The sequence below is a fragment of the Salmonella sp. SG203 genome, from assembly GCF_013350575.1.
Classification (GTDB): domain Bacteria; phylum Pseudomonadota; class Gammaproteobacteria; order Enterobacterales; family Enterobacteriaceae; genus Salmonella; species Salmonella enterica.
In genome coordinates this window covers 171,428-402,113 of record NZ_SNMT01000001.1, presented here as the reverse complement: position 1 = coordinate 402,113, position 230,686 = coordinate 171,428, and the positions used below count along the sequence as shown (strand labels likewise).

The 230,686-nt window shown below is 51.0% G+C and carries 221 protein-coding genes, 2 tRNA genes and 5 pseudogenes (1 of these 228 only partly in view); 126 read left to right on the top strand and 102 right to left on the bottom strand.

Annotation, left to right across the window (positions count from 1 at the left end; genetic code table 11):
- The first annotated feature begins 369 nt into the window (after window positions 1–369).
- A complete protein-coding gene (locus HV477_RS02015) occupies window positions 370–714 on the top strand; it encodes a DUF1294 domain-containing protein (RefSeq protein WP_000281185.1) in 345 nt (114 codons plus the stop codon).
- A 120-nt stretch (window positions 715–834) separates the two neighbouring features.
- On the opposite strand, the gene sseJ is transcribed toward HV477_RS02015, so the two are convergent.
- The gene (sseJ, locus tag HV477_RS02010) at window positions 835–2,061 is read right to left on the bottom strand and encodes an SPI-2 type III secretion system effector SseJ (RefSeq protein ID WP_001131430.1); all 1,227 of its coding nucleotides are present in this window, start codon (window positions 2,059–2,061) and stop codon (window positions 835–837) included.
- 425 nt (window positions 2,062–2,486) lie between these two features.
- On the opposite strand from sseJ, the gene HV477_RS02005 reads away from it, so the two are divergent.
- Window positions 2,487–3,203 (top strand): membrane protein, encoded by a 717-nt coding sequence (locus tag HV477_RS02005; RefSeq protein ID WP_000997196.1) that lies wholly within the window; start codon window positions 2,487–2,489, stop codon window positions 3,201–3,203.
- Between the two features lie 128 nt (window positions 3,204–3,331).
- Here the strand turns inward: HV477_RS02005 and steB are convergent, their stop codons facing one another.
- The gene (gene steB / locus HV477_RS02000; RefSeq protein WP_001540100.1) at window positions 3,332–3,733 is read right to left on the bottom strand and encodes a type III secretion system effector SteB; all 402 of its coding nucleotides are present in this window, start codon (window positions 3,731–3,733) and stop codon (window positions 3,332–3,334) included.
- Between the two features lie 522 nt (window positions 3,734–4,255).
- Here steB and HV477_RS01995 point away from each other — a divergent pair.
- The 3 genes from HV477_RS01995 to HV477_RS01985 all read left to right on the top strand — a co-directional run bounded on the left by HV477_RS01995 (window position 4,256) and on the right by HV477_RS01985 (window position 7,475).
- Window positions 4,256–4,531 carry a metal/formaldehyde-sensitive transcriptional repressor gene (locus HV477_RS01995; RefSeq protein ID WP_001120770.1) on the top strand — a complete coding sequence of 92 codons (276 nt, stop codon included), beginning with the start codon at window positions 4,256–4,258 and terminating at the stop codon, window positions 4,529–4,531.
- Window positions 4,532–4,562: 31 nt separating this feature from the next.
- The gene (locus tag HV477_RS01990; RefSeq protein ID WP_000842141.1) at window positions 4,563–5,681 is read left to right on the top strand and encodes an S-(hydroxymethyl)glutathione dehydrogenase/class III alcohol dehydrogenase; all 1,119 of its coding nucleotides are present in this window, start codon (window positions 4,563–4,565) and stop codon (window positions 5,679–5,681) included.
- Between the two features lie 168 nt (window positions 5,682–5,849).
- Entirely contained in the window at window positions 5,850–7,475 is a 1,626-nt protein-coding gene (locus tag HV477_RS01985) for a methyl-accepting chemotaxis protein (RefSeq protein ID WP_079898792.1), read from the top strand.
- 60 nt (window positions 7,476–7,535) lie between these two features.
- Here HV477_RS01985 and HV477_RS01980 read toward each other — a convergent pair whose 3' ends face one another.
- Complete coding sequence (locus HV477_RS01980) at window positions 7,536–8,459, bottom strand: LysR substrate-binding domain-containing protein (protein ID WP_175064919.1); 924 nt, start codon at window positions 8,457–8,459, stop codon at window positions 7,536–7,538.
- A 292-nt stretch (window positions 8,460–8,751) separates the two neighbouring features.
- Between HV477_RS01980 and HV477_RS01975 the strand changes: the two genes are divergently transcribed.
- The 5 genes from HV477_RS01975 to HV477_RS01955 all read left to right on the top strand — a co-directional run bounded on the left by HV477_RS01975 (window position 8,752) and on the right by HV477_RS01955 (window position 15,512).
- Complete coding sequence (locus HV477_RS01975) at window positions 8,752–10,095, top strand: VOC family protein (RefSeq protein ID WP_063809261.1); 1,344 nt, start codon at window positions 8,752–8,754, stop codon at window positions 10,093–10,095.
- Window positions 10,096–10,143: 48 nt separating this feature from the next.
- On the top strand, window positions 10,144–11,652 hold the full coding sequence (locus HV477_RS01970; RefSeq protein ID WP_079898793.1) for a carboxylesterase/lipase family protein: 1,509 nt from the start codon (window positions 10,144–10,146) through the stop codon (window positions 11,650–11,652).
- Between the two features lie 219 nt (window positions 11,653–11,871).
- Entirely contained in the window at window positions 11,872–13,527 is a 1,656-nt protein-coding gene (locus HV477_RS01965) for a glucan biosynthesis protein D (RefSeq protein ID WP_079898794.1), read from the top strand.
- A 195-nt stretch (window positions 13,528–13,722) separates the two neighbouring features.
- A complete protein-coding gene (locus tag HV477_RS01960; protein WP_079898795.1) occupies window positions 13,723–14,298 on the top strand; it encodes a YceI family protein in 576 nt (191 codons plus the stop codon).
- 11 nt (window positions 14,299–14,309) lie between these two features.
- Window positions 14,310–15,512 carry a lactate oxidase gene (locus HV477_RS01955; RefSeq protein ID WP_079898796.1) on the top strand — a complete coding sequence of 401 codons (1,203 nt, stop codon included), beginning with the start codon at window positions 14,310–14,312 and terminating at the stop codon, window positions 15,510–15,512.
- 46 nt (window positions 15,513–15,558) lie between these two features.
- On the opposite strand, the gene aac(6') is transcribed toward HV477_RS01955, so the two are convergent.
- From aac(6') to HV477_RS01915, 8 genes are all read right to left on the bottom strand, one after another.
- Entirely contained in the window at window positions 15,559–15,996 is a 438-nt protein-coding gene (aac(6'), locus tag HV477_RS01950; RefSeq protein WP_000354860.1) for a cryptic aminoglycoside N-acetyltransferase AAC(6')-Iy/Iaa, read from the bottom strand.
- Entirely contained in the window at window positions 15,996–16,787 is a 792-nt protein-coding gene (locus HV477_RS01945) for a DeoR/GlpR family DNA-binding transcription regulator (protein ID WP_001682390.1), read from the bottom strand. Before HV477_RS01945 ends, aac(6') begins: the two co-directional genes overlap by 1 nt.
- Window positions 16,788–16,802: 15 nt before the next feature.
- On the bottom strand, window positions 16,803–17,435 hold the full coding sequence (locus tag HV477_RS01940; RefSeq protein WP_023256912.1) for a ribulose-phosphate 3 epimerase family protein: 633 nt from the start codon (window positions 17,433–17,435) through the stop codon (window positions 16,803–16,805).
- An 11-nt stretch (window positions 17,436–17,446) separates the two neighbouring features.
- Window positions 17,447–17,884, bottom strand: coding sequence for an SgcA family PTS sugar transporter subunit IIA (gene sgcA / locus HV477_RS01935; protein ID WP_000606454.1), 438 nt, complete (start codon window positions 17,882–17,884; stop codon window positions 17,447–17,449).
- Between the two features lie 131 nt (window positions 17,885–18,015).
- The gene (gene sgcQ, locus HV477_RS01930; RefSeq protein ID WP_020839329.1) at window positions 18,016–18,822 is read right to left on the bottom strand and encodes a BtpA family protein SgcQ; all 807 of its coding nucleotides are present in this window, start codon (window positions 18,820–18,822) and stop codon (window positions 18,016–18,018) included.
- Window positions 18,823–18,835: 13 nt separating this feature from the next.
- Window positions 18,836–20,149 carry a PTS sugar transporter subunit IIC SgcC gene (gene sgcC, locus HV477_RS01925; RefSeq protein WP_000460835.1) on the bottom strand — a complete coding sequence of 438 codons (1,314 nt, stop codon included), beginning with the start codon at window positions 20,147–20,149 and terminating at the stop codon, window positions 18,836–18,838.
- 10 nt (window positions 20,150–20,159) lie between these two features.
- Entirely contained in the window at window positions 20,160–20,441 is a 282-nt protein-coding gene (sgcB, locus tag HV477_RS01920) for a PTS sugar transporter subunit IIB SgcB (RefSeq protein ID WP_000976132.1), read from the bottom strand.
- Window positions 20,438–21,556, bottom strand: a complete 1,119-nt coding sequence (locus HV477_RS01915; RefSeq protein WP_079898797.1) for a M42 family metallopeptidase — start codon at window positions 21,554–21,556, stop codon at window positions 20,438–20,440. The genes sgcB and HV477_RS01915 overlap by 4 nt, the downstream gene beginning before the upstream one ends.
- A 216-nt stretch (window positions 21,557–21,772) precedes the next feature.
- Between HV477_RS01915 and rimL the strand changes: the two genes are divergently transcribed.
- On the top strand, window positions 21,773–22,312 hold the full coding sequence (rimL, locus tag HV477_RS01910; protein WP_000229309.1) for a 50S ribosomal protein L7/L12-serine acetyltransferase: 540 nt from the start codon (window positions 21,773–21,775) through the stop codon (window positions 22,310–22,312).
- On the opposite strand, the gene ydcK is transcribed toward rimL, so the two are convergent.
- Window positions 22,309–23,289, bottom strand: coding sequence for a YdcK family protein (gene ydcK / locus HV477_RS01905; RefSeq protein WP_079898798.1), 981 nt, complete (start codon window positions 23,287–23,289; stop codon window positions 22,309–22,311). The two genes, rimL and ydcK, sit on opposite strands and share 4 nt — an antisense overlap.
- A 106-nt stretch (window positions 23,290–23,395) precedes the next feature.
- On the opposite strand from ydcK, the gene tehA reads away from it, so the two are divergent.
- The 3 genes from tehA to HV477_RS01890 all read left to right on the top strand — a co-directional run bounded on the left by tehA (window position 23,396) and on the right by HV477_RS01890 (window position 25,816).
- The gene (tehA, locus tag HV477_RS01900) at window positions 23,396–24,409 is read left to right on the top strand and encodes a dicarboxylate transporter/tellurite-resistance protein TehA (protein WP_001243996.1); all 1,014 of its coding nucleotides are present in this window, start codon (window positions 23,396–23,398) and stop codon (window positions 24,407–24,409) included.
- A complete protein-coding gene (tehB, locus tag HV477_RS01895; protein WP_000218276.1) occupies window positions 24,396–24,992 on the top strand; it encodes a tellurite resistance methyltransferase TehB in 597 nt (198 codons plus the stop codon). Before tehA ends, tehB begins: the two co-directional genes overlap by 14 nt.
- A gap of 155 nt (window positions 24,993–25,147) precedes the next feature.
- Window positions 25,148–25,816 (top strand): DUF3313 domain-containing protein, encoded by a 669-nt coding sequence (locus HV477_RS01890; RefSeq protein ID WP_001259025.1) that lies wholly within the window; start codon window positions 25,148–25,150, stop codon window positions 25,814–25,816.
- Between the two features lie 53 nt (window positions 25,817–25,869).
- Here the strand turns inward: HV477_RS01890 and HV477_RS01885 are convergent, their stop codons facing one another.
- On the bottom strand, window positions 25,870–27,048 hold the full coding sequence (locus HV477_RS01885) for a benzoate/H(+) symporter BenE family transporter (protein WP_079898799.1): 1,179 nt from the start codon (window positions 27,046–27,048) through the stop codon (window positions 25,870–25,872).
- 91 nt (window positions 27,049–27,139) lie between these two features.
- Here HV477_RS01885 and HV477_RS01880 point away from each other — a divergent pair, with 91 nt between their 5' ends.
- Complete coding sequence (locus HV477_RS01880) at window positions 27,140–27,676, top strand: helix-turn-helix domain-containing protein (protein ID WP_079898800.1); 537 nt, start codon at window positions 27,140–27,142, stop codon at window positions 27,674–27,676.
- A gap of 78 nt (window positions 27,677–27,754) precedes the next feature.
- Window positions 27,755–29,719 (top strand): U32 family peptidase, encoded by a 1,965-nt coding sequence (locus HV477_RS01875; protein ID WP_001249753.1) that lies wholly within the window; start codon window positions 27,755–27,757, stop codon window positions 29,717–29,719.
- On the opposite strand, the gene HV477_RS01870 is transcribed toward HV477_RS01875, so the two are convergent.
- Window positions 29,720–29,950 carry a DUF2554 family protein gene (locus HV477_RS01870; RefSeq protein WP_000956438.1) on the bottom strand — a complete coding sequence of 77 codons (231 nt, stop codon included), beginning with the start codon at window positions 29,948–29,950 and terminating at the stop codon, window positions 29,720–29,722.
- Window positions 29,951–30,223: 273 nt separating this feature from the next.
- On the bottom strand, window positions 30,224–31,174 hold the full coding sequence (gene sifB, locus HV477_RS01865) for an SPI-2 type III secretion system effector SifB (RefSeq protein ID WP_079898801.1): 951 nt from the start codon (window positions 31,172–31,174) through the stop codon (window positions 30,224–30,226).
- A gap of 516 nt (window positions 31,175–31,690) precedes the next feature.
- Here sifB and HV477_RS01860 point away from each other — a divergent pair.
- The 5 genes from HV477_RS01860 to patD all read left to right on the top strand — a co-directional run bounded on the left by HV477_RS01860 (window position 31,691) and on the right by patD (window position 36,501).
- Window positions 31,691–32,089, top strand: coding sequence for a hypothetical protein (locus tag HV477_RS01860; protein WP_000747901.1), 399 nt, complete (start codon window positions 31,691–31,693; stop codon window positions 32,087–32,089).
- Between the two features lie 32 nt (window positions 32,090–32,121).
- Window positions 32,122–32,352, top strand: coding sequence for a hypothetical protein (locus HV477_RS01855; RefSeq protein ID WP_001637891.1), 231 nt, complete (start codon window positions 32,122–32,124; stop codon window positions 32,350–32,352).
- Window positions 32,353–32,610: 258 nt separating this feature from the next.
- Window positions 32,611–33,381, top strand: coding sequence for a M15 family metallopeptidase (locus HV477_RS01850; RefSeq protein WP_000237714.1), 771 nt, complete (start codon window positions 32,611–32,613; stop codon window positions 33,379–33,381).
- 135 nt (window positions 33,382–33,516) lie between these two features.
- Window positions 33,517–34,941 carry a GntR family transcriptional regulator YdcR gene (gene ycdR, locus HV477_RS01845; protein WP_175064918.1) on the top strand — a complete coding sequence of 475 codons (1,425 nt, stop codon included), beginning with the start codon at window positions 33,517–33,519 and terminating at the stop codon, window positions 34,939–34,941.
- A 114-nt stretch (window positions 34,942–35,055) separates the two neighbouring features.
- Window positions 35,056–36,501 carry an aminobutyraldehyde dehydrogenase gene (patD, locus tag HV477_RS01840; RefSeq protein ID WP_072158820.1) on the top strand — a complete coding sequence of 482 codons (1,446 nt, stop codon included), beginning with the start codon at window positions 35,056–35,058 and terminating at the stop codon, window positions 36,499–36,501.
- A 104-nt stretch (window positions 36,502–36,605) separates the two neighbouring features.
- Here patD and yncL read toward each other — a convergent pair whose 3' ends face one another.
- Window positions 36,606–36,701: a stress response membrane protein YncL gene (yncL, locus tag HV477_RS01835; protein WP_001103198.1), complete on the bottom strand. Its 96-nt coding sequence runs from the start codon at window positions 36,699–36,701 to the stop codon at window positions 36,606–36,608.
- Window positions 36,702–36,899: 198 nt separating this feature from the next.
- On the opposite strand from yncL, the gene HV477_RS01830 reads away from it, so the two are divergent.
- Window positions 36,900–37,073, top strand: a complete 174-nt coding sequence (locus tag HV477_RS01830) for a GhoT/OrtT family toxin (RefSeq protein ID WP_000171943.1) — start codon at window positions 36,900–36,902, stop codon at window positions 37,071–37,073.
- Between the two features lie 44 nt (window positions 37,074–37,117).
- Here HV477_RS01830 and srfC read toward each other — a convergent pair whose 3' ends face one another.
- From srfC to srfA, 3 genes are read right to left on the bottom strand one after another with little or no spacing between them, the layout of a single operon-like run.
- Window positions 37,118–39,262 carry a virulence-associated effector SrfC gene (gene srfC, locus HV477_RS01825; protein ID WP_079898802.1) on the bottom strand — a complete coding sequence of 715 codons (2,145 nt, stop codon included), beginning with the start codon at window positions 39,260–39,262 and terminating at the stop codon, window positions 37,118–37,120.
- A complete protein-coding gene (locus HV477_RS01820) occupies window positions 39,259–42,240 on the bottom strand; it encodes a virulence factor SrfB (RefSeq protein ID WP_131535268.1) in 2,982 nt (993 codons plus the stop codon). The genes srfC and HV477_RS01820 overlap by 4 nt, the downstream gene beginning before the upstream one ends.
- 4 nt (window positions 42,241–42,244) lie before the next feature.
- Window positions 42,245–43,570, bottom strand: a complete 1,326-nt coding sequence (gene srfA / locus HV477_RS01815) for a virulence-associated effector SrfA (RefSeq protein ID WP_079840365.1) — start codon at window positions 43,568–43,570, stop codon at window positions 42,245–42,247.
- Between the two features lie 223 nt (window positions 43,571–43,793).
- Here srfA and HV477_RS01810 point away from each other — a divergent pair, with 223 nt between their 5' ends.
- The gene (locus tag HV477_RS01810) at window positions 43,794–44,027 is read left to right on the top strand and encodes a YdcY family protein (RefSeq protein WP_000018720.1); all 234 of its coding nucleotides are present in this window, start codon (window positions 43,794–43,796) and stop codon (window positions 44,025–44,027) included.
- Window positions 44,028–44,031: 4 nt separating this feature from the next.
- On the opposite strand, the gene HV477_RS01805 is transcribed toward HV477_RS01810, so the two are convergent.
- Both HV477_RS01805 and mddA read right to left on the bottom strand, forming a co-directional pair.
- Complete coding sequence (locus HV477_RS01805) at window positions 44,032–44,481, bottom strand: DMT family transporter (protein WP_001076570.1); 450 nt, start codon at window positions 44,479–44,481, stop codon at window positions 44,032–44,034.
- Window positions 44,481–44,996: an L-methionine sulfoximine/L-methionine sulfone acetyltransferase gene (gene mddA, locus HV477_RS01800; protein WP_000155373.1), complete on the bottom strand. Its 516-nt coding sequence runs from the start codon at window positions 44,994–44,996 to the stop codon at window positions 44,481–44,483. The genes HV477_RS01805 and mddA overlap by 1 nt, the downstream gene beginning before the upstream one ends.
- A gap of 223 nt (window positions 44,997–45,219) precedes the next feature.
- Here mddA and HV477_RS01795 point away from each other — a divergent pair, with 223 nt between their 5' ends.
- Both HV477_RS01795 and mcbR read left to right on the top strand, forming a co-directional pair.
- On the top strand, window positions 45,220–46,257 hold the full coding sequence (locus HV477_RS01795) for an NADP-dependent oxidoreductase (RefSeq protein ID WP_079898804.1): 1,038 nt from the start codon (window positions 45,220–45,222) through the stop codon (window positions 46,255–46,257).
- 333 nt (window positions 46,258–46,590) lie between these two features.
- Entirely contained in the window at window positions 46,591–47,256 is a 666-nt protein-coding gene (mcbR, locus tag HV477_RS01790) for a colanic acid/biofilm transcriptional regulator McbR (RefSeq protein ID WP_001119592.1), read from the top strand.
- Window positions 47,257–47,322: 66 nt separating this feature from the next.
- Here mcbR and pqqU read toward each other — a convergent pair whose 3' ends face one another.
- A complete protein-coding gene (gene pqqU / locus HV477_RS01785; protein WP_079898805.1) occupies window positions 47,323–49,443 on the bottom strand; it encodes a TonB-dependent receptor PqqU in 2,121 nt (706 codons plus the stop codon).
- A 263-nt stretch (window positions 49,444–49,706) separates the two neighbouring features.
- Between pqqU and HV477_RS01780 the strand changes: the two genes are divergently transcribed.
- Both HV477_RS01780 and HV477_RS01775 read left to right on the top strand, forming a co-directional pair.
- Window positions 49,707–50,768, top strand: a complete 1,062-nt coding sequence (locus HV477_RS01780) for a YncE family protein (protein WP_079898806.1) — start codon at window positions 49,707–49,709, stop codon at window positions 50,766–50,768.
- Between the two features lie 144 nt (window positions 50,769–50,912).
- On the top strand, window positions 50,913–51,134 hold the full coding sequence (locus tag HV477_RS01775) for a YgdI/YgdR family lipoprotein (RefSeq protein ID WP_000732362.1): 222 nt from the start codon (window positions 50,913–50,915) through the stop codon (window positions 51,132–51,134).
- Between the two features lie 76 nt (window positions 51,135–51,210).
- Here the strand turns inward: HV477_RS01775 and ansP are convergent, their stop codons facing one another.
- Complete coding sequence (gene ansP / locus HV477_RS01770; protein ID WP_000857112.1) at window positions 51,211–52,704, bottom strand: L-asparagine permease; 1,494 nt, start codon at window positions 52,702–52,704, stop codon at window positions 51,211–51,213.
- Window positions 52,705–53,216: 512 nt separating this feature from the next.
- On the opposite strand from ansP, the gene steA reads away from it, so the two are divergent.
- Both steA and nhoA read left to right on the top strand, forming a co-directional pair.
- On the top strand, window positions 53,217–53,849 hold the full coding sequence (steA, locus tag HV477_RS01765; protein WP_079898808.1) for a type III secretion system effector SteA: 633 nt from the start codon (window positions 53,217–53,219) through the stop codon (window positions 53,847–53,849).
- A gap of 283 nt (window positions 53,850–54,132) precedes the next feature.
- Window positions 54,133–54,978, top strand: coding sequence for an N-hydroxyarylamine O-acetyltransferase (nhoA, locus tag HV477_RS01760; RefSeq protein WP_079898809.1), 846 nt, complete (start codon window positions 54,133–54,135; stop codon window positions 54,976–54,978).
- Between the two features lie 35 nt (window positions 54,979–55,013).
- Here the strand turns inward: nhoA and HV477_RS01755 are convergent, their stop codons facing one another.
- From HV477_RS01755 to HV477_RS01725, 7 genes are all read right to left on the bottom strand, one after another.
- Entirely contained in the window at window positions 55,014–55,907 is an 894-nt protein-coding gene (locus tag HV477_RS01755) for a PhzF family isomerase (protein ID WP_000804298.1), read from the bottom strand.
- Window positions 55,908–56,012: 105 nt separating this feature from the next.
- Window positions 56,013–56,693 carry a respiratory nitrate reductase subunit gamma gene (gene narI, locus HV477_RS01750; protein ID WP_000617104.1) on the bottom strand — a complete coding sequence of 227 codons (681 nt, stop codon included), beginning with the start codon at window positions 56,691–56,693 and terminating at the stop codon, window positions 56,013–56,015.
- The gene (gene narW, locus HV477_RS01745) at window positions 56,690–57,385 is read right to left on the bottom strand and encodes a nitrate reductase molybdenum cofactor assembly chaperone (protein WP_001166287.1); all 696 of its coding nucleotides are present in this window, start codon (window positions 57,383–57,385) and stop codon (window positions 56,690–56,692) included. Before narW ends, narI begins: the two co-directional genes overlap by 4 nt.
- Complete coding sequence (gene narH / locus HV477_RS01740; RefSeq protein WP_079899522.1) at window positions 57,385–58,929, bottom strand: nitrate reductase subunit beta; 1,545 nt, start codon at window positions 58,927–58,929, stop codon at window positions 57,385–57,387. Before narH ends, narW begins: the two co-directional genes overlap by 1 nt.
- A complete protein-coding gene (locus HV477_RS01735; RefSeq protein WP_021000349.1) occupies window positions 58,926–62,666 on the bottom strand; it encodes a nitrate reductase subunit alpha in 3,741 nt (1,246 codons plus the stop codon). The genes narH and HV477_RS01735 overlap by 4 nt, the downstream gene beginning before the upstream one ends.
- Window positions 62,667–62,757: 91 nt before the next feature.
- Window positions 62,758–64,146 carry a NarK family nitrate/nitrite MFS transporter gene (locus HV477_RS01730; protein WP_023207800.1) on the bottom strand — a complete coding sequence of 463 codons (1,389 nt, stop codon included), beginning with the start codon at window positions 64,144–64,146 and terminating at the stop codon, window positions 62,758–62,760.
- Between the two features lie 214 nt (window positions 64,147–64,360).
- Window positions 64,361–64,939 (bottom strand): TetR family transcriptional regulator, encoded by a 579-nt coding sequence (locus HV477_RS01725; protein WP_023231475.1) that lies wholly within the window; start codon window positions 64,937–64,939, stop codon window positions 64,361–64,363.
- A gap of 117 nt (window positions 64,940–65,056) precedes the next feature.
- Between HV477_RS01725 and smvA the strand changes: the two genes are divergently transcribed.
- Window positions 65,057–66,544: a methyl viologen efflux MFS transporter SmvA gene (gene smvA, locus HV477_RS01720; protein WP_079898811.1), complete on the top strand. Its 1,488-nt coding sequence runs from the start codon at window positions 65,057–65,059 to the stop codon at window positions 66,542–66,544.
- A 24-nt stretch (window positions 66,545–66,568) separates the two neighbouring features.
- Here the strand turns inward: smvA and HV477_RS01715 are convergent, their stop codons facing one another.
- The 3 genes from HV477_RS01715 to yddG all read right to left on the bottom strand — a co-directional run bounded on the left by HV477_RS01715 (window position 66,569) and on the right by yddG (window position 69,579).
- Entirely contained in the window at window positions 66,569–66,949 is a 381-nt protein-coding gene (locus HV477_RS01715; protein WP_014343841.1) for a GFA family protein, read from the bottom strand.
- 143 nt (window positions 66,950–67,092) lie between these two features.
- Entirely contained in the window at window positions 67,093–68,175 is a 1,083-nt protein-coding gene (gene ompD, locus HV477_RS01710) for a porin OmpD (protein WP_079898812.1), read from the bottom strand.
- A gap of 522 nt (window positions 68,176–68,697) precedes the next feature.
- Window positions 68,698–69,579 carry an aromatic amino acid efflux DMT transporter YddG gene (yddG, locus tag HV477_RS01705; protein ID WP_000203799.1) on the bottom strand — a complete coding sequence of 294 codons (882 nt, stop codon included), beginning with the start codon at window positions 69,577–69,579 and terminating at the stop codon, window positions 68,698–68,700.
- Window positions 69,580–69,856: 277 nt separating this feature from the next.
- Here yddG and fdnG point away from each other — a divergent pair, with 277 nt between their 5' ends.
- From fdnG to fdnI, 3 genes are read left to right on the top strand one after another with little or no spacing between them, the layout of a single operon-like run.
- Complete coding sequence (gene fdnG, locus HV477_RS01700) at window positions 69,857–72,904, top strand: formate dehydrogenase-N subunit alpha (protein WP_001574320.1); 3,048 nt, start codon at window positions 69,857–69,859, stop codon at window positions 72,902–72,904.
- A gap of 13 nt (window positions 72,905–72,917) precedes the next feature.
- Complete coding sequence (fdxH, locus tag HV477_RS01695; RefSeq protein ID WP_000061599.1) at window positions 72,918–73,802, top strand: formate dehydrogenase subunit beta; 885 nt, start codon at window positions 72,918–72,920, stop codon at window positions 73,800–73,802.
- Window positions 73,795–74,451 (top strand): formate dehydrogenase-N subunit gamma, encoded by a 657-nt coding sequence (fdnI, locus tag HV477_RS01690; RefSeq protein WP_000045658.1) that lies wholly within the window; start codon window positions 73,795–73,797, stop codon window positions 74,449–74,451. Before fdxH ends, fdnI begins: the two co-directional genes overlap by 8 nt.
- Before the next feature lie 98 nt (window positions 74,452–74,549).
- Here fdnI and adhP read toward each other — a convergent pair whose 3' ends face one another.
- From adhP to bdm, 4 genes are all read right to left on the bottom strand, one after another.
- Window positions 74,550–75,560 (bottom strand): alcohol dehydrogenase AdhP, encoded by a 1,011-nt coding sequence (gene adhP / locus HV477_RS01685; protein ID WP_079898813.1) that lies wholly within the window; start codon window positions 75,558–75,560, stop codon window positions 74,550–74,552.
- 285 nt (window positions 75,561–75,845) lie between these two features.
- Window positions 75,846–77,543, bottom strand: coding sequence for an NAD-dependent malic enzyme (locus tag HV477_RS01680; protein ID WP_000450511.1), 1,698 nt, complete (start codon window positions 77,541–77,543; stop codon window positions 75,846–75,848).
- A 176-nt stretch (window positions 77,544–77,719) separates the two neighbouring features.
- On the bottom strand, window positions 77,720–77,863 hold the full coding sequence (gene sra / locus HV477_RS01675; RefSeq protein ID WP_000841559.1) for a stationary-phase-induced ribosome-associated protein: 144 nt from the start codon (window positions 77,861–77,863) through the stop codon (window positions 77,720–77,722).
- A gap of 94 nt (window positions 77,864–77,957) precedes the next feature.
- A complete protein-coding gene (gene bdm, locus HV477_RS01670) occupies window positions 77,958–78,173 on the bottom strand; it encodes a biofilm-dependent modulation protein (RefSeq protein WP_000495700.1) in 216 nt (71 codons plus the stop codon).
- A gap of 511 nt (window positions 78,174–78,684) precedes the next feature.
- Here bdm and HV477_RS01665 point away from each other — a divergent pair.
- The 6 genes from HV477_RS01665 (at window position 78,685) to glgX (ending at window position 87,293) form a co-directional block, all read left to right on the top strand.
- Window positions 78,685–79,116: an OsmC family protein gene (locus HV477_RS01665; protein ID WP_000152297.1), complete on the top strand. Its 432-nt coding sequence runs from the start codon at window positions 78,685–78,687 to the stop codon at window positions 79,114–79,116.
- Between the two features lie 349 nt (window positions 79,117–79,465).
- Entirely contained in the window at window positions 79,466–79,795 is a 330-nt protein-coding gene (gene hdeB, locus HV477_RS01660; RefSeq protein WP_001032161.1) for an acid-activated periplasmic chaperone HdeB, read from the top strand.
- Between the two features lie 142 nt (window positions 79,796–79,937).
- Entirely contained in the window at window positions 79,938–80,723 is a 786-nt protein-coding gene (locus tag HV477_RS01655; protein ID WP_000698598.1) for an OBAP family protein, read from the top strand.
- Between the two features lie 128 nt (window positions 80,724–80,851).
- A complete protein-coding gene (gene treZ, locus HV477_RS01650; RefSeq protein WP_079898814.1) occupies window positions 80,852–82,636 on the top strand; it encodes a malto-oligosyltrehalose trehalohydrolase in 1,785 nt (594 codons plus the stop codon).
- The gene (gene treY, locus HV477_RS01645) at window positions 82,633–85,161 is read left to right on the top strand and encodes a malto-oligosyltrehalose synthase (protein ID WP_079898815.1); all 2,529 of its coding nucleotides are present in this window, start codon (window positions 82,633–82,635) and stop codon (window positions 85,159–85,161) included. Before treZ ends, treY begins: the two co-directional genes overlap by 4 nt.
- Before the next feature lie 56 nt (window positions 85,162–85,217).
- On the top strand, window positions 85,218–87,293 hold the full coding sequence (gene glgX / locus HV477_RS01640; protein WP_045900204.1) for a glycogen debranching protein GlgX: 2,076 nt from the start codon (window positions 85,218–85,220) through the stop codon (window positions 87,291–87,293).
- Window positions 87,294–87,406: 113 nt separating this feature from the next.
- On the opposite strand, the gene HV477_RS01635 is transcribed toward glgX, so the two are convergent.
- The 3 genes from HV477_RS01635 to HV477_RS01625 all read right to left on the bottom strand — a co-directional run bounded on the left by HV477_RS01635 (window position 87,407) and on the right by HV477_RS01625 (window position 91,224).
- Complete coding sequence (locus HV477_RS01635) at window positions 87,407–88,609, bottom strand: MalY/PatB family protein (protein WP_000347160.1); 1,203 nt, start codon at window positions 88,607–88,609, stop codon at window positions 87,407–87,409.
- A gap of 12 nt (window positions 88,610–88,621) precedes the next feature.
- A complete protein-coding gene (gene nhaC / locus HV477_RS01630) occupies window positions 88,622–90,073 on the bottom strand; it encodes a Na+/H+ antiporter NhaC (protein WP_001522538.1) in 1,452 nt (483 codons plus the stop codon).
- A 143-nt stretch (window positions 90,074–90,216) separates the two neighbouring features.
- Window positions 90,217–91,224 carry a LacI family DNA-binding transcriptional regulator gene (locus HV477_RS01625; RefSeq protein WP_000201080.1) on the bottom strand — a complete coding sequence of 336 codons (1,008 nt, stop codon included), beginning with the start codon at window positions 91,222–91,224 and terminating at the stop codon, window positions 90,217–90,219.
- 258 nt (window positions 91,225–91,482) lie between these two features.
- On the opposite strand from HV477_RS01625, the gene HV477_RS01620 reads away from it, so the two are divergent.
- Window positions 91,483–92,949, top strand: coding sequence for a hypothetical protein (locus HV477_RS01620; RefSeq protein ID WP_079898817.1), 1,467 nt, complete (start codon window positions 91,483–91,485; stop codon window positions 92,947–92,949).
- A gap of 718 nt (window positions 92,950–93,667) precedes the next feature.
- On the opposite strand, the gene HV477_RS01615 is transcribed toward HV477_RS01620, so the two are convergent.
- Window positions 93,668–94,051, bottom strand: coding sequence for a DUF1493 family protein (locus HV477_RS01615; protein WP_079898820.1), 384 nt, complete (start codon window positions 94,049–94,051; stop codon window positions 93,668–93,670).
- Window positions 94,045–94,253 (bottom strand): annotated as a pseudogene (locus HV477_RS28885) (STM2901 family protein); the annotation flags it as partial. The pseudogene HV477_RS28885 and the gene HV477_RS01615, both read right to left, overlap by 7 nt.
- A 323-nt stretch (window positions 94,254–94,576) precedes the next feature.
- Between HV477_RS28885 and HV477_RS01610 the strand changes: the two are divergent.
- From HV477_RS01610 to HV477_RS01600, 3 genes and pseudogenes are all read left to right on the top strand, one after another.
- Window positions 94,577–94,825: a type II toxin-antitoxin system Phd/YefM family antitoxin gene (locus HV477_RS01610; protein WP_000885424.1), complete on the top strand. Its 249-nt coding sequence runs from the start codon at window positions 94,577–94,579 to the stop codon at window positions 94,823–94,825.
- On the top strand, window positions 94,815–95,099 hold the full coding sequence (locus tag HV477_RS01605; RefSeq protein ID WP_000221343.1) for a type II toxin-antitoxin system RelE/ParE family toxin: 285 nt from the start codon (window positions 94,815–94,817) through the stop codon (window positions 95,097–95,099). The genes HV477_RS01610 and HV477_RS01605 overlap by 11 nt, the downstream gene beginning before the upstream one ends.
- Before the next feature lie 56 nt (window positions 95,100–95,155).
- Window positions 95,156–95,347, top strand: a pseudogene (locus tag HV477_RS01600) (Rid family hydrolase); the annotation flags it as partial.
- Between the two features lie 51 nt (window positions 95,348–95,398).
- Here HV477_RS01600 and HV477_RS01595 read toward each other — a convergent pair.
- Both HV477_RS01595 and HV477_RS01590 read right to left on the bottom strand, forming a co-directional pair.
- Window positions 95,399–96,478, bottom strand: a complete 1,080-nt coding sequence (locus HV477_RS01595; protein ID WP_020839353.1) for an S-adenosylmethionine:tRNA ribosyltransferase-isomerase — start codon at window positions 96,476–96,478, stop codon at window positions 95,399–95,401.
- 192 nt (window positions 96,479–96,670) lie between these two features.
- Entirely contained in the window at window positions 96,671–97,159 is a 489-nt protein-coding gene (locus HV477_RS01590; RefSeq protein ID WP_001293634.1) for a MarR family winged helix-turn-helix transcriptional regulator, read from the bottom strand.
- A 44-nt stretch (window positions 97,160–97,203) separates the two neighbouring features.
- On the opposite strand from HV477_RS01590, the gene HV477_RS01585 reads away from it, so the two are divergent.
- The 5 genes from HV477_RS01585 to HV477_RS01565 all read left to right on the top strand — a co-directional run bounded on the left by HV477_RS01585 (window position 97,204) and on the right by HV477_RS01565 (window position 104,032).
- Window positions 97,204–98,712, top strand: a complete 1,509-nt coding sequence (locus tag HV477_RS01585) for an FAD-dependent oxidoreductase (RefSeq protein WP_079898821.1) — start codon at window positions 97,204–97,206, stop codon at window positions 98,710–98,712.
- Complete coding sequence (locus HV477_RS01580) at window positions 98,702–99,943, top strand: MFS transporter (protein WP_079898822.1); 1,242 nt, start codon at window positions 98,702–98,704, stop codon at window positions 99,941–99,943. Before HV477_RS01585 ends, HV477_RS01580 begins: the two co-directional genes overlap by 11 nt.
- A 69-nt stretch (window positions 99,944–100,012) precedes the next feature.
- Window positions 100,013–101,569 (top strand): PhoPQ-activated pathogenicity-related family protein, encoded by a 1,557-nt coding sequence (locus HV477_RS01575; protein WP_079898823.1) that lies wholly within the window; start codon window positions 100,013–100,015, stop codon window positions 101,567–101,569.
- Between the two features lie 176 nt (window positions 101,570–101,745).
- Entirely contained in the window at window positions 101,746–103,032 is a 1,287-nt protein-coding gene (locus tag HV477_RS01570; RefSeq protein ID WP_000824240.1) for an MFS transporter, read from the top strand.
- Entirely contained in the window at window positions 103,007–104,032 is a 1,026-nt protein-coding gene (locus HV477_RS01565) for a zinc-binding alcohol dehydrogenase family protein (protein WP_175064917.1), read from the top strand. The genes HV477_RS01570 and HV477_RS01565 overlap by 26 nt, the downstream gene beginning before the upstream one ends.
- Before the next feature lie 58 nt (window positions 104,033–104,090).
- Here HV477_RS01565 and HV477_RS01560 read toward each other — a convergent pair whose 3' ends face one another.
- Together HV477_RS01560 and HV477_RS01555 are read right to left on the bottom strand one after the other, a co-directional pair.
- On the bottom strand, window positions 104,091–104,882 hold the full coding sequence (locus tag HV477_RS01560; protein WP_001518759.1) for a FadR/GntR family transcriptional regulator: 792 nt from the start codon (window positions 104,880–104,882) through the stop codon (window positions 104,091–104,093).
- A gap of 45 nt (window positions 104,883–104,927) precedes the next feature.
- On the bottom strand, window positions 104,928–106,019 hold the full coding sequence (locus HV477_RS01555) for a choloylglycine hydrolase family protein (protein ID WP_079898825.1): 1,092 nt from the start codon (window positions 106,017–106,019) through the stop codon (window positions 104,928–104,930).
- 427 nt (window positions 106,020–106,446) lie between these two features.
- Here HV477_RS01555 and HV477_RS01550 point away from each other — a divergent pair, with 427 nt between their 5' ends.
- From HV477_RS01550 to hypA, 9 genes are read left to right on the top strand one after another with little or no spacing between them, the layout of a single operon-like run.
- Window positions 106,447–107,550 carry a hydrogenase small subunit gene (locus HV477_RS01550; protein ID WP_079898826.1) on the top strand — a complete coding sequence of 368 codons (1,104 nt, stop codon included), beginning with the start codon at window positions 106,447–106,449 and terminating at the stop codon, window positions 107,548–107,550.
- A gap of 2 nt (window positions 107,551–107,552) precedes the next feature.
- Window positions 107,553–109,355 carry a nickel-dependent hydrogenase large subunit gene (locus tag HV477_RS01545; RefSeq protein ID WP_079898827.1) on the top strand — a complete coding sequence of 601 codons (1,803 nt, stop codon included), beginning with the start codon at window positions 107,553–107,555 and terminating at the stop codon, window positions 109,353–109,355.
- Window positions 109,306–110,049 (top strand): Ni/Fe-hydrogenase, b-type cytochrome subunit, encoded by a 744-nt coding sequence (gene cybH, locus HV477_RS01540; protein WP_079898828.1) that lies wholly within the window; start codon window positions 109,306–109,308, stop codon window positions 110,047–110,049. The genes HV477_RS01545 and cybH overlap by 50 nt, the downstream gene beginning before the upstream one ends.
- 5 nt (window positions 110,050–110,054) lie before the next feature.
- A complete protein-coding gene (hybD, locus tag HV477_RS01535; protein ID WP_000852664.1) occupies window positions 110,055–110,663 on the top strand; it encodes a HyaD/HybD family hydrogenase maturation endopeptidase in 609 nt (202 codons plus the stop codon).
- A complete protein-coding gene (hypC, locus tag HV477_RS01530; RefSeq protein ID WP_000334904.1) occupies window positions 110,663–110,962 on the top strand; it encodes a HypC/HybG/HupF family hydrogenase formation chaperone in 300 nt (99 codons plus the stop codon). Before hybD ends, hypC begins: the two co-directional genes overlap by 1 nt.
- On the top strand, window positions 110,959–111,369 hold the full coding sequence (locus tag HV477_RS01525; RefSeq protein ID WP_000155985.1) for a hydrogenase: 411 nt from the start codon (window positions 110,959–110,961) through the stop codon (window positions 111,367–111,369). The genes hypC and HV477_RS01525 overlap by 4 nt, the downstream gene beginning before the upstream one ends.
- Before the next feature lie 17 nt (window positions 111,370–111,386).
- Window positions 111,387–112,448: a hydrogenase expression/formation C-terminal domain-containing protein gene (locus HV477_RS01520; RefSeq protein ID WP_001016757.1), complete on the top strand. Its 1,062-nt coding sequence runs from the start codon at window positions 111,387–111,389 to the stop codon at window positions 112,446–112,448.
- On the top strand, window positions 112,436–113,323 hold the full coding sequence (locus tag HV477_RS01515; RefSeq protein WP_039589782.1) for an ATP/GTP-binding protein: 888 nt from the start codon (window positions 112,436–112,438) through the stop codon (window positions 113,321–113,323). The genes HV477_RS01520 and HV477_RS01515 overlap by 13 nt, the downstream gene beginning before the upstream one ends.
- Before the next feature lie 12 nt (window positions 113,324–113,335).
- Window positions 113,336–113,677, top strand: a complete 342-nt coding sequence (hypA, locus tag HV477_RS01510; protein ID WP_000544772.1) for a hydrogenase maturation nickel metallochaperone HypA — start codon at window positions 113,336–113,338, stop codon at window positions 113,675–113,677.
- 129 nt (window positions 113,678–113,806) lie between these two features.
- Here hypA and ompC (HV477_RS01505) read toward each other — a convergent pair whose 3' ends face one another.
- Complete coding sequence (gene ompC / locus HV477_RS01505; RefSeq protein WP_000758335.1) at window positions 113,807–114,925, bottom strand: porin OmpC; 1,119 nt, start codon at window positions 114,923–114,925, stop codon at window positions 113,807–113,809.
- Between the two features lie 716 nt (window positions 114,926–115,641).
- Here ompC (HV477_RS01505) and HV477_RS01500 point away from each other — a divergent pair.
- Window positions 115,642–116,184 (top strand): DUF4440 domain-containing protein, encoded by a 543-nt coding sequence (locus HV477_RS01500; protein ID WP_079898829.1) that lies wholly within the window; start codon window positions 115,642–115,644, stop codon window positions 116,182–116,184.
- 55 nt (window positions 116,185–116,239) lie between these two features.
- Here HV477_RS01500 and HV477_RS01495 read toward each other — a convergent pair whose 3' ends face one another.
- The 4 genes from HV477_RS01495 to sad all read right to left on the bottom strand — a co-directional run bounded on the left by HV477_RS01495 (window position 116,240) and on the right by sad (window position 120,156).
- Window positions 116,240–117,154: a bestrophin family protein gene (locus HV477_RS01495; RefSeq protein ID WP_001670736.1), complete on the bottom strand. Its 915-nt coding sequence runs from the start codon at window positions 117,152–117,154 to the stop codon at window positions 116,240–116,242.
- Window positions 117,155–117,409: 255 nt separating this feature from the next.
- Window positions 117,410–117,769: a DUF4186 domain-containing protein gene (locus HV477_RS01490; RefSeq protein WP_000992449.1), complete on the bottom strand. Its 360-nt coding sequence runs from the start codon at window positions 117,767–117,769 to the stop codon at window positions 117,410–117,412.
- A complete protein-coding gene (glsB, locus tag HV477_RS01485; protein WP_000090081.1) occupies window positions 117,769–118,695 on the bottom strand; it encodes a glutaminase B in 927 nt (308 codons plus the stop codon). The genes HV477_RS01490 and glsB overlap by 1 nt, the downstream gene beginning before the upstream one ends.
- A 72-nt stretch (window positions 118,696–118,767) precedes the next feature.
- On the bottom strand, window positions 118,768–120,156 hold the full coding sequence (gene sad / locus HV477_RS01480) for a succinate-semialdehyde dehydrogenase (RefSeq protein WP_079898830.1): 1,389 nt from the start codon (window positions 120,154–120,156) through the stop codon (window positions 118,768–118,770).
- A gap of 102 nt (window positions 120,157–120,258) precedes the next feature.
- Here sad and HV477_RS01475 point away from each other — a divergent pair, with 102 nt between their 5' ends.
- Together HV477_RS01475 and HV477_RS01470 are read left to right on the top strand one after the other, a co-directional pair.
- Window positions 120,259–121,131 carry a LysR family transcriptional regulator gene (locus HV477_RS01475; RefSeq protein WP_045900194.1) on the top strand — a complete coding sequence of 291 codons (873 nt, stop codon included), beginning with the start codon at window positions 120,259–120,261 and terminating at the stop codon, window positions 121,129–121,131.
- A 115-nt stretch (window positions 121,132–121,246) separates the two neighbouring features.
- Entirely contained in the window at window positions 121,247–122,437 is a 1,191-nt protein-coding gene (locus tag HV477_RS01470; RefSeq protein WP_000154617.1) for a sugar transporter, read from the top strand.
- 46 nt (window positions 122,438–122,483) lie between these two features.
- Here HV477_RS01470 and HV477_RS01465 read toward each other — a convergent pair whose 3' ends face one another.
- On the bottom strand, window positions 122,484–123,149 hold the full coding sequence (locus HV477_RS01465) for a MarC family NAAT transporter (RefSeq protein WP_000968968.1): 666 nt from the start codon (window positions 123,147–123,149) through the stop codon (window positions 122,484–122,486).
- 258 nt (window positions 123,150–123,407) lie between these two features.
- On the opposite strand from HV477_RS01465, the gene marR reads away from it, so the two are divergent.
- Genes marR through marB form a run of 3 tightly spaced genes read left to right on the top strand, consistent with a single transcriptional unit; the run spans window position 123,408 to window position 124,489 of the window.
- Window positions 123,408–123,842: a multiple antibiotic resistance transcriptional regulator MarR gene (marR, locus tag HV477_RS01460; protein ID WP_000843434.1), complete on the top strand. Its 435-nt coding sequence runs from the start codon at window positions 123,408–123,410 to the stop codon at window positions 123,840–123,842.
- Between the two features lie 19 nt (window positions 123,843–123,861).
- On the top strand, window positions 123,862–124,245 hold the full coding sequence (gene marA, locus HV477_RS01455; protein ID WP_000091194.1) for an MDR efflux pump AcrAB transcriptional activator MarA: 384 nt from the start codon (window positions 123,862–123,864) through the stop codon (window positions 124,243–124,245).
- Window positions 124,246–124,273: 28 nt separating this feature from the next.
- The gene (marB, locus tag HV477_RS01450) at window positions 124,274–124,489 is read left to right on the top strand and encodes a multiple antibiotic resistance protein MarB (protein WP_000783049.1); all 216 of its coding nucleotides are present in this window, start codon (window positions 124,274–124,276) and stop codon (window positions 124,487–124,489) included.
- Between the two features lie 118 nt (window positions 124,490–124,607).
- Here the strand turns inward: marB and eamA are convergent, their stop codons facing one another.
- Window positions 124,608–125,510, bottom strand: coding sequence for an O-acetylserine/cysteine exporter (eamA, locus tag HV477_RS01445; RefSeq protein WP_000987750.1), 903 nt, complete (start codon window positions 125,508–125,510; stop codon window positions 124,608–124,610).
- 227 nt (window positions 125,511–125,737) lie between these two features.
- Between eamA and ydeE the strand changes: the two genes are divergently transcribed.
- A complete protein-coding gene (gene ydeE / locus HV477_RS01440) occupies window positions 125,738–126,925 on the top strand; it encodes an efflux MFS transporter YdeE (RefSeq protein ID WP_001068056.1) in 1,188 nt (395 codons plus the stop codon).
- A gap of 247 nt (window positions 126,926–127,172) precedes the next feature.
- On the top strand, window positions 127,173–127,268 hold the full coding sequence (gene mgtS, locus HV477_RS01435; protein ID WP_000901531.1) for a protein MgtS: 96 nt from the start codon (window positions 127,173–127,175) through the stop codon (window positions 127,266–127,268).
- Window positions 127,269–127,614: 346 nt separating this feature from the next.
- Here the strand turns inward: mgtS and HV477_RS01430 are convergent, their stop codons facing one another.
- Window positions 127,615–128,007, bottom strand: coding sequence for a YdeI family stress tolerance OB fold protein (locus HV477_RS01430; protein WP_000776348.1), 393 nt, complete (start codon window positions 128,005–128,007; stop codon window positions 127,615–127,617).
- Window positions 128,008–128,433: 426 nt separating this feature from the next.
- On the opposite strand from HV477_RS01430, the gene HV477_RS01425 reads away from it, so the two are divergent.
- Window positions 128,434–128,961 carry a 2-oxo-tetronate isomerase gene (locus HV477_RS01425; RefSeq protein WP_001235357.1) on the top strand — a complete coding sequence of 176 codons (528 nt, stop codon included), beginning with the start codon at window positions 128,434–128,436 and terminating at the stop codon, window positions 128,959–128,961.
- Window positions 128,962–129,080: 119 nt separating this feature from the next.
- On the opposite strand, the gene HV477_RS01420 is transcribed toward HV477_RS01425, so the two are convergent.
- Together HV477_RS01420 and dcp are read right to left on the bottom strand one after the other, a co-directional pair.
- Window positions 129,081–129,263, bottom strand: a complete 183-nt coding sequence (locus HV477_RS01420; RefSeq protein ID WP_000807642.1) for a general stress protein — start codon at window positions 129,261–129,263, stop codon at window positions 129,081–129,083.
- Window positions 129,264–129,607: 344 nt separating this feature from the next.
- On the bottom strand, window positions 129,608–131,650 hold the full coding sequence (gene dcp / locus HV477_RS01415; protein ID WP_000106262.1) for a peptidyl-dipeptidase Dcp: 2,043 nt from the start codon (window positions 131,648–131,650) through the stop codon (window positions 129,608–129,610).
- A gap of 138 nt (window positions 131,651–131,788) precedes the next feature.
- Between dcp and ydfG the strand changes: the two genes are divergently transcribed.
- The 3 genes from ydfG (at window position 131,789) to ydfZ (ending at window position 133,735) form a co-directional block, all read left to right on the top strand.
- Entirely contained in the window at window positions 131,789–132,535 is a 747-nt protein-coding gene (gene ydfG, locus HV477_RS01410; RefSeq protein ID WP_000636564.1) for a bifunctional NADP-dependent 3-hydroxy acid dehydrogenase/3-hydroxypropionate dehydrogenase YdfG, read from the top strand.
- Window positions 132,536–132,664: 129 nt separating this feature from the next.
- Window positions 132,665–133,351 carry a GntR family transcriptional regulator gene (locus HV477_RS01405; protein WP_000215562.1) on the top strand — a complete coding sequence of 229 codons (687 nt, stop codon included), beginning with the start codon at window positions 132,665–132,667 and terminating at the stop codon, window positions 133,349–133,351.
- 180 nt (window positions 133,352–133,531) lie between these two features.
- Complete coding sequence (gene ydfZ / locus HV477_RS01400) at window positions 133,532–133,735, top strand: putative selenium delivery protein YdfZ (protein WP_000989267.1); 204 nt, start codon at window positions 133,532–133,534, stop codon at window positions 133,733–133,735.
- A gap of 66 nt (window positions 133,736–133,801) precedes the next feature.
- On the opposite strand, the gene HV477_RS01395 is transcribed toward ydfZ, so the two are convergent.
- The 5 genes and pseudogenes from HV477_RS01395 to HV477_RS01375 form a co-directional block, all read right to left on the bottom strand.
- Window positions 133,802–135,268, bottom strand: coding sequence for a mannitol dehydrogenase family protein (locus HV477_RS01395; protein ID WP_079898831.1), 1,467 nt, complete (start codon window positions 135,266–135,268; stop codon window positions 133,802–133,804).
- Between the two features lie 143 nt (window positions 135,269–135,411).
- A pseudogene (locus tag HV477_RS01390) lies at window positions 135,412–136,280 on the bottom strand (MFS transporter).
- A 53-nt stretch (window positions 136,281–136,333) separates the two neighbouring features.
- The gene (locus HV477_RS01385) at window positions 136,334–137,353 is read right to left on the bottom strand and encodes a Zn-dependent oxidoreductase (protein ID WP_079898832.1); all 1,020 of its coding nucleotides are present in this window, start codon (window positions 137,351–137,353) and stop codon (window positions 136,334–136,336) included.
- A gap of 10 nt (window positions 137,354–137,363) precedes the next feature.
- On the bottom strand, window positions 137,364–138,578 hold the full coding sequence (gene rspA / locus HV477_RS01380) for a starvation-sensing protein RspA (protein WP_079898833.1): 1,215 nt from the start codon (window positions 138,576–138,578) through the stop codon (window positions 137,364–137,366).
- A gap of 121 nt (window positions 138,579–138,699) precedes the next feature.
- Window positions 138,700–139,026: a YnfA family protein gene (locus tag HV477_RS01375; protein ID WP_000921383.1), complete on the bottom strand. Its 327-nt coding sequence runs from the start codon at window positions 139,024–139,026 to the stop codon at window positions 138,700–138,702.
- 152 nt (window positions 139,027–139,178) lie between these two features.
- On the opposite strand from HV477_RS01375, the gene HV477_RS01370 reads away from it, so the two are divergent.
- A complete protein-coding gene (locus HV477_RS01370) occupies window positions 139,179–139,520 on the top strand; it encodes a DUF1283 family protein (RefSeq protein WP_001066440.1) in 342 nt (113 codons plus the stop codon).
- A gap of 35 nt (window positions 139,521–139,555) precedes the next feature.
- Window positions 139,556–140,116, top strand: a complete 561-nt coding sequence (gene speG, locus HV477_RS01365; RefSeq protein WP_000199997.1) for a spermidine N1-acetyltransferase — start codon at window positions 139,556–139,558, stop codon at window positions 140,114–140,116.
- A gap of 40 nt (window positions 140,117–140,156) precedes the next feature.
- Here speG and HV477_RS01360 read toward each other — a convergent pair whose 3' ends face one another.
- On the bottom strand, window positions 140,157–140,867 hold the full coding sequence (locus tag HV477_RS01360; protein ID WP_000743122.1) for a YnfC family lipoprotein: 711 nt from the start codon (window positions 140,865–140,867) through the stop codon (window positions 140,157–140,159).
- A 103-nt stretch (window positions 140,868–140,970) separates the two neighbouring features.
- On the opposite strand from HV477_RS01360, the gene HV477_RS01355 reads away from it, so the two are divergent.
- From HV477_RS01355 to clcB, 11 genes are all read left to right on the top strand, one after another.
- Window positions 140,971–141,279 (top strand): DUF1161 domain-containing protein, encoded by a 309-nt coding sequence (locus HV477_RS01355; RefSeq protein WP_000975516.1) that lies wholly within the window; start codon window positions 140,971–140,973, stop codon window positions 141,277–141,279.
- A 163-nt stretch (window positions 141,280–141,442) separates the two neighbouring features.
- Window positions 141,443–143,881 (top strand): selenate/tellurate reductase subunit YnfE, encoded by a 2,439-nt coding sequence (gene ynfE / locus HV477_RS01350; protein WP_079898834.1) that lies wholly within the window; start codon window positions 141,443–141,445, stop codon window positions 143,879–143,881.
- Window positions 143,882–143,979: 98 nt separating this feature from the next.
- Window positions 143,980–146,415: a selenate/tellurate reductase subunit YnfF gene (ynfF, locus tag HV477_RS01345; protein WP_079898835.1), complete on the top strand. Its 2,436-nt coding sequence runs from the start codon at window positions 143,980–143,982 to the stop codon at window positions 146,413–146,415.
- Window positions 146,416–146,425: 10 nt separating this feature from the next.
- Window positions 146,426–147,043 carry a dimethylsulfoxide reductase iron-sulfur subunit DmsB gene (gene dmsB, locus HV477_RS01340; RefSeq protein WP_000213069.1) on the top strand — a complete coding sequence of 206 codons (618 nt, stop codon included), beginning with the start codon at window positions 146,426–146,428 and terminating at the stop codon, window positions 147,041–147,043.
- Window position 147,044: 1 nt separating this feature from the next.
- Entirely contained in the window at window positions 147,045–147,899 is an 855-nt protein-coding gene (locus HV477_RS01335) for a dimethyl sulfoxide reductase anchor subunit family protein (protein WP_079898992.1), read from the top strand.
- A 42-nt stretch (window positions 147,900–147,941) separates the two neighbouring features.
- Window positions 147,942–148,556, top strand: coding sequence for a Tat proofreading chaperone DmsD (gene dmsD, locus HV477_RS01330; RefSeq protein ID WP_000206561.1), 615 nt, complete (start codon window positions 147,942–147,944; stop codon window positions 148,554–148,556).
- A 304-nt stretch (window positions 148,557–148,860) separates the two neighbouring features.
- A complete protein-coding gene (osmY, locus tag HV477_RS01325; protein ID WP_000557304.1) occupies window positions 148,861–149,571 on the top strand; it encodes an osmoprotectant ABC transporter permease OsmY in 711 nt (236 codons plus the stop codon).
- A 28-nt stretch (window positions 149,572–149,599) separates the two neighbouring features.
- Window positions 149,600–150,502 (top strand): osmoprotectant ABC transporter substrate-binding protein OsmX, encoded by a 903-nt coding sequence (osmX, locus tag HV477_RS01320; RefSeq protein WP_001211193.1) that lies wholly within the window; start codon window positions 149,600–149,602, stop codon window positions 150,500–150,502.
- A 9-nt stretch (window positions 150,503–150,511) separates the two neighbouring features.
- On the top strand, window positions 150,512–151,159 hold the full coding sequence (gene osmW, locus HV477_RS01315; protein WP_000379677.1) for an osmoprotectant ABC transporter permease OsmW: 648 nt from the start codon (window positions 150,512–150,514) through the stop codon (window positions 151,157–151,159).
- On the top strand, window positions 151,159–152,307 hold the full coding sequence (osmV, locus tag HV477_RS01310) for an osmoprotectant ABC transporter ATP-binding protein OsmV (RefSeq protein WP_000593093.1): 1,149 nt from the start codon (window positions 151,159–151,161) through the stop codon (window positions 152,305–152,307). Before osmW ends, osmV begins: the two co-directional genes overlap by 1 nt.
- A 135-nt stretch (window positions 152,308–152,442) precedes the next feature.
- Window positions 152,443–153,732: a voltage-gated ClC-type chloride channel ClcB gene (gene clcB, locus HV477_RS01305; RefSeq protein ID WP_000554911.1), complete on the top strand. Its 1,290-nt coding sequence runs from the start codon at window positions 152,443–152,445 to the stop codon at window positions 153,730–153,732.
- Here the strand turns inward: clcB and bioD are convergent.
- The 3 genes from bioD to HV477_RS01290 form a co-directional block, all read right to left on the bottom strand.
- The gene (bioD, locus tag HV477_RS01300; protein ID WP_000919233.1) at window positions 153,688–154,383 is read right to left on the bottom strand and encodes a dethiobiotin synthase; all 696 of its coding nucleotides are present in this window, start codon (window positions 154,381–154,383) and stop codon (window positions 153,688–153,690) included. The two genes, clcB and bioD, sit on opposite strands and share 45 nt — an antisense overlap.
- Window positions 154,384–154,508: 125 nt before the next feature.
- Window positions 154,509–155,729, bottom strand: coding sequence for a sugar metabolism global transcriptional regulator Mlc (mlc, locus tag HV477_RS01295; RefSeq protein WP_000225092.1), 1,221 nt, complete (start codon window positions 155,727–155,729; stop codon window positions 154,509–154,511).
- 127 nt (window positions 155,730–155,856) lie between these two features.
- Entirely contained in the window at window positions 155,857–156,756 is a 900-nt protein-coding gene (locus HV477_RS01290; RefSeq protein WP_001019577.1) for a LysR family transcriptional regulator, read from the bottom strand.
- Window positions 156,757–156,875: 119 nt separating this feature from the next.
- Here HV477_RS01290 and HV477_RS01285 point away from each other — a divergent pair, with 119 nt between their 5' ends.
- On the top strand, window positions 156,876–158,129 hold the full coding sequence (locus tag HV477_RS01285; RefSeq protein WP_000091786.1) for an MFS transporter: 1,254 nt from the start codon (window positions 156,876–156,878) through the stop codon (window positions 158,127–158,129).
- Window positions 158,130–158,195: 66 nt separating this feature from the next.
- On the opposite strand, the gene HV477_RS28185 is transcribed toward HV477_RS01285, so the two are convergent.
- Window positions 158,196–158,288, bottom strand: a complete 93-nt coding sequence (locus HV477_RS28185; protein ID WP_001068154.1) for a hypothetical protein — start codon at window positions 158,286–158,288, stop codon at window positions 158,196–158,198.
- A 235-nt stretch (window positions 158,289–158,523) separates the two neighbouring features.
- Between HV477_RS28185 and asr the strand changes: the two genes are divergently transcribed.
- Together asr and HV477_RS01275 are read left to right on the top strand one after the other, a co-directional pair.
- Window positions 158,524–158,772 carry an acid resistance repetitive basic protein Asr gene (asr, locus tag HV477_RS01280; RefSeq protein ID WP_114063939.1) on the top strand — a complete coding sequence of 83 codons (249 nt, stop codon included), beginning with the start codon at window positions 158,524–158,526 and terminating at the stop codon, window positions 158,770–158,772.
- A gap of 268 nt (window positions 158,773–159,040) precedes the next feature.
- Entirely contained in the window at window positions 159,041–159,862 is an 822-nt protein-coding gene (locus tag HV477_RS01275; RefSeq protein ID WP_079898990.1) for a serine protease, read from the top strand.
- A 39-nt stretch (window positions 159,863–159,901) separates the two neighbouring features.
- Here HV477_RS01275 and mdtI read toward each other — a convergent pair whose 3' ends face one another.
- Complete coding sequence (mdtI, locus tag HV477_RS01270; RefSeq protein ID WP_001183819.1) at window positions 159,902–160,231, bottom strand: multidrug/spermidine efflux SMR transporter subunit MdtI; 330 nt, start codon at window positions 160,229–160,231, stop codon at window positions 159,902–159,904.
- The gene (gene mdtJ, locus HV477_RS01265) at window positions 160,218–160,580 is read right to left on the bottom strand and encodes a multidrug/spermidine efflux SMR transporter subunit MdtJ (protein WP_000500278.1); all 363 of its coding nucleotides are present in this window, start codon (window positions 160,578–160,580) and stop codon (window positions 160,218–160,220) included. The genes mdtI and mdtJ overlap by 14 nt, the downstream gene beginning before the upstream one ends.
- A 417-nt stretch (window positions 160,581–160,997) precedes the next feature.
- Here mdtJ and HV477_RS01260 point away from each other — a divergent pair, with 417 nt between their 5' ends.
- Window positions 160,998–162,032: an AI-2E family transporter gene (locus HV477_RS01260; RefSeq protein WP_001118268.1), complete on the top strand. Its 1,035-nt coding sequence runs from the start codon at window positions 160,998–161,000 to the stop codon at window positions 162,030–162,032.
- Window positions 162,033–162,206: 174 nt separating this feature from the next.
- Here HV477_RS01260 and pntB read toward each other — a convergent pair whose 3' ends face one another.
- Window positions 162,207–163,595: a Re/Si-specific NAD(P)(+) transhydrogenase subunit beta gene (pntB, locus tag HV477_RS01255; RefSeq protein ID WP_000014056.1), complete on the bottom strand. Its 1,389-nt coding sequence runs from the start codon at window positions 163,593–163,595 to the stop codon at window positions 162,207–162,209.
- 10 nt (window positions 163,596–163,605) lie between these two features.
- Entirely contained in the window at window positions 163,606–165,135 is a 1,530-nt protein-coding gene (gene pntA, locus HV477_RS01250) for a Re/Si-specific NAD(P)(+) transhydrogenase subunit alpha (protein ID WP_001219360.1), read from the bottom strand.
- 526 nt (window positions 165,136–165,661) lie between these two features.
- Here pntA and ydgH point away from each other — a divergent pair.
- Both ydgH and HV477_RS01240 read left to right on the top strand, forming a co-directional pair.
- On the top strand, window positions 165,662–166,606 hold the full coding sequence (gene ydgH, locus HV477_RS01245) for a DUF1471 family protein YdgH (RefSeq protein ID WP_000769294.1): 945 nt from the start codon (window positions 165,662–165,664) through the stop codon (window positions 166,604–166,606).
- A gap of 298 nt (window positions 166,607–166,904) precedes the next feature.
- On the top strand, window positions 166,905–168,287 hold the full coding sequence (locus HV477_RS01240; RefSeq protein WP_000412353.1) for an amino acid permease: 1,383 nt from the start codon (window positions 166,905–166,907) through the stop codon (window positions 168,285–168,287).
- A 61-nt stretch (window positions 168,288–168,348) separates the two neighbouring features.
- On the opposite strand, the gene HV477_RS01235 is transcribed toward HV477_RS01240, so the two are convergent.
- Window positions 168,349–168,684 carry a GlpM family protein gene (locus HV477_RS01235; protein WP_000524877.1) on the bottom strand — a complete coding sequence of 112 codons (336 nt, stop codon included), beginning with the start codon at window positions 168,682–168,684 and terminating at the stop codon, window positions 168,349–168,351.
- Window positions 168,685–168,810: 126 nt separating this feature from the next.
- Here HV477_RS01235 and rstA point away from each other — a divergent pair, with 126 nt between their 5' ends.
- The 5 genes from rstA (at window position 168,811) to tus (ending at window position 175,435) form a co-directional block, all read left to right on the top strand.
- Window positions 168,811–169,542 (top strand): two-component system response regulator RstA, encoded by a 732-nt coding sequence (rstA, locus tag HV477_RS01230; protein ID WP_001080048.1) that lies wholly within the window; start codon window positions 168,811–168,813, stop codon window positions 169,540–169,542.
- 479 nt (window positions 169,543–170,021) lie between these two features.
- Window positions 170,022–171,164, top strand: a complete 1,143-nt coding sequence (gene ompC, locus HV477_RS01225) for a porin OmpC (protein ID WP_023180972.1) — start codon at window positions 170,022–170,024, stop codon at window positions 171,162–171,164.
- Window positions 171,165–171,311: 147 nt separating this feature from the next.
- Window positions 171,312–173,018: an amidohydrolase gene (locus tag HV477_RS01220; protein ID WP_114063906.1), complete on the top strand. Its 1,707-nt coding sequence runs from the start codon at window positions 171,312–171,314 to the stop codon at window positions 173,016–173,018.
- Between the two features lie 110 nt (window positions 173,019–173,128).
- On the top strand, window positions 173,129–174,430 hold the full coding sequence (rstB, locus tag HV477_RS01215) for a two-component system sensor histidine kinase RstB (RefSeq protein ID WP_023256813.1): 1,302 nt from the start codon (window positions 173,129–173,131) through the stop codon (window positions 174,428–174,430).
- A 75-nt stretch (window positions 174,431–174,505) separates the two neighbouring features.
- Window positions 174,506–175,435 carry a DNA replication terminus site-binding protein gene (gene tus, locus HV477_RS01210; protein ID WP_079898987.1) on the top strand — a complete coding sequence of 310 codons (930 nt, stop codon included), beginning with the start codon at window positions 174,506–174,508 and terminating at the stop codon, window positions 175,433–175,435.
- Here the strand turns inward: tus and fumC are convergent.
- Window positions 175,432–176,835 carry a class II fumarate hydratase gene (gene fumC, locus HV477_RS01205; protein ID WP_000259117.1) on the bottom strand — a complete coding sequence of 468 codons (1,404 nt, stop codon included), beginning with the start codon at window positions 176,833–176,835 and terminating at the stop codon, window positions 175,432–175,434. The genes tus and fumC overlap by 4 nt on opposite strands.
- A gap of 167 nt (window positions 176,836–177,002) precedes the next feature.
- Window positions 177,003–178,649 carry a class I fumarate hydratase gene (fumB, locus tag HV477_RS01200; RefSeq protein ID WP_000066609.1) on the bottom strand — a complete coding sequence of 549 codons (1,647 nt, stop codon included), beginning with the start codon at window positions 178,647–178,649 and terminating at the stop codon, window positions 177,003–177,005.
- A 199-nt stretch (window positions 178,650–178,848) separates the two neighbouring features.
- On the opposite strand from fumB, the gene manA reads away from it, so the two are divergent.
- The 5 genes and pseudogenes from manA to add all read left to right on the top strand — a co-directional run bounded on the left by manA (window position 178,849) and on the right by add (window position 183,340).
- Window positions 178,849–180,024, top strand: a complete 1,176-nt coding sequence (gene manA / locus HV477_RS01195; protein WP_079898986.1) for a mannose-6-phosphate isomerase — start codon at window positions 178,849–178,851, stop codon at window positions 180,022–180,024.
- 102 nt (window positions 180,025–180,126) lie between these two features.
- Entirely contained in the window at window positions 180,127–181,635 is a 1,509-nt protein-coding gene (locus HV477_RS01190) for a YdgA family protein (RefSeq protein WP_079898985.1), read from the top strand.
- 118 nt (window positions 181,636–181,753) lie between these two features.
- Window positions 181,754–181,973 (top strand): annotated as a pseudogene (locus HV477_RS01185) (glucose PTS transporter subunit EIIB); the annotation flags it as partial.
- A 9-nt stretch (window positions 181,974–181,982) separates the two neighbouring features.
- Window positions 181,983–182,114: pseudogene (locus tag HV477_RS01180) on the top strand (transcriptional regulator); the annotation flags it as partial.
- Between the two features lie 224 nt (window positions 182,115–182,338).
- On the top strand, window positions 182,339–183,340 hold the full coding sequence (gene add, locus HV477_RS01175) for an adenosine deaminase (protein ID WP_079898983.1): 1,002 nt from the start codon (window positions 182,339–182,341) through the stop codon (window positions 183,338–183,340).
- A 73-nt stretch (window positions 183,341–183,413) separates the two neighbouring features.
- Here the strand turns inward: add and HV477_RS01170 are convergent, their stop codons facing one another.
- Window positions 183,414–184,454 (bottom strand): oxidoreductase, encoded by a 1,041-nt coding sequence (locus HV477_RS01170; protein ID WP_000998242.1) that lies wholly within the window; start codon window positions 184,452–184,454, stop codon window positions 183,414–183,416.
- A gap of 207 nt (window positions 184,455–184,661) precedes the next feature.
- On the opposite strand from HV477_RS01170, the gene blr reads away from it, so the two are divergent.
- From blr to gstA, 12 genes are all read left to right on the top strand, one after another.
- Entirely contained in the window at window positions 184,662–184,787 is a 126-nt protein-coding gene (blr, locus tag HV477_RS01165) for a division septum protein Blr (protein WP_001708800.1), read from the top strand.
- A 297-nt stretch (window positions 184,788–185,084) separates the two neighbouring features.
- The gene (gene ydgT, locus HV477_RS01160) at window positions 185,085–185,300 is read left to right on the top strand and encodes a transcription modulator YdgT (protein ID WP_000217946.1); all 216 of its coding nucleotides are present in this window, start codon (window positions 185,085–185,087) and stop codon (window positions 185,298–185,300) included.
- Between the two features lie 88 nt (window positions 185,301–185,388).
- Window positions 185,389–185,829, top strand: coding sequence for a DUF2569 domain-containing protein (locus HV477_RS01155; RefSeq protein WP_000214061.1), 441 nt, complete (start codon window positions 185,389–185,391; stop codon window positions 185,827–185,829).
- Between the two features lie 76 nt (window positions 185,830–185,905).
- Window positions 185,906–186,487 carry an electron transport complex subunit RsxA gene (gene rsxA / locus HV477_RS01150; RefSeq protein WP_000133179.1) on the top strand — a complete coding sequence of 194 codons (582 nt, stop codon included), beginning with the start codon at window positions 185,906–185,908 and terminating at the stop codon, window positions 186,485–186,487.
- Entirely contained in the window at window positions 186,487–187,065 is a 579-nt protein-coding gene (gene rsxB / locus HV477_RS01145) for an electron transport complex subunit RsxB (protein ID WP_001092597.1), read from the top strand. Before rsxA ends, rsxB begins: the two co-directional genes overlap by 1 nt.
- On the top strand, window positions 187,058–189,265 hold the full coding sequence (gene rsxC / locus HV477_RS01140; protein WP_114063904.1) for an electron transport complex subunit RsxC: 2,208 nt from the start codon (window positions 187,058–187,060) through the stop codon (window positions 189,263–189,265). The genes rsxB and rsxC overlap by 8 nt, the downstream gene beginning before the upstream one ends.
- Entirely contained in the window at window positions 189,266–190,324 is a 1,059-nt protein-coding gene (gene rsxD, locus HV477_RS01135) for an electron transport complex subunit RsxD (protein ID WP_000231888.1), read from the top strand.
- A gap of 3 nt (window positions 190,325–190,327) precedes the next feature.
- Window positions 190,328–190,948, top strand: a complete 621-nt coding sequence (gene rsxG / locus HV477_RS01130) for an electron transport complex subunit RsxG (RefSeq protein ID WP_000920822.1) — start codon at window positions 190,328–190,330, stop codon at window positions 190,946–190,948.
- Between the two features lie 2 nt (window positions 190,949–190,950).
- Window positions 190,951–191,643 carry an electron transport complex subunit E gene (locus HV477_RS01125; protein ID WP_001289628.1) on the top strand — a complete coding sequence of 231 codons (693 nt, stop codon included), beginning with the start codon at window positions 190,951–190,953 and terminating at the stop codon, window positions 191,641–191,643.
- The gene (gene nth, locus HV477_RS01120; protein ID WP_020438082.1) at window positions 191,643–192,278 is read left to right on the top strand and encodes an endonuclease III; all 636 of its coding nucleotides are present in this window, start codon (window positions 191,643–191,645) and stop codon (window positions 192,276–192,278) included. The genes HV477_RS01125 and nth overlap by 1 nt, the downstream gene beginning before the upstream one ends.
- 601 nt (window positions 192,279–192,879) lie before the next feature.
- Window positions 192,880–194,385 carry a dipeptide/tripeptide permease DtpA gene (gene dtpA, locus HV477_RS01115; RefSeq protein WP_000100911.1) on the top strand — a complete coding sequence of 502 codons (1,506 nt, stop codon included), beginning with the start codon at window positions 192,880–192,882 and terminating at the stop codon, window positions 194,383–194,385.
- Window positions 194,386–194,489: 104 nt separating this feature from the next.
- Window positions 194,490–195,095: a glutathione transferase GstA gene (gene gstA / locus HV477_RS01110; RefSeq protein ID WP_000765727.1), complete on the top strand. Its 606-nt coding sequence runs from the start codon at window positions 194,490–194,492 to the stop codon at window positions 195,093–195,095.
- Between the two features lie 58 nt (window positions 195,096–195,153).
- On the opposite strand, the gene pdxY is transcribed toward gstA, so the two are convergent.
- From pdxY to anmK, 5 genes are all read right to left on the bottom strand, one after another.
- Window positions 195,154–196,014, bottom strand: coding sequence for a pyridoxal kinase PdxY (gene pdxY / locus HV477_RS01105; protein ID WP_000789736.1), 861 nt, complete (start codon window positions 196,012–196,014; stop codon window positions 195,154–195,156).
- Window positions 196,015–196,073: 59 nt separating this feature from the next.
- Entirely contained in the window at window positions 196,074–197,348 is a 1,275-nt protein-coding gene (gene tyrS, locus HV477_RS01100) for a tyrosine--tRNA ligase (RefSeq protein WP_000168626.1), read from the bottom strand.
- Between the two features lie 126 nt (window positions 197,349–197,474).
- Entirely contained in the window at window positions 197,475–198,131 is a 657-nt protein-coding gene (gene pdxH / locus HV477_RS01095) for a pyridoxamine 5'-phosphate oxidase (protein WP_001282334.1), read from the bottom strand.
- A gap of 58 nt (window positions 198,132–198,189) precedes the next feature.
- Window positions 198,190–198,519, bottom strand: a complete 330-nt coding sequence (gene mliC, locus HV477_RS01090) for a C-type lysozyme inhibitor (RefSeq protein WP_001132086.1) — start codon at window positions 198,517–198,519, stop codon at window positions 198,190–198,192.
- An 87-nt stretch (window positions 198,520–198,606) separates the two neighbouring features.
- Window positions 198,607–199,728: an anhydro-N-acetylmuramic acid kinase gene (anmK, locus tag HV477_RS01085; protein ID WP_023220917.1), complete on the bottom strand. Its 1,122-nt coding sequence runs from the start codon at window positions 199,726–199,728 to the stop codon at window positions 198,607–198,609.
- A gap of 271 nt (window positions 199,729–199,999) precedes the next feature.
- On the opposite strand from anmK, the gene slyB reads away from it, so the two are divergent.
- Window positions 200,000–200,467: an outer membrane lipoprotein SlyB gene (slyB, locus tag HV477_RS01080; protein WP_000597179.1), complete on the top strand. Its 468-nt coding sequence runs from the start codon at window positions 200,000–200,002 to the stop codon at window positions 200,465–200,467.
- A gap of 47 nt (window positions 200,468–200,514) precedes the next feature.
- Here slyB and slyA read toward each other — a convergent pair whose 3' ends face one another.
- Window positions 200,515–200,955 (bottom strand): transcriptional regulator SlyA, encoded by a 441-nt coding sequence (gene slyA, locus HV477_RS01075; RefSeq protein WP_000764551.1) that lies wholly within the window; start codon window positions 200,953–200,955, stop codon window positions 200,515–200,517.
- Between the two features lie 194 nt (window positions 200,956–201,149).
- Here slyA and HV477_RS01070 point away from each other — a divergent pair, with 194 nt between their 5' ends.
- The 3 genes from HV477_RS01070 to HV477_RS01060 are packed head-to-tail and all read left to right on the top strand — an operon-like array spanning window position 201,150 to window position 204,288.
- Window positions 201,150–201,386 (top strand): DUF1656 domain-containing protein, encoded by a 237-nt coding sequence (locus tag HV477_RS01070; RefSeq protein ID WP_000649755.1) that lies wholly within the window; start codon window positions 201,150–201,152, stop codon window positions 201,384–201,386.
- 2 nt (window positions 201,387–201,388) lie between these two features.
- Window positions 201,389–202,249: an HlyD family secretion protein gene (locus HV477_RS01065; RefSeq protein ID WP_001538147.1), complete on the top strand. Its 861-nt coding sequence runs from the start codon at window positions 201,389–201,391 to the stop codon at window positions 202,247–202,249.
- Window positions 202,249–204,288, top strand: coding sequence for an FUSC family protein (locus tag HV477_RS01060; RefSeq protein WP_023240032.1), 2,040 nt, complete (start codon window positions 202,249–202,251; stop codon window positions 204,286–204,288). The genes HV477_RS01065 and HV477_RS01060 overlap by 1 nt, the downstream gene beginning before the upstream one ends.
- Here the strand turns inward: HV477_RS01060 and sodC2 are convergent.
- The 3 genes from sodC2 to HV477_RS01045 all read right to left on the bottom strand — a co-directional run bounded on the left by sodC2 (window position 204,264) and on the right by HV477_RS01045 (window position 206,051).
- The gene (gene sodC2 / locus HV477_RS01055; RefSeq protein WP_000826818.1) at window positions 204,264–204,785 is read right to left on the bottom strand and encodes a superoxide dismutase [Cu-Zn] SodC2; all 522 of its coding nucleotides are present in this window, start codon (window positions 204,783–204,785) and stop codon (window positions 204,264–204,266) included. The two genes, HV477_RS01060 and sodC2, sit on opposite strands and share 25 nt — an antisense overlap.
- A gap of 79 nt (window positions 204,786–204,864) precedes the next feature.
- Window positions 204,865–205,761 (bottom strand): aldo/keto reductase family oxidoreductase, encoded by an 897-nt coding sequence (locus HV477_RS01050; RefSeq protein WP_079898980.1) that lies wholly within the window; start codon window positions 205,759–205,761, stop codon window positions 204,865–204,867.
- A gap of 50 nt (window positions 205,762–205,811) precedes the next feature.
- Window positions 205,812–206,051 carry a DUF1289 domain-containing protein gene (locus tag HV477_RS01045; RefSeq protein ID WP_001538148.1) on the bottom strand — a complete coding sequence of 80 codons (240 nt, stop codon included), beginning with the start codon at window positions 206,049–206,051 and terminating at the stop codon, window positions 205,812–205,814.
- Between the two features lie 102 nt (window positions 206,052–206,153).
- Here HV477_RS01045 and HV477_RS01040 point away from each other — a divergent pair, with 102 nt between their 5' ends.
- The 4 genes from HV477_RS01040 (at window position 206,154) to rnt (ending at window position 209,133) form a co-directional block, all read left to right on the top strand.
- Window positions 206,154–206,753: a TetR/AcrR family transcriptional regulator gene (locus HV477_RS01040; protein WP_001041823.1), complete on the top strand. Its 600-nt coding sequence runs from the start codon at window positions 206,154–206,156 to the stop codon at window positions 206,751–206,753.
- Between the two features lie 58 nt (window positions 206,754–206,811).
- Window positions 206,812–207,909 carry an alkene reductase gene (locus tag HV477_RS01035; RefSeq protein ID WP_079898979.1) on the top strand — a complete coding sequence of 366 codons (1,098 nt, stop codon included), beginning with the start codon at window positions 206,812–206,814 and terminating at the stop codon, window positions 207,907–207,909.
- A 68-nt stretch (window positions 207,910–207,977) separates the two neighbouring features.
- Complete coding sequence (gloA, locus tag HV477_RS01030; protein WP_001237787.1) at window positions 207,978–208,385, top strand: lactoylglutathione lyase; 408 nt, start codon at window positions 207,978–207,980, stop codon at window positions 208,383–208,385.
- Between the two features lie 100 nt (window positions 208,386–208,485).
- On the top strand, window positions 208,486–209,133 hold the full coding sequence (gene rnt, locus HV477_RS01025) for a ribonuclease T (protein ID WP_001282267.1): 648 nt from the start codon (window positions 208,486–208,488) through the stop codon (window positions 209,131–209,133).
- A 77-nt stretch (window positions 209,134–209,210) separates the two neighbouring features.
- Here rnt and grxD read toward each other — a convergent pair whose 3' ends face one another.
- Window positions 209,211–209,558 carry a monothiol glutaredoxin 4 gene (gene grxD / locus HV477_RS01020; RefSeq protein ID WP_000108176.1) on the bottom strand — a complete coding sequence of 116 codons (348 nt, stop codon included), beginning with the start codon at window positions 209,556–209,558 and terminating at the stop codon, window positions 209,211–209,213.
- Between the two features lie 334 nt (window positions 209,559–209,892).
- Between grxD and HV477_RS01015 the strand changes: the two genes are divergently transcribed.
- Both HV477_RS01015 and sodB read left to right on the top strand, forming a co-directional pair.
- Window positions 209,893–210,714, top strand: a complete 822-nt coding sequence (locus HV477_RS01015) for a C40 family peptidase (protein WP_001520344.1) — start codon at window positions 209,893–209,895, stop codon at window positions 210,712–210,714.
- A 126-nt stretch (window positions 210,715–210,840) separates the two neighbouring features.
- Window positions 210,841–211,422 (top strand): superoxide dismutase [Fe], encoded by a 582-nt coding sequence (gene sodB, locus HV477_RS01010; RefSeq protein WP_000007299.1) that lies wholly within the window; start codon window positions 210,841–210,843, stop codon window positions 211,420–211,422.
- 82 nt (window positions 211,423–211,504) lie between these two features.
- On the opposite strand, the gene HV477_RS01005 is transcribed toward sodB, so the two are convergent.
- Window positions 211,505–211,594 (bottom strand): YnhF family membrane protein, encoded by a 90-nt coding sequence (locus HV477_RS01005; RefSeq protein WP_000102277.1) that lies wholly within the window; start codon window positions 211,592–211,594, stop codon window positions 211,505–211,507.
- A 295-nt stretch (window positions 211,595–211,889) separates the two neighbouring features.
- On the opposite strand from HV477_RS01005, the gene purR reads away from it, so the two are divergent.
- Complete coding sequence (purR, locus tag HV477_RS01000) at window positions 211,890–212,915, top strand: HTH-type transcriptional repressor PurR (RefSeq protein WP_000190993.1); 1,026 nt, start codon at window positions 211,890–211,892, stop codon at window positions 212,913–212,915.
- Here the strand turns inward: purR and punR are convergent.
- Window positions 212,912–213,844, bottom strand: a complete 933-nt coding sequence (punR, locus tag HV477_RS00995) for a DNA-binding transcriptional activator PunR (RefSeq protein ID WP_000269523.1) — start codon at window positions 213,842–213,844, stop codon at window positions 212,912–212,914. The two genes, purR and punR, sit on opposite strands and share 4 nt — an antisense overlap.
- A 112-nt stretch (window positions 213,845–213,956) precedes the next feature.
- On the opposite strand from punR, the gene punC reads away from it, so the two are divergent.
- Entirely contained in the window at window positions 213,957–215,162 is a 1,206-nt protein-coding gene (gene punC / locus HV477_RS00990; protein ID WP_001182309.1) for a purine nucleoside transporter PunC, read from the top strand.
- A gap of 289 nt (window positions 215,163–215,451) precedes the next feature.
- Window positions 215,452–216,600, top strand: coding sequence for a cyclopropane fatty acyl phospholipid synthase (gene cfa / locus HV477_RS00985; protein WP_000098879.1), 1,149 nt, complete (start codon window positions 215,452–215,454; stop codon window positions 216,598–216,600).
- Between the two features lie 41 nt (window positions 216,601–216,641).
- Here cfa and HV477_RS00980 read toward each other — a convergent pair whose 3' ends face one another.
- The gene (locus HV477_RS00980) at window positions 216,642–217,283 is read right to left on the bottom strand and encodes a riboflavin synthase (RefSeq protein WP_000493972.1); all 642 of its coding nucleotides are present in this window, start codon (window positions 217,281–217,283) and stop codon (window positions 216,642–216,644) included.
- Window positions 217,284–217,499: 216 nt separating this feature from the next.
- Between HV477_RS00980 and mdtK the strand changes: the two genes are divergently transcribed.
- The 3 genes from mdtK (at window position 217,500) to HV477_RS00965 (ending at window position 219,188) form a co-directional block, all read left to right on the top strand.
- Window positions 217,500–218,873: a multidrug efflux MATE transporter MdtK gene (gene mdtK, locus HV477_RS00975; RefSeq protein WP_001175077.1), complete on the top strand. Its 1,374-nt coding sequence runs from the start codon at window positions 217,500–217,502 to the stop codon at window positions 218,871–218,873.
- A 151-nt stretch (window positions 218,874–219,024) separates the two neighbouring features.
- A tRNA-Val gene (locus tag HV477_RS00970) sits at window positions 219,025–219,101 on the top strand.
- Window positions 219,102–219,111: 10 nt separating this feature from the next.
- Window positions 219,112–219,188: transfer RNA gene (locus HV477_RS00965), tRNA-Val, on the top strand.
- A gap of 157 nt (window positions 219,189–219,345) precedes the next feature.
- Here the strand turns inward: HV477_RS00965 and ssaU are convergent.
- The 15 genes from ssaU to ssaI all read right to left on the bottom strand — a co-directional run.
- Window positions 219,346–220,404, bottom strand: a complete 1,059-nt coding sequence (gene ssaU, locus HV477_RS00960) for an SPI-2 type III secretion system apparatus protein SsaU (RefSeq protein ID WP_001291715.1) — start codon at window positions 220,402–220,404, stop codon at window positions 219,346–219,348.
- Window positions 220,401–221,180 carry an SPI-2 type III secretion system apparatus protein SsaT gene (gene ssaT / locus HV477_RS00955; protein ID WP_079898977.1) on the bottom strand — a complete coding sequence of 260 codons (780 nt, stop codon included), beginning with the start codon at window positions 221,178–221,180 and terminating at the stop codon, window positions 220,401–220,403. The genes ssaU and ssaT overlap by 4 nt, the downstream gene beginning before the upstream one ends.
- Entirely contained in the window at window positions 221,181–221,447 is a 267-nt protein-coding gene (gene ssas / locus HV477_RS00950) for an SPI-2 type III secretion system apparatus protein SsaS (RefSeq protein WP_000999982.1), read from the bottom strand.
- Window positions 221,444–222,091 carry an SPI-2 type III secretion system export apparatus protein SsaR gene (gene ssaR / locus HV477_RS00945; protein ID WP_000056367.1) on the bottom strand — a complete coding sequence of 216 codons (648 nt, stop codon included), beginning with the start codon at window positions 222,089–222,091 and terminating at the stop codon, window positions 221,444–221,446. The genes ssas and ssaR overlap by 4 nt, the downstream gene beginning before the upstream one ends.
- A gap of 67 nt (window positions 222,092–222,158) precedes the next feature.
- Entirely contained in the window at window positions 222,159–223,127 is a 969-nt protein-coding gene (gene ssaQ / locus HV477_RS00940) for an SPI-2 type III secretion system cytoplasmic ring protein SsaQ (protein ID WP_079898976.1), read from the bottom strand.
- A complete protein-coding gene (ssaP, locus tag HV477_RS00935) occupies window positions 223,108–223,482 on the bottom strand; it encodes an SPI-2 type III secretion system apparatus protein SsaP (RefSeq protein ID WP_001223304.1) in 375 nt (124 codons plus the stop codon). The genes ssaQ and ssaP overlap by 20 nt, the downstream gene beginning before the upstream one ends.
- The gene (ssaO, locus tag HV477_RS00930) at window positions 223,463–223,840 is read right to left on the bottom strand and encodes an SPI-2 type III secretion system apparatus protein SsaO (RefSeq protein WP_000449089.1); all 378 of its coding nucleotides are present in this window, start codon (window positions 223,838–223,840) and stop codon (window positions 223,463–223,465) included. The genes ssaP and ssaO overlap by 20 nt, the downstream gene beginning before the upstream one ends.
- 2 nt (window positions 223,841–223,842) lie before the next feature.
- Window positions 223,843–225,144 carry a SctN family type III secretion system ATPase SsaN gene (ssaN, locus tag HV477_RS00925; RefSeq protein WP_023209470.1) on the bottom strand — a complete coding sequence of 434 codons (1,302 nt, stop codon included), beginning with the start codon at window positions 225,142–225,144 and terminating at the stop codon, window positions 223,843–223,845.
- Window positions 225,134–227,179 carry an SPI-2 type III secretion system apparatus protein SsaV gene (gene ssaV, locus HV477_RS00920; RefSeq protein ID WP_079898975.1) on the bottom strand — a complete coding sequence of 682 codons (2,046 nt, stop codon included), beginning with the start codon at window positions 227,177–227,179 and terminating at the stop codon, window positions 225,134–225,136. Before ssaV ends, ssaN begins: the two co-directional genes overlap by 11 nt.
- Window positions 227,164–227,532, bottom strand: coding sequence for an SPI-2 type III secretion system apparatus protein SsaM (ssaM, locus tag HV477_RS00915; protein WP_000383702.1), 369 nt, complete (start codon window positions 227,530–227,532; stop codon window positions 227,164–227,166). The genes ssaV and ssaM overlap by 16 nt, the downstream gene beginning before the upstream one ends.
- A gap of 57 nt (window positions 227,533–227,589) precedes the next feature.
- Complete coding sequence (gene ssaL / locus HV477_RS00910) at window positions 227,590–228,606, bottom strand: SPI-2 type III secretion system apparatus protein SsaL (protein WP_000238880.1); 1,017 nt, start codon at window positions 228,604–228,606, stop codon at window positions 227,590–227,592.
- The gene (ssaK, locus tag HV477_RS00905) at window positions 228,572–229,246 is read right to left on the bottom strand and encodes an SPI-2 type III secretion system apparatus protein SsaK (protein WP_023228363.1); all 675 of its coding nucleotides are present in this window, start codon (window positions 229,244–229,246) and stop codon (window positions 228,572–228,574) included. The genes ssaL and ssaK overlap by 35 nt, the downstream gene beginning before the upstream one ends.
- Window positions 229,243–229,791 (bottom strand): type III secretion system domain-containing protein, encoded by a 549-nt coding sequence (locus HV477_RS00900; protein WP_001526945.1) that lies wholly within the window; start codon window positions 229,789–229,791, stop codon window positions 229,243–229,245. The genes ssaK and HV477_RS00900 overlap by 4 nt, the downstream gene beginning before the upstream one ends.
- 17 nt (window positions 229,792–229,808) lie before the next feature.
- Complete coding sequence (gene ssaJ, locus HV477_RS00895) at window positions 229,809–230,558, bottom strand: SPI-2 type III secretion system apparatus lipoprotein SsaJ (RefSeq protein WP_000862874.1); 750 nt, start codon at window positions 230,556–230,558, stop codon at window positions 229,809–229,811.
- A protein-coding gene (gene ssaI / locus HV477_RS00890) for a SctI family type III secretion system inner rod subunit SsaI (RefSeq protein WP_001574409.1) crosses the window boundary here: on the bottom strand, window positions 230,555–230,686 show its 3' portion. It continues 117 nt past the right edge of the window; 132 of the gene's 249 nt are visible here — the last part of the coding sequence; its start codon lies beyond the right edge, outside the window — the gene reads right to left on this strand; the stop codon is at window positions 230,555–230,557. Before ssaI ends, ssaJ begins: the two co-directional genes overlap by 4 nt.

Below are 230,686 nucleotides of genomic sequence, written 5' to 3'. Positions count from 1 at the left end.
TGTTGAGATAAAATTCTCAAATTAACATCGTACATCTTATGTAATAAATATAAATACGATTAATAAATCCAAAACTGAGACTGCCAACCGGATAACAAACAGCAATAAAGAGGGTTCTTCATTAAGTTATCCTGGCAACGGTTAAGGTGGTAACATTTTCGGTGGCTTTACCCATTTTAATCGTGTTCACAGCCGTTAATTACCTTATGATTACCATGGTAATTAAAAATGAATCCTTGATTACCATGGTAATTAAAAATGAATCCTTAATGACTCGTTGGCTGAGTGAAAAAAATTCTACATCACATAGGCGCATGTATCGCGTATAATGGGCTCCGATGCCCCTAATTATTGCTATGACATAATGATATGTATCTTAACCGCTTTTGTTATTTACTCCTGATCTTCGCTGCGGTCGGAAGCATTTTTACATCGCATCCCGTCGCGATGTGGTTCCTGCTCGCCAATGTGCTAACGCTGGCGATCTACGGTATAGACAAAACGGCGGCACGTAAAACCTGGCGCAGAGTGCCGGAATCCACTTTGTTGGTGTTTGGGGTTGTCGGTGGGTGGCCTGGGGCGATTGTTGGTCAACAACTCTTCCGTCATAAAACGCAAAAGCAGCCATTCAAAACATACTTTATTGTCAGTGTGATAGTGAGTATTTTAGTTACGGTGGCGATTTATCGACTCTATCCATTTTTGTCTTACTGAACATAGACTATGTATCACTTATTGACCAATCGGCAGCAAAGATAGCATCATATTTTCATGCCACCGGCACTATGATATTGAGTTGTGTTTTGCTCAAGGCGTACCGCAGCCGATGGAACTTTATTCAGTGGAATAATGATGAGCTATAAAACTTTCTAACATTATGGCAAAACAATGATGGACTTCCTGGGTTGGATGGACAAGGTCGTTGAAGACGTATTGCGGACATATATCTAGCTGAGGGTCTTTAGCCCCGGGAACATGTACATAGCCGTGGTGAGTATAAGGGTTTTCCGTATCATAACCAATATTACTGGCCGCCTCCATTATCACCTTAAATGCATCGGCAGTCTCGTAATAGCATATTTTATGCTGGGGGTATTTTTCTTTTAATTCTTCAACATTAGTTTTTAACAGGGCATTGTGAGCGATGCTTTCATCCTTAAGCTTTCTTTTTTCATCAGAATGTTTGCCATAAGGTGTTAAAGACAAATCGGGAATCCCCATGACCAGAACATTATTAACTCCACCGGAAATTATTTTTTCAATATCATCAATTTGTTGCTCAACGACCATTATTACATTATCTTTGTGTAGTGTCATATAGTCATTAGCCCCCAATAAAAATATCGCCAGGTCCTGGTGAGAAGGGGTGTAAGATGCGACTTGTCTGTCCGTATTTGATACAAAGTCACCGATGCAATTAAAGCAGGAATAGCTTGCCGATGTACTTCCCCCTTCAGCAAAATTAAGCATCTCTTTACCTAAGAAGTGTGGAGATGATAAAAACTCAGTCCAGGTAAATCCATTAGTAAACCTTCCGCCAAAGTATTGACCATAGGAGGGTAAGATATGATGTGTTTTTTCAAACATACGCCCTAAGGAGTCAGACAAGCTGTCGCCAAAAAATACCAGTCTGGTAATATCACCCAAAGAGATATTTTTGGGCTTGGGATGTGATTTATTGATTTCTTTGGCAAGACCAAAAGCTTCCGGATGACATTCAACCTCAATAGATAAAATATTTTCACCATTATCATCTTTAATAATCAACTTATCGGCGTGTTCCTGTGATTCTATAATAAACTGTTCTTTACATCCCTGAGACGCTAAGGCTCGAAGTTTGATGTAGGCTCCGCGAACCTGTACCGGTGTTAGATTCAGTTCCTGATGGTGGTAAAGATTAAAGATACATTCGAGCGCCTCTGCATGGTGGGTGGTAAAGAAATATGCTTTGATTTTCTCCCATAAACTTAATTCCGGAAGGCGTGCGCTTTCTTTTATCGCATTAAATTTTTCAGAACTGATAGATGATGTGAAATAACCCTGTCCAACACTCAATGGCATAGTGTCCTCCTTACTTTATTAAACACGCTTTAGCAAATAATTAATTAGCAAATATTAGCAAGAAAAGTAATCAGGTAAATGGTGTATATGGAATTACGCTTCTTTAACAGTTTTTCGTCGCCAATAAAATACATACAATGTTTATTGTTTTTCAACGAAGTAAATATATCATCAACAACGTGAGGTTAATGCCTGGTACATATTATCTGACTGCTATCATTATTGAGTGTGCGCCTGGCTAAGGCAAAGATCTAAAAAAGAAGCCACTCCTGATTTTAGTGTGCTGGCGTGAGTATGAGCTGGCTTGATACTCAGGAAAAACAGACAAACTTATCATCCGACTATTATTGCTAAAGTGCTAGTGTTTTATGTGACATTTTGATTTCTATTTTCATATTAAATATTTCTTAAGTGAGTTAACTATAATGAATGATGATTCAATTATTAAAAACTCTTCGATGCTTTTGGCCTATTTAGGTGGTTTGGGATGGGGAAGCGCCTATTTTTATGGCTGGGGCGTCTCCGCGTACTATGGTTTCCCGTGGTGGTATGTAGGCGTCGGCCCTGACAACATTGCCCGAAGTCTATTCCATGCGATTAGCCTGATGGCTATATTCATAATAGCGTGGGGAGTGGGTATTCTATTATTTTTTCTAGTAAAGCAAAAAGCACGTATCCACGACCTTAGCTTTTTACGTCTTTTTTTGGCAGCGGTTTTGTTCTTTATTCCAATTGTTATCGAGTTTTCTCTCTTAACAGAATCGTTTTTGTGGGAGCTTTTTTTTATCATTTTACTGGTGGCTTTATGCTTATCGGTGGGGATGCGTTTTTATAGTAAATTGATGCCAGTGATTTGTTTTACGCAACTCAGTTGGGTGCGAAGGCATTGTTTCACTATAGTTATGCTTGGTTTTATTATATATTTTTTTATATTTTCTTTTTTTGTTGGGATCTATAAACCACAATTAAAGAAAGAATACGAAATGATATTGTATGATGGAGGCTGGTACTACGTCCTGGCCAGATATCATGATAGTTTTATTTTGTCGAAATCCTTTACTAAAAATAACAATAGATTTATTATTTTTAGACCAGAAGATGGGCACTCTTATGAAATTACTCTGGTAAAAGTCAGGCTTTAATAAAATGCTGGTTGGCAAGAGCGTGAAATGACGGCAGAACTTCCCATAGCAACGATTGAGGAAAGAACTGAGCGCCCATATCTGTAGGCTGTGGAATAGCAATGCCGGGAAGGACATGGCATGACACTTTATCTGACATTACCATTTGAGTGACAGGTTAGCAGATGTTTCAGGCCAAACCCAAGTTGAACTGGAGCGCTCAGAAGCCGATTACCTACATAACAAATATTGGCCGCAAGCTTATGCTGTGGGCGGAATATACGACCGCTATTATCCAGACTGGCTGTTAACTTATTTATTTTCCCATAGTAACCTATAACAGGCCTCCCTGAGGCATTGGCTAGCATCTGTGCATTGGAAAAACAGGCTCCATTTGCACTATAGCAACTTATAAATTTTATTTCCTCATGAGAGTTGCTAATATGGCGGATTGATTTTGAAAGTGATGATGACTGACTTGCACCGGAACCGTACCGATTTTCATGTTGAACAACAAAAGGAGCACCATGTTTACAAATCGAAATAGGCATGGATTATTACCTGAGATTGATTTCAAATTAACAATAATGATGACGCTTTTGGGTATTAAAAATCTTTCAAATAACGCTCATTTGATTTTTTGTCCACATTGACTAAGCCTGGAAAGACACAGGGTTGAGATATTTTCGCTACCCGTCGGCGGTGTATCGCAGTTGTGATGTTACGTTCTTACAAGACTGACATCTGCATATCATAACCTTTATTCATTACCACCTGGTGAGTAAATAAAAACTATTAAGCAAATATTTACTTCTGGGTAATGGGACTGGATTTACCGACATTACCTCTGTGCCCCAGTCGGGCAGAACATTGCAGCTTAGAAAGAAAGCTTTGGTGTTTATTGTCTGTGGCCTGAAAAAGTTCCCATGAGCTGAATATGCTGAATGTGAACTGATTCTTGATGGTCTATGCCGGAAATCTATAAGCTATTGATTTTTATATTGTGTGTAATTTTACAATTACATAAACATAAAATTCTGATAGTATACCCCCCTATAGTATATGGAGGTCGAATGCCGCATTCACCTGAAGATAAAAAACGTATCCTTACCCGTGTTCGTCGCATACGCGGGCAGGTCGAAGCGCTGGAGCGGGCGCTTGAGTCTGGCGAACCTTGTCTGGCGATTCTGCAACAGATTGCCGCCGTGCGCGGCGCGTCTAATGGCCTGATGAGTGAAATGGTTGAAATCCATCTGAAAGATGAGCTGGTCAGCGGGGAGACCACGCCAGATCAGCGCGCGGTTCGGATGGCGGAAATCGGCCATCTTCTTCGCGCTTATCTAAAATAACAATTTCCCTCACCGTAACAGGAAGAGATATATGAAATCACGTGCAGCAGTTGCTTTTGGTCCCGGTCAGCCGTTAAAAATTGTCGAGATTGACGTTGCGCCGCCGAAAAAAGGCGAAGTTCTGGTCAAAATCACTCATACCGGCGTTTGCCATACCGATGCTTTTACCCTTTCCGGCGATGATCCGGAAGGCGTATTCCCGGCAGTCCTGGGTCACGAAGGCGGCGGCGTGGTAGTCGAGGTCGGCGAGGGGGTCACCAGCCTGAAACCCGGCGATCATGTTATTCCACTGTATACGGCGGAATGCGGCGAGTGTAAGTTCTGTAAGTCCGGTAAAACTAACCTTTGTCAGGCCGTACGCGCCACTCAGGGAAAAGGGCTGATGCCGGATGGCACTACCCGCTTTTCTTATAACGGCGAACCCGTTTATCACTATATGGGAACCAGCACGTTCAGCGAATATACCGTTTGCGCGGAAATTTCTCTGGCGAAAGTGAACCCGCAGGCGCCGCTGGATAAAGTGTGTCTGTTGGGCTGTGGCGTGACGACGGGTATTGGCGCCGTCCATAACACCGCTAAAGTGAAAGCGGGCGACACCGTTGCCGTTTTTGGTTTAGGCGGTATTGGGCTGGCGGTTATTCAGGGCGCGGTTCAGGCTAAAGCCGGGCGTATTTTAGCTGTCGACACGAATCCGGAAAAATTTACGCTGGCGGGCGAAATGGGGGCCACGGACTTTATTAATCCGAATGATTACGACAAACCGATCCAGGACGTTATTGTTGAGCTTACTGATGGCGGCGTAGATTTCAGTTTTGAATGTATCGGCAACGTTAACGTGATGCGAGCAGCGCTGGAATGTTGTCATAAAGGCTGGGGCGAAAGCATTATTATTGGCGTAGCGGGGGCAGGGCAGGAAATCAAAACCCGTCCCTTCCAGCTAGTGACCGGTCGCGTCTGGCGTGGCTCCGCCTTTGGCGGCGTGAAAGGGCGCACGCAGCTGCCAGGGATGGTAGAAGATGCGATGAACGGTAAAATCCGTTTAGATCCTTTTATTACTCACCGCCTGCCGCTGGAGCAGATTAACGATGCCTTTGAACTGATGCATCAGGGTAAATCCATCCGTACTGTTATCCACTTTGGCGATAACTGATTCATCCGCCAGCGGATTTTCCGCTGGCGCTTTTCTGAATTTTCTGGAATGAATGTTGTGAAAATGTGACGAAGGCGATGCTTTTCGCGATAAGCAAACGTCACGAAGTGCCGATGACTATCTAACGGGCGTGTTTTACGCATAAAACTTACAAGAGAGTCGACGGTCATGGGCAACACATTCTCGATGCAAGCCTCGCATAAACTGGGCTTCCTGCATCATATTCGGCTGGTTCCGCTGTTTTCCTCCATTCTCGGTGGCATCCTTCTTCTTTTTGCTTTGAGCGCCGGGCTGGCAGGCTATTTTCTGTTACAGGCCGATCGCGATCAGCGTGATGTCACGGACGAGATTCAGGTACGGATGGGATTATCCAACAGCGCTAACCACTTACGTACCGCACGTATCAATATGATCCACGCTGGCGCGGCGAGCCGGATTGCTGAAATGGATGAAATGAAAGCCAATATTGCCGCTGCGGAAACGCGGATCAAGCAGTCTCAGGACGGCTTTAACGCTTATATGTCCAGAGCGGTGAAAACACCCGCCGATGACGCGTTAGATAACGAGTTAAACGCCCGCTACACCGCCTATATCAACGGCCTGCAACCGATGCTGAAATTTGCCAAAAATGGCATGTTCGAAGCGATCATTAATCATGAAAACGAGCAGGCAAAACAACTGGATGCCGCATATAACCATGTCCTGTTGAAAGCGATTGAACTGCGCACCGAGCGGGCGAGACTACTTAGCGAGCAGGCTTACCAACGTACCCGGCTCGGTATGATGTTTATGATTGGCGCATTTACGTTGGCGCTGGTATTGACGTTAATGACCTTCATGGCGCTGCGTCGCACGGTGATACAACCCTTGCAGCAGTCTGCGTCACGTATCGAACGCATTGCGGCGGGCGATCTGACCATGGCTGACGAGCCCACAGGACGCAGTGAAATAGGTCGCCTGAGTCATCATCTTCAGCAGATGCAGCATGCGTTGCAACAAACGGTAGGGGCGGTGCGTCAGGGGGCGGAGGAAATTTATCGAGGCACCAGCGAAATTACCGCCGGTAATACGGATTTATCTTCTCGTACTGAACAGCAGGCTGCCGCCATTGAACAGACCGCGGCCAGTATGGAACAGTTGACGGCAACCGTTAAGCAGAATGCGGATAATGCGCATCACGCCAGCAAACTGGCGGAAGATGCTTCCGGTAAAGCCAGCCGCGGAGGCCAGATGGTTTCCGGGGTCGTACAAACGATGGGGAATATTTCCACCAGCTCGAAAAAAATCTCGGAAATTACCGCCGTCATTAACAGTATCGCTTTCCAGACCAACATTCTGGCGCTGAACGCGGCGGTCGAGGCGGCACGCGCCGGGGAACAAGGACGCGGTTTTGCGGTGGTCGCCAGTGAGGTTCGTACCCTCGCCAGTCGCAGCGCGCAGGCGGCAAAAGAGATTGAAGGCTTGATCGACGCATCGGTCAGCCTGATTGAACAAGGATCTGAAGAGGTTATCGCTGCGGGGAGCACCATGAATGAGATTGTGGATGCCGTCAAACGCGTCACCGATATTATGCTCGACATCGCGGCAGCCTCTGATGAGCAAAGTCGCGGTATTGTTCAGGTCAGTCAGGCTATTTCTGAGATGGACAGGGTTACGCAACAAAACGCGTCGCTGGTCGAAGAGGCGTCCGCGGCGGCCGCTTCGCTTGAAGAACAGGCCGCCCGCTTGACGCAAGCCGTTGATGCGTTTCATTTACAGGATACTGGCGCGACGATGCGATCATCCTTCCTTTAGTAAGCGTCGCGCCAGCGGGCTATTTTAGCCGCGGGCGCGTTTATTCTCCGACAGCCGCTATCACAGCGGCATCGATTTACGGATCGCCGCAATCAGCATTTGCGCCCCGGTTGAGAGCGGGATATCAACTCGCGTAAGAATACCTATCGGTTCGCCTGCGCTCTGGGTCGGCACGGGTAATGAGACCAGCTTCGCCTGGCGAAGATCTTCTTTAACCGCGCCAGAGGGGACGAACCAGACGTAATCGTAATCTACGGTCAGTTGTCGTGATAACGATGCGGATAGCGTTTCGATACATCCGGCAGGCATTTTACACCCCTGGCTTTGCAACAGGGCTTCCGCATTCTGGCGCGGTACCGTGCCTTTTGGCGAGACGACTACCGGCCATTCCATAACCCGGCTGAGCGTGATCGTCTCCTGTAACAGGGGATGACCGGGGCGTACCACTAATTTAAGCGATTCTAAAAACAGCAGTTCGTAATTTAAACCGCCCATTAATTCCGGGTCTGACATGCGGCCAATACCCAGATCGATCTCGCCTGATTTCAGACCCGCAAGCAACATCGTATTGTTCATGGTCGCGACCTGTAACGAGGTCGATTTTTGCTGTTGATGGAACCGCCCAATAGCCGCCGGGAGTATACCCAGCGCAGCGGTGGGGAGCGCGCCAACACGCACCACATCGGCGCTGGCGTCCTCTTTGCGATTCAGCGCCTGCCCGGCGGTATTCAATGCATCTAATACTTTTACCGCGTGAGTCAAAAATTGTTCGCCAGGAACCGTTAATTGCGCGCCCAGTCGCCCGCGTTCAAACAGACGGGTTCCGGTGAGTTGTTCCAGTTCGTTCAGCGTTTTAGAAAGCGCTGGCTGGCTCAGGTTAAGAGTTTCAGCCGCGCGCCCCAGAGTTCCCTGTTGCGCAACGGCGACAAATGTATGAAGGTGGCGCAACCGAATGCGCTGACTAAACAGACCATTTTTTTCCATAAGCGATGTTAAAAACAGAGCCGTGCGGGTGACAAGTAAAGTTGTTTGTTTTTGATAACCTGATAGCAAAATATTATTAACATTTTACCATTTCAAGTTACAACTGTTTTATTTTACTGATGATTCAACTGCCGTTAAGCGTGTTAAGCCGCGATCTGGTCGGGGATATGCCAGCTCATGTCAATCCGTTCTGCATAATGAATTCAGACCGGATCACAGTTTGTAAATTCTTCTCCCCGGAATGGATGAGGTTTTCTACACTCCAGGTAACATTCACTGGAGGCATGACATTATGGCGAACACCATCACGGCAGATGAGATTCGGGAACACTTTTCGCAGGCAATGTCGGCAATGTACCAGCAGGAAGTTCCGCAGTACGGTACGTTACTGGAACTTGTGGCTGACGTGAATCTGGCGGTGCTGGAAAATAATCCCAAACTGCATGAGCAGTTGGCTAATGCCGATGAACTGGCGCGATTGAACGTGGAACGACATGGCGCCATTCGTGTTGGCACCGCAGAAGAACTTTCTACCTTGCGTCGGATATTCGCCATCATGGGGATGTACCCAGTAAGTTATTACGATCTCTCTCAGGCGGGCGTGCCTGTGCACTCCACGGCATTTCGTCCCATTGACGAGGCTTCGCTCTCGCGTAATCCCTTTCGCATGTTCACTTCGCTATTACGCCTGGAGCTCATTGAAAACGCGGCATTACGCCAGCGGGCGGCGGAAATCTTATCGCAGCGGGATATTTTTACATCGCGCTGCCGACAATTGCTGGATGAGTACGACGAGCAGGGCGGTTTTAGTGCTGCTCAGGCCGAAGAGTTCGTCCGTGAAACGCTGGAGACTTTTCGCTGGCATCGTCAGGCTACCGTTGATGAAGAAACGTACCGCAGCCTGCATCGTGAGCATCGTTTAATTGCCGACGTGGTCTGTTTTCCGGGATGTCACATTAACCATCTGACGCCGCGTACTCTGGATATCGACCGGGTACAGGCCATGATGCCGGAGTGCGGCATTACGCCTAAAATTCTTATCGAAGGTCCGCCTCGCCGCGAAGTGCCTATTCTGTTGCGGCAAACCAGTTTCAAAGCCCTGGAAGAGCAGGTGCTCTTCGTTGATGAAAAGCAGGGTACGCACACGGCGCGCTTCGGCGAAATTGAGCAACGTGGCGTCGCGCTGACGCCAAAAGGTCGTCGATTATATGATGAACTATTGCACAAGGCGGGAACGGGTAAGGATAACTTCACGCATCAACTCCATTTGCGGGAGGTCTTTAACGCCTTTCCGGATAGCGAATTTCTGCTTCGCCAGCAGGGGCTTGCCTGGTTCCGTTATCGCTTAACGCCTTCCGGCGAGGCGCATCGTCAGGCGATCCATCCTGGCGACGATCCGCAGCCGCTTATTGAGCGCGGTTGGGTAATCGCGCAGCCGATTATCTATGAAGATTTTCTTCCGGTCAGCGCAGCCGGCATTTTTCAGTCGAATTTGGGAAATGAAACGCTGGCAAGAAGCCACGGCAATGCCAGCCGCGACGCCTTTGAACAGGCGCTGGGATGTGCTGTACGGGATGAATTTTCGTTATATCAGGAAGCGGAAGAACGCAGTAAACGCCGTTGCGGTCTGCTTTAAAAGCGGTAAGCTTCACAGGCTGTGAGGATACTGTAAAAGGAAGGCGTTATGTTGAATCCCTCCATCCCGCTGGTGGCGACGCGTCACGGTAAAATCGTGGGCGTCGTACAGGAAGAAATCCATATCTGGCGCGGTATACCTTATGCCGCGCCGCCAACAGGGGAGCTACGCTGGCGTGCGCCGCAGCCTGTTACGCCCTGGCACGACGTGCGCCAGGCGGATTGTTTCTCCTGCGCCAGTTGGCAGGATATTACCTGGTGTCGCGAACTCGGCGGCGGCGATCCGGGAAATTTTTCCGAAGACTGTCTCTATCTGAACGTTTGGGCTCCCGCCGTACGTCATGAACCGTTGCCGGTCATGGTCTGGCTACACGGCGGCGGTTACACCATTGGCGCGGGGAGTTTGCCGCCCTATGACGGTCAAGCGCTGGCGAAGCGCGGCGCGATCGTGGTGACGGTCAATTATCGGCTTGGCCATCTGGGCTTTTTCGCGCATCCGGCGCTGGAAGGCGAAGAGGCGGAGTGTATTCATAATTTCGCTTTACTCGATCAAATCGCTGCGCTGCGTTGGGTGCAGGACAATATTGCCGCATTTGGCGGCGATACGCAGAATGTGACGTTATTTGGCGAATCCGCCGGCGCCCGCAGCGTGCTGTCGTTGATGGCTTCGCCGTTGGCGAAGGGGCTTTTTCATAAAGCGATTATTCAGAGTGGTTATACGCTGCCGGATACGCCTCGCGAGGTGGCGCTAAAAAAAGGCGTTGCGCTGGCGGAACATCTTGGCTTAGCCCATGCCACTGCCGAACAGCTACGCGCTTTACCGGCAGAGACGTTTTGGCCGCTGGACGCGCCTTTTAAAATTGCGCCGACGCCGATTTCCGGCGACGTCGTGCTGCCGCATCCGATGCTGGAAACCTTCTTTGCGGCGAAACAGCATCCGATACCGGTGATGATCGGCTCGAATAGCGATGAAGCCAGCGTATTGGCAGTTTTTGGCGTCGATATTGCCGGTCAAATTCAAAAAATGCGCCGTGAGCGGCGTGTTGGCCTGGGGTTAATCCGGCTGCTTTATCCTGGAGTGAAAGGCGACGAAGCGCTAGGGCGGCAGGTCTGTCGGGATATGGTATTTACCACGTTGGGTTATGTCGTCATGCAAGCGCAGCAGCGGATCGGCGAACCGTGCTGGCGTTACTGGTTTGATTATGTCGCCGAAGCGGAGCATAACACCTACGCGAATGGTGCCTGTCATGGCAATGAAATACCGTATGTATTCGATACGTTAACGCGGGCTGAGCCCACATGCCATTATGTGAATGAGAATGACCTGGCCTTTGCCTCGCAGGTGGCGGATTACTGGGTGAATTTCGCTCGTCATGCCAGCCGCACGCGCGACGTGCTGCACGGCCCGGTTCGCTGGCCCGCCAGCATTCGGGGGCGAGATCGTCTGTTGCGGATTGGGCTGAACAAACTTGCCGGTTTTAAAGTGGAAAACCGCTTTATGCGTGCGCGTCTGGCGCTGTTTAAACGAGTCATGAAACATCACGTTAGTCTGGAATAAACTTTTCATAACCTGAAGAATGCTGCGTGAGGTTTACATCCGATTAGGTCGGTTCTTATCGACATAAAATATTTACGCTTTTGCACAGTTTCCAGGCGACCAACAATTGGATTATTAATGAATTTTGTCTAGAGTGAGCGGTCAGAAACGGGCACATTCTTGCTGCTGAAAAAACCAGCGCGGGACCATTCACAAGACCAGAAGGACTCATTTTCAGGTATGAATCGTAGACGATTTATTAAAGGTTCAATGGCAATGGCCGCCGTGTGCGGTTCCAGCGGTATTGCTTCCCTCTTTTCTCAGGCGGCGTTTGCCGCGGAATCCGATATTGCGGATGGTAAAATTGTCCGTTTTGATTTTGCTGGTCTGCAATCAATGGCCCAGGCGTTATCGAAAAAGCCCTGGGGCGGCGCGCCGGGACCCTTGCCGGATACGCTCGCCAATCTGACGCCGCAGGCCTATAACAGCATTCAGTATGACGCGGCGCATTCACTCTGGAACGGTGTTGCCAACCGGCAGCTCGATATTCAGTTTTTCCACGTAGGGATGGGCTTTCGTCGTCGCGTACGCATGTTTTCCGTTGATACGACGACGCATCTTGCTCGCGAGATTCATTTTCGCCCGGAACTGTTTAAATACAACGATGCCGGCGTCGATACGACGCAACTGGAAGGGCAGAGCGATCTCGGTTTCGCCGGTTTCCGTGTCTTTAAAGCGCCGGAACTGGCGCGGCGCGATGTCGTCTCCTTCCTGGGCGCCAGTTATTTCCGGGCGGTAGATGATACTTATCAGTATGGCCTGTCGGCTCGCGGGCTGGCGATAGATACCTATACTGACGGTCAGGAAGAGTTCCCTGACTTCACCGCCTTCTGGTTTGACACCGCGAAGCCGGGCGATACTACGTTTACCGTTTACGCTCTGCTGGACAGCGCCAGCGTGACGGGCGCGTATAAATTTGTGATTCATTGCGAAAAATCGCAGGTGATCATGGATGTAGAAAACCATCTCTACGCCCGTAAAGATATTAAGCAACTTGGCATTGCGCCGATGACCAGTATGTTTAGCTGTGGGAATAATGAACGCCGGGTATGCGACACCATTCATCCGCAAATTCACGATTCCGATCGGCTGGCGATGTGGCGGGGTAACGGCGAGTGGATTTGCCGCCCGCTGAATAATCCGCAGAAATTGCAGTTCAATGCATATATGGACGATAACCCAAAAGGGTTCGGCCTGCTGCAACTCGATCGCGATTTCTCGCATTATCAGGATGTGATGGGCTGGTACAACAAACGTCCGAGCCTGTGGGTGGAGCCGCGCAATAAGTGGGGGAAAGGCGCGGTTAGCCTGATGGAGATCCCAACCACTGGCGAAACTCTGGATAATGTGGTCTGTTTCTGGCAGCCGGAAAAAGCGATCAAAGCCGGGGATACGCTGGCGTTTAATTATCGTTTGTACTGGAGCGCGCAGCCGCCGGTACAATCGCCGCTTGCGCGGGTCATGGCGACCCGTACAGGGATGGGTGGCTTTCCCGAGGGTTGGGCGCCGGGCGAACATTACCCGGATAAATGGGCGCGCCGTTTTGCTATTGATTTTGTCGGCGGCGATCTGAAAGCGGCCGCGCCAAAAGGCATTGAGCCGGTAATTACGCTCTCCAGTGGCGAGGCGAAGCAGATTGAGATCCTCTACGTAGAGCCTTTCGACGGTTATCGTATCCAGTTTGACTGGTATCCGACCTCGGATTCTACGGCACCGGTGGATATGCGTATGTTCCTGCGCTGCCAGGGGGAGGCTATCAGCGAAACCTGGCTGTATCAGTATTTCCCGCCCGCGCCGGATAAGCGCCGTTATGTTGACGATCGTATCATGCGTTAGACAGTTTGCCTTCTGTACCGCCACAAAGGCGGTACAGGTTGCGGAAATAGCCCTGACATAAACTCATTCGTGAGCCGCTGTTTTTGTGACACGGCCTTTTCATCGTTCTATTTTTGCAACAGTCCTTCCTGTTTATCCCTCTCGATCCTGCGGACAGGGGACATTAAGATAGCTTCACCTTATTTAAGATATAAAGTGAATATAATGAAAAAGAGTTTTCTTGGTGCTCTCCTGTCTCTGGGCTTATTAAGTGCTGCTCATGCAGATGTATATAAATTTGATAATACGCATACCAATGCGGTATTTAATATCGATCATTTCCAGACCTCAACCAATCATGGCGGGTTTTATGCTATTAGCGGCGAACTGAAATATCAGCCGGAAAAGCAAGATGCAGAGATGCGCGTGACGATTCCCGTAAGCGCCTTAAATACCGGGGTGGATGCGTTTGATAACCATATCCGCAGTAGCGATATTCTGGATGCGGAAAAATATCCAGAAATAGTATTTAAATCAACAAAATGGCATTTTGAAGATAATAAACCGGTTTCTATTGACGGTTTGCTAACAATGAAGGGAGTAACTAAGCCCGTCACCTTAACCACCACCAAGTTTGGCTGTTATATGAGCCCGATATTCAAGGCGCAGGTTTGCGGTGGTGATTTTGTCACGCAAATAGATCGCACCCAGTGGGGGATAGATTATCTGGTCGATATGGGGATGACGAAAGTTGTCGATATAAAAATCCAGGCAGAAGCGGTTAAGCAATAAAAGGAATAATGATGAAAACTCATCACCTCATTCGGGTAGTGGCCTCGCTGGCAATGTTGGCAACATCAGGCCTGGCTTATGCTGAAGAGTACAAAGCCAGCACGGACGAAAAAGCAATAAAAATGACAAACGTAGCCTCGCTGGAAGCGCGCGTTCAGGCCAGAATGGAGAAAGGGGCATTTGGTTATATTCGCGGCGGAGCCGAAGATGAGAATAACCTTCGCAGCAACACCGAAAGCTTTGACAAAAAATATATTATGCCGCGCGTATTACAGGGCATTGAGTTAAAAGAGATCGATTTATCAACGCAGCTACTGGGTATTCCGCTTAAAACGCCTATAATCCAGGCACCGATGGCAGCACAGGGCCTAGTCCACGCCTCCGGAGAGTTGGCGACGGCGAAAGGCATGGCGCAGGTCGGTTCGATTTTCTCGTTGAGCACTTATGGCAACAAGACCATCGAAGAGGTGGCTAACGTTTCCGGGAAAAATCCGTTCTTCTTCCAGCTTTATATGAGCAAGAATAATCAATTTAACGAATTTATTCTTGCACAAGCGGTAAAACATGGCGCTAAAGCGATTATTCTGACCGTAGATTCGCCTGTCGGCGGTTATCGGGAAGAAGATATTAAAAATAACTTCCAGTTCCCGCTGGGTTTTGCAAACCTGGAAATGTTCGCCAGAAAAAATGACGATGGTTCAAAAACTGGCAAAGGAGCAGGGATAAGTGAAATTTACGCGCAGGCTAAACAAGCCTTTACGCCGGAGGATATTGCCTATGTACATCGTATTTCCGGTCTGCCGGTTATCGTAAAAGGCATTCAGTCGCCGGAGGATGCTGAAATTGCTATCCAGGCCGGGGCCGCAGGAATATGGGTTTCTAACCATGGTGGCCGTCAATTAGACAGCGGGCCGTCCTCATTCGATATGCTTCCTGCGATTGCAAAAGTCGTCAACAAGCGAGTGCCTGTTATTTTTGACAGTGGAGTACGCCGTGGTTCGCACGTATTCAAAGCGTTAGCCAGCGGGGCGGATATTGTGGCGGTTGGCCGGCCTGTATTATACGGTCTTAATCTTGGCGGCGCTCAGGGTGTGGCATCAGTGATTGAACAGCTAAACAAAGAGCTGACAATTAACATGATGTTGGGTGGCGCCAGAAATATTGAACAAGTGAAAACGACACGCTTGTTAACTGAAAAAGATCTGCCCCAGTAATATAAAGGTCGGGTACTATACCCGACCTTTTCCTGTATGATTTCCCTCAACAACGCTTTCGGTAGAAAATGACGCGCTCTGTTTCCTCAAATCCTAACGCCTGGTGAACTTTCTGGGAAATTGTATTTTCCGGCGAGGTATCGGAGGCCATTTCCCGACACCCTTTATTCGTTCCCCATCGTTGCACCGCTGCAATCAATTGTTTCGCTACGCCGCGTTGACGGAATGAGGGGAGAACAAAAATACCTTCAAGGAAAGCCACGGGCGAACTGTCACAGCCATTGACATAATCGTGGCGGATTGAGGCATCCGCAAAGCCAATCGCCACCCCGTCTGCCATCGCAATAAATGATGCCAGATGATCGGTTTGCAGAATTTCTTCGCCGTCCGCCAGATGGGCGTCATCCGGGTGACCAGGCCAGAGCTGTTTTCGCAATCCGCGCCAGAGCTCCAGATGGGTTTTGTTCATTTGCCTGATGTCCATTAACGCGCTCCTGATGAGGGGTCTGGCATGATGAGACGGCATCCCGCCTGCTGATAACGTCGGGCGATAGCAGACGGGAGCGCGCTGTCGCTAAGAATGGTAGTAATACAGGACAGCGTCGCCACCGCATGGGGTTCTACAGTATCAAACTTTGAATGATCGGCCATCAATATGACCTCGCGTGAGCGCTGAATAATGCGCGTTTTGACGCCTACTTCAAACATCGTAGCGTTGGTGATGCCCGTTTCAATCGACAGCGCATCGCAGGAGATAAAGGCGCGTTCAACGGCAAAGGCGTTAATCATCTCCAGCGCCAGACTCTCGCCCACCGAAAAGTAACCGGGGCGAATCAGTCCGCCGATAATGTAACTCTCTACGTGTGGGAAGCCACCCAGTTCATTAGCGATTTTGATGTCATTGCAAATGACTTTTACTTTGGCGTCGACCAGACATTTTGCCAGTTCCAGACAGGTGGAGCCGGAGTCGAGAAAAAAGCAGTCTCCATCCTTGATGAACGTGCGGGCGAGGGCGGCGATTTCGCGTTTCGCCTCGCTTTGTAACGTTCGCTTAACGTCGAAAACATATTCTTTATCTTCCGTACTGTCGTCGAAGTCAATACAACCATGGCCGCGAACCATACCGGGATAACGGCTGGCAATATAGTGAAAATCCCGGCGCACGGTTGCCTCTGCATAGCCAAAAAGCTCAATAGCTTGTTGTGTTGAGAGGTGCCTGTGTTGCCAAAGGTAATGCAACATCTGTTTGATACGGTCGGGGCGCTGTTGGCTCATCAGCATATGACTCCTTTATAGCGCGGTGAATTGTGACAACGTCACATTATAGTTCGCCGTCGTGAACAACGCCCGGCCAATCACCAGATGCTGCGCGCCTGCGGCGGCAAGCAGCCGTGCGGCGCGAAGTGTAATACCGCCGTCCGCCCAGCATTCCGCAGCAGGGAAATGCTCTCTGCTCTGGCTCACTTTTTCACACATCGTGGCGATAAATTGCTGTCCGCGCCCGTCGGGTTCGCTGGTCATGATCATCAGCGCATCCAGTTGCAATGCCAGATAACGATAAGACAATAGCGGCGTTGCCGGGTTAAGCGCCAGTCCTGCTTTCGCCCCGATAGCGCGAATATCCGCCAGAATCTCCGAGGGGTTTTGCACGCTTTCGGCATGAATGAAAATCCAGCCGGGGCGGATAGCTGCAAGCCAGGGTAACCAGCGTTGCGGTGATGAGACCATCAGGTGAAATGAGAGCGGATGGCGAGTGTATTGTGCGACTGCCTGAATGGTTTTCATACCGAAGGTAATATTGTTGATGAAACTGGTATCTTCGATATCCAGATGCAGCGAGCCGAGAGGCGCATCGTGTAAAGCGGTCAACGCCTCGGCATAGCGCAGCGGATCGGCGGAGGCCAGTGAAGGGTGCAGGATCATCGAAACCTCCATCAGCGCAATGCGGTTAATTGCGCGAAAAGCGCGGCGTCATTTGGCGCATCTTGCAGCATCGCGACGCTTTCCGGCGAGTCGAGCCACTGGCTGATGCGTTGAATGGTGCGAATATGTGCTTCGGCATCCGTGGCGCTGGCGCAAAGCAACAGCCAGATGGGATCGCAATCCGCATTACCGAAAGCGACCGGCGTTGCTAACGTAGTGACGCTGATTTGATTATGGTTGGCGCCTTGCTCTGGTCTGGCATGGGGCAGCGCAATCCCCGGCGCAATAAGATAATATGGCCCCCATTTAAGGGTGTTCTCAATAATACCGTCCAGGTAGCAGGGGGCCGCCGCGCCGAAGGTAATCAGCGGACGGACGGCGATATCCAGCGCGTGTCGCCAGTCGCTGGCATGGCGTTGCGCCTGAACCCACTTAACATCATTAATCATCGATCGTTGACTCCTTGCCGGTTCGGGTTACTCTGAAACCGATCCCCGGCGTGTCTTTTGGCGAAGGCGACGGAGATCGGCAGAAGAGTTATCGCTCTCTGCAGGGGATAAGCGTTTTGCTTATCCCCATTTTATTGTCGGATATGGCGTACTTTCTCCATAAACTTCGCCACGCGCGCCTGGTCGACAAAGTTGGCGAAGACGCCGTCTTTTTTAAACGTGGTTGCCGTTACGCATCCGTCGGCAATGCAGAGTTGCTCCTCGACGTTTTCCAGACACACCCCGGTATTCGCCAGCACGACCGTGTCGGGGACGGTCTCTTTTACTCGCTTCAGTATGGCGCTATCCGTGCGAGCGCCCGCCGTCAGCCCCGAGACGCACAGGGCATCGGGGTTATTGTTAAATACGGTCGATTTCGCAATTGAACAGACATCCCGGTTTCCCAGATACACCGCCGCTTCCGGCACGATGTTAAACAGCGTTTTCACGTGGCCTGCACCGATGCGATGCTGATGGCGAATAGTTTCGCCGACATTCGTATCCCAGACGCCAAAATCGCTGGCGTAAGCGCCGGTGAAAATTTCGCGAATAAATTTTGCGTCGGTCGCCATCGCCAAATCAAACGAGGCCACAGGGTCCCACAACACGTTTACCCCAAACGGTACGCGAATTTCACTCATTAACTGACCGATGATTCGTGCCATCGCGGCAGTCGTTTCCGGTCTGACTTTCGTTAAATAAGGCAGACTAAATTCATTGGAGAACATCACCGCATCCACGCCGCCATTTTGTAGCGCCATTAAATCGTCATGGGCGCGGTCAATTACCCAGTTCATGCCTTTCTTTGTATCGAACCCGGGATCGCCCGGCAGCGCCCGTAAATGGCACATGGCGATAACGGCTTTTTCCGTTCCTATTACCTCTTTTAGCCAACTCATTCTGGGTTGCTCCTTATTCCGGTAGTTCACGTTTACGTAAGACAAGTATGATGCTGGCGACAATGCCGACCACAATCACCACGCCAATCATGCCCAGCGACATCAATTCAGATATTGACCAGCCAAACATGTTTCCCACCGACAGCGCGGTAATTTGCGCGTTTTCAGCGGCGAAGCTAAAGCCGCCTTTGAGCGCCATATCGGTAAAGTACGGTGCGAACTGGGTGGCGATCAGCAAAACGGTAATCATGACAATGATGCCGCTGAGCAGAGTACGAATCAGATCGCCGCGATGAATAACCGTGGCCATGCAGATAAAAAACGGCGCAACCGGTAAATCAGCCAGCGGCAGGACTTTATTGCCCGGCAGTATGCTCGCCAGAATTAACATGATGGGAATTAACAGCAGTCCAACCGCGATGGTGGTCGGATGGCCTAACGTCACTGCGGTATCCAGACCGATAAAGACTTCGCGCCCTTTAAAGTGTTTCTGGAAGAACTTACGCGCGCCGTCGGAAATGGGCATTAATCCCTCAACGATAAGGCGAATCATGCGCGGAAACAGCACCATAATCGCCGCCACGGTAATCATTAAGGTTGCGCATCCTTTAAAGCCTTCGCCTGCGGCAAGTCCGAAGATCAGCCCGAGAACAACGCCAATGATCACCGGGTCGCCGACCATCCCATACCGTTTTTGGATCTCCTGAGCGTCAATATTGCGTCCTTTCATAAACGGTATTTTTTCGTATATCGCATCCAGCAATACGAACAACGGCACGGAGCTGGAGCCATACCCTTGCGGAATAGAAATCCCTTCCAGACCCACAATGTTCTGTACTCGTTTCGCCGTCCAGTCGGCCATTTTCAACGACAAGGCGGCATGGCAAATCGCGCCCAGTACGCCATAAATCAGACTGCCGGTCATCAACTGGACGACCGTTCCGGTAATGGCGTAGTGCCAGTAGTTATAAATATCAACGTTCATGGTTTTGGTCAGACGAGTCACCAGCATACCGACGTTGAGCAGAAAGATAACGGGAATGATCATCGCGCCGATGGCCGTCGCATAGCCGACGCCGGATGCGGGTCCGGCGCCGACGTCAAACACATGCAGCGTCAGGCCAAAACGCTCAATCATCACTTTAATCGGCGGACTGAGACTGTCGATCGCCATGACGATCACCAACCCCATGCCGACAAAACCGATGCCGACCGTCACCCCGGCTTTCACTGCCTGCAGCCAGGGAATACGAAAGATTAAGCCGATGATAATCATAATGATGGGCACAAAGACGGTGCCGCCGAGAGACAGGATGTAATCAAACATAATGCCCCCTTTATTGTGTTAACAGCGCCTTGATTTCTTGTTTTAATGCGTCGTCGTTGATGCCTGTCAGCAGGGCGGCGCCGTTGAGCGTCGGGATGCCATAGTCACTGTGCGTACGCATGGACGTTACGATGAGATCCATACCGTTACAGTTCAACGGGATCTCATTCAGACAACATTGCGCCGTGGTTGCCGCAATGCCTTGCTCCGCGAGAAAGTCCTGCAGTTTTTGTGCAATCATGGTTGATGTCGACATGCCGGTACCACATGCCACAAGGATCTTTTTCATCATGGTCGTGCCTCTTGTGTAGCGCCTGTTTCAGGCTCAATGGGAAACTGTTCTGGCGACATGTTGGCCAGCGCAGTCAGTAAACGGATACAATCAGCCAGGTCGCGCAGGCTGGCGACTTCGGCTGGCGAGTGGGTATAGCGGCAGGGAATAGAAAGACTGGCGCAGGGAATACCGTCCAGTTCAACCTGAATGTAGCCTGTTTCGGTGATGACGCCTGGCGCGACTTCACGCTGTACGGGAATATTATTTTCGTGCGCGGTGGTCTCCAGCATCCGCAGCAAACGGGGCGGCGTAATCAGTCCCGCCAACGTACCGCGTCCATGATAGTTCAGACAGGTGATGCCGACGCCGTGGTTGACCCGCACATCTGAGTAATCCTGCAGGTCAGGCGTGTCGCAGGATGGGGTGATATCAATACCAATCGCCAGGTCGGGGCGCACGCGTCGTAAAACGGGAACAATCCCGCGAATATTGAACTCTTCCTGTACCGACGCGACCAGGAACACCGCGATATCGAGCGATGTGGAGGCGAGAGCCTCGGCGACGCCCAGTAGCGCCGTACACCCCAGTCTGTCATCCAGCGCCTTACTGCATACCAGGTCGTTGCCCAGACAGTGCGGCGGGTTGTAAAGGGTTACTGGCGTCCCCACCTGAATACCCATTCGTTCGGCATCCGCTTTATCTTTCGCGCCGATATCAATCCAGAGTTTATCGAGCGCGGGAGGCTGGGTGCGCTCGTCACCCTTCGCGAAGTGATATGCTTTAATACCGATACAGCCCATGATATCGCCTGAACGTCCGGCAAGCGTCACAATCGAACCGGGCATAGTAATTTGCGCCGGGCCGCCCACGCGTTCAAAACGTAAAAAACCGGAGGGTTCGATCTTGCGTACCATAAAACCCACTTCATCCATATGCGCAAAAATCATCAGGCGAAGCGCGTCAGATTTATCGCTGCCATAACGGGCGACGACATTGCCTAGGCGATCCCGCCAGACGTCTTTGGCCTGTTGTTCAAACGCGTGCTGCATAACGTTTGCAATACTGCTTTCATGTCCTGAAATCCCGTTTAGCCGCAGTAAAGAAAAAAGCGTTTCCTGCACAGAAAAAGTCATTGGCGTCTCCGTGGTGATAAAACAATCAGTCGTTGAGCGTTTTATAGGCGGAGAATGGTTGGATAAGTGTGAAATATGTCACGCGGAAATACGCTAAATATGGCCAATAAAAAATAATGTGATGGCGATACAATAAAAACGCTCATATCACCTGCGGGTTATCGGTAAACCAGGCTATTTATGTGATTACGACCAACAACGAAGAAGGGCAACGCGATGGTGGAAATTATTCCTGTTAGCACGACGCTGGAACTGCGAGCGGCAGATGAAAGTCATGTTCCGGCGCTGCACCAACTGGTACTCAAAAACAAAGCGTGGCTACAACAGTCGCTCGACTGGCCGCAATATGTCACGTCGCAGGAGGAAACGCGTAAGCATGTGCAGGGTAATATGCTGTTGCACCAGCGTGGTTACGCCAAAATGTACCTGATTTTCTGCCAGGATGAGATGGCGGGCGTACTCTCATTTAATGCCATCGAACCGATAAACAAAGCCGCCTATATCGGTTACTGGCTGGATGAGTCCCTTCAGGGGCAAGGGATAATGTCGCAATCATTACAGGCGCTGATGACACATTATGTCCGGCGCGGCGATATTCGACGCTTTGTCATTAAATGCCGCGTTGATAATCAGGCCAGTAATGCGGTCGCACGGCGCAACCATTTTACGCTGGAAGGCTGTATGAAACAGGCGGAGTATCTTAACGGCGACTATCACGACGTTAATATGTATGCCCGCATTATTGATGCGGATTAAAGAGAACCGACTAAGGGGGTACGCGTAATACGATCTTCTCCATTGATCACTTTTGGGCCGCGTAGGTGAATAGCATTGCCGTCAAACGCTATCACCGCCGCCCGTCCGCTAATCTCGACCTGGTGCTCAATCAGAATTTCGCCCTGTATACAGGCCTGGCCTTCAATCAGCACGCGGTCGTCCAGTAAAATCGGGCCTCCGCGTACCTCAGCATGTCCGCCTACCAGCACATGATGTTTTAACACACAGTTGCCTTCGATTAACGCATGTTCCGCTACCTGCGAGCTGTAGCGAAGGGTAGGGATCGCATCTTCCTCTGTGCCGGCGATAACCCGCGCATGGCCATAGACTTTGGCGCAGTCACAGATCCAGACATTATTGTCTTTGTTGCCTTCGATGAGCGCGAAATCAAAGACCTCCGCCCGGTGCTCAATAAAAGCGTGAGTGATATTGGCGTCGCCATAAAGCTGTACCTGATGGACAATCCGCGAATGGTTCACGGTGGCGCGATCGTAAATTTGTAAAATCTGCGCATGTTCATGCGTTAGTCCCTGAACGGCGAGAATTTCTGACTGGTTTAACACGCGGGCATCGCCATAAATCGCACACTCTCCGCGCACGGAAGAGGACTGAATGGTGACGTTGTCACTTATCCACGCGCCATCGCTGATATCAGCGCGATCAATCCAGACGTTATCGCCTATTCGCACGTTATTGTAGAGCGTGCACGGCTGCGTGATACGCGCGTTACCCGTAATTTCCGTGCCCGCAAAGGCCATCGCGTTTTCATCATAAATCCAGCAATCCCCCTGTTGTGACAGCACATTATCGGCATCAACCCAGCCGCCGGAGGTTCCGGCTTTAACATCGTTAAAATCCGTTACGGCAATAACTTGTCGTAATAAGACGCTTTTCTTCTCACCGTCTACCTGATAAGTAAAAGCACGAGGTTCTTCACTCAGTCGATATTTGATCATAGGGAAATTCCGTGTGAACGATTAAGATAACCGTAGCAAAGGTACTGGCGAAACAACCAGAAATTCCATAAAATGCATTTCAAATATACTTTATAAATTAAACAAAATGCGTAATCACAAGCAGAGCGATCGCGTGCTCAATCTGCCTGCGGGCTATTTTGGCATCGTCCTTGGCACTATCGGTATGGGATTCGCCTGGCGTTATGCCAGCCAGATATGGGCAATAAGCCACTGGCCCGGCGACATCATGGTGATCCTGGCGATGATTATTTGGGCACTCTTGACCCTGGCGTTCCTTAGCCGTCTGGTGCGCTTTCCCCATAGCGTGATGGCTGAAGTGCGACATCCGGTAATGAGCAGTTTTGTCAGCCTGTTTCCCGCCACCACGATGCTGGTCGCGATTGGCTTCGTTCCCTGGTATCGCCCGTTGGCCGTTGCGCTATTCAGCGTGGGGGTCGTCATACAACTGGCGTATGCCGCCTGGCAGACGGCGGGACTTTGGCGCGGAGCGCATCCGGAAGAAGCGACAACCCCAGGACTTTATCTGCCCACGGTAGCGAATAATTTTATCAGCGCTATGGCCTGTGGAGCGCTCGGTTACAATGATGCAGGACTGGTGTTTTTAGGCGCAGGCGTCTTTTCGTGGTTAAGTCTGGAGCCGGTTATTTTGCAGCGACTGCGTAGCTGCGGCGAATTACCGGCGGTGCTGCGTACGTCGCTGGGTATCCAACTGGCGCCCGCGCTGGTCGCCTGTAGCGCCTGGCTGAGCGTCAATGGCGGGGAGGGCGACACGCTGGCGAAAATGTTATTCGGCTACGGTCTGTTACAGCTTTTATTTATGCTGCGATTAATGCCCTGGTATTTATCACAACCGTTTAATGCTTCCTTCTGGAGTTTTTCGTTCGGCGTTTCCGCGCTGGCGACCACGGGGTTACATCTTGGTCACGGTAGTGAATCAGGGCTTTTCCATATTCTGGCCGTCCCGCTGTTTATTTTCACTAACGCTATTATCGCCTTATTGCTGGTTCGTACATTTCTATTGCTGGTGCAGGGGACGTTGCTTATTCGCACTGAGCGCGCTGCACTGTTGAAAACGGAGGAAAAAAATGACCGTTCGTGACGAAAATTACTTTACTGAGAAATACGGATTAACCCGCACGCATTCGGATGTGCTGGCGGCGGCAAAGGTTGTCGCGCCAGGCCGAACGCTGGATTTGGGATGCGGCAATGGCCGCAATAGTCTGTATCTGGCCGCGAACGGTTATGACGTTACCGCGTGGGATAAAAATCCGGCCAGTATGGCTAACCTTGAGCGTATTAAAGCGGCAGAAGGGCTGGATAATCTGCAAACCGACATTGTCGATCTGAATACATTGACCTTTGACGGCGAATACGATTTTATTCTCTCGACGGTGGTTATGATGTTTCTTGAGGCGCAAACCATTCCCGGTTTAATTGCCAATATGCAACGCTGCACAAAACCCGGCGGGTATAATTTGATTGTTGCGGCAATGGATACGCCGGACTTTCCCTGTACGGTGGGATTCCCGTTTGCTTTTAAAGAAGGCGAATTACGCCGCTATTATGAAGGATGGGACATGCTGAAATACAACGAAGATGTCGGCGAGCTTCACCGCACGGACGAAAACGGCAACCGTATCAAACTGCGCTTTGCTACGATGCTGGCGAGAAAAACGGCCTGAGCGATGCAAGTTCTGTAAGTCTCGCAGCGTTCGGCATTTTTTTGTCGGGCGCTGCGTTCAAATTGTGCTGTCGTTACCATTTTTAGTGCATCCAGAATGATTTCGTTTTGCTATTATTTCCTTTGCATCATTGCGAAGACTAAAGGGATCGTTTCATGCGTACTCATACTTTATTTAAAGTTGCAGTGCTTACTGGCTTGCTGGCGTTATCCGGCTGTGCGTCCAAAGTCACACAGCCGGATAAGTATTCTGGATTCTTAAAAAATTATTCGGACCTGCAGGAAACTACCTCCGCCACGGGAAAACCTGTGTTGCGCTGGGTAGATCCACATTTCAATGACTCTAACTATGATAGTATTGTTTACAATCCGATAACATATTATCCCGTCCCCAAACCAACGACCCAGGTCGGGCAGCAAGTTCTTGATAAACTGCTGGCTTATACGAACACTAAAGTAAAATCAGCAATTGAACAGCGCAAACCGCTGGTCACGACGCCAGGGCCGCGCAGTTTGATTTTCCGCGGGGCGATTACGGGCGTGGATACCAGCAAAGAAGGGCTGCAATTCTATGAGGTGATCCCTGTAGCGCTGATTGTGGCGGGCACGCAAATGGCGACAGGCCACCGGACCATGGATACCCACCTCTATTTTGAGGGTGAGCTGATAGATGCCGCGACCAACAAGCCGGTCGTCAAGGTAGTACGTCAGGGTGAAGGTAAAGACCTGAGCAATTCCAGTACGCCAATGGCGTTTGAGACGTTGAAACAGGTCGTGGATGATATGGCGACGGATACCTCTATGTTTGACGTTAACAAAAAATAATTCTGCGGCGCCATCGCAAGATGGCGCAAACCCCGGCAGATTAGCGGTCACCATCAGCCAGACAACGATGGGCGGCGCGTTCTCGTTAATACTGCGTAGCCTATCCCGCCAGCGATCAACCCCCAGAATGCCGATCCGATGCCCATCAGCGTTAGCCCACTGGCGGTGACGAGAAATGCGATAATTGCCGCGTCACGCTCACTTTCGTGAGTAAGCGCCTGATACAGACTACCGCTAATCGTACTTAACAGTGCCAGACCAGCCAGCATTTGCACCCAGCTAACCGGCAGGGCGACCATCAGCGCGGTTATCGAACCGCCAAACCACCCGGCAAGTAAATAAAAAACGCCTGCGGCGGCGGCCGCTAACCAGCGACGCGTTGGATCGGGGTGCGCGTCCGGGCTTTGACAAATGGCGGCTGTAATGGCGGCAATGCAGATAGAATAAACGCCAAATGGCGAAAGCAGCAGCGCCAGCAATCCGGTAAAAATCATTAACGGAGAGACAGGAAGCTGATAGCCAGACGCCTTCATTGTGGCGACGCCGGGGGCGTTTTGCGATGCCATCGTCACCAGGAAGAGCGGTACCGCGACGCTCAGGCTTTGAGCGAATGAAAAGTGGGGGGGAACGAAGGTGGGCCACACCGGCGCGAAATGAATACCGCTCATCGCCACCTTACCCTGGATGAGCGCCACCGTTATTCCCATTACCATGGCAGCAATAACGGCATAGCGGGGCGCGAATACTTTAAAGAGTAGCCACGCCAATAGCATACCGCCGCACATGACAAACTCTCCGTTGAGCGTCCCGAACGCCTGCAGGCCGAAGCGTAGCAGTATTCCCGCCAGCATTGCGGCGGCAAGAGAATGGGGGATTATCCGCATCAAACGCGCAAACAATCCCGTGACGCCGCACAGCACAATCAGGGCATTGGCGACAATGAATATGCCCACGGCGTCTGGCAACGATAATCCCTGAAGCCCTGTCACCAACAGAGCGGCGCCAGGCGTTGACCAGGCGGTTAAAACCGGCGCACGATACCACAAGGTTAACGTTAGTGTGCTTATGCCCATGGCTATACCGAGGGCGGTCATCCAGCCGGCGATCTCTGCGGGTGTTGCGCCAGCGGCAAGCGCCGCCTGCCAGATAATGGCGGCGGAACTTGCATAGCCGACCAGAACGGCGACCAGACCAGATAATACAGTAGGTAACGGCAGTGATAACAGACGCATGATCGCCTCTTGTGCGTTATAACGGTCAGTCAATGTAGCATTGTGCGTTATAGCGTACAAGTGATACGCTATGGCCTTACAGGGGGGGAAAATGGATAACCTGACACACTATCTGGCGACCACGTTAAGAACGTTACGCCATCAGCGAGGCTGGAGTTTATCGCGTCTGGCGGAGATCTCCGGCGTCTCAAAAGCCATGTTGGGGCAGATAGAGCGTAATGAATCCAGTCCGACAGTCGCAACGCTGTGGAAAATTGCGACGGGCCTGAACGTTCCATTCTCAGTGTTTATTTCGCCGCCGCAGGCCGAATTTCCTCCGACCTTCGATCCCCAGCAGCAAGCGATGGTAATCACACCGTTGTTTCCATGGGATCCTGAACTCTGTTTTGACTATTTTTCCCTATTGCTGGCGCCTGGCGCGGTCAGCGAATCAACGCCGCATAAAGCCAGCGTTGTCGAACATGTGGTGGTGATTCAGGGTCGGCTGGACATGTGTACTGGTGGGGTATGGCAAACCATAGACGCCGGTAAAGGATTGCGTTTTGCCGGCGATACGGCGCATACCTATCGCAACAGCAGTGACCAGACGGTTCATTTTCACTCGCTGATCCATTACCCACGTGATTAAGCGGGAAAACTATTTCGTTAGTTTGCGCTTCTGACTACAATAGCCGCCATTTCGCTTCTATTGGATAAGAACGACTGTATGCGCCAGCAACCTCACTATCTCGAATTGTTAAGTCCGGCCCGTGACGCCGCAATTGCTCGCGAAGCGATTTTGCATGGCGCAGATGCCGTCTACATCGGCGGACCCGGTTTTGGCGCACGTCATAACGCCAGTAACAGTCTGCGCGATATCGCCGATCTGGTTCCGTTTGCTCACCGTTACGGCGCCAGGATTTTTGTCACGCTGAATACTATTCTGCATGATGATGAGCTGGAGCCCGCGCAGCGGTTAATCACCGATTTGTACAACACCGGGGTGGATGCGCTGATTGTGCAGGATATGGGCATTCTGGAACTGGATATCCCGCCGATTGAGCTTCACGCCAGTACACAGTGTGATATTCGCAGCGTGGAAAAAGCGAAGTTTCTTGCCGATGTCGGTTTTTCACAGATTGTACTGGCGCGCGAACTTAATTTGAGTCAGATAGCGGCTATTCATCAGGCTACTGACGCCACAATTGAGTTCTTCATTCATGGCGCGCTGTGTGTCGCTTATTCTGGGCAGTGTTATATCTCTCATGCGCAAACCGGGCGCAGCGCCAATCGGGGCGACTGTTCGCAGGCCTGTCGTTTACCGTATACGTTAAAAGACGATCAGGGGCGGGTGGTCTCTTACGAAAAACATTTGCTATCGATGAAAGATAACGACCAAACGGCTAACCTCGGCGCGTTGATCGATGCAGGCGTACGTTCCTTCAAGATTGAAGGGCGCTACAAAGACATGAGCTATGTCAAAAACATCACCGCGCATTATCGTCAGATGCTGGACGCGATTATCGAGCAACGTGGCGATCTGGCGCGTGCGTCGGTTGGTCGGACCGAACACTTTTTTGTTCCCTCCACGGAGAAAACCTTCCATCGCGGCAGCACCGACTATTTTGTTAACGCGCGGAAAGGCGATATTGGCGCATTTGATTCACCAAAATTTATTGGCTTGCCGGTAGGCGAGGTGCTGAATGTGGCGAAGGATTATCTCGATGTCGAAGCGACGGAGCCGTTGGCGAATGGCGATGGTCTGAACGTGTTGATTAAGCGTGAAGTGGTGGGTTTTCGCGCCAATACGGTGGAGAAAACCGGTCATAACCGCTACCGCGTTTGGCCAAATGATATGCCTGCCGACCTGCATAAAGTCCGTCCGCATCATCCGTTGAATCGTAATCTGGATCATAACTGGCAGCAAGCGCTGACAAAAACCTCCAGTGAGCGCCGTGTGGCGGTTGATATCATGCTGGGCGGCTGGCAGGAACAGCTTATTCTGACGCTGACCAGTGAAGACGGTGTCTGCATCACGCATACGCTTGATGGGGTATTTGAGGAAGCCAACAACTCTGAAAAAGCGTTGAATAACCTAAAAGCCGGACTGGCGAAGCTGGGACAGACGCCTTACTACGCGCGTGATATGCAGGTGACATTACCGGCGGCGTTGTTCGTGCCAAATAGCCTGCTCAATCAGTTCCGTCGGGAGGCGATTGATATGCTTGACGCGGCGCGGCTGGCCCATTATCAACGAGGTCGTCGGAAACCCGTGGCGCAGCCTGCGCCGGTCTACCCGCAAACGCATCTCAGCTTTCTCGCTAATGTCTACAACCACAAAGCGCGGGAATTTTATCACCGTTACGGCGTACAATTGATTGATGCGGCCTATGAGGCGCATCAGGAGAAGGGCGAGGTACCGGTCATGATCACCAAACACTGCCTGCGTTTTGCGTTCAACCTTTGTCCAAAGCAGGCGAAAGGAAATATTAAGAGCTGGAAAGCCACGCCGATGCAGTTGGTGCATGGCGATGAGGTACTGACGCTAAAATTCGACTGCCGCCCTTGCGAAATGCATGTCATTGGCAAAATTAAAAACCACATCTTAAAAATGCCCCAGCCCGGCAGCGTTGTCGCTTCAGTGAGCCCTGAAGCGCTGATGAAAACGCTGCCGAAGCGCAGGGGCGTTTAATTAACGAAAATAGCTTTCTGGTTTGCGCGATTTCTGCCAGTTGTGGTGCTCGCGCAAGCCTTCCGCGGATTCTTCCGCTGCCGCCCGTAATTCATCGCTGTCGGCTTCGTGTCTAAGCTGGTGCCCTCCCGTCGCAAACCATACGAATGCGTGGTCTTGCTGTTTCGCCAGTAACTGGCCTGAAAACAGCGCACAGGTCAGTAAAACTACTGATAACGTTTTTGTAAGCATCATGCCACCTTCCAGTTACGTCGTGAGGCTATGATGCCAATAATTTCTTTGAGTTATTATTCCACACTTCAAATTAGCGAAAACGGTTTGTCAATAAGTGCGATAAGTTGTATGAGAAAATATACTTATACTCAGTATGTCAATTATAAAAATAACGAGCCAATTCGTTCCATAGTAAATCCATTATTCCCTGGGAGTATATATTTAAAGTTATTGTATTAGATGGTTTTGGTATTGCCAGGGGATTGTAAATCCATACTATTTATGGTGTGATCAACTCTGGTGATGAGCCTCATTTTTTGTTGTTTCAACGAGTGAAGATAAATCTTCAGAAAAAAGGCTGTTATGAACTTGTAGCGCTACATATTCAGTAAGCTCGTTTAAACATAGCAGGCCATGAGAGGAACTTTCTTCCAGCATATTCATTAGTATCTCATTCTTAAACAAACATGAATAAACAATTTGAGTAACTGAGCTTTGTGCATAATTTGGTTCAAACGCTGCATTCTTTAAGTTAGTATTCTCAATAACCTTTGCGGCTATTTTGTTTTTGATAGCGTCGTCAATAGCTGTTACATCTGCTTGTGCGATGCCCAGATTAATCCTGGAGGAGATGGCGGCTTTTCTTTCCTGTTCCTTCCAGTCACATAAATTACCCTTTTCTGCCATGGCGATAAGCGTCTCTTCTATATTTTTTAGGTCAACGGAAAATGTTATACCGCCGGATAGCGAGAGTTGTAACCGCTCAGGGAACAAGCAACATAGCGGTTCACAAACATAAGTGCTAGCTTTTATATTAATATCAGAATATCTTTTCAGGTGGGCAGACTGAGTATCAACACAGAGCACTGTTCTATTCATTATCTCATAATAGTAGTGATCCTGACGTATCATAATACATAACGGAATATCTTCGCCATCTTTAATACAGAGATTTGTATACTGACACTCAGCATCTTTATAGTGCTGAAAATGGAAATTTCCTCTGCATGATGGTGATGATAATTCATATAACGCGCAAAATAAATCAAATAAACGTTGCGCGTCAGGCGGAGAGGCAACATCACACAATTCCTTTATATATTGATCGGCAGTGGATCTTTGCGTGTCACAAAAAAAATCTTTAATCTTTTCCCATAGTAACGTAAAGAAGGAGCGTTGAGAGATGGCACTTTGGGAAAACATCTCACTTTTTAGAAACCCTCTCCCGATAGTAATTGGCATAATGTAGACCACAAGTGATTATATAATACTTCATTACTGGAATAGGTGGTATTCAAAATATTATCCCATGTTGTCCATCGGTTTGCCTATCGGTGAAACACCTGATTTTTGCTTTGTCCTGAACGCTCAAATCGACCCGTAGATTTAGTTATGCCCACGCCTCCTGGCCATAAAATATGTCAGGTAAAACGAATGAAAGTAAAACGGTTTTCTTAATTCTCACATCATCATGTACTATGAGTAATGATTAATTACGCGCTATATTATTTTTAGAGAAAGTAAATTGTTGCTCAACCGTGTACAAATTGTCTTATAAGAAGTTAAACTGAAAGTATTATTAGGCTAACAACAATGAGATATTTAGCGGCAGGGCAGGAGTCCTATGCTGATAGTACTTATGATATAAATGCCTTTACTCTTTAGTTTTTGTCTTAATTATATTTGTTGTAACGATTAGCTGACGGGTTTATTTCCAGTTAGGTGATAAAATTATAAAAACCTGCGAGGAGGCTCAAAATGAAGAAATCAGATGGTGAAATTCACGAAAAGACAGCATCCTGGGGCATTTTGCAGTCAGAATGGCTAAGAAAATGTGGACGGCTATTATTGCTGTTACTTTACCGTTTCGTTATCGGATGGGCTTTTTTCCAGTTACTTGCCATGATCGTGGCAGGGATATTTTTGTTAGGCGTCTTATTATTTCATCCCATAATATTTGTACAGACTATCGCAATTACTGAGAAGTTAAATCATGCTTCGCTTGATTTATGGCATATCCTTAAGTTATGCCTGTGGCATTACGGTATCATCGCAGGGTTTATTTTTATGGCGGAGTGTACGTTAAGTAAAAGTATACGGCAGGTTCAGCGCTTGTCCAAAAAATTTGGGGCACAGGATTTTTCTTCACGCCCGTGATCCGCCGCTGCAACCTGCGGTCTTACTGAATAATGGCTATGACCAGCAGACCGAATTATCTCGGTTCGAGGGGGATTCTATGTGTTTGCACAACTGCAGTGAATCGTAATTTCAGTGCATTATCGCCGACAATCGACGTGTTCCTCACTAATTGCCTTCCTGACTATATAGTGGTCTTATCTTTGGCGAAACAATGTTATTTAGTTATGGAAGGCGACAACAACTGTACTACTGATTATCAAATATCCTTTCTGGTCAGGTAGACTCGCCTTTGTGAAAACATATCGTTATCTGTGCTCCTGAGACTCACTCCCTTGCCGCCTTTACGCAACTCGAATTATTTTGGGTATAGAACAGGAGGCGCAGTGGTCGTATAAGCAAAATATAAACTCTCCGTTTGTGATAAGGCACAGATTACAGGGGGAATGATGTTTATTTTAACCATCTGTTTAAGCGGTGTCCGCTAATCTTTACCTGCTCAAATACATAATCACCCCTGTGACTCTCGCGAGGTGTAACATATGGTAAAATGCGTATCTTCTTTCCTCCTGTTCAGCCTGTTGTCCGTTCAGGCAATGTCAGCTGAAAACCATATTGATCTCCACCAGCCAAAAGACTTTGTCGATATTACTACGGTCGCCCCCGACGTACAGGTAGACATGCGATACTTCAGTTCCCATAACTTTATTGGTCGCCCCATTAAAGGCTATAACGCGCCTGTTTGCCTGTTAACACGACCAGCCGCGAACGCAGTGAAGCAGGTCGCCGATCGTTTACGCCCCTTCGGACTTACCTTAAAAATATATGATTGCTACCGTCCGCAAAGCGCAGTGAACGACTTTATCGCGTGGGCCAAAGATCCTTCTCAAAACCAAATGAAAAACGAATTTTATCCGCAGGTAGAGAAAAAGCGTTTGTTTGAGGAAGGTTATCTTGCCGCCAGATCCGGCCACAGTCGGGGAAGTACGCTTGATCTAACGATTGTTCCACTTGACAGTAAAATACCAATATACGATCCCGGACGACCACTGGTGAATTGTACTGCGTCCGCGGCGCAACGCTCGCCAGATAATAGTCTGGATTTTGGTACCGGCTTTGACTGTTTTAGTCCGTTATCCCATCCCGATAATGTCATACTTACCGCTCAGCAACGCGCAAATAGGTTGTTATTACAAACATTGATGCGTGATGCGGGTTTTACGCCACTGGATACTGAATGGTGGCACTTCTCTCTTACTCATGAACCATACCCGAACACTTGGTTTGACTTTCCCGTTAAGCAGAGACCCTGAAACGGCGTTTTGTTGCGAAATCTAATCATTACGCCTGTTGGAAAGCACCATAACAGTTAGCAAATCATTGTTAATTTTAACAACTGATATACACTGCGGTTGCCACCTGCAAGCAGCGCTCAATGAGATCGAATAATGAAAAAATATCAACGTCTGGCGGAGCAAATTAGAGAACAAATCGCCTCTGGCGTTTGGCAACCCGGCGATCGATTACCCTCGCTGAGGGAGCAGGTCGCCAGTAGCGGCATGAGTTTTATGACTGTCGGTCATGCGTGCCAGTTGCTGGAAAGTCAGGGACGGATTATCGCCCGTCCGCAATCTGGTTATTATGTCGCGCCGCATCCGGTTTGTCGGTCAGTCGCGACGGCAGCGCACGTTATTCGGGATGAAGCCGTAGATATCAATACCTATATTTTTGAGATGCTGCAGGCGAGCCGTGATACCTCTGTGGTGCCCTTTGCCTCAGCGTTTCCCGATCCGCGTCTGTTTCCCTTGCCGCAATTGAACCGCTCGCTGGCGCAGGTCAGTAAAACCGCGACGGCAATGAGCGTCATCGAAAACTTGCCGCCAGGTAATGCAGAATTGCGCTATGCGATAGCACGCCGTTACGCGCAGCAGGGGATTACCGTTTCTCCTGACGAGATTGTCATTACCGCCGGCGCGCTGGAAGCGTTGAATCTTAGTTTACAGGCGGTGACGGCGCCGGGAGACTGGGTGGTGGTGGAGAACCCCTGTTTCTACGGTGCGCTACAGGCCCTGGAGCGATTGCGCCTGAAAGCGTTGTCGATACCCACCGATGTTAAAGAAGGCATCGATCTTATGGCGCTGGAACAGGCGTTACAGGAATATCCGGTGAAAGCGTGCTGGTTAATGACCAACAGCCAGAATCCGTTAGGGTTCACGCTGAGTGCCGAGAAAAAAGCGCGGCTGGTTGCGTTACTCACGCACCATAACGTGATGCTAATTGAAGACGATGTTTATAGCGAACTCTACTTTGGCCGCGAGAAACCTCTGCCCGCCAAAGCATGGGATCGCGACGATACCGTGTTGCATTGTTCGTCTTTTTCCAAATGTCTGGTTCCCGGTTTTCGCATTGGCTGGGTTGCGGGAGGAAGCCATGCCAGACAAATTCAGCGTTTGCAATTAATGAGCACATTATCCACCAGTTCCCCCATGCAATTGGCGTTAGTGGATTATCTCTCGACACGTCGATATGACGCGCATCTGCGCCGATTGCGAAGGCAGCTTGCCGAACGTAAACAGCAAGCCTGGCAAACCCTTTTGCGCCATCTCCCGGCGGAAGTAAAAATTCACCACAACGATAGCGGTTATTTTCTTTGGCTGGAGCTACCTGAGCAGCTTGATGCCGGTGAACTAAGCGCCAAAGCGCTTGAACACCTTATCAGTATCGCGCCGGGGAAAATGTTTTCAACGTCCGGCGCCTGGACGCGTTTCTTTCGTTTTAACACCGCATGGCATTGGGGAGAACGGGAAGAACAGGCCGTAAAACAGCTTGGCAGCCTGATTCGCGAGATGCTGAGCGCTAAAAGCCTTGTGTGAGGTGGAATGCGTGTCAGCTCACAACCTGACTAAATTTCCCGAGTGTGCCGGGTGAGCATCTGGCGCGCCGTCTATTTTTAGGAAAGCGGCGGCCCGTTCGCCGGAAATCGATTAATGACGATATGGGAAAATGCTATGCAATATCAATTACTGATTAATGGCGTGCTGGTGGACGGCGAGGGAGAAAGGCAGTCTGTTTATAACCCGGCGACAGGCGAGGTCATACTTGAGATTGCGGAAGCGTCGCCCGCGCAGGTTGACGCCGCAGTGCTGGCCGCCGATAGCGCGTTTGCCGAATGGGGGCAGACCACACCCAAAGCACGGGCGGAATGTCTGTTAAAACTGGCGGACAGCATCGAGCAAAACGCCCTTGAGTTCGCCCGGCTTGAATCGCAAAACTGCGGTAAGCCTTTGCACTGCGTAATCAATGATGAAATTCCGGCAATCGTGGATGTCTTTCGCTTTTTTGCCGGCGCGGCCCGTTGTTTGAGTGGGCTGGCGGCGGGCGAATATCTGGAAGGACATACGTCGATGATCCGCCGGGATCCGATTGGCGTGGTTGCCTCTATCGCGCCGTGGAATTATCCGCTCATGATGGCGGCCTGGAAGCTGGCGCCAGCGCTGGCGGCAGGTAACTGCGTGGTGATTAAGCCTTCTGAAATCACGCCGCTGACGGCGCTTAAACTTGCCGCGCTGGCGAAGGATATCTTTCCGCCGGGGGTGCTCAATGTCCTGTTCGGACGAGGGCAAACTGTTGGCGATGTATTGACCGGTCATGAAAAAGTACGCATGGTCTCTTTAACCGGTTCTATCGCGACCGGGGAACATATTCTGCGCCATACTGCGCCAGCGATAAAACGTACGCATATGGAACTCGGTGGTAAAGCCCCGGTGGTTGTTTTTGATGACGCCGATCTGGATGCGGTGGCGCAGGGCGTCCGGACTTTTGGTTTCTATAATGCCGGACAGGATTGTACTGCGGCGTGCCGTATATACGCGCAGCGCGGTATCTATGATGCGCTGGTCGAAAAGCTAGGAAACGCGGTGAGCAGCCTGAAAATGGGCGCGCCGGAGGATGAGTCGACAGAGCTGGGGCCGTTAAGTTCGCTGGCGCACCTGAAGCGCGTCACAGCGGCAGTAGAGGAGGCGAAGGCCCTCAGCCATATCCGTGTGATTACTGGCGGAAGTCAAACGGAAGGTAAAGGTTACTATTTCGCTCCAACGTTGCTGGCAGACGCAAAACAGGAAGATGCCATCGTGCAACGCGAAGTCTTCGGCCCGGTGGTCAGTATAACCGTCTTTGATGATGAAGATCAGGTTCTGAGGTGGGCCAACGATTCTCGCTATGGTCTGGCATCCTCCGTCTGGACTCAGGACGTCGGGCGGGCGCACCGGCTTAGCGCCAGATTGCAGTATGGCTGTACCTGGATTAATACCCATTTCATGTTGGTTAGCGAGATGCCGCATGGAGGGCAAAAACAGTCGGGATACGGCAAAGATATGTCATTGTATGGTCTGGAAGACTACACCCTTGTCCGCCACATCATGGTTAAGCATTAAGGATCATTTACTGTTCAGAAAAATCGTGAAAAAATAGGCGGGTGTCGGCGGAGAGGGGGACCTCCCCGCCAACATGCGCAGCAAGTACTCAAAGGTTGAACACCTCAAGCAAACCAGCCGAATCTCAACGAGATCAGACCCAAAAGTCCTGCAGCAGCAAAGACATTAATCAGCACGACGGTTTTACTGGAAACATTCATTTTCGCCACCTTTCATCATAACCCCTATGGGTATAGTACGGGTTGGCGAGATCCGCAATAATACGTAAACAGGATATTCTGTGAGCGGAGCCGTGCATTGAGAACGTTTTGCTGTTAAGGCTGATAAACCTTGATGTGTGTCAAATAAAAAGAGCATATTGCGCGCGTTTTTTCCTCTGGTTGGCGCGGATGCCTGATATGACCCTCTTTCAAAAGATATTAATTTTTTACGCCGTCATGGCGGTGATATCATCCCTGATCACCTGGTTTTTGACTCATGACAAAAAACGAATTCGTTTCCTGAGCGCCTTTTTGGTTGGCGCGACATGGCCGATAAGTTTCCCCGTCGCATTGCTGTTTTCGCTTTTCTGACCTCAAGCCCGATACAGGTTACCGGGCATGGTTTTTCCGCCAGGTCAGGCTATCAGGGCAATTAATTGCGCTCTGTCTACGTCGGTAACGTCCTGCGGATGCCGATATCCTGCGTTCTCATTGGCCAGGGTATACAGCGCAACAAGCCAGTCATAGACATAGCGGCTGGCGGCGTGAACGGGCTGTTCGTCAAGCTTTGTTAGACGCAACATTGTCGAACGCGGTGTTGCGGCGAAAATGGCTGCGCCTTTCTGAACGCGGCTGGCCGGGCGTTGGGCTTCCTCGATATTGGCGTAGCCGAGCCAGGCGATGAAGTTGCCAATGATGGCATGAAGCTGCGCGCCGCTAACCTCCTCGCGCTGCATGGTTTTCTGTAACTGCTGAGGTAAACCGAGGCGATAGCTGGCGGTAATTAAAATCTCCGCCACGGCGTTGAGCATCTGCGGTTCCAGTCCCAGACGCTGCGCATTATCCCGGCAGTGGGCCCACTGGCGCAGATGATTGATCCACATTTTGTGCGCCTGATAGCCTGTTTCATGACCTTCTGACGCTGAAGCGCGCGTTGGTTCGTCGGCAAAGAGATCGATCGCGTCATTAAATAAACCGCTGACCTGTTCTTCTCGCGACTGTCGGGTGCGCAGCAACGCTTCGAAATTCTGTACCGGCGGTAACAGCCCGGCCAGCAGGTCGCCATGTCTGGCGGCCTGGGCCTGAAGACGCCGGATCACGGTTTCAACCGGTAGCCGGGCGTCATCAAACATCGGTAACAGATCGCGCACGCGGCCTCGCAGTTGTTCGCGTAACGCCTGTAAGCGCGCCTGTCGCTGTGGTGCCGATGTCGCCTGCGATAACCACTCCACCAAACGCTGCATACTGTGTTTATCCAGCGCCTGCAACGTTCCCCAATGCACGCCAGGTTTACCCATCAACTGCTGGACGGCCTCATCCAGATTTTGCTGGGTGGCAAAACGGGCATCCTGTGGAGTAATAGCCCAGACGACGCCGGGTAACGCTGATTCATGCTGCGGCTGCGTGGCGTTAACCCACTCCAGTAAGTGACGGGCGGCAGTGGACGTTTGCGAGCGAGATGCCAGAGCATTGCAAATCACCAGAACATCGGGCTGTATCTGCTGACGGTAATGGGCCAGCATCCAGCCTAATTTCGCCCGCCATAACGGATGAGGATGACTGTCTGGCGCGACCGGAATATCCAGTAAATCAACGTTATCCAGTACGCTATTTTCAACGGTTAGCACCAGTTCGCGGGTAAGCAGCGCCAGAGAATCAAGCGAAAGGCTGACCGCATTGAGCAGTCGGCCTTCCTTAACCGGATGCACCACCACATCGCTTTGCGTATCGCTGGCGGTTAGCGCCATTTGCGTCAGGAAGTTTTCCGCCGGTAAGCCAAAATGATCGACCAGCAGGCTGAGCGGCGCCGCCAGTTCCCCGGCATGGCCGGTTTGTTGCAACATATGCGCCAGCGCCAGCCATTGCTGGGTGATCTCTGGTTGCTCTCCCCACAGTAATGCCCAGGCGTGCGCCCGTGTCGTGAGATCCAGCGCAGGCAAGAGCGAGGCAAAGTGTTGCCATGTCGCATCATCAATATGTTGTCTGGCGGACGGCAGGCAAGAGCGCCAGAAACTCGCGATGGTCGCTACCTCTTTAGCGGTAACGCCGGGGACGGGCTGCGGTTGGCGAAGCGATTGCCATTTCTCCAGGCGTGATGTGATAATGGACTTTTCGACCTGGCGACAAACGGGGGACGCGCTGGTCCAGGCAATAAAGATCTGCACCAGTTCAGCTTCACTGATCAAGCGCAGGCGCAACGGCCAGCCGCTCTCGTTTGAAAAAATGTCGCGCGTAAAGCGAATAGCCATATTCGCTGGCGCATGACCCGGATTGATGTGGCTGAAATAATCATAGTCACGGTCCGGCGTGATAATTTCCAGCTTGCCATTCTCGTCACCGCATAGCGTCGTTAACAGATGCGCTTTTGCGGATTGCGCATACCCGTACAGACCAACGCAGCCATGTAATGCGCAGGCGGCGTTGAGCGCTGACTCATCCGCCGCGGCAAGCGTAAGTTGCGCCAGCAGAGCGTCGGCTTCGTCATCCAGTCGCGTTGCGTAACGGCGCGTGTTGTTAACCCACTCGATAACAGCCTGGGTGGCGTTTAACGGTTTTGTCATTTCAGGTATACACTCCCGCTATCTATCCAGTAGTGGCTGCCGCTGTGGCGGCGGTCAGCCAGCGTATTCAATTTTAATGTCAGCGCATCGGCGGCGACCGGCGTCCCGTCCTGGAGCCAGGCATCGCTTAATATGAACGATTCCGGGGCGCTATCTTTGCTACTGCCGCGTAATTTCAGTCGTACATTCAGTACGCCGTCGCCAGCGATGGTTTTCGCCAGTTCAGCGGAATTAATGTTCAGGCAATAGAGTGGGGTTGCCGGCCAGCGACTGTTCGCCAGTTGACGAAAGCCCAACGTCACGTTGCCGCGTAGCGGAAAATGCAGGCGTGCGTCCAGCGTTGCGCCGGGTTTATCCAAATCGATCTCGTGATACCAGATGTTTTCATCGCGAAGCGTATTAACGGTATTATCCAGTACGCCGAGATAACGCACAGTCGAATACGCGCCGATATCAGCCGCTTTAAAATTGAAACGCGGCAGACGTAAGTCCAGCGCCAGGCTGCATAACATCGCGCCCACCGCGGCAGTGGATTTTGGGTTACCGATACGCCCTTGTTGACTGAAGGGATACCATTCATGTACCTGATACTTATCCATCCACACAATGCGATTAACCGGCACCGGTTGTAAGTGCCGGATGAGCGCCTGTACGCCGGGTAAACAGGTCGGTCTCCCCGTCACCAGCAAGATATCGCAGTGATAGTGGGAGATCGCTTCGCAAACCGCATGAAGCGGCGTTGTCAGCGTAAACTGACCGGCCAGCAGAGCCTCCTGAAGCTGGCTAAACTGGATTTGCAACGGCACATTGAATATATCAAATGTCGGCGAACCAGACGGTAAGGCATGATCGATCGCCTGCTGGATATAGTTCATCACGTTGCTTGTTGGGCGGCGGATCAGCAGATCGCCAAATGTTGCATGTAAACCGGCAAACGGATCGTTAATGTCGCTTTGCTCCCAGGCGGAAAGTACCGCGTGGCCCAGCGGCATAAATAATTGCAGCGCCGTTTGCTGGCGCAAAATGGCCTGAGTATCAATTCGTCCCGAATCGCCAAATAAGGTCGCCAGCAGGGCGGCGGCATCCGTAACGCCTGCCCGTTGCAACGCCGTTTGCAGGGAAGGGAGTACACAGCGCTGAATGATATCCAATAGCAGATCGTCCCCGGCGACTTTAAAACCTTCGCGAAACAGGAGATGAGGCGTAATTTTTACATTGGCCCCCACGCCGTCATCTAACTGATAGTGAACGATCGCCATATCCGTCGTGCCGCCGCCGATATCAATCGATGCCACGCGCAACGCGCGCCCGAGGACGACGCCGGGTTCAGGTTGGCGATCCGGTCTGGCGAGCGCATTAAAAAAGGATTCGGTACGCCCGGCGTAATGCGAAATGGCTTCGTTATAAAGCCATACCAGTTGGCCGCAACTTGCTTCGTCCCATTCCATCTGTATTTCTGGTACCGGCACCACGCTTTTTTCACGATGCTTAGGCGTGGTGAAATCCTCATCCTGCGGATGCCAGCCCATGGCTTTCCAGACCAGCGCCAGCGCTTCAAACATTCGCTGGCGGAAAATTTCTCGCTCCTGTTTCGGCATGGCGGAAGGCAGCGTTAAAATCAGGGTGCGTAGCTGGCGCGGCGAGGCGGGAAAGCCGAGCCGCAGCCGGGTGGCGACGCTGTTAATTTGCCCCAGCGCCTGAGCCAGAATTTCGCACAACATATGCGTCATCAAGGTGCTACGGCTGTATTGCGGCGAAAAAACCGGTAGCCTTTCTTCATGCGGCAGGCGGAATAACGGCTGTCCGTCGTCGTTCATCAGATTCATCAGCGGAAACGCGGTGGCAAGCGGTTCGCGCTGCGTTTTACCGTGGATCTGGCTAAAACGCCAGTCCTGCAAGGCGGGGGTTTCATCCCACAGGTAGCGGCGCGGGCTGGAGATGCCGCTGCTGCCTTCGGTGCCCACACGCTGCATAGCAAGGGCGCGAGCCTCGTCGCCCACACGCACAATGGAAGGCCAGACAAAGGCGTCGTCTCGTCCGCTTTCGACAGAAAAGTGTTGCTTGCCAAAGCGCGCTTCCGAGAATTCTACCCGGCTGGTAAATAAAGGATCGTTCAGATACTGCGGCTCGCTTAAAGAACGCACCTGAAGCTCTGCCGTCTGGCGTAACCCGTCATTCGCATCGCCATGATCCTCGATCAAGACGCCGCAGGTATGCGTATTGCCGACATCCAGAATCAGATCGACCGGGATTGCGGGCGTGCTTAACGTATGTGTCACAAACTTCACTTCCGGCACCGTAAGCTGTTCGCCTAACAGCGTCAGTAAATTCAACCAGTGCGCCTGATACTCAAAACTACGCAGCGCTTGCTGAATGGCCTGTTCCGAACGGTTTTCCACCTGTGAGGCATACTGAAGAAACGACTCGCGCAGCCAGCCGTCAATCCATGTCTGGTCAAGAAAATCGGCAACTTCTTCATCGCGCCAGGCGAGCGCAAAACGTGTGCCATTGAGCAGATCGTTTTCGCAAGGCGCCAACGCCGCAGGCATATTTTTTGCCAGCTGACTGTCGAAGGCGAGGGTGATGCGGTGTGTGTTTCCGGCGCTATCTGGCTCGCTGAGTTTACGTACCTGAATGCGCGCCCAGTTATCCGGCCCGTCAATAAAGGTACGCGGCGGATTAAAACGCAGGAACGGCAGGGGAAGCCAGATCCCGTCGAGTACATCCAGAGAATAGTGCAGCGTCTGAGTGCTTTCCGGTTTCACGACTTCGGGTTGGCCGCCAGCACGTCCTGGCAACGTGTAGCGCCCGCTGGTCAGATCAAAATCGAGGCGCAGTAGCGGGCCGTTTGCCGTTTTGCGCACAAAACGTCCGTAGTGGGCCGACTCTTGCGGCGTTAAGCCAAAATCAAGAAACTGGACGCCGCTGTTTGCAATGAGCGTGACGCTCTGTTTGTAATCACACAGATTGACCAACATAAAATCAGGCACCTATCTTTTTAAACGTCAACGGAATTGCCGCGTGGTCGCCATAACGGGCGGTACAGGTTGCGACGTCATTGACGCCTGCTTTACAGGTAATTTCCGGCATCGGATAACGTGAACCGTCGGTGCAGCGCGCATTGCCGCGACTTTTAATCATCAGCTCGCCCGTTTGATGCAGACCAGAGAAAATTTCCGCCCGACAAACCACGTTATCGCCATGTACTACGCGCGCGATGCCTTTGTTATTTTGGATCTGATAACGCAGAGAGGGCGGCTTGCCGGTAATCGGATCTTTGACATCCACACTGACGCGCCAGCTACCGTTTAAAAAGCGCGTGGTTCCAAGCTTCATCTGCGTATTGTCCATCACCAGCGCGTCTTTGGGGATAGCGGCAATGATAACAGGCGCTTCCGGCAACGGCGCCGCTTTGGGGGCGGGCGTCACCTCAGCGCGATGCAGCGGCAAATGCGCGGTGAGTTCAGGCAAGGGGGTAACGTCAGTTTTCGCGGTAGCGACAGGCGCGGCGCGAACAGGAGAGGCCCCGTCAACGGATGAAGATGGCCAGAAAAAAGGCGTGGCGACGGCGGCGATAACCACGGCAGCGACAGGTAAGCTCCACAGCGGTAGACGGCGAGCTCTTTTCGCCTCAGCGACCGGGATGGGAGTGGCCGACTTCGGCTCGCTAACGATAACGGGCGGCGCAACAGGTTCCTCCGGCATTTTCGGCGGCTCAATGACAGACGTTAACAAAGGTTCATCCGCCTGACTAAACGCCGCCTCTACCAGCGGCTTTTCTTCGGGCTCCGGCTCCGGCTCGACCAGAGGGATGTCGGGGATTGCCTCGGTTACCCGCAGGCAGTCCAGCACATCATCGCGTGTATTTTCGTTGAGATTAACGAATCCCCAGAAGGTGATAACCGGTTTGCCGTTAACCAGGAAAACATGATTTTCGCCGGGAAATTGCGTCGCTTTCTCAAGTAGCGAACCAAATAGCTGGAGCGCTGTTTTACCGGATTGCAGACTTTTGCGACTGAGTGCAGCCGCGCTTTCAAAAGTGCTGGCTAAATAACGTAAAGCCCGAGAACGTGTCTCTTCGTCAGCCGCTTTCCACGCTATCGCCTGACCTTCAATCGGCGAATACCAGTCAACCCGATCGCCATTATCGTTAAGTTGCGGAATCGCCAGACAGTCAACCATCGCCTGCTGTTTACGCAGACGAAGCGTTTCGCGAATTTGCAATGCTGATTCAAATACGGCCTGACCGCCGCCGCCCACGGCCTGATAATCATCCAGATTGCCGCTGCGCAAGAGAGATTTTGCCACGTTGTTATCCCTTAGACTTCTTCACGCGTCTACTTTACGGGGTCTATACGCAAGCAAACGGCGGAAGAAAGGCAAAAAGGCGCGAATTCTCGGTCTATTAAGCCCCGTGTTTTCACTTGACGTAAGTTAAATCAGGATGGCGGCGGCGAATGACCGCATCGGGCGACAATAACGCGTATAATAGGCGAATCATGCTGTTACAGAATAAAGAGTAGGAGAGCTTATGTCGCACCTGGAGGAAGTGAGCGCCCGCGTGGATGCCGCCATCGCGGAGAGCGTAATTGCCCATATGAATGAATTGCTGATTGCCTTGAGCGATGACGCTGAATTACGTCGCGAAGATCGTTATGTGCAGCAGCAGCGTTTACGCACGGCTATCGCGCATCACGGCAGGCAATATCAAGAAGATCGGGACGCGCGCCGCGAGCAGCTCACCAAAGGCGGCACGATCCTGTAACCCCTTAAAACTGGCGCTTCGCAATCAGCCATGCGCCAATGACCAGCAACAGCGCGCCAAACGCCGGCCCGGCCATTGCGCGTAACGTGACGCCGTGGCTACGCGCGATATCCAGCGCCAGCCCGCCGATTAACTGGCTGGCGACCAGTACCGCGATAGTCGTCGCGGCGCCAACGTTCTGATACCCGCTAATGCTGGCAAATACAAAAAATGACCCCAGCAGACCGGGGATCAATGTCCACCAGCGAACGCTGGCGACCAGCTCGCCGAAGCCCGTAGCGCCTTGCTTAAACCACAATATCGTCACAAATAAAACGATCCCTACCAGCGAGTTCAACAGCATAGCGATCAGAATCGTCGATGATGTCTGCGTAATACGCACCATAATACTGTTTTGTACCACCAGCCCGACGCCGGCGGCGATCAAAAAGATAAGCGTCAGCGACTGGTTCATCAGCAGGCGTCCGGCGCGGCGTGTTCATCAAGCTGGAGCTGCATAAACGTAAGATCTAACCAACGGCCAAATTTTACGCCGACCTGCGGCATTTGCGCGGTGACGGTAAATCCCAGCGAATGATGCAGGCGTATCGAGGCGGCATTCTGTGACTCAATACCGGCCACCATCACATGCTTGCCGCAGCGTCGGGCTTCGTCGATCAGTCTGCTGAGCAGTTTTCGCCCCAGTCCTTTCCCCTGGTGTGCCGGATGAACATAAACCGAGTGCTCGACGGTATAGCGAAAACCGTCGAAACTGCGCCAGTCGCCAAATGATGCATAGCCAGTCACCACGCCATTTTCTTCGCTTACCAGCACCGGATAGCCCAGTAATTGACGGGCCTCATACCAGGCAAGGCGATTATCCGTATCGACCGTCCGATCATTCCAGATGGCCGCAGTATGTAATACCGCATGGTTATAGATTTCGGTAATCGCGGCGCAGTCTGCTTTATCGGCAAAGCGAATCGTCATAGGGAACCCCAGGGAATGTTTACGATAGTGTTAGAAATACTATTGAAGGCGGCATAAATCAACGAATTAGCGCAAGAATTCATATTTAGCGAGAGGGGGAAGAAAGTCGTTCATAAAAGCGTCCCGCGGTGAAAGCAGCCTGATATCTGAGAGTGTTTAACTCCCTCAGAAAGCTAATGTTCGACTATTATTGATGGATTATGCTAGGCATGAGGAGAATAGAATGAAGCAACAGACCAACCGAAATCGTCGTTGGGTTTTGGCCTCGCGTCCCCACGGCGCGCCGCAGATGGATAACTTCCGCCTCGAAGAAGATGACGTCGCGACGCCCGGTGAAGGGCAGGTGCTATTGCGTACCGTTTTTTTATCACTCGACCCTTATATGCGTGGCCGCATGAGCGATGAACCCTCATATGCGCCGCCTGTTGAACCTGGCTGCGTTATGGTTGGCGGTACGGTCAGTCGCGTTGTCGCGTCGAATCATCCTGATTACCGACCAGACGAATGGGTGTTGAGTTACAATGGTTGGCAGGATTATGACATTTCAGATGGCGAAGGGTTGGTAAAGTTGGGTGATAATCCGCAACATCCTTCCTGGTCGTTGGGAGTTTTAGGGATGCCGGGGTTTACCGCCTATATGGGGTTACTGGATATCGGCCAGCCGAAAGAGGGCGAAACGCTGGTTGTCGCCGCCGCCACCGGCCCCGTAGGCGCAACGGTTGGGCAAATTGGCAAGCTGAAGGGCTGCCGGGTCGTGGGTATTGCCGGCGGCGCGGAAAAATGCCGTCATGCGACAGACGTTTTGGGATTTGATCTGTGCCTTGATCATCACGCTGATAATTTCCCACAACAGCTTGTGCAGGCCTGCCCGCAGGGTATCGATATCTATTATGAGAATGTCGGCGGTAAAGTCTTTGACGCCGTCTTACCGCTACTGAATACGTCGGCGCGAATTCCGCTCTGCGGTCTGGTCAGCGGCTACAATGCGACAGCGTTGCCGGACGGTCCAGACAGACTGCCTCTGCTGATGGCGACATTACTTAAAAAGCGTATTCGCCTGCAAGGTTTTATCATCAACCAGGACTATGGTCACCGGATACATGAGTTTCAGCAAGAAATGGGGCGTTGGATCAAAGAAGGGAAAATACATTACCGGGAGCAGATTACTGATGGGCTGGAAAATGCGCCAGAAGCGTTTATGGGGCTGCTGGCGGGGAAGAACTTTGGCAAAGTCGTGATACGTTTAGCGGACGATGCGTAAAGAAAAAATAGCGGCATTATGTCGCCATAAAAATGTGCAAATTTTAAAATTGCGGCTTTACTTATATTCATCATTCAGATCGCGGTGGGGCAGCTTATCTCGCTCAGCGGCCTGAACCGGTCAAAAATCTCGATACATGAAGGAATGACGGAGATAAAACGGTTGCCATAAAGAAACCTGTATTGTTGTAAAAGATGAGAATATCACGCAAGTAAATTATCACTTTTATTTATTTGGCCGTTCAGGCCTGGATTATCTTTTTTACAATTAAGTTCCGAAACTTCTTCGGGACTCGATTGCGATGTTGTTCTGCCAAGAGGTGAAGGAAGGAAAATGCCGGGTACGGAAAAAACACAACATATAAGCCTGACCACACAGGTTGAAAATCGGTTAAAGCATCAATTGTCTATTGGCGCATTAAAACCAGGCGCAAGGCTTATCACTAAAAATATCGCTCAAGAGTTAGGCGTCAGTATTACGCCGGTGCGTGAGGCCCTGTTAAGGCTGGTCTCTTCCAGTGCTTTGGCGGTGGCGCCAGCACAGGCGTTTATGGTGCCGGAGATCTCGCTGGAAAGTTTGCTGGAAATTAATACGATTCGTACTGCCCTGGAGGAGATGGCGGTGGTCGCCGCTGCGGGTAAGATTACCCCGGATCGCGAGCAGACGCTGAATGCGCTATTAGATGAATTTCAACAGGCGCTGGAAAGTGGCGTTATGGAGAAAATTCTTTTGGCCAACCGCGCATTCCGCTTTGAGATCTACCACTACGCGGATATGCCAACGCTGTATGCCATGATCGAGCAATTATGGGTACGCCTGGGGCCAAGCCTGCATTTTTTATATGATAATTTTAAACTTGATGATTATCAAAATGGCGTTAATCTGTACAGAAAATTGCTTAATGCGTTAGTGACAGGTGATAAAGAAGCCAGTCGCCACTGCCTACAGAACGTTTTGCAACAAAACGTAGCGACGATTAAAAATCAGTACTTCATGTAACCTTCATGCAACTATGACTTATCAATAGCGGGGGCTCCCCGCTATTGCCGGATCTTTGCCGGATATTTATTCAAATTGCCATGCCAGATTAATCCCCACGCCATAGTTACGCCCTGGCGCTGGCTCATAATATCGGCCATTAGATTCATTAACGATCACCGAACCGATATATTCTTTATCAAATAGATTATCTACCCGCCCAAAAATATCGACGGTAAGCTGACTGTAATTAAATTTATACCCTGTATTTAGTCCAACAACTGTATACGAAGGCGCTTTGGCGGTATTTTCATCATTGGCCATGATATCGCCCATATACCGCACGTCTGTTCCGGCGTACCACCCCTCATCCGGGATAAAACCTAATGAGGCGAATCCCATATTACGGGCGATGCCGGGCATCCGGTTTCCATCACAGTTTTGCCCCTGACAAACGTTACTGCGATAGGTCGCATCCAGCCAGGTCCATGATGCTTTCACCCGCCAGTCGCCGGCGAAGCGCTGATCCAACGCGAGTTCTGCGCCCTGGCGGCGCGTTTTGCCCGCGTTTTTGTAGGTAGTGCGTCCTCCCATACTACTGGCGACGACAATTTCATCATCGGTATCGGTTTGAAATAACGCGGCGGTCAACAAGCCATTGCCAATCCGCGTTTTACTGCCGACTTCCACCGTATCATTGGTCGACGGTTTGAGGTCAAAGTTGAACCCGCTTTGGCCGTCAGCGCGATAAGAAAGCTCATTGATAGTGGGAGTTTCAAATCCACGACCGGCAGCAAGATAGAGATTCCAGGCGTCAGTTAACGCATATTTTAGCGATCCGGCGGGTAGCCAGTGGTGATAGCTGGCGTCGCCGCTGTCATCGCCATTGCCGGGCGCGATATAGTGATCGTTAGAATCGAACCACACGGAACTGTAGCGCACGCCAGCATCCAGCGAGAGTTTTTGCGTAAGCTGCCACTGGGTTTGCAGATAAGGATCGACATTCCACATCAGGTTACGCTCATCCCGCCGTAAATCGCCTTTATGCCCAAACTCAGGGGTGCCGTTGTTGAGGCGGAAGTTATTGTAACCCTTGCGGTTTTCGCTCATGTTTTCATAATTTAATCCGCCAGTGAAGGTGACCGGCACACCTAATTCTCCCCGGTGAGTCCAGCGGGAATCAATGCCCTGATAGTGGCGTTGCAGTGTAATTACGCCGCCAGCCTGGGCTGGTTTTAGCTGTGCCACCAGGGGAATAGACTGGTATTGCGTGGTTTCCCGCTCTCCGGCGTAGGCCATCACGCTGATATCATCCTGCGCGCTGAGCTGACGTTCATAACGCAATCCTGCCTGAGTTTGTTTGATGGTTTTACGCGTATTGTACTGTTCAGCGCGCGGCGCCTGTTGCGGATCGGCTTTCCATTCAGATTCGGTAAGTCCGCCGGGATCGTCCGCCTTAATGTCCACACTATTAAAAATCAGAGAAAGTTTACTGGCCTCGTCAAGGCGCACGCCCAGTTTGGCATTAGCCAGATTTTTTCGCGCGCCGCTGTGATCGCGGTAACCGTGGGTGGTGAAACGGGTAGTCGATACCGTGTAATCCACGTCGCCTGGCTGTGTGCCGTCACCCATCGCGCCCGTGGCTTTTAGCCCATAGCGCCAGCTTCCATAACTGCCGTAGTAGCTGCTGGCCTCAAGGGTGGGCGGTTGTCTCCCGGTTTCGGTGGTGACATTTATTACGCCGCCGGAAGCATTGCCGTATAGCGCTGAGAAGGGGCCGCGTAACACTTCAACGTCTTGTATGCTGTTAATATCAATATTCGAAATCTGGCCTTGTCCATCCGGCATGGTGGCGGGAATGCCATCAACATACAGACGAATGCCGCGCACGCCAAAGGCGGAACGCGAGCCAAATCCACGGATAGAGATTTGCAGATCCTGCGCGTAGTTCTGCCGGTTCTGCACCTGCAATCCCGGGACGCTGGTTAAAGACTCAGATAAATTAACGCGCGGCGTCGCCAGACGCATGTCTTCTCCCTCAATGACGCTAACGGCGGCAGGTGTATCCAGCTCGGATACGGTTTGCGGCGTTGCGGTGACTATCATGGTTTGTTCATTGGGCGCGCTGGCGGCCTGAAGGACCGGGGAGAAGGTCAGAGGCAATAAGAGGGCGGGATAAAGTCGCTGTCTAACGGAAATAATTTTCATGAAAATGCCGGATAAATGTAAGCGTATCAACGGAAAACGTGACATTAAGGGTAGTCAATATGTAAAGTTTCGAAATTTTAATCGCACATTAAGTTAAGAAAATGTGCGGTATTTAAGAGCCATGACATTCGCAGGCGAGGAAAAGCTCCACTTTCTGATAAATAATGATTATTATTCTCAACTTATAATAAGTGCGGAACGAAGATCCCGCGCAGCGAAGTAGTGTGAAGCAGCTATACACGTTTTTATCAAAGGGAGTCGTCATGCACTTACGTCATCTTTTTTCGCCGCGCCTGCGTGGTTCTTTATTGTTAGGTTCGCTCCTCGTCGCATCCTCATTTAGCACGCTGGCGGCGGAAGACATGCTGCGTAAAGCAGTAGGCAAAGGCGCTTATGAGATGGCCTGGAGTCAGCAAGAAAACGCGCTCTGGCTGGCTACATCGCAAAGCCGTAAACTGGATAAAGGCGGCGTAGTTTATCGTCTCGACCCGGTGACGCTGGAAATCACGCAAGCGATTCATAACGATCTCAAGCCGTTCGGCGCCACCATCAATGCCGCGACCCAAACGCTGTGGTTTGGCAATACCATTAACAGCGCTGTTACCGCGATTGATGCCAAAACGGGTGATGTAAAAGGTCGTCTGGTACTTGATGCGCGCAAACGTACTGAAGAGGTTCGTCCGTTACAGCCCCGTGAGCTGGTTGCCGATGCGGCGACCAACACGATCTACATTAGCGGTGTTGGTAAAGAGAGTGCTATTTGGGTAGTGGATGGCGAAACCATCAAACTGAAAACGACGATCGAAAATACCGGCAAAATGAGTACGGGTCTGGCGCTCGACAGTAAAGCGCAACGCCTGTACACCACCAATGCGGATGGCGAATTTATCACCATCGATACCGCCAGCAATAAAATTCTCAGTCGTAAGAAGTTGCTGGATGACGGTAAAGAACACGTCTTTATTAACCTGAGTCTCGATACCGCAGGTCATCGCGCGTTTATCACCGACTCGAAGGCGACTGAGGTTCTGGTTGTCGATACCCGTAATGGCAATATTCTTGCCAAAATCGCGGCGCCTGCCTCTTTGGCCGTCCTGTTTAACCCGACACGTAACGAGGCTTACGTGACACATCGTCAGGCAGGGCAGGTCAGCGTGATCGATGCGAAGACCTATAACGTTGTTAAAACGTTCGATACGCCGACGTACCCGAATAGCCTGGCGCTATCGGCAGACGGTAAAACGCTCTACGTCAGCGTGAAGCAGAAATCGACACGTGAACAGGAAGCGACGCAGCCGGATGATGTTATTCGCATTGCTCTGTAAATAGGGTATGGAGGGGGAAACCCCTCCAGTCATCTCTTTAAACGCACCGATACGCCTCGTTACACCCCGCCGATAGCCTGATGATTCTGTGAGAATTACACTGCCTTTTTGCAGTCGTTAACTCATTATATTCACGAGGAAAATATGAAAAAATTATTTATATGCTCAGGTTTGGGCATGATGTTTTTTATGCTTGCGGGTTGTACAACCAACTATGTGATGACGACGAAGAATGGGCAAACGATCGTAACTCAGGGTAAGCCGCAGTTAGATAAAGAGACGGGAATGACCAGTTATACCGATCAGGAAGGCAACCAGCGGGAAATTAACAGCAATGATGTGGCGCAGTTGATTAAGGCTGACTAAGCATTGGGCGCGATGCGGTGTTGGCGGCAACGCGCATTAAACCCGGCAGGCCTGGGGCTGCCGGGGAAGGCTAATGTTATGTCGCTGCTTCTTCTTTCAATACGACACTCTCTGTCGAATCCGCCGTCACTGGCGCAGTGCGATGGATCTCCGCCACGCGACGTCGCACGCCAAACCAGCCGGCGACCAGCAGAATAGCGATCAGCGGCAACGAGGCGATAGTGTAAGTTCCATTCGGGTAGTCAAACGCCATGAGTACCAGCACGCTTAGTAAAAACAGCAGCGTTAGCCAGGAGGTAAAAGGCGCGCCGGGCAGTTTAAAACTGACGTCTGCGGCTTTGCCTTCTTTTATCGCCTGGCGTAAACGCATCTGGCACACCATGATAAACGCCCACGATGCGATAATGCCGAGCGAGGCAAAATTAAGAACGATCTCAAACACGCGGGAGGGGACCAGGTAATTCAGGAATACGCCGACCACGTAAACCACCAGAGTCGCCAGAATACCCGCATAGGGCACATGCTGACGGCTCATTTTCGCCATGAATTTCGGCGCGGAACCCCCCATCGACATTGAACGTAAAATTCTCCCCGTACAGTAAAGCCCGGAGTTCAGGCTGGAAAGCGCGGCGGTTAACACCACGATATTCATAATACTGCCGATATAAGGCACGCCAAGTTTAGAAAAGAAGGTGACAAACGGACTTTGCCCCGCCTGGTAGGCGTTCCACGGCAGCAGCAAAACCAGCAATACGACCGATCCTACATAGAAAAGACCAATACGCCAGATCACGCTATTGATGGCTTTTGGCACCATCGTCTGTGGATCTTTGCACTCCCCAGCGGCGGTACCGACCAGTTCAATCGACGCAAAAGCGAACACTACGCCCTGAATTAGTACCAGCGCGGGCAACAGGCCGTGCGGGAAAAATCCGCCATTATCTGTAATCAGGTGAAAACCGGTGGCATTACCCTCAAGCGGTTGACCGGTACCGAGAAAAATCGTGCCTACCACCAGGAAGATAACAATGGCGAGTACTTTTATCAGCGCGAACCAGAACTCCATTTCGGCAAACCATTTTACGCCGATCATGTTCATGGTACCGACAATGGTTAACGCGCCGAGCGCAAACACCCATTGCGGAACGTCGCCAAATGCACCCCAGTAGTGCATATATAACGCCACTGCGGTGATATCGACGATCCCGGTCATCGCCCAGTTAATAAAGTACATCCAGCCTGCGACGTAGGCCGCTTTTTCACCCAAAAACTCACGGGCGTAGGAGACGAAACTCCCGCTGGAAGGGCGATGCAATACCAGTTCGCCCAGCGCGCGTAAAATGAAAAAAGAAAAAATGCCGCATATCAGATAGACCAGCGCCAGTGCCGGTCCGGCCATTTGCAATCGGGCGCCTGCACCTAAAAATAAACCGGTGCCAATTGCGCCGCCGATAGCAATCATCTGAACCTGACGATTCCCCATCGCTTTGTGATACCCCTCTTCATGGGCGTTCAGCCAGCGTCGTTTCGCCGCATGTTGTTCTGCGGCGTGCGTAGTCTGTGTTTTCATTACGTTACCTGTTATAGCCTGTCCTGACAGAAAAATTCCTTATGCCGCGACGGGCGCTCACCAATCGATTGCCTGCAATGGCGAATGCCGCTTTTCCCTGATTCTGTGACAGGGATAAAACCGCCGGCGGAGCATCCTACCTGCAATTGTTAAATGACGCAAAACATACGGAAAGAAGAAAATGAGGATGTCGTGTTTATTTGTGCGGTCAGATGTGGTGCGGTGTGGTCACGATTCAGCCAGATAAGCTTTCAGCACAAATCCGCAGTGATTGCGTTGCGCAATAATTAATCAGGGTTAATCCCTGCAGGGATTTATGGTCATAGATATGACCTCGAACGATAAACCACCTGACGATATTGAAGCAGCATAAGATCAGGTCGTTGCGCCTGTTATTCTCATTTCCTCCTGAAAATGTATGCCTTTGAGCAATTTTGTTGATTGACATATCGTCATAATGAGAGAGGAGTAGGACATATAAAGCTATTGAGCAAAATTTGAAGGAGTAGGATATGCCACATACATCAGTTTCTACCTATGCCAGAGCTTTATCAGGAAATAAGCTACCTCATGTTGCTGCAGGAGATTATGAAAATAAATTATCAACAAAAATCATGAAAGGCATCTTGTATGTGCTTACAGCAGGATTAGCCTACGGATTTACAAGAGTAATTGAACATTATTGTAATGTTACGCCTAAAGTTGCGGAGTTCTGTGCCAATGCAGGGAATATCCATAATCACCTTGCTGATGCTGTACGTGATGGACTGTTTACTATAGATGTCGAGCTTTCTGATGGTCGGATGTTAACATTCGAACAACTCTCGCTGATGGCTGGACGTGAGCCAATCGTCAGGATATCGGATGGCGAACATACCGTTGAGGTTAAGGGGTCCTTTGAAGATATCTGTATGAGACTGGAAGAGGGCTTTTTTGAGGCGCCAGCGTACTATAATTATGATATTGATGAAAAATATAAAACCGTCAGAGAGCGAATGGCAGCATATAATGCCTTACCTCAGGCATTAGGCGCCATTCCGTGTTTAGAATATTATATCGCTCGGGCCAGCAACATGCAGGAGGCGAAAGCGCAATGGGCGGCCGACATAAAAGCTCGCTACCATAACTATTTGGACAATTATTAAAAAGCGTTTATGTTTAGCCAGTTTTGTTAGAAATCAGACTCGCTGAGCCGGCGTTAAAAATTTTAACACGCCGCTATTTTGGCGGCGTGTCGCAAAGAGATTCTCAGAACCCGATTTCCGTTTGTACGCCAAAATTCCACGTACCTCCGGCGCGACAGCCGGCCTGTCTTATTTTTTTCAAAAGTATCCAACGCTATTCCACGGATAGGGTATCCTGTTGCGCAGCGATATCCGCCTCAGCCTGTGTGCCGAACGCAAGCATTAATGTTAATGGAAGCCTCAGATGACCTCTTTTTTACATGCTTATTTTACGCGATTACATTGTCAGCCGTTGGGGGCTCCTACGGTTGAAGCGCTCAGAACGCTTCACTTAGCGCACAACTGCGCGATTCCTTTTGAAAATCTGGATGTGCTACTGCCTCGTGAAATACAGCTCGATGAGACGGTATTAGAGGAGAAACTGCTTTATGCCCGACGCGGTGGATACTGTTTTGAACTGAATGGCCTGTTTGAACGCGCGTTACGCGACATCGGTTTTAACGTCCGAAGCTTATTGGGGCGGGTCATTCTGTCTCATCCCGCCAGTTTACCGCCACGCACGCACCGTTTGCTGCTGGTTGATGTTGAGGATGAGCAGTGGATCGCGGACGTGGGGTTTGGCGGCCAAACGCTAACCGCGCCGCTTCGTCTGCAGGCCGAAATTCCCCAGCAGACGCCACATGGCGAATACCGCCTGATGCAGGAGGGGAGCACATGGATTTTACAATTCCGCCACCATGAGCACTGGCAGCCGATGTACTGTTTTGATCTGGGGGTGCAGCAGCAGAGCGATCATGTGATGGGCAATTTCTGGTCGGCTCACTGGCCGCAATCCCATTTTCGTCATCATTTGTTGATGTGCCGCCATTTGCCTGATGGCGGCAAGCTGACATTAACGAATTTCCACTTCACGCGTTACCACCAGGGACATGCCGTTGAACAGGTCAATGTACCGGATGTGCCGTCGTTGTATCAGTTACTTCAGCAGCAGTTTGGTCTCGGCGTAAATGATGTAAAGCACGGTTTTACCGAGGCGGAGCTGGCCGCGGTAATGGCTGCATTTGATACCCATCCGGAGGCGGGAAAATAATTTTTTGCCGCGAGGATTTGCGGGCCTGACAAAGATTAAAAAGTAATGGCCCATTCGGCATGAAACAGAATGACCGCCTGGCCGGAGATGGTGACGTTTTCCGGCTGGTTATCGCGAATGGTGACGGTAACATCAACAGTACCCTCTTTGCCTAAAGCGCGCCCCTGATGGCCTTGAATCTGCAGCGTTTTACCGTCATGCGCCATCAGGCCATGATGGACGAGCCATGCCCCCATCGGGCCATTGGCGTTTCCCGTTACCGGATCTTCCACAATTCCTATCGCCGGGGAAAACATTCGCCCATCGGTTTCGTTTTTTCCCGGACGAATCTGGAAAGGAAAAAAGCCGTTACAGCCAATTTGCTGGCTGATTGCCGTCAGGGCTGCCAGATTCGGCGAAAGGGCATCAATATCAACGTCTGGTTTGAGCAGGATCATCACTTTTGCATGTCCTGTTGAAGCCACCTGAATTGGCGCTCCCGGCACGATATCATCTTCAGTCAGGTTCAGTGCGGTGATGATGGCAGCCCGAATCTCTCCGACTAGCGGTGGTTCAAAAGAGGGCTGACCTTGTTCCAGCGTGATGCGATAGTCGTTGTGTTCGGCATGAATTTCAACGCGATGACGGCCCGCTAACGAGGTTTGCCAGACGGTGGTGTTTCCCAACCCCAGTACCGTTGCCCGAACATAATGCGCGGCCACGGTGGCATGACCACAGATGGGGACTTCTACTGTCGGTGTAAAGTAGCGTATGCGCACATCACTCTCTTCGCTTTTTAGCAAAAAGGCGGTTTCCGAGTGACGAAGTTCACGGGCAATCAGCTGCATCTGCGCGTCGCTTAGCGTATCCGCATGTAAGACAACGCCAGCAGAGTTGCCGCGAAAGGGTTCGCTGGTGAAGGCGTCAACATGGTAAATCTGCGGTTTCATTGATGTTCTCCTTTGACTGAAGAATCATCATAGCCTGTGCGTTGCCGAATGACGACGCCCAGGCGTTTTTCTTTGCCCGGTAAGCGTACCCCCGGGCAAAGAGAATTAGCGGCGGGTACGAACAATCTGGTAGCGACGGGTGAAATACTCAAACGGCGCGCTCCAGACATGAACCAGACGGGTGAACGGGAAGAGCAGGAAAATAGTCATTCCCAGCACCAGATGAATGCGGAAAACAAACGCCACACCGCTCAGCATTTCCGAAGACCCGCCGCGGAAGGTGACAATACTTTGCGCCCAGCCCACCAACTTCATCATTTCGCTGCCATCCGGATATTGCGCCGAAAACGGAATGGTGCTCAGGCCAAGCAGGCACTGAATCAGCAAAATGCTCATGATGATAATATCAGGTGTAGTGGATGTCGCCCGCACACGCTGATTGGTCAGACGACGCCACAGTAATCCCGCGCCGCCGATCAACGTTAATACGCCGCACACGCCGCCGAGGATCATCGCCATCTGCTGCTTTACCGCAATCGGCAGGAACCAGGCATACATCCAGTGTGGCGTCAGCATCCCAAACAGATGGCCAAAGAAGATCCCCAGAATGCCAATATGGAACAGATTCGACCATATCACCATCCCACGCTTGTCCAGCATCTGGCTGGACGACGCGCGCCAGGTATATTGTCCGTAGTCATAGCGCAGCCAACTGCCGAGGAAGAAGACCGTGGCGCAAATATAGGGGTAGATATCGTAAAAAAAGACGTTCAGGTACTGTATCATTTCGGGCCTCCCGCGCTGACGTCGACGTACTGCGGCGCCGCGTCCTGGCTAAAGCGTCGTTGATAATGGTGTAACGGTGAACTGTCACAGGTCGTGGCGTTATCTTCGATAAACTTCACCTGTTCTTCTTCCCAGACGGCATCCAGTGCCTGACGGGTATCATCCCGCGATTCCTGAACAATCTGTTTGGTGACACTGTCACTTGTAAGCGTACTGCCCGCCAGCGTCAGCAGGGCGTCAAACAGTTGATACCACGGCGCTCCTCGCTGTTTCAGACGACCGCCCAGTAGCGCCAGAATAGGGGCAATATTCTGTAATCCCTCGCGCGCTTCCGCTTCCGGCAACACGCTTAAGTACTCCAGATAGAGCGGCAGGTGATCCGGCAGTTCGCGGCAGTTGAGCTGCAGGCCCACGGTTTCATACTGGCTTAACAAATCGACCATCGCCTGGCCGCGATCGCGGGACTCCGCATGAACATGCTCGAATAACAGCAATGAAGTGGCGCGCCCGCGGTCAAACACTTCACACCATTCTGCTTGTTTATCCAGTAACGGCGCATAAAGCAGCTCGCGAGTGAAGTCGGCCAGCATTGGCGCATCGTGTTGGATAAGGGCAAGCGCTTCATCCCGACATTCCCACAACTCGTCGTCCGGATACTCCATCAACAGGCCAATCGCTTTGAGGATTTGCATTATTCCCCCTCCGCTTTATCACGTACTTCGGTGATATTGATGGCATCAATACGGCTACTGTTGAACAGGTTGAATTTGGTATCCGAGCCGTGACAACCGTCGCCAAAAGTAAAGCCGCAGCCGTTGCGCTCCGGAAAGGCGTCGCGCGCCATTTCCCGGTGGCTGGTGGGAATGACAAAACGATCTTCATAATTGGCAATCGCCAGGTAGCGATACATCTCTTCAACCTGTTGTACGCTCAGACCCACTTCGTCAATCGCGCGGGTATCCGTCACGCCTTCAACCGTCTGCGAGCGCATGTAGTGGCGCATCGCCATCATCCGCTTTAGAGCCCGAATGACCGGACCGGTATCGCCCGCGCTGAGCATATTGGCCAGGTACTGGACTGGAATACGCAGCGTCTCCACCGCCGGCAGAATATTGCCATTGTGCGGCAACCCGCCCGCGTCGGCGTATGACTGGATGGGCGATAGCGGCGGTACGTACCAGACCATCGGCAGGGTACGGTATTCCGGGTGCAGCGGAAGCGCCAGCTTCCAGTTCATCGCCATTTTGTACACCGGCGACCGTTGGGCGGCGTCAATGACGTTTTGCGGGATGCCCTGTTTAAGCGCCTCTTCGATGACCGCCGGATCGTGCGGATCGAGAAACACATCGCACTGACGTTCATACAAATCTGTCTCGTGTTCGGTACTGGCCGCGTCTTCAATCCTGTCGGCGTCGTAGAGCAGAACGCCAAGATAACGGATGCGCCCGACGCAGGTTTCCGAACAAACGGTCGGCTGGCCGGATTCAATACGCGGATAGCAAAATATGCACTTCTCAGACTTGCCGCTCTTCCAGTTAAAGTAGATTTTTTTGTACGGGCAGCCGCTGATACACAAACGCCAGCCCCGGCATTTATCCTGGTCGATTAGCACGATGCCGTCTTCTTCACGCTTATAAATAGCGCCACTTGGGCAGGTGGCGACACAACTGGGGTTCAGGCAGTGTTCGCACAGGCGCGGCAGGTACATCATGAAGGTGTTTTCGAACTGACCGTACATCTCTTTTTGTATGTTGTCGAAGTTGCGGTCGCGGGCGCGTTTTTCAAACTCGCCGCCGAGCAGCTCTTCCCAGTTTGGCCCCCAGATCACCTTGTCCATCCGTTTTCCGTCAATCAGTGAACGAGGACGGGCAGTGGGCTGATGCTTACTCTCCGGCGCATTATGTAAATGCTGATAATCGAAGGTAAAGGGTTCATAGTAATCATCGATTTGCGGAATCACCGGGTTGGCGAAAATTTTGCTAATTACCCCCATTTTGCCGCCCAGACGGGGCCTTATCTTGCCATTAACATCACGAACCCAACCGCCTTGCCACTCCTGCTGGTCTTCCCAGTTTTTGGGATAGCCGATACCCGGTTTAGTTTCGACGTTATTGAACCATGCGTATTCCATCCCTTCACGTCCGGTCCAGACGTTTTTACAGGTGACGGAGCAGGTGTGACAGCCAATACATTTATCGAGATTCAGTACCATCCCAACCTGTGAGCGTATTTTCATTTTTTCGCCTCCTGTACCTGATCCCGGCCCTCATCATCCAGCCAGTTAATGTTTTTCATTTTCCTGATCATGATGAATTCATCGCGATTCGAACCCACGGTTCCGTAATAGTTGAAGCCGTAAGCCAGTTGCGCATAGCCGCCGATCATATGCGTCGGTTTTGGACAGACCCGGGTCACGGAGTTATGGATCCCGCCGCGCATCCCGGTCACTTCCGAGCCCGGAATATTCATAATTCGCTCCTGGGCGTGGTACATCATGGTCATACCCGGCGGAACGCGCTGGCTGACCACCGCACGAGCGGTAAGGGCGCCATTAGCGTTGAAGGCTTCAATCCAGTCGTTATCTTCAATACCCAATTCACGGGCATCGGCTTCGCTGATCCAGACAATCGGCCCGCCGCGCGACAAGGTCAGCATCAGCAGGTTTTCGCTGTAGGTGGAGTGAATTCCCCATTTCTGGTGCGGCGTCAGGAAGTTAAGCGCTTTTTCCGGGAAACCGTTGGGCGGAATTTCTCGCATTTCGCTGACGCTGCGGGTATCAATCGGCGGGCGATATGCCACCAGACTTTCGCCAAAAGCGCGCATCCACGCATGATCCTGATAGAGTTGTTGCCGCCCCGACAACGTGCGCCACGGGATCAGTTCATGTACGTTGGTATAGCCGGCGTTATAAGAGACATGCTCGCTTTCCAGCCCTGACCAGGTCGGGCTGGAGATAATTTTGCGCGGTTGCGCCTGGATATCACGAAAGCGAATTTTCTCATCTTCTTTATTGATGGCCAGATGGGTGTGCTCGCGCCCGGTCATCTCGCCCAACGCCTGCCAGGCTTTCACCGCCACCTGGCCGTTAGTTTCCGGCGCTAAGGCAAGAATCACTTCCGAAGCATCCAGCGCGGTGTCGATCCGCGGACGTCCTTTCGCCGGGCCATCGTGTTTGGTGTAATTGAGCTTACCGAGGAAATCGACTTCATCTTGCGTATTCCAGGCAATACCCTTACCGCCGTTGCCTAATTTATCCAGCAGGGGACCCAGCGAGGTAAAACGTTCATAGGTGGCCGGATAATCGCGTTCAACCACGACGATATTGGGGGCGGTTTTGCCCGGAATAAGTTCGCACTCGCCTTTACGCCAGTCGAGAATATCAAATGGCTGCGCCAGTTCCGCCGGGGAATCATGCTGGAGCGGGTGTAACACCACATCGGTTTCCTGTCCGAGATGTCCGACACACACTTCAGAAAAGACGCTGGCGATACCTTTGTAGATCTCCCAGTCGCTTTTGGATTCCCAGGCAGGATCGACCGCGGCGGAAAGGGGGTGGATAAACGGATGCATATCCGAGGTATTCATATCGTCTTTTTCATACCAGGTGGCGGTCGGCAAAACGATATCGGAAAACAGACAGGTACTGGACATACGGAAATCAAGCGTGACCAACAGATCGAGCTTGCCCTCAATCGCGGCGGACTGCCATTCCACCTCTTCAGGCTTAATTCCTTCGCTGGAGCCCAGCGCTTCGCCCTGGATACCACTGTCTGTGCCCAGCAGATATTTGAGCATGTACTCATGACCTTTCCCGGAGGAGCCGAGCAGGTTAGAGCGCCAGACAAATAAATTTCGCGGGTGATTATGACCACTGTCAGGCTGTTCGCAGGCAAAACGGATAGCGCCTGATTTCAACGCCTGCACGGTATAATCCGCCGCAGACAGCCCGGCTTTATCGGCGCTCGCTTTCACGCTGAGCGGGTTAAGATTAAGCTGCGGCGCCGAGGGTAGCCAGCCCATACGTTCCGCGCGCACGTTGAAATCGATCAGGTGTCCGGAAAATTTAGCCGGATCGGCCAGCGGCGACAGCAACTCTTGCGCAGTCAGTTTTTCATAGCGCCACTGGCTGGCATGGTTGTAGAAAAACGAGGTACTGTTCATCTGACGCGGCGGGCGATTCCAGTCCAGCGCGAAGGCCAGCGGCAGCCAGCCGGTTTGCGGCCGCAGCTTTTCCTGGCCGACATAGTGCGCCCAGCCGCCGCCGGTTTGTCCAACACAGCCGCAGAACACCAGCATGTTAATCATCCCACGGTAATTCATATCCATGTGATACCAGTGATTCACTCCCGCGCCGAGGATGATCATCGAACGACCGTGAGTTTTATGGGCGGTCTCGGCAAATTCACGCGCAATAGTTTCGATATGTCGACGCGGCACGCCGGTAATCTGTTCGCCCCAGGCCGGCGTGTAGGCTTTTACGTCGTTATAATTATTGGCGCTATGGCCGTCATCCAGACCACGATCCAGCCCATAATTCGCCAGCACCAGATCGTAAACGCTGACGACCATCCGCTCGCTACCGTCCGCCAGATCCAGGCGTTTCACCGGTAACTGACGTACCAGTACCGGTTCCTGCCGCACGCTGCGAAAATGTGGGTTTTCGTTGCCGCCAAAATAGGGGAAAGCGACACCCGCCACGTCATCATGCTGACCGAGTAAAGAGAGCGACAGTTCAGTTTCGACGCCCGCCGCCACCGGTTCCAGGTTCCATTTTCCCTTTTCGCCCCAGCGAAAACCGATAGAACCGTTGGGCGCGACCAGTTCGCCCGTACTGTTGAGCGCGACGGTTTTCCATTCCGGATTATTGGCTTCTCCCAGTCCATCCACCAGATCCGACGCGCGCATCATACGCCCCGGCACATAACTGCCGTCTGCGCGCTCATCCAACAGGACCAGCATTGGCATGTCGGTATAACGGCGGCAATAGTTAAGAAAATAGTCGCTGGGATTATCGAGATGAAACTCTTTTAAAATAACGTGACCCATGGCCATCGCCAGCGCGCTGTCGGTACCTTGCTTTGGCGCCAGCCACTGATCGCACAGTTTAGCGACTTCGGAATAGTCCGGGGTGATGGCGATAGTCTTGGTGCCTTTGTAGCGCACTTCAGTAAAGAAGTGGGCGTCCGGGGTACGCGTCTGCGGCACGTTAGAGCCCCAGGCAATAATGTAGGCTGAGTTATACCAGTCGGCGGACTCCGGCACATCAGTCTGCTCGCCCCAGGTCATTGGCGACGCGGGTGGAAGATCGCAATACCAGTCATAGAAGCTCAGACAAGTACCGCCAAGCAATGACAGATAACGTGTTCCGGCGGCGTAAGAAACCATCGACATCGCCGGAATAGGTGAAAACCCCGCCACACGATCCGGACCATAGGTTTTGATTGTCCAGACGTTAGCGGCGGCAATGAGCTGATTCAGCTCTTTCCAGTTCGAACGAATAAAGCCGCCATGTCCGCGCACCTGTTTGTAACTTTGGCATTTTTGCGGGTCGTTCATTATAGATTCCCATGCCAGTACCGGATCGCTGTGCCGGGAAAGGGCCTCGCGCCACAGTTCTATCAGCCGCTTACGCACCAGAGGGTATTTCAGACGATTGGCGCTATAGAGATACCAGGAGTAGCTGGCGCCGCGCGGGCAGCCGCGCGGTTCATGGTTCGGTAAATCGGGACGCGTGCGCGGGTAGTCGGTTTGCTGGGTTTCCCACGTCACCAGACCGTTTTTGACATAAATTTTCCAACTACAGGAGCCCGTGCAGTTGACGCCGTGGGTTGAGCGCACGATCTTATCAAACTGCCAGCGCTGGCGATAACTGTCTTCCCAGTCGCGGTTGGTATGCATCACCTGACCATGGCCGTCGGCAAAGGTATCGCCTTTTTGTTTAAAGTAACGAAAGCGATCCAACAGTTTACTCATGACATTTCTCCTGCTTCGATAAATTTTCCGCCATCCTGTCGATTTGGCGTTAAACCATTACCGGATGGCCGTCCTACAGGTGCGTATGTTGTTATTGTTGTTTAGGTTTACGACGCCCGTAGACCAGCCAGGTCAGCAGGACGCAAGCGATGTAAAACAGCAAAAAGATTTTCATGGCGCCCACCGGCGAGCCGGTCAAGGCCAAAGAGGTGCCAAACGCTTTTGGAATAAAGAAGCCGCCCACAGCGCCAATAGCGGAGATAAAACCGAGCGCGGCGGCGGTATCCGTCACCGCTTCGCGCTGCGCCTGCTCATCGCTCCCGCCGCGCAGTTTGACGTTGTAGAGCGTGATCTGCCGGAAGATCACCGCAATCATCTGGAAGGTAGAACCGCTGCCGAGACCCGCTGTCAAAAACAGGCCCATAAAAACAAGATAGAACGCGCTAAAGCTGCCTGCGCCGGAGCCTGGCAGCGTGAGGAATAGCAGGGCGGTAAACAGCGCCATAAAAATAAAATTAATGAGCGTGACGCGAACGCCGCCGAATTTATCGGAGATCACGCCGCCTGCCGATCGCGCCAGCGCGCCGATAAAGGGGCCAAAGAACGCCAGTTGCAGAATGTTTACATCGGGAAATTGCGTTTTGGCGAGCATGGCGAAACCTGCGGAAAAGCCGATGAATGACCCGAATGTCGCCAGGTACAACAGGCTAAGCAGCCACAGGTGCAGACGTTTTAGCACCGGCAATTGCGAGGCGACAGACGCTTTTGAACTGCCGATATCGTTCATACCAAACCAGGCGGCAAGCGTCGCGACAGCCAGTAACGGCACCCAGATCCAGGCTGCGTTAGTGAGGGCGAGCAGGGAGCCATCAGGTTGCGGCACGCCCCGGACGCCTAAAAAAGTAAATATCGGCAGAAAAATAACCAGCGGCGCAAGCAACTGCATCACACTGACGCCAAGATTTCCCAGTCCGCCGTTAATACCCAACGCGCTACCTTGTCTGGCTTTTGGAAAGAAAAAACTGATGTTGCCCATACTGGACGCGAAGTTTGCCCCCGCAAAACCGCACAACAGAGCGATGAGCATAAATACCCCGAAAGGGGTGGCAGGATTTTGCACGGCGAATCCCAGCCAGGCGCAGGGAATAATCAATATTACGGTACTTAATACGGTCCATTTACGGCCACCAAACAGTGGTACCATAAAGGAGTAGGGAACGCGTAATATTGCGCCGGAAAGAGAAGGTAGTGCGGTTAATAAAAAGAGTTGGTCGGTGGTAAAATTAAATCCAATTTTATTGAGGTTGACGGCAACAGCGCTAAACAACATCCAGACGCAAAATGCAAGGAGCAAACAACTTACTGAAATCCATAAGTTTCTTCTGGCGATGCCTTTCCCTTTATTCTCCCAGAAGGCTGGATTTTCGGGTCGCCAGTCACTCAAGAGATAACGGTTATAATTCTCGTTTTGTCGTGTCATTTTACCCCTCACATGCGCATATCATTTGAAGAAAAACACAAAAAAGAGACAGAGCGTCACGCGCTCTTTTGAGAACTTATTGAAGTTTTTTTAGAATATTGAGTGAAAGAATAGATAAAAAACCAGGCCAGCGCGGCGCGAAGAGGAGATATAATGTTTCTTAATTGTTACTATTTGTAAATTAAAAGTGATTTTTATTAAATTATTTGTGATTTTACGCAAAGAGTTCAAGCGTAATCATACGATCCAGATGGTATTTAAACGCGGGATCGGCCATTTCCGGAATACCCAGCACATACATACCGTCCAGCCCGCACACCAGTGCGATAAGCCGCCAGGCGATATCCGTGGCGTTAGCAGCAAACGTAAATTCTCCTGCCTGTTTGCCCTGCTCGATAATAGTGACCGTTTCCTCATGCCACATCTGCATCGTGAGGAGATAAGCATCTCTGATGTGCGGATCCCGGTCGGCCAGAATTTGCGCCTCTCGCCACAATTTTATGTAAGGCTCAAAGCCGCCGTCTTCGCTACCCAACATAGCGTGAAGCCGTGCACGCCAGGTGGCGGGCGGCGGAACTTGCCCGGCATCAAGCAGGGTGCGGATCAAATGGACAAAGGCCAGCGCTTTGAGCTCGCCCGCCGAGCTGAAGTGGTGATGCACCTGGCCGGCGGCGACATCGGCTTCTGATGCGATACGTCGCACCGTCATGGCGGCAAACCCCTCTGCCAGCGCCACGCGCATCGCCGCTTGCAGGATCACTTCGCGGCGTTCATCCCGGTTAAGGTAACTCATATTTTCCCCACATTAGCCAATGCGCGCAGTGTAACAAAAAGCTGGACATTCGTTCAACTTACCGTAGGATCCTGAAATTGGACAGGCGTCCAGGTTTAAGTTTTTGAAGGGAGAGTTATGTTTCGTCAGTGGTTAACGTTAGTCATTATTGTGCTGGTCTATATTCCTGTCGCCATTGATGCCACGGTCTTGCATGTCGCCGCGCCGACACTGAGTATGACACTGGGGGCCAGCGGCAACGAGTTGCTGTGGATCATTGATATTTATTCTTTGGTCATGGCTGGCATGGTGTTGCCGATGGGCGCGCTTGGCGATCGTATCGGTTTTAAACGCCTGCTGATGCTGGGCGGGACGCTCTTTGGCCTGGCGTCATTGGCGGCGGCGTTTTCGCATACCGCCAGTTGGCTTATCGCCACCAGGGTATTACTGGCTATTGGCGCGGCGATGATTGTACCGGCGACGCTGGCCGGAATACGCGCTACCTTTTGTGAAGAGAAGCATCGCAACATGGCGCTGGGCGTCTGGGCAGCGGTAGGTTCGGGCGGAGCGGCGTTTGGGCCGCTCATCGGCGGCATATTATTAGAGCATTTTTACTGGGGATCGGTTTTCCTGATCAACGTGCCGATTGTGCTGGTCGTCATGGGCTTAACCGCCCGCTATGTTCCTCGCCAGGCGGGCCGTCGCGATCAACCGCTCAATCTTGGCCATGCGGTGATGCTGATTATTGCCATTTTGCTGTTGGTCTATAGCGCTAAAACCGCGCTGAAAGGGAATTTGTCGCTGTGGGCCATCTCGCTTACCCTGCTTACCGGCACGCTGCTCCTGGGACTCTTTATCCGCACACAGCTTGCGACATCGCGTCCGATGATTGATATGCGACTATTTACCCATCGCATTATCCTGAGCGGCGTCGTGATGGCGATGACCGCGATGATCACTCTGGTGGGTTTTGAGCTGCTGATGGCGCAAGAGCTACAGTTTGTTCACGGGCTATCGCCTTATGAGGCCGGGGTATTTATGCTGCCGGTGATGGTCGCCAGTGGATTCAGCGGGCCGATTGCGGGCGCGCTGGTCTCGCGTCTGGGACTACGGCTGGTCGCGACGGGCGGCATGGCGTTAAGCGCGCTGAGTTTTTATGGCCTGGCGATGACGGATTTCAGCACCCAACAATGGCAGGCCTGGGGGCTGATGGCGCTGCTGGGATTTAGCGCCGCCAGCGCATTGCTGGCTTCCACGTCGGCAATTATGGCCGCTGCGCCGGCAGAAAAAGCGGCGGCGGCCGGCGCGATAGAAACGATGGCTTATGAACTGGGCGCGGGACTGGGCATCACCATTTTCGGCCTGTTGTTAAGCCGTAGCTTCTCCGCGTCTATCCGTCTGCCTGCCGGGCTTGAGGCGCAAGAGATTGCCAGAGCGTCATCTTCAATGGGAGAAGCCGTGCAGTTGGCAAATAGCCTGCCGCCCACGCAGGGGCAGGCAATACTGGACGCCGCCAGACACGCCTTTATCTGGTCGCATAGCGTGGCGTTAAGCAGCGCCGGGAGTATGCTTCTTTTGCTGGCGGTAGGGATGTGGTTCAGCCTGGCAAAAGCCCAACACCGATAACATAACGCCTGATGAGATAAGCGCTTAATGCGCTAGCTGGCAGGGGGAGTCCATTTCCTCAACCTCTTTACCGCTGAGGCGTGCGTATTGCCCCGTCAGTCGCCAGAAGGCAGGCTGGGTTTCGGTATAAATTTCCGCAGCCAGAATCAGCCGACGGCGATCAACTTCGTTCAGTTCCAGTAAGGTCCAGGGAATAAAATAACGATCGGTATCGGTAAGCCGAAACCACAGCGGACACCCGCAGCCGGAACAGAAGTAGCGTTCGCCGCGCGAAGAGGATGAAAAGTATGGCGGTTCCGGGGAAAGGGGGGCTAGCTGTGGTTGCCCGCAGGCTTCCAGATACATGGCTATTCCACCCGACCATTTTTGACACAGCGTACAATGGCAGGCATAGACATCCAGCATTTCGACGTCAACGGTAAAATGGCTCTGTCCGCAAAGACAACGACCAGTGAACGTCTGCACGGCATACTCCTTATGACCGAGTCTACATCAAGAGAAAAAGCCAGCCCTGAAAGGACTGGCTTTGTATTCAGACTACAACAAAATTAGAACTGGTAGTTCAGACCAACAGCAACGATGTTGTCAGTGCTGATCTGCGCAACATTTTTAGTGAAGTTGGTGTCATCCAGCAGGTTGATTTTGTAATCAACGAAGGTGGACATGTTTTTGTTGAAGTAGTAGGTAGCACCGACATCGATGTACTCAACCAGATCCTGGTCGCCGTAAGCACCCAGATCTTTACCTTTGGATTTCAGGTAAGCAATGGACGGACGCAGACCGAAGTCGAACTGGTACTGAGCAACCGCTTCAAAGTTCTGAGTTTTGTTAGCAATACCGTCGATTTTACCGAATGTGGTCATGTTCAGCGTTTCGGAGTAGGTGGTCGCCAGGTAGATGTTGTTCGCATCATATTTCAGACCAGCAGCCCACACTTCCGCATTCTGGCCAGAAGCATACAGGCCATTGGTGCCGTTGCGCACCTGACGGTCAGTACGGTCAGACTTCGCATAGGCCGCACCCACGCCAAAGCCTTCGTACTCATACGTTGCGGACAGACCGAAACCGTCGCCGTTTGCTTCTACTTCATTGTCACGATCGTTTTTGCCCTGATACTGCGCGGCAAAGTTCAGACCTTCAACCAGACCGAAGAAATCGGTGTTACGGTAGGTGGCAACGCCGGTAGCACGCTGGGTCATGAATACGTCAGTCTGGGTCCAGGTATCGCCACCGAACTCTGGCAGAACGTCGGTCCATGCGCCGATGTCGTAAGCAACACCGTAGTTACGACCGTAGTCGAAAGAACCGTAGTCAGCGAATTTCAGACCAGCGAATGCCAGACGGGTTTTGTCTTTGTCGGAACCTTCAGATTCAGTACGGTTGCCTTTGAATTCATATTCCCACTGGCCAAAACCGGTTAACTGATCGTTGATCTGCGTTTCGCCTTTGAAGCCCAGACGCGAGTAAGTTTTGTCACCATCACTTCCGTTATCATCAGAGAAATAATGCTGAGCGTGAACTTTACCGTACAGATCCAGTTTATTGCCGTCTTTGTTATATACCTCGGCTGCATTTACAACGCCTGCTGCCAACAGGGAAGTCACTGCCACTGCCACTAACTTAAGTTTCATTTTAATAATCCTTATAATTTTCTTAGCGTGTTTCCTCAACCATTGTTAAACGAGGCGTTTGTCAATGGCAGACTATTTTTAAATGACGGAGTGGCATAAGTTCAATAATAAGTTTCATAAGATTACAAATTATTTTAATTTGTGTGATCGAGATCTCCTTAATACATTTGAGAGTATTAATTCAAATAGGGACTGTCTAATAAGATATATTTTCGGAGGGGACTATTGGGCTGTTTATGGTTTTATTTTTGGTAGTAACTACTGATTATTATATGCACTAATAACAGTTGCGAGCTAACGTTAATTATATATTTGTTAATATAATTATATCATCATATTAACATATTTAACGATTTTATAAAATTCATTTTTACCAGCGCAATCCTGGTATGGCGCAGGAGGAGCACGTGAAAATGGAAAATCGTCAAATACACACAGGCGATAGATAAAAGCGTAGTTGTGTTATGAAGAGTGTCAAGGTGCAGCGGGTCGATTTAATATCAATATCGGCCCGCCCGTCGCTTAGCGCCGCCGCGTTGCCAGCCAACAAAGTAGCGAACCTACGCAAACCATGACTGCGCCTTGCCAGAAGGAGAATGACAGTGGCGAGCTGAGTAACAGCGCTGCCAGAGCAGAGGACATGACGGGGGTAAAATAAGACCCTACGGCCATGATAGTCACATTGCCATGAAGTATGCCCACATTCCATGCTGCGTAGGCAAACCCCAACGTTAATGCCGCGGTAAAAAGTTTAGCAATCACCGGTAGGCTAAATATCATGGCAGGTTGCGGCGTAAGAAAATAGTGTAACCACAGCGCCACGGCGGTGAGTAACACAAAGACGGTGATACCGTTAAAACCACGCGCATATTTATTGGTGACCGTGCAGTACGTCGCCCATATAAACGCCCCAAGAAATGCCAGTAAATAACTTAGCGGACTGGTGGCGACATTGCTGATAATTTCTCCGGGATTAAGACCATTCTCGCCCCCCAGAACCCAGCAAACGCCAGTAAGTGCAATAAGCAATCCAGGAACAATAAGCCAGTTAGTTTTTTGCCCATTAAAAAGAATGGCAAACAGAATGGTCAGGCTGGGCCATAAATAGTTAACCATGCCGACTTCGATAGCCTGATGGCGAGTGGCGGCATAACCGAGAGAAAGCGCCAGGCATATTTCATAACTGACAAACAGTACGCTGCCTGCGATGAGGTATCGCCCCGGGAAACGGCGGATATCAGGTAATCCGACGGTAAAAATCAGCAGCAGGCCGCTTAATGAATAGATCATGGCTGCGCCGCCTACCGGTCCGAGACCTTCGCTGACGCCGCGAATTAACCCAACCATCGTGCTCCACAGAACGATGGCAACAAGCCCTATTAGCGTTGCTTTTTGTGATGTCATGCTTTGTGACTGTCCTGAATACCGTGCAAAATAAACTGCCACTTATAGCACTTTTTCCGAGGGCGATGCCATGCAGTGTCATTTTTTAGTACCTCCCTGGAGTTATTGCGGTTTAAAAATAGGGCTATTTAATAGCGGAACCGTTTCAATATTGATTTGACGCAAAAAAGTTATCGATTTTGCTGTTAGTTTCCTCGCGAAGTTATACACGCATCCTGGGCTGGGGTTTTGCTGCAGTTCGAAGGAGGCGTGCATCCGTGGAAAAAAGAGGAAAGCAATGGACGTCAGCCGCAGACAATTTTTTAAAATCTGCGCGGGCGGTATGGCGGGAACAACGGTGGCCGCACTGGGTTTTACCCCTAAAATGGCCCTGGCTCAGGCGCGAAACTATAAGCTGTTGCGCGCAAAAGAGATCCGTAACTCCTGCACATACTGTTCCGTAGGTTGCGGGCTATTAATGTATAGCCTGGGAGATGGGGCAAAAAACGCGAAAGAAGCGATTTACCATATTGAAGGCGACCCGGATCATCCGGTAAGCCGTGGCGCGCTGTGCCCGAAAGGGGCCGGTTTGCTGGACTATGTTCACAGTGAAGATCGCCTACGCTATCCGGAATACCGCGCGCCGGGTTCCGACAAGTGGCAGCGCATTAGCTGGGATGACGCTTTCACTCGTATTGCTAAATTAATGAAAGCCGACCGCGACGCCAACTTTATTGAAAAGAATGAGCAGGGCGTCACGGTTAACCGCTGGCTCTCTACCGGAATGCTGTGCGCCTCGGCGGCCAGCAATGAAACGGGTATGCTGACGCAGAAGTTTGCGCGTTCTCTCGGTATGCTGGCGGTAGATAACCAGGCGCGCGTTTGACACGGACCAACGGTAGCAAGTCTTGCTCCAACATTTGGTCGCGGTGCGATGACCAACCACTGGGTGGATATTAAAAACGCCAACGTCGTGATGGTGATGGGCGGCAATGCCGCAGAAGCGCATCCGGTGGGTTTCCGCTGGGCGATGGAAGCGAAAAACAATAACGATGCGACGCTGATTGTCGTTGATCCACGCTTTACGCGTACGGCGTCGGTGGCGGATATCTATGCGCCAATACGTTCCGGTACAGACATTACCTTTCTGTCCGGCGTTTTGCTGTACCTGATCGAAAATAACAAAATCAACGCTGAATACGTTAAGCATTACACCAACGCCAGCCTGCTGGTGCGGGATGATTTTGCCTTTGATGACGGTCTTTTCAGCGGCTATGACGCCCAAAAGCGTCAGTACGATAAATCCTCCTGGAACTACCAGTTCGATGAAAACGGCTATGCCAAACGTGATGAAACGTTGACGCACCCACGCTGTGTGTGGAATCTGCTGAAGCAGCACGTTTCGCGCTACACGCCGGACGTCGTGGAAAACATCTGCGGTACGCCGAAAGCGGATTTCCTGAAGGTGTGTGAGGTGTTGGCCTCTACCAGCGCGCCGGATCGCACTACCACCTTCCTGTATGCGCTGGGCTGGACGCAACATACCGTCGGGGCGCAGAACATCCGTACTATGGCGATGATCCAGTTGCTGCTCGGCAATATGGGGATGGCTGGCGGCGGTGTGAACGCCTTGCGCGGCCACTCTAATATTCAGGGTTTAACGGATTTAGGACTGCTCTCCACCAGCCTGCCGGGCTACCTGACGCTGCCATCGGAAAAACAGGCCGATCTGCAAACTTATCTGGCAGCGAATACCCCCAAAGCGACGCTGGCCGATCAGGTCAACTACTGGGGTAATTATCCTAAGTTCTTCGTCAGCCTGATGAAATCTTTCTATGGCGATGCAGCGCAGAAAGAGAATGACTGGGGCTTTGCCTGGCTGCCTAAGTGGGATCAGTCCTATGACGTGATCAAATATTTCAACATGATGGATAGCGGGAAAGTCACCGGCTATTTCTGTCAGGGCTTTAACCCGGTGGCGTCCTTCCCGGACAAAAACAAAGTGGTGCAAAGCTTAAGCAAACTGAAGTATCTGGTCGTTATCGATCCGCTGGTGACTGAAACGTCAACGTTCTGGCAGAACCACGGCGAATCTAATGATGTCGATCCGACAACGATTCAGACCGAAGTCTTCCGTCTGCCGTCTACCTGTTTTGCGGAAGAGGATGGCTCTATCGCTAACTCCGGTCGCTGGTTACAGTGGCACTGGAAAGGTCAGGACGCGCCGGGCGAAGCGCGTAACGACGGCGAGATTCTGGCCGGTATTTACCATCGTCTGCGTGAAATGTATCGCGCAGAAGGCGGTAAAGGCGCCGAACCACTATTGAAGATGAGCTGGAACTACAAGCAGCCGGATGAACCGCATTCGGAAGAAGTGGCGAAAGAGAACAACGGCTATGCGCTGGAAGATCTCTATGACGCCAACGGTACACTGCTTGCCAGGAAAGGCCAGTTGTTGAGCAGTTTTGCATTACTGCGCGATGACGGTACGACATCCTCCTCCTGCTGGATTTATACCGGTAGCTGGACGGAGCAGGGCAACCAGATGTCCAGACGTGATAACGCCGACCCGTCAGGGCTTGGCAATACACTGGGTTGGGCGTGGGCGTGGCCGCTAAACCGTCGCGTATTGTATAACCGCGCTTCGGCGGACCCGCAGGGTAAACCGTGGGATCCAAAACGGATGCTGATCCAGTGGAACGGCGCGAAGTGGACAGGGAACGATATTCCGGACTTTAACAACGCGGCGCCGGGGAGCGGGACCAATCCGTTTATCATGCAGCCGGAAGGGCTGGGACGTCTGTTTGCTATTGATAAGATGGCGGAAGGGCCGTTCCCTGAACACTACGAGCCGATGGAAACGCCGCTGGGCACTAACCCGCTGCACCCGAATGTGGTCTCGAACCCGGCGGCGCGTCTGTATGAAGAAGATGCGCTGCGCATGGGTAAGAAGGAGCAGTTTCCGTACGTGGGCACGACTTACCGCCTCACAGAGCATTTCCATACCTGGACCAAACATGCGCTACTTAACGCTATCGCTCAGCCGGAACAGTTTGTGGAGATCAGTGAGACGCTGGCGGCAGCGAAAGGTATTGCTAACGGCGACTATGTGAAGGTGAGCAGTAAACGCGGGTTTATTCGCGCGGTCGCGGTGGTAACTCGTCGTCTTCGCACCCTGCATGTCAACGGTCAGCAGGTTGAAACGGTGGGGATCCCGATTCACTGGGGCTTTGAGGGTGTCGCGCGCAAAGGCTATATCGCCAATACTCTGACGCCAAATGTCGGTGATGCCAACTCGCAAACGCCGGAATACAAAGCGTTTTTAGTTAACATCGAGAAGGCGTAAGGGAGGCGAACATATGTCTATGGAAACGCAGGACATTATTAAACGGTCCGCAACAAACGCAATCACGCCGCCTCCGCAGGCGCGTGATTACAAAGCTGAAGTCGCGAAACTGATCGACGTCTCCTCCTGTGTCGGCTGTAAAGCCTGCCAGGTAGCCTGTTCTGAATGGAACGATATTCGCGATAACGTTGGCCATTGTGTCGGGGTGTACGATAACCCTGCCGATCTCAGCGCCAAGTCCTGGACGGTGATGCGCTTTACCGAAACCGAGCAGAACGGCAAGCTGGAGTGGCTGATTCGTAAAGATGGTTGTATGCACTGTGAAGATCCAGGCTGTCTTAAAGCCTGTCCGTCTGCCGGGGCTATCATCCAGTACGCGAACGGGATTGTTGATTTTCAATCTGAACACTGTATCGGCTGTGGTTACTGTATCGCCGGGTGTCCGTTTAATATTCCGCGCCTCAACAAAGAGGACAACCGCGTTTATAAATGTACGCTCTGCGTCGATCGCGTCAGCGTGGGCCAGGAACCGGCCTGCGTCAAAACTTGTCCGACCGGGGCTATTCACTTCGGCACCAAAAAAGAGATGCTGGAACTGGGCGAGCAACGCGTGGAGAAGTTAAAAGCGCGCGGCTTTGAACATGCCGGTATCTACAACCCGCAGGGCGTCGGCGGTACGCACGTCATGTATGTGCTGCACCATGCCAATCAGCCGGAGTTGTACCACGGCTTGCCGAAAGATCCGCAGATCGATACCTCAATCAATCTGTGGAAAGGGGCGCTAAAACCGCTGGCCGCAGCGGGCTTTATCGCCACTTTCGCCGGTCTGATTTACCACTACATCGGTATTGGCCCGAATAAAGAAACGGACGACGATGAGGAGGATCATCATGAGTAAGTCGAAAATGATTGTGCGCACGAAATTTGTCGACCGCGCCTGTCACTGGACGGTGGTGATCTGCTTCTTCCTGGTAGCGCTGTCGGGGATTTCGTTTTTCTTCCCGACGCTACAATGGTTGACGCAAACTTTCGGCACGCCGCAGATGGGACGTATTTTGCACCCGTTCTTCGGTATTGCCATCTTCATCGCGCTGATGTTTATGTTCGTGCGTTTCGTCCACCACAACATCCCGGATAAAAAAGATATTCCGTGGCTGAAAAATATTGTCGAAGTATTGAAAGGCAATGAGCATAAGGTGGCGGATGTCGGTAAATACAATGCCGGACAGAAGATGATGTTCTGGTCCATTATGAGCATGATTTTTGTGCTGCTGGTGACTGGCGTGATTATCTGGCGTCCGTATTTCGCGCAGTATTTCCCCATGCAGGTGGTGCGTTATAGCCTGTTAATTCATGCGGCGGCGGGCATTATTTTAATGCACGCGATCCTCATCCATATGTATATGGCGTTTTGGGTGAAAGGCTCGATTAAAGGCATGATCGAAGGGAAGGTCAGCCGTCGCTGGGCGAAGAAACATCATCCACGCTGGTATCGTGAAATCGAGAAGGCGGAAGCAAAAAAAGAGAGCGAAAAAGGTATTCAGTAATTCTTTCGCGATCTGATAAACAAGGCGCTATCCTCGTAGCGCCTTGTTTTCATCTGCGGCCTGTTATCAAACCTACTCAGACGACCGCAGCAAATCGTTTAACGACGGAAATCGATGACCATACGGCCACGAATTTGTCCCTGTTCCATCTCTTTAAAAATAACGTTGATATCTTCAAGCGGACGTAAAGCGACTTTTGGCACGACTTTTCCTTCCGCCGCGAACTGGAAGGCTTCGGTCAGATCCTGGCGTGTCCCCACCAACGAACCGACAACCTGAATGCCATCCAGCACCAGGCGAGGGATATCAAGGTTCATGGCTTCTGGCGGTAGCCCGACTGCCACCACGCGGCCTCCGGCGCGAACGGCATCTACTGCGGAATTAAACGCAGCCTTAGCGACCGCGGTAACCACCGCTGCGTGCGCGCCACCGGTTTTTTCCTGCACAATTTTAGCCGCATCTTCCGTACGTGAATTAATGGTCTGATCTGCGCCCATTTCCTCGGCCAGTTTCAGTTGTCCATCATTGACATCAATGGCGATCACTTTCGCATTGAAAACGTTTTTCGCGTACTGCAAGGCCAGATTACCCAGACCGCCCAGACCGTAGATGGCAATCCACTGGCCAGGTTTAATATGAGAAATCTTCACCGCTTTATAGGTGGTAACGCCCGCGCAGGTAATACTACTTGCCGCCGCAGAGTCCAGACCTTCCGGTACTTTCACCGCATAATCCGCGACGACAATACACTCTTCGGCCATGCCGCCATCTACCGTGTAACCGGCATTTTTCACGTTGCGGCATAAGGTTTCATTGCCCGTATTGCAATACTCACAGTGTCCGCATCCTTCATAAAACCACGCGACACTCGCGCGATCGCCGGGTTTCAGCGAGGTGACACCAGGACCGACTTCCGCCACGACGCCAATGCCTTCGTGTCCCAGAATAACGCCGGTTTTGTCACCGAAATCGCCGTTTTTCACGTGTAGATCGGTATGGCATACGCCGCAGCACTCCATTTTTAGCAAAGCTTCACCGTGGCGAAGGGGACGCAGCGTTTTCTCAGTAACATCAACCTGATGATCTTGTGTGACAACAGCAGCTTTCATAACCTTCTCCTTTTATTAATAGTGAACTGCATAGCAGGTAAGTAATAGCAGGTAAGGCGCTATTACCTCTTTAGGATTAATATTTCTGATGAGTTATGCAAGGCGGCAGAAATACAATGTAATAGTTTAGCCAGGATTATCCTGATAAATCCCCGTTCAATACATAAAGGTGGCTAATATTAGTAGCTTGACAAATAAGCAGGGAAAGGAATTCAGGTGTGTCGACAGACTCACCAAAACTAAAGAAGAAAGTGATATCCGGCGGCATTCACCGCCGGGTACGTATTAAATGGAAGTCCGACGGTAGTCGCGGTATTCCGGTTTCCAGAAGTTATCGTCAATCGCCTGTTGCAGCGCTTCCGCAGAGGTTTTCACCGCTACGCCTTGTTGCTGCGCCATTTTACCTACGGCAAAAGCGATAGCGCGCGACACGACCTGGATGTCTTTAAGCGCTGGCAACACTAATCCTTCGCCGTTATTCACCAGCGGAGAATGTTTCGCCAGCGTCTCACTGGCTGACATCAGCATTTCATCAGTAATGCGCGATGCGCCGGAAGCGATAACCCCAAGTCCGATGCCGGGGAAAATATAGGCGTTATTACATTGTGCGATCGGATAAACCTTATCTTTCCAGATGACCGGCGAGAATGGGCTGCCGGTTGCCACCAGCGCGTTGCCTTCCGTCCAGGCGATAATGTCCTGTGGCGTGGCCTCCACGCGAGAGGTGGGATTAGAGAGCGGCATGACGATCGGGCGAGGGCAATGCTTATGCATCTCGCGGATGATCTCTTCAGTAAAGAGCCCGGTCTGGCCGGAAACCCCGATCAGAATATCCGGCTTCACGTTACGCACCACATCCAGCAGCGACAACACGTCATTTTCGGTATCCCAGTGCTGGAGATTGTCGCATTTCTGCACCAGTTTTGCCTGGAACGGCAATAAATTAGGCATCCGGTCCGTCAACAGGCCGAAGCGATCAACCATAAAAACGTTCTGTCGAGCGGCATCTTCGCTTAAACCTTCACGCTGAGTCTGCGCGATGATCTGTTCAGCAATCCCACATCCGGCGGAACCCGCGCCGAGGAAAACGATTTTCTGCTCGCTAAGCTGACTGCCGGCAGCGCGGCTGGCGGCGATCAACGTACCGACGGTCACGGCTGCGGTGCCCTGAATATCATCGTTAAAGGAGCAAATCTCATCACGATAGCGCGTCAACAGCGGCATTGCGTTTTTCTGCGCGAAATCTTCGAACTGTAGCAGGATATCTGGCCAGCGCTGCTTAACGGCCTGAATAAACTCATCGACAAACGCATAATACTCATCGTCGGTAATGCGCGGATGACGCCAGCCCATGTAGAGCGGATCGTTGAGTAACTGTTGATTGTTGGTGCCGACATCCAGCACAACGGGAAGGGTATAGGCCGGACTAATGCCGCCGCAGGCTGTGTATAATGACAGCTTACCGATAGGGATCCCCATCCCGCCGATGCCCTGATCGCCAAGCCCCAGAATCCGTTCGCCATCCGTCACCACAATAACTTTAATGTTGTGGTTAGGCACATTCTGCAAAATGTCGTCCATATTGTGACGGTTCGGATAAGAGATAAATACGCCGCGCGCCCGGCGATAAATCTCAGAGAAGCGCTCACAGGCCGCGCCCACGGTCGGGGTATAGATAACCGGCATCATCTCTTCAAGATGGTTTTGCACCAGTCGATAAAAGAGCGTTTCGTTGGTATCCTGGATGTTACGCAGGTAAATATGCTTATCGATTTCTGTTTTAAACCCCTGATACTGGAGCCAGGCGCGTTCGGCCTGTTCTTCAATCGACTCGACGACCTCTGGCAGCAGCCCTGACAAATTGAAGTTGCGGCGCTCTTCTACGCTAAAAGCGCTGCCTTTGTTTAACAGGGGGAATTCCAGCAATACAGGGCCAGCGTAAGGGATATAAAGGGAACGTGCTTTCTTGGTTGTAGTTTCCATGTTACTCACTCTTTTTCGAATAACTGTCCCTGGCACCGTCGTTTATCATCATATATTGCCTTCCACCAGGGAACCGACCCTGAGTATAAAGCATTGTGAGACGTTAAGGTCATTCCTATAAACAAAAACACCATTGCAGATGCAATGGTGTTTAACGTCATTTCAGGACTGTACGATTACTTTTGGCTATCGGCGCGGCGCTTTCTGCCGGTTGGGTTATTCACCACGCTGCTGGTGTCGCCTTCAGTAACAACCTTACGCTGGTTGGAAATTCTGTAATCCAGTCCAAGTATATGACGAGCCTGACGGTTCGATTTCATGTTAACTCCTCAATCCTGTTGCTAGTTTTAAGGACAAATTCGCTTACGCGAAAGAAACGTAACCCCTAAGGTTGCCGATACAGCATAGCAGGTTTTACAGAGTCGGGTGCTGCCCGCTTACCACATAGTTGATGGTCTGCTGGTAGATGTCACTGAGGATGTCATTGTCGGAAGCCTCAACCCATTTGGTCAGCTCCATTAAAATATCATCTTCAGTGACAACGCCTAACTCCGCGCGTAATCCTTGTTCAATCGCGTTGACCAGGGCCGGTTGTGCTGCTGAGGTATTTGCTGAGTGATAAGTAAACATATAATGCCTCCGTGAACATGTATTTATTTAGTACGGCTCGCAGAAAATTAATTCGTATTCAGCATGGCAAATATTTTTGCGGCTGTGGTTAAGATTAGTCCTGGAGTTATTTTAACGCAAGGCGCAACTCTAATTGTTTACCCCTGAAGAAAATATATTACGTTTGCCAATTACATATCCTCATACAAATAGTGGTCAATTAATATACATTTAAAAGGCTACTTATTGTGATTTTTATCCTTTATTACAACGAGATAAGACAAATCTTAATTTGAATGAAAATATACATAATGGAATACGCCTCCGGAAGAAAAAGTAAGGATAAAAGGAGGGATATATTCTTTAAAGAAAGGGAGGCCTGTTGGTTTAATATTCATCACTGAAAAAGCATACAACTATTTTCTATATCTGAAGTGCGGGTAATCGACAACATGCTACCTCCATCGGCATGGACAACGCAGATTTGCAGCATGGTCTATACTTTATTTTTTGAGCCAACAGGAGAGCAAAAATGACAATCCATAAGAAAGGTCAGGCACACTGGGAAGGCGACATCAAACGAGGTAAAGGCACTGTATCAACAGAAAGCGGCGTGCTTAATCAACAACCGTATGGATTCAATACCCGGTTCGAAGGCGCGCAGGGAACCAACCCGGAAGAGCTAATTGGCGCCGCACATGCGGCCTGTTTCTCCATGGCGCTATCACTCATGCTGGGAGAGGCTGGATTTACGCCGACATCCATTGACACCACCGCTGACGTATCGCTTGATAAGGTGGAGGCGGGCTTCGCCATTACCAAAATTGCGCTACAAAGCAAAGTTGCGGTAGCAGATATTGATGCTTCAACTTTCGATCAAATCATCCAGAAAGCAAAAGCCGGGTGCCCGGTATCGCAGGTTCTGAATGCGGAAATCACCCTCGACTACCAGCTTAACGCATGATAACCTCGCCAGCCCGGTAACGATGGGTTGATCGGGCTGATGAATATACATTCAGACGGAGGGCTCGCTCCCGGTCTATCTGAATTCCTGCCGCATTTCTATCACCTCAACGCGCCGTAGACCACATCAGTGGCTATTGTCGTGGTCTACTTTTTCGCCCTAAAATCTGCTCGCCATGTTGCTTTATTCATCAAACATCAAAATCAGTCAACGTAAATATCAATAATAGCCATATCACGGAGGGTGATCTTTATTCCTGAGAGAGGTGGGGTATTATTTTCTGCGTTCTACATTAACGGGTTAACGCGCAGATGTAGAGGTTATTTATATAATTATTGGAGCAACAACAATGAATAAATTCTCCCTTGCTACAGCAGGTATTATCGTGGCAGCGCTGGTAACCAGTGTTAGCGTGAATGCGGCAACAGATACTACTAAAACAAACGTTACGCCTAAAGGTATGAGCTGCCAGGAGTTTGTTGACCTCAATCCGCAGACGATGGCGCCAGTCGCTTTCTGGGTGCTGAATGAAGATGAAGATTTTAAAGGCGGGGACTACGTTGATTTCCAGGAAACTGAGACGACAGCAGTGCCGCTAGCCGTTGAGCTTTGTAAGAAAAACCCGCAGAGTGAATTAAGCAAAATAAAAGACGAAATCAAGAAAGAACTCTCAAAATAAGAGTAAACTGATATCAAAACCCGGCCTGTGTGTCGGGTTTTACTATTTGTGACACCGTCACAAATAACATCTTCCATTTCTTCTACCAATCACGTGGTATTGCACTATTTTCATTAGAGCCCTTTCACTATATGGAGACCTAATGAAAATTTTACCGCTGGCACTCTTTATCATTCCTTTTCTGGCCGGATGCGGCGCCAATAATACGCCGCCGCAAACGCCTATTCCTGGGGAAAAAACCTCTGCCAAATTACGTACCCTGGAAACAGGCGCGGCGGCTATTCAATCCAGACCACCTGTCGATGCCATCAGTACCTACCTTGACGGGTTCCATTTTTATAGCGGTGATAAAAACGGACAGATGGAAGCGCACCATTACGTTACCGTCCTGAACGAAGATGTCATGCAGGCGGTGATTTACGACGGCAATACGAAAAACGCGCGCCTCATGGGGGTGGAGTACATTATCAGCGAACGTTTATTTAAAACGCTTCCTCCCGAGGAGAAAAAACTGTGGCACAGCCACCAGTACGAGGTGAAATCCGGTAGCCTGGTGGCGCCTGGCTTACCGCAGGTCGCTGATAAGGCGTTGATGAGTAAGATTGTTAATACTTATGGCAAGACCTGGCACACCTGGCATACCGACCGGGATAAAACCCTGCCAATGGGTATCCCTGCGCTGATGATGGGCTTTACTGGCGACGGGCAGCTTGACCCCGCGCTGCTGGCCGATCGGGATCGCCGTCTGGGAATTGATACCCAGGCCATTAAACGCGAGCGGCAGGATCTGCCTGAGCATCCCGTTGTTAAGGGGGCTAACGCCTGGGAGCAGGGGGAGGTTATCCAGCTACAGCGTGTTCAGGGCTCTGGCGAACACGGGCGAGGCGATACCGCGCACTTCGGTACATCTGAGCAATCCCGACAATAATTCGACGATTTTACACGCAGATAGGAAAAAGAATGCCTGTTAAGTGACAGTGTCACGTAAAAATTAGCCCCATAGTCTATGCTTGTTTTTCGGATGCTGTAGAGGTTATGGGTTAAACGGAGCGACAAATGAGTTCAAAAATTTTTTGCAAAAGCTGGGGAGCTGAATATATCGCCGCTGATGTCGTCCGCTTTCGTCTTTGGGCCACCGGTCAGCAAAAGGTTATGCTCAGGCTTGCGGGTAAAGACCAGGAAATGCAGGCGAACGGTGACGGCTGGTTTACGCTGGACGTCTCCGGGGTGATGCCAGGTACGGAGTATAACTTTGTACTCAGCGATGGCATGGTGGTCCCCGATCCGGCTTCCCGCGCCCAAAAAACTGACGTCAACGGTCCGTCATATGTGGTTGATCCAGGCAGCTACGCATGGCGCAACACCGGGTGGAAAGGTAGCCGTTGGGAGCAGGCCGTGGTGTACGAGATGCATACAGGCACGTTCACTCCGGAAGGCACCTTCCGCGCCGCAATAGCGAAGCTGCCTTATCTCGCTGAACTTGGCGTTACCGTTATTGAAGTGATGCCCGTTGCGCAATTTGGCGGCGAGCGCGGCTGGGGCTATGATGGCGTACTGCTTTACGCGCCGCATTCTGCCTATGGGACGCCGGATGATTTCAAAGCGTTTATTGACGCCGCGCATGGGTATGGTCTTTCCGTCGTCCTGGATATTGTGCTGAACCATTTCGGCCCGGAGGGAAATTATTTACCGCTTTTGGCGCCGGCGTTTTTCCACAAAGAGCGCATGACGCCGTGGGGAAATGGTATCGCCTATGATGTCGACGCCGTGCGGCGCTATATCATCGAGGCGCCGTTATACTGGCTGACAGAATACCATCTCGACGGCTTACGCTTTGACGCTATCGATCAGATTGAGGACAGTAGCGCCAGGCATGTGCTGGTTGAAATCGCACAACGTATTCGGGAAGACATTACCGACAGGCCCATTCATCTGACTACCGAAGATAGCCGCAATATTATTTCTCTGCATCCCCGTGATCAGGGTGGCAATGCGCCGCTGTTTACCGCCGAATGGAATGACGATTTTCATAATGCCGTCCACGTTTTTGCGACCGGAGAGACCCAGGCCTACTACAACGATTTTGCTGATGCCCCGGAAAAACACCTCGCAAGAGCGCTGGCCGAAGGATTCGCTTATCAGGGAGAAATTTCACCGCAAACCGGCGAACCTCGCGGCGTAAAAAGTACCGGACAACCCCCGGTCGCTTTTGTGGATTTTATTCAGAATCACGATCAGGTCGGTAACCGCGCCCAGGGCGACAGACTGATAACCCTGGCGGGCGCTGAACGAACAAAAGTATTGCTCGCCACGTTGCTGCTTTCACCGCATATTCCGCTGCTTTTTATGGGCGAAGAGTATGGCGAAAGCCGTCCTTTTCTTTTTTTTACCGATTTCCATGGGGATTTAGCCCGCGCCGTTCGTGAAGGTCGCGCAAAAGAGTTTGCCGATCATGCAGGGGAGAATGTTCCGGACCCGAATGCGCCAGAGACCTTTCAACGCTCAAAACTTAACTGGAAGCAACAGCACAGTGAAGAGGGTAAAGCGTGGCTGGCGTTTACCCGCGAACTACTGCTTTTGCGCCAGAAGCATATCGTGCCGCTGTTGTCCGCTGCCCGTGAGAGCTCAGGAACGGTATTGCAAACCGCGCCCGGATTTATTGCCGTTAGCTGGCGTTTTCCGGGAGGAACACTGTCACTGGCGCTGAATATTAGCGCCACGACGGTATTGCTGCCCGATTTACCGGGTAAGACCCTCTTCGCCTGGCCGAATGAATCCACCGGGTCGCTTTCCCAACATTCTCTTATTGTCCGCTTAGCCCAGGGAGAGTCTGCATCATGATCCCAACTGCAACGTATCGTCTTCAGTTTCGCAATGGCATGACCTTCGACCGCGCTGCGGCGCTGGTGCCTTACCTTAAAAATCTGGGTATCAGCCATCTTTATGCCTCACCCATTTTTACCGCCACCAAAGCGTCAACGCATGGTTATGATGTCACCGATGCGAATGAGATTGAGCCTTCTATTGGCGGGCGCGAAGGATTTGAAAGACTGGTGGCCGAACTTAAAGCGCAAGGGCTGGGATTGATCATCGATATTGTGCCTAATCACATGGCCAGCTCGCTGGAAAACGCCTGGTGGCGCGATGTGCTTGAATATGGCAAGGAGAGCCGTTACGCGCGCCATTTCGATATTGACTGGTCGCGCCGACTGACGCTGCCTTTTTTAGGCGACACGTTTGACGCCGTGCTGGAAAACGGAGAAATTGCGATCAAGCCCGATCCCGCTACGGGTAAACCCGCGTTCGCCTATTATGATAACTATTATCCGCTTGCGCCGGCGACATGGCAGGGGCGCGAGGCCGAAATACTGGCGCTTACCGATAAAGCCGCTATTGCTGATTTGCATGAGCGCCAGCCGTGGAAATTAATGTCCTGGCGCGATGCCGCTCGCTCGCTTTCGTATCGGCGTTTCTTTGAGGTCACAGGGCTGGTAGGAATGCGGGTGGAAGATAAAACCGTCTTCGACGATACACATCGGCTGATTCTGGAGCTGGTCAGAACGGGGGCGGTTGACGGTTTACGTATCGATCATATCGACGGCCTTGCCGATCCGAAAGCCTATCTTGCACGTTTACGTCAGGAAGTGGGGCCGGCGTGCTATATCACCGTGGAAAAAATTCTCGCTAAAGGCGAGCAGCTTCCTGATGACTGGCCGGTTTCCGGCACCACAGGCTATGAATTCATCGCCTCGCTGGCGGAGGTGCTGGTTGACGATGAGCAGATAGACAATTTGCGCCAGGCTTACGAGACCGTTAAAGGCGCGCCAGTGGATATGCGGGCGGAATTACGGGCGGCTAAATTGCTGATGGTCGATCGCAATTTCGAGGGGGAATTTACCCGGCTGCTCGCGCTTGCGCTGTCGATTGCCAGCGAGCTACAGATCGCACAGGAAGAGAGCGTCGTTCGGCAGGCGTTACGCGAGTTATTAATTGCCTTTCCTGTATATCGCACTTACGGCACGGCAGAAGGGCTACCGCCGACCGATATTTGCCTGTTACACCGTATTGTGGAACGGGTAAAGACGCTTGAAAACCCTCCGCAGCCAGAAGCGCTTACATTTCTGAGCCGCCTTCTTACCGGCGATGTTCCCACCTCCAGCCAGGAGGAGGCGACACAGTTTCGCGTTCGGTTCCAGCAACTCACCGGTCCGCTGATGGCGAAATCGGTAGAGGATACGCTTTTCTTTCGTCAAAACATGGGACTGGCGTTAAATGAAGTTGGCGCCGAGCCCGTCACGCATCACTTCTCCATCGAACGCTTTCACCATGAGATGAAAACCCGACAGGCGCGACAGCCTGATGCGTTATCCGGTACGTCGACCCACGATACCAAGCGAGGCGAGGATGCGCGAGCACGCCTGTATACGCTTACCGAAGCGCCGGAACAGTGGAGCGAATGCCTTGCCCGCTGGCGGCAGATGAACCAGACCCATGTCAAATTTTTGAATGATGGCACTGCGCCAAAATCGGCGGATACGTGGATGTTATATCAGGCGCTGACCGGCGTCTGGCCCCCGATGCTACAACCACAGGACGAAACAGGTTTAAACGCGCTGAAAATACGCTTTGAAGCCTTTGTGGAGAAAGCGCTACGCGAAGCGAAGCTACGTACCGATTGGGTGGACAGTAATGAGGCTTACGAAACGGCAATGCTTGATTACGCCCGTTATTTACTGGCGCCGGATAATCAGACATTTTTGCAGGATTTTTATCGTTCCTTGCAACCCTTCATCCGCGCAGGGCTGGTTAACAGCCTGACGCAGACCGTTATCAAATTAACCGCGCCGGGAGTACCTGATATCTATCAGGGAAGCGAGGCGTTGAATTTTAGTCTTGTCGATCCCGACAACCGCCGCGAACCGGATTTCGCCACGCTGGCGCAGCAGTTAGACCAACTGACGCCGGGAGTTTTCTCGCGCGAAGAGAGTTGGCTGAACGGGCAGGTGAATCAGTATGTCACCGCTGCATTACTGCGTTTGCGTCAGCAGAATCATGAGCTCTTCCGTTTTGGCGACTATATACCGCTGCGGGCTGTTGGCCAGCGTGCCGACAAGGTCATCGCTTACGCCAGAGTCAATCATGATGATGCGCTGATTGTTGTTGCGCCCCGACTGGTGTTCGCCGAATGTGACGGCTTATTGTCACAATCGCATAGCGGTTTCTGGGCAGGAACCGACATTATTATACCCGGACAGCTTAATCAGCATCGTTATCGCAATGTGCTTACCCAGGAGAGGTTAATGCCTGGTGAACGCCTGTCGTTGGCCTCACATCAGGGCGGCGTACTGGTTTTAATGAGCGACTGAGTTTATGTGTTGATGTGCCGTGACAGGACAACGTTTACCGTGGGTGGAGAAAGAGAATGACAACAAACAGGGCTTTTGAAATCAGATCAGGATACAGCCATACGCTTGGCGCGAATTATGACGGCGAAGGCGTGAATTTCGCTATTTTTTCCGCCCATGCGGAACGCATCGAGCTTTGCCTTTACGATCCGAGCGGGGAGCATGAAATCGCTCGTCTGGAGTTACCGGAATATACCGACGAAATATGGCACGGCTATGTCCCGAAGTTGCAGCCCGGCGCGCTGTATGGGTACCGCGTTTACGGTCCTTATGACCCGGAAAATGGTCATCGTTTTAACCCCAACAAGCTGCTTATTGACCCTTATGCCCGTGAGCTGGTGGGCGATATTCAGTGGAACGATGCGCATTTCGCGTATCAATTACTTCATGACGATAAAGATTTGACCTTTGATGACCAGGATAGCGCGCCATTTACGCCTAAATGCCGGGTGATTGATCCGGCTGAGGCGAATTGGGAGGATAGACAACGGCCTTCCATACCGTGGTCGAACGCCATTATTTATGAAACGCATGTAAAAGGCTTTACCCAGCTTAATTCCGCGATCCCTGAGCCTCTACGCGGTACGTTTGAAGGCATGGGGCATAAAGCCAGCGTGGATTACATTAAAAGTCTGGGGATTACCTCCGTCGAGCTTTTACCCGTTCACTGGTTCCCGGACGATCAGCATCTGCTCGATAAAGGACTGAAAAATTTCTGGGGATATAACTCGCTGGGCTTTTTTGCGCCGGCGACGCGCTACTATGGTCCAAAAGGTATTCAGGGATTCCGCGATATGGTGCGCGCTTTCCATGATGCCGGCGTCGAAGTGATACTGGATGTGGTCTATAACCATACGGCAGAAGGGAATGAACTTGGCCCCACGCTGTCATTTAAAGGTATCGATAACTTCTCTTACTATCGCACCATGCCCGATCAGCATCGCTATTATATTAACGATACAGGGACAGGTAATACCGTCAATACCTCTCATCCACGGGTACTGCAAATGGTGATGGATTCCCTTCGCTATTGGGCGGAGTCAATGCATGTCGACGGCTTTCGTTTTGATTTGGGCACCATTCTTGGTCGTGAGCCGGAAGGCTTTGATCAGAGAGGCGGCTTTTTTGATGCGGTAACGCAAGACCCGGTGCTGGCAAAACTGAAACTGATTGGCGAACCCTGGGATATCGGACCGGGCGGCTATCAGGTTGGCGGTTTTCCACCAGGATGGGGCGAATGGAATGATAAATACCGCGATACGGTACGCGAATACTGGAAAGGTGACAACGTCACAAATGATTTCGCCGCACGCCTGCTGGGTTCCGGCGATCTCTATGATTTGCGCGGCCGTCGCCCCTGGTCAAGCGTTAACTTTATTACTGCCCATGACGGCTTCACGCTGAACGATCTGGTGTCTTATAACGACAAGCATAATGAAGCCAATGGCGAAGATAATAATGATGGGCATAATGATAACCGCTCCTGTAATTATGGCGCAGAAGGGCCAACCGACGACGAAGGCATCAATGCGATACGCGAGCAACAGAAACGCAATTTCCTGACCACCTTGCTTTTCTCGCACGGCACGCCGATGTTATTAGCGGGCGATGAGTTTGGCCGCAGTCAGATGGGCAATAATAACGGCTACTGTCAGGACAGTGAAATATCGTGGGTCCACTGGGATAATTTGCCGGAAACCGCCAATGCGCTACGGGAGTTTACCCGTCATCTGATTCAACTGCGCGCCACGCAACCGTTGCTGCGCCGGGAGAGCTGGCGTGACGGTCTGGAGATCCGCTGGTTTAACGCCGGCGGAGGGGCGCAGCAATCCGAACAATGGGATGAGGGATCGACGATAGGCGTATGCATTAGTCGACCCGATCTTCAGCCAGAAGCGGGGATCTGGCATGACGCCTTACTGCTTTTCAATCCGTTTGAAGGCAGCGTACCGTTCCGTATTCCGATGTGGGGAGAAGGCGGCTGGGTACTTGAACTGACGACTGCCGATAACGCGCAGCAGGGAATGCGGATTACCGAAGAAATGGATTTCGATCTGGCCGGGCGCAGCATCGTATTATTCAGACGCCCCTGATAGTAAAACTGCGCTCCGGACCCAACCGGCCTTGATGGCCGGTTTTTTTACTGGCGCTCAGGCGATATCATGTCGCAGAAATAACACCGTTGTCAGTTTACCGCCCGAAAAATTCATCCGCCTGTTGGTATTCCTTTGATTGTCTTCACCGATATTCGCTTCAGGCCGTCTATTGCCATTTCAAGGTAGGTACGTGGACATCCCAGATTTAAACGGATAAATCCGCTGCCCGCCGGGCCAAAGCCGCTGCCCATTGAAGGAGCAATACCCGCGACATCCGCCATTACCCATTTTAGCTGTTCGTCATCCAGTCCCAGTTTTTTACAATCCATCCATAATAAATAGGTTCCCTGCGCCGGGACAATTCTTGCCCAGGGAAGGTGCTCTGTCGCCTGTTCAACAAACCAGCGGCGGTTTTCCGCCAGGTAATCCAGTAGCGAATCCAGCCACTGTCTGCTTTCATTCCATGCGGTAGTCGCCGCCTGAACGGAGAGGGCGTTAAAGACGTCCAGCCCATGAGCGTCCAGACGAGACAGGAATCGCTGGCGAAGCGTAGGATCGGGAATGAGAAAATTAGAAATTCGCAACGACGATAAGCCAAACGTTTTGCTGGCCGCAGTGGCGGAGATGACCCGTTTATGCCAGCGCTCCCCTAAATGCAGTACCGAGGTAAAGGTTTCGCCGGGCAGCAATAGATCGGCCCATATTTCATCCGAGATGAGAGTGACATCATAAGCTTCACATAATAAAAGCAGTTGCTCCAGCTCGTTGGCCGACCAGCAACGCCCGGTTGGATTATGTGGATTACACAAAATCATTAGCGGAGGGCGCTCATGGCGAAACAGCCTTTCCAGTTGACAAAAATCCATCTGGTAGCCTTCATCCGGCGACTCGCTAAGGGGATTCTCCAGCAGTTTTCTACCATTAAGCGTGATTATTTTGGCGAAGGAGCCATAGTATGGTCCCTGTACCACTACGCCGTCGCCTGGATGCGTCAACATTTGCACTAAGAGCGCCAACCCTGGTACGACGCCTTCCACGCTGCATACCCATTCCTGTTTTAACGTGAGCTGGTGGCGTGACGAAAACCAGTGAAGCAGGGCGTTAAAATAGGCCTCATCACGTTCACTATAGCCAAATACGCCATGCTCGATTCGCTGATGCAATGCCGCCTGAACCTCAGGCGGGCAGGCAAAATCGAAATCAGAAACCCACATCGGCAGCAGTTTCCCTGCGCCATCGCCAAAGTGACGCTCAATAAAATCCCACTTTACCGAACCAGTATTGTTGCGATTGATAATCTGGTTAAAATCCATCTTGTTTCCTTATTATTCCGTCACTGACGATTGCGGCGACTTTTCTGAGGCGGAGGCAGTTCTGGCAATACCAATTCCGCTAAAACCATAAATTAATGCGAAGAAGATTGCCGCATAGCATTGGATAGCCCAGGGCAGAAGATCAAGCGTGCTAACGCCCAGCGTGGTTGCCATGTAGACGCCAGCCGAGGTCCACGGCAGGAGAGGTTCGATAACGGTACCGGCATCTTCTATCGTCCGTGAAAGGTTTTTAGTATCCAGCCCCATACGACGATAGGCATCTTTAAACAGTTCGGCGGGAACTAACAATGCCAGTTTACCGTCGCTGGTCGCTCCTGTGACCAAAATTGTGGTGCCGATAGTGGCGGCAATGAGTTGACCAACGCTATGAATAATGGTCAGCAGTCGGTTAATGATGATCGTTAACGCGCCGGTTAACGTTAGCGCTCCGGCAAATGAAAAAGCGCAGAAAACTAACAGTATCGTTCCCATCATCGAGAACATTCCGCCCCGGTTTAGCAGGCGTGGAACATCGGCCACGACACCTTCTGCGCCTTGTGGGAACATGGCGATATCAAATCCATCAATGAAAGCGTCCAGTCCCTGTTTGATGCTCAGTCCCTGCATGATGACGCCAAGGAATAAGGCAAGTACGCAGGCGCTTAACATTAATGGGATGACAGGCTTCTTGCGAATTGCGCCCCACAGTACGATCATCGGCGGCAAAATAAGAACAATATTAAAATGGTATAGCGACTCCAGCGAGTGGATGATGTCCGTAACGCGCTGCGGCGTGGCCACCTCGCCCAGCATATTACTGTGTCCGGCGATAAGATAAACCACGGCGGCAAGCAGGAAACTTGGCAGGGTCGTCCAAAGTAAATGCTGAATATGCTCAAACAGAGTAGTGTCTGCGACAATCGCGGCAAAGTTAGTCGAGTCGGACAACGGTGAGATTTTGTCGCCGAAATAAGCGCCAGAAACGACGGCGCCAGCTGCTGCTGCAAGAGACACGTCCAGCCCGGCGGCAACCCCCATTAACGCAACGCCAACCGTCCCGGCGGACCCCCACGATGTACCGGTACAGACGGAGACCACGCTGGTTAAAAAGAAGGCTGCAATCAAAATATATTCCGGGCTTATGAGTTTTAGCCCCCAGTACACCATGTAGGGAATGGTGCCACTAAACATCCAGGTGCCAATCAAACCACCCACGCAGATCAGGATCATGATAACCGGCATTGCCTTAGCCAGTTTATCCACCACTGAGTTGATGATGTCTTCCCAACAGTATCCTTGCCACCATGCAATGCCTGCCGCTACCGCCGCAGAGCACAGAAGGAGCGGTTCGATACGTAGCCCCATGATGCCGTAACCGATAATCAACAATAACAACATGGAGATGACTGGGATTAGCGCTAAACCCAATGACAGCGTTTTCTTCTTGTTTTGTGATGCACTCATAATGGAGCTCCGGTCAGTAAGGTAGCTCAAGGGTAGGGGGATACGCTTCTCACTACTGTGATCCATTACTTTCGTCCATGTAACCGATTACATGAGAAGGGTTAATTTGATAGTCATCACAGTTTTTACTGTTGACGACGCATTCATCGTGAAAAATAGGGCGCGACAGAATCGCGGATCACCAGTTCGGCATTGAAATGATTGCTGCTGGGCGGCGGCGTAATGCCCTGGTATAACTGTATCGCCAGTTGCGCGGCACAACGCGCCATTTGTTCGACCGGATAATGCATTGTTGTTAACGCCGGATAAAGATACCGGGCCAGCACCACATCATCAAAGCCGACAATAGAGAGCTGTTGCGGAAGCTGAACGCCGCGTTGATGAAGAATACGCATAATGCCAGCGGCCATCACATCGTTAAACGTGACCGCTGCCGTAAGGGGAAGCCCGCTATTAATAAGTTGATGCGCGGCCCGCTCGCCGCCTTCTTCGTTAAACGGAACGCTAATCACCCAGCGAGGGTCTGGAGAAATACCATATTCTTCCAGCGCCTCACGGTAACCATCAAGGCGTTCCTGACGATCAATAATTGGCAAGTCAGATGTCACACAGGCAATGCGCCGATGCCCGTTCGCCAGGAGATATCGGGTCGCTTCCCTGGCGGCGCTGCGATTTTCCAGCCAGATACACCGGTTGGCCATACCGGCGATATAACGATTAACAACAACCAGCGCTGGAAAGTGGGCTGCGTAGCGCAGCAGCTCTTTATCCGGTAATCGGCTGGCGTGTACAACAATAGCCTCACAGCCTTGATTAACCAGAAAATCCAGTCCCGCTTTTTCCATTTCTTCGTCGTGGCCGCCGCTACATACCATCAAGCGATACTGCTGCTTACGAGAAACATCTTCTACGCCGCGAGCAAGGCGGGCAAAAAAAGGATCAGCCAGATTGCCGGTTAACAATCCGAGCATATCGCCGCTGCGTTTCGCCAGCGCGATAGCGGCGGCATTCCGGCGATAATTGAGATCGCGCATGGCTTTCTCTACACGTTCGCGCGTGACGGGTTCAACCCACGCGGTCTGGTTAATGACGCGTGATACAGTCGCGGTTGATACACCGGCCATGGATGCAACATCCTTTATTGTCGCCATGTTAAGCTCATATTTGTTCGTTTAAAGGGTATCAAAGCCATTGATTATCATGTTACGTGGAAATCAGTGCAATCACTGCGGCGCAGCCTGAATTTATAAACATTTTTAAAATCATCCTAAATCCTGGTAACTGCAAATTTTAGTAGCTACCTCAATGAGTTATTGACCACTGAATTTTCTACGATAACATGACTAACAATATACACATGATAAGAACCACTACACTGGGAAATCGTTGCGTGGTGGTTCCGGAGATAGATGATGAGTAGTATTACAAAAAGCATACAGAATGAATATGTTTTATTGATGGAAAACGCTTTTTCTGAAAAATATAAATATGCATTCAGAAATTTAGAACTAAAAGAATTACGTAGATTCATCCTGAAAGAGCTAATTAGCTCTCCCGAGTTAGATAATCAACTTACAAACCTAATCGTGTTGCTAAATAAATTTTGGGATACTCACGCCGCGGCGCTTATAACAGAAGTGCGGGCGTCTAAAAGTTATCGATTATTACTTCCGATTCAACGCTTTGGTTATAACATATCTAATCACCTTAGATCTCTGGGGATTTATTTTGATAGCATCATAATGGTTGATCCATTACATTTTCCTTCTCTTAGCTCTCTGCATTCATTTTTGTCATTGCCACCAGATAATAGTTATGTCCGCATGCGCAGGTTGGTATTACTTGAACATGTTTCTAATCTATTTCGCGCCATCCCGTTTATGACTATTGATGATGATTATCCAATTTTTCTAATCGTTCCTGAATTACTGGATTTTGATAAAGAACGCAATCATGAACAATCTGCCGCTTTTCTAAGCCAGCTCTTTTTTAAAGATAGAAAAATGGAATACGCTACTTATTTAGCGTTTCTTGAGCACTTTGGGAGAAATGAAGAAACATTCCAGAAGATCCTAACAAATAAAGAATTATTAAAAACATTGCTTAATAATTTCAATAACATCGAAAAAGAAGTCTGGGTTTACGATACAGATTTAAAGAGTTTTACAACAAGAGAGGTAGATCTTCTGGATTACGATCTGCCGTCAGCTATAGCAACCTTACTGGGTAAGGTTGAAGGTGCAATTTATGCACAACGATCAACTCAATTATCGGCAACACTATTAGGCATTGATCCGGTTATTTATAGTAACCATATGTTTTTACATGAATGGACTACGGAGCAGTTGGTCAAGGATTATGGTAAATTAAATCCTCTTTCTTCTGAAGAGCAAGCGATTACAATGGGCCTTTCAGCCGCGGAAGTAAAATTCCTTACTGCGCTTTCCGATCTAGAATTAAAAAAGATTAGAGAAAGAGGTCAACTGGAATCCTTAAGGCATGAACTAAGAATCTCAAGGCATGACTTGCAAGGAAAAACACCAGATCAAATGCAAGATGCGGCAAATAATTTTTCAAAACATTTAATCAATGTGGTCGAAGAGTATGGAAAGTCGCATGAATCAGCCATTAATAATTCAAAGAAAAAAAAGATCTCATCTGGATTAATTTTTGCAGGAACAGCCACGTTAGGTATAGCTTCACTTGCCATGCCGCAATTGACATTACTTTCAGCAGCAGCAACGGGAATTGGCCTGGCCTTTGGAGGTAAAAGTCTGGCAGATATTTTTAGTGAACATAAAGCACATAAAAATGAAATCCAGATATTAGAAAAAACACCCGTATCGCTTTTGTATGGGGCATATAAAAAGAAATAGTAATACTGTGTATACCGTCTGGTAGCGGAAGTCTGGCATTTGATAGTTTTTGAAGCAATTGTCGTAAAGTTACTCAAACAATCACATTGTTCAGGAAAGCCTATGAGGAGATGGTTGAGAATAGGGGGTCTTCCGCTGATTCCCCGAACTATCCACCAGTTCATGCAAACGCTGTGCTAACTGGCCACTGTTTTTCCCCGGTTGCTGCTTTGACCGTCAGATTTTCCAGTGTATTGTCAGTATCATAACGATCTGGACGCCGGCGAATTATGGCGGGTGAAATGGAAGTGGCCAAAGGGATGCTGCGCACGCTGATTAAAGTCACGTTCGGTTATCCTGCGATTTTTGACGAGGTTCGGCAGGAATGCCAAATCAACAATGCGCATGTTGTCGCCGGATGTGGATCCGGGTATCAAAGCGTTTATAGCCGTTGTCAGAGCTGCAGAACATCAGTCAGAAAAAGCAGCGGACCAAGGTAAAACCCACTGAGCCAAAAACCTGCGCGACGAACCGGTCACAGTGGCCGGTTTTTTTATGCCTGCGTGGCGTGTGCTGCGTGAAATCGTGTGCAGGATAAGCGGGTGCAAATCAACAGAATTCGCGCAGCGTCACGGCAGGGAAGGGATCAAACTTATGGGCCAGAAGTTTTTTGACATACACGAATCCAGCCGCTTTAACATGTCTTTTAAATGTTCTGGTGAATTTAACATAATATACATTATGCGCACCATAATAGCGGAAGGCGAAAAGCAGCCCCCCAGCGTGAATCAGTCTCATACAACCAGCGACCAGCCCTTGCAGACTCAATGAGCATACCTATCGTGAAATCCGGCACCTGAGGAATATCGTTTTTGCGAAACGGATTAAGCAAATGCTTTAGCGGTGGTTCTGGCGGATAGTATGTTGTGATCGAGAAATTCCCTCTATCTACATTAAATGTCGTAAAAAAATCATCCATCAATGCCAGTGCTTCATCATCTTCCAGCCGTAGATCTGAATCCAAATCTGTTGACGGTGTCAGTTCTTTTTTCTTAAAGAGGTAAATTCCATCATGGCTTCTTACCAGTTCATAAATCCGCTGTTCAAGAGTATCACTTACCATATTTTATCGCTTCCTCTGGCAATACGGTTGTAATCCCTGACTGTACGATATGCAATCTGCGACACGTCAGAGGCCAGAATAATCCATCCGACAACAGGTATAGCACGACCGGTAAACGCGCTAATTTTCGCAACCATTTTTATTTTTAACGTTGTGGCGGGTATCCACCTATCACAGATGGCAACTGCATTCCCCAAGGAAATTAAGCTCTTCAACTGTATCCATACTCTAATTTACTGATTAAATTAACTTTATGTATTGGCATATGCAACCACTTTATAGGATTGTTATAACACATTTGTTCGTCGTGCGCTTGAATTAGACAATGGCAAGCTGGTGCGCACGCTGTTAACGTTCCTGGTAATCGATACAAGCAGTTAGGTTCTGGACATCTGAACTTAGCCTTGAAAAAACCGTCAGCAGCCCGCATCCCTGACTGGGCTGGAGCTGAATCTCTTTCGGGAAGGATGCTTTTATTAGTACTATTAAAGGTGCTATATTCAGTCATCAACCAGGAGGTAAATTATGGCATTTCAAATTTTAACGACTACTGCAGCAAGCATTACAGAACTGAAACGTGACCCAATGGGAACTTTCAATGCCGGAGATGGCGCTCCAGTTGCCATTCTTAACCGTAATGAACCGGCTTTCTACTGTGTGCCTCCGGCACTTTATGCTCATCTTATGGATATTCTTGAGGATGAAGAACTCGGTCGTATTATCGATGAGCGTGCGAATGAACGCGTCATTGAGGTCAACATTGATGACTTATAAGCTAGCATTTAACGAATCTGCACTAAAAGAGTGGAAAAAACTGGGTCATACCATACAGGAACAGTTTAAAAAAAAGCTACGGGAACGACTCGAAAACCCTCGGGTTCCTGCTTCGCAATTACATGGAAGAAAGGATCAGTACAAAATTAAGCTGCGTGGTGCAGGATACAGACTGGTGTACAGCGTCGAAGATGAAATTATCACGGTAACTGTCATTGGTGTTGGAAAGCGTGAAAATGATGCCGTCTACAAAATGACACGGCACAGAAGCTAATCACTCAGGAAATGCTCTCTTTCCCGTCAAGCGATACGACAAACAGGCTCAGTTCTTTTATGTGCACATTCGATGACATAGTGGATGTCACCACATTCCATACCGATCCAGAGCAACAACTTAACGACGTTATGGCGGTGAAACAGGAGATATTTGCCCTTCCCCCTTATCCTAACTGAACCGCTGTTGGCGTTACCTGGCTGGCCGGCTTTGATTTCGAAATAAAGGTTATTGCCCGAATCCCCTGATGCTTATTCTCGGTAAAACCGGTAGCATTATATGTACCGGTTTTATTTTATTCATCCCTGCCCTTCATCCTGTATGATTAACATGCAATCACCAAACATATCGAACTGACATGACTGGATATGTTCTGAGGTATAGGCCTTAATGAGTAGATCAACCCCAGCAAACTGACCAGTTAACACCATATGCGTCGTTTTTGGCTGATGTAAGTTCGTTAGCAGGCAGTCAACCACTTTCAGTTGATAGCCTGGATGTATATAAAGCGCAGTCCAGCCAGAACTTGCTTTGAGGCAATTGTGTTCCCTCGAATACGCGGACTCCAGGCATCGTGTAACGGTAGTTCCTACGGCAAAAATACGTCCGCCATTTTGCTTCGCAGTATTAATGATATCCGCTGTTGCTTGCGGAACCTCGTAGTATTCTTCGTTGATAGTCACTTCCTCTACACATTTTGTTTGTATTTTTCTGTTGGACAACATTTCTGTTGATGCAACATGTAAAGTGATGAAGGATATTAACCCACCTTTATCTTTGATTTTTTGGATAAGATCCCAGGTAAAATGAATGCCGGCAGAAGGTATTTCCAAAGAACCATACTTTTTAGAAAAAACGGAACGGTAAGCATCTGGATATTTATAAAATAGGCTGGAATCCACATACTCATCAAGACGCTCACCATGACTGGCTAAATAGCAAATTAAGGCCTCATGATTTTCCACGACGGCCCGGTACTGGCTCTCCTCGCTAAACCTTTGCTCTATCTTAATGGAAATTTCAGGGTTATCAACCAAATAGAAAACATCATTCGCGTTAAGCCTTTCTTTTAAAAGTCCGGAAATAATTACTCTATTATTTGGTAAAAATCCCTCTAAAACAATTTTAATTAACCTATTCTGTCTTGTTTTACAGATAAACATATGGTTTATTATAGTACTGTCGTTAAAACAGATTACATCACCTTCTTTGATATAATCTGTTAATTTACTAAAGTCTACCTTATGAATTTCCCCTTTACTCCGGTTGAGGACAAGCATTTTACACTTTTCCCTGTATGAATCATTGGCTATCCAATGAGGTCTGAGTGGGATAGTCATCTGATCGGTAATGCGAAAATCATATTTTTCGGTAAGCATATATTTACCCTTTGAAAAACCATTGATACGGCGATTGTTATATAGCCGTATTCTGCAGTATACGTTGGCCTTTCAAAGGGTGAAAATTAACTCGATAAATGTTGTTGTTATATTTACTTTGCTGGCTATTTAATCAATGTCAGATACCGATATTAGCCTGGACGATCGGATTTGACCGCCCTTTTCTTTTGCTTATTCCGGCATTGAAGCATCGCTATCCATTGCATCGGCAAACTTTTGCATTAGCCGAACAAAGACATCAAGTTCATCCTGAGGCCAGTCTTTAAAAACAACTTTGCCCATTTGCTCTCGAGCGGCGTCTATACGCTCCGTCATCGCCTTTCCTGTACGGGAGATAACGGCCTCGCGTATACGACGATCGATGGCATTATGCTGCCGTATTATCAACCCCAGCTTCTCCAGTTTGGCGACCTGTCGGCTTACCGTCGTATAATCACGACCGGCACGTTCGGCTAACTCAACAACGCCAATCGGCCCTAAACGTTCGATACTAATAAGGATCGAAAATAGTGCACGATCGAGTTGAATCCCCGCCTCTGCAATTAATTTCTCATCATTACGAGGCCGGTTGAGCGCGCTCACCACGCGAATCAACGCACCGTGAAGCGCCTTCATTTGCTCGGAAATATGTGTATCTTGCACATTTTTATTTTCTGACATAGCATGTCTCCTCTTATGTGCATAATACACATATTGGAGAGACGATGACAACATACACCACTACAGATGTACTGATCTGCGGCGCTGGCGTTACCGGGCTTACTTTAGCCATCGAACTGGCGCGTCACGGGGTCTCATTTCGCCTGATTGAGAAAAGAACGACGCCTTTTACCGGTTCCCGCGGTAAAGGTATTCAGCCGCGAACGCAAGAAATCTTCGAGGATATTGGGATACTCAATAAAGTGGTCGCCGCCGGCGGGCTCTATCCCCGATTACGAACCTACCGTCATGACGGAAGCTACGTAGATTCAGATATTGCGCATAATACAAAACCGACCCACGCCGAACCCTACCATCTGCCATTGATGGTTCCACAGAACGTGACAGAAACGATTATGCGGGAGCAATTAAAAGCATGGGGACATCGGGTGGAGTTCGGCTGCGAGTTACGACATTTTGCGCAAACTCCACGCACAGTCACCGCGTATGTTGCCGGGCCGGCTGGAGAAGAGGTCATCATCGCGCATTATTTGATAGGTGCGGATGGCGGCGGAAGCTTTGTCAGAAAAAAATTAGGCGTCAGCTTCCCCGGTCGTACGTTGGGAATCCATGCGCTTGTGGCTGACGCTTCACTTTCCGGTCTGAACCGGGATGTATGGCACCATTTTAACGATGGCGATATGACGCGGATGATAACGATTTGCCCTCTCGCCGGCACGCAGCTCTTTCAAATCCAGGCGTTGTTGGCCCCGGACGACTCGCAGAATTTCTCAGCCGACGCGCTCACGGCTTTTCTTACTGAACGAATCGGGCGGACGGATGTTCGCATCCATTCGATTCCCTGGGTATCGAAGTACCAGATGAATGCGCGCATAGCGGAACATTACCGTGTGGGTAAGGTATTTTTAGCCGGTGATGCCGCTCATGTGCATCCGCCGACGGGTGGGCAAGGGTTAAATACCAGCATCCAGGATGCCTATAACCTGGGATGGAAAATGGCAGCCTCGCTGCGGGGCGCAGGAGAAGAACTTCTCGATAGCTATGAACAGGAACGCCGCCCGGTAGCCGAATCACTGCTCCACCTTTCTACCCGATTACTTGACTCTCAAAAACAGGGGGGCATCAAACGAGAACGCAATGTTCAACAACTTGACATCCAGTATACCGACTCCCCCTTAGCCCACACGTTGCTCGAACGTCAGCATGGGTTACAAGCGGGAGAAAGAGCTCCGGATACTCCTCTTTTGGGCGCCGGCGGCCAATCATTACGATTATTTCAGTTACTCCAGGGGCCGGACTGGAATCTGTTGGCCTACGAAACCCACGGTAAGGTTATCGATGCGCGGCGAGGACTGCGTATTCATCACATTGGCGAGCGGGACGAGCTCATCGATACCCTGGGGCACTTCCGGGAGTCCTATCATCTGGCGCCGGGTCAATGCGTGCTGATCCGACCCGATGGCTATGTCGGCGCATTCTTTCACGGCAAACAGAGCAACGATATTGAAAATTATCTCTCTCGTTTTGCCATAGGGATTAAAGATGAATACTAATGTCTATGAGAACACCGACAGCGAAACTATCACCCCGCTCAACAAGCGGCGTATTTTGCCTGTTTTCCTGCTTGTCGGCCTTTATGCCGCCAGTACAGCGGCTGTAATGTCGGTACTGCCTTTTTATATCCGCGAGATGGGCGGTTCGCCGCTTATCATTGGAATCATCATCGCCACTGAAGCTTTTAGCCAATTTTGTGCAGCGCCCCTGATTGGCCACCTTTCCGATCGCGTTGGCCGCAAGCGAATACTGATTGTCACGCTGGCTATTGCGGCGATAAGTTTACTATTACTCGCCAACGCGCAATGTATCCTGTTTATCCTGCTCGCCCGCACGCTTTTTGGCATTAGCGCCGGGAATTTGTCAGCCGCCGCAGCCTATATTGCCGATTGTACGCACGTCAGAAATCGGCGCCAGGCAATCGGTATCCTCACAGGCTGCATTGGCTTAGGCGGTATTGTCGGTGCAGGCGTTTCCGGGTGGTTATCGCGTATCAGTCTGAGTGCGCCGATCTACGCCGCCTTTATACTTGTCCTTGGGTCTGCCCTGGTCGCGATTTGGGGGTTAAAAGACCCTTCCACAACATCACGTCCCACAGATAAAATAGCGGTGTTCTCTGCCCGCGCTATTTTAAAGATGCCAGTCCTTCGCGTCTTAATCATCGTAATGCTTTGTCATTTCTTCGCCTATGGCATGTACTCTTCACAATTACCTGTTTTTCTTTCTGACACCTTCATCTGGAATGGGCTTCCCTTTGGGCCAAAAGCGTTAAGCTACCTGTTAATGGCGGACGGGGTTATTAATATTTTCGTTCAGCTATTTCTGTTAGGTTGGGTGAGCCAATATTTTTCGGAGCGAAAGCTAATTATCCTCATCTTCGCCCTTCTTTGTACTGGATTTCTCACTGCGGGTATCGCCACGACCATACCAGTGCTTATTTTTGCTATCGTTTGTATTAGCATCGCTGATGCGCTAGCCAAACCCACTTATCTTGCCGCCTTGTCCGTCCATGTATCGCCTGCCCGACAAGGTATCGTCATCGGAACGGCGCAGGCATTAATCGCAATCGCTGATTTTATATCCCCCGTATTGGGCGGATTTGTCCTGGGTTATGCTCTGTATGGCGTCTGGATCGGTATAGCTATCTCTGTCGCCATTATTGGTCTGGTGACGGCAATGATTTACCTTTCAAAAAGTTCAGTGCTAATAGTGAAACCAGAAACAGAATAATGTGACAACGTCACAAACTTTATTGTTCCCTTCTTCCCTTATTTATCAAAAGTATTGTACTTATATTGAATGTTTAAGAGGTATTTATGGAAATTATGCTGGTTGGCATTTGCCCTTGTAACGCGCGGGGAAAGCATGAAAAAAATATATCTCGTTGTTATCGTACTGTTTTTTATTTCTACAAAAGTTTATACACTACTTCATAACAACATCTTCTTTTGTCGAAACAGCCCGGAGTGTGATTTGTCTCATGTTCTCCCCGACTACCGGGAGCAGATTTCAGGCACACCGCTAAAATATACCTTGATTAATATAGCTCCATTAGCACAGGTGGTAGTCAGACACTATGAATTATTATCGCAACACTGGTCGCCAGATGACATGGTAACCCCTGCGCAATGGCGACATAACGTTGATATTTATATCCCTGAAACGGCAAAAGAGCACCATGCTTTGGTGGTTGTAAACAACGGAATTAATTATGAAAAAGGCGTACAAATCACTGGTAAACCTGGTGATTTCCCCCAGGAAACACTGGCAAGCATCTCCCGTGATACGAATACCATCGTAATATCAGTGAGTGATATACCTAACCAATATTTAACCTTTCAGGATGATAAAAAACCACTGAAAGAGGACGAAAGCGTTTCCCGAAGCTGGGCATTATTTATGGAAGCGCCGGAGCAACGTAAGTTAATGCCTTTAAATATTCCTATGGTCACTGCCCTATCGCAAGCGATGAGATTAGCAAAAAAGGAGTTAACGCAATGGAATATAAATTCCTTTATCATTACAGGTATTTCAAAGCGTGGGTGGACCACCTGGTTGTCAGCTATCGCCGATCCTGATGTTGAAGCAATTGTTCCCTTCGCCATTGATCTACTTGATATTGATGCTTCACTTGAGCATATTTATCAATCATACGGTGGAAATTGGCCCATTACATTCTACCCCTACTACCAGCAAGGCATAGATGAGAAAATAAAATCCCCCACATTTACCCAACTAAGGCAAATAATAGATCCGTTAAGATATCTCAATACTATTTATCAACCCCGCCTTGCAATACCGAAATATATTATTAATGCAAGTGGCGATGATTTTTTCGTACCAGACAACACTCGCTTTTATTATAGCAAACTTCCTGGCGTAAAATCATTACGTATAGTGCCTAATATGAACCACTACTCAATTAACCAGTTCGCTGAAGAAAGCCTCGTTCCATTTATTAATAGGTTTCAAAGTAAAAAAACATTACCACAGTTGATCGGCCTTATTCACCACCATCTTCTTACGGTCTATTTCTCAGAAGCGCCGGTAAAAGTCGTTCGCTGGACAGCCAACAATCCAAATGCGCGTGATTTCCGTTATGCCTGTGGCATCCGCTATCAGCCGCTTACAATAGATATTCCCGCCAACAATAAGATCAGTATTACGTTAAATGAACCGAAGACAGGTTGGGAAGCTACCTATATCGAAGCCACTTTTAATGATGGCTATGTCGCCACGAGTCAGGTTTATATTACGCCCGATGAAAAATACCCACAGACAGCACCACCTTCCGTTAACGCCGCATGTCAAACGTTACCGGGGCGTGGATTAGGGGAAAACGATAGCCCCGATTGAATTTTCAAGTAATTGTCTGATTTTAAATAATTTTATCCATCACGCTTGCGATGGATAAAAATCCTCTGCGATAAATTTTTGTTATATTGATCACGTTCTAACCACAAGAGAGGTGATTTGAAAATAACCTTAAAATATTGTGGTCAGGCCGCTAGACCACAATAAGAGGATTAATCATGAAAAGAAAAACAATGGGATGGCTTATCGTTTTTCTTCTATTTATAGTTTACATGCTCAACTATATGGATCGTTCAGCATTGTCGATAACTGCCCCCTTGATCGAAAAGGAGTTAGGATTTAACGCCGCGGAGATGGGAATGATCTTCAGCGCATTTTTTATCGGATACGCCCTGTTTAATTTTATTGGTGGCTGGGCCAGCGATAAAGTTGGGCCAAAAACCGTTTTTCTCATCGCAGCGTTACTATGGTCTGTATTTTGTGGCTTAACTGGTTTGGTCACCGGATTGTGGACAATGCTTATCGTGCGCGTTCTTTTCGGTATGGCTGAAGGACCGGTCAGCGCTGCCGGAAATAAAATCATCAATAACTGGATTTCCCGAAAGGAGTCTGCCACGGCGATCGGAATTTTTAGCGCCGGTTCCCCGCTCGGCGGCGCGGTGTCCGGGCCGATTGTGGGCCTGTTGGCGTTATCCTTAGGCTGGCGCCCCGCATTTGGCATTATTTTCTTATTTGGCCTGGTCTGGGTATTACTGTGGTACTTTATCGTTAGCGATAAGCCAACAATGAGTAAACGCCTGGCGCCGGAAGAACGCATTGATTTTGAAAATCATGAGGACGTTATTTTATCTGATGATGGCCGGGCTACGCCTTCACTCGGCTATTACATGAAACAACCAATGGTATGGGCGACAACTCTGGCTTTTTTCAGCTACAACTATATTCTTTTTTTCTTCCTGACCTGGTTCCCAAGTTACCTGAACCATTCGTTACATCTCGATATTAAAGAAATTAGTATCGCTACGGTAATTCCCTGGGTCATCGGCGCCATTGGTATGGTGCTCGGCGGCGTCTGTTCTGATGTAATTTATCGGATTACCGGTAATGCTCTGCTCTCACGTCGACTTATTCTGGGCGTATGTCTGGCAGGCGCGGCGGTATGTGTTGCCGTTTCCGGTACCGTTAGCACTATTGGTAGCGCAATTACGCTCATGTCAGTTTCACTCTTCCTGCTCTATTTAACGGGCCCAATTTATTGGGCGGTTATTCAGGATGTTGTTCATAAAGATAAGGTAGGGAGCGTCGGCGGAGCCATGCATGGCCTGGCTAATATATCCGGCATTATCGGTCCGCTTGTCACCGGTTTTATCGTTCAATTTAGCGGTAAATATGACTATGCGTTCTATCTGGCTGGTGCTATCGCTATCGTTTCAAGCCTGTTGGTCTTCGTGTTTGTAAAAAGTAAAGGATTCAAAGCCAATGAAAGTCAAAGCTGTGTTCATTAATAAGCCTGGTGAAGTTGAAACCCGCTGGGTGGATTATCCCCATAAGAAAGAAAATGAAGTATTAATTAAGGTTGATGCTGCAGGCATTTGCGGATCGGATATCGGGGCTTTTCGTGGAACGAACCCACTGGTTACTTACCCAAGAATTATTGGGCATGAAGTGACCGGAATTGTTCTTCAGGAAGGCGCCGGAATGCCAGACAATATTAAAAAAGGCGACCGCGTGATTGTTGACCCTTATATTTATTGTGGTCACTGCTACCCTTGCTATGTCGGCAGAACTAACTGTTGTGAAAATTTAAACGTCATTGGCGTGCATGTCGATGGCGCAATGCAGGAGGTGGTTACTCATCCCGCACATTTAATTCATAAAATACCAGATAATGTGCCTTCTGAAATGGCGCCGCTGGCAGAACCGCTGACCATCGCTCTGCACGCGCTGCACCGGGCAAACGTTAAGGCCGGGGAATATGTTGCCATCATCGGCGCGGGGGCCATTGGTCTTATGGCGGCATTAAGCGCGCGACATTACAAGGCAACGCCTATTCTGATCGATATTGTGGAAGAAAGGTTACGCTATGCGCAAAAGCTTGGCGTTCCTTATGTACTGAACGCCGCTGACGATCAGGTTATCGACGCTATTAAAAATATCACCCACGGCACCATGGCGCAGGTCGTGATAGAAGCCTCCGGCGCAAATAGCGCTATTCGAAATACGCTTGATTTAGCATCGTTTGCTGGTCGTATTTCGTTTACCGGATGGCCAAAACAGGAAACGTCGCTGCCGACGAACCTGATCACCTACAAAGAACTGGATTTACGCGGCTCCCGCACCAGTGCCGGTGAATTTGATGAGGCATTACGCATGCTGTCAACGCTGGAGATTAATCCGCAAGATGTTGTCAGTAAGGTCGTCAATCTTGATGAGATCCCTGATGCAGTTAAAGAACTTGATCGCTATCCGGAGCGCTACTTAAAGATTAAAGCTGTTTTCCATTGATTTACGGCGAGTTCTACCGCATGGCATATCCGCCATGCGGTGTTATTTACCGACAAACTTAGCCGCCGACAATCTTTCTCACATAGCGTAAATGTTCCAGAGATCCTTCATAGGCGCTGTCAGCATCAGACTGGCGCATCGCATCCACTATCGCTTTGTGTTGTTTGTTGAGATTAAGTAAAACATTTCTGTCTCCAGACTGCTCATCAAGCCCGGCATAAGGGATATTAATCCGTTGTTCCCATAACATACGGGACATATCGAACAACACCCGGTTACGGCTAGCCTCAGAGATCGCAAGGTGAAACTCTTTATCCAGCGAGTAAAAGCCGTGGACGTTATTATCGTTAATGGCTTGATCCATACGATGATAAATCGCCTCTATTTGGTTGATGACGTCAACGTTATCGTTTTGTGCGGCTAAGCGCGCACAATGGCTATCAACCAGCTCGCGAGTAGAGAGAATTTCTTCGATGGTATAGTCGCTGGCAAGGTGTTTTTTATCTGAAACGATAACCCCATTACCGGACTGAATCACGATCCATCCCGAGATCTCCAGTACAATAAGGGCTTCTCGCAAGGAGGCGCGGCTCACGCCAAGCTGTTTTGCCAGTTCGCGTTCTGGCGGTAAAAAAGTTCCCGGGGGAAAAATATTATCATTGATCAGCTTAATGATGAGGTTGGCTATCTTCTGATAGAGCCTCTCCTGCCTGACCTCAGGTATAACCATGCGCCCTCCAATCCATATCCAGGGGATTTTGAATGGATTTAGCATACCATCCTGGCGCTGGTGATCGTGATAATTAATTACCGTGCATGATAAAGAGAAGCAACCGCCGGTAGTCTCTATTACCTTCGCCGAGCCTACCGGGGAAACTAAACCGAGACGAGCGATTTATCCTTTGACGTTGATTCTCTCGAACACGGGCGCTGTCGCGTTCTTAAACTGAGAAAGAGACCAGGTTTTATAGTTGATATCATTGTAGCCGCGCACCATCATCTCACCGTGCGTTAAGTCAGACAGCGTTGTCCAGACCGTATATTCTGAGACCGGTTTGCGGGTGGCGTTGCCTTCCCCTTCACTCCCCATATAATCAACCGTAATATTTTTCGGACGATCGAAACGGCTCATAATATGTGCAAGCGTATTCATTGCGTCGTGGGCGGATGTCGCTTGCGGCGCATATGTGGTGTAATAAACGCCGCGTATAAAACGGGAAACCGACGTATCGGACGATGGCAAGTCTGCAATAGCAATCCCGCTATCAGGCTGCATCACTTTTATCCCGCCCAGTGTGCCTGAAGAGCGGTCCACATTGGTTAATTGCGTATAATTATTCAGATTTGTCAGATGCCAGGGGAATGCGGGACCATTTGTCATCACGCGAGTGGGATTGTCATAGACATGGAATTTGCCATTTTCCACTTCAACGACAATGCTCCCTCCTTTCTTGTCGTAAAACGCGTAATGAAATGGCGATTTCAGATCGCCAAACCGATGCAGTTCCGGTGACCAGAATTTGCCCTCTTTTATTGCCTGTTTTACCTCGCCGACAGTAGCAAAACGGGCCAGCGCCCATTCTCCCAACGAGGTGACAGGAATTGCCTGTTTATATTCACTCGCGGGCAATGGCGGCAACTGCGCATTCATGATCATGTTTTCACTAAATGACAATCCCGCGCTATTCATGCCTTCAAGTATGTCTCTGCTATCGCCATCAGTAATGGTGGAAGTAATGGCCAGTATCGGATATTTCGCCTGATAGCTTACTCCCTGACTGCCATCCGGCGTTTTTTTATCAAACTGTGTTCCCGCCGGATAATACGTTAACCACGAGGGTAAATCCTGCATATACTCCAGCGTACGCCCATGAAAAATATCGCCTTGTTTATCCTGAATAGCAAGGGTTGTGCAGGCCTGTGCAGCCAGGGCGTATGAAAACAGCGCCGGAGCGATAAATAACATTGCTTTACTTTTTTTCATCATGCTCTCCTTGTTTGTAAAATGGATTGGATGAATATATTAAATTAAACCTATCAATGGTTATGCAGCACGTAATTAATTGTGATCTTATTTTACAAGCTAATAAATTTAACTGACGGGTTTAAAGGAGAGTTAAACACAGCGAACTAACATGAAACGCGTTATCCGTGTGACCATTTAAAAAAATCCCATCATGTTATAAATAAAAAACACGGTTTCTTATCAACATTAAGAGATATCTTCACAACGCTATATTTACTCCACATCACCAATAACATTAAATTAATTTATGTTTTTGAGTAATGTGAGTAGCACACATGTAATCAGTTGTTACGAATTAGAAACATAATTGCTACTAAAACACGTTGAGAAAGACAAGAAATGCAACATATGATGCCCACACTAACTATAGTGGTTTGGGATAAACGTTATGCAAACACAAGATACATTTTATCAAGTTATGCGTAGACACGGCGTGACAAGGCGTAGCTTCCTCAAGTTTTGCAGCCTTACCGCAACGTCTTTAGGCCTGAGCAGTTCGATGATTCCTCAGATAGCTTATGCCCTGGAGAATAAACCGCGTACGCCAGTGATATGGCTGCATGGTCTTGAATGTACCTGCTGTACCGAATCTTTCATTCGCTCTGCGCACCCGTTGGCAAAAGATGCCATTTTGTCGCTCATTTCCCTGGATTATGACGACACCATTATGGCCGCCGCAGGGCAACAAGCCGAGCAGGCGTTGGCGGATGTGATGCGTGAGTACAAAGGAAATTATATCGTTGCCGTGGAAGGTAACGCGCCGCTGAATGAAAATGGAATGTTTTGCATACTGGCTGGCGAGCCGTTCCTGGAAAAGTTAAAACGCGTCAGCGCGGATGCTAAAGCGATTATCGCCTGGGGGTCCTGCGCATCATGGGGCTGCGTGCAGGCAGCCCGTCCCAACCCAACTAAAGCCACGCCGGTTCACAAGTTAATTACCGATAAACCCATTATTAAAGTGCCAGGCTGCCCGCCTATACCTGAAGTGATGTCCGCCGTTATCACCTATATGCTGGCATTTGATCGCATCCCTCCCCTTGATCGTCTTGGACGACCAAAAATGTTTTATGGCCAGCGAATTCATGACAAATGTTACCGACGCGCGCATTTCGATGCCGGTCAGTTTGTGGAAGCGTGGGATGACGAAGGCGCCAGAAAAGGGTATTGCCTGTACAAGATGGGCTGTAAAGGCCCGACCACCTATAACGCCTGTTCAACCGTTCGCTGGAATGATGGCGTGTCTTTTCCTATCCAGTCGGGTCATGGATGCCTCGGATGCTCGGAAGATGGATTCTGGGATTACGGTTCTTTTTACAGCCGGGCAACGGGCATTCCGCAAACCGGCATTGAGGCTACCGCCGATAAAATCGGACTGGGCGTTGCCGGCGTCGCGGGCGCTGCCGCCATCGCTCACGCCACGGTGAGCGCCATAAAACATGCCCGCAATAAAAACAACACGTCATCAGAAAACGCTCCGGAAGAGAAAAAATAATTATGGCATATCCTTATCAGACTCAGGGTTTTACGCTGGACAATAGCGGACGGCGAATTGTGGTCGATCCGGTTACTCGCATCGAAGGGCATATGCGTTGCGAAGTGAATATCGACAGTAATAATGTTATTACTAACGCCGTGTCGACCGGCACCATGTGGCGCGGCCTTGAGGTTATCCTGAAAGGTCGCGATCCGCGAGACGCCTGGGCATTTGTTGAACGCATTTGCGGCGTCTGCACCGGTACACACGCTCTGACCTCAATCCGTGCCGTAGAAAATGCGCTGGGAATCGCGATTCCGGACAACGCAAACTGTATCCGTAATATGATGCAGGCTACGCTACACGTTCACGATCACCTGGTGCATTTTTATCATCTGCACGCGCTGGACTGGGTTGATGTGGTTGCCGCCCTGAAAGCCGACCCGCATCAGACCTCCGCCATCGCGCAAAGCCTTTCCGCATGGCCGCTATCCTCGCCGGGATATTTCCGCGATTTGCAAAATCGACTGAAGCGGTTTATCGAGTCCGGTCAACTTGGCCCTTTCCGTAATGGCTACTGGGGACATCCGGCTATGAAACTTCCGCCGGAAGCCAATTTGCTGGCGGTCGCCCACTATCTTGAAGCGCTCGATTTTCAAAAAGAGATCGTAAAAATTCACACCGTTTTCGGTGGTAAAAACCCGCATCCTAACTGGCTGGTGGGCGGCGTTCCTTGCGCCATCAACCTTGACGAAACGGGCGCGGTCGGCGCAGTGAATATGGAACGCCTGAACCTTGTCAGTTCCATCATCCAAAAAGCTCGCCAGTTCTGCGAACAGGTTTATCTTCCGGACGTCTTGCTGATTGCCAGTTATTACAAAGACTGGGCAAAAATCGGCGGCGGGTTATCGAGCATGAACCTGCTGGCTTATGGCGAGTTTCCGGATAACCCTAACGATTATTCCGCCAGTAATCTTCTGCTTCCGCGTGGGGCTATCATTAACGGTCGTTTCGACGAAATTCATCCTGTCGATTTAACCGCCCCCGATGAGATTCAGGAGTTTGTCACTCACTCCTGGTATACCTATGGTAACGGCAATAACGATAAGGGCCTGCATCCCTGGGATGGTCTGACCGAACCGCAACTGGTCATGGGCGAACACTATAAAGGCACAAAAACTTTTATCGAACAGGTGGATGAGTCCGCTAAATATTCATGGATTAAATCGCCGCGCTGGAAGGGACATGCGATGGAGGTAGGTCCGCTGGCGCGTTATCTGATTGGATATCATCAAAATAAACCGGAATTTAAAGAGCCCGTGGATCAACTGCTGAGTGTATTAAAGCTGCCTAAAGAAGCGCTCTTTTCTACATTAGGACGTACTGCCGCGCGTGCGCTGGAATCCGTATGGGCAGGCAATACGCTGCAATATTTCTTCGATCGTCTGATGCGTAACCTCAAGTCCGGCGATACGGCGACGGCAAACGTCACGCTCTGGGAACCCGATACCTGGCCTACATCGGCAAAAGGCGTTGGTTTCAGCGAGGCGCCGCGTGGCGCGCTGGGGCACTGGATAAAAATTGAAAATCAGAAAATCGACAGCTATCAGTGTGTGGTACCGACAACCTGGAATGCCGGGCCGCGTGACGATAAAGGTCAAATTGGCGCGTACGAAGCGGCGTTAATGGGGACTAAACTCGCCGTTCCCGATCAACCATTGGAGATTTTACGTACTCTGCACAGCTTCGATCCCTGCCTGGCCTGCTCCACCCATGTTATTGATAATCATGGAGGGGAGCTGGTCAGGGTTCAGGTACAATGACGACGATTCGGAGGTCTCAATGCATCTCAAAGAAATAACCAGCCAGGGGTACTATATCTATGAAGCGCCGGTCCGTTTATGGCACTGGATCACGGCGTTATCCATTGTCGTCCTGGCTGTTACAGGATATTTCATTGGCCGCCCCCTGCCATCGATTCAAGGTGAAGCGACCTTTATGTTTTGGATGGGCTGGATACGACTGATCCATTTTACCACGGCGTATATTTTTACTGTCGCGCTGCTGTTTCGTATTTACTGGGCATGTGTCGGCAATGAGTACGCCAGGGAGATGTTTCTGGTTCCGTTCTGGCGCCGCGCCTGGCGCAAAGGCGTTATCAGCGAAATCCGCTGGTATTTTTTCCTCGAAAAAGAGGCCCATCGTTACTATGGACATAATCCGGTAGCGGGACTGGCGGTAATGTTCTATTTCTGGATGTCCGTACTGATGGTGTGTAGCGGCTTTGCGCTCTATGGTGAAGGGCTTGGAACAGACAGTTGGGCGTATCAATGGTTTGGCTGGATGATTCGCCTGACTGGCAACGATAGCCTCGCGCTACATTTCTGGCACCGGCTGGGCATGTGGTTCATTATCGCCTTCGTCATTGCGCATGTTTATACCGCTATCCGCGAAGACATTATGAGCCGACAAAGCGTGATTTCCGTCATGATAAGCGGCTGGCGCTGGTTCAGGTGATAACAATGGCAGAAGTCACAATCTTAGGGCTTGGCAACCTGCTTTGGGCAGATGAAGGGTTCGGCGTCAGAGCGGCGGAAAAGCTGTTTGAACAGTATGCCGATAACGAGAAAGTTGACGTTGTTGATGGCGGTACGCAGGGGCTGGCGCTGCTGCCCTGGCTGCAACAGACAGAAAAACTGTTAATCATGGATGCTATCGATTTTGGTATGGCGCCAGGTTCGCTGGCGATGTTTCGTGATGAACAGGTTCCCGCCTATCTGACGGCGAAAAAACTCAGTTTACATCAGACCAGTTTTTCTGAAGTGCTGGCATTGCTGCAATTAACCGGCGGCCAGTTATCGGAGATTGTGCTGATTGGCGTGCAGCCGGAATGTCTGGATGACTATGGCGGGAGTCTTACGCCGCAGGTAAAGGCGCAACTGATGCCTGCGGTCTATCTCGCGCAGGAAGTGCTGGCGCAATGGGGTATCACCGCCTCTTCAGCGGCCTTGCCCACTGAGAGACTCAATCATTACAGCCTGTGTATGGAACGCTACGAAGATGAACGGCCAGATGCGCAAAGCGCTTGCCGGGTCGGCGATATTCGGGTGCTACAGAGAGAGAAATCATAATGTGTATCGGCGTTCCTGTGCAGGTTATTTCACCCGGTCAGTGGTTCGCCAAATGCCGCGACCGACACGGCGAGCTTATCGACGTTGATATTCGGCTTGTGGCTCCCCCCTTAGCAGGCGCATGGCTGCTGACATTTGGCGGCGCAGCACGACGAGAAATGGACGAAGCGGAAGCCGCTGAGGTACTGGCGGCGCTGGACTCACTGGAACAGGCCATGCTCACGCAAAGCGATCCGCTGACCGGTTTTGCCGATTTATTGTCTCGCACGCCTGAATTACCGGAGCATTTAAAAAAATGACTATCTCACCCCAAAATCCTGTTTGTCCACTGGCGGATAAAGGCTTTCTGGTTACCGATGCGCAAACGCTCCCGTCGTTGATTAATGCGCATCCGACTGTGCTGGTTTTGCTGCAAAGCGACCCCAACAAACATCCGGAGGTCGCCGACAGTTGGGTCATTATCCCGGAGATACTCAAGCAATTTCCGGCGACGTCTTATACCGCGGCATTTGCGGATAGCGAACAGAGTGAACTGATCGCCCGGGAGTATCGCATTCTGAAATATCCGGCGCTGCTTTTCTTTCGCCAGCACCGTTTTGTCGGCAGTCTGGCGGGATTATATAGCTGGCAAGAATACTCTCAGCGGGTGGCCGCATTGCTGACCACACCGGGCTATCGTCAGGATATTCCCGTTATCACGCAATAGAATGAAAGGTAACACACGTGAATCATTCCAGAACTATTCCAGTCGTTAATATTGCCGGACCAGGCTCGCAGCCAGAAGAGGAAGACTTTAACTTTCTTCCCATCCCCGCCGGCATTAATCTCCCACTGACGCCGGTTTTACCGGAACAGGCGCTGCCCGCTGAGCTTCGTGTTGCCAGACACGTCCTGACTACGCTTATTCGCGATATGGATAACCCGGTGGCAACGCTCCCCTTTCCCCTGAGCTATAAGCTGAATGCCACTGAGCAACAGAATAGCGGTTTGTTGGATCAACTGCTCGGCGAAGGTGAAATCTCCGCCCGGGTACTATTATCCGATGGAAAAGAACAGCGTATTCAGGAGACGGTTTTTACGGGCGTCTGGCGTGTGCGTGAATATAACGCTGACCAGCAACGGGTTGCCGATGAAATTATCATTGGCCCGATCCCAGAGAGCATCTGGCAGACGCATCCGCAGCCGCCGATTACGCCAGAATTGCCGCCACAACCGGCGGGATTGATGAATGGTGCCTTTATCGCGCATGAAATAGCCGAGCGCGTAAAACAGCCGGTAAAAGAGCCGCATATCATTAACTTAACGCTGTTGCCAGTAAACGATGCCGATCGCGAGTATCTGGATCATTTTTTAGGCGAAGGTTGTAGCGCTATTTTTTCACGCGGATATGGTAAATGCCGGATTGTAAGCACGCATTTTCCCGGCGTATGGCGGGTCAATTATTTCAATGATATGAACACATTACTGCAAGATATGATTGAGATAGCGGACATTCCTGATATCGCCGTTGCAGGCATCGACGATATCGAAGATGCCTACGCGGGGCTAAAAAATACGTTGGAATGGTTGAAAGAATACCCAGTCACAGAAAATGAGCCAGTGGTGCGCATGGAGTGCAAAGTATGTTGGTGGGTTTACGACCCTGCGCTGGGCGATGATGTATGGCAAATTCCACCCGGCGTGCCCTTCAGCCAGTTACCTGATTACTGGTGCTGTCCGGTTTGCGAAACCAGTAAGTCCGGGTTTATGGTGATCGATGAAGGTAATAATTCGTGCAAAGATTGACCGTCTATTCTCACCCGCTACGGATTACCTGGCAGGAGGCGCCGATCGGTCGTTTGTTACAGGGCGCAACGCCGGTATACGCAAAAACGCTTATTTCACGTTTGTTTACGTTGTGCGCTCAGGCGCACAGCGCGGCGGCTGCTTTACTGTTGTTTCCTGAAGAGAAGCCAGATATGCAGGCCGCACAACAAGAGCTGGCGCGAGAAACGCTCCGTCGCGCGTTGACCGACTGGCTCCCCCTGTTTAGCCACCGACAGGCAACCGCTGAAGAATGGGCGTTGTTACGTCGTGGAGAGTTATCCCCGCTGGCAAGCACAATTTTTTTTGACGATGATCCTCAGACCTGGCTTGCTGCTGGCGTAAAGGGCTGGGAAGCTTGGTTTTTGCAAGAGCGTTCTGAAACCGCCCGCTGGCTGGCGGCAGTACAGAATATCATTACACCTACACTACCGATGGCATCGTCCCCGGACCATACGTTAATAACCCATGGTCCCCTGGATGTCTCGCCTCTGGCTATCGAATATCCGCTACTGTCAGCCTGTTGTCTTAGCGGAAAAACGACTGCGCTACGTCTGCTGGCCCGCTGCATTACGCTCGCCCGAAGTTTGAGCGCCCTTCCCACCCTGCGCTGGAATCGTTTTGATGATGGCGAATGGAAAATAGCGGTAGTGGAAACCGCGCGAGGATGGTTAGTTCATCAGGCCAGACTGACGACGTCAGGCAATATTCTTGATTACCGTATTATCTCGCCTACCACACGTCACGCCCAATCTGACGGCGTCATTGCTCGCGAACTGGCCACTATTCCGCTCTCATTGTGGTCGCAACAGTTACAGGTAATTGATCCTTGTGTCGCCGTAAATATTGTTGAATGAAGGAGCTGGCCCATGCATGAATTAGCCCTGGCGCAAAATATTATCGAATTGCTGGAGGAACAGGCAGTAAATCACCAGTTCAGCAAGGTAAAGCAAGTCTGGCTGGAGATCGGCGTTATGGCCTGTGTTGAGGTGCCGGCGCTGCATTTTGGCCTGGACGTCGCCGCTCGTCATACCCTTGCTGACAATGCGCGTTTCCACATTACTATCGCACCGGCGCAAGGTTGGTGTCTGTCCTGTAATCAACCCTTCACCTCTCAAACATCCACACTCTGTTGTCCCTTTTGTCATTCAGGCAAAGTGCAGATAGATGACAGTAGCAGAATGCGCATTCGCGAGATCGAAGTCGAATAGTCAATAAAAAAGGACGCCAGAAGCGTCCTGAAATAATAAAAGAATAAATTAACAATAATAAAGGTTAAGCAGTGACACAGTTTTGGGAAAAGGAGGGTATCCCTAAACTGTCTTAATCAGCAAGTTTTATCAAAACTCGTAGACTAAGCCGAGCGCCACGGTGTTGTCTGTATTAGGATTCGATGGGTTGCCATCTTTTAGCAGATTGATTTTGTAGTCAACATACGCGGACATATTTTTATTGAAGTAGTAATAGGAACCCACATCAATATATTTCACAAGGTCGAACGAACCCAGTCCATCAACATCATTGGCTCTGGATTGCAGGAATGCCAGTGACGGGCGTAAGCCATTATCAAATTGATATTGCCCTACCATTTCCCAGTTATCGGTTTTATGTGCAAAGCCGCCCAATGTATCGCCCATATAGGTCATATCATAAGTACGGGTATAGTTTGCCGCCAGGTAAATATTATTGGCATCATACTTCACGCCGCCAGTCCAGGCTTCAGCGCGGTCGCCATTGTCGTATTTATCTTGCGTCATCTGATCAAGCGTGCGTTTGGAACTGGTATAGGCTGCCCCCAGGCTCACCCCCATGCCCAAATCATATGTCGCTGATGCCCCGAAACCATCGCCATTCTGGTACGCGATACTTTTTCTGGCATTATTACTTAAAGGATCGCCTTCTTTCGACAGACCGTCATTTTTACCCTGATACTGCAACGCAATATTCAGACCATCAACCAGACCAAAGAAATCATTATTGCGATAAGTCAGAACGCCATTCGCACGTCCGGTCATAAAATTATCGGAAGCTTCATACGAATCATTACCAAATTCAGGCAGTACGTCAGTCCATGAACCAATGTCGTATAACACGCCATAGTTACGACCATAATCAACAGACCCCATATCGGCAAATGCCAAACCAGCAAAACCGAGACGCGTCCAGCTTTGCGGGGAACCGCTGGAGTCACCATCTTCCGGACGATTGGCGTTGACCTGATACTCCCACTGTCCAAAACCGGTTAGTTGATCGGTAATTTGAGTCTCGCCTTTAATACCCATACGGATATAAGATTGATCGCCATCCGTACTATGATTACTGGAAAAATAATGCAGGCCGTCGACCTTGCCATACAAATCCAGTTTATTGCCATCCTTGTTATAGATTTCTGCTGCGTTGGCGGCTCCAGCCATCATTACGGCTGCGGCTACCGCAGATAACACCACTACTTTTTTCATTTTATATGCCTTATTTGTCTTATTTTTGGACTTTCCGCAAAACCTGCTCGCGGAACTGTCCAGGACAATATCACTAACAATTACCGTGCGTTAAGTTTCAAAGTGTAATATTAGCTTGCTATGTATTAGTGATGTTAAAATGCAAGTTAAGCATGACTACATCAATGATATGCCCTGTTTTCTTCTGTAATAACAAGGGGGTTACCAGTAGAGAACAGGCTTACGGTCGGGGATGCCAGGGCGAGAATGGCACTGAACACTCGGCTGACATTCGTTAAGACGGAATCATAATCAAGTCAGTTGAGGCCACAGCCCTTCTTATTTTTGTGTATAATTTGTTACGTTTACATTTATTTTTAAATTAGCGTTATGAAAATATCAGTACTACTGAAATAGCACTTCGTCGCTTCGTGTATTTTTACCATAGTTAATTATCACATAGCGCAAACGATCATTTGCATATCACTATTCATAAGATTAACTATTTACCAGTGGTAATAAACATAAAAGTAAGTCAATGGACAACAACAATACTGAAACTCTAAATGTTGATATTTTGAGTCATGCCGTTACAAACAAATACGATATTCTTAATTGCACTACTCCCTTTTCGGGGTAATTTTATAGAAGGATGTTTTTTATTGTTCGTGAGCCATGTTCCTTTAGTATAAAGGTGAACGTAACAGGAAAGATAAAGCGTCTCAAAAACAGACCATATGGGTATAACTATTATGCAAAAAACGTCACTATTGTTTTCGGCTGCCGCGATAACGTTAACTCTGATGGCGTCATCGGCATCAGCGGCAACGCCAACCGCCGCACAAAATGAAGCTACGTCGACCGTTAAACAAGAAATTACAGAAGGTATTAACCGCTACCTTTATTCAATAGATAAGGCAGACCCAACGTTAGGCAAGCAGCTCTTTTATGTTTCATCGGAAACCAGTTTTATTCATCCACGCGGTCACGAACGCGGATGGTCGCAGATCGCTGAAAATTTTTATGGTGCCACTATGGGTAAAACCTTCAGCAAACGCACATTAAAACTGGACGCTCCCCCTACTATTCATGTGTATGGCAATGCCGCCGTTGCAGAGTTCGACTGGCATTTTACCGCGGTACGCCGTGATAATGGGCAAACTCAACACACGACAGGCCGCGAAAGCCAGGTGTGGGCGAAGATACCAAACACAGGATGGCGAATCGTTCATGTCCACTACTCCGGTCCAGCCAAAACCGGCGTTGGAGAAGGCTATTAAACTTTGCTATTCAGGTTATGGCGCAGATGAACATTCTGCGCCAGTTAAGTCGAGCTCAGGTCAGTTGATAGCGTTTATCCGGTATCCGTTTTGCCGGAATATCCCTTTCATCATTCATTTGCAGTAAATCGATTTCTATCGCATTGCATATCGCATCCAGCGGTAAATCATTATTTTCAGTACCGAACGGATCCTCCAACTCTTCTGCTAACGCATCCAGCGCGATAAACGTATAAGAAATAAGCACCGAAATAAACGGTGTCATATAGTGCAGATCAACCACCAGTGCAAATGGCAACATAATGCAGAAAAGATAAACCGTACGATGCAAAATTAACGTATAGGCAAAAGGCACCGGCGTGTTGGCGATGCGTTCACAGCCGGCCAACACTGACGACATATCATTTAAACGGTTGTTGAGGCTATGAAATAAAATATCGGAAAGCTTTCCGCTGCGGCGGCGAATCGCCAGCCACTCTCCCATCAGCAATAAGATACGGTTAGCGGGGGAATGGGAAGCGACAACTTTCTGTAACGCCTCCTGGTCAAGATAGTTGCCCAGAACTTGCGTTTGAGGCTGTCGACGCAATGTCATACGCAAACAGTGGGCAAAAGCGATTTGTAACCGAACAAAATCCTCGATACCGCGTTCATCAGGCAAGGTTGTTTTCACCTCACGCAGTATTGAGCGTGAAGCGATCATCAACTGCCCCCACAAATGTCGGGCTTCGACGTAACGCGCATAACAGGCATTATTGCGAAACCCCAGAAAAATGGCGATAGCGACGCCCAGTATGCTAAACGGCGCAAGGGTAAACTTAATACCCAGCATTGTGTACCAAGGCAGCATGATAATAACGGCGATAGAAAGAAGAAAGTTAAGGAGCAGTCGTGAAAAGATTTTAGATAACACGGAACCATGCCAGACAAATATCAGGCGAATCCAGTGCTGTTGTGGTCTAACGATCATGATTATCTTCAGCAGGTGAAAAAGCACTGTCATTAAACGTGATCCAGATCAAGGTTGCAAGCTTCTGGTGATACACGGCTCCCCTGCCCTGTAGAACATTTTTTTGCACAGTGCTGACAGGCGTTGAAAAAAAACAACCAAATGTATGTTGTAACTAAAAAGACACTTCAGCACATGAAATATATGACGGTCAACGGCTGCTATCAGTGGTATAGGGTGATTTATCGGGGAAAGCGTCAGCAACGACGCGCTGCTCTACCGCTGATTCATTTGTATGACCAGCCAGTAATGGATAACGCTGACAATATACTGTTGCTGCGCTTCGCTCAGCGGTTCTCCCTGAGGTATCTGGTGCCACTTCGCCAGGCACCCGCGACAGCAGGTTGCCGTCGCATGTTGCGCGATAAATACCGGATGGCCCCGCATCGGCGTTTGCTTACCATCATTCGCCGGGTGAGCTGGCGCCAGTCGCTGGGCGATAAAATCGGCGGCGTGTTTATCAATCACCTCCGCGCCTTTATCCCAGCAATATTGTCTTTCTTTTATCCCGAGACGAAAACGCGAACGAAATGTCGATCGCGCCAGGCGGGCAAAGAGCGGTTCAAGCGCATTCATCAGTATACCGAACGTCCTAACGTTTGTGTTAATTGCTCAAGCGCGGCGATACCTGCCAGAGAGTTTCCCGCAGGATCCAGCTCCGGACTCCAGACGGCAATCGCCATTTCATGCGGCACTATGGCGACAATACCGCCGCCCACGCCGGATTTAGCGGGCAATCCCACCCGCCAGGCAAACTCGCCGGCATTCTGATACATCCCGCTGGTCGCCATTAGCGCATTAATCTGCCGGGCCTGCATGGGGGTAACTACCGGCTCGTCGAGATGAAACGCCTCGCCCTGATTCGCCAGAAAGACAAACGTCCTCGCCAGTTCCATGCAGCTCATTTTCAACGCACAGTAGTGGAAGTAATTTTGCAACACGGTTGGCACATCATGATGAAAATTACCGAATGATTTCATCAGCCAGGCAATAGCGGCGTTACGGGCGGAATGCTCAAATTCAGAGCGCGCGACCGTAGCGTCATACGTAATATCCGATACGCCGCAAAGCGCGCGCACAACTTCCAGCATCCGCTGACGCGGCGCGCTAAGCCGCCCTTGCAACATGTCGCATACCACCAGCGCGCCCGCATTAATAAATGGATTACGCGGGATGCCTTGTTCCATCTCTAACTGAACCAACGAATTGAATGGCGAGCCGGAAGGATCTTTTCCGACGCGCTGCCAGATCTCCTCTTCCGGATAATGACGCATCGCCACCACCAGACTGAGCACTTTCGAAATAGACTGAATAGAGAAGCGTTCGTGCGCATCGCCCGCCTGATAATGCTGCCCGTCCACGGTACAAATCGCTATCCCCAGCTTTGAACCTTCGACGGACGCTAATGCCGGAATATAGTCAGCGACTTTGCCCTGGCCAATGAGGGGGCGAACGCGCTGTAAAATCGTCTCTAAAATTGCATTATCCATGGCCCTGGCCACAACATGCTCCTTGCTCGCAGGTCTGAAAAGGCCTGCGAGTATAGCAGAGGGCGCCACGCGACGTCAGGGCGATTAGACGCGGTTCTTCCAGACGGTCTGCACATTACAAAATTCGTGTAAACCAAAGTGCGAAAGCTCGCGACCGAAGCCGCTTTTCTTCACCCCGCCGAATGCCACACGCGCATCGCTGGCGCTGTACCCATTAATGAATACCCCACCGCACTCAAGACGCGCCGCCATCTCTGCGGCCAGCGTATCGTCGGCGGTAAAGATCGTCGCCGACAGGCCAAACTCACTGTCATTCGCCAGCGCGAGGGCGTGCGCCGCATCTTTTGCAACGGTAATGGCGGCAACAGGCCCAAAAAGTTCCTGACGAAATGCCGTCATGTCAGGTGTGACATCCGCCAGAACGGTCGCGGCATAATAGTTGCCCTCCCCGGCGATTTTCTCGCCGCCCAACAGTAGCCGTGCGCCTTCGGCGACGGAAGCCTGCACCTGTTGATGGAGTTCATCACGCAGATCAAAGCGCGCCATCGGCCCCAGGTCATTCTCTTCAACCAGAGGATCACCCATCTTTAATGCTGCGGCAGCCGCCACAAAGCGATCGGTAAACGCCTGCGCAATGCCCTCTTCGACAATAAAACGTTTGGCGGCGGCGCAGACTTGTCCGGTGTTTTGATAGCGTCCGGCAACTGCGGCTTTTACCGCCAGCTCGAGATCGGCATCATTGAGTACAATAAACGGATCCGAGCCACCCAGTTCCAGTACGCACTTTTTCAGCGCCGCCCCAGCCTGAGCGCCAATCGCCGCGCCGGCGCGCACGCTACCGGTCACCGTCACCGCCGCGATTCGCGGATCGTTAATCATCTGACTCACGCCCTCATTATTGGCGTTCACCCATCCATAGACGCCAGCAGGAGTACCGGCTTCCGTCAAGATTCGGGCTATCATCTGCGCGCAACCCGTGACATTGGGCGCATGTTTTAACAAGTAGCTATTCCCCGCCAACAGTATCGGCACTGCCCCGCGTAACACCTGCCATAAAGGAAAATTCCACGGCATTATCGCCAGGATGACGCCCAGCGGACGGTATTCAATCACCGCCTGCTGATTTTCTACCAGCGTAGGCTCAGGATTCAGCATTGCCGGGCCATGTTCCGCATACCAGTCGCATAACGCGGCGGATTTCGTCACTTCCGCACGCGCCTGCTTTATGGGTTTACCCATTTCACGCGTAATACATTGCGCCATCTCTTCTGCATGAGCGCGAAGCGCCTGACCAATATTGCGTAATGTTTGCGCCCGTTGCGCTACTGATGTCATTTTCCACTTTTTGAAACCGCTCGCCGCCAGACTCAGCGCATGTTCAATCTCTTGCGCGTTAGCCCAGGGCATTGCCGCCAGCGTCTGGCCGGTCGCAGGATTAATGGATAACGCCTGTGTTGTAGTCATCATGGTCATGTTCTTTCTCTCGTTATCAGGGGAGTTGTACCATCATGACGCCCTTTACCCTTTCTGAAAAATGAATAATATTAACCAGACTATTCACGAATTGAGAAAACCATGGACCTGACGCAACTGGAAATGTTTAACGCTGTCGCTCTGACGGGCAGCATTACGCAGGCGGCGGCAAAAGTGCACCGCGTTCCGTCCAATCTGACCACGCGTATCCGCCAGCTTGAAGCCGACCTGGGCGTCTCTCTGTTTATTCGCGAAAACCAGCGACTCAGGCTGTCACCAGCCGGGCATAACTTTTTACGTTACAGCCAGCAGATCCTGGCGCTGGTCGATGAAGCCCGCATGGTGGTTGCCGGAGAGGAACCGCAAGGACTGTTTTCACTCGGCGCGTTAGAAAGTACTGCCGCCGTACGTATCCCCGCGCTGCTGGCGGGTTATAACCAGCGTTACCCTAAAATTCAGTTCGCGTTAACGACCGGTCCTTCCGGCGCCATGCTGGATGGCGTGCTCGAGGGAAAGCTGAACGCCGCCTTTATTGATGGCCCGCTAATGCATCCGGGGCTGGAAGGTATACCGGCTTACCGGGAAGAGATGATGATCGTCGCGCCACACGGCCATTCCGTCGTTTCGCGGGCCAGCGAGGTGAATGGTTGTAACATCTATGCTTTTCGCGCCAACTGTTCTTACCGACGGCATTTCGAAAGCTGGTTTCATGCCGATGGCGCAACCCCAGGTACGATTCACGAAATGGAGTCATATCATGGAATGTTGGCGTGCGTAATTGCCGGCGCAGGTATTGCGCTGATGCCAGCAAGTATGCTCAACAGTATGCCAGGACATCATCAGGTGGAAGCCTGGCCGTTGGCGGAGAAGTGGCGCTGGCTTAGCACATGGCTAATGTGGCGGCGCGGGGCGATGACGCGCCAGCTTGAGGCCTTTATCGAGTTACTTAACGCCCAACTGGCGAGCGTCGACTGAAGACGAAACGGCCTGCGAAGTAAATGAGAAGCAGGTCACAAAATGATTGTCTTTTCGCCAGTAAACGTTTTAAGATCGCGGCCTCACCTTCTCGCAACTAACCCGAAATATTTTTATGACAATCAATCCAGTTTCCCGCAAGGTCGCGTGGCTACGGGTAGTTACGCTTGCTATTGCCGCTTTTATTTTCAATACCACGGAATTTGTGCCGGTTGGTTTGCTGTCAGACATTGCTGAAAGCTTTCATATGCAAACCGCGCAGGTCGGCATCATGCTAACCATTTACGCCTGGGTAGTTGCCGTCATGTCGCTGCCTTTTATGCTTCTTACCAGTCAAATGGAGCGCCGTAAGCTACTTATTTGTCTGTTTGTTTTGTTTATTGCCAGCCATGTGCTCTCCTTTCTGGCATGGAACTTTACCGTGCTGGTCATTAGCCGTATTGGCATCGCTTTCGCCCACGCTATTTTCTGGTCGATAACCGCCTCGCTGGCGATCCGCCTGGCCCCTGCCGGGAAACGCGCGCAGGCATTAAGTCTGATAGCGACCGGCACCGCGTTGGCCATGGTGCTTGGGCTGCCGATAGGTCGCGTTGTTGGTCAGTATTTTGGCTGGCGCACCACCTTTTTTGCCATCGGCATGGGCGCATTAATTACGCTGCTATGTCTGATTAAGCTTCTACCGAAATTGCCGAGCGAGCATTCCGGCTCACTAAAAAGTTTACCTTTGCTATTCCGGCGCCCGGCGCTGATGAGCCTCTATGTACTGACCGTCGTTGTGGTGACTGCGCATTACACAGCTTATAGCTATATTGAGCCGTTCGTTCAGAATGTCGCCGGGCTCAGTGCGAATTTTGCTACCGTCCTGTTACTGATCCTGGGCGGCGCCGGGATCATCGGCAGCCTCGTGTTTGGTAAACTGGGTAATCGCCATGCCTCGTCGCTCGTCAGTATCGCTATTGCCCTGCTGGTTGTCTGTTTGCTTCTGCTGCTGCCTGCGGCGGATAGCGAAGCGCATCTGGCCATACTGAGCATTTTCTGGGGCATCGCAATTATGGTGATAGGGCTCGGTATGCAGGTGAAAGTACTGGCGCTGGCCCCGGACGCGACCGATGTCGCAATGGCGCTATTTTCAGGCATCTTTAATATTGGTATTGGCGCTGGCGCGCTGGTAGGCAATCAGGTGAGTTTACACTGGTCAATGTCGGCCATCGGCTATATTGGCGCCATACCCGCCTGTGCCGCGCTGGTATGGGCTGTGCTCATATTCCGCAAATGGCCAGTGACGCTGGAAGAACAACCGCATTAAGACATTCGTCTGCCGGGAACAGGTTTCCGGCAGACGACAATGCGCCTTAGTGGTACGTTTTAATAATTTCCAACACGCCGTTGATAATAAATTGCACGCCCATACACACCAGCAGGAATCCCATTAAGCGGGAGATCGCTTCAATCCCCCCTTTACCCACCAGCCGCATAATAGCGCCAGAACTGCGTAAGCATCCCCACAGGATCACCGCCACGGCAAGAAAAATAATCGGCGGCGCGACCATAATGACCCAGTCGGGAAACTCGCCGCCATGACGCACCGTGGAAGCGGAACTGATGATCATTGCGATGGTCCCCGGTCCTGCGGTGCTTGGCATAGCCAGTGGAACAAATGCAATATTAGCCGTCGGTTCGTCTGCCAGCTCCTCCGATTTGCTTTTCGCTTCCGGCGACTCATGCGCCTTCTGCTGCGGAAAAAGCATTCTGAAGCCGATAAACGCCACGATTAACCCCCCGGCGATCCGTAGCCCTGGAATCGAAATACCGAAGGTGTTCATGACTAACTGCCCGGCGTAGTACGCCACCATCATAATAGCGAAGACATAAACCGAAGCCATATAGGACTGCCGGTTGCGTTCCGCACTATTCATATTGCCCGCAAGGCCAAGAAACAGCGCCACGGTGGTTAGCGGATTGGCTAACGGGAGCAGTACGACCAGCCCCAATCCAATCGCTTTAAACAAATCCATCATAATACTATCTCTTACCCATCAGCGTTTCATGAACCGGAAGTATAAAGTGAAATTGCCCAGGCGCGCCATTTCGCCAGTGTGCAAGTTAATATCCTCTACAACCTATAACCTGTAATTATCAATTAGTTACAAGTTATCACAGCACAATACCCCGGACGCCTTTTAGCAAATCGTGGCATCGGCCAATTCATTTAGTTGACTTATACTTGCCTGGGCAATAGTATCTGACGAAATTAATTACTTGCCGGGGCAACCATTTTGAAAAGCACCAGTGATCTGTTCAATGAAATCATTCCGCTGGGTCGCTTGATCTACATGGTAAATCAAAAAAAAGATCGCCTGTTAAATAACTATTTATCCCCGCTGGATATCACCGCAACACAGTTTAAAGTGCTTTGCTCGATACGCTGCGCGGGATGTATTACCCCGGTTGAACTTAAAAAAGTGCTGTCTGTCGATCTCGGCGCATTGACGCGAATGCTCGACCGCCTGCTGTGCAAAGGCTGGATCGAAAGACTGCCGAATCCTAATGACAAACGCGGCGTACTGGTGAAGCTAACGCCGGACGGCGCGGCAATTTGTGAGCAATGTCATCAACGACCAGGGCAAGACCTGCATCAGGAATTAACAAAAAACTTAACGGCGGACGAAGTGGCAACGCTTGAGTATTTGCTCAAGAAAATTCTGCCGTAGACAAAAAAGAGGTATGACGATGTCCAGACGCAACACTGACGCTATTACTATTCATAGCATTTTGGACTGGATCGAGGATAACCTGGAGTCGCCGCTCTCACTGGAAAAAGTGTCTGAGCGTTCAGGATATTCCAAATGGCACCTGCAACGGATGTTTAAAAAAGAGACCGGTCATTCATTAGGCCAATACATCCGCAGCCGTAAAATGACGGAAATCGCGCAAAAATTAAAAGAGAGCAACGAGCCCATTCTCTATCTGGCGGAACGCTATGGCTTTGAGTCACAGCAAACATTGACCCGGACGTTCAAAAACTATTTTGATGTGCCGCCACACAAATACCGGATCACCAATATGCATGGCGAATCACGGTATATGCTGCCGCTGAACCATGGCAACTACTAGTTTGTTTATGCGCCACGCGAAGAGCACCATGAAAATGCTGTTTCCCGCCCTGCCGGGTCTGTTACTTATCGCCTCCGGATATGGCATTGCAGAACAAACTTTGTTACCTGTGGCGCAAAATAGCCGCGATGTGATGCTTCTGCCCTGTGTAGGCGATCCGCCAAATGACCTTCACCCCGTGAGCGTGAACAGCGATAAGTCAGATGAATTAGGCGTGCCCTATTATAACGACCAACACCTTTAACCTCTTTGCCCCGTTTTGCGGGGCATTTTTTTAGTACCGTCTGGCTATGACAAGTCCGCCGCTATTACCCCGCGGCATGGTCTGAAATTAGCGTTTGTCTTCTTAGTAACATAATGCCTCATCCCCTGACACGCGCAGTACGGCGCACACGAAATCCAAACACATTGATATAGAGTCCAGCCATAATCAGTACTGCGCCCGCAAGTTGCATCCCGGTCAACGTTTCCCCGAGTAACACCGCGGCGCTCGCCAGCCCGACAACCGGCACCAGCAATGATAACGGCGCTACGCGCCAGGTCTCATAACGTCCCAGTAACGCGCCCCAGATGCCGTAGCCAAGTATAGTGGCGACAAAAGCCAGATACAGCAGCGACAATATCGTCGTCATATCAATGGTAATAAGGCTTTGCGTAATGTGATCCGCCCCCTCCAGTAGCAGCGATGACAGCAGGAACGGCAGGATCGGGATCAGCGCGCTCCAGACCACCAGCGACATCACCGCCGGGCGCGGGCTATGTTGCATAATTTTTTTATTAAAGATATTGCCGCAGGCCCAGCTAAATGCCGCCGCCAGAGTCAGCATAAATCCCGACATCGCTATATGCTGTCCGTTGAGACTGGCTTCAATCAATACCAGTACACCTATAATCGCCAGGGCGATCCCCGCCAACTGCTTACGTTGTAACCGCTCGCTAAAAACAAACGCCCCCAAAGCCATGGTAAAAAAGGCCTGCGCCTGTAATACCAACGACGCCAGTCCTGCGGGCATACCAAACTTTATCGCGCAAAAGAGAAAGGCGAACTGCCCAAAGCTTATCGTCAGGCCATAGCCCAGCAACAGCGTAAGCGGGACTTTAGGCCGGGCGACAAAGAAAATTGCCGGAAACGCCACCAGTAAAAATCGTAATCCTGCCAGCAATAATGGCGGCATATGGTGCAGGCCTACTTTGATGACAACAAAATTGAGCCCCCATACGACAACCACCAGTAACGCCAAAAAACCGTCTTTACGCGACATCATCGGCCCCTGTCATTATTAAAATTTTGTAAAAAGGTAAGTTATCGGAAATCAGTGCGCCATAACAGGACTTTTCTTTTTACCGTGAGCATGGCATTGAACAACACACGATGGGCAAAATCCTGCGTTATGGTATGTTAAGACTACGCTATAGCGTATAGACATCATGCTTTTGCGGGCACGGTAGATTAAAACGTCCCGATACGTAACCTCCATTTCAGGCAGGAAAAATGAATCCAGGATTGAGACGTTCGACGTTGGCTCTACTCGCCTCATCGCTGTTATTGACAATTGGACGCGGCGCCACGCTCCCCTTTATGACCATCTATCTTAACCGTCAGTACGGTTTAGGCGTGGATCTGATTGGCTACGCGCTGACCAGCGCGTTAACAATCGGCGTCGTCTTTAGTCTTGGCTTTGGAATTCTGGCGGACAAGTTTGATAAAAAGCGCTACATGTTACTCGCAATTATCGCCTTCGCCTGCGGATTTATCGCCATCCCAATGGTGCATAATGTCGTACTGGTTGTCCTGCTTTTTGCGCTTATTAACTGCGCCTATTCGGTTTTTTCTACCGTACTGAAGGCCTGGTTTGCCGATAACCTCACCGCGACAACAAAAACACGGATTTTTTCGCTCAACTATACTGTACTCAACATCGGCTGGACGGTTGGCCCGCCGCTCGGCACGCTGCTGGTGATGCAAAGCATCAATTTACCCTTCTGGCTTGCCGCCATCTGTTCCGCATTCCCGCTGGTCTTTATTCAGGTATGGGTGACACGATCGGTTGCCGCCAGCGAGGGGAAAAATGCCGCTATCTGGTCTCCCTCCGTTCTGCTGCGCGACAAAGCATTATTGTGGTTTACGCTTTCGGCATTTCTGGCCTCCTTTGTGGGGGGCGCCTTTGCGTCCTGTATTTCACAGTACGTTATGGTCGTTGCCGATAGCGGCTTCGCGGAAAAAGTGGTAGCCGTCGTCCTGCCGGTTAATGCGGTTATTGTGGTCAGTTTGCAATACGCCGTGGGCCGTCGACTTACCGCCGTCAATATTCGACCAATGATGACGACCGGCACCGTCTTTTTTATCGCCGGGCTCATCGGATTTATTTTTTCAGGCGACAATCTGTTTTTTTGGGGGCTTTCAGCGGCAGTATTCACGATTGGCGAAATTATTTATGCCCCCGGCGAATATATGTTAATTGACAACATTGCGCCTGCCGGGATGAAAGCCAGCTATTTTTCAGCGCAATCGCTGGGCTGGCTGGGTGCGGCGGTAAACCCGCTGGCCAGCGGCGTCATCCTGACGACGCTTCCCGCCTGGTCGCTTTTCGTTGTCCTGATAATCGCCATTGTGTTCGCCTGGGCACTGATGTTAAAAGGAATGCGGATTACCCCTACGCAGCAGGCTATCACCTGTTAATTATCTGCAGCCAGTGATGTGCGCAGTTTCTGGCGCACTGGGTTAACCCTATATATTGCAGGCTAATTATCTGCTGTCATTGCGGTAATTCAGGAATATTCCTGGGCGCTGACGAAAATATTCTAATGCTTTACCCTTCCAGTAAAATAAATACGCAATTCAGACTTTGCTTAAGTATAAATTAGTACTATAGTCTGTACGAGGTTTTTTAAAAAAGAGGATGCACACTAAAATAAGGAGAAACGAGATGTTAGGCAGTATTAACCTTTTTATCGTTGTATTAGGAATTATTTTATTTTCCGGATTTCTGGCCGCCTGGTTCAGTCACAAATGGGATGATTAATGAACGGAGATAATCCCTCGCAGAGCCGGCCCCTTGCTGCATCGTTGCGCAAGGGGCCGCTTTTGTCTGGATGGCAGGCAAAAAAAACCGCCGGTTCACCAGCGGTAAATGCTTGCATGGATAGATTTGTGTTTTGCTTATACGCTACCGGGCAAATTCTTGCGAGGATAACGGATCGCTAACGACTGTAGCACCGTCAATATCAATGAAGCTTAAACGATACGCAACCAGACCTGAATAAGACATTATGGGACCTTTTGTCCCCCAGGCGCTTTTACAAGACCCATGGTATCAGGCCAGCCGCATGCCCCGTATGGCTGACCTGGAGATTGCCGGTTAGCGCGCGTTATTTTTGCAGTCGGTTCACGCGAACAAGCGGTTCCTTCGCTTTCTTGTCCAGACTACCGTTAATGTTGATCATTTGATCCGGCTGAACTTCCCGCCCATCAAATACGGCGGAAGGAATTATCACGTTAATCTCGCCGGATTTATCACGAAATACATAGCGATCGTCGCCTTTATGATCAATAAGGTTGCCGCGCAGCGAAACGGTCGCGCCATCATGCAGGGTTTTTGCCTGTTCGATGGTCATTTTTTCTGCATCATCCGTACCGCGATAACCATCCTCAATAGCATGAGGCGGCGGCGGTGCCACGTCTTTTTTTAATCCCCCTTGATCATCCGCTAGCGCGTAAGGCATTATCAGAAAACTTAAAAATGCAGCCACCTGTAGTTTCATGCTCTCTCCTTAATAACGTCTATTTGACGTATTAAGTCTGGCCGCTATTTTTAGTTTTTACAAACATGAATTTACCCGCAGAATATTAAGCAATAAAATCAACCCATCCGGATTAATATGCAACCGATATCAGCGCCGGTGAGCGCGAAAGCGTAACGGCGTAATAGTTAACTTGCCACATAGCTGAAGTCATATGCATCAACGTCTGGATAGCAATTCAGAATAATCGGCTTTATTTTTTGAGGATAATGGCCTTACGCATAATCAATGACAGTCATCGCCGTAAGAAAGTAAGCAAGTTATGGAACAGCGGGTTTGTTGGTAACTGGATAAAATAATCATTCACTGCCAATGTCATAAAATAAATATGCCATACTTGAGAAGAACGAACATATTTCATTTGTCTCTGTAACGGAAAAATAAACGATGAGATTAGAACAGCACGATATTGTCACCCTTGATGAAGCCGAATCCGTCGATAGCCTGACAAAAAAACTTGGTGATTTACTGGTTAACCAGAAACTCCGTCTGACCACTGCAGAATCCTGCACTGGCGGGAAACTGGCTTCAGCATTGTGCGCAGCAGAAGATACGCCCTCATTTTACGGTGTGGGTTATGTCACCTTTACTGATGAAGCCAAAGCAAAAATCTTACGCGTACAACGCCACAGTCTTGCCGAACATACCGCCGTCAGCGAAGCGGTCGTTACTGAAATGGCACAGGGCGCTAAGGATCAGGCTGAGGTCAATATCAGCATAGCAATCAGCGGCTATGGCGGTCCGGAAGGCGGCGAAGATGGCACGCCGGCGGGCACAGTTTGGTTTGCCTGGAATATTAACAATACAACTTTTACAAGCCGACAACATTTCAACGGAGATTGTCAGGAAGTATTGGAAAAATGCGTACGCTTCGCCCTCGCTGAATTGCTTTTTCTGTTAACGAAGAAAGCATAAACAATAATTTCATCTGACCGGTCAGAACAACTCCCGGTCAGAATAAAAAAATGCGAGCCTATGGCCCGCATCGTATGTGCAATATTTCAGAATATATTTACGAAATATCAGGAGTAAAATTAATTGCCGGATTTCCGTCCGCCACTGTGGCTATTCTGGCCACCTTTTTTACCCGCTTCAGATGCACGTTGTGGGTCGTTTTTAAAGTTCCCACCACTATGCTGGCCGCCTTTACGACCTGCTTCTGAGGCTTTCTCTTTATCTTCTGCAAAATTACCGGAACCGCCGCGATGTTCTGCCATAATATAATCCTCATGATGATGTTGCGTTTTAAATATGATATGTCTTCTCATATCATGTGATACAGTTCTAAATCTAGTCGCCCTGTGCGCAGTGTCAAATTCATTTCTGCATTATTTACATAATACCACCACATGGCGGAAAATATATTTTTTGAAAACATCAACAGCGAAGCGGTAATAAATCTTTGGCAATCAAGCCACCACGAGAAAATAAGTAGAAAAATCCGAATGCACACCCTTGTTATATTCAGACAATTTAACCCCATAAATTTAACTGGCTGTCATCAGAAGTGCAGGATTCATTTTCAGGCGGTTGTTCGACAGTGCCGAACAACCGTATCAGCTTAGCGATCGAGCCCACGATATTGCAACATGGGGTCAATATGCGGTTCATGTCCACGCCAGTCTGAATAAAGCGTTTCTAAATCAGTACTATTCCCCCGGGAAAGGATAGCATCACGAAAACGCTGCCCGTTTTCACGCGTCAGGCCGCCCTGCTCTACAAACCATTGATAACCGTCATCCGCTAACATTTGCGTCCAAAGATAGGCGTAGTATCCCGCTGCGTAGCCGCCGCCGAAGATATGGGCAAAATAACTGCTGCGATAGCGGGGCGGCACCGCCGGTAAATCAAGATGCTCGGCGGCCAGCGCCTGCTGCTCGAACTCAGCGACAGACTGCTCTGCTACGCTCTCCTCCAGCATATGCCAGCGCATATCCAGCAATGCGGCGCCGAGCAATTCAGTCATATCGTAACCTTTATTAAATAAACTCGCCTTGCGCATTTTTTCCTGTAAATCAGCAGGCATTTTTTCACCGCTGTCGACATGACGCGCGTAGCGTTCGAACACACGTGGATGGCTCGCCCAATGCTCATTAATCTGGGAGGGAAACTCGACAAAGTCGCGGGGCGTATTGGTACCTGAAAGCGTGGCATAGCGCTGGACGGCAAACAAACCATGTAACGTATGACCAAACTCATGGAAGAGCGTAATAACGTCGTCCCAAAGCAGTAATGCAGGCTGCCCATCAACCGGTTTCTGATAGTTACATACATTGTATATAACGGGCCGGGTTTCATTGAGTGTGGATTGCTCAACAAAATTCCCCATCCACGCGCCGCCGCTTTTCGAGTCCCGCGCGAAGAAGTCGCCATAAAATAACGCCATGCCGACACCATCGGAGTCGAAAATCTCCCACACCCGAACATCAGGGTGATACACCGGAATGTCAAAACGCTCGACGAAGGTGATGCCGAATAGCTGGTTGGCGGTCCAGAAAACCCCCTCTTGCAACACCGTATTTAAGGCAAAATAGGGCTTCAGTTGCGCTTCATCTAACGCATATTTTTCCCGCCGTACCTGTTCGGCATAGAACATCCAGTCCCAGGCCTGAACGGTGTAGCCGCCCTGCTCACCATCAATGACGTTCTGAATTTCCGCCTGTTCATTGAGTACACGCTGACGCGCTGGCGGCACAATGCCACGCATAAAGCTCAGTGCGGCTTGCGGCGTTTTCGCCATCTGATCGGCCATTTTCCATGCGGCATAATTGGGGAAACCCAGCAGTTTTGCCTGACAGCGACGAATCTCTACCAGACGCTGAACGATAGCGCGGGTATCGTGGGCATCTCCTTTTTCCGCCCGAGTCCATGACGCTGCGAATAAATTTTCGCGGGTCTGGCGATCGCGCAGCGTAGCAAGCGCAGGCTGTTGCGTCGTATTAAGGAGCGGAATGAACCAACGCTCCTCCAGGCCTTTTTCACGCGCCGCTTCAGCAGCGACGGTCATTTCTTCCGGGCTTAATCCTGCCAGGCAATGCGCGTCATCGACCGCCAGCCCGCCCGCTTTACTTGCCGCCAGCAGACGCTGATTAAACTGACTCATTAGGGTCGCGGATTCAGTATTCAATACTTTCAGTCGCGCTTTATCCTCTTCGGCAAGCTGCGCGCCTGCCAACACAAAACGCTGATGGATAACATCGACCAACCGTAGCGACTCATCATCCAGCCCCAGTGAGTGACGCTGTTGCCAGACGGCATCCACGCGAGCGAATAACGCGCTATTCAGATAAATATCGTTGGAGAGCGCCGCCAGCTCGGCAGAAAAGGCCTCATCCAACCGCTGGAGTTCATCGTTAGTGTGCGCGGCCGTCATCGCGAAAAAAACGCTGGTGACGCGTGACAGAAGCGCCCCGCTTTGCTCCAGCGCCAGAAGCGTATTCGTAAAATCAGGGGCCGCCGGATGATTGACGATGGCCTCGATTTCCACGCGTTTTTGCCGCACGCCCTCATCAAAAGCAGGACGATAATGGCAATCTTTGATCCGATCAAAACGCGGTGCCTGATAGGGCAACATACTCTGGTCTAACAAAGGATTCGTCGACATTTTTCACTCCTGAAAATAGGTTGATCATAAGAGTAAGCTTCCCCCTAGGCTGACCGCAACCGTGTTAACCAGGATTACCCTTTCATAAACGCCGCGTGCTATGGTAATACAACACAAAAAGCGTTGAGGAACTGTGTGATGATCGTTTTAGTAACTGGAGCAACCGCAGGGTTTGGCGAGTGCATTGCACGCCGTTTTGTTGAGAATGGACATAAAGTCATTGCCACGGGACGTCGTCATGAACGCCTGCAAGCGTTAAAAGATGAGCTTGGCGAGAACGTATTGACCGCCCAACTGGACGTGCGCAACCGCGCGGCCATCGAAGAGATGATGGCCTCTCTGCCTGCGCAGTGGCGCGATATTGATGTGCTGGTCAATAACGCCGGTCTGGCGCTGGGTCTTGAACCGGCGCATAAAGCCAGCGTAGAAGACTGGGAAACTATGATCGATACTAATAATAAAGGCTTAATTTATATGACCCGCGCCGTGCTGCCAGGAATGGTCGAACGTAATCGCGGTCATATCATTAACATCGGTTCAACCGCCGGCAGTTGGCCTTATGCTGGTGGCAACGTCTATGGCGCGACGAAAGCCTTTGTGCGCCAGTTTAGCCTGAATTTGCGCACGGATTTACACGGCACGGCGGTTCGCGTGACCGACATTGAACCGGGTCTGGTTGGCGGTACCGAGTTTTCCAGCGTCCGTTTCAAAGGCGACGATGAGAAAGCGGGTAAAACCTACGAAAATACCACCGCGCTCACGCCAGAAGACATTACCGAAGCGGTATGGTGGGTGGCCACACTCCCCGCGCATGTGAATATTAATACCGTTGAAATGATGCCTGTTACCCAATCCTTCGCAGGGCTCAGCGTCCACCGTAGCTAAGGGGTTATACCCGGTCTGCGGGCCGGGTAATCCCTGGCAAACGTATCTGCAACCAGAAACATGATCGGTATAGACCACCACGGAAAAGTGGTAGAGTATCCGGGTCAACCGCCTAAAAAGTAAGAATGAATGACCGTCGAAACGCAGCTTAACCCTACACAGCCTGTCAACCAGCAAATTTACCGTATTCTTCGGCGTGATATCGTGCATTGTCTTATCCCGCCTGGCACACCGCTATCAGAAAAAGAGGTCTCAACCCGTTTTAACGTTTCGCGTCAACCGGTGCGCGAGGCTTTTATAAAGCTGGCGGAAAATGGGTTGATTCAGATCCGCCCTCAGCGCGGTAGTTATGTGAATAAGATTTCGCTTTCTCAGGTACAGAATGGCTGCTTTGTTCGGCAGGCTATCGAATGCGCGGTGGTCCGCCGTGCGGCGGCGATGATCACCGACAACCAGTGCTATCAACTGGCGCAAAACCTGCACCTGCAACATATTGCCATCGAGCGCAAACAGATTGATGATTTTTTCCAGCTTGATGACGATTTCCACCAAAAACTGGCGCAGATCGCCGATTGCCAGTTAGCGTGGGATACCATTGAAAATATCAAAGCGACAATCGACCGGGTTCGCTATATGAGTCTGGATCATGTTTCTCCGCCGGAGATGTTGTTGCGCCAGCACCATGATATTTTCTCCGCACTGGAAAATCGTGACGGCAATGCGGTTGAGAGCGCAATGACCCAGCATTTGCAGGAAATTAGCGAATCCGTTCAGCTTATCCGTCAGGAAAACAGCGGCTGGTTTAGCGAAGACTAACCCCCTTTAACGTCGGGGTGAGACGCCTTCTCCGCTTTCTCACCCTGCACATTCCCGCCTAAAAAGCCGTGAGCTTGATCAAAAACAAAAAAAATTCGCAACGATAAGCGTATTTATATGTCGCCCGTCATGCGGGGAAACCTGCGGGCTTTGGCTGTAAGTTTGAAAGGAGAAAACACCATGATGACATACGATCGTAACCGTAACGCAATCACTACCGGTAGCCGGGTCATGATAAGCGGCACGGGTCATACCGGGATTATCAAAGCCATTGAGAGCGAAGGTCTGGATGCAGGTCAAATTCGCCGCGGCAAAACGGTGATTGTCGAAGGTTGTGAAGGTAAATTCGCGCCGGTCGAACTGATTCGTCTTGGCATGAACTGATACCACTGGCCGCTAAGAACCGCTCCGGCCTTCCCGGTAGCATAATGCTACCGGGTCTCTGTTACGCTACTTCAACCGCTCGGCATATTTCGCCACGCTCGCTTTCGCGCCATATGTCAGTAAACTGTCATAGGCTTCTTGCACTTTTTGCGTAAACCGCGCCACCTGCGGCAAATCGTTGCCGAAAATTTCAGCCATTCCCAGCAGCGCCTTAACACGACTGGCGCCTTCTTCACTGTTTGCCACGGCGCGCTGAATAACCGGCAATAGCGGATCGCTGACGTCGATCGCCTTGCCCTGTTCATCCACGCCGCCAACGTAACGCATCCACCCCGCCACGCCCAGCGCCAGCAAATCAAAATCGCTATGATTAGCAAGATGCCAGCGAACGGAGTCCAGCATACGCTGCGGAAGTTTCTGGCTACCATCCATCGCAATCTGCCAGGTACGATGACGCAGCGCCGGATTACAGTAACGCGCAATCAACTGATCGGCATAACGCTGTAAATCTACCCCCTGGACTTTCAGCGTTGGCGCCTGCTCGCGTAACATTAACGCCTGCGCGGTCAGACGATAGTTGTCGTCAGCCATGCAGTCATTAATATGCTGATAGCCGGCAAGATACCCCAGATAAGCCAGGAATGAATGACTGCCGTTAAGCATTCGCAGTTTCATCTCTTCAAACGGAACCACGTCGGCGACCAACGTCGCGCCCGCGTTTTCCCACAGCGGACGACCCGCCACAAACGTATCTTCTATCACCCACTGACGAAACGGTTCGCAGGCGACGCCAGCCGGATCGCGCACGCCGGTCAGTTGTTCGATTTTATCCAGCGTCTCCGGCGTGACCGCAGGGACAATCCGATCAACCATGGTTGACGGAAATGTCACGTTTTGCTCGATCCATATCGCCAGTTCCGCATCCACCTCCCGGGCATAAGCCGTCACAACCTGACGCGTCACATGCCCATTTTCCGGCATGTTGTCGCAGGACATCACGGTAAATGCCGGTAAGCCTGCGGCTTTACGACGCGCTAACGCTTCGACAATAATACCCGGTGCCGTTAGCGGTTGATGCGGATTTTGCAGGTCGGCGGCAATCATGGGATGTTCCAGCAGAAGTTGGCCCGTGGCTGGCGAATGACAATACCCTTTCTCGGTAATGGTCAGAGACACAATCGCTATTTGCGGTTCGCACATCGCCGCCAGCACACGTTCCAGACCATCAACCTGAACATGCAACGCCGCTTTGACGACGCCCACCAAACGCGCCGTCCAGGCATCCGCCGACATCTCCGCCACGGTATAGAGGTTATCCTGCTGCTTTAGATCGGCAATCTGCTGTTCGCCGCCAATAAGATTAACCTCATAATAGCCCCAGTCGCTATGCTGCTCCGCAGCCAGAATATCTGTATAAACCCCCTGATGCGCGCGATGAAACGCGCCAAAACCGAGATGGACCATCCGCGCCGCCAGCGCCGCACGATCGTAATCAGGAAGCGTCGCCTTTGCCGATAAAAGCCTGTTTTGCATTTTATAACCTCTATATTCTGAAAGCGGAACAGTCGCAGAGTAACGCCTGCCCTGGTGCATTTGGATTTACGCTAATTAAACAAAAGTGGCCGGACAGCATGGCCGAAACCGCATTAGCGTTCCGGCCATACCGCCGACACGATTTAACTCGTCTGGGTTGCGGAGTGGCGTAACTTCTCTGCCGCTGTCGCTTCCGCCGCATCCTCAGGCAAACTCAGATCGCGATCTCTGACCTCCGGCATCAACAGCGCAGAAATCAGACCAATACACGAGTAGAGCACCAGCATAATTAAGATGGGCAGCCAGGAATCGGTCATGTTACAAAAGATCCCTGCGAGGACGGGGCCAAAACCGACCGCCACCCCGGACTTTCTTTCAGATTCATTCGCAGCCAGATCGCGAATATCATAACAACGACGCTCGCCAGGAAAGGAATACGCCATCCCCAGGCGATCAGTTGTTCGCGTTCAAGCGCAAAGAACATCACCGCCCAGATCGCCGTCGCGCTCAACGTACCGCAATTGGTGCCCATCGCGACCAACGAGGAAATGATGCCACGCTTTCCTTTCGGCGCATACTCGGCCAGCATGGTACCCGCGCCGGAAATTTCCGCCCCGGCGCCCAGCCCCTGTATAATTCGCAATGTTACCAGTAATACTGGCGCAAAAATGCCGATTTGCGCATACGTCGGCAGTACGCCAATCAGCGTGGTGCAGATCCCCATCATGGTGATAGTAATAAACAATACTTTTTTTCGTCCGATGCGGTCGCCCATTTTACCAAAAACAAAGGCGCCGATAATTCTGGCTATATAACCTGCACCATAGGTGCCCATTGCCAGAATAAGCGCCATCGCGGCAGACTGTTCCGGGAAAAATATCTCATGGAAGACCAGAGCCGCGCCTAGTGAATATAACTGAAAATCCATAAATTCAAGCGCGGTGCCTAACCATCCAGATACGGCAGCGCGCACTAAATCCTGAGTCGATCGTTCATGCTTTATTTGTGTCATATAGGCAATCTCTAAGAGGTAAGATGCGTACCACTTACTCGCAATTATTTATATTATTTCGCAAAAGTGAGTAAAACTTTGCAGCATTGACGCTGGTCTTTCTCGAAAAGCTCAATCGCGTCGGTGACATGTTGATAATCAAATTTATGCGTTATCAGCTTATCCGGATCAATAAGCCCTTTATTCAGCCAGTCAATCACGACCGGGAATTTATTGGCATTAAGACGCGATGAATAAATAGCCAGCTCTTTTCCGGTAATACCCTGCTGTACAATCTCACACGGGTCGCTGGAAAATCCCATCAGGACAATGCGTGCCGCAGGCGATGCGAGGGTAATCGCCTCTTGCAGGATAGCGGGATGACAGGCGGCATCGACAATCAAGGTCGGTTTTAGCGCCTTCTGCTGTAGAAATTCCGCCAGTGAATGTTGACCATTATTGAGGGTCCAGTCAGCGCCGCTCTGCCTCGCCATCGCTAAACGCTCTTCAATGCGATCAACGACTATGACCGTTTTAACCTGATAAACCCCCTTCAGCGCCTGTACGGTCGTCAGTCCCATCGGGCCTGCGCCATAGATAAGCGCCACGTCCTGCTCGGTCGGATTCACCTGCCCCGTCACATTTGCCGCAATGGTAAACGGCTCAACCATGACGGCATGATGGTCTGCGATGTTGTCCGGTATGCGATGAGCATTACGGGCCGGCGCCACCGCATACTCGCTGAAACCGCCGTCACGATGCACACCCAGCACCACCAGCGAGGTACACACATTGGGTTTACCGACTGAACAAGGGTAACAATGCCCGCAACTGATCACCGGATCGACGGATACCCGTTCTCCTATCCGGTCGCGATTGACGTTGTCGCCTACCGCGTCGATGACACCGAAAAATTCATGGCCTATGACACGGGGATATTTTGCAAAGGGATTATGTCCCCGATAAATATGACTGTCGGAACCGCAGATACCCGCCAGTTTCACTTTAATACGAACTTCGCCCAGCGCAGGCTGCGGAAGCGCGCGCGTTTCGATAGTTAATGTATTCGGTTTTTCGATTACGATGCTTTTCATTTTTCGCTCCTTACCAGTTCCACAGTGTGCCGTCTTCCAGGCGGGCCACCGGCAAATAGGCTGGATCGTACGGATATTTCGCCGCCAGTTTTTCATCGAACTCAATGCCCAGTCCTGGCTTGTCGCCCGGATGCATATAGCCGCCCTCGAACGTCCAGTTATGCGGGAAAACCTCCAGCATCTGTTCGGAGTAGCCCATATACTCCTGTACGCCAAAGTTAGGCACCCACAGGTCGAAATGTAATGCAGCGGCCATACAAACCGGCGACAGATCGGACGGCCCATGCGAACCGGTACGCACCTGGTAGAGCGAGGCAAAATCGGCAATGCGGCGCATCCCGGTAATACCACCAGCATGGGTAAGCGTGGTGCGGATATAGTCAATCAATTGCTCTTCAATGAGCTGTTTGCAATCCCAGATACTGTTAAAGACTTCGCCTACGGCAATCGGCGTAACCGTATGCTGGCGGATCAGGCGGAAGCACTCCTGATTTTCAGCCGGCGTCGGGTCTTCCATCCAGAACAAACGATAGTCTTCAATACTTTTGCCAAAGCGGGCAGCCTCAATAGGCGTCAGTCGGTGATGCATATCGTGCAGAAGATGTTCATTAAACCCGAACGTATTACGCACGGCGTCAAACAGCTTTGGCGTAAAATCAAGATACTTTTCCGTTGACCACAATTGTTCTTCCGGCCACTGGCCTTTTGTCGCAGGCTCATAGGCCAGTCCCTTGCCTTTCGCCATGCCGTAGGTGGTTTTCATCCCCGGAACGCCGCACTGCACGCGGATTGCTTTGAACCCTTGCTCTTTATGACGCGCGTAGTCTTCCAGCACATCGTCGATGGTGTGGCCTGTGGTATGGCAATACACCATGACGCCTTCACGCGAAGCGCCGCCGAGTAACTGATACAACGGCATATTGGCGGCTTTGGCTTTAATATCCCATAGCGCCATATCAACCGCGGAAATGGCGGACATGGTGACAGGACCACGGCGCCAGTACGCGCCTTTGTAGAAGAACTGCCAAATATCTTCGATGCGGCGAGCATCCCGCCCGATGAGCTGTGGGCACAGGTGATCGGTAAGGTACGAGGCCACCGGGAGCTCGCGTCCGTTCAGGGTGGCATCCCCCAGACCGGTGATCCCGTCTTCCGTGGTTATCTTTAAGGTGACGAAGTTACGCCCTGGACACGTAACAAAAACTTCAGCCCCTACAATCTTCATTTTTATTCCTTACATCGCATTATGGGATGCAGGAAATTTACCCAACTGAGCTACTACCATACAAGTATATTGATGTAAAAAGCGCTGCCAGATCACAAAATGTTCTGGTCGCGCGGCAATGTTACGTACGTCCCCATCCGACGACGATAATCAGCATTCCACACAGCGCGATCAGCGCGCCGCTCCAGTCATAAACCGTGAGCCGGACGCCATCGACAACACGTAACCACAGGAGCGCAGTACAGACATATACCCCACCGTAAGCCGCATAAACCCGCCCACTCGCCGCCGGATGCAAGGTCAAAAGCCAGACGAATAACGCAAGTGACGCAGCGGCGGGCAGAAGCCACCACACGCTGGCGCCGCGCTTAATCCATAGCCAGGGAAGAAAACATCCAATGATTTCACAGAGGGCGGTGACAAAGAAAAGCAGAGTCGTCTTTAGCATGAGATTCATTTGGTTACGAAATGATAAGTGATAATACAACAGAATATCGTTACGGTTATCCGGCCATTCTTGTGTATATGCCAGGCATAAGGATTGGTGTAGAATTTACAGGTGGTTTACCGCTTTTTCCCCTCTAATGAAAGGATGTTGTGATGAACAATACGCTGAGCAAACGCCTGTGCCTGACGGCAATGCTTACGTTGGCGGCCGTTGTATATACTACTTCCGCATTCGCTGAAACCAGTAAACTGGTGATTGAATCGGGAGATAGCGCACAAAGTCGTCAGGAAGCGGCGATGGAAAAGGAACAATGGAACGACACTCGCAGTCTGCGTCAGAAAGTGAATACCCGCGCAGAAAAAGAGTGGGACAAAGCCGATGCCGCCTTTGATAACCGCGATAAATGCGAGCAAAGCGCCAACATCAACGCCTATTGGGAGCCCAATACGCTGCGGTGTCTGGATCGTCGTACAGGTCGCGTTATTACGCCCTAATGCAGGATAACTAAAAGGAAGTGTAAGGATACAGTATGACAAGTGACTACAAGGTCAGACTGCGCCCGCTTGAGCGTGAAGATTTACGATTTGTCCACCAGCTTGATAATAATGCCAGCGTTATGCGTTACTGGTTTGAAGAGCCGTATGAGGCTTTTGTCGAACTGTCGGATCTCTACGACAAACACATCCACGACCAAAGCGAACGGCGCTTTGTCGTCGAATGCGATGGTGAAAACGCCGGGCTGGTAGAACTGGTGGAAATTAACCATGTGCATCGGCGGGCGGAATTTCAGATTATTATCTCGCCGGAGTACCAGGGAAAAGGCCTGGCGTCACGCGCGGCCAAACTGGCGATGGATTACGGATTTACCGTACTCAATCTCTATAAATTGTATTTGATCGTCGATAAAGAGAATGAAAAAGCGATTCACATCTACCGTAAACTCGGGTTTAGAGTAGAAGGCGAGCTGATTCATGAGTTCTTCATTAACGGCGAATACCGTAACACCATCCGCATGTGTATCTTCCAGCAGCAGTATCTGGATGAACATAAAACGTCCGGTTCTACGCTCCTGAAACCCACCGCGCAGTAAACGCGGCGCGGTAGTCACGGAGAGTCGCACCGCGCCCGGTTTAGTAGTAATCGATACGATTTTTAATGGTGTAATGGTGGGACACTGCCGGCTTAACGCTCTCATCGACGATAACAAGCCGGCAGTCAACAGGGTTCGCGTACGCATCATATTCGCAGCTCTGTGTGACGTTGCCGACCTGTCGATCATCCACCCGGCTGACTGCCGTATAATCCAGCTTTTTACGCGGGTCCGCGGAGGGTTTTGCCGTCACAGAGAGCGTATTCTGCGAGTTTATGGTTGTCTTACCTAACGGATAGCCTTCGCTATCATAGCGGTACTCGACCTTCATCTCTTTGCCCGTCGCCGATACCACAAAACCGTTGTCGTCCGTTTCCCAGGTCACGCCCGCCGAAGGCAACGCCGCCAGCTGGCACTTCCCCTGTAACTGCACCTTTTTTTCCAGCGTCTGAGCATCCCGGTAATAATTGGCATCCAGCACGAGTGCCAGCCCCGTATTATTCTCCAGATCGTGTAACTCAAGCGTATCAAAACAGCCTTCCTGTGAAAGCGTACCGGTGACCTGCTTCGCCACTTCGCCATTCTCACTCATCAATGTCTGGCTGAAATCCTTTACCGGACCACGTAATGGATCAAAATCAAATTCGTTCGAAAAACTGGCCATTTCCGGCGTAAAAGACTCAAGGGATTTCGGGTTATCACAACCTGCCAGTATCATGCACAATAACGTCAGTAAAAGGGGTTTCTTCACACGTATCACCAGGATGAAAAGATATTTATCATCATATTAGCAAATACAGTTATTTACACGAAAAATGCTAAGCTTAGAACATCGTCATTAATCACAGGAGTTCATGATGAAAATCGCAACTGCAATAGCCGCTCTGGCGTTAGTTAGCGCCCCCTCGCTGGTGATGGCGGCACCGGGATCGTGCGAGAGAGTAAAAAGCGATATTGAACAACGTATCATCAATAACGGCGTGCCGGCGGATAATTTTACGCTCACTATCGTTCCTAACGACCAGGCCGATCAGCCGGACTCACAGGTGGTGGGCCATTGCGCGAACGACACGCATAAAATTCTTTATACCCGCACCAGCAGCGGCAATGCGCCAGCCAATACCTCTCCCGCTCAGGACGGTTCATCCGCCGAACCGCAATAACCTCCTCCTGCCTCCTGCCCTCCGGGTCCGGAGGGTAACGCTCTTTGACATGGATTAATAATCCTTACTCCCAAAGGGGTAAACTCATTACATCATTAGCATGTTAATAATTTCGTTATAGTTATCAATATATAGCGAAATAATAACGACAATGGAGTGAGTGATGCCCGGAGAAAAGCAACAAACAGGCGTTAGCCGCAGGACGTTAGTGAAATCAGCGGCGCTTGGCTCACTGGCGCTGGCTGCCGGAGGCGTATCTTTACCGTTTGGGATGCGTACCGCGGCCGCGGCGGTGCAGCAGGCCACGCGCAACGAAGAAGATAAAATCGTCTGGGGCGCCTGTTCGGTCAACTGCGGCAGTCGCTGCGCCCTGCGTCTGCATGTAAAAGATAATGAAGTCTGGTGGGTTGAAACTGATAACACTGGCGACGATGTCTACGGCAATCATCAGGTTCGCGCCTGTCTGCGGGGCCGTTCAATCCGTCGGCGCATTAACCATCCGGATCGCCTTAACTATCCCATGAAACGCGTTGGCCGCCGCGGCGAAGGCAAATTTGAACGCATTAGCTGGCAGGAAGCGCTGGACACCATTAGCGCCAGCCTGAAAAAAATCGTAGAGACCTACGGCAATGAAGCCGTCTATATCCACTATTCATCCGGCATCGTAGGCGGCAACATAACCCGCTCGTCGCCTGCCGCCTCGCCGGTGAAGCGTTTGATGAACTGCTACGGCGGTTCGTTGAATCAATACGGCTCATACAGTACCGCGCAAATTTCTTGCGCCATGCCCTACACCTATGGCTCCAACGACGGCAACAGCACGTCTGATATCGAAAACAGTAAACTGGTGGTCATGTTCGGCAATAATCCGGCTGAAACACGCATGAGCGGCGGCGGCATTACCTGGTTTCTGGAGCAAGCGCGTGAACGCTCAAATGCGCGCATGATCGTGATAGATCCGCGCTATACCGATACCGCTGCCGGACGTGAAGACGAGTGGATACCGATTCGCCCCGGCACCGATGCCGCGCTGGTGGCGGGAATTGCCTGGGTATTAATTAACGAAAATCTCGTTGACCAGCCTTTTCTCGACAACTATTGCATCGGCTACGATGAAAAGACCCTTCCGGCTGACGCGCCCCCCAATGGCCATTATAAGGCTTATATTTTGGGCCAGGGCGAGGACGGTATCGCCAAAACGCCGCAGTGGGCATCGCATATTACCGGCATCCCCGCCGATCGGATTATCAAACTGGCGCGCGAGATAGGCAGCGTCAAGCCGGCCTACATCTGTCAGGGTTGGGGGCCGCAGCGTCAGGCGAACGGCGAACAAACCGCTCGCGCCATCGCCATGTTACCGATTCTGACCGGCAACGTCGGCATTCATGGCGGTAATAGCGGCGCACGCGAATCCACTTACACCATTACCATTGAACGTCTGCCGGTCCTGGAGAATCCCGTTAAAACCGCTATCTCCTGCTTTAGCTGGACGGACGCCATTGCGCGCGGCCCGGAAATGACCGCCCTGCGCGACGGCGTACGCGGCAAAGATAAGCTGGATGTCCCGATCAAATTTCTATGGAACTACGCTGGCAACACCCTGATTAATCAGCATTCGGATATTAATAAAACCCATGAAATTCTTCAGGATGAAGCGAAATGCGAAATGATTGTGGTCATCGACAACTTTATGACCTCTTCCGCGAAGTACGCTGATATTTTACTGCCGGATCTCATGACCGTCGAACAGGAGGATATCATCCCCAATGATTACGCCGGCAATATGGGATATCTGATTTTTATCCAACCGGCGACGACGCCTAAGTTCGAGCGCAAGCCCATCTACTGGGTACTCAGCGAAATCGCCAAACGCCTCGGCGACGATGTGTATCAGCGTTTTACCGAAGGCCGTACCCAGGCGCAATGGCTGCAATATCTGTACGCCAAAATGCAGGCAAGAGATCCGGCATTGCCCGCGTATGACGAGCTAAAAAAAATGGGCATCTATAAACGCAAAGATCCCAACGGCCATTTTGTCGCCTATAAAAAATTTCGTGAAGATCCGCAGGCCAATCCGTTAAAAACGCCGTCCGGTAAAATCGAAATCTACTCGAGCAAACTCGCTCACATCGCCAGTACCTGGGAGCTGGCGGAAGGCGACGTGATAAGCCCACTGCCGATTTATACCCCTACTTTTGAAGGATGGGACGATGCGAAACGGAGCACCTTCCCGCTACAGCTGTTTGGCTTTCACTATAAATCCCGTACCCATTCAAGCTACGGCAATATTGATGTTCTGCAGGCCGCCTGTCGCCAGGAGGTGTGGATAAATCCGCTCGATGCGCAAAAACGCGGTATCGCGAATGGCGATAAGGTTCGCGTCTTTAACGATCGTGGAGAGGTGCGTCTACCCGCCAAAGTCACGCCGCGTATTCTGCCGGGCGTCAGCGCGATGGGTCAGGGCGCATGGCATAATGCGGATATGGCTGGCGATAAAATTGACCACGGCGCCTGCATCAATACGCTCACGACGCTGCGTCCTTCCCCCCTGGCAAAAGGGAATCCTCAACATACAAATCTGGTGGAAATCGAAAAAATCTAAGCCGCCTGCTCCGGGACGTTTTTACGCGCCCGGCGCTCCCCGTTTTGCGAACACAACGACATTTAAAACTCTTTTTTGGATGAGCATAGTGAGCTGTTATGAAAATCACCAACCCTGAGGCATTAATGGCGGCCAGTATCAGCCGACGAAACCTGGTGAAAACCTCCGCTATCGGTAGCCTTGCGCTTGCCAGTAGCGCTTTCACCCTTCCGTTCTCCCGCATCGCACACGCCGCAGCAGACCTCGCATCCGGCAATGTGGCAGAAAAAGCGGTCTGGAGTTCATGTACCGTTAACTGCGGCAGCCGCTGCCTGCTGCGCCTACACGTAAAAGATGACACCGTATATTGGGTTGAATCAGATACCACGGGCAACGATGAATATGGCAACCATCAGGTACGCGCCTGCCTGCGCGGCCGTTCTATTCGTCGCCGGATGAATCATCCCGATCGCCTGAAATATCCGATGAAACGCGTTGGTAAACGAGGAGAAGGCAAATTCGAACGTATCAGTTGGGATGAAGCGTTGGATACCATCGGCGATAACCTGAAACGTATCCTCAAGGACTACGGCAACGAAGCGGTACATGTCCTTTACGGTACCGGCGTGGACGGCGGCAATATTACCAATTCTAACGTACCGTATCGCCTGATGAACGCCTGCGGCGGCTATCTCAGCCGTTACGGTAGCTACAGCACCGCCCAAATCAGCGCGGCCATGAGCTATATGTTCGGCGGCAACGACGGCAACAGTCCGGATGATATCGCCAATACAAAACTGGTGGTGATGTTTGGCAATAACCCCGCGGAAACACGTATGAGCGGCGGCGGCGTGACATACTATGTCGAACAAGCGCGCGAGCGCTCCAACGCCCGGATGATCGTGATTGACCCGCGTTATAACGACACTGCCGCCGGCCGCGAAGACGAGTGGCTGCCGATTCGCCCTGGTACCGATGGCGCGCTGGCGGCGGCAATCGCCTGGGTGCTGATTACCGAAGATCTTATTGATAAACCGTTTCTGGATAAATACTGCATCGGCTACGACGAAACCACTCTGCCCGCCTCGGCCCCGCGTAACGCGCACTATAAAGCCTATATTTTGGGTCAGGGCGACGACGGTATTGCTAAAACGCCGCAATGGGCCGCGCAGATTACCAGTATTCCGGCGGAAAAAATCATTCAACTGGCGCGGGAAATCGGCTCGGCGAAACCGGCTTACATTTGCCAGGGCTGGGGACCGCAACGCCACTCTAACGGGGAGCAGACCGCACGCGCAATCGCCATGCTGTCTGTACTCACCGGTAACGTCGGCATAAATGGCGGTAATTCCGGCGTGCGCGAAGGCACCTGGGATCTGGGCGTCGAATGGTTTTCTATGCTGGAGAACCCGGTAAAAACCCAGATTTCGGTCTTTACCTGGACCGACGCTATCGATCATGGCGCGGAAATGACCGCCACACGCGACGGCGTGCGGGGAAAAGACAAGCTCGACGTGCCGATCAAATTTTTGTGGTGCTACGCCAGTAATACGCTGATCAATCAGCATGGCGACATCGCCCACACCCACGAGGTGCTTCAGGACGACAGTAAATGTGAAATGATCGTCGGCATCGAGCACTTTATGACCGCGTCGGCAAAATATTGCGACATTCTGCTGCCTGATTTAATGCCGACCGAGCAGGAAGATCTGATTTCCCACGAATCCGCAGGCAATATGGGCTATGTCATTCTTGGTCAGCCCGCCACCTCGCCGAAATTTGAAAGAAAGCCCATTTACTGGACGCTCAGTGAAGTGGCTAAACGGCTTGGTCCGGACGTATACCAGACCTTCACAGAAGGCCGCACGCAGCATGAGTGGGTCAAATACCTGCACGCAAAAACCAAAGCGCGTAACCCGGAAATGCCGGATTACGAAGAGATGAAACAGACAGGGATTTTCAAGAAAAAATGCCCGGAGGAGCACTACGTCGCTTTCCGCTCATTCCGCGAAGACCCTGCCGCCAACCCACTGAAAACGCCGTCCGGTAAAATCGAAATCTATTCCGAGCGTCTGGCAACCCTCGCCAACACGTGGGAGCTGAAGAAAGATGAGATTATCCATCCTTTACCCGCCTATACGCCAGGCTTTGACGGTTGGGACGATCCGCTTCGTCAGCGCTACCCGCTACAGCTAACCGGCTTCCACTATAAAGCGCGTACCCACTCCAGCTACGGCAATATCGACATCCTGCAACAGGCGTGTCCGCAGGAGATCTGGATCAACCCGATTGATGCGCAAGCGCGCGGCATTCAGCATGGCGACACCGTGCGGGTCTTTAACCAGAATGGAGAGATGCTCATTCTGGCAAAAGTCACGCCGCGCATATTGCCTGGCGTCACCGCTATCGGCCAGGGCGCCTGGTTAAATGCCGACATGTTTGGCGACAAAGTCGATCGCGGCGGCTCCATTAACATTCTGACGTCGCACCGGCCTTCCCCACTGGCGAAAGGTAATCCGTCACACAGTAATCTTGTTCAGGTTGAAAAGGCGTAAGGAGTAACCGATGACAACCCAGTATGGATTTTTTATTGATTCCAGTCGTTGCACCGGTTGCAAAACCTGCGAACTGGCCTGCAAGGACTACAAAGATCTCACTCCCGACGTCAGTTTCCGGCGGATATATGAATACGCAGGTGGCGACTGGCAGGAAGATAACGGCGTCTGGCACCAGAACGTCTTTGCCTATTATCTCTCCATTTCATGCAACCACTGCGAAGACCCGGCCTGTACCAAAGTCTGCCCGAGCGGCGCGATGCACAAGCGCGATGACGGTTTTGTGGTGGTGAACGAAGAGGTCTGTATCGGCTGCCGCTACTGCCACATGGCCTGCCCGTACGGCGCGCCGCAGTACAACGCCGCCAAAGGTCATATGACCAAGTGCGACGGCTGTTATGACCGGGTGGCGGAAGGCAAGAAACCGATCTGTGTCGAATCCTGTCCGCTGCGGGCGCTGGATTTCGGCCCGATAGACGAACTGCGCAAAAAACACGGTGAGCTGGCTGCCGTCGCGCCGCTGCCGCGCGCGCATTTCACGAAGCCGAATATTGTGATTAAACCCAACGCCAACAGCCGCCCGACCGGGGACACTACCGGTTATCTGGCCAATCCGAAGGAGGTATAAGATGGGAAGTGGATGGCATGAATGGCCGCTGGTCCTGTTTACGGTGCTGGGTCAATGTGTGGCCGGGGCGCTGATCGTGAGTGGATATGGCTGGTTAACCACGAAAGACGATGTGGCAAAACAACGCATCGTGCGCAGCATGTTTTTTCTGTGGCTGGTGATGGGACTGGGATTCCTCGCGTCGATTATGCATCTCGGCTCGCTGATGCGCGCGTTTAACTCGCTTAACCGCGTAGGCGCTTCCGCACTGAGTAATGAAATCGCCACAGGATCGGTGTTCTTTGCCGTAGGCGGCATCTGGTGGCTGGTGGCGGTACTCGGTAAAATGCCCCCGGCGCTGGGTAAAGTGTGGCTGCTGGTCAGTATGGCGCTCGGCGTTGCATTCATCTGGGCAATGACGCTTGTTTATCAGATAGATACCGTGCCAACCTGGTATAATGGCTACACCACGCTGGCCTTTTTCCTCACGGCATTCCTGTGCGGCCCGGTGTTTGCGGCGCTACTGCTACGCATCGCGCGCGTCCCATTTTGCAGCGTGACGTTTGCCAGTATTAGCGGCCTGGCGTTGGTGGTGTGCGTGGCGGTCATCGTACTACAAGGGCTGTCTCTCTCAACTATTCACAGTTCCGTGCAACAGGCCAGCCATCTCGCACCGGATTACGGTATGCTACAGGTCTGGCGCATTGTCTTGCTTGCTGCCGGATTAGGCTGCTGGCTATGTCCGCTAATCCGTCGCCGCGAACCGCATACCGTTGGTTTGCTGCTCGGTGTCGTGCTGGTGCTGGCAGGCGAAATTATTGGCCGCGGACTTTTTTATGGCCTGCATATGACCGTAGGTATGGCCGTCGCAGGTTAATTTATGCGTGCGGGGCGACCCGCACCTTTCGGGATTGTTTGAATGACCACTTTTTTACAACGTGATGATTTTGCAGTAACGGCGCGTGTTCTTGGCGCGTTGTTTTATTATTCGCCGGAAAGCCACGAAACCGCTCCTCTGGTCCAGGCGCTATTAAACGACGACTGGCAGGCGCAGTGGCCGCTTGATGCCGAGGCGCTTGCGCCTGTGGCGGCTATGTTTAAGACCCACAGCGAAGAGTCGTTGCCACAGGCCTGGCAGCGTCTGTTTATCGGCCCTTACGCTCTGCCGTCTCCGCCGTGGGGTTCCGTCTGGCTGGATCGTGAGAGCGTATTATTTGGCGATTCTACGCTGGCGCTACGTCAGTGGATGCGCGAAAACGGAATTCAGTTTGAAATGCAACAAAACGAGCCAGAAGATCATTTTGGGTCGCTGTTGCTGCTGGCGGCCTGGCTTGCCGAGAATGATCGTCATCATGAATGCGAACAACTCCTGGCCTGGCATCTGTTTCCGTGGTCGTCCCGCTTTCTGGACGTATTTATCGATCATGCCGGGCATCCGTTTTATCAGGCGTTGGGGCAACTGGCGCGTCTGACGCTGGCGCAATGGCAAGCTCAACTCATTATTCCCGTCGCTGTAAAACCGTTATTCCGTTAATCCCCACAAAAGGCAGGATTTTACCTGCCTTTTCTCTCATTGCGGCCTATTTTTATCTACAAAAAGTGACAACGTCACACCACGCTTCTATTTTTAAGATAATTCTTTATCGTGAATGTTCACGCTAAGCCGCATAAGGGCAAAACATAATTGTTAATAGATGTTTAACAGTGTTAAACATCACGCTCCGCTGGAATCCTTCCCAACCTGTTGCTATAGCTCAAAGCACCCTGCCGGAACATGGCATAACAACACGCGACTCTTAACGTCGCCATAACACATGCAAACAGGGAGACACACCGCAATGCACACCCTCACCCTAAAACGCGTACTTGGGTTCACTATCGTCATTTTGCTGTTACTGGCGCTGTTTATCTGGGGAATCGGTCTGGAGACGCTGAAAGCGCGTCAGGTCGATCTGCTGTATCTCGGACAACGGCATTTGATGCTGGTCTTTACGTCCATGTTTTTTGCTTTACTGGTCGGTATCCCGAGTGGGATTTTACTCAGCCGTCCTGCGGCAAAGGGATTTGCTGAATATGTCATGCAAATCTTTAACGTTGGTAATACCTTGCCGCCGCTGGCCGTCCTGGCCTTAGCGATGGTGATTATCGGGATCGGCGATACGCCCGCCATTGTCGCGCTATTTCTGGCTTCTCTTCTGCCTATCGTCCGCAATACCTATGCAGGCCTCTGTTCCGTTCCCGCCTCACTGATTGAAGCGGCGAACGGGATTGGGATGACAAAATGGCAGCGGCTTCGCCAGGTAGAGCTACCTAATGCGTGGCCAGTGATGCTGTCCGGTATTCGCATCGCGACCGCCATCAATGTCGGCACCGCGCCGCTGGCCTTTCTGATCGGCGCCAGCAGCTACGGCGAGCTGATTTTCCCGGGAATTTATCTCAACGATTTTCCGACGTTGATCCTCGGCGCAACGGCCACGGCGTTATTCGCGCTGATTCTTGACACTCTGCTTGCCTGGTTTGGGCGACGCCTTAGCCCTCATACCGTCTGAACGCATAAATAACAATAAGGAGCGTTAAATGAGATTCAAAAAACACCTGTTGGGATGGCTTGCCGCAACGCTGTTGTTCAGTAGCCAAACGCAGGCCGCGCCGCTGGTTCTCGCCACCAAAAGCTTTACCGAACAGCATATTCTTTCCGCTATGACCGTTCAGTATTTGCAGAAGAAAGGCTTTCAGGTTCAGCCGCAAACCAATATCGCCGCGGTGATTTCACGTAATGCGATGGTGAATAAACAAATTGATATTACCTGGGAATACACCGGTACATCGCTGATTATTTTCAACCGTATCGATAAGCGCATGAGTCCACAGGAAACCTACGACACGGTAAAACGCCTGGATGCGAAGCTGGGCCTGGTATGGCTCAAACCGGCTGACATGAACAATACTTACGCGTTCGCGATGCAGCGCAAACGCGCCGAGTCGGAAAATATCACCACCATCTCGCAAATGGTGGCAAAAATCGAACAGGTCCGGCAGAACGATCCTGACCACAACTGGATGCTCGGTCTCGATCTGGAATTTGCCGGGCGCAGCGACGGGATGAAGCCCCTTCAGCAAGCCTACCAGATGCAGCTCGATCGCCCGCAAATACGACAGATGGACCCAGGGCTGGTCTATAACGCCGTTCGGGATGGGCTGGTTGACGCCGGGCTGGTCTATACCACCGATGGACGGGTGAAAGGGTTTGATCTGAAAGTGCTGGAAGATGATAAAGGCTTCTTTCCAAGTTACGCTGTCACGCCCGTGGTGCGTAAAGAGGTGCTGGAAGCCAATCCTGGCCTTGATGACGCCTTAAACACCCTTTCCGGCCTGCTCAATAACGATGTGATATCGACCCTAAACGCCCAGGTCGATATCGAGCATCGCACGCCGCAACAGGTAGCCCATCAATTTTTGCAGGACAAAGGTCTGCTGTAAGGAGCGCCTATGGATACGATACATTATATGCTGGATAACGCAGGCTATCTCGCCAGCCTTACCTTTCAGCATCTCTGGCTGGTCGCGCTGGCCGTCGGTCTGGCGATTATCATCGGCGTACCGTTAGGCGTTTTGATTGTACGCCACAAATGGCTGGCAACGCCGGTACTGGGCGCCGCCACGCTACTTCTTACCATTCCGTCTATCGCGCTGTTTGGATTAATGATCCCGCTCTTTTCGCTGATCGGACATGGTATTGGCGTTCTGCCCGCCGTGACGGCCGTTTTTCTCTACTCTTTACTGCCGATTGTCCGTAATACCCATACTGCGCTTGATAGTTTGCCGCCCGGTCTGCGTGAAGCGGGACGCGGCATCGGTATGACTTTCTGGCAACGGCTGCGCTGGGTCGAAATCCCAATGGCCCTACCGGTTATTTTCGGGGGTATCCGCACCGCGGTAGTGATGAATATCGGCGTAATGGCGATTGCCGCGGTGATCGGCGCCGGCGGTCTGGGACTGCTACTGTTAAACGGCATTAGCGGCAGCGATATTCGCATGTTAATTGCCGGCGCGCTGATGATCTGTCTACTGGCAATTGTACTTGACTGGCTGTTGCATCGTCTGCAAGTCGTACTGACACCTAAGGGGATACGATAATGATAAAACTGGAAAATCTCACCAAACAATTTGTACAGAAAAAGGGTCAGCCGCTAAAAGCCGTCGACAACGTCAACCTGAACGTGCCGGAAGGCGAAATGTGCGTCTTGCTCGGTCCCTCCGGCTGCGGCAAAACCACCACGTTAAAGATGATCAACCGGCTGATCGCGCCCAGCAGCGGTAATATTCTTATCAACGGCGAGAATACCAACGATATGGATACGGTAACGCTACGCCGCAATATTGGGTATGTTATCCAACAGATCGGCCTGTTTCCAAATATGACGATTGAAGAAAATATTACCGTTGTGCCGCGCATGTTGGGTTGGGACAAAGCGCGCTGCAAGCAACGCGCCGAAGAGTTGATGGACATGGTGGCGCTGGATGCCAGAAAATTTCTGCATCGCTATCCAAAGGAGATGTCCGGGGGACAGCAGCAGCGCATTGGCGTGATCCGCGCTCTGGCCGCCGATCCGCCGGTACTGCTGATGGATGAGCCCTTCGGCGCGGTGGACCCCATTAACCGCGAAGTGATCCAGAACCAGTTTCTGGATATGCAGCGTAAGCTAAAAAAGACCGTGATGCTGGTCAGCCATGATATCGACGAAGCGCTAAAACTCGGCGACCGTATCGCCGTGTTCCGTCAGGGGCGAATTGTACAGTGCGCCAGTCCTGATGAACTGCTGGCCAAACCGGCTAACGAGTTTGTCGGGTCGTTTGTCGGTCAGGACAGAACGTTAAAGCGTTTGCTACTGGTCTCCGCGGGCGATGTGACCGACCAACAGCCAACCATTACCGCGCGGCCTTCCACGCCGTTAAGCGAGGCGTTCGGCATTATGGATGATCACGATATTCGCGCCATTACCGTCATTGACAACGACGGTAAGCCACTGGGATTTGTGAAGCGCCGGGAAGCGCGGAACGCCAGCGGAATCTGCGCCGATATCACCCATCCTTTCCGTATTACGGGCAAAGCGGAAGATAACCTGCGTATTGTGCTGTCCAGATTGTACGAAAGTAATACCAGCTGGATGCCGATCGTTGATGAAGACGGACGCTATAACGGTGAAATCTCTCAGGATTACATCGCCGATTATCTCAGCTCAGGCCGCACGCGTCGGGCGCTAAATATTCACGAAAGCAGCTAACGTTGCCGCCGGATGGCCTCTCGCTATCCGGCAGTATCATTATTGTACGCAATATTATATCGCACATAGTGCTTTTGCGTCTGACGCCATTTCCCCGCAGAATAGGCTATCCTGAAACTCCCTGTTTACCCGCTCATGCATCGTTTACACGCTTACCCGGATCTGCGCGCGATGTTTCGTCGCCTGCTGATCGCTACGCTCATCGGTATTCTCGCGGCGCTGGCTGTCGCCGCCTTCCGTCATGCGATGCAATTGCTGGAGTGGATTTTCCTGAGTAATGACACCGGCAGTCTGGTGAATGCGGCTGAGGGGCTTTCGCCCTGGCGACGGCTGATTACGCCAGCGCTTGGCGGCCTGGCCGCTGGTCTGTTGCTGTGGGGGTGGCAAAAAATGAACCAACAGCGCCCCCATGCGCCCACTGACTATATGGAAGCATTGCAAACCGACGGGCAATTTGACGTTGGCGCCAGTCTGGTGAAATCGCTGGCCTCGCTGCTGGTCGTGGTCAGCGGCAGCGCAATTGGTCGCGAAGGCGCAATGATCCTCCTCGCCGCGCTGGCGGCATCCAGCTTTGCCCGACGCTTCACGCCGCGTGAGGAATGGAAATTATGGATCGCCAGCGGCGCCGCTGCGGGCATGGCGGGCGCTTACCATGCGCCGCTGGCGGGCAGCCTGTTTATCGCGGAGATCCTGTTCGGTACCTTAATGCTGGCTTCCCTCGGCCCGGTTGTCGTTTCCGCCGTCGTCGCCCTGCTAACCACCCATGTATTAAACGGTAGCGATTCACTACTCTATACCGTACATCTGACCGTTGATCTCCACGCGCGGGAGTACGTCATGATAGTCAGTACCGGCCTGGTCGCCGGTCTGTGCGGCCCATTGCTGATGTGGCTGATGACGGCCAGCCATAATAGTTTCTTACGCTTAAAACTGTCCCCGCCCTGGCAACTGGCGCTGGGCGGGCTTATTGTCGGATTACTGTCGTTACTCACGCCCACGGTATGGGGAAACGGCTATAGCGTCGTACAATCATTTTTGCTCTCTCCGCCGCTATTCTCGCTGATTGGCGGAATTTTTGTGTGCAAAATCCTGGCGGTGCTCGCCAGCAGCGGGTCTGGCGCGCCGGGCGGCGTCTTTACGCCAACATTATTTGTCGGATTATCCATTGGAATGTTTCTGGGTCGGATATGGGGATTCTGGCTGCCAGGCTCGGATGAAATAGCGATTTTATTGGGGCTGGCGGGTATGGCGACGCTACTGGCGGCGACAACCCATGCGCCGATAATGTCCACCCTGATGATTTGTGAAATGACCGGCGAGTATCAGTTACTCCCCGGTCTGCTGATTGCCTGTGTAGTCGCGTCAGTGCTCTCGCGAACGTTACGCCATGATTCTATCTACCGCCAGCACGCTGCCGAGCATTGATAAACGAATATACTGCCCCAGCTCACGCTGCTCGGCGCGCGGCAGGTACGGTAACTCGCCAATCAGCGGCGCTGGCAGTTTTTTCCCAAGCACATCAATAATTTCAGCATAATGCGCCAGGCCAGGATTGATACGATTCGCCACCCAGCCAATTAATGGCAGTCCATCGTTAGCGACAGCTTGCGCAGTCAGTAGCGCATGATTAATGCACCCCTCCTGAATCCCTACCACCATCAATACCGGTAACTGTTCCTGTACCACCCATTCAGACAATGGACGTAAATCATTCATCAAACTACGCCAGCCGCCAGTACCCTCCACAACCACGTGGTCCACTTTATCGCTCAGGCTCGCCAGACCGTTGGACAGCAAGGTGTAATTTATAGGACAGCTATGCGCGACGCTGCTTTCTTCTTCGCTTAACGCGATCGGATTAATCGCCTCATACGGCAACTCCAGCGAAGAGACGCTTTGCAATACCAGCGCATCTTTGTTGCGCATCCCTTCTGCAGTCTCTTTGCTCCCTTTAGCGACAGGTTTATACCCTGCAACGCTCTTACCACTCGACGCTAACGCTTGTAGTAATGCGCGGGAAACCACCGTCTTCCCAACAGAAGTGTCTGTACCTGTAATAAAGAAACGCTTCAGCATCACTAACTCCACCGTTATGCTTCGAAAATATAAGCCAGGAAAATAATACAGTGGAGAAAGTCTAAGATATGGCAAGGGCAATCAGCTTGAGTTAGCGCAAATTTTTGTACAACAGTTAAAAAATGTTAACCCTGTAATAGACGAATCAACAAAGAGCCGTTATACATCGCGTCTTTTACCAACGCCGCCCCGGCCATCGTACCCTGGTTGGTAAACTGCGTGCTTTCCACAACCGTATTCCTGCTGTAGGCGGGCAGCGCCTGTTGACGGATACTGTCAGCAATGGCTGGAAAAAGGATATCAGCCGCTTTACTTAGCGGCGAACCAATAAGAATTTTTTGCGGATTAAATAAATTCACCATGATAGCCAGAATGCGTCCGACATGCGCGCCAACGCCGCTAATAATATCTTTTGCTAATAGATCTCCCTGCATCGCCGCCTGACACAGTGAATCTACCGTTAACGGCTGGCCGTGCAACATTGAACTCATCGATTGATTAAGCCGAAGCTGCGTAAGTTCCAGCACGCTATCGACGCTGGCGATGGTCTCCAGACAGCCATGATTACCGCAATAACAGCGCTTACCATAAGGATCGACCTGGGTATGCCCAATCTCTACCAGACTGCTACTGCCCGCATGAAGCAAATGACCGTCGGTGATAACGCCCGCCCCCACATTATGATCAATCACCACCTGGATAACGTCGCGCGCGCCGCGTGAGGCGCCAAAAAGCGCCTCTGCCATCGTCCAGGCGCTAATATCATGCTGAATGTAAACCGGTACGCCGGTGTGCCGCTCCAGCGCATCTCCCAAAGGCATCTCTTTGACATCTTCATAATACGGCATCCGGTGCACAACGCCGTTTTCGGTATCGATAATGCCCGGTAACGTAATGGCAATGGAGGTCAGACGCTCCAGTTTCTGCTGATGGCGGGTAAAAAACCGATCAACGTGCGTAATAATTCGCTCAAGCAACGGCGTGGCTTCGGTTAACGGCAGCGCCAGACACTCTTCTACCACCAGTTTGCTGCTAAGATCGCGTAGCGCAAGGAAAATTTCGCCACGGCTAATACGAATAGATAAATAGTGCCAGGCTTCCGTTTCCACCATCAGCCCGACGGCGGGGCGTCCACGACTGCCCGCCTCTTTAATTTCAAGTTCCTGAACCAAATGCGCTTCCAGCATTTCGCGAACAATTTTCGTAATACTGGCAGGCGCTAACTGCGCCAGACGAGACAGGTCAATTCGCGATACCGGTCCGAGCTGATCAATCAGGCGATACACTGCGCCAGCATTGGTCTGCTTAATTTGATCGATATGCCCAGGCTGACTATCAGCAACCACCGCTCACTCCCTTTATTTTCGCGCTCCGAAATAATCTGTGTGCTATGGTGAAACACTTCAATACTCGCCGTCAACTTTTTGCTTAGCCGTGTGATTAACTGCACATTTTCACCCTTTTTAAGCGTAATTAATCCCGTCGGGCAGCCAGTAATAGCAGTTGGCAAAACCGCTGTACGGCATGACTCTGTTCATGATGCTTTGGCCATACCAGCCACATTTCAGATACGGCGTCCTCTTCCGCCAGGGGAACCCAGCGCATCTCGCTCATCTGTACACGCTTAAAGGATGCCGGCAGAATCGAGACACCCAGCCCCGCCGCCACCAGACCGATAATGGTCATTGCCTCGCCAACCTCCTGCGTGATGGTCGGCGACAGGTTATAGCGCCGCATCAGGCCGAGAATATCGTCGTAGAGGCCCGTCCCGACATGCGGATCGAAAAAGACGAAAGGTTCTTCCGCCAGTTCTGTCAGACTGACGACCGGCTTTTGCGCCAGCCGATGTTCGCGCGGGATCATGGCCATAAGCGGCTCATGCAAAATCACCTCGCGATTAAGTGTGTCGGGCAGCGGCGTATTCCGCAGCAAGCCAATATCCAGTACGCCTTCGTTGAGCGGCGCGATTTGCTCACGCGTATTCATTTCACGCGTTTGCATATGCACTCCCGGATAGGACTGGCGGAACAGCGAAAAGGTATGCGATACCGCCCGAATAAAAGGCGCTGAAGACGTAAAGCCAATACGGATTTCGCCCGCTTCGCCCTGATGCAACCGCTCGGCGCGAGCGGCGGCGTCGTTTACCAGACTCAGGATATGTCGGCTATCCACCAGAAACTGTCGCCCGGCGGCGGTTAACGCTACGCTGCGGTTGGTCCGCGCCAGTAATCGCGCGCCGACCTGCTGCTCCAGAATTTGTATCTGCTGACTCAGCGGCGGCTGCGAGATATTGAGGCGCGCGGCGGCGCGACCAAAATGCAGCTCTTCTGCTACCGCCACAAAGTAACGTAAATGACGTAATTCGATATTCATATTTTTAACGTCTTATTTGAGACAATTAATATATTAGACAGAATATTTTGCTTTTTCTATGCTTTACATGTCGGTTATACCCGTCTCCTGTTGACGGAGATGTAAAGCAAGGATTTAACGTGAGTCGTACAACTATTCTCGATGACGCCACGGCGAGCGATATCGATGAACAATGCCATTCTCAGCCGGTTCAATTTATTAAACGCGGTACAGCGCCTTTCATGCGCGTCACGCTGGCCCTTTTTTCCGCGGGCCTGGCGACTTTCGCGCTCCTTTATTGCGTTCAGCCTATACTACCGGTACTTTCCCAGGAGTTTGGCGTCTCCCCCGCCAGCAGCAGCGTTTCACTTTCTATTTCTACCGCCATGCTGGCTATCGGCTTACTTTTTACCGGCCCGCTTTCTGATGCGATAGGCCGTAAACCGGTGATGGTCACCGCCTTGTTATTAGCCTCCTGCTGCACATTGTTATCAACCATGATGACCAGCTGGCATGGTATTCTGATTATGCGTGCGCTGATCGGTCTGTCGTTAAGCGGCGTCGCCGCGGTGGGAATGACCTACCTGAGTGAAGAAATCCATCCCAGCTTTGTCGCTTTCTCTATGGGACTCTATATTAGCGGTAATTCCATCGGCGGGATGAGCGGGCGTTTATTAAGCGGCGTCATGACCGACTTTTTTAACTGGCGCATCGCGCTGGCGGCCATCGGATGCTTTGCGCTGGCGTCCGCGCTGATGTTCTGGAAGATTTTACCCGCCTCGCAACATTTCCGTCCCACGTCGCTACGGCCTAAAACGCTATTTATTAATTTTCGTCTCCACTGGCGCGATCGAGGGTTACCTCTGCTGTTTGCGGAAGGCTTTTTACTGATGGGCGCGTTCGTCACCCTGTTTAACTACATTGGCTATCGCCTGATGCTCTCCCCTTGGGAATTAAGCCAGGCCGTGGTCGGACTGTTATCCGTAGCCTATCTCACCGGCACATGGAGCTCGCCGAAAGCTGGCGCAATGACCTCACGCTATGGCCGGGGGCCGGTGATGCTGTTCTCTATCGCAGTAATGCTGGGCGGGCTTTTACTGACGCTTTTTACCTCGCTTTGGCTGATTTTTGCCGGGATGCTGCTTTTTTCCGCCGGCTTTTTCGCCGCGCACTCCGTGGCCAGTAGTTGGATTGGCCCGCGTGCGCGCCGGGCGAAGGGACAGGCCTCGTCACTTTATCTTTTCAGCTATTATCTGGGGTCCAGTATTGCCGGGACGCTAGGCGGCGTATTCTGGCATAGTTACGGCTGGAACGGCGTAGGTGGTTTTATCGCGCTAATGCTGGTGCTGGCCATCCTGGTCGGGACGCGGTTACATCATCGTCTTCACGCCTGAAAAGAAATAATCCGGCGATAGCAACGTGCGCTATCGCCGGGCTGGTTTCACGCCACGACTCACTGTTCACCATAGACCTGTCAGGCTTGATACGCCCATAACTTCTCTAATTGCATCCAGCGCCAGAAGCGTAAATACCACCCAGATTATCGGATTCATATACGGTGTGCTTGTTATTCTGGAGGGCGGATATTACCGACTCTGCGGCCAAAAATAACGGCCGGTAACGTAAAGCTACCTATTATGGTGGGAGCTTACATCGCGTTACCGGGGGATTGTACATAACGTTACATGCCGAAACCAATCACTCACGGAAGCCTTTTGATAACAGCGATATAGTCATTTCACCGGCCCCGCAGTGGGGTTGAATGAAAACCAAATCGAGGGTATCAAAATGAAAAAAGTATTAGCTCTGGTTGTTGCCGCTGCAATGGGTCTCTCTTCCGCAGCATTCGCGGCTGAGACTGCAACGCCTGCGAAAACCGCAGCGCCTACCAAAACAACCCAGACCACCCAGCACCACAAAAAACAGCATAAGAAAACCGTTGAGCAAAAAGCGCAGGCGGCTAAAAAGCACCAGAAAAAAGGTGGTAAAGCGCCAGCCAAAACCACGTCAAAACCAACTACTCAACCGGCTGCGTAAGTCGTAACATGCTGCGGCGCGCCCCCGCGCCCGTTTTTACGGCGCTAAATTGTTCTGGTTTAGCGCCGCCTTCCGGGAGGGCAAAAAAGTGTCTCGCTACCGCTTTGAGCTCATTCTTATCGTGCTTATTTTATGCGCCGCTATTGCCACGCATTTCTATCTTTCCTGAGTGTAGTTATCTGATTTTACTCCCACTTTCTTACCGTCACGTCTATAGTAGTACTGAGGGTTTGTTGTTAATAATCATAATTACCCACCAGAGTGTGATATGCATAAAACCATTGCTGTATTACTGGGCATAGTGTGTTTTTTACCGGTTATGGCGAAAGCCAGGGGGGCTGAAACAGACGCCACGGATGCCAGCGACGTCAAAACGCTTTTTTTTAACCATGACGATCGGGTGCCCGTCGCCGATCCTACCCAATCGCCGTGGGATGCCATCGGGCAACTAGAGACCGCCAGCGGTAATTTGTGTACGGCAACACTTATCTCCCCGCATATCGCCCTGACAGCAGGTCACTGCCTGCTAACGCCACCGAAAGGAAAACCAGACAAGGCGGTTGCGCTGCGTTTTGTGGCGCGAAAAGGAGTATGGCGCTATGAAATCCACGGCATTGAAGGCCGCGTTGAACCGTCGCTGGGCCGACGTCTGAAAGCGGATGGCGATGGCTGGATTGTGCCGCCTGCCGCGGCAAGCTGGGATTTTGGTCTGGTAATATTGCGCTACCCACCTTCCGGTATCGCGCCAGTGCCTTTATTTACCGGCGATAAAGCGGCGCTCACTGCGGCGTTGAAAGCCGCAGACCGAAAAGTCACGCAGTCCGGTTATCCGGAAGATCATCTGAATGCGCTCTATTCCCATCAGGATTGCGTCGTGACCGGCTGGGCGCAGAATGCCGTACTCTCACACCAGTGCGACACGTTACCTGGCGACAGCGGCTCGCCGCTCTTATTGCACACGGATAGCGGATGGCAGCTTATTGGCGTACAAAGCTCCGCCCCTGCGGCTAAAGATCGCTGGCGCGCCGATAACCGCGCTATATCCGTCACCGGCTTTCGCGATAAGCTGAAAGCTCTGGCGCAGGATTAATGCGGGAATCGCTGCCTGAACCGACAGGCAGCGATCGTCTCAGGCAAATTTGATCATGACCATTCCGGCGAGCAGCAATATCACGCCAACCCAGCCTTTGGGGTTTAAGCGCTGGCCGAAGAGCACCCAGCCCGCCGCCAGCGTGGCGGCAATACCAAAACCGCCCCATAGCGCATACGCCACCGACAGGTCTATCCCTTTTACCGCCTGGGAAAGCGCGCTGAAGGCGGCCAGAACAGCGGCAAGCGATAAGATGCCATAGCGTTTACGGCGAAAGCCGTCCGAAAATTTCAACAGTACGTTAGCCGCGATTTCCAGTATTATTGCCAGTCCAAGCCAGGCGCCGTGTATCCATTCAAATTGTTGCACGAGTCGCCTCCTTCACCGGTTTGCCGGGTTTACGCGTCCCTGATTTGATCAATACGATGCCGGCGACCAGCGTCAGCAAGCCGGCAATCTTCATGGTTGATAATGCTTCATCAAATAGCAGCACGCTAAAAATGGTAATAAATAAAATGCCGATCCCTTCCCATAAGGCATACGCTACACCCAGGGCAATCTTTTTTACCGCAAAAGAAAGAAATATATATGACAGCGTGATCATCACCAGCATTAAAATAAAACCCGCATTGCCATTACCCACACTAGCCCATTTCATTGAGAGCGTGCCGGTAATTTCAGTCGCGATAGCCAGAGCTAATAAAATCCAGTAAAACATGACACTTCTCCTGCATGAGAATATACTCTTTCGAGTCTGCTGCACGCAGCAAACTAAAAAATAAAATCAGTTAGCACAGCGCGTTGCGCCAGCTCAGGCAGAAGTAAGAGACTAAAGTGCGTTACGCCAGTGCTGCTCGCCAATAAGCAGGAAAAAGGAGGTAGAGTGAAGATGCGTTTGCGTGGAGAAAAAAGCGCTGAACATATTGTCCATAATATTACAATTATCCGCAGTGTTGCTTCTCGTCATCGCGGATGATAATTGTCCTCGGTAGTTGAACACGCCTGATTTGTATCATAAGCCAGGAATTAACTCAAAATATTTTCACTTCTTTACCTGAAGTGTTTGATTTTAACCAGAACAGGTCGACCGACATCACATTATTATTCGTGTCGGCATCAGAAAACAGGGACTGATATGGCAAAACCGATCATCACGCTCAATGGTCTAAAAATCGTCATTATGCTGGGAATGCTGGTGGTTATTCTGAGCGGTATCCGCTTCGCCGCAGATATCATTGTTCCCTTTATTTTGGCGTTATTTATTGCAGTCGTTCTCAATCCCGTTGTGCAACGGATGACCCGATGCCGAATTCCGCGCGTTATCGCCGTGTCATTGCTCATTGTGATTATTGTTATGTTAATGGTACTGCTACTGGCCTATTTGGGGACATCATTAAATGAACTGGCTCGTACCCTACCGCAGTATCGCTCCTCATTGGTGATACCGTTGCAACGTATTGAACCGTGGTTACAGCGAGCAGGCATTGGCGTGTCGGTTGATGAGCTGGCGAAATATATCGATCCAAACGCCGCCATGACTCTGGTAACGAACCTGCTCACCCAACTGTCCAATGCCATGTCGTCCATCTTTTTATTGTTATTGACCGTGGTATTTATGCTGCTGGAGGTTCCACAACTGCCTGAAAAACTGCAGCAGATGATGAGCCGTCCGGTGGAGGGCATGGCGGCAATTCAACGCGCGCTTGATAGCGTTTCCCATTATCTGGTGTTAAAAACAGCGATCAGTATCGTGACGGGGCTGGTCGCATGGGGAATGCTGGCCGCGCTGGATGTCCGCTTCGCCTTTGTCTGGGGTCTACTGGCCTTCGCGCTGAATTATATCCCTAATATTGGATCGGTGCTCGCTGCCCTGCCGCCCATTATTCAGGTGCTGGTATTTAACGGGTTTTATGATGCGCTGCTGGTGCTGGCAGGCTATCTGCTGATTAATCTGGTCTTCGGCAATATCCTTGAGCCACGAATTATGGGACGTGGTTTAGGCCTTTCAACCTTAGTGGTATTTTTGTCGTTAATTTTCTGGGGCTGGCTATTAGGTCCGGTGGGCATGTTGCTCTCCGTTCCGTTAACCATCATTGTCAAAATCGCCCTCGAACAGACCACCGGCGGGCAGAGTATCGCCGTTCTGCTTAGCGATTTAAACAAAAGATAAAATGCAATACATACACAAAATCATTCAAGATGCCTCGCGGCGGCAAGGGAAGAAATCCCCGGGAGCATAGATAACGATGTGACCGGGTTTTCTGAGCGCAGCCAACAAAAAGGCAGATTAAAGGATGAAGTGTATAAAAACGGCCTCCAAAGAGGCCGTCGCACGTTTAAAAGATTAAAGCGCTTTCAGAATTGCATCCACGCTGGCTTTTGCATCGCCAAACAGCATTTGCGTATTCTCTTTAAAGAACAGCGGGTTCTGCACACCAGCATAACCGGTATTCATTGAACGCTTAAAGACCACGACATTCTGTGCTTTCCACACTTCGAGAACCGGCATACCGGCGATCGGGCTGCGGGGATCGTCTTGCGCCGCCGGGTTCACCGTATCGTTCGCGCCAATCACCAGCACGGTATCGGTATCGGCGAAATCATCGTTGATCTCATCCATTTCCAGCACGATGTCATAAGGCACTTTCGCCTCCGCCAACAGCACGTTCATATGCCCCGGCAGGCGACCCGCCACCGGATGAATGCCGAAACGCACGTTGATACCGCGTGCACGCAGTTTTTCGGTGATTTCCGCCACCGGATACTGCGCCTGCGCCACCGCCATCCCGTACCCCGGCGTAATAATGACGGAGTGGGAGTTTTTCAGCATCTCAGCGGTCTCTTCCGCCGTGATTTCGCGATGTTCGCCAGCTTCCTGATCGTCGCCCGTTGAGGAGCCGTCAGTACCGAACCCACCAGCAATAACGCTGATGAAAGAGCGGTTCATCGCTTTACACATAATGTAAGACAGGATCGCGCCTGACGAACCGACCAGCGCGCCGGTCACAATCAGCAAATCGTTGCTCAACATGAAGCCAGCCGCCGCGGCAGCCCAACCGGAATAGGAGTTCAGCATTGAAACAACCACCGGCATGTCCGCCCCGCCGATAGAAGCGACCAGATGCCAACCAAACGCCAGCGCGATAATGGTCATCAGCAGTAGCGCCAGAACCTGTAGACCCACGCTTTCGGTACGAACAAAAACCAGCAGCAACAGGAAAGAAACAACCAGCGCCGCCAGGTTCATTTTGTGACGGTTAGGCAACATCAACGGCTTAGAAGAGATTTTGCCGCGCAGTTTACCAAACGCTACGATCGATCCAGTGAAAGTGACTGCGCCAATAAAGATACCGAGGAAGACTTCGGTCAGATGGATATTCACCAGCACCGGCGCCAGACTGGCGTCATGGTACAGATAGCTGTTAAAACCAACCAGTACCGCCGCCAGGCCCACGAAACTGTGCAGAATCGCGACCAGCTCCGGCATCTCGGTCATCTCAACTTTTTTCGCCATGCGGATGCCAATCGCGCCGCCAATAATCATGGCGACCAGAATCCATGCTACGTTGCCGGTATCCGGCCCAAAAATGGTCGCCAGCAACGCGATCGCCATCCCGGCAATACCGAAGTTATTCCCCTGGCGGGACGTTTCATGCTTTGAAAGCCCGGCAAGACTGAAAATAAACAGGATCGCGGCAACAATGTATGCAGCTGTAACTAATCCTCCAGACATATGTTACCCCTTAGTTTTTCCGGAACATTTTCAGCATACGCTGAGTCACGGTGAAGCCACCGAAAATATTAATGCTGGCGATAAGCACCGCGATAAAGCTCAGGAAGCTGACCCAGCCGCCCTGACCAATTTGCAATAATGCCCCGACAACAATAATCCCTGAAATTGCGTTGGTCACCGACATTAATGGCGTATGAAGCGCATGAGACACGTTCCACACCACGTAATAACCAACCACGCAGGCGAGCGCAAACACGGTAAAATGGCCGAGGAACTCTTTTGGCGCGACATCGGCCAGCCAACCAAAAAGAATGATCGCCAGCGCCATTAACGCATACTTCCGCCAGGGTGAAGCGGGCTTTTCCGGCTCTTTTGGCGCAGGTGCTGCTTTAGGCGCGGCCTGTGGCTGCGCTGAAACCTGGATTGGCGGCGCAGGCCAGGTAATGTCGCCGTCGCGAATCACCGTCACGCCACGGATCACGACATCGTCAAAATCCACGTCAATATTGCCGTCTTTCTCTTTGCACAGCAGCTTCAGCAGGTTAACCAGGTTGGTGCCATAAAGCTGGGATGACTGCGTCGGCAAACGCCCCGGTAGATCGGTGTAGCCAATCACTTTTACGCCATTGTCCGTCGTCACAACCTGATTGGCGACGGTATATTCGCAGTTACCGCCATTCTGCGCGGCCAGGTCGACAATCACGCTGCCGGCCTTCATAGAATCGACCATATCGCGGGTAATCAGCTTCGGCGCTGGTTTACCCGGAATCAATGCAGTGGTCACAATGATGTCGACCTCTTTGGCCTGGGCGGCAAAGAGCGCCATTTCCGCTTTGATAAACGCCTCGGACATCACTTTGGCGTAACCATCGCCGCTACCGGCTTCCTCTTTAAAATCCAGTTCGAGGAACTCAGCCCCCATACTCTGGACCTGCTCTTTGACTTCAGGACGAGTGTCAAACGCGCGGACAATCGCCCCCAGGCTGTTTGCCGCGCCGATAGCCGCAAGACCGGCAACGCCCGCGCCAATCACCATCACCTTCGCCGGCGGCACTTTCCCGGCGGCAGTGATTTGGCCGGTAAAGAAGCGCCCAAATTCATGCGCGGCCTCTACAATGGCGCGATAACCCGCGATATTCGCCATTGAGCTTAACGCGTCGAGCGACTGCGCGCGGGAAATACGCGGCACGGAGTCCATCGCCATCACCGTAACCTTACGTTCGGCAAGTTTCTCCATTAACCCAGGATTTTGCGCAGGCCAGATAAAACTGACCAGCGTAGTCCCGGGGTTCAGTAAAGCGATTTCCTCTTCTTCAGGCGCATTAACCTTGAGAATAATTTCCGACTGCCAGATAGCATTGCCGTCTACAATATCCGCGCCAGCCTGCGCAAACGCTTTGTCGTCAAAACTTGCCAGTTGACCCGCCCCGCTTTCGATAGCGACGCTAAACCCCAGCTTCAGTAGCTGCTCTACCGTTTTCGGCGTCGCAGCGACACGGGTTTCATTGGGTAACCGCTCTTTTGGTATGCCAATTCGCATAAATGTTCCCTTCCATCGGTATTTTTGATGATGGTTTGTCAGTAAGCGCGAGAAGCGTACGCCTGCCCGCGTTTGAGGTAAATGTTACCCCAGCAGAATAAAACCGTTACAAACTCTCTATAACCTACTGAAAATAACGCCTGTGATCTAGCGCCAAAAAACAGAATTTTTTATCAAATTTGCAAAACATGAACGATTCAGCCGCTAAGCAGCCATAATGCCTTGAAAATGGCCTGCGAGGGCTGATAATTCGCTCAAATTTGACAGCAAAACATCATTAAACCCCTGGCGCGATCAAGAAATTAACATTAAATTAACTTATTAAATTTATGCGCTTCATTAGCTTAGCCGCCCGGACGCCGTTTTTTTCGACATATCGGTAAATGTTATCATCAAAGATAGGATACATGACACGATGCGTGAAAAATCCCGCAGACATCCATATGGTTTAAATGCAATAATCAGCCACGTTTCTAGTCAATAACAATACCAGTACCTGGTTTGCGCAAGGCGAAGGATTATTTTTATGAAGCTTAAGAACACTCTCCTGGCGTCGGCTCTGCTTTCTGCGGCTGCTTTTTCTGTCCATGCAGCAACAGAACTGACGCCGGAGCAAGCGGCTGCACTAAAACCTTATGACCGCATCGTTATTACCGGTCGTTTTAATGCTATTGGCGATGCGGTCTCCGCCGTGTCCCGCCGCGCAGATAAAGAAGGCGCAGCCTCCTTCTATGTTGTCGACACCTCGGAGTTCGGCAACAGTGGTAACTGGCGTGTTGTGGCGGACGTGTATAAAGCCGACGCGCCGAAAGCCGACGCGCCCAAAAATCGTGTCATTAATGGCATCGTGGAATTACCGAAAGACCAGGCCGTACAATTAGAACCGTATGATACCGTCACCGTTCAGGGCTTCTACCGTAGCCAGCCGGAAGTTAACGATGCCATTACGAAAGCGGCGAAACAAAAAGGCGCATACGCTTTCTATATTGTTCGTCAGATAGATGCGAATCAGGGCGGAAACCAGCGCATCACTGCATTTATCTATAAACAAGATGCGAAAAAACGCATCGTCCAGAGCCCGGACGCTATTCCGGCAGACTCTGAAGCTGGCCGCGCCGCGCTGGCTCAGGGCGGCGAAGCTGCGAAGAAAGTCGAAATTCCAGGCGTCGCCACGTCAGCCTCGCCGAGCGCCGAAGTAGGCCGTTTCTTCGAAACGCAATCCTCCAAAGGCGGACGTTACACTGTCACACTTCCGGATGGCACAAAAGTTGAGGAGCTGAATAAAGCGACGGCTGCGATGATGGTGCCTTTCGACAGCGTTAAGTTCACCGGCAACTACGGCAATATGACAGAAATCTCCTACCAGGTCGCCAAACGCGCGGCGAAGAAAGGCGCTAAGTATTATCATATTACGCGTCAGTGGCAGGAGCGCGGCAATAACATCACCATCAGCGCCGACCTCTATAAATAAGGCGCGCGTCGCCATCAGGCTTTCTCGCCGGATGGCGGCATACCTGCCTTATCAGGCCTACACGATCGTTCAACGGCAGGCCTGATAAGCCGCCATCCGGCACTTTCCCGCGGGTTGCCAGTTCCGTCAAATATCGCGATGAATCTCACTTTTCGCTTTTTTGGCGATAAATCTTATCCAGGCCGTTGCATGCGGTCCCTTCTCTCCGTAAAATCCCGCGCCTTAGTGGCTTTCACCATTTTTATGCGTTTTGCCATAATAATTATTCTTCCAATTTCATTTTTATAGCTGGATACCAATGGAAAAAAAACTGGGACTGAGCGCGCTGACCGCGCTGGTTTTAAGCTCAATGCTTGGCGCAGGTGTTTTCAGCCTGCCCCAGAATATGGCCGCCGTTGCCAGTCCGGCTGCGTTGTTAATTGGCTGGGCCATTACCGGCGTGGGGATACTCTTACTGGCATTCGCCATGTTAATTCTTACACGCATTCGCTCCGAGCTTGACGGCGGAATCTTTACTTACGCCCGCGAAGGCTTCGGCGAACTGATTGGCTTTTGTTCTGCCTGGGGCTATTGGCTGTGCGCGGTCATCGCCAACGTATCCTATTTGGTTATCGTTTTTTCAGCGCTGAGTTTCTTTACCGATACGCCTGCCCTGCGTCTGTTTGGCGACGGTAATACCTGGCAGGCTATTGTCGGCGCTTCAGTCTTGCTCTGGATTGTCCATTTCCTCATCCTGCGCGGCGTACAAACGGCAGCCAGCATCAATCTGGTCGCGACTCTGGCGAAACTGTTGCCGCTCGGCGCGTTTATTGTGCTGGCTATCATGATGTTCAAACTGGATACCTTCACACTGGACTTCACTGGTGTTGAACTCGGTATTCCCGTATGGGAACAGGTTAAGAACACCATGCTTATTACGCTGTGGGTGTTTATTGGCGTTGAAGGCGCCGTCGTCGTCTCGGCCCGAGCGAAAAATAAACGCGATGTAGGCCGCGCCACGCTACTGGCAGTACTCGCAGCGCTGGGAATATATCTCCTGGTCACGCTGCTTTCTCTTGGCGTTCTTGCGCGTCCGGAACTGGCGGAGATGCGCAACCCGTCGATGGCCGGTCTGATGGTGAAAATGATGGGGCCGTGGGGAGAAATTATTATTGCAGCGGGACTGATTGTGTCTGTCTGCGGGGCTTATCTAAGCTGGACTATCATGGCGGCAGAGGTGCCGTTTCTGGCGGCAGCCTATAAATCCTTCCCGGGCATCTTCGCGCGACAAAATGCGCAAGGCGCGCCTTCTGCATCGTTATGGCTCACCAATATCTGTGTGCAAATCTGTCTGGTGCTGATCTGGCTGACCGGTTCAGACTACAACACGCTATTGACGATTGCGTCAGAAATGATTCTGGTGCCCTACTTTCTGGTCGGCGCATTTCTGCTGAAGATTGCAACGCGTCCCCTCCATCGGGCGGTCGGTATCGGAGCCTGTATTTATGGCTTATGGTTGTTATACGCGTCGGGCCCTATGCACCTGCTGCTGTCCGTCGTACTGTACGCGCCTGGATTACTGGTTTTCCTGTATGCGCGTCGGACGCACAAGCATGACAACGTGTTAAATCGTCAGGAAGTCGTGCTGATTGGTTTATTGCTGGTCGCGGCGGTTCCGGCTACGTGGATGCTGGTGGGTTGACAACCTCCCCATCGTAATATCCGTCTGTATTACGATGGGGAAACCACGGTCTTTGCCAATATTAATGCCATTTAATCCAGCAAAAAATCAGCAGCCACGCGCTTAGCCCCCAGCAGACCACCGCACCGCCAAGCGCGACGGGCAGGCGCATCACGCCGCTGAAATACCATAGCGTTGCAAGATAAATGAAATAAGGAATGATCGACCACATGCTAAAGACGATGGTGGTACGCATCGCGTCGATGCCCCGCTCGCTGGCCACGATATAGTGCGCGATAAGCGCAAACGTTGGAAACAGAGGAATTAATCCGGCGATATAATAATTTTTTGTTTTTGACAGCAGACCAATCAATACGACGACCAGCGCCCCCAGGGCAGCTTTAATCACGAGTCCCATTACCTTGCCTTAACATGCTAATAACAACAGCGTGTAGCATAACGGAACCGCTCTCGTTTAGAAAAGATTTATGGAAGGGAAAACAGAGGCGGTGTATGTTGGCGTTTTCTATTCTCCATTTATAATATGAACCGCATTGTATTTGTTGAAGATGACGCTGAAGTGGGTTCTCTCATTGCCGCTTATCTGGCGAAACATGATATTGATGTCATTGTTGAGCCGCGTGGTGACCGGGCGGAGGATCTTATCCTCACCACTCAGCCCGATCTGGTTTTACTGGATATTATGCTTCCAGGTAAAGATGGCATGACGATATGCCGCGATTTACGCCACCGCTGGCAAGGCCCGATTGTCCTGCTCACCTCGCTGGACAGTGATATGAATCATATTCTGGCGCTGGAGATGGGCGCCTGCGACTACATCCTCAAAACCACGCCTCCGGCCGTTTTGCTGGCGCGTCTGCGCTTACACCTGCGGCAAAGCGAACAAACGCAACAGGCAAAAAGTCTTCAGGAGAGCGCGCTTACGCCGCATAAAGCGCTGCGTTTTGGCGCGTTAACCATCGATCCCCTTAACCGGGCGGTCCAGCTCAATGGCGATTTCATATCGCTCTCCACCGCCGATTTTGAATTGCTCTGGGAACTGGCGACACACGCCGGACAAATTATGGATCGCGACGCGTTGCTAAAAACGCTGCGCGGCGTCAATTATGATGGTCTGGATCGCAGCGTGGATGTGGCGATTTCCCGCCTGCGTAAGAAACTGCTGGATAGCGCTGCTGAGCCCTATCGTATAAAGACCATTCGCAATAAAGGCTATCTTTTTGCCCCTCATGCCTGGGACGAAACGACGGGATAAGTTAGCCGACAAATTTTACCTGCCTTTATCAAGTCATAGTGGCGATGCTCATCACCGCCACTGTTCAAAAAACAGACATTGTATACATGAATGCTATTTTTATTAGTCGAAACGGCCCCTTTATTACCGTTTTCTCTGCGTTGTGGTTCATGATTACGTCTTTTTCGCTCAAGAAAGTTAAATTAAAAAAACTCGAAGCCAGTTCACAAAATTGATAACAGAATGTCTGCCCGCCGCTATATTGCCATCTTTTTTCGCAAATTGTGAAATAAAACAAATCACAGACATGAATACATAATAACAAATATATTCACCATAAATATATGCGTTTCCGATAGTAACTTTTGTATTAATTAATAACATATAAGAAAAGTTAGCATTTGCTGAAATAATATTATTCAGATTAGGATGCCTTTGATTCAACGAATCTGTAGAAGTTCAATCTTTTGCAAATAAGTTAAGTTTTTAAGGATAAAAAAATGAAAAGAAAAGTATTGGCACTTGTCATCCCGGCTCTGCTGGCTGCTGGCGCAGCACACGCCGCTGAAGTTTATAACAAAGACGGCAATAAGCTGGACCTTTACGGTAAAGTAGACGGCCTGCACTATTTCTCTGACAATAGTGGCTCTGACGGCGACCAAACCTATGTTCGTTTCGGTTTTAAAGGCGAAACGCAGATTAACGACCAACTGACCGGTTACGGCCAGTGGGAATATAACGTTCAGGCTAACACTACCGAAGGCGAAGGCGCTAATTCCTGGACTCGTCTGGCATTCGCCGGCCTGAAATTCGGCGACTACGGCTCATTCGACTATGGTCGTAACTACGGCGTCCTGTACGACGTGGAAGGCTGGACCGATATGCTGCCTGAGTTCGGCGGCGACTCCTATACTTACGCTGACAACTACATGACCGGTCGTGCTAACGGCGTGGCCACCTACCGTAACACTGATTTCTTCGGTCTGGTAGACGGTCTGAGTTTTGCTCTACAATACCAGGGCAATAATGAAAATAGCGGTAACGGTAATGAAGGTACAAATAACCGTACTGATGATGACGATTTCCGTAGAGAAAACGGAGATGGTTTTGGTATTTCTACCACTTACGATTTTGGCATGGGCTTTAGCGCAGGTGCTGCTTACACAACATCTGACCGTACAAACGATCAGGTTTCGCGTGGCGAACAGTATGCAAAAGGCGATAAAGCAGATGCATGGACTGCTGGCTTGAAATATGATGCCAACAACATCTATTTAGCCACTATGTATTCTGAAACCCGGAATATGACGCCATATGGCTCTTTGGATTCTGATGCTCATGGTGGTGTGGCTAATAAAACACAAAACTTTGAAGTTACTGCGCAGTACCAATTTGATTTCGGTTTACGTCCGGCAGTTTCCTTCCTGATGTCTAAAGGTAAAGACCTTGTCAATAACGGCGTAAATGATGACAAAGATTTGGTCAAATATGCTGATGTCGGCGCCACCTACTATTTCAACAAAAACTTCTCCACCTATGTTGATTATAAAATCAACCTGCTGGATGACGACGATAACTTCTATGCAGATAACGGCATTAATACCGATGACGTTGTCGCGCTGGGTATGGTTTACCAGTTCTAATTATTCATTAATTCTTCTCAAGCCCGCCGTTTCGGCGGGCTTTTTCTATCACCACCGTTCTAAAAACAGAACGCACTGTTCCCTGGGTACGGATTGAACGATTCTTGTTCGCTCTCTATGGTTTGCTTATCGCCCGACAAAAGGAACATGCTAATGATCAGTCTCGTCCCGTCTCTGCTTTCCAGAACCGCGCTTCTCTTTCTGCTCACGGCCACAGGCGCAGCCACCGCCGCCCGCCCGGCAGCGGATATTATTTTACATAACGGTAATATCATCACTCTGAATGATGCCCAGCCGCAGGCCAGCGCGCTGGCGATTTCCGGCTCGCGGATTGTGGCGATTGGCGATGATACGGCGACAGATGAATGGCGCGGCGACCATACCCGTACCATCGATTTACAGGGTAAAACCGTGATACCCGGCCTGACCGATACCCACATTCATGCCATTCGCGGCGGACAAACCTGGACATTCGAAACCTACTGGTACGACAGCCCTTCGCTTAAAGACGCGCTGGATAAATTACGCGCCGACGCTAACCGTCGTCCCCACGATCAATGGGTAGCCGTAGTGGGATCGTGGATACCGGCGCAATTTGCAGAAAACCGGGCGCCGACGGTAGCCGAATTGAGCCACGCCCTTCCCGATCATCCGGCTTATATTCAGTATCTTTACGACTATGCGTTAGTGAATCAGCGCGGTATAGACGTACTTGGCCTTAACAACACCCCTCCTCCTGATTTAGCGGGAATCCGCGTAGAGCGCGACGCAAAAGGTAGCGCCACGGGGAAATTATTTGGTGACATCGCCGCGTTTAACCAGCTTTTTGCCAGCATAAGTAGTAACGCCGATCGTGAGGGTGGTCTGCGGCAATTTTTCGCTGATATGAACGCTCGCGGCGTGACCGGCATCATTGACCCCTCTGCCGGGCCTGCCGCCGCTTATGAGCCTTTATTTGCAATGCGAAACCAGGGGGATTTACCGCTGCGCGTGGGGTATCGCATTCCGGTACAGCCGGAAGCGAAAGGTCATGAAGCGCAGTGGTTCAGCAACCTGATGGCCTTTCGCCCGGCGCGTGCCGATGACGGGCAACTGGCTTTTCTGGGTCTGGGGGAAAGCCTGGTGGCCGGAATGAATGACGGCGTGCGGATGGCCCCAGGATTTTCTTCCTCAGAGCAGGACAAAACCGCGCTTCGCCAGGTCGCGACGTTTGCGGCAAAACGGGGAATACCGCTTGAGATCCACGCCTATACCGATGACAGCGCCGACGCGATATTGACGATTTTTGAGCAGGTAGCGCAGCAGTACGATCTGCGCCCTCTCCGCTGGTCTATTGCGCATCTGAATACCGGTTCGCCACAGACGCTTGAGCGAATGCGTAAGCTGGGTCTGGCATACACTGTGCAAATGGGGCCTTACTTTGAGGGGCTTGCCATCCGTGACGCCAATCCACCCGGCGCGACGGACAATTCGCCGCCGGTTCGACTGGCGCTCGATAAAGGGCTTGTCGTGGCTGGCGGTACCGATTCGACGCGTATTGGCATTGCCGGTGTCTGGCACGCTATCGAATATCATATCACCGGTATAGCGTCAGGCGGTTCCGTGCGTAAACCCGCCAGCGAGCGGCTCACGCGTCTGGAAGCGCTAGCGTTATATACACGTCATGCCGCCTGGCTCGCCTTTGCCGAACAACACCGGGGCCAGCTTAGCGTCGGAAAACAGGCCGATCTGGCGGTACTCAATCAGCCATTTATGACGATGCCGGAAGACAGAATTGATACCATTCGCGCTGTTTTGACGCTTGTCGATGGACGCATTGTTCACGAAAGTCCGGACCTTAACGCCGGACAATGAGGTTGTCAGTTGACGCAAAGCCTGCTTTTATAACCCACCAGCGGCGCTGACGGGAAATCTTTTTCGTCAGCGCGCGATAGAGCTAATGTATTGAGATCCGGTGGGCGTTGATGAAAAAGCTGTTTGTGCAGTTTTACCTTTTGCTGTTCGTCTGTTTTCTGGTCATGACCTTATTGGTCGGACTGGTGTACAAATTCACCGCCGAACGCGCGGGCAGGCAATCGCTCGACGATCTGATGAAAAGTTCGCTCTATCTGATGCGCAGCGAACTGCGGGAAATTCCGCCGCGTGAATGGGGGAAAACGTTAAAAGAGATGGACCTGAACCTCTCTTTCGATTTACGCGTTGAACCGTTAAATCACTATAAGCTTGATGCCGCCACCACGCAGCGACTGCGTGAAGGCGATATTGTCGCGCTTGACGATCAATACACCTTTATTCAGCGTATCCCGCGCAGCCATTACGTCCTGGCGGTTGGCCCGGTTCCCTATCTCTATTTCCTGCATCAAATGCGACTGCTGGATATCGCCTTAATGGCGCTCATTGCCTTTTCTCTCGCCTTTCCTGTGTTTATCTGGATGCGCCCGCACTGGCAAGAAATGCTCAGGCTCGAATCCGCCGCGCAGCGCTTTGGCGAGGGTCATTTGACTGAACGCCTGCACTTCGATAATGGCTCCAGTTTCGAACGTCTGGGCGTCGCGTTCAACCAGATGGCGGATAACATTAATGCCCTGATCGCCAGTAAAAAACAGCTGATTGACGGTATCGCCCATGAGCTTCGCACGCCGCTGGTACGTTTACGCTATCGGCTTGAAATGAGTGAAAATCTGACACCGCCGGAATCACAGGCGCTCAATCGCGATATTGGTCAACTGGAAGCGCTGATTGAAGAACTGCTCACCTATGCGCGCCTTGACCGACCGCAAAATGAACTGATGTTGACCGAACCCGACCTCCCCGCCTGGTTGCTCGCGCATTTGCAGGATGTGCAAAGCGTGACCCCGGAACGCGCCGTAAACCTTGTCACATGTGTAATCGGCGATTATGGCGCGCTTGATATGCGGTTAATGTCGCGAGTGCTGGATAACCTGCTGAATAATGCGTTGCGCTACAGTCGTACCACCGTTCAAGTCAGCCTGTTACTCGACGGCAGTCAGGCAACGCTGATAGTTGAAGATGACGGCCCCGGCATTGAAGCGGATGCGCGTGAGCGCATATTTGAACCTTTTGTCAGACTCGACCCCAGTAGAGATCGGGCGACAGGCGGCTGCGGGCTTGGACTCGCCATCGTACACTCTATCGCCCTGGCGATGGGCGGTAGCGTCGTCTGTGACGAGAGCGAACTGGGCGGCGCAAAATTTAGCTTTCACTGGCCGGTCTGGCACGCTATGCCCAACGTGACCGCTGCCTGACGTATTTTGCACGCTGGTTGAGCGGCGGGAACTGTGCTATACAGATAGTATGTTGTAACTAAAGTGAGTGATACCATGTCCCGCTACGATCTCGTTGAACGCCTGAATGGCACTTTTCGCCAGATAGAACAACACCTGGCGGCGCTGACGGATAATCTACAGCAGCATTCGCTACTTATCGCCCGTGTCTTTTCACTGCCGCAGGTGACCAAAGAGGCGGAACATGCGCCGCTGGATACTATCGAGGTAACGCAACATCTGGGGAAAGAGGCCGAAACGCTGGCGCTACGTCACTATCGCCATTTGTTTATTCAACAGCAGTCCGAAAATCGCAGCAGTAAAGCCGCCGTCCGCCTGCCTGGCGTTTTATGCTATCAAGTGGATAATGTGACACAGCTAGATCTGGAAAATCAGGTACAGCGCATTAACCAGTTGAAAACCACCTTCGAGCAGATGGTTACGGTAGAGTCCGGTCTTCCCTCAGCGGCACGTTTTGAGTGGGTGCATCGGCATCTACCCGGCTTAATTACTCTGAACGCTTACCGCACGCTGACGCTTATCAATAACCCCGCCACCATACGTTTCGGCTGGGCAAATAAACATATTATTAAAAATTTAAGCCGGGATGAGGTTCTGAGCCAGTTGAAAAAAAGCCTCGCGTCGCCGCGCAGCGTCCCGCCGTGGACGCGCGAACAATGGCAATTCAAGCTGGAACGGGAATATCAGGATATCGCTGCCTTACCGCAGCAGGCCCGACTCAAGATTAAGCGTCCGGTTAAAGTACAGCCGATCGCCCGCATCTGGTATAAGGGCCAGCAGAAACAGGTGCAACACGCCTGTCCCACGCCGATTATCGCGTTAATCAACACGGACAACGGCGCTGGCGTGCCGGATATTGGCGGGCTGGAAAACTATGACGCCGACAATATTCAGCACCGTTTTAAACCACAGGCGCAGCCGCTGCGACTGATTATTCCGCGACTGCACCTGTATGTGGCGGATTAACGCCCCGGCGTCATACTGCCAACCATCAACTCCGGACGTACCCAGGCGTCGAACTCCTCGTCGCTAAGGTATCCTAATGCCACGGCTGAGGCTTTGAGCGTCAGCCCTTCTTTATGCGCCTTCTTCGCAATCTCCGCCGCTTTATCGTAACCGATGTGCGTATTGAGCGCAGTGACCAGCATCAGCGACTCATTCAGCAACTGCGTAATACGCTCGCGGTTTGGCTCGATTCCTGACGCACAGTGTTGATTGAAACTCGCCATGCCATCGGCCAGCAGGCGCACCGTTTGCAAAAAATTATGAATAACCATCGGACGATAGACATTGAGCTCAAAGTTGCCCGATGCGCCCCCCATATTGATGGCCACATCGTTACCCATTACCTGGCAACATAGCATCGTTACCGCTTCACACTGGGTCGGATTCACTTTACCTGGCATAATGGAACTGCCTGGCTCATTCTCCGGGATAGCAATCTCGCCAATGCCGCAGCGCGGGCCGGACGCCAGCCAGCGAACATCGTTGGCGATTTTCATCAGCGAGGCCGCCAGTCCTTTTAATGCGCCATGCGCCTGTACCAACGCGTCACAGGTCGCCAGCGCTTCGAATTTATTGGGGGCGGTAACAAACGGCGCCGCGGTAATCGTCGCCAGTTCCTCGGCCACGCGCCGGGCATATTCCGGATGGGTATTAAGCCCTGTCCCTACTGCGGTTCCGCCGAGCGCCAGTTCCGCGACGTGCGGTAAACTGTGCTCAATGTGTCTGAGGTTATGTTCCAGCATGGCTACCCAACCGGAAATCTCCTGGCCTAAGGTGAGCGGCGTCGCGTCCTGCAGGTGAGTACGGCCAATTTTGACAATATCGGCGAAAGCGTGGGATTTATCGCGAAGCGTATCCGTTAATGCGGATAATTGCGGGATGAGGTGTTCGCGTAACGCCAGTAACGCCGCCACGTGCATGGCGGTTGGGAACACATCGTTTGAGCTTTGACTCTTATTGACGTCATCATTGGGATGCACCTTGCGTTCCATACCGCGAACGCCGCCCAAAATTTCACTGGCGCGGTTCGCTAACACCTCATTCATATTCATGTTGCTTTGCGTACCGGACCCGGTCTGCCAAATCGCCAGCGGAAACTCATCAGCATGTTTTCCCGCCAGCACTTCATCAGCCGCCTGGATAATCGCGCTGGCTTTTTCCGCCGCCAACAACCCTAAGTCCTGGTTGACCTTCGCAGCAGCGCGCTTGGTCAACGCCAGAGCGTGAATGAGCGAGACGGGCATTTTCTCCGTGGAAATCCGAAAATGCTCCAGCGAACGTTGAGTCTGCGCTCCCCACAGTTTATCTGCCGGGACTTCAATCGCGCCCATTGAATCTTTCTCGCGGCGTACCGTTACCATTACCTGCTCCTTACTCAAGTTGATGAGATCATGTGTCGACATTGCTCACATGTTTGCGGTCTTATGAGTATTAACGATAACAACACAACGGTGTAGACCGGATAAGGCGCTTGCGCCGTTCTCCGGCAAAATAGCGAATCATGTTACCGCCCCGCAGGGCGGCGACATTACTTAACGCAGCGCGCGCACTGCGATGACTGAATCTGCTGGAAGAAATCGTTACCTTTATCATCCACCAGAATAAAGGCCGGAAAATCCTCCACTTCAATTTTCCAGATAGCCTCCATACCCAGTTCAGGATATTCCACGCACTCCAGGCGCTTGATACTACCCTGCGCCAGAACGGCTGCCGGGCCGCCGATACTGCCCAGGTAGAAGCCGCCATGTTTCTTACAGGCATCGGTCACCTGCTGGCTGCGGTTGCCTTTCGCCAACATGATCATACTGCCGCCCTGCGACTGGAGCTGATCAACATAAGAGTCCATTCGTCCTGCGGTAGTCGGCCCAAGCGACCCGGAGGCGTACCCTTCCGGCGTTTTTGCCGGCCCCGCATAATAGATAGGATGATCTTTGATGTACTGCGGCAAACCTTCGCCTCTGTCCATCCGTTCTTTCAGTTTAGCGTGCGCGATGTCGCGGCCCACAATAATCGTGCCGTTCAGCGACAGGCGCGTTGATACCGGATACTGCGACAGTTGTTGCAGTATCTCGCTCATGGGACGGTTAAGATCAACGCGCACCGCCTCGCCCTCTCCCGCCTGGCGCAGCGCCTCTGGAATATATTTACCGGGATTGCGCTCCAGCTTCTCGATCCAGATCCCTTCCCGGTTGATCTTCGCTTTAATGTTTCGATCCGCGGAGCAGGACACGCCCATACCTACCGGACACGATGCCCCATGGCGCGGCAATCGGATGACACGAATATCGTGAGCGAAATATTTGCCGCCGAACTGCGCACCTAAGCCAAGATTTTGCGCCTCAAGCAACAATTCTTTTTCCAGCTCAATATCGCGGAAGGCCTGCCCGTGTTCATTGCCTTCGGTCGGTAGCGCATCATAGTATTTTGCCGAGGCCAGCTTAACGGTCTTCAGGTTCGCTTCCGCCGAGGTACCGCCAATGACAAACGCGATGTGATACGGCGGACAGGCGGCGGTGCCCAGCGTACGCATTTTATCAACGAGATAATTTTTGAGCTTACCCGGCGTCAGAAGCGCTTTTGTCTCCTGATAAAGGTAGGTTTTATTCGCCGATCCGCCGCCTTTAGCGATACAGAGGAATTTATATTCATCGCCATCGACGCTGTAGAGATCGATCTGCGCCGGCAAGTTAGTACCGGTATTGACCTCTTTGTACATATCCAGCGCCGCGTTTTGCGAATAGCGCAGGTTATCTTCGATATAGGTGTTATATACGCCGCGAGCCAGCGCCGCTTCATCACCTCCACCAGTCCAGACGCGTTGGCCTTTTTTGCCGACAATAATGGCCGTACCGGTATCCTGGCAGGTGGGCAACACGCCCTTGGCCGCAATATCGGAGTTTCGCAGGAATTGCAGCGCGACATATTTGTCGTTTTCACTGGCCTGCGGATCGCGCAGAATATCCGCCACCTGCTGCTGATGCGCGGGACGTAACATAAAAGACGCATCGTGGAAGGCCTGACGCGCCAACAACGTTAGCGCTTCCGGCGCGACTTTCAGGATCTCTTGTCCTTCGAATTCGGCGACGGAAACATGTTCGCTGGTCAACAAGTAGTACTCGGTATCGTCCTTTTTGAGGGGAAAAGGGTCTTGATAAAAGAAGGGTTTGTTTGACATTGTGCTCTCACTTACCGCTCGGTATGGTTATTCTCTGGGCAGGTGTTCCATTGCCCGACTCAAAGCGAGTAACACTATCCTACACAATTTTTTAACAAAAACTGAGACAAGTACGACTTTTTACGCCCGGAGGTTACTTCATGCGGGTTTCTTGGTTTAATACCTCCCATTGATCTCCACATTGAAACAGGGCTTGATAATGCAAAAACTCATTAACTCAGTGCAAAACTATGGCTGGGGAAGTAAAACTGCGTTAACGGAACTTTATGGCATCGCCAATCCGCAGCAGCAGCCAATGGCTGAACTCTGGATGGGCGCGCATCCCAAAAGCAGCTCGCGAATCACCACCGCCAACGGCGAAACCGTCTCCCTGCGTGACGCCATCGAAAAGAATAAAACCGCCATGCTGGGCGAAGCGGTAGCCAACCGTTTCGGCGAACTGCCGTTTCTGTTTAAAGTACTGTGCGCCGCGCAGCCGCTCTCTATTCAGGTGCACCCGAATAAACGCAACTCCGAAATCGGTTTCGCGAAAGAAAATGCGGCGGGTATCCCCATGGATGCCGCAGAGCGGAACTATAAAGATCCTAACCATAAACCAGAGCTGGTTTTTGCCCTGACGCCTTTCCTGGCGATGAACGCGTTCCGCGAATTTTCTGACATTGTCTCTTTACTGCAACCTGTCGCCGGCGCGCATTCCGCTATCGCCCACTTTTTGCAGGCGCCGAACGCTGAACGTCTGAGCCAGCTTTTCGCCAGCCTGTTGAATATGCAAGGCGAAGAAAAATCCCGCGCGTTAGCCGTACTCAAAGCGGCGCTTAACAGCCAACAAGGCGAACCGTGGCAAACGATCCGCGTGATTTCAGAGTATTATCCTGACGACAGCGGGCTTTTCTCTCCTTTGTTGCTGAATGTGGTCAAACTGAATCCCGGCGAGGCGATGTTCCTGTTTGCCGAAACGCCTCATGCTTATCTGCAGGGCGTTGCGCTGGAAGTCATGGCGAACTCCGATAACGTTCTGCGCGCTGGCCTTACGCCAAAATATATCGACATCCCTGAGCTGGTCGCGAACGTGAAGTTCGAACCTAAGCCTGCCGGCGAGTTGCTGACTGCCCCGGTAAAAAGCGGCGCGGAGCTGGACTTCCCAATTCCGGTTGACGATTTTGCTTTTTCACTGCACGACCTGGCGCTTCAGGAGACGAGCATCGGCCAACACAGCGCCGCGATTCTGTTCTGCGTTGAGGGTGAGGCGGTGTTACGTAAAGATGAACAGCGTCTGGTACTGAAGCCGGGTGAATCGGCCTTTATCGGCGCGGATGAATCTCCGGTTAACGCCAGCGGCACGGGCCGTTTAGCGCGTGTTTATAACAAGCTGTAGCAACGTACTGAATTTTTTAACAACTCTTGCTAAGCTTATAACAGACGTAAAACTCCTCCAGGCGGTTTAATCCGCCTGGTTTCATTTTTATGGACAATTGATATGAAAAAAACACTGGTAGCTGCAGGTGTAGTGATTGCACTTGGCATCGTCTGGACAAGCGGTGCCTGGTATACGGGGAAAAAGCTGGAGAACCATCTTGCAGAAATGGTGACTCAGGCCAATGAACAGCTCAAGCGTACTGCGCCGGAGGCCGGTGTCGAATTAAGTTATCAAAACTACCAGCGTGGCGTGTTCAGTAGCCATCTGCAACTGGTTGTCAAACCGGTTGCCGGCGCAGACAATACCTGGTTGAAGCCCGGGCAAAGCATTGTGCTGGACGAGTCCGTTTCACATGGCCCCTTCCCGCTCGCCCAGCTCAAAACGCTCAATCTGATCCCTTCTATGGCGTCGGTAAAAACCACTCTGGTGAATAACGATGCGGCAAAACCCCTCTTTGATATCGCGAAAGGCGACACGCCCTTTGTTATCAATACCCGCATTGGTTATGGCGGCGATACCCGCTCCGATATCTCTCTCAAGCCGTTAAACTACGAGAATGCCGGTGAAAAGGTCGCCTTTAGCGGCGGCGAGTTCCAGCTTAACGCCGATAAAGACGGTAATGTGGTTTCGCTGTCAGGCGAAGCGCAGAGCGGCCTGGTCGATGCCGTTAACGAATATAATCAGAAGGTCCAACTCACCTTTAATAATTTGAAAACCGACGGTACCAGTAAACTGGCAAGCTTTGGCGAACGTGTGGGCGACCAAAAGTTAACGCTGGATAAACTGTCCATCGCCATTGAGGGTAAAGAGATGGCGGTGCTGGAAGGGATGGAAATTACCGGCAAGTCCGATCTCGTCAACGACGGAAAAACCATTAACAGCCAGTTGGATTACTCGCTTAACAGCCTGAAAGTGCAGAATCAGGATTTGGGCAGCGGTAAATTAACGCTGAAAGTCGGCCAAATCGACGGCGAAGCCTGGCACCAGTTTAGTCAGCAATATCATGCGCAAACGCAGGCGCTGCTGAATCAGCCGGACGTGGCGCAGAATCCTGAGCTTTATCAGCAAAAAGTCACCGAAGCGTTCTTTAGCGCTCTCCCCGTGCTGTTAAAAGGCGATCCGGTACTGACTCTGGCGCCGCTTAGCTGGAAAAACGCCAAAGGGGAAACCACGCTGAATCTGTCGCTGTTCCTCAAAGATCCGGCAACCACAACGGCACAACCACAAACGCTGGCGCAGGAAGTCGACCGCTCCGTGAAATCGCTGGATGCGAAACTGGCAATTCCAATGGACATGGCGGTCGAGTTTATGACGCAGATAGCAAAACTGGAAGGCTATCAGCAGGATGATGCGGAAAAACTGGCAAAACAGCAGGTGCAGGGGCTGTCCGCAATGGGTCAGATGTTCCGACTGACAACGCTGAAGGATAATACTATCGCCTCCAGTTTGCAGTACGCCAATGGCCAGATCACGCTCAACGGACAAAAAATGCCGTTGGAAGACTTTGTCGGCCTGTTTGGGATGCCGGCGCTTTCCGTTCCGGACGTTCCGGCGCTGCCTCAACAATAATCGCCTTGCCGGGTGTCGCGATGCTGCACCCGGCCTGCGCCGAACGACGCGCAGCCTCTACTTTTGCGTTACCAGGCGAGCGGCTATCGTTTGACTCCGCACATGGTGCTCGTCGTGAGCATTAGGCGGCACGGAAAACATCGTGAGTCTGGACAACTGCATCCCCCCTACGCCTGTCAGTGAAAGATATGTCGTTTGTCGATGTCCAGGCATTGAAGGACAATCACGCGACAGGCATCGTACAGCTCAATCAGCATAATTTGCAGGTAATTATCGGCCCGCGGGTTCAGTCGGTAAAAGATGAAATGGTTGGCCTGATGAATACCGTTCAGGCATAAGGAAGGGATATGTTCGATTTTTCACAGGAAGTTGACCGACGCGGGACATGGTGTACGTAGTGGGATTATGTCGCCGATCGTTTTGGCGAAGCCGATCTGCTCCCCTTTACGATCTCGGATATGGATTTTGCCACCGCACCGTTCGCTGATACTGTCTACAGGCGGGGGGTTGCCCCTTTATCCTGAGAGGCGATAACAGAGACGCCCCCGTGAGCTGACCGGGGGCGCGTTAAAGAGAATGATACAAAATTTCTCCCGCGCTCTCGCGAAGTTGCAACGTAATGACTCCGTTTTTGCAAAATTTCCAGAGCATTATCAATCTGTAGTATAATGGTGCGCACTTTTATTAAAAATTGAGTGCGCCCATGATTGATATTACGCTTCCTTTGACTGACATCCACCGCCACCTTGATGGCAACATTCGCGCCCAAACAATTCTGGATCTTGGTCGACAGTTCAACATCGCCCTTCCCGCCCAAACGCTGGAAACGTTGATTCCGCATGTCCAGGTCACCTCAACCGAACCCGATTTAGTGAGCTTTCTCACGAAGCTCGATTGGGGGGTAAAAGTCCTGGCATCGCTTGACGCCTGCCGCCGTGTGGCCTTTGAAAATATTGAAGATGCCGCACGTAACGGCCTGCATTACGTCGAGCTTCGCTTTTCGCCCGGCTATATGGCGATGGCGCATCAGTTACCGATCGCAGGCGTGGTTGAAGCCGTTATCGACGGCGTACGCGACGGCTGTAACACGTTTGGCGTCGAGGCGCGACTCATTGGCATTATGAGCCGTACCTTCGGCGAGGAGGCATGTTTACAGGAGCTTGATGCGCTGCTGGCGCACAGAGAAAAAATCACCGCGCTGGATTTAGCCGGTGATGAGCTGGGCTTTCCCGGCAGTCTGTTTTTGTCGCACTTTAATCGGGCGCGCGATGCGGGCTGGCATATTACCGTTCACGCTGGCGAAGCCGCAGGGCCGGAAAGTATCTGGCAGGCGATTCGCGAACTGGGGGCCGAGCGTATCGGACATGGCGTAAAAGCTGTCGAAGATCGCGCGTTAATGGATTTTCTTGCACAGCAGCGTATCGGTATTGAATCCTGTCTGACCTCGAATATTCAGACCAGTACCGTCGCATCGCTGGCGGATCATCCACTCAAAACCTTCCTTGAGCATGGCGTTCTCGCCAGTCTTAATACGGACGATCCGGCTGTTCAGGGCGTAGATATTATCCATGAATATCACGTCGCCGCGCCAGCGGCAGGATTGAGCCGCGAACAGATTCGCCAGGCGCAGATTAACGGTCTGGAAATCGCCTTTCTGAGCGATAGCGAAAAACGTGCGCTGCGCGAAAAAGTGGCCGCGGCGTAAGATTGCTTTATTGACACTAACGCTCTTCTCCGCCTGCGGTTTAATGCTATCCCAGGCGGAGAAATGCGACATCTCAGGCAAGACACAGCGTCGCGCGATGTTTTGCCGATTCCATGCCCAGTTCAATCAACTCCATAATTTGAATCGCCTGGCTTGCCGGCACGGGATTTTCACCGTTACCGTTTAACGCATCGCGGATAGCGGCATAATATGCCGGATAGTTACCCGGCAACGTAAGCCAGTTCTCTTCTTTGCGCGTCTCTCCCTCAACCAGGGTCAATACGCCGTCACGCATGTCGTATCCCCAGTCTTCCTGCGGTAAACGCTCGCCGTTTTTTAACCGTTCTTCCTGGGGATCGAGGCCATATTTAACATAGCTACCGCGCGAACCATGAACGATGTATCGCGCGGATTCCGCCGCGGCCAGCATCGTACCGTGCAAAATCACGCGGCGCTGGGGGTAGGATAAAATCGCGTGGAAATAATCTGTAGATTGCGCGCCCGGACGCAGTTGCGCTAAATCCACCGTCATGCTGACCGGCAGGCCAAAAAGTTGAATGGCCTGATCCAACAAGTGCGGCGCCAGATCGTACCAGATACCACTTCCCGGCCCGCCTTGCTCGCGCCAGCGGTCGCGCACCTGGGGACGAAAGCGATCAAAGTGGGATTCAAACAAGGACACCTCGCCGAGCACGCCATCGGCCAGCAAGGCTTTCAGCGTCAAAAAATCGCTGTCCCAGCGTCGGTTGTGGAAGACGGAAAGTACCCGGCCAGTGCTCCGCGCTAGCGCATCCAACTCTCGCGCCTGTGACAGTGTCACGGTAAAGGGTTTATCAACCACCACATGCTTACCGGCTTCCAGCGCAGCTTTCGCCAGCGGGAAATGGGTATCGTTGGGCGTCGGGATCACGATCAGGTCGATATGCGGATCGTTAAATAAATGTCGGGGCTCAGAGACCACGGAAACCGCCGGCCAGTCTGCTTTCACTTTTGTTTCATCGCTGCTGGATACCGCCGCAAGCTCTAGCCCTGGCGTTCCCATAATTAAGGGCGCATGAAAGGTTTTACTGGCGTAGCCATAACCGATTAACCCAACGCGGATTTTGTCATTCATCTCACTGCCTCCGGTTTTAGATATCGCTATTCCACACCATCGTGCGATTAGCCGCAATAGCGTCCTGACCATCAACGTAGCATCAAATGATTAACTTGTTACAGAACAGAGGCTGAAAACGTTTCCCTCCCTCTTGCCGACCGTTCGCCAGGAAAGTAACATTTACCCCCTGTGTTTATGGATAAATCAAAGCAAATGTCGTCAATAATGAATCGTCTTATTGAATTAACTGGGTGGATAGTTCTCGTTATCTCAGTCATTCTTTTAGGTATTGCCAACCATATTGACAATTACCAACCACCAGAGCCCACGGCTTCCGTCCAGAAGAAGTAAGCGTCAGATAATGTAAAGGCATTTTCGCGTGGTACGGTAAGCGGCGCCCCGGGGGGTGTAAAGAAAAGTCAAAAACCGGCAAAAAAAACGAAATATGTCCTATCTGGTCTGACGTTTATTGCCTGTTGTAGGAAAGCGCGTTAACCTTTCGCCCCAGGCGCCATGTGGCGCCTGACTCTTTACCGGTAAGAATATTCCCTTTTTACCTGCACCCCTGACCTCTCACTGGTGCGGTTTTGTTTATTTTTTATCAGTGACTACTCCGTTGGCATTATATTTAATATGGATCAACTTTATATGACTGTTCAGGATTATCTATTAAAATTCCGCAAAATTAGTTCGCTCGAAAGTCTGGAAAAACTGTTCGACCACCTTAACTATACCCTTACTGATGACATGGACATTGTTAATATGTATCGCGCTGCAGATCACCGCCGTGCCGAACTGGTTTCCGGAGGACGCCTGTTTGATGTAGGTCAGGTTCCGCAATCCGTCTGGCGCTATGTGCAATAAAGAAAGTAGCGTTTAACATCAAAAACCTTATAATATTTGCCCCAAAATGAGCGGCATGACCGTTAACGCGCGTAACCCCGGAGAAGATATGACTACAACACCGCCACAACGAATTGGAGGCTGGCTTCTTGGCCCGTTAGCCTGGCTGTTAGTCGCGTTGTTGAGCGCCTCGCTGGCGTTATTACTCTACGTTATGGCGCTTGCCACACCGCAAACGTTCAAGACGCTTAGCGGACAGGAAACCGGTAATTTACTGCTATGGGGCATTTCATTTATTACCGCTATCGCCATGTGGTACTATACCTTGTGGTTGACGATCGCATTCTTCAAGCGCAGACGCTGCGTGCCAAAGCATTACATTATCTGGCTGCTGGTGTCGGTGTTACTGGCGGTTAAAGCATTTGCCTTTTCGCCCGTCTCAGATGCCTTTGCCGTGCGTCAGTTACTCTTCCCACTGTTGGCGACGGCGCTCATTGTGCCTTATCTCAAACGTTCAGCGCGCGTTAAAACAACGTTTGTTAATCCGTAATAACCCTACAGTTAACCTGTTGTCGCCTGTGGTAGTTTGACAGATAATAGGCGGCTTTTTTATTTCAGGCCGAAACATGACTGATTACCTGCTGCTCTTTGTCGGAACTGTACTGGTCAATAACTTTGTACTGGTCAAATTCCTGGGCCTTTGTCCCTTTATGGGCGTATCCAAAAAACTGGAAACCGCCATGGGGATGGGCCTCGCGACGACCTTTGTCATGACGCTGGCGTCGATATGCGCCTGGCTTATCGACACCTGGATACTTATTCCGCTGGATCTGATTTATCTGCGGACGCTAGCCTTTATCCTCGTCATTGCTGTGGTCGTGCAATTTACCGAAATGGTTGTGCGGAAAACCAGCCCGGCGTTATACCGCTTGTTAGGCATCTTCTTACCACTGATTACCACTAACTGTGCGGTTCTGGGCGTAGCGTTACTGAATATTAATCTCGGTCATCACTTTCTTCAGTCGGCGCTGTACGGATTTTCCGCCGCCGTCGGTTTTTCATTAGTGATGGTTCTGTTTGCCGCCATCCGCGAACGCCTTGCCGTGGCGGATGTGCCCGCCCCTTTTCGTGGTAACGCGATAGCATTGATTACCGCAGGATTAATGTCTTTGGCCTTTATGGGCTTTAGTGGTTTGGTGAAGTTGTAATGAATACTATCTGGATTGCCGTTGGCGCCCTGACCCTTCTGGGTCTGGTGTTCGGCGCCATTCTGGGTTATGCCTCCCGCCGATTCGCGGTTGAAGATGATCCGGTTGTTGAAAAAATCGATGCGATTTTGCCGCAGAGCCAGTGTGGTCAGTGCGGCTATCCCGGCTGCCGCCCCTACGCCGAAGCCGTGGGTCTCCAGGGCGAGAAAATCAATCGTTGCGCGCCCGGCGGCGAAGCCGTCATGCTGAAAATTGCAGAGTTGCTAAACGTAGAGCCGCAGCCATGCGATGGTGAAGAACAGCAGGCCGCGCCAGTACGTATGCTGGCAGTTATTGATGAAAATAACTGCATTGGCTGCACAAAATGTATTCAGGCCTGCCCGGTTGACGCCATTGTTGGCGCAACGCGCGCCATGCACACGGTCATGAGCGATCTCTGTACTGGCTGTAATCTGTGCGTCGATCCGTGTCCGACGCACTGCATCGAATTACGTCCGGTGAATGAGACGCCCGACAGTTGGAAATGGGATTTGAACACCATTCCCGTTCGCATCATTCCCGTGGAACAACATGCTTAAACTATTTTCCGCTTTCAGAAAAGATAAAATCTGGGATTTCGACGGTGGTATTCATCCGCCCGAAATGAAGACCCAGTCAAACGGCACGCCGCTGCGTCAGGTGCCTTTAGCGCCGCGCTTCGTTATCCCCTTAAAACAGCACATTGGCGCTGAGGGCGAGTTGTGCGTTAGCGTCGGCGATCACGTGCTACGCGGCCAGGCGCTTACCCGTGGACGTGGGAGAATGCTGCCGGTACACGCGCCCACCTCCGGGACGGTTATCGCTATTGCCCCCCACTCGACGGCACATCCTTCGGCGCTGGCGGAGTTAAGCGTCATCATTGATGCCGACGGCGAGGACCGCTGGATTGAACGCGAGGGCTGGTCTGATTACCGCGCCCACAGCCGTGAAGCGCTCATTGAACGCATTCATCAGTATGGCGTTGCCGGGCTTGGCGGCGCAGGGTTTCCCACCGGCGTTAAATTGCAGGGCGGCGGCGATAAAATCACCACGCTTATTATCAATGCCGCAGAGTGCGAACCTTACATTACGGCGGACGATCGTCTGATGCAGGACTGCGCCGCGCAGATTGTGGAAGGTATTCGCATCCTGGCGCATATTCTGCAACCGCGTGAGGTATTAATCGGCATTGAAGATAACAAACCGCAGGCTATTTCCATGCTGCGCGCCGTACTGGCTGACGCCCACGATATTTCGTTACGTGTGATCCCAACCAAATACCCTTCCGGCGGCGCAAAACAGCTCACCCAAATACTGACGGGAAAACAGGTTCCCCACGGCGGGCGCTCCTCTGATATTGGCGTGCTGATGCAAAACGTCGGTACGGCGTATGCCGTTAAACGCGCCGTGATTGACGGCGAACCGATCACAGAACGCGTCGTCACCTTAACGGGTGAAGCGGTAAGCCGTCCGGGTAACGTCTGGGCGCGGCTCGGCACTCCCGTTCGTCATTTGCTTAACGATGCCGGGTTCTGCCCTTCTGCTGACCAGATGGTCATCATGGGCGGCCCGTTGATGGGATTCACCCTTCCCTGGCTTGACGTACCGGTCGTAAAAATCACCAACTGCCTGCTGGCGCCATCCGTGACTGAAATGGGGGCGCCTCAGGAAGAGAAAAGCTGTATTCGTTGCAGCGCTTGCGCTGACGCCTGCCCTGCCGACCTTTTACCGCAGCAGCTTTATTGGTTCAGCAAAGGGCAGCAGCATGACAAGGCTACCGCTCACCATATTGCTGATTGTATAGAATGCGGCGCCTGCGCCTGGGTCTGCCCGAGTAATATTCCGCTCGTCCAATATTTCCGTCAGGAAAAAGCGGAGATTAATGCGATCAGGCTTGAAGAAAAACGCGCCGCCGAAGCCAAAGCGCGTTTTGAGGCTCGTCAGGCAAGACTGGAGCGCGAAAAAGCCGCCCGCCTTGCACGTCATAAGAGCGCAGCGGTACAACCAGCGGCAAAAGATCAGGATGCCATTGCCGCTGCGCTGGCGCGGGTAAAAGAGAAACAGGCGCAGGCCACGCAACCGGTGGTTATTCAGGCGGGTAGTCAGCCAGACAATAGCGCCGTCATCGCGGCCCGTGAAGCGCGTAAAGCGCAAGCGCGCGCTAAACAAGCCGCTCATCCGGTGGCTGACAGCGCGATATCCGGCGGCGACCCGCGTAAAGCCGCAGTGGAGGCGGCTATCGCTCGCGCCAAAGCCCGCAAACAGGAGCAGCAGGCCGGAAGCGAACCTGCCGAACCGGTCGATCCGCGCAAAGCCGCGGTGGAGGCGGCTATCGCCCGCGCCAAAGCCCGCAAACAGGAGCAGCAGGCCGGAAGCGAACCTGCCGAACCGGTCGATCCGCGTAAAGCCGCGGTGGAAGCGGCCATCGCCCGCGCCAAAGCCCGTAAGCAGGAGCAGCAGGCCGGAAGCGAACCTGCCGAACCGGCCGACCCGCGTAAAGCCGCGGTGGAAGCGGCTATCGCCCGCGCCAAAGCCCATAAGCAGGAGCAGCAGGCCGGAAGCGAACCTGCCGAACCGGTCGATCCGCGTAAAGCCGCGGTGGAAGCGGCCATCGCCCGCGCCAAAGCTCGTAAACAGGAGCAGCAGGCCGGAAGCGAACCTGCCGAACCGGCCGACCCGCGTAAAGCCGCGGTTGCTGCGGCTATCGCCCGCGTTCAGGCAAAAAAAGCAGCACAGCAGCAGGTTGTTAACGAGGATTAAATGGTATTCAGAATCGCAAGCTCGCCTTATACCCATAACCAGCGCCAGACATCGCGAATCATGTTGCTGGTATTAATCGCCGCTCTGCCGGGGATTGCCGCGCAGACGTGGTTTTTTGGTTGGGGAACGCTTTTCCAGATCGTTCTGGCTGCTATCACGGCGCTCGTCGCAGAAGCCATTGTCCTCAGGCTGCGCAAACAATCGGTCGCCAGTCACCTGCAGGATTATTCCGCGTTATTGACGGGGCTTTTGCTGGCGGTCAGCATCCCTCCGCTTGCGCCCTGGTGGATGGTCGTGCTGGGAACCGGATTCGCCATTATTATCGCTAAACAGTTATATGGCGGGCTGGGACAAAACCCCTTTAATCCGGCCATGATCGGCTACGTGGTGCTATTAATTTCCTTTCCGGTGCAAATGACAAGCTGGTTGCCGCCTTATGAAATAGCCGCAACAACGCCCGATATGCTGGACACGTTGCGGATGATTTTTAGCGGGCATACCGCCAGCGGCGGCGATATGACGCTGCTACGTATCGGTATTGACGGTATCAGCCAGGCGACGCCGCTGGATACGTTTAAAACTTCCTTGCGCGCCGGGCACTCCGTTGAGCAAATCATGCAGTACCCGATATACAGCGGCGCGCTGGCCGGCGTGGGCTGGCAGTGGGTTAACCTCGCCTGGCTTGTCGGCGGCGTATTCCTGCTGTGGCAAAAAGCTATCCGCTGGCATATCCCGGTCAGTTTTCTGCTCACGCTGGCGCTATGCGCAGCGTTAGGTTGGCTTTTCTCGCCCGCTACGCTGGCCTCGCCGCAGCTTCATCTGCTGTCAGGCGCCACCATGCTGGGCGCATTTTTTATCTTAACGGATCCGGTTACCGCCTCCACGACCAACCGTGGACGTTTAATTTTCGGCGCGCTGGCTGGGGTATTAGTGTGGCTGATTCGTAGCTTCGGCGGCTATCCGGACGGCGTTGCTTTTGCTGTCCTGTTGGCGAATATCACGGTTCCTCTGATCGACTACTACACGCGCCCCCGCGTCTATGGACATCGCAAAGGATAAACCATGCTGAAAACGATTCGTAAACACGGTATTACGCTGGCGCTTTTTGCCGCAGGCTCTACGGGATTGACCGCGGTGATTAATCAGATGACAAAATCAACCATCCACGAACAAGCGCTGCAACAACAACATGCCCTGTTCGATCAGGTATTGCCGCCAGATCGTTACAATAATAATCTGCAAGAGAGCTGTTATCTGGTCGATGCGCCCGCCCTCGGCAAAGGCACACACCGTGTTTTTATCGCTCGCAAGGATGATAAACCCGTAGCGGCCATCATTGAGGCCACCGCCCCAGATGGCTATTCCGGCGCTATCCAGCTTATTGTTGGCGCAGATTTCAACGGTACCGTCCTGGGGACGCGTGTGACGGAACATCATGAGACGCCAGGGTTAGGTGATAAAATTGAGCGCCGTTTGTCTGACTGGATTACCCACTTTAGCGGTAAAACCATCAGCGGTGAAAATGATACGCACTGGGCGGTGAAAAAGGATGGCGGTGATTTTGATCAATTTACCGGGGCGACAATAACGCCGCGCGCCGTGGTGAATGCGGTTAAACGCGCCGGGCTGTACGCCGAATCACTGCCCGCTCAGCTCCCCCATTTAACCGCCTGTGGAGAATAACCATGAGCGAAATAAAAGACATTGTTGTTCAGGGGTTATGGAAAAATAACTCTGCTCTGGTGCAGCTACTTGGCCTGTGCCCTTTACTGGCGGTGACGTCTACGGCAACCAACGCTCTGGGGCTGGGTCTGGCCACAACGCTGGTATTAACGCTGACCAACCTTACGGTGTCCGCACTACGTCGCTGGACGCCGGCAGAAATCCGTATCCCGATTTACGTCATGATCATTGCCTCGGTGGTAAGCGCAGTACAGATGCTGATCAATGCGTATGCGTTCGGTTTGTATCAGTCTTTAGGGATTTTTATTCCTCTGATTGTAACGAACTGCATTGTTGTTGGTCGCGCCGAAGCGTTTGCCGCGAAAAAAGGACCGTGGCTTTCCGCGTTGGACGGTTTTTCCATCGGCATGGGCGCGACAGGCGCGATGTTCGTGCTGGGTTCGCTGCGCGAGATCCTCGGGAATGGTACGCTTTTCGATGGCGCGGATAGCCTGCTGGGAGGCTGGGCAAAAGTATTACGGGTCGAGATATTTCACACCGACTCGCCTTTCCTGCTGGCGATGCTGCCGCCAGGCGCGTTTATCGGCCTGGGGCTCATGCTGGCGGTAAAATATCTTATTGATGAAAAAATGAAGAAACGCCGCGCCGAAACCGCGCCTTCCGCTGTTCCGGCAGGTGAAACAGGGAAAGTCTGATGAACAAAGCAAAAAGGCTGGAAATTCTGACGCGCCTGCGCGACAACAATCCGCACCCCACAACGGAACTCAATTTCACGTCGCCGTTTGAGTTGCTGATTGCCGTGTTGCTTTCCGCGCAGGCAACCGACGTCAGCGTGAACAAGGCTACCGCCAAACTTTACCCGGTCGCCAATACACCAGCCGCGATGCTGGAACTGGGCGTAGAAGGCGTGAAATCCTATATCAAAACCATCGGCTTATTTAACAGTAAAGCGGAAAACGTGGTTAAGACCTGCCGTATTTTACTGGACAAGCATAATGGCGAAGTGCCGGAGGATCGGGCGGCGCTGGAAGCGCTTCCCGGCGTGGGGCGTAAAACCGCTAACGTGGTGCTAAATACCGCCTTCGGCTGGCCGACCATCGCCGTTGATACGCATATATTTCGTGTATGCAACCGAACACAGTTCGCGCCGGGTAAAAATGTCGAGCAGGTAGAAGAGAAGTTGCTGAAAGTGGTGCCGAATGAGTTCAAAGTGGACTGCCATCACTGGTTAATTTTGCATGGCCGCTATACCTGTATCGCCCGAAAACCCCGCTGCGGCTCCTGCCTCATTGAAGACCTTTGCGAATACAAAGAAAAAGTCGATATTTGATATGGTCGGAGTGCGTCCGTCACGCCAGCGCGCTCCCACCTTCGGCCTGGATCTATTTTAGCCATCAATCATTCCAGTCTCTGTCCTTTTTCTGATGTAATGTGCTTTCGTTTTCCCTCCACGTCAGGTTAATCATTTTTTTAATCGCAAAAATTTCTATCTATCCGTGATCAGGATCACTTTGATAACTTCATGTAAAATTTAATGACACCTAAGGTTACATTTACAACCGGATAGACTGACGCCCCGTTTTCACTACAAAACATTACTCTGCCATTTTTTCAGATAATGGCCTATATCACTGCTTTTCACCTTAAATAGCAGAAGATATCGCCTTTCACCCAAACTAATGGCCTTTTTGCAGTGTAAAAATCTGCCATTCTTCAAATGAAGAAATTTAACGCTGGATAACATTTCTGACATCGGACGATTCAACCAGAAGAGTTATATGTAACAGATTATTACAAAGCTCTTGTCTGGAGAGGAAAGATAGTGAACATTACCTGCCGTTTCCCCTCCAATATAACAATCGGACGGATGAGTCTGACTCATCACGCGCCAGACAACCCCTGTTAATACGGGGCGTAAAAAAGAGGTAAAAGTGTCTACTGCAAACAAAAAACCAACTGAAAGCGTCAGTTTGAACGCTTTCAAACAACCGAAGGCGTTCTATCTCATCTTCTCGATAGAGTTATGGGAGCGTTTTGGTTATTACGGCCTGCAAGGCATTATGGCCGTCTACCTGGTAAAACAACTGGGTATGTCAGAAGCGGATTCCATCACCCTTTTCTCTTCCTTCAGTGCGCTGGTGTACGGCCTGGTCGCCATTGGCGGTTGGTTAGGTGATAAAATTCTGGGCACCAAACGCGTTATTATGCTGGGTGCCGTGGTGCTGGCTATCGGTTATGCGCTGGTCGCATGGTCTGGTCATGACGCTGGCATCGTCTATATGGGCATGGCGGCTATCGCTGTGGGTAACGGTCTGTTTAAAGCTAACCCGTCTTCCCTGCTGTCTACCTGTTACGCGAAGGACGATCCGCGTCTCGACGGCGCATTTACGATGTATTATATGTCCGTCAACATCGGCTCCTTCTTCTCTATGCTGGCGACGCCGTGGCTGGCGGCGCGTTATGGCTGGAGCACCGCGTTTGCGCTTAGCGTCGTCGGTATGCTGATAACCGTCGTTAACTTTGCTTTCTGCCAGCGCTGGGTGAAAAGCTACGGTTCCAAACCCGACTTTGAACCGATCAACTTCCGTAATCTGCTGCTGACAATCGTGGGTATTGTCGTTCTGATTGCGGTCGCCACCTGGCTGCTGCACAACCAGGATATCGCGCGTATGGTGCTGGGCGTAATCGCTCTTGGCATCGTCATTATCTTCGGTAAAGAAGCGTTTTCCATGCACGGCGCGGCTCGCCGTAAAATGATCGTCGCCTTTATTTTGATGCTGCAGGCGATTATCTTCTTCGTACTGTACAGCCAGATGCCGACGTCGCTGAACTTCTTTGCCATTCGTAACGTCGAGCACTCTATTCTCGGTATCGCGTTCGAACCGGAACAGTATCAGGCGCTGAACCCATTCTGGATCATTATCGGCAGCCCGATTCTGGCCGCTATCTATAACAGGATGGGCGATACGCTGCCGATGCCGATGAAATTCGCCATTGGTATGGTGCTGTGTTCCGGCGCGTTCCTGATTCTGCCGCTGGGTGCCAAATTTGCGAACGATGCCGGCATCGTATCCGTAAACTGGCTGATCGCAAGCTACGGCCTGCAAAGTATCGGTGAGCTGATGATCTCCGGTCTGGGACTGGCAATGGTCGCACAGTTGGTTCCGCAGCGTCTGATGGGTTTCATCATGGGTAGCTGGTTCCTGACAACGGCAGGCGCTAACATCATCGGCGGTTATGTCGCCAACCTGATGGCTGTGCCGAGCGACGTGACTGACCCACTGATGTCCCTGGAAGTCTATGGTCGCGTATTTATGCAGATTGGCATAGCAACCGCCGTTATCGCCGTCCTGATGCTGCTGACAGCGCCTAAGCTGAACCGTATGACCCAGGACGATGATACCGCTGAAAAAGGCTCTAAAGCCGCTACAGTTTAATTTTCCGGGAAACAACATTCAGGCCGCTAACTGTGCGTTAGCGGCTTTTTTTTTGCTCGTCCCCGCACTACCATACTTTAAACCTCAGCAAAAAGGAGTTACCGATGAAACTGTTCTACAAACCGGGTGCCTGCTCTCTTGCTTCCCATATTACCCTGCGCGAAATTGGCAAAGACTTTACGCTTGATGGCGTCGATCTCGCAAAAAAACGCCTGGAAAACGGTGATGATTACCTGGCAGTCAACCCTAAAGGACAGGTTCCGGCTCTGCTACTGGATGACGGCACACTGTTGACTGAAGGCGTCGCCATTATGCAGTACCTCGCCGACAGCGTTCCCGACCGCCAGCTTCTGGCGCCGGTAAGTAGTCTTGCTCGCTATCATACGCTGGAATGGCTCAACTATATTGCAACGGAACTGCATAAAGGCTTTACCCCGCTGTTCCGCCCTGACACGCCGGAAACACTTAAACCCGCCGTTCGCGCCGGTCTGGAAAAGAAATTGCAGTATGTGGATGAGTCGCTTTCAGACGACCAGTGGATTTGCGGCCAGCGTTTTACCATCGCAGACGCTTATCTGTTTACCGTATTGCGTTGGGCCTATGGCGTAAAACTGAATATGGACGGGTTAACGCATATTGAAAGTTATATGCAGCGTGTCGCAAAAAGACCGACCGTTGCGGCAGCGCTTAAAGCGGAAGGACTGAATTAATGTCATGTTGCCGGATAGCTCGCTGTACCGCCATCCGGCCTCTTTTTAGCAGCAATAATTACAGCCGCGTTGCGCTGAAGTAATGTTCAGGGTTAGCGATCCTGTCCTGGGCCGCCACGACCTGCAGTTCGTACTCCTGCATCGTTTTGGTGGCGATCATAATCTCATAGACTGCCGCCGTAACGTGCTCCAGCGCCTGCTGCAACGTCGCGCCCTGCAAAAGTTTGACCAGCAATAAACCACTGGTGACATCGCCAACGCCAACCGGCTGACGTGAGCCGAAATCCACCAGCGGACGGCTAATATGCCAGGCTTCCTGTGCCGTCACCAGCAGCATTTCAAAGCGTTCTGAACTGTAACCGGCGCGGGCGAGATGTTTTACCAGTACAATTTCTGGCCCCTGAGCAATCAGTTCACGCGCCGCCTGCACGGCGTCATTCACATTATTCACGCTATGTTTGCTGAGAATTTCCAGTTCAATCAGGTTAGGCGCGATAATATCGCTGGCGGGTAACGCATAACGCACATGGAACTCTGCGACGCCAGGCGCCACGATACAGCCCTTTTCCGGATGCCCCATCACGGGGTCGCAGAAATATTTTGCCTGCGGATTTGCCGCTTTAACCTGGCGCACAATACCGAGAATGTGTTCTCCCTGCTCGGCAGATCCCAGGTAACCGCTAAGTACGGCGTCGCAGTGCGCTAACTGGCCAATGTCCGCAATCCCCTGGACAATCTCAGTCAGATGGCTGGGCGGCATGACACAGCCGGTCCATTTACCATATTGCGTGTGGTTAGAAAACTGAACGGTATTCAGCGGCCAAACATTCGCGCCAAGACGGCGCATGGGAAATTCGGCGGCGCTGTTGCCCGCATGTCCGAAAACAACATGGGACTGGATAGCGAGGATATTCTTCATTTTTTTACCTGAACATCAAAAATAAGGGAGTGATTTCTCACTCCCTGTTACTTAATGCCTTATTTCCAGCAAATCAGACAATAGTTCTTTTTGCCGCGACGTAATAAGGTGTAGCGGCCAAACAGACGGTCCTCATCGTTAAAGATGTATTCAGGATCGGATTGTTTTTCACCATTGATAGTGACAGCGTTGGAGGCGATAGTCTTACGCGCCTGACCACGCGACGGCTGGAGTTCGGCGTCTACCAGCGCTTGCATCAGGTCGGCGCCTTTTTCCATTTCAACCATCGGTACGCCGTCTTGCGCCAACTGCTCAAAGTCAGCTTCGCTCAGCGCGCTCAGTGAACCGCTGAACAGGCATTCAGTGATCCGTTTCGCCGCGACCAGCCCCTCTTCACCATGAACCAGGCGCGTCACCTGCTCGGCCAGCACATACTGCGCGCGCGGCGCTTTACCGCTGTTTTTATCTTCTTCTTCCAGGGCATTGATCTCTTCAATGTCCATAAAAGTGAAGAATTTCAGGAAGCGATAAACATCGGCATCTGCGGTGTTAATCCAGAACTGGTAGAATTTGTACGGACTGGTTTTCTTCGGATCCAGCCAGACAGCGCCGCCTTCGGTTTTACCGAATTTCGTGCCGTCAGCTTTGGTGATCAGCGGAACGGTCAAACCAAATACCTGATTCTGGTGCAGGCGACGGGTCAGGTCGATACCGGAAGTGATGTTCCCCCACTGGTCAGAACCGCCAATCTGTAAGGCAACGCCGTGCAGTTTATTCAGACAAGCGAAGTCGTACCCCTGTAGCAGGTTATAAGAGAACTCCGTGAAAGAGATACCCTGATCGTCACGGTTCAGACGCTGCTTCACCGCTTCTTTGTTGATCATCTGATTAACGGAAAAATGTTTACCGATATCGCGCAGGAAAGTCAGCACATTCATGCTGCCGAACCAGTCATAGTTATTGGCCGCGATGGCGGAGTTTTCGCCGCAATCAAAGTCCAGGAATGGGGCAACCTGTTTACGAATTTTCGCCACCCACTCCTGAACGGTCTCTTCAGTGTTCAGTTTACGCTCGGCAGCTTTAAAGCTCGGGTCGCCAATCAGACCGGTCGCGCCGCCTACCAGCGCAACAGGTTTGTGCCCTGCCTGCTGGAAGCGTTTCAGGCATAACAATGGAACCAGATGCCCCAAATGCAAGCTGTCAGCGGTAGGATCGAAGCCGCAATAGAGCGCGATCGGGCCTTGCGCCAGTCGCTCTGCCAACGCGTCTTCGTCCGTCACCTGGGCTACCAGCCCCCGCTCTTGCAATTGTTTAATCAAGTTACTGCTTGCCATCAAAATCTCCATGTATAAAACGACTGCACCTTTGCCGGTACACGACTTTTCGCCAGACGCGAAAGAGACATAGCATAAAACGGCGGATTCATCCGCACCAGTGCTTAAAACAAGATTTTTGCATCTTTAGGGCGCAAGACGGTCGATTTTCCATGCGCCGTCGTCGCGTTGGTATAAAAAGCGATCGTGCAGACGATGTTCGCCGCCCTGCCAGAACTCCATCTGTTCGATACTCACGCGAAAACCACCCCAGAAGCTGGGTAACGGCACTTCGCCCTGTTGAAACTTCTGCTTGAGCTCCAGGAATTTGCTTTCGAGGATACCGCGCGCGGAAATGCGGCTGGATTGTTTAGAGACCCATGCGCCGATCTGGCTGTCGCGCGGACGGCTGTGGAAATACCTCACCACCTCAAGAGTGGAGAGACGCTCGGCTTTGCCTGTCACCATCACCTGGCGTTCAAGCATATGCCAGGGAAATAACAGGCTGATACGCGGATTGTGCTCAATTTGATGCGCCTTGCGGCTTCCCAGGTTGGTATAAAAGACCAGGCCTTTTTCATCATAATGCTTGAGCAACACAATACGCTGGTACGGTTGCCCCTTGTCATCTACGGTCGCCACGACCATTGCCGTCGGATCGGCCAGTCGCGCGTCGCACGCTTGCCCAAGCCAGCGCTCAAATAAGGTTAACGGTTCAGCGGGTAAATCGCGGCGACGCAAGCCGCCTTTCGTATATTCACGGCGCAGATGCGCGATCTGCTGCAATTGGTCGTTATCAGACATGGCGTTGATCAGAAATAATCAGTGGGTGGCGCTATTGTGCGCCCCCATACTGAAAATCTCAACGCTTCGGATTTTGTAACTGACAGTTATTAAGCACAATTCTGTCTCGCTTATAGACCGTGGCGCTCTCGCCTTGCGACCAGAAAACATAAATCCCGTCGGTATAACGCGCGCCCGAGGCCGAGATTCCTTGCTTCAGGGTCAGCAGCTTATTGTCATAAACAAAACTGACCTCTTCACGCGGGTTATTGACTTTAACGGTAAGCGGCTTCTCATCACACTGGTATTCCAGCGTATCCGTTTGCATACGTTCAACAAATTGTTGATAAACGCTACAGCCGGTCAGCAGCACAGGTAAACACATTATTGCGATCTTTTTCATAGGCATATCCCGAAAGCTCTCCTGCTTCTGGAAGGGCAAACGCCCCTTCCTGACCTTGCTAGTTTACCGATATAGGGTCCGGGAAAAATTCAGTTAACTCTGAGTTATTGGGTTAGCCGGGTAAATAGCGCCTAAAACACTGGCTTCTGTAGCCCCCGTCACGGAAGGTAAGTTTCCCGGCAGGCCCGCGAGCGTTCGCCAGGCAAGCCAGGCAAAGGCCAGCGCTTCCATATCATCGCCGCTGATCCCCGCCTTATCGGTGGTCGAAACCTCGATACCGGGCAACAGCGCCGCCAGACGGGCCATCACTAACGGATTCCGGCTTCCGCCGCCACAGACCATCAGCCGCTCGCAGCCGCCGTTGAGCAGCACCTGTTGGGCGATGGAGACCGCCGTCAGCTCCGCCAGCGTGGCCTGTACATCGCGCGCGTCTGCGCCAGGGAAAGCCGCAAGATGGCGCTCTAACCAGCCATAGTTGAAATATTCGCGTCCTGTACTTTTGGGCGCCGACGCAGCAAAGTACGGATCGCGCAACATCTTTTGCAGCAATGGAAGAATAACCTGACCTTCTTTCGCCCATGCCGCGTCTTTGTCGTAGGGCTGCGCGCATTGTCGCCAAATCCACGCATCCATCAACATATTACCCGGCCCCGTGTCGTACCCGCGCACCGCCTGTCCGGGGAAAAGCAGAGATAAATTGGCGATGCCGCCGATATTCAGGACCATACGTTTTTCCGTCGGATGTCCCAACAGCGCGTGATGGAAAGCGGGCACCAGCGGCGCGCCTTGTCCGCCCAGCGCAATATCCCGCCGCCGAAAATCGCCGACCACTGTAATCCCCGTATGGGCGACGATGTGATTATTATCGCCAATTTGCAGCGTATGCGGGGCCTCGCCGGTCGGCTCATGCCAGACCGTTTGCCCATGACAACCAATGGCGACGATATCCCGCGGCTGCAAACGTTGTTGCGCTAACAGCGCATTAACCGCCTGTGCAAAAAGCCGGCCTAACTGGGTATCCAGCTGGCCGAGTTGCGAGAGCGTAAGCGGTTGTCCCTGGCAAATATCGAGAATGCCTTTTTTCAGATGAACGGGAATGGGCCAGGTGAGACTTGCCTGTTGCGCAACCATAGTTTCATCAATTGCCGCCAGTACAACATCCACGCCATCAAGGCTGGTTCCGGACATAACGCCAATAAAACGGCCCGATTTCATACCTCTTCCTTTTAAGCTGGGTTAAGCCTTAACACTCGGCATAACGTATTTTGTAATGCTATGCCCACGTCACGTTTTTTGCCGTGTCGTCCACGGATATCAATGACCTATCTTTTCTTGCTTCCGACTTCGTTTAAGATTGGTTAATTAACTTCTGATTATGATTTTTACATTCTTTCAGCAGAAGATATGACCTTAACTGCATAAATGCCATATAATTTAGCTATAGGGATGCTGACATAGCGTTTCGTGAAGAACAGGAGATGGGTAAATGATTAAACGTGTACTGGCCGTTTCACTGATGGGGTTATCCTTAGCTGGGTGTGTTAACAATGATAGCCTTTCGGGTGATGTTTATACCGCATCCGAGGCTAAACAAGTTCAGAATGTAACGTACGGTACTATCGTTAACGTTCGTCCGGTTCAAATTCAGGGCGGTGATGATTCTAACGTGATTGGCGCTATCGGCGGCGCGGTGTTGGGCGGATTCCTCGGCAACACTATCGGCGGCGGTACGGGTCGTTCACTGGCGACCGCGGCAGGCGCGGTGGCTGGTGGCGTAGCGGGCCAGGGCGTCCAGAGCGCAATGAATAAAACCCAGGGTGTGGAACTGGAAATTCGTAAAGACGATGGCAACACCATTATGGTTGTGCAGAAACAAGGAAATACGCGTTTCTCGGCAGGTCAGCGTGTCGTGCTGGCCAGCAACGGCAGCCAGGTTACCGTCTCTCCACGCTAAACCAGGCTTTACGTGTGGTCACATGGCCACACGTATGCCCCTGCACCTCAATCGTGAGAGTGCAATTCCATAATATTGTGTTCAAGTTTGGCGATAAGTTTAATCAGAAGCTCAATCTCCTCTGAAGAAATCCCAGCCAAAATTTCACCGCGCGTTTTATGAATGACCGCTTCCATCTCAGCGATCAGCGGCTCCGCTTTCTCGGTCAGTTTAATGCGCTTAGCGCGACGATCGCTGGCGCAGGTTTGCCGCGAAATTAGCCCCTTATCTTCAAGTTGATCCAACGTGCGTACCAGCGATGGCTGCTCAATGCCTATCGCTTTAGCCAATTGAATCTGCGACTGGTCAGGCGGCAATTGATGAATATTGTGCAACGTGACCCAATGTGTCTGCGTCAATTCCAGAGGCTTGAGGCGATGGTCAATCAGAGCACGCCAAATGCGCACCAACCGTGCCAGATCAGAACCTAGTGGCGATTCCAATTTCATCTCCTTATAATTAGCTTGCTAAGTTATTATGCTGATTTTAGAATAGTGTGCAGTATTTGTATTCTCAAAACAAATGTATTGCTAAATTTGCTTACCAATAGACATTTTTTCAGACATAGTGCGCACTTGGCACCTGTAGCTTCAGTTTTGGCTAAAACTAAAGCATCGATGTCTGACGCAAAGGAACATTGCTTGTGAAGTGTATACTCAACGCCACAGGATTGCCCTTACAAGATCTCATGTTGGGAGCATCTGTTTACTTTCCGCCATTCTTTAAAGCCTTTGCGCTTGGGTTCGTTATCTGGTTGTTTATTCACCGACTCCTGCGTGACCGGATATACTCTGATGAAATCTGGCATCCCCTGTTAATGGATCTCTCCCTCTTTACGCTTTGCGTATGTCTGGGCCTCGTTTTACTGATCGCGTGGTAAATATGTCGTTAAAAACAATAAAATATTTTTCTACTCTCATTGTCGCCGTCGTCGCCGTTCTGGCCGCGTGGTGGCTATGGAATTACTATATGCAGTCACCGTGGACGCGCGATGGTAAAATCCGCGCGGAACAGGTCAGCGTAACGCCACAGGTTTCTGGCAGCATTACCCAACTCAATATCAAAGATAATCAGTTCGTCAACGCCGGGGACGTTCTCTTTGTCATTGATAAAACGCCCTTCCATATTGCAGAACTTAACGCGCAGGCGCAGTTGGCCAAAGCGCAGTCCGATCTGGCAAAAGCGAATAATGAAGCCGATCGACGTCGACATTTATCGCGTAACTACATCTCTGCTGAAGATCTGGATAGCGCCAATCTGAATGTTAAAGCGATGCAGGCCAGCGTAGATGTCGCACTGGCAACGTTAAAACAGGCGCAGTGGCAGCTTAGCCAGACGGAAGTAAAAGCGCCGGTATCCGGCTGGGTGACCAACCTTTCCACGCGTACCGGTGATTATGCCAGCACCGGTAAGCCACTTTTCGCCCTGGTAGATAGCCATTCATTTTATGTAATGGGATATTTCGAAGAAACCAAACTACGCCACATCCGCGAAGGTGAGCCTGCATTAATAACACTGTATAGTGGCAATGTTAAGTTACAGGGTCACGTTGGCAGTATCGGGCGCGCTATTTACGACCAAAGCGTGGAAAGCGACTCCGGTTTAGTGCCCGATATCAAACCCAACGTACCGTGGGTACGTCTGGCGCAACGCGTACCGGTACGTATCGAATTTGACGCTTTGCCGCAGGATATCACGCTCGTCTCCGGCACTACCTGCAGCGTAGCCATTGGACAGCGGTAATGAAACTCTCCCTGCCGGCCCTGCGAAATACGCCCTGGTTTAAAGCGACCTCCGGCCAGTGGCGTTACGCGTTGCGCAATACCATTGCCATGTGTCTCGCGCTGACATTCGCTTATTATCTCAATCTGGATGAGCCCTACTGGGCGATGACTTCGGCCGCAGTGGTGAGCTTTCCGACCGTAGGCGGCGTAATCAGTAAAAGTCTGGGGCGTATTGCCGGGAGTTTACTCGGCGCGACCGCCGCGTTAATTATTGCCGGCCATACGCTGAATGAACCCTGGTTGTTCTTATTTAGCATGGCCGCCTGGATCGGTTTTTGTACCTGGGCCTGCGCGCATTTTACCAATAATGCCGCTTATGCTTTCCAGTTGTCCGGCTACACGGCGGCGATCATCGCGTTCCCGATGGTTAATATTGTAGAAATCACGCAGTTGTGGGATATCGCCCAGGCACGTGTATGTGAAGTTATCGTCGGCATCCTCTGTGGCGGCATGATGATGATGATCCTACCCAGCACATCGGATGGTACCGCCCTGCTCACCGCGTTGAAAAACATGCATGCGCGCTTGCTGGAACATGCCAGTCTACTGTGGCAGCCGGAGACTACTGACGCTATCCGCTCCGCGCATGAGGGGGTCATTGGGCAAATCCTGACCATGAACCTGCTGCGTATTCAGGCCTTCTGGAGTCACTACCGTTTTCGCCGCCAGAATGCATTGCTAAATGCATTGTTACACCAGCAATTACGGCTAACCAGCGTGATCTCCAGTCTGCGTAGAATGCTTTTAAACTGGCCGACGCCGCCGGAAAACAGCCGCGAAGTCATTGAACAACTCTTAGCTGAGTTGGCAAAACCGCGCGCGGACAGCTACACCGTGGCGCGGATTATTGCGCCGCTACGCCCGCAGGATGAACAGGATTATCGTCACCTCGCGTTCTGGCAGCGATTACGCTATTTTTGCCACTTATATCTGCGCAGCAGCCGCCAGTTATATCTGATCGAAAGCGGCGCGCCGGTGGATCAAATCCATATCCGCCGCACTCCCGGCCTTGCGCGGCATACGGATAACGCAGAGGCCATCTGGAGCGGCGTGCGTACCTTTTGCACGCTCACGGTGATTGGCGCCTGGAGTATTGGCGCGCAATGGGAATCCGGGCCCGGCGCATTAACCCTGGCGGCGATCAGTTGCGTCCTCTACTCCATCGTCGCCACGCCGTTTAAGTCGCTTTCCTTATTGATGCGTACTTTAGTGCTGCTGTCCTTATTCAGCTTCGTGGTGAAATTTGGCCTGATGGTGCAAATCACCGATCTGTGGCAATTCTTACTTTTCCTTTTTCCGCTGTTCGTCACGATGCAACTGCTTAAACTGCAGATGCCTAAGCTGGCGGGACTGTGGGGGCAGCTTATCGTTTTTATGGGCTCATTCATCGCCGTGACCAATCCACCGGTGTACGACTTCGCCGACTTCCTTAACGATAATACCGCCAAGATCGTCGGCGTCGCGATTTCCTGGCTGGCGTTTGCGATTTTGCGCCCCGGTTCCGATGCCGTAAAAAGCCGCCGCCATATCCGCGCGCTACGCCGGGATTTCGTCGATCAGCTTAGCCGTCACCCTTCCCATAACGAAAGCGAGTTTGAATCGCTGACCTATCATCACGTCAGTCAGCTCAGCAATAGCCAGGATGCGCTGGCGCGCCGGTGGTTATTACGTTGGGGAGTGGTGCTGCTGAACTGCTCGCATGTGGTGTGGCAGCTGCGCGCCTGGGAGTCGCGTTCCGATCCGCTTTCCCGGGTGCGGGATATTTGTATATCCCTGCTGCGCGATGTGATGAGCGAGCGCGGCGTACAGCAACGCCCGCTTGCCGTTACGCTACAGGAACTACAGCGTATCTGCGACACGCTCGCACATCATCATCAACCCGCCGCGCATGAGCTGGCGGCGATTATCTGGCGTTTACACTGTTCGCTGTCGCAGCTGGAACAGGCTCCAGCGCAGGGAACACTGTCTCCGGGTTATTTAATGACGCCGCAGGCGTAACGCGTTCCGCCGCCGCCGAGCGGTTTCGGCTGATCGGACATGTTATCGCCGCCCACATGGATCATGAGCGCTTTATCTTTCACTTCATCAAGAGACTTCAGACGCGGCGCAGTAACCGGTTCGGTGGCGATACCATCATTATTAACGACTAACACCGGGAGGTCGCCCAGATGCCCCTGACCTTCCGGTCCTTCATGCTTACCGGTATTTTGTGGGTCCAGATGACCACCAGCGGCTTCTGCGGCAACCGCTTTGCCGTCTTTAATCGCGGGCTGGCAGCTACCTTTGGCATGAATGTGAAAACCATGCTCGCCCGGCGGCAACGCTTTAAGGTGTGGGGTAAATTTTAAACCGCCTTCGGTTTCATCGATGACGACGGTGCCGATAGACTGTCCTACGCCTTGCGCCGTCACCAGATTCATCTCTACTTTCTCGCTGGCGGCCTGCGCACCCGCACAGGCCAGCAGCGTCACCATCGCTAAACTTAATCGCTTCATAAAACCTCCGTTACATGTGGTCGCCTGTTAAGTGTAAACCACTGGCGAAAACATGTACGGAAAGTCAACGAGTTGGCGATTACGGCACGTCATAACCCAGTGCCGCCTTGCGGATTCGGAACCACTGTTGACGCGACAATGACAGCGTTTCCGCTTCTAGTGCGGCACGTACGCGTTCGATTTTACCCGAGCCAATAATCGGCAGCGGCTGCGACGGCAAACGTAAAATCCAGGCATAGACCACCTGTTCAATAGAACTGGCGTTGAGTTCTTGCGCGATAACGGAAAGTTCCTGGCGCAACGGCTGATAAGCCTCATCATTAAACAGCCGACCGCCGCCAAGACATGACCAGGCCATCGGACGAATACGCAGTTGCTGTAATTGATCTAATGTGCCGTCCAGCAACAAAGGCTGGTGAACCGGCGAGATCTCCACCTGGTTGGTCGCCAGGGTGAACGGCAGGCGCGATTGCAGCAACGTAAATTGCGCTGGCGTAAAATTAGAAACGCCAAAATGGCGCACTTTGCCGCTTTGATGCAGATGTTGAAACGCCTCGGCGACGTCATCCGCATCCATTAACGGATCGGGACGGTGAATTAACAACATATCCAGATAATCTGTCGCCAGATTCTTTAATGACTGTTCGGCGCTCAGAATAATATGGCGGCGATCGGTAATATAATGACCGAGCCTATTTTCCGCTCTGGCGGTGATCGCAATACCGCATTTGGTAACGATTTGCAGTTTTTCCCGCAAATGCGGCGCCAGCGTTAGCGCCTCGCCAAACGCCGCTTCGCACTGATAACCGCCATAAATGTCCGCATGGTCAACGGTAGTGACGCCCAAATCCAGATGTTCTTCGATAAAACTCACTAACTGACGCGCGGACATATTCCAGTCCATCAAACGCCAGTAACCCATGACAAAACGCGAAAACTCCGGGCCTTGTGGAGCGATGGTGACACGCTGAACCATAACAGATTCCTCATAGAGAATAATGAGGTTGAGTATACGCAATTCCGCGTTTAAAAGAGTGAAGGTTGTTGAGGATCTTCCGATGGGAGAGGCTTATTTGCGCGTATTTTACGCAAGAAACGCTGGCGACAAAGCCGCAGTACATTTTGTTTCTCGGCATCGCTCATTTTTTGCCAGTTAAAGCGTTCGTCGCGGCTGCGCATACATCCCCGACAAAAGCCACGCTCATCAGACTGGCAGATACCGCGACATGGGCTTGCTACAGGAAAAAACTCCAACTGCTCGGCCACATCCCCTCCTCAACGTTTGGCGCTTATGACTATTGAAGACGCTAACTGACATTATGGCAACTCTGCTTGCAGTAGACCGACTGGTCTACTATACTGCCTGCTATGAATAAGCAAACCGAACACGATACCCGCGAACATCTGCTGGCCACCGGCGAGCAGCTTTGTATGCAACGGGGTTTTACCGGCATGGGGCTTAGCGAGTTGCTCAAAACCGCCCAGGTGCCTAAAGGGTCGTTTTATCACTACTTTCGCTCGAAAGAAGCCTTCGGCGTCGCCATGCTTGAGCGACATTACGCCTGCTATCATCAGCGTCTTACGGCGCACTTCACCTCCGGTCCCGGTAATCATCGCGATCGTCTTCTCGCCTGGTATCAGGAAACGTTAAAGCAGTTTTGCCAGCAAGGCGCCATCAGCGGTTGCCTGACGGTGAAACTGTCAGCGGAGGTCTGCGATCTGTCGGAGGATATGCGCTCTACGATGGATAAAGGGGCGCAGGAGATCATGGCACTGCTTGCACGCGCGCTGGAAGATGGCCGTAATAGCCACTGTTTACATTTCACCGGCCAGCCGTTGCCACAGGCGCAGGTACTTTATGCTCTGTGGCTGGGCGCCAATTTGCAGGCAAAAATATCCCGTAGCGCCGCGCCGCTGGAAAATGCGTTGGCGCATGTTAAGACCATCATTGCAACGCCTGAGCAGTAACAGGCGTTTTTATTTCCTTTATTACAAGACGACCGGTCTACTTATATCAGGAGCCACTATGTCATCAGCAAAACTGTTTACCCCCCTCAAGGTGGGTGCCATCACGGCGACAAATCGCGTATTTATGGCGCCTTTGACGCGTTTGCGGAGTATTGAACCGGGCGACATTCCTACGCCGTTAATGGCGGAATATTACCGTCAACGCGCCAGCGCCGGATTGATCATCAGCGAAGCCACACAAATCTCCGCACAGGCGAAAGGCTATGCCGGCGCACCGGGATTACACAGCGATGAGCAGATCGCCGCCTGGAAAAAAATCACTCAGGGAGTCCATGCCCAGGGCGGCCATATGGCGGTGCAATTGTGGCATACGGGCCGTATTTCACACGCCAGCCTGCAACCAGGCGGACAAGCGCCCGTCGCGCCATCCGCTATCAATGCGGGAACCCGCACCTCTTTGCGTGACGAAAACGGTCAGGCCATCCGCGTAGAGACTTCCACGCCGCGCGCGCTGGATACTCACGAGATCCCCGGGATCGTCAACGATTTCCGCCAGGCTATCGCCAATGCCCGAGAGGCGGGCTTCGATCTGGTGGAGCTGCATTCCGCGCACGGTTATCTGCTGCACCAGTTCCTCTCACCGTCTTCTAATCACCGTACCGATCGGTACGGCGGCGGCGTAGAGAATCGCGCCCGTCTGGTACTGGAAGTGGTTGATGCCGGCATTGAAGAATGGGGCGCGGACCGTATCGGCATCCGCCTTTCTCCTGTCGGCACTTTCCAGAATGTCGATAACGGCCCGAATGAAGAAGCTGACGCCCTTTATCTGATTGAAGCGTTAGGCAAACGCGGCATTGCTTATCTGCATATGTCTGAACCAGACTGGGCGGGCGGTGAACCGTACAGCGACGCGTTCCGTGAAAAAGTGCGCGCGTGTTTCCACGGTCCCATCATCGGCGCTGGCGCCTATACGCCAGAAAAAGCGGAAGGTCTGATCGAAAAAGGGCTGATTGACGCCGTGGCGTTTGGTCGCGATTACATCGCGAACCCGGATCTGGTAGCGCGTCTGCAACGTAAAGCGGAACTTAATCCACAGCGTCCCGAAAGTTTTTATGGCGGCGGCGCGGAAGGCTACACTGACTACCCTACTCTGTAATTTCATTGATAGCGGCCTCACATCGCCGCTATACTTTGAATATCTTGACTATTTTAAGGACAACGAAAATGCGTTTATTGCATACTATGCTGCGCGTCGGCGATTTGCAGCGTTCCATCGCTTTTTACACCAACGTTCTGGGCATGAAATTGCTGCGTACCAGTGAGAATCCGGAATACAAATACTCGCTGGCCTTTGTGGGATATGGTCCGGAAACGGAAGAAGCGGTCATCGAACTAACCTATAACTGGGGCGTTGAGAGCTATGACATGGGCAATGCGTACGGGCATATCGCGCTGAGCGTTGACAATGCTGCTGAAGCCTGTGAACGCATTCGTCAGAACGGCGGCAACGTGACCCGTGAAGCGGGGCCGGTAAAAGGCGGTTCGACCATCATCGCCTTCGTTGAAGATCCGGATGGCTATAAAATCGAATTGATTGAAGCTAAAGACGCAGGCCGCGGTCTGGGTAACTGATCCCCCGCCGGGCGCAGGTCACTGCGCCCGTTGTTTTACTGCATCCCGGCGTAAAATTTGCCATAATACGCGCTGCATTTTTTCGTATTAAGAGACTCAGATGTCCGATAACGCTCAACTTTCCGGTCTGTGCGACCGTTTTCGTGGTTTTTATCCTGTCGTCATCGACGTTGAAACTGCAGGATTTAACGCTAAAACCGATGCGCTGCTCGAAATCGCCGCCATCACGCTGAAAATGGATGAACAAGGCTGGCTGATGCCGGACATGACGCTGCATTTCCATGTGGAGCCGTTCGCTGGAGCCAACTTACAGCCGGAAGCGCTTGCGTTTAACGGTATCGATCCCTCTAACCCGCTACGCGGCGCGGTGAGTGAATATGAGGCGCTACACGCTATTTTCAAAATGGTGCGTAAAGGTATCAAAGACAGCGGTTGTAGCCGCGCCATTATGGTCGCGCATAACGCCACTTTTGATCACAGTTTTATGATGGCCGCCGCAGAGCGCGCCTCGCTGAAACGTAACCCGTTTCATCCGTTCGTCACCTTTGATACTGCGGCATTGAGCGGACTGGCGCTGGGACAAACGGTGTTATCAAAAGCGTGCCTGGCGGCAGGTATGGAGTTTGACGGTGAAAAAGCCCATTCCGCTTTGTATGATACCGAGCGGACAGCGGTGCTGTTTTGTGAAATCGTCAATCGCTGGAAGCGCCTGGGCGGCTGGCCGTTACCTTTGCCGACGGACAAATAACGAGGCTAACAACGCCGCTCTTGCTCACGATGGCGGTAAAAAAGCGACCTTTACAGGTCGCTTTCCCCTTTCACAGATTACTCTGCGTCCGGCTCCTGAGTTTTATATTTTGCCGCAGTTTCTTTAATAAGCTGCTGCAGCTCGCCACGCTGATACATTTCAATCACAATATCACACCCGCCGACCAGCTCGCCGTCCACCCACAGTTGTGGGAATGTCGGCCAGTTGGCGTATTTCGGTAATTCAGCGCGAATATCCGGGTTTTGCAGGATATCAACATAGGCAAAACGTTCCCCGCAGGCTGAAAGCGCCTGAACGGCCTGCGCAGAGAAACCACAGCTTGGCAGTTTCGGTGAACCTTTCATATACAGGAGAATCGGGTTTTCAGCGATCTGGCGCTGAATTTTTTCGATAGTGGTGCTCATTGTCTCGCTTCCTTAAACTACTTTTACGACTGAAGCCTGTCATTGTAACGGGTCAGGCTGGCAACGGAAAATAACATTTTCATCATGCCTTATTATTTTACCGTCTGCGGGAATAAGTTGTATACAAAATATCTTTTAAGTGGGTTGCCGCGCAGTGATTTGTAGATAACGCGTTCGTGTTTAGCATTAATTGCTATTTTTTTACATCTGTTAACGAAACACAGCTTCAGAAACCAAAAGCAATTACCAATCTGTGCTTTTGTAGATTAGAATTATCAGGTTTTGTAAATCATACGCAGGCATGAATCGCCTGCCTTTAACAGAGGATTGCTCAGTGGCGCGGATAAACAAAATCTCGATCACGCTCTGTGCTTTACTTTTTACTACTCTCCCCTTTACGCCAATGGCCCATGCTTCCAGGCAAGCCAAAGCGACGCCTGCTGTTTCTCATGTCACGAAAACGGCAGATAAAAAGAAAAGCACAACGAAAAAGATCAGTAAAACCAGCAAAAAAAACGTAAAAAAAACCTCAAAAACCAGCCGTTCTTCTTCCGCTTCTACGCCAAAACGTACCACCGCCTCCACGAAATCTCGTCATACGACGCATCGTCGTAACAGAACCGCGCCCACGTCAATCGCCGCCCTCGACGTAACGGAAAAATGCACGACGCGTAAAGGCCGTAAGCCGCACTGCGTGAAGGGGAAGGGAACATTGCCGGTCTCTATTGCCGATGCGCATCGTGCAAAAGTACAAAAAGCGACGAAAACCGCGATGTCCAAACTCATGAATCAGATTGGTAAACCGTATCACTGGGGAGGCGCGTCGCCGCGCACCGGTTTTGATTGCAGCGGTCTGGTTTATTATGCCTATAAAGATTTAGTGAAGATCCGTATCCCCCGAACGGCGAATGAGATGTATCACCTGCGTGACGCGGCGCCCATTGAGCGTAGCGAGTTGAAAAACGGCGATCTGGTGTTCTTCCGTACGCAGGGGCGCGGCACCGCCGATCACGTTGGCGTCTATGTCGGCAACGGTAAGTTTATCCAGTCTCCGCGCAGCGGTCAGGAAATTAAGATCACCTCACTGAACGAAGAATACTGGCAACGTCATTATGTCGGCGCCCGCCGGGTGATGACGCCTAAAACAATTCGCTAATATTTTATCCTGTCGTTTAACGACAGGATAACTTCTTCTTTTGCGCCACCGCTCAATTTGCTACCCTATCCTTACGCGCACCAGGGGTATTGTGCGTGCGCAATATTAATAATAAGGAGAGAAGCAATGTCGTTCGAATTACCTGCATTACCGTATGCCAAAGATGCTCTGGCGCCGCATATTTCTGCTGAGACGCTGGAATATCACTATGGCAAACATCATCAGACTTACGTGACCAATCTTAACAATTTGATCAAAGGCACGGCGTTTGAAGGCAAATCGCTGGAAGAGATCGTGCGCACTTCCGAAGGCGGCATCTTTAATAACGCCGCTCAGGTGTGGAACCACACCTTCTACTGGAACTGCCTGGCGCCAAACGCTGGCGGCGAACCGACCGGGAAACTGGCTGATGCTATCGCGGCATCTTTTGGCAGCTTCGCGGAATTTAAAGCGCAGTTCACCGATGCCGCTATCAAAAACTTTGGTTCCGGATGGACATGGCTGGTAAAAAGCGCTGATGGCAAACTGGCTATCGTTTCTACCTCAAATGCCGGTACGCCGCTGACTACGGATGCAACGCCGTTGCTAACGGTTGATGTGTGGGAACACGCGTATTACATCGACTACCGCAACGCCCGTCCAAACTATCTGGAGCATTTCTGGGCGCTGGTTAACTGGGAATTTGTTGCGAAAAATCTCGCCGCATAAGTCTGAGTACGCAGAAGGTACGCCTTCTGCGTTTTAGAGAGGGATAGAATAGAGGAGACGCCCACCCTCAGAAGAGAGGAAATCAGTGCAGAGCGGCCGTTAATCCACCTGCGACAATCACGCCCAGAACAATCAGCGTAGTAATCAACGAAAATTTCAGGTCGGTACTCATCAAGTTTTCTCCTTTTTATTCCCACACAAAAAGTGATATAGCGCATTTTTGCACATTCCCGCACAAAAATCTCTCATGTTTTATATTGATAACTGTTTTTAACGCTTCCCCTTTTCCTCAAGATCAGACAAAATTCCAGGCTTACTGAATTAGCGTAACGGCCATTGACCCCTTCCTGACGTTCCGTGTCGTTTTTCCGGCGTGCCGCAACCCTGACGTTGCGATTAGGGTGTGTGTAGGCAAACGTTTACCTGGCGTTTCTCAGGAGCTTAGCGAGGGTCTGGAGTGAAATGTAATGGCAACAATTAAAGATGTAGCGAAACGAGCAAACGTTTCCACTACAACTGTATCACACGTAATCAACAAAACGCGTTTTGTCGCTGAAGAAACGCGTAACGCGGTCTGGGCGGCAATTAAAGAGCTGCACTACTCTCCCAGCGCCGTCGCGCGTAGCCTGAAGGTTAACCATACCAAGTCGATAGGCTTACTGGCGACCAGCAGCGAAGCGGCCTATTTTGCCGAAATTATCGAGGCGGTTGAAAAAAACTGTTTCCAGAAAGGCTATACGCTGATTTTAGGCAACGCCTGGAATAACCTGGAAAAACAGCGCGCCTACCTGTCCATGATGGCGCAAAAGCGCGTGGATGGCCTGCTGGTGATGTGTTCTGAGTATCCAGAACCTCTGCTTTCCATGCTGGAAGAGTATCGCCATATTCCGATGGTGGTGATGGACTGGGGTGAAGCGAAGGCCGATTTTACCGACACGGTGATTGATAACGCCTTTGCAGGCGGCTATATGGCGGGTCGTTATCTGGTTGAGCGCGGCCACCGGGATATCGGCGTTATTCCCGGCCCGCTGGAGCGCAACACCGGCGCGGGGCGGCTGGCAGGCTTTATGAAAGCCATGGAGGAGGCGCTGATCAACGTGCCGGACAACTGGATTGTTCAGGGCGACTTCGAGCCGGAGTCCGGTTACCACGCGATGCAGCAAATCTTATCGCAGTCACATCGCCCTACCGCCGTTTTCTGCGGCGGCGATATTATGGCGATGGGCGCGCTTTGCGCGGCTGACGAAATGGGGCTTCGCGTACCGCAGGACGTTTCGGTGATCGGTTATGACAATGTGCGTAACGCCCGTTACTTTACCCCGGCACTGACGACGATTCACCAGCCCAAAGACTCTTTAGGCGAAACCGCATTTAATATGCTATTGGATCGCATCGTCAATAAGCGCGAAGAGTCACAGTCTATTGAAGTTCATCCACGCCTGGTTGAGCGTCGCTCGGTCGCTGACGGCCCGTTCCGCGACTATCGGCGTTAATCCCCGCTGTCGGGAGCCTCTTCTGGCTCCCGCAGCCACTCCCGATTCAACGTTTCGCTATCGCCCAAATAGTCCAGCAGCCATGCCAGCGCGGGCGAGGCCTCGTTTTGCTGCCACGTCACGCAACAGGCCGCATCGGGAAACGGATTCTCTAACGTCAGCGCCACCCATTTTCCGCTGTCTATCCACTGGCGGGCAAAATGCGTCGGCACCATTCCCACGCATAGTCCTGCCGACAGGCAGGTTGCCGATGACTCCCAGTCCGGTACGACGACCCTTTTTTGGTTATCCAGCAGCCAGGTAATCCGTTTCGGTAAGGTTCGCGAAGTGTCTTCCCTGACCAGCGACGGCCAGTTGCGCAGGGTATCATCGCTTAACGGCCCAGGCATCGACGCCAGCGGGTGATCGCTTGCCACTACGCAGCTCCAGCTCAGGGTCCCCATATCCCGAAAAGCGTAACGCCCCCCTACCGGAATCGCCTGCGTCGCCCCAATCGCCAGTTCGACACGCCCGTCGGAGAGCGCGTCCCAGACGCCGTTAAACACCTCCTGAAAAACCAGCAGTTCCACATCGTCAAAATGGCGATAGAAATCGACGATCATCTGCCGGGTACGTTCTGGTCTGACGATATTGTCCACCGCAATAGCTAACTGCCCACGCCAGCCATTAGCAATTTGCTGACACTGCTGGCGAGTGATCTGCATTTTTTTGATAACAGAACGCCCTTCTTTTAAAAACCAGACGCCAGCAGGCGTCAGTTCAACATCACGGTGACGTCGTACAAAAAGCGGTACGGCCAGCCACTCCTCTAGCTGACGAACGGTGTAACTGACTGCTGAAGGCACACGGTGCAGTTCCTGCGCCGCCGCGCTAAAACTGCCATTGCGCGCCACGGCGTCAACCACTTCAAGCGAGTATTCCGACCACATAATTTGCCTACAAAAATTTTGAATTCACTGGACAAATATTAACGTTTCACAACCGTAATTTCACTCCCTACACTCTGCGACAATGTCTGTCTGATAAGAAAGAGAAACAAATATGCAACCTGGAAAAGGTTTTTTAGTCTGGTTAGCCGGTCTTAGCGTGCTGGGATTTCTGGCTACGGACATGTACCTGCCCGCGTTTGCCGCCATACAGGCGGATTTACAAACGCCTGCCGCCGCGGTCAGTGCCAGCCTCAGCCTGTTTTTAGCTGGCTTTGCCGTCGCGCAACTACTTTGGGGACCGCTATCGGATCGTTATGGCCGTAAACCGATTTTACTGCTGGGGTTATCTATCTTTGCGCTCGGAAGTCTGGGGATGCTGTGGGTAGAAAGCGCGGCAGCACTGCTGACGCTGCGCTTCGTGCAGGCCGTCGGCGTTTGCGCGGCAACGGTAATCTGGCAAGCGCTGGTGACCGATTATTATCCTTCGCAAAAAATTAATCGTATCTTCGCCACTATCATGCCACTGGTGGGCTTATCCCCGGCGCTTGCGCCCTTACTGGGAAGCTGGATACTGACGCATTTCTCATGGCAGGCGATTTTCGCCACTCTGTTCGTGATTACGTTGTTGCTGATGTTGCCGGCGCTGCGCTTAAAACCATCGGGAAAAGCGCGTACCGAAGGACAGGATAAACTCACTTTCGCGACGTTGTTACGCTCTAAAACCTATCGCGGTAATGTGCTGATTTATGCCGCCTGTTCCGCCAGCTTTTTTGCGTGGCTAACAGGGTCCCCATTTATTCTCAGCGCGATGGGTTACAGCCCGGCAGTGATTGGCCTGAGCTATGTTCCGCAAACCATCGCTTTTCTGATTGGCGGATATGGTTGCCGCGCGGCGCTACAAAAATGGCAGGGCTACCAATTGCTTCCGTGGCTGTTAGGGCTGTATGCGCTGAGCGTTATCGCCACCTGGGGAGCGGGCCTTCTGAATAATGCCTCACTGGTGGAGATCCTGATTCCTTTCTGCGTAATGGCGATTGCTAATGGCGCCATCTACCCTATCGTCGTCGCGCAAGCGTTACGCCCTTTCCCTCAAGCCACGGGGCGCGCTGCGGCGCTACAAAATACGCTGCAACTGGGGTTATGTTTCCTGGCAAGCCTGGTGGTTTCATGGCTCATCAGCACGCCGCTGCTGACCACCACCAGCGTAATGCTCTCTACCGTTGTTCTGGCGGCGTTAGGTTACAAAATGCAGTCTCATGCAGATTGCGCTGAGACCGGATTTCCCCATGCCAATGTCGCCCACGACAAGTCTCACTAAAGACTTGTTAACCGCTGGTAATTAGCACGCTAACAATTTTCGGTTGAATCATCAAAAATTGCGGCCTATACTGATTCCCGGTTGTTTATATTACGATAATTATTAGGCATTAACGGGAACCGGAGCGTTCCCGATTCACCATGGATGGCCTTTTCGGCAAGGGTTCCTCCCTTCCTCTGTTCTACGTCGGATAACTGGCTCACGGAATTGTCCGTGGGATTTCTCACAAAGCCAAAAAAGCGTCTACGCTGTTTTAAGGTTCTGATCACCGTCCAGTGATGGAGAAACTATGAGTTCATCGTGTATAGAAGAAGTCAGCGTGCCGGATGATAACTGGTACCGAATCGCCAACGAATTGTTAAGCCGCGCGGATATTACAATTAATGGTTCCGCCCCGTCTGACATTCGTGTTAAGAATCCCGATTTTTTTAAACGCGTCCTTCAGGAAGGATCGTTGGGGTTAGGTGAGAGTTACATGGATGGCTGGTGGGAATGCGAGCGTCTGGATATTTTCTTCAGCAAAGTCTTACGTGCCGGTCTTGAAAATCAACTCCCCCACCATGTTAAAGATACGCTCCGTATCCTCGGCGCGCGTCTGATTAATCTACAAAGTAAAAAACGCGCCTGGATTGTCGGCAAGGAACATTACGATCTTGGTAATGACCTTTTTTCCCGTATGCTCGATCCCTATATGCAATATTCTTGCGCCTACTGGAAAGATGCCGATACGCTGGAAGCGGCACAGCAAGCCAAGCTGAAATTAATTTGCGAAAAGCTACAGCTACAACCGGGGATGCGTGTGCTGGATATCGGCTGCGGCTGGGGCGGCCTGTCGCAATATATGGCGACCCATTATGGCGTTAGCGTGGTGGGCGTAACGATCTCCGCTGAACAACAAAAAATGGCGCAGACGCGTTGCGAAGGTCTGGATGTCTCCATTCTCCTCGAAGATTATCGCGACCTTAACGATCAGTTTGACCGAATCGTCTCTGTCGGCATGTTCGAACATGTCGGGCCAAAAAACTACAACACCTATTTTGAGGTCGTTGACAGGAATTTAAAACCGGATGGTCTTTTCCTGCTCCATACTATTGGTTCTAAAAAAACCGATCATAATGTCGATCCGTGGATCAATAAGTATATTTTCCCCAACGGTTGTTTGCCGTCTGTTCGTCAAATCGCCGAGGCCAGCGAATCACACTTTGTAATGGAAGACTGGCATAACTTTGGCGCCGACTATGACACGACTCTGATGGCGTGGCACGAGCGCTTTATCAATGCCTGGCCAGAGATTGCGGGCAATTATAACGAGCGCTTTAAACGTATGTTCAGCTATTATCTCAACGCCTGCGCGGGTGCGTTTCGCGCGCGTGATATTCAGCTTTGGCAGGTGGTATTTACGCGCGGCGTTGAAAACGGTCTGCGCGTTCCTCGCTAATCATCTCCCCCGCATTTCATGCGGGGGAATCTTATTTTCCGTTAGCCAATGTCGGCCTGATTTCTGACCGCATTTTCTCGTGTAGCCAGTACGCGTTCTACGGTATCGACAACCGCCTGCGTTTGCGGATCGATCTCGATATTCACACGCTCACCCAGTTTTTTTCTGCCAAGCGTAGTACGTTCCAGCGTTTCCGGAATGAGATGCACGCAGAAGCGCGTTGGCGTTACCTCGCCGACGGTCAAACTGATACCGTCAACGCCGATAAAGCCTTTGTACAGGATATACTTCATCAGGGACGCATCCTGCACTTTAAACCACACCTGATGGTTATTTTCGGAGGTCAGGATTTTCGCGATCTCCGCCGTCGTAATAATATGCCCCGACATCAGATGACCACCGATTTCATCGCTGAATTTGGCGGCGCGCTCTACGTTGACCTCATCACCTACCCTCAACGCGCCCAGATTGGTGATGCGCAACGTTTCTTTCATCAGATCAAAACTTATCTGGTTACCGTTTATTTCAGTCACCGTCAAACAGCATCCGTTATGCGCTACCGACGCCCCCGTCTCCAGCCCCTCCAGCATGTAGTCCGGTAACGTCACCACATGGGTGCGAAAGTTGGGTTTTTCATCAATCGATACCAGTTTCGCGGTACCCTGTACGATCCCCGTAAACATATCTTCAACTCCTGAAATAAATAAAAGCAGAACTGTTCAGCACAATAGCAGGTGGAAAAACAGCTTGCCAGCAATGCGCCGTTAACAACTGTTTTTTCGCTGGAGAAATAGTAATACCCCGCTACAATAGACTGAAATTTCCCCTGCTATTTCTTTTGGCTGCCACTACGGCGGCTTTTTAGTCTTTCATATAACAACAAAATAAAAGGTGAATACGTGCAGAAGTATACCAGTGAAGCGCGTCAGTTATTAGCGTTAGCGATACCGGTGATCCTTGCGCAAGTGGCACAGACCGCAATGGGATTCGTCGATACCGTCATGGCGGGAGGCTATAGCGCTACGGACATGGCTGCCGTCGCTATCGGCACCTCTATCTGGCTTCCCGCCATTTTGTTTGGTCACGGCTTACTGCTGGCCTTGACGCCTGTGATTGCGCAACTCAATGGCTCCGGCCGTCGTGAGCGTATCGCGCATCAGGTTCGACAAGGGTTCTGGCTGGCGGGCTTTGTCTCCGTGCTGGTGATGATCGTCCTGTGGAATGCCGGATACATTATCCGCTCTATGCATAATATTGATCCGGCGCTGGCCGATAAAGCCGTGGGTTATCTTCGCGCGCTGCTGTGGGGCGCGCCAGGATACCTTTTCTTTCAGGTAGCGCGAAACCAGTGCGAAGGTCTGGCCAAAACCAAACCGGGTATGGTGATGGGATTTTTGGGCCTGCTGGTGAATATTCCGGTGAACTATATTTTTATCTATGGCCATTTTGGTATGCCGGAACTCGGCGGTATCGGCTGCGGCGTTGCGACTGCGGCGGTCTATTGGGTGATGTTTATCGCCATGCTTTCTTACATTAAACACGCGCGTTCAATGCGTGATATTCGTAATGAAAAAGGCTTTGGCAAACCTGATAGCGTCGTCATGAAGCGCCTGATTCAACTGGGGTTGCCGATTGCGCTGGCGCTGTTCTTTGAAGTGACGTTATTTGCGGTCGTTGCGCTGCTGGTTTCGCCATTAGGTATTGTGGATGTCGCCGGTCATCAGATTGCGCTTAACTTTAGCTCGCTGATGTTCGTACTGCCGATGTCGCTGGCTGCGGCGGTAACAATTCGAGTGGGTTATCGTCTGGGCCAGGGCTCAACGCTGGATGCGCAAACCGCAGCGCGTACCGGTTTAGGCGTCGGCATTTGTATGGCTGTGGTTACCGCGATCTTTACCGTTACTCTGCGTAAGCATATTGCTTTGCTTTACAATGACAACCCCGAGGTCGTGGCGCTTGCCGCGCAATTAATGCTGCTCGCTGCGGTTTACCAGATTTCCGACTCTATACAGGTTATCGGCAGCGGTATTCTGCGCGGTTATAAAGATACGCGTTCCATCTTTTTTATCACCTTTACCGCCTACTGGGTGTTAGGTTTACCCAGCGGTTATATCCTGGCGTTAACGGATCTGGTGGTGGATCGTATGGGACCGGCGGGCTTCTGGATGGGGTTCATCATCGGCCTGACCTCGGCGGCGGTGTTAATGATGCTACGGATGCGCTATCTACAACGTCAGCCGTCCGCCATCATTTTGCAGCGCGCTGCGCGATAATACGACGATAGCCGTCGCATGGCGGCTATTTTCTCGACATGTTGCATATTTCCACCGCAATCAGGTGATTTCAGGAAGAAAATTGCGATTTCCCTCTTGCCTCATTGCGGTTGTGACGCTAATATTCGTCCCCGTTGTCACCTACAACGTTGCGTTCATAGCTCAGTTGGTTAGAGCACCACCTTGACATGGTGGGGGTCGTTGGTTCGAGTCCAATTGAACGCACCATCATTTTAATGCGTCTGTAGCTCAGTTGGTTAGAGCACCACCTTGACATGGTGGGGGTCGATGGTTCGAGTCCATTCAGACGCACCAATCCATTATCTTGTTTAATTTTATAATACGCTATCTGGTGCTTGTGCCAGGCTAAAAGCGATTATTTTCAGTCTCTCACCTTTATCGTCAAGCACTGCTCTATACGCTATTACCCTCTTAACCTTCGCAGTGGCCTGAAGAAGCATACCAAAAGCATTTATGGTGTTTCGGTAGAATGCGCATAATCTATCTTCATCACCATACGTAACAAGGCTGCAACGGGTTCAAATAACGTTTCAGGAATTTTATCTCCGCGTTCCACTTCAAAAAATAATGAGCGGGCCAGCTCAACATTTTCAACAACGGGGATGCAGTTGCGTTCAGCGATGTTAACAATATAGTTAGCTTGAGCATCACTGCCTTTTTCCAGGACGCGTGGTATTGGCATATCGGTGGGATGATAGCCAAGACAAACCGCAATATGCGTTGGATTACGCACTACCGCAACAGATTGTTTAACAGATTGAGCTAAACTCCCACTCTGTATTTCACTCTGCATTTCCCGACGCCGTGTCTTCATTTGAGGGTCGCCCTCCAGATCTTTATGCTCTTGTTTTACGTCATCTTTACTCATTTTTAGATCTTTTCTAATCTTATAATATTGAAAAGAATAGTCCAGTATGCCAACGACGATATAAAAAGCCATCACCCCTACCCATAACCATTTTATTAAAGAAGAAACCACAAGCACGCCACAGGCTAACCCACAGTACGGTAGCGCCCGAAAAGTACTGGCATAATAATAAAAGAAAAAGGCAAAGATAAGAGATAACATGATAACTTTTAGGCTGGATTTACATAATTCTACTACGCTATGTAAAGAGAATATCTGCTTAAAATTACTTACCGGATTTATATGCTCGCTTTTAAAACCTATGGCCTTGCTGGCAATAACCACCCCCACCTGAAGAAACACGCTACCCACAGTAGCAACTATTACCCCAGCGCCCAGAAACAGCAGTGCAGAAGTCAGTGACTCTATTAAAGCATGACTCAATTGCGTTAATGCATAAGAAAATGGTTTATTTACTAATTGTAATGTGAAAGTTATTGACTCAATCAGTATCAAAATCATCTTTTCAGTAAAGAAATGAAAATACAAATAAAGCGCAATCAGCTGAAATAATGATGTTATTTCAATACTTTTGACAACCTGCCCTTCCTTACGGCCATCACGTAATTTCTTTTCTGTAGGCTGTTCTGTTTTCTCGCTCATACAGATGGAAACCAGTCTTTTAGATAAATATAAAATTTATCGCTTTCAACCAAATAGTGATGAAGAGCATAAGGGAATGAGATCAGGAGCGTCAGTAGAACCAATATACTTTTGAGCGGCATTGAGAAGAAAAACACATTCAATTGTTGTGCCGACCGATTTAAAAGACCTAAAGCCAGATCGGCTAATACCATACATATGATGGCAGGAAGAGAGAAGCTGATACATAATTGATAAAGCGTTCTCCACTCTGCCTGGATATATTTTAAAAATTGCCGGTCAAATAATAAAGTACGCCCTGGTGGTAAATATTGATATGACTCATACAGAATGTTTAATATAAACTCCATGCCGCCGCTTATAAAGAAAATAACACACAAGAACTGACTGAAAAGCAAGCCAAAAAGTGAGGTTTCAGCTTCTATTGTAGAATTGAATATCGTACCCATTGTCGCGCCACGTAAAGTATCAAGCAGAAACCCCGCCATATCAACGGCCCAAAAGGGAACCGCCGCACAAAACCCAATTAAAAAACCAATAATCACCTCTCCGGTGACTAACCCTAACCAGCTGTAATCTTTACCAATATGCATCATAATCCTCTGCTGGTAAATGATTGGTAATATGGGAAAGGTAAGTGACATAAGCACGCCATTACGTAAAATCGCGGACCCTAAACTGCCACTTTTTAATAGGGGAAGTAATAAAGAGAGGCTCAATGGTCGAATAAAAGCCACAGCCAATGTAATAAGCCACTCATTTACCTGTTGTGCCATTCAACCATGCTCTCCAATTCGTAACATTATCTGCCGGGTATAATTCAACAGGATACCGCTAAGCCATGGGTAGCTGACCATTAAGGTTATTGCAATTGCCAATAATTTAATCATGAACTGTAGCGTTTGGTCCTGTATTTGAGTCAAGGCCTGAACAAGGCTTACGATGACACCAACTACCGATGCCACCAACACCACCGGCATAGACGTAAAAAGGACGATCCATAAAAGTTGCGTTACAAATTGCGTCAATTCAGAATCATTCATGAAAAGCTCTGTACCAATTGCGCCAGTGTCAGATCCCAACCGCCTGCCAGTAAAAATATTAGCAGCTTAAACGGTAATGAAATGGTCATTGGCGACACCATCATCATTCCCATAGCCAGCAGTATATTTGAAATAAGCAGGTCAATAGCCAGAAAGGGAAGATAAATAAGTAATCCAATCCGAAATGCCTGCGTTAACTGACTCACCGTAAATGCCGGAATTAATATGAGCAAAGAATCAGGTTTTATCTTTCTTTTTATGTCTTCAGGCCAGGTTCGTTTTATCAAATTCCGAAAATAATTGGCTTCCTTCTCTTCAGAGTTTTTTTGCAAAAACTGTCGATAAGGCGCTAATGCTTTACTGTCCCACTCAGACGTCCAGAAAGGAGCGCCAGCGACCTGAACCGGATGCCAGCGCTCTTTTACAGCTAATAGCGTCGGCCCCATAATGAATAAGGAAAGTACAAGCGCGAGGCCATACAGTGCGATATTTGGGGGAACTTGTTGAATACCCAGAGCATTTCGTAAAATCGAAAATACCACCGCCAGTTTAAGGAAAGAGGTTCCCATGACGATAATGAGAGGCAGTATTGAAAGCAGAAACAATATACCAATCAGTTGCAAAGGCGAATCGGGTAAAGACATACTGTATCTCTCATGACACGACCTGGAACGCTATTATATTGTTCGCATATTATTTTTCTTATCAGGTTTACGCTGTATTTTTGCAAAGATACCAACGTGTAATACGCACCATAAATTCATTGCCACAGGCAATCAACTCACCTTGCCCAATAATACGGTCATTTACTCTTATCGTCACCTCTGGCGCAAAACATCCACCTACAGGCAAAACGTCCCCCGTTTTAAGTTGTCGTAATTGTCCAATTTCCAGACTCGCACGTCCGATCTCAAAGAGCACCTGTTGTGGTATCTGCTCAAGTTCTACTGAAGATGTTCCGTCACTCTTTGACATTGGACTCCCTGACGCAAGTAGCGTTTCGATATCCTGGACTAATTCATCAAATTTCATCGTGTTATCCTCTGTCAGCAACACCCTCGCGTAGATCCCCCCAGGTAGTTGAATAGCAAAAAAACCGAGTCTGATGTCGCCAAAGCAATGAATCCGAACGCCCATGCCGATTTCGATAGACTCAAGTTCAATTAACGTAAGCTGGCACCAGCCTAAATATACAGGGACTACCACAGGAGGGGCAGGATAAATCTGTTGTCGCTCAGCAGAAAGCTCTCCGACTATATTGCGCAAAAAACCCGTTGGCCATGTAAAAATGATGCTATGGAACTCATGTTCTTCAACTGTCCATTTAATATGCAACGCTAGCTGATGTGGTAGATTACTGCAGGATGTTGGCGGTTCGTTCTGACAGAGGGTCGCATCACTGGCTTGCAATAACGGCGCCAGCCCCCATTCAGCTATTCCGTATAGCAATTCAGGATCGATAGCCGATCGATTAGCGGTGCCAATTAACCCTTCACACCAGCGCTGCCAGCATTGTTCTGCAATCCACACCCTACCCAGCTCATTATGATAATTTATGGTAAATAACGTCCCTTGCTGTACTGGATATTGTTGCATACTCAATGTCAGCTCACCAATGGTAGCGCCTTGCGTTGGAAGCATCTCCACCCACGGACGCTCTTCATTCGCTATTCTTAACATAGAATATCTCCAGGGAAATTATATACCCCATATGCAACAACTGAGACTCCAGCCACTGCTTTAGCGCTTTCATCGAACGGTAAATTTCATGATGAGGGACATTGATTCTTAACTGAATTAGCCCCCCTGATTCACATACTTCACACTCTACACCGTCAAGATAACCGCCACTAACACGATAACGTTGCGTGAAAACCACGTTCTTATTCAATGCTGCAGGAGGATTATTCTCACCAATGGGTAATGCCTGGTGCATGAGTTGTTCAAAGTCCATACGTTCCGCCTCCGCCTCGTTATCATCCTGATAAGACTGGCATGGCAACCCAAGACTTCCCTCAACTTTGGTAATACGCATCGCTTAATACCATAGTAATTTTTTCTTTCTTTTTCATAAGCGCATTAAAATTCTTCTGTAATTCGCTTCGCCGGGAGACAAGCTGCTGATACTGATTCTCTAACTGCTGCCGTTGCGTCAAAAAGCTCTGCGCCTGAGTGAATAACCCGGCCATTTGTTGTTTCTTATCCAACAATAAATGACAAGATAACGTACCTTGCCAGCCCATTAATTCTTTCAGTCTGGTAGACACTGCTAAAGCGCGCGTCTGGCAAATCTGCTGTTCCGTAATAATCGCCTGTTGCTGCTGATCAAGTACGGTAAGCTTGCCGCGTAATTGCTTTTCACGCCGCGCGATTATCTCCAGCAAAGTTTCCATGATCACTCGGTGAGGATTTGGTGTAATTTTTCTATAAGTAGCTCGGGTCCGCATACTTCATCCTTACTTTGTCGCAAAAATGTACAAATATCCGGATAGGCATCAATGGCTTTGTCAGTATCAGTATCAACTCCTCGCTGGTATTCCCCAATGCGTATTAACAGTTCAACCTCCTGGTAAAGCGCCATGCACCGTCGCAATATCGCCGCCAGTTGACGATGCTCATGGCTGGTAACGACTGGAAAAACGCGGCTGAGCGTTGCCAACACGTCAATGGCAGGATAATGCCCCCTCTCTGCAAGCCGTCGGGATAGCACAATATGTCCGTCAAGCAGTGAACGGACTTCATCCGCCAACGGCTCATTCATATCATCGCCTTCCACCAGTACCGTATAAAATGCGGTAATACTGCCTTTTTCCCCCATTCCTGTACGTTCTAAAAGTCGTGGCAATGCACTAAATACGCCTGGCGGATATTCTCCAGAAACCGCGGTCTCTCCGGCGGCCAGAGCGATTTCCCGTGCGGCCCTGGCATAACGCGTCAGTGAGTCGGCAAGCAAGACGACTCGCTTTCCATTATCGCGAAAAAATTCTGCTATCGTGGTGGCCACAAACAGCGCCCTCACGCGCTCTAAGGCGGGTCTGTCAGAGGTTGCGACAACAATGACACAACGTTTTCGGGTCTCTTCAGACAGTGTAAAATCGATGAACTCGCGGACTTCTCGTCCACGTTCACCAATTAACACCAGAACATTGCAGTCTGCGTCTGGCGCATTACACAGCATCGCCAGAAGCGTGCTTTTCCCCACGCCAGGAGCAGAAAAAATCCCCACTCGTTGCCCTTCGCCACAGGTCGCAACGCTATCAATAGCGCGAATCCCCGTCATTAATGGTTGAGTGATAGGCTGTCGAACCATTGCGGGAGGAGGCATTGCATCATAGTCTTTCCAGCAGACTTCTGGCAGTTCGCGGCCATCAAGGGGACGACCAAAACCATCAATGACTCGCCCTAATAACGCTTCGCCCACGGGAACCTGATGGCGTCGCCTTAAGGCCATCACTTGCTGCCCGCAGTGAAGTCCGGTTGTACTCGTAAAAGGAGATAGCAAAGCTTTGCTGCCATTAATCCCCACGACTTCAGCAAGTTCTTCTCCAGGCTTTATACAGCACAACTCACCCATAAATACCCCAGGCAACCACGCATTTAACAACGTTGCGCTGACATCCTGAATTCGGCCCCATCGACAATAACCATCGGGGGGCGGATATTTCAGCCTCAGACGTTGCATCAATTCATTCTTCATTGTCCGCCAACTCCTCTTCGCTAAGGTCAATACTTTCTACCACTTGTATAAGGCTCTCCTCTCCTAATTCCTGCCATGACAAAATCGGTACGTCGAACAAGGTGGCTTCTGTAATTTTTCGCAAGAAACGTCGGGTGTCGACAGAAGTGACAATGAATAATTTGGCTGACTGCTTCAGCGCCTGCTCGATAAGTTGCAGGATCTGCGTCTTATGACGAGACGACAGCGCAGTATAGGTCCCCATTGCCGTCTGGCGAATGGATTCACGCACGAGGTTCTCAATACCTTCGCCGATCCGCAAAATCGGCAGCGGTTTTCCTTCCGGATTAAGACGACGCAGAATATGACGGCGAAGCGCGATACGGACATATTCTGTCAACATCAGGACATCTTTTTCACGTGGCGCCCAGTCAATTAAGGTGCCGAAAATAAGACGTAAATCTCTAATAGAAACCCGTTCTGATACAAGCCGTTGCAAAGTTTCAGCGATTTTATTAATGGGTAACTGGCGTTGAAGCTCTTTCACCAGCTCAGAGTAGTTTTTTTCCATCGCATTCATTAGATAACGCGTTTCCTGAACACCAATAAACTCTCCCATATGCCGAAGCAGGACACATTTTAATAAGGCAGAGATACGTTGGCTGCCCGCGAAAACGTCCAGTCCAAAACCTTGCGCCTTATGGGCCATGTCTTTTGTAAGCCAACAGATCTGCCCCATCCCGTTCGGTAACGTCTGGCTGTCACCCACCACATTAGCGTCCGCGCCTATCAATAAATAATCCGCCTGAGCGGGAATAGATAAACTAAATACGGGTTCCTGATATAGCAGTACCGTCAATTTTTCGGTGGGTTCAGGCAAAACCTCAATATTCACCTCAGGGAGAGGGACGCCGGTATCCTCAAATAAAAACCATCTCATGGCGTCAATATCACGAATCAGGTCGGCAGAATGTAACGTCGGGCTAAGACGTAAGATTAGAGGACATGCGCCGGGAACCATACTATCTTTTTCCGGTGCTTCGACGCCATTTGCGGAAACCACAGACTTTTTGCGGCGAATGAGGATAATTGGCAATGCTAACAACGCTGAAAAGAAAGCGAGAGTGATAAAAGGAAAGCCAGGAATTAAAGCGAGGAGCATTAAAACCACAGCGGTTAATATGAGCGACTGAGGTTGTCTGGCAATTTGAGAACTCAACTCTGTCGCCAGGTTCTGGCGTTTCTCACCCGGGACACGGGTGACAATAATTCCCGCGCTAAGGGAAATCAGCAGCGATGGAATTTGCCCACATAAACCATCTCCGATTGACAGTACGCTATAAGTGTGAACAGCCTCACTCATCGACATATCATATTGTACGATAGCGATAATGATACCGCCGATAATGTTCACCAGAACAACAATAATACCGGCAATCGTATCGCCTTTAACAAATTTCATCGCACCGTCCATCGCACCGAGAAAGCGGCTTTCCTGCTGGACATGCTGTCTTAATGTACGGGCATGGTCTGCATCGATAACTCCGGCACGCAAATCGCCATCGATACTCATTTGTTTGCCTGGCATCCCATCAAGCGAGAAACGTGCGCTAACTTCCGCCACCCTCTCGATACCTTTTGTAATGACAATAAACTGCACGATAGTAATGATGGTAAATACGACCAACCCAACGGTGAGATTTCCTCCTACGACAAACTTACCGAAAGCATCCACAATATTACCGGCATTATGTTGTAACAGTACCAGCCGTGATGTGCTGATTGTGAGTGACAAACGATATAATGTAGTAATAAGTAATAAAGACGGAAATACCGATAAATCGAGAGGGTCACTAAGATAAATAGCAATTAAGAGCAGGATCACTGAAAACATAAGGTTGATAGTAATCAGGATATCAACCATCCAGGTCGGCAAAGGTAACAGCATCATCACAATAGCGATTAATAACACCGTCGCCAGAACCATATCCTGCCGACCCGCGCATACACTGAGCCACTGTTGCGCCCTGACTCCCTCACCTAACCATGAACGCATTGCGACTCCAGAAATTTTATTTGTCGATGATGTAATCGTAACCAGAGCTCGGCGGAGCTGGAAAGAGGTGGAGAACAACTCATTGCAAGCCCATCGCGCAACAAAAATAATCGTTGAGGAATACCCTGGAACGCTGCGGGTTTCCAGTTAGCCAACGCTTTAAAAAGCAGTTCTTCGTCTAAGAAGGTTTGCTTGAGTATCTGACATAAGTGAATACGACCGTTATGATAGTTTAGATAGGTTTCATATTGTCCTTGCCGCCAGAACATATTGGTTGCTAAAGGCCGTTCAGCTAATCCTGCTAATTGAATAAAAAGCTGAATATTACGTTCAGTAATGAGATCCCAATCCATCCTGACGCCTCATGATGAGCCAGAAAGCCAATTTACCTAAATATTGAAAGCCAGGTATCAGAATAAAACCTGATTTATCTTTACTTCACGAAGCGTTTCGAGAATTTGTTCACGTTGATCTTCGTCGTTAAAACAGTTATCGGGTATCAGCATAAACTGCGCATCAAGTTGTTGGAGTAACCGATTGAACATCTTCGATGAAGAAACTATAGCGGTAAGTCTATCAAGCAACCAATCACTGAAAAGCCAGCGCTCACAAATAATATCGAGTAGTAGCGGCAGTAATGTATTAGGCGGCAACTGGCAAATCCACTCCTCACGCTGGCACTCTTTTTCAAGGCCAAGGAATAACAGCAAACGACGCAAACGTACTAATGCTGCGGCCAAACGACTTTGCTCCGAGGGTTCGATGCATATGCTAAGTTCAAAGGCTATTGCTCTTAGCAAAATACGGACCCGTTCACAGCGATCCGGCCAGTCTGCCACGCGTCTGAACCACTGCGATAAGGGCATTTCATCGTTGTCTATCGCCTGTTGCATAAAACGCTTCAGCGAGGACAACGTAGCGGTGTCCACTTCGCCAAGTTCCAGTAAACTAAAAACGGCAAGTTCCCATCCCTCCTCCGCTGTAAGCGTATCCAGTTGCGATTGCAAATCGCGTTTTTTCTTTTTTGACAACCCGCCGGCAGTAAGCGCCATTGCAAGAGCGATAATTTGATACGCATTCTGTAAATCAGGATCACTATTCTCTTCGGTAAGCGGACGCAACGCTGCCCCATTATCCTCCTGTATTTGTTTTATCAAACGCAGCAAAGCCTGCTGCCTGCGCTCCAGTTTCTCAGCATCAGTGAATTTATTACTTTCGCGCAGTTTACCACTCAGCGCCATTCCTATTTCTTCCATCGTCTCATAGAGCGCTGCCCCCGTCGTTTCCTGTAACTCCTGGAGAGCTAACATTGAAGGCGAAATAACCTCTTGTTCCTCTATAACCTGGCCAGGGGTAAATGCTGTAGGGGGCGTCATTTTTATCTCATTAATTTTAATATTCATCGCGACCTCTTTTATCTTCACCATTACGTAACCATTTCAGTAACGCGTTGAAATGACGAGAAAGTGAAAACTCAACGGCATATCGTGTTGAGGAAATTTCAGCCTGATCGGGAGAGAAACCAGGCTCGATAATCAACGTAAACCGCTTGCCAAAAGTTTCACGCATCAATGCCTCTTTTTCAGGATGAATACGCAAATAAAGCGCTCCCTCTTCCGCCATAGCCGTGGCCTGGCGTGCCAGACGATGGCACATAACACTGTCTACCGACTGTTGATCGAACCAGGCCAACAGAACCTGTTCTATACTATTTTTAATATGATGCGCTGCGTGATCGACCAATGAACGAAATTGATTTTCATCTTCTTGTAAATGTTTTACATGCTGTTCCAGCCATTCCACTTCCATTTTTTCCAGCGTATTTTTACGCAAGCACGCTAGTTCTTGTTGCTGCTCAACTTTCTGTTCACGCTGATAACGATAGGCGTCTCGGATGATTTTTTCAGCCTTACGGTAAGCGGAGCTCACAATAGCATGTGAAACTCTCTTAGCTTGTTGCTCTTGCGCAAATAAAGTTAATTGTAATGTTATCCACTGTGACTCAATAATATTTCGAGCGGGTAGCTTATGGTTAATTTCCGTCAGAGGAAGTGAAGTAAAACTCATAGCAAATGCTCCATGAAGATAATCTCGGTAAGAGAAGTCTTCGGCCAAAGTATACGCTGCGGAGGGGGTAATAATACTAATAGCGCATGTAAAACCGCATCGTCATGCGCTTCCCGATTAAGAATGGCGGTACCGATCTGCAATGCAGTTTGTTGCATCACTTGCGGAGGAAGTAATTTGCCATCTCTTTGCCCCAACCAACCATATAGCTGCCAGATCTCATCCTCGCTAAACCACTGTAGAAGCAATTGCCGATACTCTGGTAGCATAAAATAGTCACTACACCTGAGTTTGAATAATCCCAGCCCAAAGGCAAATGCCGATATACGCGGCGCAAGACGAACCTGCCGTTTTTGCCTGTCATTTAAACAGGCTGGGATAACAGAGCTTCCTCTTAGTCTATTTAACGCTCTGTCAAGAAGACGATCCAACTCGGGCCGATCGCCATAACGCCAGCAGTTTGAAAGATGAAAGCCCAGCTTATCCAGCCATTCCGGTACAGCGTAACGAGCAGGTTGCCAGAAATAACGATAAAGTTGCAACACCTCGGGATCAGGTCGGCTCAAAAACGGCGTCTCAAGCAAAAATAGCCGATCAGGATGCCCACTCCTAATAACAGTCCTGTCAACGATAACATCAACGGATAAGGGTATTTCATCAACCACTTCACCACCTTCCCTTTATTGGCGTTGATAACGTCCATAATCCAGAATGTTTGTCTCGCGGGTACGTCAGCTACCATTCTGAATTCAGCAGGCTGCATCAAGATACTAATCTTACTGTATTGCAACCCAGGGATTGACATCTCTATTAAATCTTTAATTTTTACCCGAAAGGCCTCCATATTGACCTGAGGTGAATATTTTATAAATACGGCAACTGAGCTCGGAGAAGCGTTACTTCCCTCATCATAAGTCGGTAGCGCAATGGTCACTTTTGCATTAATCACGCCCTCCATCTGACTCAGCATTCCTTCAATTCTTTGTTCTTTTAAAAAATTAATCTTCTGCTGTTCTTCCTGGGGTGATACCACTAACTGATTAGCCGGAAACATCTTATCCGCCGTTGTAAACTGACGATGCGGATAACCGTTAAGTCTAAGTAGCTCAACCGCATTAATAAACTGCGACTGCTCGACACGTAAGGTAACACCGTCCTCTTCCTGTTTTTTTTCCGCATCAATATGATGCTGCATAAGTAATGCCAGCATTTGATTCGCCTCATCCTCTGGCAATGAGCGATAAAGATCCACATCACATGCCGTAAGAAAGAACGTAAGGACAGTAAGAAATACTATACGATGAACCTTCATGCCATGTTATCCAGCTTATTAAGCGCTTGCGATGCTGCGCCTGATATTCTGGCAAGATAATCGACGCCTACCGTTAACTGCATATAATCCATTTGTCTGGTCAACATAACCTGCGGTAATAAAGCACT

Coding starts and splice junctions, on each gene's coding strand:
- HV477_RS00980 (WP_000493972.1), bottom strand. CDS start 217,283: ATGTTTACGGGGATCGTACAGGGTACCGCGAAACTGGTATCGATTGAT.
- add (WP_079898983.1), top strand. CDS start 182,339: ATGATTGATATTACGCTTCCTTTGACTGACATCCACCGCCACCTTGAT.
- HV477_RS01370 (WP_001066440.1), top strand. CDS start 139,179: ATGAACAATACGCTGAGCAAACGCCTGTGCCTGACGGCAATGCTTACG.
- HV477_RS01860 (WP_000747901.1), top strand. CDS start 31,691: ATGAAGAAATCAGATGGTGAAATTCACGAAAAGACAGCATCCTGGGGC.
- HV477_RS01990 (WP_000842141.1), top strand. CDS start 4,563: ATGAAATCACGTGCAGCAGTTGCTTTTGGTCCCGGTCAGCCGTTAAAA.
- HV477_RS01385 (WP_079898832.1), bottom strand. CDS start 137,353: ATGAAAAGCATCGTAATCGAAAAACCGAATACATTAACTATCGAAACG.
- HV477_RS01425 (WP_001235357.1), top strand. CDS start 128,434: ATGAGATTAGAACAGCACGATATTGTCACCCTTGATGAAGCCGAATCC.
- marB (WP_000783049.1), top strand. CDS start 124,274: ATGAAAATGCTGTTTCCCGCCCTGCCGGGTCTGTTACTTATCGCCTCC.
- ansP (WP_000857112.1), bottom strand. CDS start 52,704: ATGAAAACACAGACTACGCACGCCGCAGAACAACATGCGGCGAAACGA.
- ydeE (WP_001068056.1), top strand. CDS start 125,738: ATGAATCCAGGATTGAGACGTTCGACGTTGGCTCTACTCGCCTCATCG.
- HV477_RS01980 (WP_175064919.1), bottom strand. CDS start 8,459: ATGGAAAAAAATGGTCTGTTTAGTCAGCGCATTCGGTTGCGCCACCTT.
- ycdR (WP_175064918.1), top strand. CDS start 33,517: ATGAAAAAATATCAACGTCTGGCGGAGCAAATTAGAGAACAAATCGCC.
- HV477_RS01735 (WP_021000349.1), bottom strand. CDS start 62,666: ATGAGTAAACTGTTGGATCGCTTTCGTTACTTTAAACAAAAAGGCGAT.
- ssaP (WP_001223304.1), bottom strand. CDS start 223,482: ATGCGTATTACCAAAGTTGAGGGAAGTCTTGGGTTGCCATGCCAGTCT.
- rsxD (WP_000231888.1), top strand. CDS start 189,266: ATGGTATTCAGAATCGCAAGCTCGCCTTATACCCATAACCAGCGCCAG.
- bioD (WP_000919233.1), bottom strand. CDS start 154,383: ATGCTGAAGCGTTTCTTTATTACAGGTACAGACACTTCTGTTGGGAAG.
- sgcQ (WP_020839329.1), bottom strand. CDS start 18,822: ATGAGTTGGCTAAAAGAGGTAATAGGAACGGAAAAAGCCGTTATCGCC.
- rstA (WP_001080048.1), top strand. CDS start 168,811: ATGAACCGCATTGTATTTGTTGAAGATGACGCTGAAGTGGGTTCTCTC.
- HV477_RS01190 (WP_079898985.1), top strand. CDS start 180,127: ATGAAAAAAACACTGGTAGCTGCAGGTGTAGTGATTGCACTTGGCATC.
- ssaN (WP_023209470.1), bottom strand. CDS start 225,144: ATGAAGAATGAATTGATGCAACGTCTGAGGCTGAAATATCCGCCCCCC.
- HV477_RS01475 (WP_045900194.1), top strand. CDS start 120,259: ATGGACCTGACGCAACTGGAAATGTTTAACGCTGTCGCTCTGACGGGC.
- HV477_RS01805 (WP_001076570.1), bottom strand. CDS start 44,481: ATGAACCAGTCGCTGACGCTTATCTTTTTGATCGCCGCCGGCGTCGGG.
- pntA (WP_001219360.1), bottom strand. CDS start 165,135: ATGCGAATTGGCATACCAAAAGAGCGGTTACCCAATGAAACCCGTGTC.
- speG (WP_000199997.1), top strand. CDS start 139,556: ATGACAAGTGACTACAAGGTCAGACTGCGCCCGCTTGAGCGTGAAGAT.
- HV477_RS01420 (WP_000807642.1), bottom strand. CDS start 129,263: ATGGCAGAACATCGCGGCGGTTCCGGTAATTTTGCAGAAGATAAAGAG.
- tus (WP_079898987.1), top strand. CDS start 174,506: ATGTCCCGCTACGATCTCGTTGAACGCCTGAATGGCACTTTTCGCCAG.
- HV477_RS01005 (WP_000102277.1), bottom strand. CDS start 211,594: ATGAGTACCGACCTGAAATTTTCGTTGATTACTACGCTGATTGTTCTG.
- HV477_RS01755 (WP_000804298.1), bottom strand. CDS start 55,907: ATGAAACCGCAGATTTACCATGTTGACGCCTTCACCAGCGAACCCTTT.
- clcB (WP_000554911.1), top strand. CDS start 152,443: ATGCATCGTTTACACGCTTACCCGGATCTGCGCGCGATGTTTCGTCGC.
- HV477_RS01550 (WP_079898826.1), top strand. CDS start 106,447: ATGCAAACACAAGATACATTTTATCAAGTTATGCGTAGACACGGCGTG.
- HV477_RS02005 (WP_000997196.1), top strand. CDS start 2,487: ATGAATGATGATTCAATTATTAAAAACTCTTCGATGCTTTTGGCCTAT.
- bdm (WP_000495700.1), bottom strand. CDS start 78,173: ATGTTTACTTATCACTCAGCAAATACCTCAGCAGCACAACCGGCCCTG.
- rstB (WP_023256813.1), top strand. CDS start 173,129: ATGAAAAAGCTGTTTGTGCAGTTTTACCTTTTGCTGTTCGTCTGTTTT.
- HV477_RS01040 (WP_001041823.1), top strand. CDS start 206,154: ATGAATAAGCAAACCGAACACGATACCCGCGAACATCTGCTGGCCACC.
- ompC (WP_000758335.1), bottom strand. CDS start 114,925: ATGAAAAAAGTAGTGGTGTTATCTGCGGTAGCCGCAGCCGTAATGATG.
- ydfG (WP_000636564.1), top strand. CDS start 131,789: ATGATCGTTTTAGTAACTGGAGCAACCGCAGGGTTTGGCGAGTGCATT.
- rspA (WP_079898833.1), bottom strand. CDS start 138,578: ATGAAGATTGTAGGGGCTGAAGTTTTTGTTACGTGTCCAGGGCGTAAC.
- ssaL (WP_000238880.1), bottom strand. CDS start 228,606: ATGGTGAAGATAAAAGAGGTCGCGATGAATATTAAAATTAATGAGATA.
- pdxH (WP_001282334.1), bottom strand. CDS start 198,131: ATGTCTGATAACGACCAATTGCAGCAGATCGCGCATCTGCGCCGTGAA.
- HV477_RS01830 (WP_000171943.1), top strand. CDS start 36,900: ATGACCCTCTTTCAAAAGATATTAATTTTTTACGCCGTCATGGCGGTG.
- HV477_RS01235 (WP_000524877.1), bottom strand. CDS start 168,684: ATGGGACTCGTGATTAAAGCTGCCCTGGGGGCGCTGGTCGTCGTATTG.
- smvA (WP_079898811.1), top strand. CDS start 65,057: ATGTTTCGTCAGTGGTTAACGTTAGTCATTATTGTGCTGGTCTATATT.
- anmK (WP_023220917.1), bottom strand. CDS start 199,728: ATGAAATCGGGCCGTTTTATTGGCGTTATGTCCGGAACCAGCCTTGAT.
- rsxC (WP_114063904.1), top strand. CDS start 187,058: ATGCTTAAACTATTTTCCGCTTTCAGAAAAGATAAAATCTGGGATTTC.
- HV477_RS28185 (WP_001068154.1), bottom strand. CDS start 158,288: ATGAATCCGATAATCTGGGTGGTATTTACGCTTCTGGCGCTGGATGCA.
- HV477_RS01610 (WP_000885424.1), top strand. CDS start 94,577: ATGGCATTTCAAATTTTAACGACTACTGCAGCAAGCATTACAGAACTG.
- rsxA (WP_000133179.1), top strand. CDS start 185,906: ATGACTGATTACCTGCTGCTCTTTGTCGGAACTGTACTGGTCAATAAC.
- narW (WP_001166287.1), bottom strand. CDS start 57,385: ATGCAAATCCTCAAAGCGATTGGCCTGTTGATGGAGTATCCGGACGAC.
- hdeB (WP_001032161.1), top strand. CDS start 79,466: ATGAATAAATTCTCCCTTGCTACAGCAGGTATTATCGTGGCAGCGCTG.
- grxD (WP_000108176.1), bottom strand. CDS start 209,558: ATGAGCACCACTATCGAAAAAATTCAGCGCCAGATCGCTGAAAACCCG.
- dmsB (WP_000213069.1), top strand. CDS start 146,426: ATGACAACCCAGTATGGATTTTTTATTGATTCCAGTCGTTGCACCGGT.
- mddA (WP_000155373.1), bottom strand. CDS start 44,996: ATGACGATTCGCTTTGCCGATAAAGCAGACTGCGCCGCGATTACCGAA.
- ssaM (WP_000383702.1), bottom strand. CDS start 227,532: ATGGATTGGGATCTCATTACTGAACGTAATATTCAGCTTTTTATTCAA.
- rsxG (WP_000920822.1), top strand. CDS start 190,328: ATGCTGAAAACGATTCGTAAACACGGTATTACGCTGGCGCTTTTTGCC.
- HV477_RS01780 (WP_079898806.1), top strand. CDS start 49,707: ATGCACTTACGTCATCTTTTTTCGCCGCGCCTGCGTGGTTCTTTATTG.
- HV477_RS01955 (WP_079898796.1), top strand. CDS start 14,310: ATGAAAACTCATCACCTCATTCGGGTAGTGGCCTCGCTGGCAATGTTG.
- HV477_RS01855 (WP_001637891.1), top strand. CDS start 32,122: ATGGCTATGACCAGCAGACCGAATTATCTCGGTTCGAGGGGGATTCTA.
- sseJ (WP_001131430.1), bottom strand. CDS start 2,061: ATGCCATTGAGTGTTGGACAGGGTTATTTCACATCATCTATCAGTTCT.
- hypC (WP_000334904.1), top strand. CDS start 110,663: ATGTGTATCGGCGTTCCTGTGCAGGTTATTTCACCCGGTCAGTGGTTC.
- marA (WP_000091194.1), top strand. CDS start 123,862: ATGTCCAGACGCAACACTGACGCTATTACTATTCATAGCATTTTGGAC.
- fdnI (WP_000045658.1), top strand. CDS start 73,795: ATGAGTAAGTCGAAAATGATTGTGCGCACGAAATTTGTCGACCGCGCC.
- ynfF (WP_079898835.1), top strand. CDS start 143,980: ATGAAAATCACCAACCCTGAGGCATTAATGGCGGCCAGTATCAGCCGA.
- HV477_RS01875 (WP_001249753.1), top strand. CDS start 27,755: ATGCGCCAGCAACCTCACTATCTCGAATTGTTAAGTCCGGCCCGTGAC.
- ydgH (WP_000769294.1), top strand. CDS start 165,662: ATGAAGCTTAAGAACACTCTCCTGGCGTCGGCTCTGCTTTCTGCGGCT.
- mdtJ (WP_000500278.1), bottom strand. CDS start 160,580: ATGTTTTACTGGATTTTATTAGCTCTGGCTATCGCGACTGAAATTACC.
- HV477_RS01850 (WP_000237714.1), top strand. CDS start 32,611: ATGGTAAAATGCGTATCTTCTTTCCTCCTGTTCAGCCTGTTGTCCGTT.
- yncL (WP_001103198.1), bottom strand. CDS start 36,701: ATGAATGTTTCCAGTAAAACCGTCGTGCTGATTAATGTCTTTGCTGCT.
- HV477_RS01725 (WP_023231475.1), bottom strand. CDS start 64,939: ATGAGTTACCTTAACCGGGATGAACGCCGCGAAGTGATCCTGCAAGCG.
- osmY (WP_000557304.1), top strand. CDS start 148,861: ATGCACACCCTCACCCTAAAACGCGTACTTGGGTTCACTATCGTCATT.
- hypA (WP_000544772.1), top strand. CDS start 113,336: ATGCATGAATTAGCCCTGGCGCAAAATATTATCGAATTGCTGGAGGAA.
- tehA (WP_001243996.1), top strand. CDS start 23,396: ATGCGTAATCACAAGCAGAGCGATCGCGTGCTCAATCTGCCTGCGGGC.
- HV477_RS01335 (WP_079898992.1), top strand. CDS start 147,045: ATGGGAAGTGGATGGCATGAATGGCCGCTGGTCCTGTTTACGGTGCTG.
- HV477_RS01940 (WP_023256912.1), bottom strand. CDS start 17,435: ATGATCCTGCACCCTTCACTGGCCTCCGCCGATCCGCTGCGCTATGCC.
- HV477_RS01995 (WP_001120770.1), top strand. CDS start 4,256: ATGCCGCATTCACCTGAAGATAAAAAACGTATCCTTACCCGTGTTCGT.
- sodC2 (WP_000826818.1), bottom strand. CDS start 204,785: ATGAAGCGATTAAGTTTAGCGATGGTGACGCTGCTGGCCTGTGCGGGT.
- HV477_RS01580 (WP_079898822.1), top strand. CDS start 98,702: ATGAATACTAATGTCTATGAGAACACCGACAGCGAAACTATCACCCCG.
- HV477_RS01570 (WP_000824240.1), top strand. CDS start 101,746: ATGAAAAGAAAAACAATGGGATGGCTTATCGTTTTTCTTCTATTTATA.
- HV477_RS01545 (WP_079898827.1), top strand. CDS start 107,553: ATGGCATATCCTTATCAGACTCAGGGTTTTACGCTGGACAATAGCGGA.
- HV477_RS01060 (WP_023240032.1), top strand. CDS start 202,249: ATGAAACTCTCCCTGCCGGCCCTGCGAAATACGCCCTGGTTTAAAGCG.
- ydgT (WP_000217946.1), top strand. CDS start 185,085: ATGACTGTTCAGGATTATCTATTAAAATTCCGCAAAATTAGTTCGCTC.
- HV477_RS01260 (WP_001118268.1), top strand. CDS start 160,998: ATGGCAAAACCGATCATCACGCTCAATGGTCTAAAAATCGTCATTATG.
- HV477_RS01575 (WP_079898823.1), top strand. CDS start 100,013: ATGTTTAAGAGGTATTTATGGAAATTATGCTGGTTGGCATTTGCCCTT.
- fumC (WP_000259117.1), bottom strand. CDS start 176,835: ATGGTAACGGTACGCCGCGAGAAAGATTCAATGGGCGCGATTGAAGTC.
- dcp (WP_000106262.1), bottom strand. CDS start 131,650: ATGTCGACGAATCCTTTGTTAGACCAGAGTATGTTGCCCTATCAGGCA.
- narH (WP_079899522.1), bottom strand. CDS start 58,929: ATGAAAATACGCTCACAGGTTGGGATGGTACTGAATCTCGATAAATGT.
- glgX (WP_045900204.1), top strand. CDS start 85,218: ATGACAACAAACAGGGCTTTTGAAATCAGATCAGGATACAGCCATACG.
- HV477_RS01615 (WP_079898820.1), bottom strand. CDS start 94,051: ATGGTAAGTGATACTCTTGAACAGCGGATTTATGAACTGGTAAGAAGC.
- HV477_RS01680 (WP_000450511.1), bottom strand. CDS start 77,543: ATGGAAACTACAACCAAGAAAGCACGTTCCCTTTATATCCCTTACGCT.
- ynfE (WP_079898834.1), top strand. CDS start 141,443: ATGCCCGGAGAAAAGCAACAAACAGGCGTTAGCCGCAGGACGTTAGTG.
- purR (WP_000190993.1), top strand. CDS start 211,890: ATGGCAACAATTAAAGATGTAGCGAAACGAGCAAACGTTTCCACTACA.
- HV477_RS01665 (WP_000152297.1), top strand. CDS start 78,685: ATGACAATCCATAAGAAAGGTCAGGCACACTGGGAAGGCGACATCAAA.
- HV477_RS01065 (WP_001538147.1), top strand. CDS start 201,389: ATGTCGTTAAAAACAATAAAATATTTTTCTACTCTCATTGTCGCCGTC.
- tehB (WP_000218276.1), top strand. CDS start 24,396: ATGACCGTTCGTGACGAAAATTACTTTACTGAGAAATACGGATTAACC.
- HV477_RS01595 (WP_020839353.1), bottom strand. CDS start 96,478: ATGCTTACCGAAAAATATGATTTTCGCATTACCGATCAGATGACTATC.
- steA (WP_079898808.1), top strand. CDS start 53,217: ATGCCACATACATCAGTTTCTACCTATGCCAGAGCTTTATCAGGAAAT.
- ssaT (WP_079898977.1), bottom strand. CDS start 221,180: ATGGCACAACAGGTAAATGAGTGGCTTATTACATTGGCTGTGGCTTTT.
- HV477_RS01625 (WP_000201080.1), bottom strand. CDS start 91,224: ATGGCGACAATAAAGGATGTTGCATCCATGGCCGGTGTATCAACCGCG.
- ssas (WP_000999982.1), bottom strand. CDS start 221,447: ATGAATGATTCTGAATTGACGCAATTTGTAACGCAACTTTTATGGATC.
- HV477_RS01655 (WP_000698598.1), top strand. CDS start 79,938: ATGAAAATTTTACCGCTGGCACTCTTTATCATTCCTTTTCTGGCCGGA.
- ssaV (WP_079898975.1), bottom strand. CDS start 227,179: ATGCGTTCATGGTTAGGTGAGGGAGTCAGGGCGCAACAGTGGCTCAGT.
- HV477_RS01220 (WP_114063906.1), top strand. CDS start 171,312: ATGCTAATGATCAGTCTCGTCCCGTCTCTGCTTTCCAGAACCGCGCTT.
- HV477_RS01820 (WP_131535268.1), bottom strand. CDS start 42,240: ATGTTGGTCAATCTGTGTGATTACAAACAGAGCGTCACGCTCATTGCA.
- ssaR (WP_000056367.1), bottom strand. CDS start 222,091: ATGTCTTTACCCGATTCGCCTTTGCAACTGATTGGTATATTGTTTCTG.
- HV477_RS01915 (WP_079898797.1), bottom strand. CDS start 21,556: ATGACTTTTTCTGTGCAGGAAACGCTTTTTTCTTTACTGCGGCTAAAC.
- HV477_RS01795 (WP_079898804.1), top strand. CDS start 45,220: ATGAAGCAACAGACCAACCGAAATCGTCGTTGGGTTTTGGCCTCGCGT.
- HV477_RS01395 (WP_079898831.1), bottom strand. CDS start 135,268: ATGCAAAACAGGCTTTTATCGGCAAAGGCGACGCTTCCTGATTACGAT.
- HV477_RS01590 (WP_001293634.1), bottom strand. CDS start 97,159: ATGTCAGAAAATAAAAATGTGCAAGATACACATATTTCCGAGCAAATG.
- pdxY (WP_000789736.1), bottom strand. CDS start 196,014: ATGAAGAATATCCTCGCTATCCAGTCCCATGTTGTTTTCGGACATGCG.
- HV477_RS01890 (WP_001259025.1), top strand. CDS start 25,148: ATGCGTACTCATACTTTATTTAAAGTTGCAGTGCTTACTGGCTTGCTG.
- punC (WP_001182309.1), top strand. CDS start 213,957: ATGCAACCTGGAAAAGGTTTTTTAGTCTGGTTAGCCGGTCTTAGCGTG.
- HV477_RS01965 (WP_079898794.1), top strand. CDS start 11,872: ATGAATCGTAGACGATTTATTAAAGGTTCAATGGCAATGGCCGCCGTG.
- rnt (WP_001282267.1), top strand. CDS start 208,486: ATGTCCGATAACGCTCAACTTTCCGGTCTGTGCGACCGTTTTCGTGGT.
- osmX (WP_001211193.1), top strand. CDS start 149,600: ATGAGATTCAAAAAACACCTGTTGGGATGGCTTGCCGCAACGCTGTTG.
- tyrS (WP_000168626.1), bottom strand. CDS start 197,348: ATGGCAAGCAGTAACTTGATTAAACAATTGCAAGAGCGGGGGCTGGTA.
- narI (WP_000617104.1), bottom strand. CDS start 56,693: ATGATACAGTACCTGAACGTCTTTTTTTACGATATCTACCCCTATATT.
- osmV (WP_000593093.1), top strand. CDS start 151,159: ATGATAAAACTGGAAAATCTCACCAAACAATTTGTACAGAAAAAGGGT.
- sifB (WP_079898801.1), bottom strand. CDS start 31,174: ATGCCAATTACTATCGGGAGAGGGTTTCTAAAAAGTGAGATGTTTTCC.
- HV477_RS01970 (WP_079898793.1), top strand. CDS start 10,144: ATGTTGAATCCCTCCATCCCGCTGGTGGCGACGCGTCACGGTAAAATC.
- hybD (WP_000852664.1), top strand. CDS start 110,055: ATGGCAGAAGTCACAATCTTAGGGCTTGGCAACCTGCTTTGGGCAGAT.
- adhP (WP_079898813.1), bottom strand. CDS start 75,560: ATGAAAGCTGCTGTTGTCACACAAGATCATCAGGTTGATGTTACTGAG.
- steB (WP_001540100.1), bottom strand. CDS start 3,733: ATGCCTATTTCGATTTGTAAACATGGTGCTCCTTTTGTTGTTCAACAT.
- HV477_RS01635 (WP_000347160.1), bottom strand. CDS start 88,609: ATGGATTTTAACCAGATTATCAATCGCAACAATACTGGTTCGGTAAAG.
- HV477_RS01730 (WP_023207800.1), bottom strand. CDS start 64,146: ATGACACGACAAAACGAGAATTATAACCGTTATCTCTTGAGTGACTGG.
- HV477_RS01155 (WP_000214061.1), top strand. CDS start 185,389: ATGACTACAACACCGCCACAACGAATTGGAGGCTGGCTTCTTGGCCCG.
- slyB (WP_000597179.1), top strand. CDS start 200,000: ATGATTAAACGTGTACTGGCCGTTTCACTGATGGGGTTATCCTTAGCT.
- asr (WP_114063939.1), top strand. CDS start 158,524: ATGAAAAAAGTATTAGCTCTGGTTGTTGCCGCTGCAATGGGTCTCTCT.
- punR (WP_000269523.1), bottom strand. CDS start 213,844: ATGTGGTCGGAATACTCGCTTGAAGTGGTTGACGCCGTGGCGCGCAAT.
- sgcC (WP_000460835.1), bottom strand. CDS start 20,149: ATGTTTGATTACATCCTGTCTCTCGGCGGCACCGTCTTTGTGCCCATC.
- HV477_RS01500 (WP_079898829.1), top strand. CDS start 115,642: ATGGGTATAACTATTATGCAAAAAACGTCACTATTGTTTTCGGCTGCC.
- HV477_RS01290 (WP_001019577.1), bottom strand. CDS start 156,756: ATGAATATCGAATTACGTCATTTACGTTACTTTGTGGCGGTAGCAGAA.
- HV477_RS01565 (WP_175064917.1), top strand. CDS start 103,007: ATGAAAGTCAAAGCTGTGTTCATTAATAAGCCTGGTGAAGTTGAAACC.
- mliC (WP_001132086.1), bottom strand. CDS start 198,519: ATGCCTATGAAAAAGATCGCAATAATGTGTTTACCTGTGCTGCTGACC.
- ssaQ (WP_079898976.1), bottom strand. CDS start 223,127: ATGTTAAGAATAGCGAATGAAGAGCGTCCGTGGGTGGAGATGCTTCCA.
- sra (WP_000841559.1), bottom strand. CDS start 77,863: ATGAAATCGAACCGTCAGGCTCGTCATATACTTGGACTGGATTACAGA.
- srfC (WP_079898802.1), bottom strand. CDS start 39,262: ATGACAAAACCGTTAAACGCCACCCAGGCTGTTATCGAGTGGGTTAAC.
- HV477_RS01620 (WP_079898817.1), top strand. CDS start 91,483: ATGATGAGTAGTATTACAAAAAGCATACAGAATGAATATGTTTTATTG.
- nth (WP_020438082.1), top strand. CDS start 191,643: ATGAACAAAGCAAAAAGGCTGGAAATTCTGACGCGCCTGCGCGACAAC.
- rsxB (WP_001092597.1), top strand. CDS start 186,487: ATGAATACTATCTGGATTGCCGTTGGCGCCCTGACCCTTCTGGGTCTG.
- HV477_RS01125 (WP_001289628.1), top strand. CDS start 190,951: ATGAGCGAAATAAAAGACATTGTTGTTCAGGGGTTATGGAAAAATAAC.
- ssaU (WP_001291715.1), bottom strand. CDS start 220,404: ATGAGCGAGAAAACAGAACAGCCTACAGAAAAGAAATTACGTGATGGC.
- HV477_RS01240 (WP_000412353.1), top strand. CDS start 166,905: ATGGAAAAAAAACTGGGACTGAGCGCGCTGACCGCGCTGGTTTTAAGC.
- HV477_RS01585 (WP_079898821.1), top strand. CDS start 97,204: ATGACAACATACACCACTACAGATGTACTGATCTGCGGCGCTGGCGTT.
- HV477_RS01870 (WP_000956438.1), bottom strand. CDS start 29,950: ATGCTTACAAAAACGTTATCAGTAGTTTTACTGACCTGTGCGCTGTTT.
- patD (WP_072158820.1), top strand. CDS start 35,056: ATGACGATATGGGAAAATGCTATGCAATATCAATTACTGATTAATGGC.
- nhoA (WP_079898809.1), top strand. CDS start 54,133: ATGACCTCTTTTTTACATGCTTATTTTACGCGATTACATTGTCAGCCG.
- HV477_RS01375 (WP_000921383.1), bottom strand. CDS start 139,026: ATGCTAAAGACGACTCTGCTTTTCTTTGTCACCGCCCTCTGTGAAATC.
- ydcK (WP_079898798.1), bottom strand. CDS start 23,289: ATGATCAAATATCGACTGAGTGAAGAACCTCGTGCTTTTACTTATCAG.
- HV477_RS01525 (WP_000155985.1), top strand. CDS start 110,959: ATGACTATCTCACCCCAAAATCCTGTTTGTCCACTGGCGGATAAAGGC.
- HV477_RS01275 (WP_079898990.1), top strand. CDS start 159,041: ATGCATAAAACCATTGCTGTATTACTGGGCATAGTGTGTTTTTTACCG.
- sgcB (WP_000976132.1), bottom strand. CDS start 20,441: ATGATGAAAAAGATCCTTGTGGCATGTGGTACCGGCATGTCGACATCA.
- ssaO (WP_000449089.1), bottom strand. CDS start 223,840: ATGGAAACTTTGCTGGAGATAATCGCGCGGCGTGAAAAGCAATTACGC.
- HV477_RS01605 (WP_000221343.1), top strand. CDS start 94,815: ATGACTTATAAGCTAGCATTTAACGAATCTGCACTAAAAGAGTGGAAA.
- HV477_RS01555 (WP_079898825.1), bottom strand. CDS start 106,019: ATGATGAAAAAAAGTAAAGCAATGTTATTTATCGCTCCGGCGCTGTTT.
- treY (WP_079898815.1), top strand. CDS start 82,633: ATGATCCCAACTGCAACGTATCGTCTTCAGTTTCGCAATGGCATGACC.
- ompC (WP_023180972.1), top strand. CDS start 170,022: ATGAAAAGAAAAGTATTGGCACTTGTCATCCCGGCTCTGCTGGCTGCT.
- fdxH (WP_000061599.1), top strand. CDS start 72,918: ATGTCTATGGAAACGCAGGACATTATTAAACGGTCCGCAACAAACGCA.
- rimL (WP_000229309.1), top strand. CDS start 21,773: ATGGTGGAAATTATTCCTGTTAGCACGACGCTGGAACTGCGAGCGGCA.
- sgcA (WP_000606454.1), bottom strand. CDS start 17,884: ATGATTAATGATGTTAAGTGGGTTCAGGCGCAACGCCATGCCAGCGAC.
- slyA (WP_000764551.1), bottom strand. CDS start 200,955: ATGAAATTGGAATCGCCACTAGGTTCTGATCTGGCACGGTTGGTGCGC.
- gloA (WP_001237787.1), top strand. CDS start 207,978: ATGCGTTTATTGCATACTATGCTGCGCGTCGGCGATTTGCAGCGTTCC.
- HV477_RS01035 (WP_079898979.1), top strand. CDS start 206,812: ATGTCATCAGCAAAACTGTTTACCCCCCTCAAGGTGGGTGCCATCACG.
- HV477_RS01050 (WP_079898980.1), bottom strand. CDS start 205,761: ATGGTTCAGCGTGTCACCATCGCTCCACAAGGCCCGGAGTTTTCGCGT.
- HV477_RS01885 (WP_079898799.1), bottom strand. CDS start 27,048: ATGCGTCTGTTATCACTGCCGTTACCTACTGTATTATCTGGTCTGGTC.
- HV477_RS01470 (WP_000154617.1), top strand. CDS start 121,247: ATGACAATCAATCCAGTTTCCCGCAAGGTCGCGTGGCTACGGGTAGTT.
- HV477_RS01465 (WP_000968968.1), bottom strand. CDS start 123,149: ATGATGGATTTGTTTAAAGCGATTGGATTGGGGCTGGTCGTACTGCTC.
- HV477_RS01810 (WP_000018720.1), top strand. CDS start 43,794: ATGTCGCACCTGGAGGAAGTGAGCGCCCGCGTGGATGCCGCCATCGCG.
- HV477_RS01775 (WP_000732362.1), top strand. CDS start 50,913: ATGAAAAAATTATTTATATGCTCAGGTTTGGGCATGATGTTTTTTATG.
- pqqU (WP_079898805.1), bottom strand. CDS start 49,443: ATGAAAATTATTTCCGTTAGACAGCGACTTTATCCCGCCCTCTTATTG.
- nhaC (WP_001522538.1), bottom strand. CDS start 90,073: ATGAGTGCATCACAAAACAAGAAGAAAACGCTGTCATTGGGTTTAGCG.
- ydfZ (WP_000989267.1), top strand. CDS start 133,532: ATGATGACATACGATCGTAACCGTAACGCAATCACTACCGGTAGCCGG.
- cfa (WP_000098879.1), top strand. CDS start 215,452: ATGAGTTCATCGTGTATAGAAGAAGTCAGCGTGCCGGATGATAACTGG.
- HV477_RS01945 (WP_001682390.1), bottom strand. CDS start 16,787: ATGAGCCAACAGCGCCCCGACCGTATCAAACAGATGTTGCATTACCTT.
- HV477_RS01405 (WP_000215562.1), top strand. CDS start 132,665: ATGACCGTCGAAACGCAGCTTAACCCTACACAGCCTGTCAACCAGCAA.
- HV477_RS01880 (WP_079898800.1), top strand. CDS start 27,140: ATGGATAACCTGACACACTATCTGGCGACCACGTTAAGAACGTTACGC.
- gstA (WP_000765727.1), top strand. CDS start 194,490: ATGAAACTGTTCTACAAACCGGGTGCCTGCTCTCTTGCTTCCCATATT.
- HV477_RS01430 (WP_000776348.1), bottom strand. CDS start 128,007: ATGAAACTACAGGTGGCTGCATTTTTAAGTTTTCTGATAATGCCTTAC.
- sad (WP_079898830.1), bottom strand. CDS start 120,156: ATGACCATGATGACTACAACACAGGCGTTATCCATTAATCCTGCGACC.
- osmW (WP_000379677.1), top strand. CDS start 150,512: ATGGATACGATACATTATATGCTGGATAACGCAGGCTATCTCGCCAGC.
- treZ (WP_079898814.1), top strand. CDS start 80,852: ATGAGTTCAAAAATTTTTTGCAAAAGCTGGGGAGCTGAATATATCGCC.
- eamA (WP_000987750.1), bottom strand. CDS start 125,510: ATGATGTCGCGTAAAGACGGTTTTTTGGCGTTACTGGTGGTTGTCGTA.
- fumB (WP_000066609.1), bottom strand. CDS start 178,649: ATGTCAAACAAACCCTTCTTTTATCAAGACCCTTTTCCCCTCAAAAAG.
- dmsD (WP_000206561.1), top strand. CDS start 147,942: ATGACCACTTTTTTACAACGTGATGATTTTGCAGTAACGGCGCGTGTT.
- sodB (WP_000007299.1), top strand. CDS start 210,841: ATGTCGTTCGAATTACCTGCATTACCGTATGCCAAAGATGCTCTGGCG.
- cybH (WP_079898828.1), top strand. CDS start 109,306: ATGTTATTGATAATCATGGAGGGGAGCTGGTCAGGGTTCAGGTACAAT.
- HV477_RS01975 (WP_063809261.1), top strand. CDS start 8,752: ATGGCGAACACCATCACGGCAGATGAGATTCGGGAACACTTTTCGCAG.
- manA (WP_079898986.1), top strand. CDS start 178,849: ATGCAAAAACTCATTAACTCAGTGCAAAACTATGGCTGGGGAAGTAAA.
- mcbR (WP_001119592.1), top strand. CDS start 46,591: ATGCCGGGTACGGAAAAAACACAACATATAAGCCTGACCACACAGGTT.
- mgtS (WP_000901531.1), top strand. CDS start 127,173: ATGTTAGGCAGTATTAACCTTTTTATCGTTGTATTAGGAATTATTTTA.
- ompD (WP_079898812.1), bottom strand. CDS start 68,175: ATGAAACTTAAGTTAGTGGCAGTGGCAGTGACTTCCCTGTTGGCAGCA.
- ssaJ (WP_000862874.1), bottom strand. CDS start 230,558: ATGAAGGTTCATCGTATAGTATTTCTTACTGTCCTTACGTTCTTTCTT.
- pntB (WP_000014056.1), bottom strand. CDS start 163,595: ATGTCTGGAGGATTAGTTACAGCTGCATACATTGTTGCCGCGATCCTG.
- HV477_RS01715 (WP_014343841.1), bottom strand. CDS start 66,949: ATGCTGGATGTCTATGCCTGCCATTGTACGCTGTGTCAAAAATGGTCG.
- HV477_RS02015 (WP_000281185.1), top strand. CDS start 370: ATGTATCTTAACCGCTTTTGTTATTTACTCCTGATCTTCGCTGCGGTC.
- HV477_RS01985 (WP_079898792.1), top strand. CDS start 5,850: ATGGGCAACACATTCTCGATGCAAGCCTCGCATAAACTGGGCTTCCTG.
- yddG (WP_000203799.1), bottom strand. CDS start 69,579: ATGACATCACAAAAAGCAACGCTAATAGGGCTTGTTGCCATCGTTCTG.
- HV477_RS01170 (WP_000998242.1), bottom strand. CDS start 184,454: ATGAATGACAAAATCCGCGTTGGGTTAATCGGTTATGGCTACGCCAGT.
- ssaK (WP_023228363.1), bottom strand. CDS start 229,246: ATGAGTTTTACTTCACTTCCTCTGACGGAAATTAACCATAAGCTACCC.
- HV477_RS01490 (WP_000992449.1), bottom strand. CDS start 117,769: ATGAATGCGCTTGAACCGCTCTTTGCCCGCCTGGCGCGATCGACATTT.
- HV477_RS01355 (WP_000975516.1), top strand. CDS start 140,971: ATGATGAAAATCGCAACTGCAATAGCCGCTCTGGCGTTAGTTAGCGCC.
- HV477_RS01495 (WP_001670736.1), bottom strand. CDS start 117,154: ATGATCGTTAGACCACAACAGCACTGGATTCGCCTGATATTTGTCTGG.
- blr (WP_001708800.1), top strand. CDS start 184,662: ATGAATCGTCTTATTGAATTAACTGGGTGGATAGTTCTCGTTATCTCA.